Source organism: Micromonospora sp. PTRAS2 (assembly GCF_054052245.1).
In genome coordinates this window covers 173,014-400,311 of sequence record NZ_JBSWBU010000005.1, presented here as the reverse complement: position 1 = coordinate 400,311, position 227,298 = coordinate 173,014, and the positions used below count along the sequence as shown (strand labels likewise).

Sequence of the window (227,298 nt, the reverse complement as noted above, 5' to 3'; positions counted from 1 at the left end):
GCCGACGGGTGCTACACGTGGGGCCGGGCGCTGACCTCCGGCGCCACCGGCGAGGACGTCCGGCAGCTCCAGATCCGCCTCGCCGGCTACCCCGGCTACGGCGCGGTCCTCAGCCTCGACGGCTCGTTCGGCCCGGCCACCCGCTCGGCGCTGATCCGCTTCCAGCAGGCGTACGGCCTGTCCGCCGACGGCTCCGCCGGCCCGCAGACCTTCAACATGCTGTACGCGCTCCAGGACGACGACTGCACGCCGGCCAACTTCAGCTACGCCGAGCTGAACAACTGCAACAGCGACTGGTCCGGCGGGGCGGTGTCGGCGAGCACCGCGCGGTTCAACGCCCTCGTGTCGATGTGGAAGCTCCAGGCCCTGCGGCACGCCCTCGGCGACCAGTCGATCCGGATCACCAGCGGCTTCCGCAGCTACGCCTGCAACAGCGCGGTCGGCGGCGCGTCCAACAGCCGGCACCTCTACGGCGACGGCGTCGACATGGGCTCCGGCCCGCACTCGCTGTGCCGGCTGGCCCAGCAGGCCCGCAACCACGGCTTCGCGCAGATCCTCGGCCCCGGCTACCCCGACCACAACGACCACGTCCACGTCGGAGCGGCGGGCGGCTGGTCGGCCCCGAGCTGCGGCATCTGACGGTCACCGGGCAGGAAGGGTTCCCTTCTCACGGCTGCCGTGAGAGGGGAACCCTTCTCTACCGAATGCGTTAAGAGGGGGCCCTTCCTTAGCCCTGGGCCGACGGGCCGGCGTTGGTGCGGGAGTTGACCACGTCGAGCACGTGGGCCACCGCCTCGTCGACCGGCACGCCGTTGCGCTGCGAGCCGTCCCGGTAGCGGAACGACACCGTGCCGGCGGCCACGTCGTCGTCCCCCGCGATCACCATGAACGGGATCTTCTGCTGCTGGGCGTTGCGGATCTTCTTCTGCATCCGGTCGTCGCCCGCGTCCACCTGGGCCCGGATGCCCTCGGCGCGCAGCGCCGCCACGAACCCGTGCAGGTAGTCGGTGTGGTCCTCGCGGATCGGGATGCCCACCACCTGCACCGGGGCCAGCCAGGCCGGGAACGCCCCCGCGTAGTGCTCGGTGAGCACCCCGAAGAACCGCTCGATCGACCCGAACAGCGCGCGGTGGATCATCACGGGCCGCTGCCGGCTGCCGTCGGCCGCCTGGTACTCCAGGCCGAAGCGCTCCGGCAGGTTGAAGTCGACCTGGATGGTGGACATCTGCCAGGTCCGGCCGATGGCGTCCTTGGCCTGCACGGAGATCTTCGGTCCGTAGAAGGCCGCGCCGCCCGGGTCGGGCACCAGGTTGAGGCCGGACTCCTGCGCCGCCGAGCGCAGCGCCTCGGTCGCCCGCTCCCAGTTCTCGTCGGTGCCGACCGACTTCTCCGGGTTACGGGTCGACAACTCCAGGTAGAAGTCGTCCAGGCCGTAGTCGCGCAGCAGTTCGAGCACGAAGGCGAGCAGGGACTTCAGCTCCCCGGCCATCTGCTCCTCGGTGCAGAAGATGTGCGCGTCGTCCTGGGTCATGCCCCGCACCCGGGTCAGGCCGTGCACCACACCGGACTTCTCGTACCGGTAGACCGTGCCGAACTCGAACATCCGCAGCGGCAGCTCCCGGTAGGAGCGACCCCGGGACCGGAAGATCAGGTCGTGCATCGGGCAGTTCATCGGCTTGAGGTAGTAGTTCGCGCCCTCGACCTCCATGGGCGGGAACATGCCGTCGGCGTACCAGTCGAGGTGCCCGGAGACCTCGTACAGGTGCCCCTTGGTGATGTGCGGGGTGTTGACGAAGGAGTAGCCGGCCTGCTCGTGCTTGATCCGCGAGTAGTTCTCCATCTCCCGGCGGATGATCCCGCCCTTGGGGTGGAAGACCGCCAGGCCGGAGCCCAGCTCGTCGGGGAAGCTGAACAGGTCCAGGTCGACGCCGAGCTTGCGGTGGTCGCGGCGGGCGGCCTCCTCCAGGAGCTTCAGGTACGCCTTCAGCTCGTCGCGGGTCGGCCAGGCGGTGCCGTACACCCGCTGCAGCTGCGGGTTCTTCTCGCTGCCCCGCCAGTACGCGGCGGCCGACCGCATCAGCTTGAACGCGCCGATCAGCCGGGTGTTCGGCAGGTGCGGGCCCCGGCACAGGTCCGACCAGCAGACCTTGTCCTCCTTGGCGGCGAGGTTGTCGTAGATGGTCAGCTCGCCGCCGCCCACCTCCATCACCTCGGAGGAGTCCAGCCCCTCGCCCTTGACGTCGATCAGCTCCAGCTTGAACGGCTCGGCGGCCAGCTCGGCCTTCGCCTCGTCGAGGCTGGCGAACCGCCGCCGCCGGAACCGCTGCCCGGACTTGACGATCTCCTGCATCCGCTTCTCGAGCTTCGCCAGGTCGTCGGGCTGGAACGGCTTGTCGACGGCGAAGTCGTAGTAGAAGCCGTTCTCGATCGGCGGGCCGATGCCGAGCTTCGCGTCGGGGAAGACGTCCTGCACCGCCTGGGCGAGCACGTGCGCGGTCGAGTGGCGCAGCACGTTGAGCCCGTCCGGGGTGTCGAGGGCGACCGGCTCGACGACGGTCTCCTCGGCGGGCGCCCAGTCCAGGTCGCGCAGGTTGCCCTGCGGGTCGCGGACCACGACGACCGCCTTCGGGCCGGTGGACGGCAGCCCGGCCGCGGCCACCGCGTCGGCCGCCGTCGTCCCGGCGGCGACGACGACGGGGTCGGCCACGACGGGGGTACGGGGTGCGGACACGGTGACTCCTCCAGAGGACGACAAACAGCGGCCGGCCGGCCGCCCCCGCTGATGCTAGCGGGCAAGGAAGGGCCCCTTCTTATCGCATTCGGTAGTGGAAGGGCCCCTTATTAACGCCGAGGGCCGGGCGACGCGGCGCACGGCGGCGGGCCACGGGCGGGCCGGCGGGCGGGCCGGCGGGCGGGCCGGCGGGCGGGGGCGAGGGAGGGAGGGCCGGCACGAGCGGGTGCCGGATTGAACCTTTCGGCCGCGCCAGCCGAACTACCGGGTGGGGCCGGTGTCGGAAGCGGCCGGAGGAAGACGAAGGGCAGGGGCGAGGGTGGCGATGATCCGCAGGCACAAGCGAGGGCTCCGGATGTCGGCGTCGGCCGTCCTGGCCGTCGTCGCGGCGACGCTGGGCTGGGCCGGTACGGCGCTGGCGGCGGACGTGACGAGCACCCCTGAGCAGGCCCGCCAGGGCGACCCGGTACGGCTGGAGATCGTCGTGCCCGAGGAGCGCCCGGGCACCCGGACCGAGCGGGTCGAGCTGCGGCTGCCGGCGGCGGCGCCCGTGGGCGAGGCGTACCCGATGTCGGTGCCCGGTTGGGCGCCCCGGATCACCACGCGGAAGCTGGCCGAGCCCATTCCCGGCATCCACGGCACGACGATGGACACGGTCACCGCCTCGGTGGTCTGGACCCGGGCCGAGGGCGCGCCCGCCGGCCCCGCCCGGCTCGCCGTCTCGATGGGGCCGCTGCCCCAGGCCGAGAAGATGGTGTTCGAGGTGGTGCAGACGTACTCCGACGGCGCGGTCGTGCGCTGGGCGGACCCGGCCGGCGGTGCGCGGCCCGCACCGGTGTTGACCCTGCTGCCGGCGGCGAGCGGGCACGGCGGGGACGGGGCCACCGGCGCGCACGGCGGGGGCCCGTCCGACACGACGGCGGCCGGCGAGGCTCCCACGCCGGCCGTCGCCCTGTCGGACGGCGACGCCGCAGGCGACCGTGGGTTCACCGATGCCCTGCTGGCGGCGGGGCTGGTCGCGGGGCTCGGCGGGGGCGCCGCGCTCGGTTGGCTGGCGACCCGGTGGCGGCGACGGACCGACCCGCCGGGGGTGACCGCGCCCGAGGGCGACGAGCTGCGCCGGATCCTCGACGGCGACCTCCCGCCGCGGGACGCGGACGACACGACCGGGACCACGGGCGGGAGCACCACGACCGCGGTCCACGCCGGCGAGACCACGAACGGGGCCGCCGGGACCGCCGACGAGGCCGGGGCGGTCGCGGCGCCGGAGCCGCAGCCGGCGGGCCGGTAGAGCGGCGGGCCGAGCGGCGACGCGGCCGGTCAGGCGACGCGGCCGGTCAGGCGACGCGGCCGGTCAGGCGACCCAGTCGGGCAGGGGCTCGCGGGCGGCGAGCCAGTCGGCGGGTACGCCGCCCGGCGTGCCGACGCCGGTGTGGGCGGCCACGACCGCCCCGACGATGGCGGCCGTGGTGTCGACGTCCCCGCCCGCCTCGACGCAGGCCCGGATCGCGGCCGGGTAGTCGTCGAGGTGGGTCGCCGCCGCCCAGAGCGTGAGCGGCACCGTGTCCTGCGCGGTCACCCGGGAGCCGTTGCCGAGCGCGTCCACGGCGACGGCGAGGGGGCGGCCGAGCAGGCCGGCCGCGCGGCGTACCCCCTGGTGCACCTCGCCGGGGTCGAGGGCCGCGGCCACCGCGGCGAGCAGCCGCGACGGCGGCGGGCGGTCCCCGTCGAGGCGGGCCCGGGTGGCCAGGGCGGCGGCCACCGCGACCGCGACGGCGCCGGCGATGCCCTCCGGGTGGGCGTGGGTGACCTCGGCGGAGGCCCGGGCCTGGGCCGCCGCCTGCCGGGTCGAGTCGGCGAACCACGCACCGAGCGGGCCGACCCGCATCGCCGCGCCGTTGCCGCACGAGCCCTGCCCGTCGAACGCGGAGGCCGCGGCGACGGGCCACGGCGTGCCGGTGCGGATCAGGCGCAGGATGGTCACCGCGCCGGGCCCGTAGCCGCGGTACGGCTCGCAGCGGTGCGCGAAGGCCAGCGCCAGCCGGTCCCGGTCGATCTCACCGACCTCGGTCAGCTCGGCCACCACGGAGCAGGCCATCTCGGTGTCGTCGGTCCACTGCCACGGCGGCGGCGGGAACCGGCCGGCGGCGAGGTCGCCGGGCCGCCGGCCCGGCACGAAGAACTGCGAGCCGAGGGCGTCGCCGACGGAGAGGCCGTGCAGGCTGTCCCGGGCGAGCGCCGCACGGGTGTCCGCGAAAAGCGTGAATGGCATGGCCGTACCAGCTTGCCCGGTCGCCGGGTGCGCCGCAACGCGCCCCGCTTGCCATCGCGAGTACGGTGCTGACGTGGCCACGGTGCTCCTGGTCGAAGACGACCACGTCGTACGCGGCGCGATGCTGCGGTCCCTCGCCGACCGTGGGCACGCCGTGCACGCCGTGGGCACCGCGCTGGACGCGCTGCGCCGGGTCGCGGCCCAGACCCCCGACCTGGTGGTGCTGGACCTGGGCCTGCCCGACCTGGACGGCTCGGACGCCCTGCGGATGCTGCGCGGGATCACCGACGTGCCGATCATCATCGCCACCGCCCGCGACGACGAGCAGTCGGTGGTGCGGCTGCTGCGGGCGGGCGCGGACGACTACATGGTCAAGCCGTTCACCGGCGCGCACCTGGACGCCCGCATCACCACCGTGCTGCGCCGGGCGGGCCGGGCCAGCCGGACGGTGCAGCCGGCCGTGCACACCGTCGGCGGCCTGCGGGTGGACGTCGGGGAGCGCAGCGCCCTGCTCGACGGGGTGCCCCTCGCACTGACCCGCAAGGAATTCGACCTGTTGGCGTATCTCGCCGCCCGACCCGGGCGGGTAGTGTCCCGCCGGGAACTCTTGGAGGAGGTATGGCGGCAGCCGTCGGTCGGCGAGGACCAGACCATCGACGTTCATCTGTATTGGCTGCGTCGCAAAATGGGCGAGTCCGCGGCGAAGCCGCGCTACCTGCGCACCGTGCGGGGGGTGGGCTTCCGGTTGGTGGCCCCGGACTGAGGGGCGCGCTGGCCTGGCTCACGGCCGGCATGTGCACCCTCGTCGCGCTCGCGTTCCTCATCCCCCTCGGCATCAGCCTGGGCGAGCGGACCCGCGAGGAGGCCATCGCGGACGCCGCCCGGCGCAGCGCGCTGGTCACCGGGGCCCTCGCGGTCAGCACCGAACCGGCCGTCGTCCAACGCGCCGTCGAGGCCAGCGGCGACGACCCGGCGACCCGGCCGCTGGTGCACGGGCTGGGCGGTGACGACGCGGCCGGCCGGGCCGACGGGGCCGCGCTGGCCCGGGCCGCCGCCGACCGGCGTTCCGTGGTCACCGACGTGCCGGGCGGGGTGCTGCGGCTCGACCCGGTGGTGCTGGGCGACTCGGTGGCCGTGGTCGAGGTGTTCGTCCCGGACGCCACCCTCGACGAGGGCGCCACGGGCCGGTGGCTGCTGCTGGCGGCCGTGGCGCTGGCGCTGGTGGGCGCCGCCGTGCTGGTGGTCGACCGGGTCGCGGCCCGCACGGTCGACTCGACCCGGGGGCTCGTGCAGGCCGCCCTCGCCGTCGGCGACGGCGACCTGGGGGTACGCGTCGAGCCGACCGGCCCGCGCGAGCTGGCCGAGGCCGGGTACGCGTTCAACCGGATGGCCGACCGGCTGGTGGCGGCCCGCACCGACGAGCGGGAACTGGTGGCCGACCTGTCGCACCGGCTGCGTACCCCGCTGACGGTGCTGCGGCTCGACGCCGACGGGCTGGACTCCGACGACACCAGCGTCGGCTCGTTCACCGAGGCGGAGCTGGACCGCCGGCGCGCGATCCGGCGGATCCGGCAGGCGATCGTCACCCTGGAGGGCGAGATCGACGTGCTGATCAACACGACCCGTAAGGCGGTCGCGCACGAGGCCGGGCCGGCGATGTGCGACGTCAGCGAGGTCGTCCGGGACCGGATGGTGTTCTGGTCGGCCCTCGCCGGTGACCAGAACCGGCCGCACCGGGTCAGCGGCGCGCAGCTGCGCATCCCGGCGCCGGTGCCGCGCGCCGAGCTGGCCGCCGCGCTCGACGCGGTGATCGGCAACGTGTTCCGCTACACCCCGCAGGGCACCGCGTTCGAGGTGGCGGTCTCCCGCCGGGACGGGTATGTCGCGATCCGCATCGACGACGCCGGCCCCGGCATCGCCAACCCGGACCGGGCGCTCGCCCGGGGCGCCAGCGACCAGGGCTCCACCGGCCTGGGCCTGGACATCGCCAAGCGGGTGGCGTTGCAGGCCAACGGGTCGGTGAGCATCGACCGGGCCCGGCTCGGCGGGGCCAGCGTGGTGATGCTGCTGGCCGACCCGGAGGCCGTCCCGCGGCAGGTCAACCGGTTCGGCCTGGTCGGGCGGATGGCCCGCGACGCGCGGGAGCCGAAGGCCGAGGGCCGCCGCTGGACCCGCCGCCGCCCGTCGGACGGCTGACCGCCCCGGCTGCGCCGCGGCTGGTCGGCCGCCGGCCCGGGGCGCGGCCGGTTGTGCGCAGACGCAAGTCTTCCTTAGATCCGGATTAACCACGGCGGCACACCGGGCGCGCGGTGGCAGGATCTGGGGCGAACCCATCAGTTCCACCGGCCATTCCGGGATCTCCTCCGGTCGGTGGAGCCGTGCGCGCGGCGGGAGTGCGGTCCCCCCACAACCTCCTCCCGCCGCGCGCCAGCCCGGATCCGGGCGCCCGTCGACCCGCGCTCCGGCGGGCCGACAAGCCCCCGGTCAGCCGGCCGACGCGGCCAGGTAGCCGTCGATCTCGCCGGCCAGCCGCGCCTTCTCCCCCGGCGACAGGAACGACGCGGTCACCGCGTCGGTGGCCAGCGCCGCCAGCCCCTGCGGGCCGAGGCCGAGCAGCCGGGCCGCCACCGCGTACTCGTCGTTGAGGGTGGTGCCGAACATCGGCGGGTCGTCGGAGTTGATGGTGACCAGCACACCGGCCTCGACCAGCCGGGGCAGCGGGTGGACGTCGAGCGAGGCGACGGCCCGGGTGCGCACGTTGGAGGTGGGGCAGACCTCCAAGGCGATGCGGTGCTGCGCCAGGTGGGCCAGCAGCTCGGGATCGTCGGCGGCGGAGATGCCGTGGCCGATGCGTTCCGCGCCGAGGTCGCGCAGCGCGTCCCAGACGGTCTGCGGGCCGGTGGTCTCGCCCGCGTGCGGGACCGAGCGCAGCCCGGCCGCCCGCGCCTGGTCGAAGTACGGCGTGAACTGGGGCCGGGGGACGCCGATCTCGGGGCCGCCCAGGCCGAAGCTGATCAGGCCGGCGGGCTGCTCGTCGAGGCAGATCCGCAGGGTCTCCTCGGCCGCCGGCAGCCCCGCCTCGCCGGGGATGTCGAAGCACCAGCGCAGGGCGATGCCGAAGTCGGCCTCGGCCCGCTTGCGGGCGTCCTCGATGGCCTCGCAGAACGCCGGGGCGGGGATGCCCCGGCGCACGTGCGAGTAGGGCGTGACGGTCAGCTCGGCGTACCGGACCTGCTGGCGGGCCAGCTCGCGGGCCACCTCGTGGGTGAGGATCCAGACGTCCTCGGGGTCGCGGACCAGGTCCACCACGCTGAGGTAGACCTCGATGAAGTGGGCGAAGTCGCGGAAGGCGAAGTAGTCGGCGAGGGCGTCCGGGTCCGCCGGCACCGGGCTGGCCCCCTCGTGGCGGGCGGCCAGCTCGGCCACGATGCGCGGCGACGCGGAGCCGACGTGGTGCACGTGCAGCTCCACCTTGGGCAGGCCGGCGATGAAGGCGGACAGGTCGGTCACGGGCTCTCCTCGGGAGGGTGCGGCGGGCGGGCACCGGTGCGGGCGACGACGAACACGCGGCGGAACGGGAAGCACACCCGCCCCTGCCGGACCGGGTACGCCGCCGCGAGGCGGGCGGCGAGCTGGGCGCGGAAGTCGGCCCACCGGGCGTCGTCCAGGGCCGCCCGGACGGGGCGCAGGGCGGTGCCCTCCATCCAGGTCAGCACCGGGTGGTCGGCGTCGGCGGGGGCCGGCAGCAGGTGCACGTACGTAGTCTCCCAGGCGTCGACCGCGCAGCCGGCCCGGGTCAGCAGCGTGGCGTAGCCGACCGCGTCGTCGACCGGATCCTCGCGCAGCGCCGGGGCGAGCGCGGCGGCCCACGGCCCGCCCCGGGCCACCGCGTGCAGCGCCCGGTGCGAGGGGGCGGCGAAGTTGCCCGGCACGGCGAAGGCGAGCCAGGCCCCGGCGGGCAGCTCGGCGGCCCACCGGGTCAGCAGCTCCCGGTGGCCGGGCACCCACTGCAGCAACGCGTTGCTGACCACCACGTCGACGTCGGGGGCGGGCCGCCAGTCGCGCACGTCGCCGACCGCGAAGTCCACCGGCGCGGCCAGCGCGACGGCCCGGTCGATCATCTCCGCCGAGGCGTCGAGGCCGGCGACGCGGGCGTGCGGCCAGCGGGCCGCCAGGCCGGCGGTCAGCGTCCCGGGCCCGCAGCCGAGGTCCACCACGGCCCTCGGCCGCTCGGCCGGGACCCGCGCGAGCAGGTCGTGGAAGGGCCGGCCCCGCTCGTCGCGGTAGCGCAGGTACGTCGCCGGATCCCACATCGCGCCTCCAAACCGTACGTCCGTCTTGTTTTAAGGTACGGCCCGCCGCACGGCCGGACAAGCCGATCACTAGGCTCGGGGCATGGAGCAGCGCACCTTTACCCGGCTCGGACGGCACGTCGGCGTGGTCGGGCTCGGCGCCTGGCAGCTCGGCGCGGACTGGGGGCGGGTCGACGAGGCCGACGCGATGGCCGTCCTGGCCGCCGCCGTGGACTCGGGCGTCACGTTCGTCGACACCGCCGACGTCTACGGCGACGGGCGCAGCGAGCAGTTCATCGGGCGGTTCCTGCGGTCCCGCCCCGACGCGGGGCTGACCGTGGCGACGAAGATGGGCCGCCGGGTCGAGCAGCGGCCGGAGGCGTACACGGCGGAGAACTTCCGGGCCTGGACCGACCGGTCCCGGGCCAACCTCGGCGTGGACACCCTCGACCTGGTCCAGCTGCACTGCCCGCCCACCGCCGTGTTCGCCGACGACCGGGTCTTCGACGCCCTCGACGCCCTCGTCGCCGACGGGCGCATCGCCGCGTACGGGGTCAGCGTGGAGACCTGCGACCAGGCGCTCACCGCGATCGCCCGGCCCGGCGTGGCCAGCGTCCAGATCATCCTGAACGCGCTGCGCCTCAAGCCCCTCGACCGGGTGCTGCCGGCCGCCTCGGCCGCCGGGGTCGGCATCATCGCGCGGGTGCCGCTGGCCAGCGGCCTGCTCTCCGGCCGGTACGACGAGCACACCACCTTCGCCCCCGACGACCACCGCACCTACAACCGGCACGGCGAGTCGTTCGACGTCGGGGAGACGTTCTCCGGGGTGGACTTCGGCACCGGGCTGGCCGCCGTGCGCCGGCTCGCCCCGCTGGTCGGCACGGGCCGCACCATGGCCCAGTTCGCGCTGCGCTGGGTGCTCGACCAACCCGGCGTCACGGTGGTCATCCCCGGTGCCCGCGACGCCGAGCAGGCCCGGCGCAACGCCGCCACGGCCGGCCTCGCGCCGCTCACGCCCGACGAGCTGGCCGCCGTGCGGGACACCTACGACGAGCTGATCCGGCCGCAGGTGCACGACCGGTGGTGACCCGCCCGGCGACGGTGCTCGCGCACCGCGGTGACGACGCGGATGCTGGAACGACGCGCATGCTGGACCGGGCCGGCGGGCCCGGCCGGTGAGCGGAGGGGGGACGCGATGAAGGGGTGGCTCCGGCTCACCCTCGGCCTGCTCGCGATGGTCGTCGGCGCCGTCTGGACGGTGCAGGGCCTCGGCTACGTCGGCGGGAGCATGATGACCGACCAGCGGATCTGGGCACTGCTCGGCCCGGTGCTGGTCCTGATCGGACTTGCGGCCCTCTGGTACGGCCTGCGCGCCCGACGCCGCCGCCCCTGACCGCCAGCCCACGGTGGTGGGGAGGCGGTCGCGACCCGGTCCCGGCGGAATCGTCCCGGGGTGGGGCGGGCACGTGAAAAGCCCCGCATCCCGAACGGGACACGGGGCTTGACTTGATCCGGGTCGGATCATCCCCTCGGCCGGCGGGCCGGCCACGGCTGCTCAGATCGGGCGGACCTGCTCAGCCTGCGGGCCCTTCTGACCCTGGGCGATCTCGAACTCCACCCGCTGGTTCTCCTCCAGCGTGCGGTAGCCGCTGGTCTGGATGGCCGAGAAGTGGACGAACACGTCAGCACCCCCGCCGTCGACGGTGATGAAGCCGAAGCCCTTGTCTGCGTTGAACCACTTCACGGTTCCCTGCGCCATGTGTATCTCCTTCTAAAACTGGCGGCCGAGCACGCCGTGCGGCCGATTGGCCGTTTTCGAGCAGCGGCGCCTGAGGCGGCCCCCTGTGCAGGAGACTTCTCTCAACCCACGCTGTCTCGCAACAGCGTGGAACAGCAAACCACGTAGCGAAAACTCTGCACAGCCTACCGGACGAAATTCTTCGACATGTGACCTGAAGGACGCCCGAATTCCGGCCTCCCGGGCCCTTCCCGCACGCACGAAGGCCCCCTTCCCGGTCACCCGGGAAGGGGGCCCACGCCTGTCCTGGCTGGTCAGTCGGGCCAGCGGCCGGTCAGCCGGCGTACGCCCACCGCGCCGCCCCGGTCGACGGCCGCGCGGACCACGGAGAAGATCGCGCCCTGGAGGGCGGCGGCGGCGAGGATCTCGCCCCAGCCGCGGTCCTCGTCGGTCGCGCTCGGGGCCTCGCCGTCGCCGGCCGTCACCTTCCAGACCTGCCGGAAGATCACGCCCGCGACCGCACCGGCGGCCAACCCCATCAACACCCCGACAGGCTTGTACGCGGCCCTGCCGATGCCCTTGCTCACCTGCGCCTCCCCCGGACGATCAACAGCACGATCATGGTAGCCACCGCGCCGGCGGCGACCGCCGCCCACGGCACCGGGCTGCGGCCCAGCTCCGCACCGGAGGCGGCCCGCTCCCGGGCGGCCTCGGCGCCCTGGGCGGCCTGCCCGCGCACCCGGGCCACGGTCTGCGCGGCCTGCTCCCGCATCCGCCCCCTGGCCTGCTCGGCGGAGGAGCGCAGCCGGGCCTTCACGTCGGCCTTCGCGGCCAGCGCCTCCATCGTCTCGCCGAGCTCCACCCGGGTACGCCGGATCTCCTCGCGCAGCGCCTCGGTGTCTCCTGTGCCGTTGGTGCCGTTGCTCGCGCCGCCCGTCATGCCCGTCCCCTGTCCTTCACCGCGGCGGTGACGGTGTCCACGTCCGCCCGGACGCTGCGCACCGCCGCCGCCGGAACCGGCGGGACCGCCTGGCCGACCTGCCTCTTGCCGACCAGGGCGAGGATCCCGGCCGCCAGGAAGAGCACCACCGCGACGATCAACGCGGCCGCCCAGACCGGCACGACCAGTGCCAGCAGCAGGATCGCGGCGGCGATCAGCGCGCCCAGGCCGTAGAGAGCCAGTGCGCCGCCGCCGCCGAAGAGGCCGATCCCGATGCCGGCGTGCTTGCCCTTCTGGGTCAGCTCCGCCCGGGCCAGGGCCAGCTCGTCGCGGACGAGTCGGGAGACCTGCTCCGTGGCCCGTTGCACGAGTTCGGCGGTGGACGGCTCGCTCCCGGTCCGCGACGTGCGGTGATTCGCGACGTCAGCCATGCTGTCCTCCTTTCGTCATCACCGCGCTGTATGCCCGGAGTCGCCGCCCGTCAATCCTGCGCGGGGCGGCCAGTCGCACTGACCGCGCCGCGCAGCAGTCCCCGGGAGACGGCCGTTCAAACCCCGCCCGGCCCCCGCGACGGGGCGGCCGGCCTCCCGCCGGTTCAACGCCCCGCCGCCGGGACAGGACACGTCGCGCCGTGCACGCCGTCAGCGCGGGGCGGCGGCGTGGTTGTCGGACGGGGCTGCGCCGGGGTTGTCGGAGAGGGCTGCGCCGTGGTTGTCGGCCGTGGCCGGGGCGTCCGGGCGGGCGGCGGGCTCGTCCGGGCCCACGAACGCCTCGCTGCGGGCCGCGCCGTCGTCGCTGCCGCCGAAGACCCGGGCGTCGTCGGGCACGTCCGCCTCGGCGCGGCGGCGCGCCGGGCGGCGGGGCTGCACCGCCTGCCAGGGCAGCGCGCCGGACGCGTCGCCGACCTCGGCACGCATCCGGGGCAGCGCGGTCGGGCGGTGGTCCCGCACCCAGCCGACCAGGTGCTCCCGCACCAGGCAGCGCAGGTCCCACAGGCTGCCGGCGTTCGCCGCGCTGACCAGCGCCCGCACCTTGATCAGGCCGCCCGTGGCGTCGGTGACCTGCAGGACGCAGACCCGGCCGTCCCACAGCTCGCTGCCCTCCACCAGCCGGCGCAGCTCCTCCCGCATCGCCTGCACGTTGATCGACCAGTCGACGTCGAACTCGGCGGTGCCCAGCACCGCCGCCTCCGTACGGGTCCAGTTCTGGAAGGGCTTGCTGGTGAAGTACGAGGTGGGCAGGATCAGCCGGCGGTCGTCCCAGATCTGCACGACGACGTAGCTGAGGGTCAGCTCCTCGATGCGGCCCCACTCCCCCTCGACGACCACCACGTCGTCGAGGCGCACCGCGTCGCTGAAGGCGAGCTGGAGGCCGGCGAAGACGTTGCCGAGCAGGCTCTGCGCGGCGAGCGCGGCCACCACACCGACCACGCCGGCGGAGGTCAGCACGCCGGCCCCGACGCCCCGGACGCTCGGGAAGGTCATCAGCATCACGCCGACGGCGAGGATCACGATCACCGCGATGGTCAGCCGGCGCAGCATCACCACCTGGGTACGCACGCGGCGGGCGTGCCGGTTGTCCGGCACGTCCACCCGGAACCGGGCCAGGGCGACGTCCTCGACCACCACCAGCAGCGAGGCGACCAGCCACGACAGGGTGGCGATGATGCCGAGCACCAGCGCGTGCAGCACCACCTGCCGCCACGGTGTGCCGACGGCGTAGCCGGTGGAGAACCGGACGGCGAACTGCACGGCGAGCACGGTCGCGGCGACCTGGAACGGGCGGTGCGCGTGGTCGGTCAGCTCGGTCATCAGCAACGAACGTCGGCCGAGCCGACGGGTCGTCCGGTGCACCACCTCGGCCAGGAAAAGGGCGATCGCCGCCGCGGCGAGCGCGGCGACGATCGTCATGAGGTAGCTCTGCACGGGTGTCTCTCCCCCTTCAGCGGGTCCCTTGATCCGGGCAAAGGCCCAATGGTGCCCGCTGTCCGCCGTGTCGGCCAAGCCGGGCCGAGACCGGCCGGGCCAGGACGATCACACCTTGCGGTACCGGGACTGGAGGAAGCAGTACACGCCGAAGCAGGCGATGCCGAGGGCGACCAGGGCGAGCAGGAACGGGCCGTACGACTGGTCGCGCAGGGTGCGCAGCGCGGCGTCGAGGCCACGGGCCTTCTCCGGGTCGTAGTTGACCGCGGCGACGACCACCAGCAGGCCGGCGATGCCGTACGCGACGCCCTTGGCGATGTAGCCGGCCATGCCGAGGCGCAGGGCCAGGGTCTGGGTGTGCGCGTCCATCTCGCCGGTCTTGAGGTGCTTGCGGAACTTCTTCTTCCAGCCGTAGATCACCAGGCCGACGCCGATCGCGGCGAGCACCAGCCCGGCCAGGCCGACCAGCAGCCGACCGCCAGTGGACTCCATCAGCTTGCCGGTGAGGGCCTCCTGCTGGTCGGCGCCGCTCGACCCGGCGTTGGAGAAGACCTTCCAGGCGGTCCAGGCGAAGTAGAGGTAGACGAGGGTGCGGGCGGCGGAGGCGATCCGCTCGAAGACCCGCTCCCGGCCGCGCTCGGCGCGGTGCCCGACGGCGGCCTCCAGCGCCTGCCAGATCGCCATGGCGAGCATGCCGACGGCGATCGCGACACAGAGGAACTTGCCCATCGGCTGCTCGGCCAGGGTGCTCAGCGCACCGGTCTGGTCGCCGTCCTTGCCGCCCGAGTCGCCGAAGGCGATCTGCAGGGCGAGCCAGGCGAACAGCAGGTGCACGACGCCGTAGCCGATGAAACCGGCCCGGGCGAGTAGTTCGAGCCACCGGCTGTTCGCGGCCTGCGAGGCGGTGGCTTCGGCGTTTCGGGTGAGTGACATGGCGCCTCAATCTCCGATTGCGGAGATCCCCAAACGTCGGCCGCCGCCCGCGCGGCACCCTGGCTAGCCGTTGGGGTTGCGCGAGACGCGGATCACGACCTGCTCGTTGGTGACGCTGTCCAGCGTGACGGCGAAGCCGCCGACCTCGGTGGCCTGCTGGCCCACGGTCAGCGACAGCTGCTCGCCGGCGACCTCGACGGTCACCTGGTCGCCCTGGGCGCCGACCAGCTTGGCCTCGACGCCGAGGATGGTGGCGCTGGCCTCGACGCCCCGGTCGAAGGTCACCGCGCAGGAGTCCAGGCCGCAGTCGGTGGAGGCACCCTCGGAGCTGCACCCGGCGAGCAGGGCGACGCCGAGTGCCAGGCCGGCCAGCAGGCCGGCGGCGCGGCGGGTGGGGGTGGACGGGGAGGTACCGCGTCGGTTCGTCACCCGATCAAGGGTACGAGACCCCCGCGACCCGCCCGACGTGCAAGGAAGGGCCCCTTGTTAACGCCTCCGGTAGAGAAGGGCACCCTTCTCACACCCCGCACCGGCGGCAGGCCGCCCGCCGACGGGCGCGGGCCGCCGGGAGCGGGCAGGGCTGACGACGCAGCAGCGGGCCGCCGACGGGCGCGGAGTGGGGGTGAATTGGACCGGGCGGCGGGTGGCGGGGGCAGAATGGCCGGGTGAGCTTCCTGGTCGAGGACAATCCCGCCCGCCACCGCTTCGAGATCCTGGTCGACGACGCGCTGGCCGGGTTCACCGCGTACCTGCCCCGGGGCGAGGTGCTGATCTTCACACACACCGAGGTCGACGCGAAGTTCCAGAACATGGGTGTCGGGGCGGCGCTGATGCGGGCCACCCTGGACCAGGTCCGCGAGCGCGGCGGCCGGGTGGTGCCGAGGTGCCCGTTCATGGCGGCCTTCATCGAGCGCCACCCCGAGTACGCGGACCTGGTCACCCCCGCCCCCTGACGGCCGCAACGGCACCTGACCCCGCCGCGCCCAGCCGAGGCCGGGCTCAGCCGAAGCAGAGCAGCAGGCACCGTCGAGCAGCAGCCGCACCCGAGCCGCAGACGCCGCCGGGCAACAGGCACCGCCGGACAGCAGACCCCGCCGGCAGGCAGGCACCACCGAAGCCCCTCCGGCAGAGGGTTCAGCCGACCACGGGCTCGGCCACGCCGGCCAGCGGCATCGCGGCGGCGAGTCCTGTGCCGGCCAGCAGTTCGGCGGCGGCCAGGGCACCGGCCCGGGTCGCGCCGTGGGTGGCGACGTGCACGGCGCCTGTGACGAGGGCCGGCACGCCCAGCTCGACCACCACCGCGTCCGGGCGGGCGACGAGGGCCCGGGCCACGGCGGCGCGCATCCAGTCGTGCCGGTGCAGGTCGCGGACGACCAGCACCAGCGGCCGGCCGGCGGCCCCGGCGACAGCACCGGCAAGAACTCCGCCGGCAGCACCGGCAAGAACTCCGCCGGCAGGACCGGCAAGAGCATCAGCAGCACCGGCAGGAGCACCGCCGACCGCCCCTGCGGGGACGTCACCGAGATCGTCCGCGCCGAGGCGGACCGCGGTGGTGCCCGGGAGCAGGGCGGCCAGCGGGGCGGCGATCCCCCACGGGGTCTCCGCGCCGATGGCGATGTTGCGGGGCGGCTCGAACTCGACCACGTGCGGGGCCCCGGCCAGCGGCAGGGCCCCGGCGGCGCTCGCCGTGACCCGTACGGCGCGGCGGGCGGCGGCCAGCCCGATCGGGGAGCCGCCGGGCGTGACGGTGGGGCGGGACGGGGCGTCGGCCCGGGCGGCCACCGTCCAGGCGGCGAGCTGGCCGACCCGCTTGGCCGCCTCGGCCAGCCGTTGTTCGGGCAGCTCGCCGGAGACGACGGCGGCGACGATCGCGTCGCGCAGCTCGCGGGCGGCGTCCTCGTCGGCGCGTTCACCGCCGACGCAGATCGCGTCCGCTCCGGCGGCGAGGGCGCGGACCGCCGCGCCGGCGAAGCCGTACCGGTCGGCGACCGCCCGCATCTCCACCGCGTCGGTGACGATCACGCCCGAGAAGCCCAGTTCCTCGCGGAGCAGGCCGCCGAGGATGCGGGGGCTGAGGGTGGCCGGCAGCCGCGGGTCGAGGGCCGGCACGAGGAGGTGGCCGGTCATCACCGCCTGCACCCCGGCCGCCACGGCGGCCCGGAACGGCACCAGTTCGGCGGCGTCGAGCTGTGCGCGGCTGCCGCCGATGCGGGGCAGGTCGTGGTGGGAGTCGACGCGGGTGTCGCCGTGGCCGGGGAAGTGCTTGGCGCAGGCGGCGACGCCGCCGGACTGGAGGCCGCGTACCCAGGCGGCGGTGTGCCGCGCGACGAGGTCCGGGTCGGCGCCGAAGGCGCGTACCCCGATCACGGGGTTGGCGGGGTTGGAGTTGACGTCGGCGTCCGGGGCGTAGTCGAGGGTGACCCCGACGGATGCCAGCTCGCGGCCCAGGTCGCGGGCGACCTCGGCGGTCAGCTGCGGGTCGTCGACGGCGCCGAGGGCGAAGTTGCCGGGCCGGGAGCTGCCCCGGCCGGACTCGATGCGGGTGACGTCGCCGGCCTCCTCGTCGATGGCGACGATCACGTCGGGGCGCTCGGCGCGCAGCGCGGCGGTGAGCGCGGCGACCTGGTCGAGGTCGACGATGTTGCGGGCGAAGAGCACCACCGAGCCGAGCCCGTCGCCGAGCCACCGCAGGACCCACGGCGGCGGGGTGGTGCCGACGAATCCGGGTTGCAGGACGGCGGCCGCCAGGCTCGCCAGGTTCCCCGTCGGTGCGCTGCTCATGCGGCTGCCGTACCCCCGTCTTGTGCCGTGTCGGACCGGCCGCTGGCCGCGGCGGTGCTGCCATGGTCACACCACCGCCGGCAAATAGTCAATAAACCTTACTGTTACTGTCTGGCGCGGTCCGGCCCTTCGTGGGAGAGTTCCCACATGCCTGTCCCGCCGCTCGCCGACGCCACCAGCGCGGCCGACGTGCCCGGCGTCCGCCTGCTCGGCCTGATCGTCGGCGGCCTCCTGCTGCTCGCCGCGATCCGGGCCATGTTCGGCCGGCGCTGACCCCACGTCCGCCGCCCGGCGGGCGGCACCGGCCCGCCACCACGGCCGCCGCCCCGCCGCGCCGGGTTCACCCCTTGGCCCATGGGGTACGGCTGTCGTCGTGCCGCCGGTGCGCCGCGCGCCGGGCACGGCGAGGGGGAACGATGAGGATCGGCTACTTCCTGTCCAGCGAGGAGCTGACCCCGGCGCAACTGCTGGAGCAGGCCCGGGGTGCCGAGCGGGCCGGCTTCGAGGCGCTGTGGATCTCCGACCACTACCATCCGTGGACGGACGCCCAGGGCCAGAGCCCGTTCGTCTGGTCGATGATCGGGGCGCTCAGCCAGGTCTGCTCGCTGCCGGTCACCACGGCCGTGACCTGCCCGACGGTGCGTATCCACCCGGCGGTGCTCGCCCAGGCGGCGGCGACCAGCGCCGTGCTGCACCAGGGGCGGTTCTTCCTCGGGGTGGGCTCCGGCGAGGCCCTCAACGAGCACATCTTCGGCGACGCCTGGCCGCAGGCCGACGTGCGCCTGGAGATGCTGGAGGAGGCCGTCGAGGTGATGCGCGAGCTGTGGCGGGGCGGGTTCGTCAACCACCACGGCCGGCATTACACCGTCGAGCACGCCCGCCTCTACACCCTGCCCGACGCTCCCCCTCCGGTCTATGTCTCCGGTTTCGGCCCGAAGGCCGTCGACCTGGCCGCCCGCATCGGCGACGGGTACGTCAGCACGTCGCCCGACGCCGACCTGGTCCGCCGGTTCCGCTCCGGCGGGGGCGGCGACAAGCCGTGCCAGGCCGGCTTCAAGGCGGCGTACGCCGACAGCGAGGACGCCGGCGCGGCGATCGCGTACGAGCGGTGGCCCAACGCCGGCGTGCCGGGCGAGCTGTCCCAGGTGCTGCCCTCGCCCCGGCACTTCGAGCAGGCCGGGCAGCTCGTGCGGCCGGAGATGATGAAGGAGTCGTTCGTGTGCGGCGACAGCGCCGACGCGCACCTGGAGATGATCGACCGGTACGCGCAGGCCGGCTTCGACGAGGTCTACGTGGCCAACACCGGCCCGCACCACGAGGGGCTGTTCGAGCTCTACCGCGCCTCCGTGCTCCCCCGGCTGCGCTGAACCGCCGCGGTCCGGGCGGTGTTAGGAAGGGTCCCCTGTGCAACAGAAAGCGTTAACAGGGGGCCCTTCCTTCCTCCCGCCGGGTTTCGGGGGTGATCGCTTCGGGTACCTCCGGCCCTCGATGAAGCTGTCCACGCACTCCATGACGTTGCGCCGCGCGGCGCGGAGCCTCTTCGGCTGGAAAGCGCTGCGGCCCAACCAGCTCGCCGCCATGCGCGCGGTGATGAAGCGACGCGACGCCCTGGTGGTGCTGCCCACCGGTGCCGGCAAGTCGGCGATCTACCAGATCCCGGCCAGCCTGATCCCCGGTCCGACCGTGGTGATCTCCCCACTGCTCGCCCTCCAGCAGGACCAGATCGCGGCCCTCAACGAGCGCCGCCGCCCCGAGCTGCGGGCGGTGCGGATCAGCTCGGACGAGACGCCCGCCCAGCAGGCGGAGGCGATCGAGGAGGTCCGCGCGGGCCGGGCCGAGTTCCTGTTCATCACGCCGGAGCAGTTGGCCAACCCCGACCGGATGGCCGAGGTCAGGTCGCTCAAGCCGGCGCTCGTGGCGATCGACGAGGCGCACTGCATCTCGGCCTGGGGGCACGACTTCCGCCCCGACTACCTGGCGCTGGGGCACCTCATCGAGGGCATCGGCCGGCCCCCGGTGGTCGCCCTGACCGCCACGGCCTCCCCGCCGGTACGCGACGACATCGTCGCCCGGCTGCGGCTGCGCGACGCCGAGGTGGTGGTGTCCGGGCTGGACCGGCCGAACCTGTTCCTGGAGGTCGCGCACTGCCCCACCGAGGACTACCGGTGGCGGCGGCTGCTCGCCCTGCTGCGCGAGGACAGGCGCCCCGGGATCATCTACGTGCCGACCCGGCGGGCGGCCGAGGAGCTGGCCGCCCGGCTCACCGACGCCGGCTTCCCGGCCGAGTTCTACCACGGCGGGATGCCCGCCGGGGCGCGCGGCGAGCTGCACGAGGCGTTCCTCGCCGACCGGGTGCCCATCATGGTGGCCACCTCGGCGTTCGGCATGGGCATCGACAAGCCGAACATCGCCTGGGTGGTGCACATGGCGCTGCCGGACTCGCCGGACAGCTACTTCCAGGAGATCGGCCGGGCCGGGCGCGACGGGGAGCCGGCCCGGGTGCTGCTGCTGTGGCAGGCCGAGGACGTCGGCCTGCAACGCTTCTTCAGCGGCGGCCTGCCGGACGCCACCGAGCTGCGTGACCTGGCGGCCCTGCTGCGGCGCAAGCCGGCCACCAAGAAGGAGCTGCGGGAGGCGACGGGCCTGGGGCCGCGCAAGCTGGGCCAGTATCTCGCCCTGCTGGAGCAGGTCGGCGCCGCCGAGCCGCGGTCGCGGCAGCGCATCGGCGCGCCCCGGTACTCGCCGACGCCGGTCGAGGCCGGCGACGCGGCGCGGGCCGAGGCGGAACGCCAGCAGACCGTCACCCGGTCGCGGACGGACATGATGCGCGCCTTCGCCGAGACGACCGGCTGCCGGGGGCAGGCGCTGCTGGCGTACTTCGGTGAGCAGATGACGCGGGTCTGCGGGCACTGCGACAACTGCCTCGCCGGCACCAGCGTCGCCGACGACGGCGCGAGCGGGCCGTTCCCGGTGCACAGCCAGGTGCGCCACCCCGAGTGGGGGCCCGGCATGGTGCTCAGCTACGAGGAGGACCGGATGACGGTGCTCTTCGAGGAGGTCGGGTACAAGACGCTGTCGGTGCGCGTGGTGTCCGAGCAGGGCCTGTTGACCCTCGACTAGCCTGAGCCGGGCCGACAGGCCACGGCACCGAGATGGACCCGTGCCACGGCACCGGGACGGACCACCGTGCCCACGGCACAGAGATGCAACGACGAGAGGAGCGCGGTCGTGATCGAGCAGCCGGCGTACACCGGGTTCGGTTTCTCCGACGAGGAGTGGGGGCTGCTGGTCGGCCTGCCGCAGTCGGTGCTGACCGCGGCGAGCGCCGCCGAGCACGACAGCGCCCGCCGCACGATGGCCGAGAACGCGGCCGGGTTGGAGAGCATCGCCACGGGCCGCGAGTCGGGCAGCCCGCTCGTGGCCGCCGTGGCGGGCGAGATCGTGTCCCGGGTGGGCGACCCGGAGGCCGGCGAGGAGCTGCCGGTGATCGCGCCGGCCGACCCGCGTGCGGTGATCGAGGACGTGCTGAACCGGGCGGCCTCGGCGGCCCGGCTGCTGGCCGAGAAGGTCGACGAGGGCGAGGCCGGCGCCTACAAGCACTGGCTCGTGGAGATCGCCGAGCACGTGGTGAGCGCGGCGTCCAGCGGCGGGATCCTGGGCCTCGGCGGCGACGTGGTGAGCGACTCCGAGCGGCGCTTCCGCGACCGGCTCTCCCAGGTGCTCAACGACTGAACTCCCACGGGTGCTCGATCGTCTGCTGTTTCCTGAGCCGACACGCCGTCGAAGGTCTCCGGCGACAGCAGACGATCGAGCGTCCTCCCGGGTCCTAGCGGCCGACCTTGTCCAGCTCGGCCAGGTCGTCGGCGGAGAGGGCGAGGCCGGCGCCCGCGACGTTCTCCCGCAGGTGCGCCACGGACGAGGTGCCGGGGATCAGCAGGATGTTCGGTGACCGCCGCAGCAGCCAGGCCAGGGCCACCGACATGGGTGCCGCCTCCAGCCGGGCGGCCACGGCCGCGAGCGCCGAGGACTGCAGCGGGGTGAAGCCCCCGAGCGGGAAGAACGGCACGTAGGCGACGCCCTGCTCGGCGAGCGCGTCGATCAGGGCGTCATCCTGGCGGTGCGCGAGGTTGTACATGTTCTGCACGCACACGATCGGCGCGATCGCACTCGCTTCGGCGACCTGCTCCGGCGTCGCGTTGCTCAGCCCGAGGTGCCGGATCAGGCCCTGCTGCTGGAGCTCGACGAGCGTCTCGAACGCCTCGGCGACCGGGCCGGGCTGGGGGCCCTCGGCGTCGCCGAGCCGCAGGTTGACCAGGTCGAGCACGTCGAGCCCGAGGTTGTCGAGGTTCTCGTGCACGGACCGACGCAGGCTCTCTGGGTCCCGGGCCGGCGGCCAGCCGCCCCGCTGGTCGCGGTTCGCGCCGACCTTGGTCACGATGTGCAGCGAGTCGGGGTACGGGTGCAGCGCCTCGCGGATCAGCCGGTTGGTGACGTGCGGCCCGTACGCGTCGGAGGTGTCGATGTGGGTGATGCCGAGGGCGACTGCCTCCCGGAGGACGGCGAGCGCGCCGTGGTGGTCGGCCGGCGGACCCATGACCCAGGGCCCGGCGAGTTGCATGGCGCCGTAGCCGAACCGGGTGACGGTCAGGTCCCCCAGCGTCCAGGTGCCGCCGGGAAGGGAAGGGGAGGTCACTGCTGCACCTCTGCTTTCGGGTTTCGGATGTCGGTGCTGGGCACCGTGGATGCCGACTCCACTCTGATCGGGTAACTTCCTGTCCGGAAGTAGGCACCTGGAAGTGTGTAACGCACCAGCGGTGGAAGGGGCGGCCCGATGGCGACGACGACGGCGGAGCAGAAGAGGGCGCGGGCGAAGGCCGAGTATGACGCGTTCGTGGCGCAGTGTCCGAGTCGCCAACTGCTCGACCGCATCGCGGACAAGTGGGTCACCCTGGTGCTGGCCGCGCTGGGCAGCGACGGCTCGCACCGGTTCGGCGCCGACTGCGGCGGCGAGCCCCGGCCGCTGCGCTATTCGGAGCTGTCGCGCCTGCTGGCCGGCGTCAGCCAGAAGATGCTGACCCAGACGCTGCGCTCCCTCGAACGCGACGGCCTGGTCACCCGGACCGTGACGCCGACCGTGCCCGTCACGGTCACCTACGAGCTGACCGCGCTCGGCCACTCCCTGCACCAGACGCTGCGCGGCGTGAAGGGGTGGGCCGAGGCCCACATGGACGACGTGCTGGCCAACCGCGCGACGTACGACACCCGTCCCGCCTGAGGCCGGTTCCCGGCGGCGCCGCGCCACCCGGCGGCACCCCTCACCGGCGCAAGCGTCGACAATGGAGGAAGGCGACGACGGGGAGGCCGGTGATGGGTGGGCTGCGCACCGAAAGGCTGGACACGACCGTGCTGCCGGCGGCGGAGCGCTGGCCCTTCTTCACGGAGCTCGCCTCCCGCGCCTCGGCCCCGATGGCCATGGACAGCGAGCACACGGCGGACTTCCGGGCCGACGTCGACATCCTGACGCTGGGCGAGGTCGAGCTGTGCCGGTTCCACTACCAGTCCCTGATCGGCCTGCGCACCCCGCGCCTGATCCGGCAGGCCGACCCGGAGGTCTTCCAGATCGCCCTCACCCTCGCCGGCAACAGCGCCATCGACTCCGGCCGGGCCACGAACGCGATCCCGATCGGCGACCTCACCCTGGTCGACTGGGCGCGCCCCCACCGGATCGTGCACTCCGGCCACGACGCCGAGCGGGCCCAGGCCAGCGCCGTCACCGCGCTGGTGCCCCGCGCCCGCCTGCCGCTGCACCCCGACAAGGTGGGCGGGCTGACCGCCGCGCGGATGTCGGGCACGGAGGGCCCCGGGGCGCTGCTGGCCCAGCACCTGCTCCAGATCACCCGGCACCCGGAGCAGTTCCGGGCCGCCGACGCGCCCCACCTCGCCGACGTCACCCTCACCCTGATCACCATGCTGCTCGCCCGGCACCTCGACGCCGAGCCTCGGCTCCCGGCCGAGATGCGCCAGCAGGCGCTGCTCACCCAGGTCCACGACTTCATCGAGCGCCACCTCGGCGACCCCGACCTGTCGCCCCGGGCCGTCGCCGACGCCCATCACGTCGCCCTGCGCACCCTGCACCGCCTCTTCGCCGACGAGGAGGAGTCCGTCGGCGGGGCCATCCGCCGCCGGCGGCTGGAACGCTGCCGGCGGGACCTGGCCGACCCGCTGCTGCGCGACCGGCCCGTCCAGGCCATCGCCGCCCGCTGGGGCTTCCGCGACAAGGCGCACTTCAGCCGCGCCTTCCGCGCCGCGTACGGCCTCAGCCCCCGGGCCTGGCGGGAGAGCACCCGGCCGGGGCCCGGCTGACGCCGGGCGCGGCGATCGGGGGCCGCAGGGCCGGCCGTGCGACGGCACGGATCGTCAACCACCTGACACCCAAGGTCAACTCTCCGGCCGACCCCTCCCAGATACTGGTTACGGGCCGGGCTCGGGGCAACCCCGTGGCGGCCCGCACGTAACGGGGGCCGTGGCGAGGCGCCCGCGACACGACGGTCGCGGGCGGCCGCCCGGTGCCGCCGGGACCGGCGGCGGGGCCCTCAGGCGTCCGCCAGCAGCTCCAGCACCCGCAGCTCCGCCTCCGCGCGGGGCGTCCCCGGCCCCACCGGGGCGACCACGCCGTCGTGGAACAGGTCCACCACCCGGGGGTCCACGTACGAGGTGCGGGCGACGGTCGCCGTGTTGCCCAGCAGTTCCGCGACCTGCCGCATCACCGTCGCCACCGCCCGGCGGCGGGCCGTCACGGAGCGGGCCGGCGCGTGGCCGGCCAGTTCGGTGGCCGCCAGGACGGTGGCGTGCCAGGTGCGGAAGTCCTTCGCGGTCATCTCGCCGCCGCTGGCGTCGCGCAGGTACTCGTTGACCTCGTCGCTGCGCACGTCCCGCCAGCCCCGGCCGTCCCAGTAGCCGAACAGCCGCTCGGCGGCGCGCCGCCGGCGACGCAGGTTGCTCAGCACCCGGCACAGCTGCGGGTCCTCGATGCGCCGCACCTGTTCGACGCCGCCCTTGGCGGGGAACGCGAAGACCACGCAGCCGCCCCGGCTGCGCGCGTGCTCGGGGCGCAGCGTGGCCACGCCGAAGGTGGCGTCGTCGCCGACGGCGTACTGGTCGCTGCCGACGCGGAACGTGCCCATGTCGAGCAGCCGGGCGACCGTGGCCAGCACCCGGTCCCGGTTCAGCCCCCGGCCGGACAGGTCGTGGCCCACCCGCTCGCGCAGCACGGGGAGGCGCTGGGCGACCTCCAGCACGTGGTCGAACTTCGCCTCGTCGCGCTGCTGCCGCCACCGGGCGTGGTAGAGGTACTGCCTGCGCCCGGCCGCGTCGACGCCGATGGCCTGGATGTGCCCGTTCGGATACGGCGAGATCCACACGTCCCGCCAGGCGGGCGGGATCACCAGGTCCCGCAGCCGGGCCAGCTCGCCGGGGTCGCGGACCGGGTCGCCGGCCGGGTCGAGGAAGAGCCAGCCCCGGCCGCGCCGCCGGCGACCGTAGCCGGGCCTGCCCGGGTCGCTACGCCGTAACCGCACCGGCAACTCGCACCGCCTGTTCCGCCTCCGCCACGGCGGCCAGCACCTCGCCGACGCCGATCGCCGCCAACACCGGATCGGTACCTACCCCGGCAGATGCGGACCAATCCCCCTCCGGCCCGCCGGGCCCCTGCTCCCCCGCCCACAGCGCCCGGTGCCACGGCCGCTCCGGCGGCGGCCCCCACCCGGTCGGCGGGACCGGGCCGAAGAGGACCACCGACGGGGTGCCGTAGCCGGTGGCGAGGTGGGCGACGCCGGTGTCGCCGCTGACCACGAGGCGGGCGTGCGCCACCAGGGCGGCCAGCCCGCCGAGGTCCGTGCGGCCGGCGAGCACCGCCTCCGGCGCGAGCCCCGCCCGACGGGCCACCCGCCCGGCCAGCGCCCGCTCGTCGGCCGACCCGGTGACCACGACCCGGTGGCCGCGCCCGGCCAACGCGCGGGCCACCGCCGCGAAGCGCCCGGCGGGCCAGCGCTTCGCCGGGATCTTGCTGCCCGGATGCACGACGCTCACCCCGGCCGGGGTCGGGCCGGCGGGCGGGCGGCGCAGGGCGAGGTCGGTGCGGTCGGCGGGGATGCCGTACCAGTGCAGCAGGCGGCACCAGCGGTCGACCTCGTGTTCGCCGGGTCGCCAGTCGGGGCCGTCGGCGTGCCCGGCGTCGGGGTTGGCGAAGGCGAGCAGCCGCCGCGGCCGGGTGGCGGCGAGCAGCCGGTGCGACTGCGGGCCGCGCCCGTGCAGGTTGACGGCCAGGTCCGGGGGCGGGTCGGGCCGGTCGAGGGGGGCCAGCCCGGTCGCCGGCACGAGCCGGTCGACGCCGCCGACGAGGTCGACGAGGGGGGCCAGCCAGGCCGGGGCGGCCAGGGCGAGTTCCCGGTCGGGGTGGGCGGCGCGCAGCGCGCGCAGCGCGGGCACGGCGGTGGCGAGGTCGCCGACGCCGAGGGCACGCAGGGCGAGGATCACGGGTACGACGATTCCCGCTCGGCACAGACGACCAGTTCGCGCACGGCGCTGCCGGGCGGCTGGGAGAGGGCGAACATGACGGCGGCGGCCGTGTCGGCGGGGTCGTTGAGGCTGGCGTCGGGGCCGGGCCGGTACTGGGCGTCGCGTTCGTCGAAGAACGCGGTGCGCATGCCGCCGGGGACGAGCAGGGTGACGCCGACGGAGCCGGCGAGTTCGGCGGCGAGGGCGCGGGTGAAGCCGACGACGCCGAACTTCGCGGCGCAGTACGCGGTGGCGTCGCTGACGGCCTTGACGCCGAGGGTGGAGGCGACGGTGACCACGTTGCCCCGGGCCGCCTCCAGCCAGGGCAGGGCGGCCCGGATGACGGCGGCGGTGGCGAGCAGGTCGACGGTCACGATGCGCTCCCAGGTGTCGCCGGGAACGTCGGCGAGCCGGCCGGGCACGTCGATCCCCGCGGCGGTGACGACGGCGTCGAGGCCGCCGGAGCGTTCGGCGAGGTGCCGGGTGGCGGCCTCGGCGGCGCGGGTGTCGGCGAGGTCGCACTCGACCCAGGGCACCCCGTCGGCAGGTGCGTGCCGGTCCAGCACCACCGGCCGGCCGCCGGCCTTCGCCACGGCGGCCACCACGGCCGCCCCCAACCCGCTGGACCCGCCCGTGACCAGTACGGTCGGCCCGGCTCCCGGTGCGCTCGCGCTCATCGTGCCCCCCTGATCGTCGTGTCGTCCACGTCGACGCCCACCCGCAGGCCCGGCGCCCGGGGCCCGCTCGTCCCGCCGGTGGCGCGGGCGGCGGCGATCATGTCGGTGGTCGAGCGCCCGTCGAGGTACGGCACGACCACCGTGTGCCCGCCCCAGCGGCGCAGCACCTCCGCCTCGGGCAGCGCCGGCTCGCCGCCGCCGGCGTAGTCGCCGCCCTTGACCCACACGTCGGGGCGCAGCCAGGTCAGCGCCGCCTCCGGGGTGGGCTCGTCGAAGACCAGCACCGCGTCGACGCAGCCCAGCGCCGCCAGCAGCCGGCTGCGGTCGCCCTGCGGCACCACCGGCCGGTCCGGGCCCTTCAGCCCGGCCACGCTCGCGTCGGAGTTGACGCAGACGACGAGGCAGTCGCCGAGCTGCCGGGCCGCCTCCAGGGTGGCCACGTGCCCGGCGTGCAGCAGGTCGAAGCAGCCGCCGGTGGCCACCACGGTCCCGCCGGCCGCGCGTACCCCGGCGACGACCTCGGCAGCGGCGGCGACCCCGATCCGGGGCCCGCCGGGGCGCGACGGCGGCGCGGCGGCGGCCCGGACCGGTGCCGGCAGGGCGGCGGCCACTCCGCCCGCGGCGACGTACCCCGACGCCTCGGTGACGGCCGCCTGCACCGCCTCGGAGACCAGCGCGCCCCGGGACAGGGCGATGGCGGCGGTCGCGGCGAACCGGTCGCCCGCGCCGCAGGTGTCCCCCTCGGCGCTGGCCGGCGCGGGCACCACCAGCGGCGTGGAGCCGGCGTGGCAGAGCAGCGCCCCGTCGCCGCCCAGGGTCACGGTGACCGCGCCGGCCCGCCAGCGCCGGCGCAGCTCCTGCGCGCCCCGCGACGCGGTGGCCAGCCGGGACCCGCCCGGCGCGGCCTTCACCAGCTCGCGCACCTCGGACTCGTTCGGGGTGGCCAGGTGCACGCCCGGCACGGCGGCCGGGCCGCGCGGGTGCGGGTCCCACACCACCGGCGCCCGGGTGCCCGCGAGCGCCGCCCGCAGGGCCGGCTGGCGGGCCATCCCCCGGCCGTAGTCGCTGACCAGCACGGCGGACGCGGCGGCCAGCAGCCGCAGCACGGCCTCGCTCGGCTCCCCGGGCTCCCCCGCCGCCCCGCCCCGGTCGTGGCGCAGGAGCACCCGGCCCCGGGCGTGCAGCCGGATCTTCTCGCAGGTGGTGCCGCGCAGTGGCAGCGCGTACACCTGCACTCCCGCAGCGGCGAGCAGCTCGGCCAGGCGCGCCCCGCCCGCGTCGTCGGCGAGGGCGGTCACCAGCGCGACCTCGGCGCCCTGCGCCGCCGCGAAGACCGCCGCGAGCCCGGCCCCGCCGGGCCGGTCGACGGCCGTGGACTCGTCGAGGACCGGCACCGGCGAGTCCGGGCACAGCCGGTTCACCACCCCCTCGACGTCCCGGTCGAGCAGGAGGTCACCGACCACCACCACGGGTCCCGTCATCAGCTCGCCTCCTCATCCCGCCTCGGCCTGCCGGCCCGTACCGTCGTCGAGCACCACCTCGACCCCGGCACGCACCGGACCGTCCGGCGCGCCGGCGGCCGGCGGCACGGCGCGGCCCGCCGCCCCGCTGGCGGCCGGTGGCAACGGGGTGCGACCCGCCGCCGCCAGTGCGGCGGGGAGCACCCGGTCGACGTACTCGCAGAGCACGTGGGTGGAGACCAGGTGCAGCTCCTGGACGACCTGGCTGTCGGGGGAGGCGATGGCCAGGGTCTCGTGGCAGGCGTCGGCGAGGGGGTTGGGGGTGGGGCCGGTGAACGCCCAGCAGCGCAGCCCGGCGTCGCGGCCGGCGTGGGCGGCGGCGACGAGGTTGACGCTGGCCCCGCTGGTCGACATGAGCAGCAGGATGTCGTCGGGCCGGCCGTGGGCGCGGACCTGCCGGGCGAAGACCTCGTCGTAGCCGTAGTCGTTGCCGATGGCGGTGAGCGCGCTGGTCTCGGCGTGCAGGGCGATGGCCGACAGCGGCTCGCGGTCGTCGCGCAGCTTGCCGACGAGTTCGGCGGTGAGGTGCTGCGCCTCGGCGGCGCTGCCGCCGTTGCCGGCCACCAGCAGCCGGCCGCCGGCGGCCAGCCGGTGCGTTAGCTCCCCGCCCCAGCGGGCCAGCAGCTCCTCCGAGCGCCGGTAGGGCAGCAGCGCGGCGGCCAGGGCGGCCAGGTGCGCGTCGAGCACCGACGCGGCGGCGGGGCCGGCCGGGCCGGCGGAGCCGGTGGTGGGCCGGGCCGGGCGGGCGGCGGCCATCAGGCGACCACCCGGGTGGGCCGACGCACGGCGGCCACCGCGCCGTACACCTCCGCCAGCCGCTGGGCGGTGGCCGCCCAGGAGTAGCTGCGCCGGGCCCGGTCGCGGGCCGCCCCGGCGTACGCGAACCGGCGGATCCGGTCGTCGAGCAGACCCCGGATCGCGGCGCCCAGCGCGCGCGGGTCCCGGGCCGGCACCAGGTCACCGGTGACCCCGTCGAGGACGGTGTCGGTCAGCCCGCCGACGGCCGTGCCGACCACGGGCACGCCGCAGGCCATGGCCTCCAGCGGGGTCAGCCCGAACGGCTCGTACCAGGGGGCGGCGACCAGCACGTCGGCGGAGCGGTACCAGCGGCCCATCTCCTCCCGGGGCACCGCCCCGACCAGGCGCACCCGGTCGGCGACGCCGCACTCGCGGGCCAGGGCCCGCAGCCGCCGGGCGTGCGGGTCGGTCTCCAGCAGCCCCTCGGGCGGGCCGCCCACCACCACGCACTCGGCGTCCGGCACCAGGGGCATCGCGCGGATCACGTCCTGGAAGCCCTTGCGTTCCACCAGCCGGCCGACGGTGAGGACGCGGGCCCGGCCCGGGTCCCGCCCGACGGCCGGGCCGAGCGGGGCGAACGTGGCGAGGTTGACCCCGGACGGGACCACGCTGATCCGGTCGCGGGGCACCCCGAGGCGGACCAGCTCGTTCACCTCGTCCTGGCACTGGGCCACGACCCGGTCGACGGCCCGGCCCAGTTCCCGCTCGTCGCGGATCCGGCCGGGCGGGCTGGTGTCCTGGGCGCCCTGGTGCCGCCGCTTCACGGTGCCGAGGGCGTGGTACGTCTGCACCACCGGCACGCCGGTGCGCCGGCCGGCGGCCAGCGCGGCCAGTCCGCTCATCCAGAAGTGGGCGTGGATCACCTCCGGCGTCCAGTCCCCGCCCCGCCACCGCTGGGCCAGCCAGCGGCCGAACGCCGGCATGTGCGGCAGCAGCGCGTCCTTGGCCATCGGCTCCGCCGGGCCGGCCGGCACGTGCACCACGTCGTACCCGTCGGGGGCGCGGACCGTCACCGGCAGGTCCACCGCGTCGCGGCGGGTGTAGACCCGCACGTCGTGACCGGCGGCGGCGAGCGCGGCGGAGAGCTCCGCGACATGCGTGTTCTGGCCGCCGGCGTCCTCGCCGCCGAGGACGGCGAGCGGGCTGGCGTGCTCCGAGATCATCGCGATGCGCATACTTCCTCCTCCAGCAGCCGGTCCCAGTCGGCGAGGAAACGCTCCAGCCCGTAGCGGTCCCGGGCGGCCTTGCGCGCCGCCGCGCCCGCCCGGGCGGCGGCCTCGGGGTCGTCGAGGAACCGGCGGGCGGCCCCCAGCAGGTCGTCGACGCGGGTGGAGAGCGCGCCGGCCTCGGGCGGGACGGCCACCACGGCCTCGGTGGTGGCGAGCGCGACGACCGGCATGCCGATGGTCATGGCCTCGATCAGGCTGAGCCCGAGGGAGGTCCACCGGCACAGGTGCAGGTACGCCCGCCGCCGGCCCAGCTCGGCGTGCATCCGCTCCTGCGGCACGTCGTCGTGGCTGGCGACCCGGTCGGCGGGCAGCCCGAGCCGGTCGGCCAGCCCGGTCACCCCCATGCCGAAGACGTCGAGGGGGGCCAGCTCGGCGAAGCGGGGCAGCAGGTCGGTGCCGGTGACCCGCCAGCGGCGTACCGGCTCGTTGATGACGACGGCGAGCCGGTCGAGTTCGCCGGTCCACTCGACGGCCGGGGCGACGACGCCGTGCTCGACGACGGCGGTGCGGGTGGCCCCGTTGTCCCAGAACAGTTCGTTGAACCCGGTGACGTGGGTGAGCAGCAGGTCGTCGCGGTCGGCCATCGGGTGGCGGGTGTCGGGCACGTCGCCCTTGGGGGTGTTGTGCTCGACGTAGATCGCCGGCACGTCCCGGCCGACCCGCCGGCCCAGCCAGTCGCAGGCCAGGTCGAACTCCTCGGGGCGCTGCAGGACGACCAGGTCGACGTCGGCCCGGCGCAGCTCCCCGGGGGTGACCTCGACGGCGTTGTCGGGCCACGGGTAGGTGCGGGCCCGGCCGAGGCCGTAGGGGCCCCGGTCGGGGGTGACGGGCACCAGGTAGCGGTGCCTGCCGTGCACGAAGGACGTGGTCCAGGAGCCGTGCACGTGCCAGACCAGGATGTTCATCGGCCGCTCCCGCCGCCGCCGGCCGGCACGGCCACCCGGTCCGCCGGGCCGGCCGCCGCACGGCCCGATCCGCCCGGTCCGTCGGACGCGCCGTGGTCGCCGGCCGGGCCGGCGGGCGTGCCGGCGTGCACGCCGAGCAGGCGCAACGCGTCGAGGACCGCGCCGGGGTCGATCCCGGCCAGGCAGGGGTGCCCGGGGACGGGGCAGGTGGCGGCACGGGTGTCGCGGCAGGCGGCCCCGGCGTCGCCGAGGCGCACGGTGGGCACCCGGTACGGCCCCCACTGCCCGTACGGGACGGTCGGGGCGAACAGGCTGACCACGGGCACGTCGAGCGCGGCGGCCAGGTGGGCGGGGCCGGTGTTGCCGACGACGAGCGCGGACGCGCCGGCGATGATCCCGGCGAGTTCGGCCAGGCCGGTGCGCCCGCCGAGGTCGACGCCGCCGGCGGCGGCCACCCGGGCGGTGAGTTCGCGTTCGCCGGGTCCCCCGGTGACCACGACCCGGTGGCCCGCCCCGGCGAGCGCGCGGACGATCCGGGCGGCCAGTTCGGGCGGGCAGGCCCGGGCGGTGGCCGTCGAGCCGGGGTGCAGCACGACGTACCCGGGCCGGTCGAGTCGCGGCGGCGGGGCCGGCACCGCGTCGCGGCGCAGGCGCAGCCGGGGCTGGTCGTCGCCGGGCAGGGCGTGGCCGGCGGCGGCGGCCAGCGACAGCGCCCGCTCCGGCTCGGGCACCCCCGCCGGCACCCGGTGGCGCACGTCGAGGAGGCTGCCCGGGTAGTCGTCGCTGATCGCGGCGATCCGGGGCACGCCGGCCAGGCGCAGCAGCAGCGCCAGCGGCAACGGCGACTGGTGGAAGCTCGTGAAGATCACCGCCTCGTCGGCGCCCACGGCCGCGAGGCGCCGCACCAGCTGGCGGGTCCGGTCCGGGTCCACGGGGCCCGGGTCCGGGTCGATCCACTCCAGGGGCCACTCGACGATCTCGTCGATGCCGGGCAGCAGCTCCGCCGCCGCCCGGCCGCGCGGCCCGCACAGCAGCACCACCCGCCGCGCGTGGGCGGCCACCGCCCGGATGCCCGGCCCGGTGACCAGCACGTCGCCGGCGGAGTCGCTGCGCACCACCAGCACGGTGCCCGCCGCGCGGGGCGGGCCAGGGGCCACGGCGGCCTGCCGGCGCAGGATCTCGTCGACCGCCGCCGGCAGGGTGGGGCGTACGCACGGGGCGGCCGCCACCTCCTCGGGCCGGGTGACCGGCGTCGGCACCAGCACCCCGTGCGCCCCGGCGGCCAGCGCGGCGGCCATGTCCCGCCCGATGTCCCCCACCACCACGCAGCGCTGCGGCGTCGTGCCCAGCCGCGCCGCCGCCGCGTGGACGAGGCCCGGGGCGGGCTTGCGGCAGTCGCACCCGGCGTCATCGTCGTGCGGGCAGACGTGCCAGGAGTCGAAGGGGCCCAGCAGCTCCTCGATGCGGGCGTGCACCCGGTCCAGCTGCCCCTCGGTGAAGCAGCCCCGGGCCAGCCCGGACTGGTTGGTCACCACGGCCAGCCGCAGGCCCGCGGCGCGCAGCCGGTCCAGAGCCTCCCGCGCGCCCGGCAGCGGGCGCACCTTGTCGGGGTCGCCGTTGTACGGCACGTCCTCCACCAGCGTGCCGTCGCGGTCCAGCAGCACCGCGTCGAACAGGACACCGCCGGACCCGCCCCGGCCAGGACCCGGGTCGACCCGGGCTGACCTGCGCTGATCCGGCTCCATCTGGTCCCGTCGCACGGGCGGCGGGTTCCCTGCGCCCCGGGGAGTAAACGTCGCCGGCGGCGCGGTGCCCGCCGCCGGGGGTGCGGCGACACCCGCCGCCCCGCCACTCCTCCGGTGCCGCGATACCCGCCGCCGCCGAGAAGCTAACCCGCCCGGCTCGTTAGGGGCCGCCGGGAGCGGGGTACGGGGGCGAAGTGGCGATTGTGGAGAAAGTGATCCAGGCACCCCCGCAGCAGGTGTTCGACGTGCTCGCCGACGGCTGGACGTACAGCGACTGGGTGGTGGGCACGGTGCACGTGCGCGACGTGGACGACGCCTGGCCCCGCGTCGGCACGCGGCTGCACCACAAGGCCGGGCCGTGGCCGTTCTCCCTCCAGGACGCCTCGACCGTGCTGGCCTGCGAGCCGCCGCACCGGCTGGTGCTGAAGGCGGGGCTGTGGCCGGCGGGCGAGGCGACCGTGGTCTTCACCCTGGAACCCGTCGGCGACGGTGCGACGCGGGTGCGCATCGGCGAGGACTTCGCCGCCGGCCCGCTGCGCTGGGTCCGCACCAAGCTCAACGACCTGGTGCTGCACCAGCGCAACAAGGAGACGCTGCGCCGGCTGTCCGACATCGCGACCCGGCAGAAGGCGGACCGGTGACGCGCCGGCCCGGCCCGCCGGCCCGGTTCCGGCGCGTCACCCGGCTCCCCGCCCTGCGCACGGCGTGTCGCACGCGCCGGACGGGGAGCCATTACGACATGGAACGGGCAACTGGCTACCCTCTCAGGTAAACCTGTCGGCAAACCGAGGATGTCCGTCATGATCGAACCCGTGCAGTTGCCCGCCCCCTGGCGGGACGCACGCCTGACCGTCGTGGTTCCCACCTACAACGAGGCGGGGAACCTCCCGGTCCTGGTCGAACGGCTCCTCGCGCTGCCGCTGCCGGGCCTGAAGGTGCTGGTCGCCGACGACAACTCCCCGGACGGGACGGGCGAGGTGGCCGACAAGCTGGCCATCGAGCACCCCGACCGGGTCCAGGTCGTGCACCGCGCCGGCAAGGAGGGCCTCGGCCGGGCGTACGTCGACGGGATCGGCCGGGCCCTCGACGGCGGCGCCGAATACGTGGCGCAGATGGACGCGGACCTGTCGCACCCGCCGGAGGCGCTGCCCGGCATGCTCGGCGCGCTGCTGTCCACGCAGGCGGGTGTCGTCATCGGTTCCCGGTACGTGCCGGGCGGGCAGCTCGACGAGGCGTGGCCGCTCTACCGTCGCGCGCTCAGCGGCTGGGCCAACCTGTACGTGCACACGCTGCTGCGGGTGCGCATCCGCGACCTCACGGCGGGCTTCAAGATCTGGCGGGCCGACGCGCTGCGCGACATCGGGCTGGAGCGGGTGCAGTCCAACGGCTACAGCTTCCAGGTGGAGATGCACTACCTGGCCACGAAGCTGGGGCACACGATCCTGGAGGTGCCGATCCGGTTCGAGGAGCGCCGCGAGGGCGCCTCGAAGATGACCACCGCCACCAAGATCGAGAGCGCGCTGATGCCGTTCAAGCTGCGCACCCGGCACCGCAACATCGAGGGCTGACGCGCCGGGGGGCGCTCAGCGGTAGACCGCCCGGTGCGCCGCGCCGATCACGCCCGCGTACAGGCCGCCGGTGAACGCCCGGTCGCGGGCCAGCGCGGCCCGGGCGGCGTTCGCGCCCGGCGCGCCGTGCACCCCGCCGCCCGGGTGCGCGGAGGCGCTGGCCAGATACAACCGGTCCACCGGGGTGTCCGCGCGGCCCAGGCCGGGGATCGGCCGCAGGAAGAGCTGCTGGTACGCCGCCGCGGTGCCGCCGCCCAGCGCCCCGCCGACCAGGCTCGGGTCGCCCCGCTCCAGGTCGGCCGGGCCGGCGACGTGCCGGCCGAGGATGCGGGCGCGGAACCCCGGGGCGGCGGCCTCCAGCACGTCCTCCATCCGCGCGACGTGCGCGGCGACGTCCTCGGCCCGCCAGTCGCGCCGGAACGGCAGGTGGGTGTACGCCCACAGCGACTCGGTGCCGGGCGGGGAGTGGCTCGGGTCGGCGACGCTCATCTGCCCCACCAGCAGGAACGGTTCGCGGGGCACCTGGCCCCGGGCCAGCTCGGCGGAGTACGTCGTCAGCCCGTCGAGGTCCGCGCCGAGGTGCACGGTGCCGGCCCCGGCCACCGCCGGGTTGGTCCACGGCACCGGCCCGGACAGCGCCCAGTCGACCTTCAGCGTGGAGCCGTCCCAGCGGAAGTGCGCCAGGTCCTCCACGAGCCGGGGCGGCAGCGCCGCCGCGCCGACCAGGTCGAGGTAGAGGGCGGGGGCGGGGACGTCGGCGAGGACGGCCCGCCGGGCCCGCCAGGCCCGGCCGTCGACGGTGCGTACCCCCATCGCCCGGCCCCGGGCGGTGAGCACCCGGTCGACGCGCGCGTCGTGGACGATCCGGCCGCCGCGCGCGGTGAGCCGGTCGACCAGCGCGTCGGTGATCCGCTGCGCCCCGCCGACGGGCACCGGCCAGCCGACCTGCTGCCCGAGCATGGCCAGCAGCCAGCCGTAGACGCCGGAGCCGGCCTCCTCCGGTGACAGGTCGGTGTGCAGGGCGCAGCCGGCCAGCAGCAGCGTGCCGCCCTCGCCGTCGAACAGCTCCGCGCCGAGCTTGCGCACGGGCACGACGAGCCGGCGGGCCAGCCGCAGCGCCCCGCCGACCCGCAGCCGGCGCAGCAGGCCGACGCCGCCGCGCACCGGCGGGAAGGGGGTGGTGATGGTCGCCAGCATCGGCCCGGCCACGTCGAGCCAGTCGGCGTACGCGTGCCGCCAGCGCTCCCCGTCGGCGGGCGCGAACGCGGCCAGCGAGGCGGCGGTGGCGTCGAGGTCCCGGTTGAGCACGGCCGCCCGCCCGTCGGGCAGCAGGTGGGCCAGCACGTCGGGGGCGTGGGTCCAGCGCAGCCCGTGCCGGTCGAGGTCGAGGCCGGCGAGCACCGGGGAGGCGTACCCGAGGGGGTAGAAGGAGCTGTAGAGGTCACTCAGGTAGCCGGGGACGGTCACCTCGGCGGAGCGCACCGCCCCGCCGGGCGCGCCGGTCGCCTCGAGCACCAGCACGTCCCAGCCGGCGTCGGCCAGCAGGTTGGCGGCCACCAGGCCGTTGTGGCCCGCGCCGACGACGACCGCGTCGGCGCTCTCCGGGCCGGTCGGCCCGCCGGACGCGGCGGCGGTGGGGATGCCGGTCGAGGTCATCCGACCCGCCTACCCGGGGCCACTCGCGGCGAAACGCGTTTGCCGCGCCGGGGCCGGGGGATGCACCGCCGCATGTACACGGTTGCGCAGCTCATCGGTGGGGTGTGGGGTGCCGGCGGCGCGGGGGGCGAGCTGGTCGTCCACGATCCGGCCGACGGCCGCCCGGTCAGCACGGTGCCGGTGGCGACGGCGGACGAGGTCGGCAAGGCGGTGGAGGCCGCGCGGGGCGTCGCGCCCGGGTGGGCGGCGACGGACCCGGCGGAGCGGGCCGCCGCGCTGCACCGGGCCGCCGACGCGGTGCAGGCCGCGGCGCAGGAGCTGGCGGCGGCGGTGACGGCGGAGATGGGCAAGCCCGTCGCGGACGCCCGGGGCGGCGTCGAGGCGGGCGTCGGCACCCTGCGACAGTACGCCGAGCTGGCCCCGGTGCGGGGCGGGCGCACGCTGCTCGGCGGCGCGGAGTCGATCGACTTCATGGCGCCGCAGCCGCGCGGCGTGGTCGCGGCGATCACGCCGTGGAACGACCCGGTGGCGGTCTCCTGCGGGCTGCTCGGCGCGGCCCTGGTGACCGGCAACGCGGTGCTGTACAAGCCGAGCGAGCGCACCCCGGCGACGGGGTGGCTGCTGGCCCGCGCGCTGGACGAGGTCCTGCCGCCGGGGGTGTTGTCGCTGCTCACCGGCGGCGCGGAGGTCGGCGCGGCGCTGGCCGGCGGCGACGTGGACGTGGTGGCACACGTGGGCGCGACGGCCACCGGCCGCCAGATCGCCGCGGCGGCGGCCCGCACCGGGGCGAAGGTGCTGCTGGAGAACGGTGGCAGCGACCCGCTCGTCGTCGACGCCGGGGTCGACCCGGTCTGGGCGGCGGAGCAGGCGGCGCTGGGAGCGTTCGCCAACGCGGGGCAGATCTGCGTGGCGGTGGAGCGGATCTACGTGCACCGGGACGTGGCGGAGGACTTCGTCGACGCGCTGGTGCGGCGGGCCGGGGCGCTGCGGGTCGGGCCGGGGCGGGACCCGGCCACGGAGCTGGGGCCGCTGGTCGACCGGCGGCACCGCGACCACGTGCACGGGCAGGTGACGGCGGCGGTGGCCGGCGGGGCGCGGCTGCGCGCCGGCGGGGTGCTGCCGGACGGGCCGGGGGCGTTCTACCCGGCGACGGTGGTCGTCGACTGCCGGCACGAGATGACGCTGGTGCGCGAGGAGACGTTCGGCCCGGTCGCCCCGGTGGTGGTGGTCGACTCGTTCAGCGAGGCGCTGCGGTGCGCGGCCGACTCGCCGTACGGGTTGGCGGCGACGGTGCTCACCGGCTCGATGAGTCACGCCCAGCGGGCCTGGCGGGAGCTGCCGGTCGGCACCGTGAAGGTCAACGCCGTGTTCGGCGGCGCGCCGGGCGGGGCGGCGCAGCCGCGTCGGGGCAGCGGCCAGGGCTTCGGCTACGGCCCGGAGCTGCTGGACGAGTTCACCGCCACGAAGGCCGTGCACATCGAGGCGCCGGGCGGCGGCCACTGGTGAGCGTACGGCGTGGGGCCCGGGACCGTGCGGCCCCGGGCCCCGCGCTGTCGTGGCCGGTCAGCGGCCCCCGCGCGCCTTGCGGGTGGCGTTGTTGTTCGCCTTCTCGATGGCCTTGACCAGTTCCGGCTTCGTCATCCGGGACCGGCCGGGCACGTCCAGCTTGCGGGCCACCGCCATCAGGTGGTCCTTGGTGGCGTTGGCGTCGACGCCGCCCGCCGTGGGGGCGCGTCGCGCCGGCCCGCCGCCGGCGGCCTGCTGGTCGCTGGGCCCCTTGCGGCCCTTCGGCTCCCAGTGGTCGCCGACCTTCTCGAACTCGTGCTTGACGGCGGCGAAGGCGGTGCGGTGCGCCCGCTCCCCCTCGCCGTACGTCTCCACCGCCGAGTCGTGCGTCTTCTCCCAGGTGCGCTGCGCCTTCTCCGGGGAGCGCCGCAGCGTGCTGGGCAGTACCTCGCGCCCGGGCATGTCGTCCTCCTCCGCGTCGACTGCTTCCCGATTGACCGTTCCCCCCGGCCGCCTGGGCAAACCGCCGGCCCGCGCGGCGGAGCGCCCCGCCCCGTGTCGGGTTTGTCGATTTCCGGCGCTGGGTACGGGCGGGGCCAGGCGAGCGCCGGGTGCCGGTCACCCCGCCGCCCGGGACGCAGGGGGCGGTCATGGCAGCGACGACGGAACCGGACACGGCGGTCCTCGACGACGGGCGGGCACGGCGGCCCCGCCGGGTACGCCAGCTCAGCTGGCCCACCTGGCGGGGGGTGCTGGTGCGCAGCGGCCGGAACTTCGTCAAGGACAACTGCGCGGACTGGGCCGCCGCGCTCACCTACTACGGGGTGCTCGCCCTGTTCCCGTCGACGATCGTGGTGGTCGCCCTGGTCGGGCTGGTCTCCGACGGCGAGCGGACGGTCGACACGGTGATCGACCTGGCCCGGGACGTCGGGGCCGGGTCGGTGGTCGGCAACGAGGGGTTCGTGAGCGTGGTGCGGGGCGTGGTCGACCAGAGCGGCGGCGCGAAGACGCTGCTCAGCTTCGGTCTGCTCGGCGCGCTGTGGTCGGCGTCGGGGTTCATCGGCGCGTTCACCCGGGCGTCCAACGCCATCTACGGGGTGCAGGAGGGGCGGCCGGTGTGGAAGCTGCGCCCGTTGCAGATCGGGCTGGCCGCCGTGACCATGCTGCTGCTGGCCGTGGTGGCCACCGGGCTCATCGTCAGCGGCCCGGTCGCCGACGCGGTGGGCGACCTGCTGGGCGCGGGCGGGCTGGCCCGCACGGTGTGGGGCGTGGCGAAGTGGCCGGTGCTGGCCATGGTGATGATGGTGCTGCTGTCGCTGCTGTTCTGGATCGCCCCGAACGTGCGCCAGCCCCGGTTCCGCTGGCTCACCCCGGGCGGCGCGGTCGCCCTGGTCTCCTGGGCGCTGGCCTCGTTCGGTTTCGGCCTGTACGTGGCGAACTTCGGCTCGTACGACGTGACGTACGGCAGCCTCGGCGCGGTGATCGCGTTCCTGGTCTGGCTCTACCTGTCCAACTCGGCGCTGATGCTGGGCGTGCAGATCAACGCCGAGCTGCAGCGGGGCCGGGCGTTGCAGGCCGGCGAGCCGGACCCGGAGGAGCCGGTGCTGCCGCCGCGCAGCCCTGCCGGTCCGTGACGGCCGGCGCCCCGCCGACCGGTGCCGGGTCACGTCGGCCGGGCGGCCGTGTCGGTTTACCGGCCTCCGCCCCGGGTAGCGCAGAAGGCATGGAACGTGGCAGCAGCAAGCACAGCCCGAGGGTCGACGAGCAGATGAGCCAGGAGGTCAGCGGCCTGGTCCAGGGCCCCGGCACCGGCGGCTCGCGGGTGGACGAGTTCCGCCAGCCCGAGCCGGCCGGCGAGGACCAGCCGGAGGCCACCACGGCCCCGGCGGGCGAGCTGCGCACCGGTTCCCCGCAGGGGATGAGCTCCACCGACGTGGAGCAGCGCAGCCGGCTCGGACGGTTCATCACGATGACCGCCCTGCCCGGCGACCGGGAGGCGCTCGTCGCCAACGCGCGCGACAACGACGCGCCGGAGGACCTGGTCGCCGCCCTGGAGGGGCTGCCGCCGGGCACCCGCTACCAGACGGTGTCCGAGGTGTGGGCCGCCCTCGGCCACAGGAACGAGACGACGCGTTGGTGAGGGGGACCGTCCCCCGGCCCGCCCCGCACCCGCGCACTGAGGAGGATTGCTGATGAGTGGCGTCACCGAGCACGTGGACGTGTCCGTCCCGATCCGGACCGCGTACGACCAGTGGACGCAGTTCGAGGAGTTCCCGCACTTCATGGAGGGGGTGCAGGAGGTCCGGCAGCTCAACGACACGAAGACCCACTGGACGGTGGAGATCGCCGGGGTCAAGCGCGAGTTCGACGCCGAGATCACCGAGCAGCTGCCCGACGAGCGGGTGGCCTGGCGTTCCACCGGCGGCACCCAGCAGGCCGGGGTGGTGACCTTCCACCGCCTCGACGAGGCCAACACGCGGGTGACCCTCCAGTTGGAGTTCGAGCCGCACGGCGTGGTGGAGCAGGCCGGCGACAAGCTCGGCGTCGTCGACCGCCGGGCCAAGGGCGACCTGGAACGGTTCAAGCAGTTCATCGAGCGGCGCGGTCAGGAGACCGGCGCCTGGCGCGGCAGCGTCGACCGTCCCCAGCCCTGACCTTTCCCCCGCACGAGCTGACCTTGGCCGCCGGCATCCGGCGGCCATCGTCGCGCCCGGGGCCGTTTGCGATCACCGGCCCCGGGTACCGCGAAGGGCATGACGGACAACGACAGCCACGTGTGGCGCGACGAGCAGCGGCTCCCGTTGGAGGAGCTGGACCGGGCGCTGGCCCGGTCGACCCTCGACGGGCAGGCCGACGACGTGACCGGCAACGACGCCGGGGAGGAGGCCGCGTTCGGGCACGGCCCGGAGGCGGTGGACCGGGGCGCGTCGCCGGCCGGCCGGGAGCGGGAGCGCACCGACGCGGAGCGGGCGTACCGGCCGTCGACCACGGGACGGACCGGCCCCGACACGATGTGACGGCCGCCCGCCGCCCCGCCGGTGGCGGTCAGGGCCGGCGGGACGCGACGGCGTGCAGGGTGGTCAGGGCCGCGGCGAGGACCACCAGCGCCGGCCCGAGGGCTTCGACCGAGGTGTACGCGACCAGCGCGCCGATGCCGCTGGGCACCAGCGCCCCGCCCAGCCCGGCCGCCGCGATCTGCACGCCGATGGTGCGGTCGGCGTGCGCGGCGCCGACCCGTTCGGCGGTGCCCAGGGTGAGCAGCGGGAACACGGGCGCGGCGGCGAAGCCCAGCACCAGCAGGCCGGCCACGGCCACCCAGGCCGGCGCGGGCAGGGCGATCAGCACCGCGCCGGCGACCATGCCGAGCAGGCTGGCGCGCAGCACCCGCCCGGTGCCGAGGCGCTCGGCGACGAAGCCCTGCACCACCCGCCCCAGGAACAGGCTCCCCCAATACCCGGAGACGCAGACGCCGGCCACCCCGGCGGCCAGCCCCCGCCCCTCGGTGAGCAGCAGGAACGCCCACAGGCCGGCGGCGATCTCGATGGCGACGTACACGGCGAACGCGAGGGAGCCCAGCCAGACGGCCGGCAGGCGCAGCGTGTCGCGTACCCGGACGGGGTCGGTGGTGGGCAGCGGGGCCGGGCCGGCGGCGGACGGGGCCGGGGCGGACCGGTCGGCCCAGGCCCGCACGGTGAGGGCGAAGGCGGTGCCGAGGGCGAGCTGGGCGGCGGCGACGATGCCGTAGCCCCAGCGCCAGGAGAGGCCGGCGCTGAGCACGGCGGTCATGATCAGTGGGCCGATGGCGACGCCGAGGCCGAAGAAGGCGTGCATCCAGTTCATGTGACGGGGGCCGAACGCGTTGGCCGCGTACGCGTTGAGCCCGGAGTCGATCGCCCCCGAGCCGAGCCCGAGCAGCAGCGCGCAGCCGGTCGTGACGGCGAGCCCCGGGCTGGACGCGTACCCGGTGAGCGCGAGGCTGGCCAGCAGGGTGCTGCCGGCGAGCAGCCGGCCGACGCCGAGCCGGGCCAGGGAGAAGCCGGCCAGCACGCTGGCGGTGAGGTATCCGGTGGTCCCGGCGGTCAGCATCAGGCCGACGGCCTCGGTGGGCACGTCGAAGTCCGCCCGCATGGACGGCCAGCCGACGCCGAGCAGTCCGTCGGGCAGGCCGAGGCTGACGAAGGCGAGGTAGGCGAGCAGGAGCAGGGCGGGACGGGGCGACGCGGGGGTGGACACGGTCGACCATCCTGCCTCACCCCGGCGGAGGCGACCAACGACTTCCCGCGCCTCCCCCGAAACGCCAAAAAGTGCGGTACGTCCGGCCGGAAACCCGGACAGGTCATCCAGAATCGTCCGATCGGGTGACGGCGATCCCGGCGCGTCGCGCAAGACTTTCCGAATGCAACAGGGCTCCGGCTTCCTCACCGTTCGTCAGCGTCGCCTCGCCTGGCTCGGCTTCCTCCTCGCCGCCGTCCAGGCGCCGGTCGCCGCCAAGTTCGCCACCGACGACTCGTGGCTGTTCAGCCTCTGCGTCGCCCTGATGGTCGCCACAGTGATCATCGCCGACGACGCCTCCCGGCGTCGCCCGGCGAACGCGCGCTCCTCCGACTAGCGCGGCGGCGACGCGCTGGCCCGCTCGCCGGACCACCAGGTCGGTCACCGAAGGTGACGGCGGCGGCAGCAACACCGCGGACCGGTCGGCACCTCACGCTGGGTCACACCCAATCCAGCCTGCGCCACCAGTGCTCCGCCCTTTGCTCTGCACCCACCCACGCAACACCCGGGACTAGCTGGGGATGTCCGAAACCCCGCCGGGCGAGGGCCGCCGCGTGCGGTTGCGCTGAGTAAACCGTTGCGTATCCGGGTGCAGAGCAAAGGGGTTCACCGGGCCGTGGCGACCCCACCCTTGGGGACAACGCAGGGTGACGGCTCGGCGGGCGTACACGAGCGCAGGCCGCAGGCGGACGGCCCGCTGCCGCGCGCCGGGCCGGGCCGGGCCGGACCCCGCGCCGGCCCCCGCCGGGCGAGCGCCGCCGCCGGGCCCGGGGTCCGTCGCCGGCCCGGTGTCACTCGCCGGCCGGGCGCGCCTCGTGGCCGGGGCGGCCCCGGGTGCGCCGCCGCTCCTTCATCTCCGCCTCGTACAGGTGCCGCCGGCCGGCGACCAGCTCGTCGCGGGCCTGCCGGTCGAGGTCCCGGAACAACGCGTAGTAGCCGTCGTCGAAGTCCTCGACGATCTGGAAGGTCCACCGGCCCGCGATCACGTTGCGCCCGAGCAGGTCGGTGGCGATCCGGTCGGCGATCGCGTCGTGCCCGGCGGCGCGGAACTTCTCGACGGCGTCGTCGAGCATCAGGTCCGCGTGGCCGACGAGCTGGTGCAGCGTGTAGAGGTGCCCGCGCGCCCGCTCGACGGTCTCCAGCGCCTCGCTGAGCTTGCCGAGCGCCTCGACGGTGTCGTCGCCGACCCCGGCGGGGCGGCGGTGCCGCTCGTCGGGCTGGTCCTGCTGTCCCATTGCGTCCCTCCACGGTGCCGGTCGCGCCGGTGTCGACCCGTTCTCCCTTCTGCCCCGCGCCGGCCGGGTCAATCCCGGCGGCCGGGGTGTCGGCCGACCGGTGGAGGACCCGGGACCGGCCGAGCGGCGGAGGCGCGCGTGGTTACCGGCCGGTTAGCCTCGGTCCTCATGCGTGTGCCGTCGAACCGGGCCCCGGGCCGCTCCGCCGTGGACTCCGCCAGCTCAGCCCTCGCCGTGCTGACGGTCTCGATCGGCACCGCCGGGCTCGCCGCCGCCGCCACGTGCCCAGGGCTGCTGGCCGAGGTCGACCAGCACGCCGCCGCCGTCCGGGACGCCCTGGGCGGCGACCGCCGGCCGCTGACCCCCGCCGCACTCGCCGGCTACGCCGAGGGCGTCCGCGACGCGGCGCGCGAGCACGGCTGGCAGCCGCCCACCCGCTCGACGGACTTCGCCGAAGCCGACTGGCTGCTCACCCGCCTGCTCGCGGTCTGCGCCCTGGCCCGTTCCCTGGACGCCCGACCGGCCCCGCTGCCGACGCTCTGACCACACCCGGGACGCGGGCCGCAGCCGAGAACGGAGGGGACCCGTACGGGCCCCCTCCGTCTCGTGCCACCCCCGGTCAGCTACCCGGGCGGCCGAACTGCTGGGTCTCGTCGCCCGGCATGTTGCCGGAGCGGTACGTCCCCTGCCCCCCGCGGGCGCCGGTCATCGACCCCTCGGGCATGGCCCGGGCGCGCTCGGCGCCCCGGTCGGCCATCCGCCGCTCGACGTCGCCCCGGCCGGTGGCCTGCGCCTGGCGGTGCTCCCGCAGCGCCCGGGACTCCTCGGCGGCCCGGTCGAGCCACCCCTCCCAGCGGTTCTGCATCGGCCGCACCAGGCCGCCGCCGACGCCGACGATCAGGATGCCGGCCACCGTGGCGAGCACCGCGATCAGCACCGGCGTGGTGACCGTGGTGGCGATGCCCACCTGGTTGAGCGCGGCGATGACACCGAGCGCCAGGATGAAGATCGCCGTCACGTCGGCCAGCACCCGGCCGTAGGACAGGCCGCCCAGGAAGCCGGTGACCAGGTCCCGCACCGCGTTGGCGATCGCGGCGGCCACCACCACGATGACGATGGCGATGAACGCCCGGGGCAGCCACGAGACCACGCCCCGGATCAGGTCGCTGATCGCGTTCGGCCCCCACACTCCGAAGGCGAACTGCAGGGTGAACAGCAGCACGGCGTAGTACGCCAGTTTCGCCAGGATGTCGCTGGCGTCGTACTTGGTGCGTTCCAGCGCGCGCCGGATCCCACCCCGTTCGACCGCACGGTCGAACCCCACCCGTTCCAGTGCCGCGTCCACGATCTTGAGGACCGCTTTGGCGATGAGCCACCCCACCACGAGGATCACGATGAACGCGATCGCCCTCGGGACGAAGAGCAGCACCGACCTCCACATATCGGTCAGGGCCGTACCGATGTCTACCTGCCCGACCGCGAGGGTTTTCTGCATGGTGTCCCTCCTGTCGCATGGACTTCGGCGCGCGCATACCCGCCTCGGTGCGCCGCACGCCGCGCGACGCGTACCGAATTTCCCGACATCGCCACCCAGAGCGGCCCTGACCTGCGCTGACGGGCATCGGCTTCCGGCCCCGGGCGGCCGCTCGACGCGGGTCGGCCCCGCGATCGGGCCGTGGGCGGGGCGCTCCGGCTAGGCTGCGGACATGCCAGGCACGGTCGGGCGAGTCCCCACGCCAGCAACGCCCGCCGCGGAGGCGTCCGCCTCCGACGCCGCGGGCGTCGTCACCGGCCGCTCCCGGGCCGCGACGACTGCCGGCCCGCCCCAGCACTGGGACCCGTTGGTACGCGGCGCGGCCGAGCTGATCCTCGCCTCGCCGGTGCCGATGGCGCTGGCCCTCGGCGAGGACCTCCTGCTGTTCTACAACGACGCGTACGCGACGCTCATCGGCGACCGCCACCCCGGCGCGGCGGGCCGGCCGGCCGGCGAGGTCTTCGCCGACGTGTGGGGCGAGCCGGGTGTCGGCGACGCGTTCGAGCGCGCCTACCGGCAGGGCGAGTCGTCGCTGGAGCGGGAGGCGGTGCTCCCGTTCGACCGGCAGCACCCCGACGCCCGGGGGCAGGCGGTGTTCACCCGGGGCCACTCCCCGGTGCGCGACAGCGCGGGGCGGATCGTCGGGGTGTTGACCGTGACCGCCGAGACCAGCCAGGTCACCGAGCAGTTGCAGAGCCTCAGCGACGTGGCCGCCGCGCTGGCCGGCACGCTCACCCTGGACGACGTGGCCCGGGTTGCCCTGCGTTACCTGCTCACCGCGTTCGACACCGACCGGGTCACCTTCGGCGTCGACGACGGGGCGGGGTGGCGGACGGTGCGGCGGGTCCGCGGCGAGCTGCTGGACGAGGCCGACGAGCGGCTGCCCCCGCTGTGGCGGCGCTCGTCGGCCGACTCCACCGGGCCGCTGATCGTCGCCGCGCGCAGCGGGGTCGCCCAGTTCGTCTCCGACGGGCAGCCGCTGCGGGACATCGCGGTGGACCGGCACGACCAGAAGGTGCGGGCGCTGGCCGCCCAGCCGTTGCGCACGTCGGCGCTGCGCGGCGGGCTCACCGTCGGATACCACGCGGCGCGCGCCTGGTCGGCCGCCGAGCGGGCCCTGCTGGCCGCCTCGGCCGAGCTGATCGGCCAGGCCGCCGAGCGCGCCCGCCGGTTCGAGACCCAGCACGGCACCGCCCAGCTGCTGCAACGCAGCATGCTGCCGGAGCACCTGCCGGACCTGCCCCGGCTGCGGATCGCCGCCCGCTACGACGCCGGTGTCGACGGCAACGCCGCCGGTGGCGACTTCTACGACGCGTTCCTGCTGCCCAGCGGCGAGCTGGGCGTCGTCCTCGGCGACGTGGCGGGACACGACGTGCAGGCGGCGGCCCGGATGGGCCAGGTCCGGGCGGCGCTGCGCGCGCTGGCCCTGACCGACCCCCGGCCCGACGCCGTGCTCGCCGGGCTGGACCGCCTCGTGGGCAGCCTCGGCGCCGAGACGGGCAGCCAGGAGCTGTTCGTCACCGTGGTGTTCGGGGTGGTCGACGCGCAACGGGAGCGGCTCACGCTGGCCAGCGCCGGGCACCCCGCGCCGCTGGTGCGCCGGGGCGGGCCCGGCGGGGAGCCCGTGGCGGAATACCTGGACGTGCCGCCCGGCGCCCCGCTCGGGCTGGGCTGCGCCCCGTGCACCACCACGGTCCGCTTCGCCCCCGGCGACACCCTGCTGCTGTTCAGCGACGGCGTGGTCGAGCGGCGGCGGCAGAGCCTCGTCGCGGGGCTGGACAGCCTGGCCGCCGCCGTGGCGGGGGCGGCCAGCGGCGATCCCCGGGCGCTGTGCGCGGTGGCGACGGCGGCCGTCGCCGGGGCCACGGAGGACGACGTGGCGGTGCTGGCCGTGGAGCACGCGCTGATCCCCAGCCGTTCGGCGAGCATGGAGGTGCCGGCGGAGCCGACCGCGCCGAGCCGGGTGCGGCACTGGATGACCGCCCAGCTCACCGACTGGCAGGTGCCCGAGGCGGTGGTCGGCGCCGCGGTGCTGTGCACCAGCGAGCTGACGACCAACGCGCTGCTGCACGCCGGCACCGCCGCCCGCGTCGAGATCGACCTCAGCCCGGAGCGGCTGTTGGTGTCGGTGGCCGACTCGGGCACCCGGGGCACCGTGACCCGGGCCCGCACCGACACGTTGAGCAGCCGGGGCCGGGGCCTCGGCCTGATCGAGCAGCTCAGCGACGCCTGGGGCACCGACCCGACGGTCCGTGGCTCGACGGTCTGGTTCGAGATCCTCATCCCGGCCGGGCAACGGGACGTCCCGGCCGGGTAGGGCGGGCCCCGACCGGGTAGGAGGGCACGCATGGCCACCGACAATCAGCGCGGCGTCCTCTTCGACGTCGACGGCACCCTGGTCGACACCACCTATCTGCACACGGTGAGCTGGTGGGAGGCGCTGCGGCAGGCCGACCAGCCGGTGCCGATGGCGACCATCCACCGCGCCATCGGGATGGGCTCCGACAAGCTCCTGGACCACCTGCTCGGCCCGGAACGGGACCGCGCCGCCGACGGGAAGCTGCGCGACGCCCACGACAGCCTCTACGGCGAGTACTGGGAGCGGCTGGTCCCGCTGCCCAGCGCCGCCGACCTGGTGCGCGCCTGCGCCGCCCGGGGGCTGCGGGTGGTGCTCGCCACCTCGGCCGCCGCGCACGAGGTGGGGGCGCTGCGCCGGGCGCTGGACGCCGACGACGCGATCACCACGGTCACCTGCGCGGCGGACGCCGAGCAGAGCAAGCCCGCGCCGGACATCCTGGTGGCCGCGTTGGAGCAGTCCGGCCTCGACGCGTCCCGGGTGGTCTTCGTCGGCGACTCGGTCTGGGACGTCGCCGCCGCCGGCAAGCTGGACATCCCGTGCGTGGGGCTGACCTGCGGCGGGACCAGCCGGGGCGAGCTGGCCGGGGCGGGCGCGGTGGCCGTCTACGACGACCCGGCCGCCCTGCTGGAGGCCCTGGCGGACTCCCCGCTCGCGGCACCGCGCTGACCGCCGCGAGCGGGGAGCGCGGCACCGCGCGGGGCTGACCCCCGGGGGTGCCCAGCGGTCAGCCCTGGCGCGGCGCGGCGCATCGATTGCGGCGGGCACGCTTACGGCGGCCGTCCACGGGGCAAGGTCCGTCACCACTCGCCCGCATCTCGCGGGCGGGGCGGAAGGGTGGTGCCGTGGAGCCGGTAGACGTCGCGTTCGCGGTGGTGGGGCTGGGTGCCCTGCTCGCCGGGATCCTCCCCCGGGTGCTGGAGCGCCGGCCCCTGTCGATGCCGATCGCGTTCCTCGGCCTGGGCATGCTGATCTTCATCCTGCCGACCGGGCTGCCCGACCCGGATCCGCTGGAGCACTCCGAGATCGCCACCCACCTCACCGAGATCGGCGTGATCGTGGCCCTGATGGGCGCCGGGCTGAAGATCGACCGCCCGCTGAGCTGGGCCAGATGGTCGTCCACCTGGCGGCTGCTGGCGATCGCGATGCCGCTGTGCATCGCGGCGGTGGCGCTGCTGGGCTGGTGGTGGGCGGGGCTGGTGCCGGCCGCCGCGCTGCTGCTCGGCGCGGCGCTCGCCCCGACCGACCCGGTGCTCGCCTCCGACGTGCAGGTCGGCGAGCCGACCGACGTGGAGGACTCCGAGGACGAGGTGCGGTTCGCGCTGACCAGCGAGGCCGGCCTCAACGACGGCCTGGCCTTCCCCTTCGTGTACGCGGCCATCGCCATCGCCACCGCCGGGCTCGCCCCGCGCGAGTGGTTCGTCGACTGGTTCACCGTCGACGTGCTCTACAAGCTGGCCGTCGGCGTCGGCGGGGGCCTGGCGGTCGGCTGGCTGCTCGGCAAGCTGTTCTTCCGGGCCCCGAGTCAGTTGCGGCTGGCCCGCCACGCCGAGGGGTTCCTGGCGCTGGCCGCGACGTTCCTGGCGTACGGGCTGGTGGAGGTCGTGGGCGGCTACGGCTTCCTGGCCGTGTTCGTGGCGGCGCGGGCGATCCGGGCGGCCGAGCGCACCCACGAGTTCCACTCGGTGCTGCACGACTTCGCCGAGCAGGTCGAGCGGCTGCTGACGGTCCTGTTGCTGCTGTTGTTCGGCGGCGCGGTGGTCGGCGGGCTGCTCGCCCCGCTGACCTGGCCGGCGGCGTTGGTCGGGCTGGCGCTGGTCTTCGTGGTCCGGCCGCTGGTCGCCTGGTTGTCGCTGCGCGGCGCGCCGGGCCGGCCGGCGGAGCACTGGGTGATCTCCCTGTTCGGCATCCGGGGCGTGGGCTCGTTCTACTACCTGGCGTACGCGACGACGAAGGCCGACTTCCCGCAGGCGGAGCTGCTGTGGGCGACGGTCGGCCTGGTGGTGATCGTGTCGGTGGTGGTGCACGGGGTGGCCGCCACCCCGGTCATGCAGCTCCTCGACCACGAAGGCGAACGCACCGGCTCCCCCACCTCCCGCGATCTTGCACTTACGGCCCGGGAATAACGGGCATAAGCCCCGCTCCAGGGGCCGCAACTGCAAGATCGCCGAGGGTGGGTGGGGGTCCGGGGGGTCCGGGGGTCCGGGGGCAGGGTCAGGGGGTCAGGCGGGCGGTCAGGGCTCGGCCGAGGTCGTGGCCGGAGCGCCAGGCGCTCTGGATACGGGGCTCACCGAAGGCGTCCCCGGCCAGGCCGATGCCGTCGGCGTCGAGGTGGTACGTGCCGTCGCCGGCCCGGTCGACGGGCTTCGCGTACGTCCAGCGGTGCACGTGCACGTGCTCGGCGCGGTCGGGCAGGCCGAGCAGGTCGCGGACGGCCTCCTCGATGGCCCGTGCGGCCCCGGTGGGCTGGGCGAGGTGCCCGGTGGCGAACTCGGGCGTGGTGTGCGCGACCAGCACCGGGGCGCGGTCGCCGCGCCGGTCGCCGTCGTCGCAGACGAGGTTGAGCAGCGGGTGGTCGTTGACGAACGCGCCCCGGAAGTCGGGCCAGGACCGGGCCGGGAAGCGCAGCACCCCACTGAGCGTCGGCGACCACCGCTGCGCCTGCACGGCGGCGGTGGCCGCCTCCAGCGCCGGGTCGAGCAGCAGGGCCGCCTGAGGGCCGGGCAGGGCCAGCGCCACGGCGGCGCAGGGCTCCCCGTCGACGGTCGGCCCCGGCTCGACGCCGAGCACCAGCCGGTCGACGACGACGGGCAGGTCGGCGGCCAGGTGCTCGACCAGGGAACGCAGCCCGCGCGGGGCGGCCCAGCGCATCGGCCCGGGGACCTCCCGCCGGCCGGCGGCGGAGTAAGCGACGAAGGTGTCGGTCCATTCCCGGGCCAGCCCGGCGGCCGCCCAGCCGCGGACCACCTCGGCGAAGCCGGGATCGCTCACGGTGAAGTACGCCGCGCCGAGGTCCGCCGGCCGCCCGTCGAACCGCTTGCTGGCCATCCGGCCGCCCGGCACCCGGCCGCGCTCGCGGACCTGGACGGGGATCCCCGCCCGGTGCAGCTCGGCGGCGCAGGCCACCCCGGCGATGCCCGCCCCGACCACCACGACGCGCGCCCGGTCCACTCCCATCCGTTGATCGTAGGGGGTGGGGCGGCTCGACGGTCTGGCAAGCTCGTGGGGTGACCGATGACCTGGATCGGGCGCTCGCCGGGGTCGGGCCCCGGCTGCGGGCGCTGCGCCGGCAGCGCGAGACGACGCTGGCCGAGCTGTCGGCGGCGACCGGCATCTCGGTGAGCACCCTGTCCCGGCTGGAGTCCGGTGCCCGCCGGCCGACCCTGGAGCAGTTGCTTCCTCTGGCGCGGGCGCACGGCGTGACGCTCGACGACCTGGTGGGGGCCCCGCCGACCGGAGACCCGCGCATCCACCTGCGCCCCGTCACCCGGCACGGCATGATCATGTTGCCGCTGACCCGCCGGGCGGGCGGCATCCAGGCGTACAAGCTGGTGATCCCGGCGGGCGGCGGGCGCCGGGAGCCGGATCCGCAGACCCACGAGGGCTACGAGTGGCTGTACGTGCTCAACGGCCGGCTGCGGATGGTGCTGGGCGAGCGGGACCTGGTCCTCTCCCCCGGTGAGGCGGCCGAGTTCGACACCCGCGTCCCGCACTGGTTCGGGGCCGCCGACGCCGGGCCGGTGGAGTTCCTCAGCCTGTTCGGCAGCCAGGGCGAGCGGGCCCACCTGCGCGCCCGCCCGAAGGCCTGACCCGGAAACCGATCGAACAACGTCACAGGGTCTTCACATGCTGGCAATGGACGCGTACCTTGTCGAGAAAGCGTGGGAGCGCTTCCACGCATAAACATCGATCCGTGGAGGACGACGCCCATGCGAAGCAGACCGGCGCTCGCGGCCGTGGCCGCCAGCGCGACCGCACTCACCGCCGCCACCGTCGCGGTCGGCCTGCTCGGGGCCACCCCCGCCGCCGCCGCCGACTCCGCGTTCTACGTCGACCCGCAGGCCAGCGCCGCCCGCTGGGTCGCCGCCAACCCCGGCGACTCCCGGGCCGCGGTGATCCGGGACCGGATCGCGAGCGTGCCGCAGGGCCGCTGGTTCACCACCACCAACACCTCGACCGTACGCTCCGAGGTGGACCAGTACGTCGGTGCCGCCGCCGCAGCCGGGAAGATCCCGATCATGGTGGTCTACAACATCCCCAACCGCGACTGCAGCGGGGCCAGCACCGGCGGCGCGCCCAGCCACTCCGCCTACCGGCAGTGGGTGGACCAGGTCGCCGCCGGCCTGGCCGGGCGGCCCGCCACGATCGTGCTGGAGCCGGACGTCCTGCCGATCATGACGAACTGCCAGAACTCCAGCCAGCAGGCCGAGACGCGGGCGTCGATGGCGTACGCCGGCAAGAAGCTCAAGTCGGGCTCGTCCCAGGCGAAGGTCTACTTCGACGCGGGCAACTCGGCGTGGCTCGCCCCCGCCGAGATCGCGTCCCGCCTCAACGGGGCCGACATCGCCAACAGCGCCGACGGCATCTCGCTGAACGTGTCGAACTACCGCACCACGGCCGAGTCCGTGTCGTACGCCAAGCAGGTCATCGCCGCCACCGGCGTGTCCCGGCTGAAGGCCGTGATCGACACCAGCCGCAACGGCAACGGCCCGCTCGGCTCCGAGTGGTGCGACCCGCCGGGGCGGGCGATCGGCACGCCGAGCACCACCGCCACCGGCGACTCGTCGATCGACGCGTTCCTGTGGGTGAAGCTGCCCGGCGAGGCGGACGGCTGCATCGCCGCCGCCGGCCAGTTCGTCCCGCAGCGGGCCTACGACCTGGCGATCGCCGCCGGCCCGCTCCCGACGACCGCCCCGCCGACCACCGCCCCGCCCACGACCGCCCCGCCGACCACCGCGCCCCCGACCACCGCTCCGCCGACGACGAACCCCCCGGCCGGCGGGTGCACGGTCACCTTCACCCCGAACGCGTGGACCGGCGGGTTCACCGCCGAGCTGCGGATCACCAACGGCGGAGGCGCGCTCAACGCCTGGTCGCTCAGCTTCGGCTTCCCGGCAAGCGCCGGGGTGCGGCTGTCCAGCGGCTGGAACGGCGAGTGGAGCCAGAGCGGCGACACGCTCCTCGTCCGCAACGTGGCCTGGAACGGCAACCTGCCGGCCAACGGCACGGTGAGCGTCGGGTTCCAGGGCACCTTCTCCGGGTCCTCGCTGCCCGCCCCCAGCGGCTTCACCCTCAACGGCTCCCGCTGCAACTGAGCAACAAGGAAGGGCCCCCTGTTAACGCCTCCGGTATAGCGGGGTCCCCTTCTCACCACCACCGGGCCCCGGCCGCCGCGCGAGAAGCGCGGGGGCCGGGGCCCGGACCCGTCGGGCGGGGGCCACGCCACTCAGGCGCCCTGGCCCTGGTTCTGCATGAGCCCGCCGTCCATGAAGTACGTCGACCCGGTCACGTAGTCGGCGTCGTCGCTGGCCAGGAAGACGGCCAGCCGGCCGATCTCCTCGGGCTCGGCGGCCCGCTTCCACGGGATTGACTGCACCTGCTCCTCCAGGTAGGCCGGGTCGTCGATGGCCTTCTGGTTGAACGGGGTGAGCACCATCCCGGGCCCGATGTTGTTGACGTTGAGGTGCATCGGGGCGACCTCCAGCGCGAGGCTCTTGGCGAACTCCAGCAGCGCCCCCTTGCTGGTGTCGTAGTCCGAGCCGCCGGCGCGGGCCACCTCCTGGTGGATCGACGTGATGTTGATGATCTTCCCGTGTCCGCCCTGGTCGCGGCGGTGCTGGACGAACCTCCGGGAGCAGAAGAAAGCCCCGTACACGTTGGTCCGGATCGCCCGGTCCCACGTCTCGGTGTCCAGGTCCGCCACGGGGATGCCGGAGGCGTCGACCCCGGCGTCGTTGATCAGCACGTCGAGACTGCCGAACTCGGCGATGGCCGCGTCGAACATCGCCTCGACGTCCTGCTCGTCGGTGATGTCGCAGCGCATCACCACCGCCCGCCGGCCGGCCCGCTCCACCCGGTCCCGGGTGTGCTCGGCCCCCTGCCGGTCGTGCAGGTAGTGCACCACCACGTCGGCGCCCTCGCGGGCGAACTCGATGGCACTGGCCTGCCCGATCCCCGAGTCCGAGCCGGTGATCAGGGCCGTCCTCCCGTCGAGCCGTCCGGTCATCAGCGTGCTCCCTCCGGTCGTGCCGTGCCCGTCGGCACGGTCTGGCGCGGGCGGTCCGCACCCGTTGCACGTCGCCGCTCGTCGGCGTCGGCGTCGGCTTGTCTCCGGGCGGCCGTCGCCTCCGTCAGGTGCCCGGCGGCGTTGATCAGCCCGATGTGCGAGAACGCCTGCGGGAAGTTGCCGAGCTGCTCCCCGGTGGTCTGGTCGATCTGCTCGGCGAACAGGCCCAGGTCGTTGACCCGCCCGGCGAGGGACTCGAACAGCCGCTCGGCCCGGTCCACCTCGCCGGCCAGGGCCAGGCAGCCGACCAGCCAGAACGAGCAGATGACGAAGCCCGCCGGGTCGCCGTCCCACCGCCGCAGCAGGCCGTCGTGGGACAGCCGCGCCTCGACGACGTCGATGGTGGCGCGCATCCGGGGGTCGTCGGCGGGCAGGAAACCCACCAGCGGCATGAGGAGCACCGAGGCGTCCAGGTCGGGGGAGTCGAAAGCCCCGGTGTACGCGCCGACGCGCGCGTTCCAGCCCCGCCGCAGCACCGCCGCGCGGACGGCGTCGCGGGCGTCCGCCCAGCGGGCCACGTCGGCGTCGTCGCCGAGGCGGGGCCCGAAACGCACCGCCCGGTCCAGGGCGGTCCAGCACTGCACCTTCGACGACACGTAGTGCCGCTCGGCGTCGCGGGCCTCCCACATCCCGGCGTCGGGGAGGTGCCAGTCGGCGACCGCCTGATCCGCCAGGGCGCGCAGGAGCTGGTGCACCTCCGGGTCCATCGGGTCGAGATAGTGGCGCATCAGCCACGCCGCGTCGAGGACCTCCCCGAGCACGTCGGTCTGCCGCTGCCGCCACGCGTCGTTGCCGACGAAGACGGGCCGGCTGTCGGCGTACCCGGCGAGGTGGTCGAGCCGATGCTCGGTGAGGTCCCGCTCCCCCTCGACGCCGTACATGATGGGCACCGGCTGGTTGCCGATGCGGCCCATCGCCCGCGCCACCCAGGCGAACTGCCGGTTCGCCTCGTCGGGGCAGGCCGCCCGCCACAGCGCCCGCAGGGTCAGGCTGAAGTCCCGCACCCAGACGAAGCGGTAGTCGTAGTTGCGGTCGCCGCCCAGCTCCTCCGGCAGCGAGGTGGTCGCCGCCGCGACGATCGCGCCGCTGGTCTGGTACGTCATGCCCTGCACGACCAGCGCGCTGCGCCGCACCGGCTCCGGATAGCGGCCCTGGTACGGGTGCAGCCCCGCCCAGGAGCGCCAGCCGGCCGCCGCCTCGGCCACCGTCGCCGCCGCGTCCGGCGTCACCGGGTCCCCGCCGTCGTACGTCGGGGCGTACCCCAGGGTGAAGCCGTAGGACTCGCCGGCCCGGACGGTGAACGTGGCGGTGGCCTCGCTCTCGCCGCAGGTCAGCGGCACGTCGCCGCGCAGCCGCAGCTTCGCCGCCCCGGCGGTGGCGTCGAGCCCCCCGGGGTGCGCGACCAGGTACGCGGCGACCCGGCCGTACTCGAAGCGGGGCCGGTAGGTCAGCCGCACCGGCACCGCGCCGGAGACACCCTCCACCAGCCGGGCGAGGACACGCGGCGAGCGCCGGCCGATGTCGTGGCCGCGCGCGCCGGGCTCCAGCGCGAGCGCGTCGGTCACCGCGACCGACCCGCCGTCGGTGGTGAAGACGGTACGCAGCACCAGCGTGCCGTCCAGGTAGGAGCGTTCGCTGGTGAAGCCGCCCTCGGGGCGGATCGACCAGTGCCCCGCGTCGTCGTCGAGCAGCCGGCCGAAGACCGACGGGGCGTCGAAGCGCGCCGGGCACCACCAGTTGACCGAGCCGGCCCGGTCGACCAGGGCCGCGCTGCGGCCGTCGGCCAGGAAGCCGTGTTCGCTGATCCGTCCGCTGTCCACGCCGGTGCCTACCCGGCCGGGCCGAGCAGCATTCGCCACCGGCGGCGACGTTACCGCTCGCCGGCCGGGGGAAGGCGGGTGGTCGACGAAGGAGGACACGATGACCAGACCCACGACTTCGACTGCGGCCTGGCAACCCGGAATGCCGGGCGCGAACAACCTCCCGTACGGCCCGGCGGGCCGACCCGCCGCGCCCGGTGGCGACGGCCACGGCCCGCAGATGGGCCCGCCGACGGTGACGATCGGCACGTACCCGGACTATCCGTCCGCCCAGCGGGTGGTGGACTATCTGGCCGACAACCGGTTCCCGGTGGAGCACACCGCCATCGTGGGGACGAACCTGACCCTCGTCGAGACGGTGCTCGGCCGGCTGACCACGGGCCGCGCGGCCCTGATCGGCGCGGGCACGGGCGCCTGGTTCGGCCTGTTCATCGGCCTGCTGTTCGGCATCTTCACCGCCGGCAGCTGGATCGCGGTGATCCTGGTCGGGCTGGTGATCGGCGCGATCTGGGGCGCCGTGTTCGGCGCGGTGGCGCACGCGATGAGCGGCGGCCAACGCGACTTCACCTCGGCGAGTTCGCTGCGCGCCGCCCAGTACGCGGTCACCGTCGACGCCGGCGTGGCCGACCAGGCCCGGCAGCTGCTGGGCCGGATGCACATGACGCCGACGGGCGCGACCGCCCGCTGAGCGGTGACCTGAGCGGTGACCTGACCGCCCACCGGCGGCCCCGGGGAGTCCCCGGGGCCGCCCGGCGTCCGGGGGCGGGCCGGCGTCCGGCGGGCCGGCGTCCGGCGGGCCGGCGTCCGGCGGGCCGGCGTCCGGCGGGCCGGCGTCCGGGGCGGGGCCAGCGGCTGGCAGGCCGCCCCGCCCATGATCGACTCCATGTCGCCGACATGACGCGCCGGCCCGGGGCAGGCCGAGGCCGAGGCCGGGTGGAGCGGGGCAGGCCGGGTCAGCCGGCGCACCCCGCCCGCGCGACCGAACCCGCCCGCGCGACGAAGCCGCGCCACGCGGCGGGCGCGAAGGTGAGCGTCGCGCCGGCCCGGTCCTTGCTGTCCCGCACCAGCACCACGCCGGGCAGGTTGTCGGCGACCTCGACGCAGTCGCCGCCGTTGCCGCTGCTGCGGGTGCTCGTGCGCCACCGCGCGCCAGTCAGGTCCATGCTTTCGCCATCTCCCCGAGTAGGTCGGCCGATTGCCAGTGGGAGAGCGCCTCGCCGCGCACGTTCTCCCAGACGGTCAGCAGGGCCGCGATGTCCTCCGGGTCGGTGACGAGCTGCCCGTCGAGCTGGGTGTCCACATAGCCCGCCGTCCGCAGCTCCGGCCCCACCGCGAGCACGAACGGACCGTTGAGCCCAGCGTACGCGCCGACCGTCGCCGGCACGACGTGCACGCGGACGTGCGGGGCCGCGCAGGCCGCCACCAGGGCCTCCAGCTGCCCGCGCATCGTCTCCGGGCCGCCGACCGGGCGGCGCAGCGCCCCCTCGTCGATGACCGCCGTGAGGCGGGGCGGGTCGTCGCGGCGCAGGATCTCCTGGCGGGCCAGCCGGTTGGCGAGGTGCTGCTCGACGTCGCCCGGGGCGATCAGGCCCGTGCCGCCGAGCACCGCGCGGGCGTAGGCCTCCGTCTGGAGCAGGCCCGGCACCACCATCGACTGGTACGACCGCAGCGACACCGCCTCCCGCTCCAACTCCTGCCACGGCCGGAACCACGCCATGGGGTAACGACGTCTCGACGTGTCCGGCCAGATGTCCCGAATGGGCTGGCCGAGCGCCTCGGCCGCCGCCAGCCGGTGCCGGGCGTGGGGTATGCGGTCCTCGTTCAGCCACCGGGCGACGGTCTTGCGGTCGACGCCCAGCCGGGCGGCGAGCGACTCGATCGAGTGCCCGCTGTCACGCAGAGCGAGGCGCAACGCATCGTTCATGGTCTCCCCCGTGGTCGTGTGGGATGTCTGGGCACCATAGCCAGCACGGGCTGTTCCTGTCCGCTTACACACGGCAAGTTGGGGTGTCGAAGGGCGCGGATCGACGGGACCGGGAGACGCCATGACACACCACACAGGACGCGAGCCGGGGTCGGTCGCGCCAGAACGGCTCGACGCGGGAAAGCCAGAGCGGCTCGACGCGGAGAAGGCGGTGCGGCTCGACTCGGGGGAGGCGGTGCGGCTCGACGCGGAGAAGCCAGAACGGCTCGACGCGGAGAAGGCGGCGTCTGCGGTGCGCCCCACTGACGTGCCGGTCGACCTGGAGCTGCACTGCGCGGGGCGGCCCGCCTGGCGGTGCGTGCACGATGGCGAGCCGTTCCCCTGCCCGACCTGGCGGGCCCTGCCCCTGGACGACAACCTGCGCGCCGTCCTGCTGGCGGCGTTCACCCTGTTCCTCCGCCCGGCGATCCGCGACCTGCGGGGGCACCCCGACGGGCCGACCCCGCCGGAGATCGTCCGACGCTTCCTGTGGTTCCTGCCGGTCACCGACGAGGAGGCGCGCGCCGTCGCGCTGCGGTACCGCTGATGCCGCGCCCGCGCCCCCACCTGCCGGTACGCCCCGTGTGGCTGTGCGGGCGCTGCGGCGCCCCGTGGCCCTGCGGCGCGGCCCGACTGTCGCTGCTGTCCGAATACCGGGGCGACCGCACCTCGCTGCTGGTCTACCTCGCGGTGCTGCGGGAGGAGGCGAGGGAGCACCTGACCGCCCTGCACCCGGCCACCCCGCCCGGCGACCTGACCGACCGCTTCCTCACCTGGGCCCGCGCCCGCCCCTGACCGATCCTGGCCCGCCCCGGCGATGATCGACTCCATGTCGGCGACATGGGGGCATCCAGCCCCCCGGGACACCCCCACCTGCCCGACATGAGCCGGCCACCCGCCCAGCTCACCCCCGGCGGGGCGGCCCCCGGGTGGGTCGGTCAGGGGTCGGTGGCCAGGCGGGCGTGCAGGTGCTCGTCGTGGCGGCGGCCGTCGCCGTAGCGGTGCGACTCGCGCAGGGTGCCTTCGAGGGGATAGCCCGCCCGTTCGGCGACCCGGCAGGAGGCGGGGTTGGCCACCGCGTGGAACAGCTCGACGCGGTGCAGGCCGAGCATGGCGAAGCCCCAGCCGGTGAGCCGCCGGACGGCGGCGGTGGCCACGCCCCGCCCCCGGGCGGCGGGGGCGGTCCAGTAGCCGATGTTGGCGTGGCCGCCGCCGATGCCGCTCAGCGACACCGAGCCGAGCAGCGCGGTGTCGCCGGGGTCGGCGACGGCGAGGGAGGCGTGGTCCCCGGCGGACCAGTCGGCCCGGCGGCGCACCCACTCGCGCGCCCGCGCCTCGTCCATGTCGCCCTGCGGGTTCCAGGTCGTCACGGCCGGGTCGCGCAGGGCGGCCAGCACCGCGGGGGCGTCGGCCGCGCGCCAGGGGCGCAGCAGCACCCCGGGGGCGGCCAGGCGTACGTCGTCCATGGTCCAGCAGTCTGTCAGCCCCCGCCCGGGGCCGCCGGACGTTTCTCCTTCAAATCCGAATCGAGGTCCTACAGGCACGGAAAGTAGCGCAGCTCACCCCCGCCTCCGAGCACTTGTCAAAATTTGAAAGAGTGCTACTGTTGCGGCATGACGGAGAGCCTGGACAGCGAGCGGATGGCCTGCTGGCGGGCCTACATCGAGTCGAGCCAGCGGCTGTTCACCCAGATCGAGGACGACCTGCGGGCCGACAGCGAGCTGAGCTTCGCCGACTACCACGTGCTGGTGCTGCTCTCCGAGGCGCCGGGGCAGCGGCTGCGCATGGGCGAGCTGGCCGGTCGACTGGTCTTCTCGCCCAGCCGGCTGACGTACCAGATCACCACCATGCAGAAGCGCGGCCTGGTGGCCCGGCAGTCGTGCGCCGAGGACGGGCGCGGCAGCGAGGCGGTGCTCACCGCCGCCGGGCTGCTGGCGCTGCGCGAGGCCGCGCCGCACCACCTGCGCTCCGTGCGCGCCCACCTGATGGACGACCTCGACGACGCCGAGGTCGCCTGCCTGACCCGGGTCTTCGAACGCCTCGGCCGGCGGCTGCGCGCCGACCGCGACGCCTCGTCCACCCCCAGCGAGTAAAGGAGTTCGAGATGCCCGCCATCACGGTCGACGACGTTCTTGTCCTGCCCCGCCTGCCCCGGCTCGACGAGTCCACCCGCTACCGCCCGGTCCGCAAGCTGACCACCGCCCCCAGCGGCTACGAGGGCGAGGGCTTCCCCGTCCGCCGGGCCTTCGCCGGGGTGCCGATGCACGAGCTGGACCCGTTCATCCACCTCGACCAGATGGGCGAGGTCGACTATGCCCCGGGCGAGCCGAAGGGCACCCCGTGGCACCCGCACCGGGGCTTCGAGACGGTGACCTACATGATCGACGGGATCATGGACCACCAGGACACGCTCGGCGGCGGCGGCACGATCACCGACGGCGACACCCAGTGGATGACGGCCGGCAGCGGCCTGCTGCACATCGAGGCCCCGCCGGAGCACCTGGTGGTCAGCGGCGGCCTGTTCCACGGCCTCCAGCTCTGGGTCAACCTGCCGAGGGTGGCGAAGATGAAGCCGCCGCGCTACCAGGACATCCGCGGCAAGGAGTCGGCGCTGCTCACCACGCCGGACGGCGGGGCGCTGATCCGGGTCATCGCCGGTGAGGTCGCCGGGCACCAGGGGCCGGGCTCGACGCACACCCCGATCACCATCGCCCATGTGACGGTGCAGCCCGGGGCCGAGCTGAGCCTGCCCTGGCGGGCCGACTTCAACGCCCTGGTCTACGTGCTCGCCGGGCGCGGCACGGTCGGCACCGAGCGCCGGCCGTTCCACACCGGGCAGCTCGCCGTCCACGGTCCGGGCGACGCGCTGCGGGTGACCGCCGACGCGACGCAGGACTCGAACGCTCCCGCCCTGGAGCTCTACATCATGGGCGGGCAGCCCATCCGGGAGCCCGTGGCCCATTACGGGCCGTTCGTGATGAACACCCGGGACGAGCTGATCCAGGCGTTCGAGGACTTCCAGGCCGGGCGGCTCGGGGTGGTCCCGGCCGAGCGGCTGCCGCACACCGGCGGGCAGGGCGAGCGCCCCTGACGCGGGCCGTGCCGGGCGTCACCGGGGTTCGTCCCCGGTGACGCCCTTCGGCGTACCCGAAAATGGCTGCCGGTCAGGAGACCGCGAAGATCCCCGCCACCCCCAGCAGCACCATCACCAACACGGCGACGAGCGCCCCCCGCTCGCCCTCCACCGGCTGTTCGTGCTGCTCGGTCATGACATCGGTCGGCTCGGCGGGCATCGTGCGGCCTCCTCGGTGTGCGCTTCGCTTTCTCGGATGTGGCTCCGCGCGGATCGTCGGCCAGGTCACCGGGGGTGCCGGTCGGCGTGCGGACCCGGCGCGGGGGTCCTACGGTGAGGACGTTGTCGACCTCGGGAGCTGGAGCGTGCCGATGCGGGACTGGTTCCTCACCGCGGCCGAACGCGCCAACCCGGTCTCACGGATACCCGTCTGGACGACCGGAAACCTCGCCGAGCCGCTGATTCACGGCTCGGCCTACTTTGACCGGCTGGTCAGCGAGGTGGAGGCGCTGCGGGCCGGCGACCATCTGTTCTTCACCGACTGGCGCGGCGACCCCGACGAGCTGATGCGCCCGGACGGCCCGACCGTCGCCCAGTTGTTCAGCCGGGCCGCCCAGCGCGGGGTGGTGGTCAAGGGCCTGCTGTGGCGCTCGCACCTCGACGCCCTGTCGTTCAGCGAGGCGGAGAACCGCAGCCTCAGCGAGACGATCTGCGCGGCCGGCGGCGAGGTGCTGCTCGACCAGCGGGTCCGCCGGGGCGGCTCGCACCACCAGAAGCTCGTCGTGCTGCGCCATCCCGGGGACCCGGAACGCGACGTCGCCTTCGCCGGTGGGATCGACCTGTGCCACAGCCGCCGCGACGACGCCGAGCACCGCGGCGACCGGCAGGCCGTGCTCATGTCGCCCCGGTACGGCGACCACCCGCCCTGGCACGACGTGCAGCTCGCGCTGCGCGGGCCGGTGGTCGGCGCGCTGGACACCACGTTCCGCGAGCGGTGGACCGACCCGATGCCGCTGGACTCGGAGAACCCCCTGGCCTACCTGCGGGACCGGCTGCGCGGGTCGGACCTGCGCCCGGACCCGCTGCCCGACCAGCCGGCCGACCCGCCGCCGTGCGGGCCGCACCGGATCCAGGTGCTGCGCACCTATCCGGCGGTGCGCCCGCGCTACTCCTTCGCCCCCGACGGCGAGCGGACGGTGGCGCGCGGCTACACCAAGGCGGTACGCCGGGCCCGCCGGCTGATCTACCTGGAGGACCAGTACCTCTGGTCGACCGAGGTGGCCGACCTGTTCGCCCGGGCGCTGCGGGACAACCCGGAGCTGCACCTGGTGGCCGTGGTCCCCCGGCACCCCGACGTCGACGGCCGGTTCGCGCTGCCGCCGAACCTGGTGGGGCGGGAGCAGGCGCTGGCGTTGTGCGGGAAGGCCGCGCCCGACCGGGTGCACGTCTTCGACGTGGAGAACCATGCGGGCGACCCGGTCTACGTGCACGCCAAGGTGTGCGTGGTCGACGACGTGTGGGCCAGCGTCGGCAGCGACAACTTCAACCGCCGCTCCTGGACCCACGACAGCGAGCTGTCCTGCGCGGTGCTCGACGAGACCCGGGACGACCGCGCCCCGCTGGACCCGGCCGGGCTGGGCGACGGGGCCCGCCGCTTCGCCCGGGACCTGCGGCTGCGGCTGTGGCGCGAGCACCTGGACCGGGACCCGGACGGCGGCGAGGACGCCGACCTGCTCGACCCGGCCTCGGCGGTGCGGGCGATCACCTCGGCGGCCGACGCGCTGCAGCGCTGGCACGACTCGGGGCGGGTGGGCCCGCGCCCGCCGGGCCGGCTGCGCCCGCACCGCCCCGAGCGGCTGCCGTGGTACACGCGGGCCTGGGCGCTGCCGGCGTACCGGCTGGTCTACGACCCGGACGGCAGGCCGCTGCGGGCGCGCCGCTCCGGCACCTGGTGAGCGGGCGCGTACCCGCCCGTCCCGCCCGGGTACGCGAAGGAGGCGCGCGGCGAGTAGAAGCCCTCCGTGATGGTCAGCGGGTTCGCCGGGCGCAGCGCATGGACGGGGTGGTCGGGGTCGAGGAAGTCGACGGACTCCACCTCGAACGGCGTCACCGGTTCGGCCACGTACGGGTGGACGCCGCCGGTCAGCTCGCCGTCACGGGCGGTCACGTAGCGGTGGTGGCCGCTGCGGATGAGGTGACCGGTGTGGCCGACGTGGACGCGGGTGCGGATCAGCGGGACGCCGTCGACCTCGGTCTGCGCCACCAGCGTGTCGCCGCGCCGCTCCAGCCAGGTGTGCCCGGCCCCGACGGGTGCGCCGCGCGCGGCGGCGTAGCCGCGCATCCGGGGGCTGGAGCAGAGGTAGTGCGTCCACCAGCCGCCCGGGGCGCCCAGGCCGGCGACGCAGATGCCGAGGTAGGTCAGCGAGTACGCGCCGAGGCCGGAGGTCTGGGTCTCGTCGTCGACCACGTACTGGTTCATGAAGACGTGGGGGTCCGCCCCGGCGCGCAGGCCGGCCGGCAGTAGGGCGACGACCGCGTCCGGGGCCGCCGGCAGCCAGCAGAGGTAGACCATGCGGCTGTGCACGACGAGGTGCGGGTCGGCGGGGTCGAGCACGGCGCCTCCGGGCGGGGGAAGGTTCCCCGCGACGCTACGGGCCGTCCCGCGCGCGGGACAACGACGGAAAGCCGACAGTTCGGACCCATAACCGACCGGGAACCGGTAATCACGATCACAGATTCGTACGTCGCTGCCCCTTTTGGGGGTTTCGTCATCGAACACACCTTAAGTACATCGTACTTTCGGCTAGATTTCAGGGAGCCGATCAGGCTAAGGTGAGTCCCGAACGGCCCATCTGAAGCTAAACCAAAGCGTCACGTCTTTTATCCGCGGACGAGGTGCAGGGAGGACCACCCATGACCGCGCCAACGACCAGCGAGCAGACGACCACAGCGCCGGAGACCACGGCCAAGCTCGACCCGCGTGCGCTCACCGACAGCGCCGCCGATCTGCTCAACGCGATGGCGGCACTGCCCGCCAACCACCCGTCGCGCGCCGCGATGCGGGACCGGGCGATCGAGGCCTGGCTGCCCCTGGCCAACCACCTCGCCCACCGCTACAGCGGGCGGGGCGAGCCGACCGACGACCTCGCGCAGACCGCCGCCGTCGGCCTGATCAAGGCCATCGACAAGTTCGACCCGTCGCGCGGCGTCGACTTCGCCGGCTACGCCATCCCGACCATCATCGGCGAGCTCAAGCGGCACTTCCGCGACCGCACCTGGGACATCCGCGTCCCGCGCCGCCTCCAGGAGCTGCGCCTGGCGATCTCCGACGCCAACAGCTCCCTGCTCCAGACGCTGGGCCGCTCCCCCACGGTCGCCGACATCGCCGCCCACCTCAAGCTCACCGAGGAAGAGGTCCTGGAGGGCCTGGAGGGCGCCCGCGCCTACAATGCGGTGTCGCTGTCCACCCCGACCGGCGACGGCGACCGGGCCACCGAGCTGGGCGACATGCTCGGCGGCGAGGACAACGAGTTCGAGCTGGCCGAGCTGCGGGTCGCCCTCGGCCCGGCGCTCGCCACGCTCGACGAGCGCGAGCAGAAGATCCTCACGCTGCGCTTCTACGGCAACCTCACCCAGTCGCAGATCGCCGAGCAGATCGGCGTCTCGCAGATGCACGTGTCCCGGCTGCTCGCCCGGGCGCTGACCAAGCTGCGGGGCCAGCTCGACGGCACCTACTAGGCCCGCCCGCACGAAGGACGAGGGGGCCCGGCGCGCGCGTGCGCCGGGCCCCCTCGCGTGTCGGTTCCCTCAGCCGGTCGTCGCCGGCTCCCGCCACATCGGGAAGAACGGGGTGCCGTCCGGCAGCCGGAAGACCTCCCGGGGCCGGTAGCCGTGCCGGGCGTACAGGTCCCGGCCGATCTCGCTGCTCGCCTCCAGATAGCCGGGCACGCCGTTGGCGTCCAGCCAGGCGTGGTGGTGGCGCAGCAGCGCCGAGCCGATCCCCCGCCCCTGCCGGTCGGGCGTGACCGCGAGGAACGCCAGGTGGTGGTGCCCGTCGTGCGGGTGGCTGGCGGCGAACAGGTCGTCGAGGTGGCGGAACCGGTCGACCCACGCGCCGCACGCGGCGGCCAGCCGGGCGTCGTAGTCCGCCGGTGGTGGGACGTCGTCGCCGGTCTGCGGGAACCACACCGCGACCCCCGACCGGTCGGCCGTGGCGTGCACCTGGCCGTGCGCCATGGCGTGGCCCACCAGGATCTCGAAGTTGTCGGCCAGCACGGCCCGGCGGCGCGTGGCGTCCGGCACGAGCCAGTGGGTCGCCGGCAGCACCAGGAACGCCTCGGCGATCCGCTCGGCCACCAGCCGGGTCTCCGCCGGGCCGAGCCGCTCGATGCGTACGTCGCTCACCTGTGCGCCCCCGCGCCCACGCGGGCCGGCTCGCCGTCGAAGCCCTGGGCGGCCAGCAGCGTGGCGCTCTCCGCGCCCAGCCCGATCCGGGCGTAGACGTCGGGCCGGCTGTTGCGCAGCACCAGTGCCCAGAGCACGCCGACCAGCGCGGCCACCGGGTACGCGGCCGGGACGGCCCAGCGCAGCGCGGAGTCGGGGGCGACGCCGAGCAGAATGGCGAAGTTGTCCACCGCCACCGTGATGATGGCGACCAGCGCCACGGCGGCCAGCCCCGGGGCGATCAGCCGCCGCCACAGGTTCTCCTGCGCCCGGGTGCGGGCGAAGTAGGCCATCACCGCGATCGACGTGGTGGCGATCAGCAGCAGCACGCCGAACCCGCCGCCGGAGCCGGCGTAGTAGAAGAGCTGGAGCACCGGGTCCCAGCCGTTGACCGCGTACAGCACGATCACCAGCAGGCCCAGCACGCTCTGCGCGAGCGAGGCCACCCGGGGCGAGCCGGTGCGCGGCGAGGTCTGCCCGAACGCCGCCGGCAGCACCCGCTCCCGGCCGAGCGCGAACGCGTACCGGGCGGTGGTGTTGTGGAACGAGATCATCGCGGCCAGCACGGAGGTCATGAACAGCGCCTGGCCGATGGTGACGGCGGTGTCGCCGAGGTGCGCCCCGGCCAGGTTGAAGATCAGCTCGACGCTCTGCTCGCCGGCCTGCGCCGAGATCCGGTCCGGCCCGACGGCCACGGTCATCGCCCACGACGACAGGGCGTAGAGCCCGGCGATGATCGCCACCGAAAGGTAGGTGGCCATCGGGACCGTGCGCCGGGGGTCCTTGCTCTCCTCGCTGAACACCACGGAGGACTCGAAGCCGACGAAGCCGGTCATGGCGAGCACCAGCAGCGCGCCGGCCCCCGGGACGAGCAGGCTGTCCGGGGACAGCGCGGCGAGGCTCACCGAGCCGCCGGCCGGGTGGCCGAGCTGCCCGAGGTCGAACACGAGGATCACCGCGATCTCGGCGACCAGCAGCACCGCCAGGACCATGCCGTTGACGTCGACCCGCAGCAGGCCGAGCACGGCGACCAGGGCCCACGCGACCAGGGCCACCACCCACCAGGCCGGTGACGCGCCGAACAGCCGCTCCAGCACCGGCGTCGCCGCCGCGCCGACCGCGCCGTACAACCCGACCTGGAGCGCGTTGTACGCCAGCAGGGCGACCCACGCCGCGCCGACACCGGCCGGGCGGCCCAGCCCCCGCGAGACGTACGCGTAGAACGCCCCGGCGTTCTCCACCCGGCGGGCCATCGCCACGTACCCGACGGAGAAGAGGGCGAGGACCGCGCCGACCACCAGGAAGGCCAGCGGCATCCCGGTGACGCCGGTGACGGCGTAGCCGGTGGTGACCACGCCGGCCACCACGGTCAGCGGCGCGGCCGCCGACAGCACGAAGAAGATCACCGACGGCACGCCGAGGCGGCCACGGGCCAGGGCGTCGGAGACGTTGCTCGGTCGTTCGAATGTAGTCGTGGGGGGCATCGACTGCTCCGGTTCGAGGAGGGGGGTGAGGGGCCGGCGGCCGTCAGGGCATGCCGCGCAGCACGGCCGCGCCGACGGCGGCCTCGGTGTGCGCGACGAGCTCCTTCAGGGGCGGGGGCAACGCCGGGATGAGAACACTGAGCCGGTGGTGGGCGCGGGGGCCGGCACTCCACAGCACCTCGCGGGTGAGGCCGGCGGCGGAGACCAGGCCGAGCAGCAGCGCGTCCGGCACGGTCGGGGGCTCCGGCCGGTCGAGCAGGGCCCGCAGCCGGGTCGCCGGCCAGGCCACCGCGTTGAGGTCGACCGGGACGTAGCTGACGCTGGTGCGCAGCAGGCGGCGGGTCTCCTGCCGGCGCAGCACGCCGGCACGGGCCAGCCGCTCCGCCACCGAGGTCGCCGCGCTCTGACCGAGGAAGCTCAACCAGGTGCGCACCGACTGGTGCTGGGACTCGCCGACCAACTGGTCCAGGACGGTGTGGGCCAGGGCGTCGGCGGGCGGGCGGCGGTCGACGACGGTCACGTTCCCGGCGGCGACGGTGACCTGTCCGAACAGGACCAACTCGCCGAGCAGGGCCGCCGCCAGGCCGATGCCCGCCGCGCTGGGATGCAGCTTGGGCTTGCCCCGGCTGTCGTTGTGGGCGATCAGATAGAACTCGTCGGCGGTGAGCACACGAGCCTCCCGAACGGATTGTCCACAACTGATCGACGCCGGGTGAAAGGATGCACGTCAGCGGGTTGCAACGCAACTCCCACTTTCGACAGTTGCACTCCGTGTCCGAACGACCTGGGGATCTTGGCGTGACAGACTCGGAGGGTGACCGCCAGCCCGACCGTCCGCCGCCGTCGTATCGCCCGCGAGCTGCGCCACCTGCGCGAGCGCTCCGGGATGACCCTCGACGTCGCCGCCCGCCAGCTCGACATGTCCAAGAGCAACCTCTCCCGCATAGAGAACGCCCAGATCGGCATCAAGCCCCGCGACGTCCGGGCCGCCCTCGCCCTCTACCAGGTCACCGGGGCCGACGCCGAGGCGCTGATCGAGATCGCCCGGGGCGCGCAGCAGCGCGGCTGGTGGCAGAACTACAGCGACGTCCTCCCCGAGTGGTTCGAGTTCTACGTCGGGCTGGAGGCCGAGGCGGCGTCGCTGCGCACGTACGAGGCCGAGGCCGTGCCCGGCCTGCTCCAGACCGAGGCGTACGCCCGGGCGATCTACCGGCTGACCGCCGGGGAGGAACGCATCGAGCGCAAGGTCGCCGCCCGACTGCGCCGGCAGGACGTGCTGCACCGGGAGAACCCCGTCGAGTTGTCGGTGGTGCTCAACGAGGCGGTGCTGCTGCGACCGGTCGGCGAACCGGCGGCGATGGCCGAGCAGCTGGCCCACATCCACCACGTCGCACAACTACCGAACGTCACGGTGCAGGTACTTCCGTTCGCGGCCGGCGGGCACCCGGCGATGACCACTCCCTACGTCATCCTGGGCTTTTCCGACGACGCCGACGCATCCGTGGTTTACCTGGATAACCTCACGATGGGACTGGCTCTGGAGGAAGCCGATCATGTGCGCGGGTATAGCCTGTTGCACGAGAAGCTGTGCCGGATGGCGCTCAGTCCGGCGGATTCGTTGACCCGCCTGGAGGAGGCTTCTCGTAACTTTGCGTGACCGCATCGCGGCACGCCAGCAGAAGACGAGGTAACGGGGATGACCGCGCTCGACCTGTCCCGGGCGGCCTGGCGGACCAGCAGCCGCAGCAGCGGCAACGGCAACTGCGTCGAGGTGGCCACAGCCGACGGTCGGGTCGCGGTCCGCGACTCCAAGGACCGTGGGGGCCCCGCGCTGGTCTTCGCACCGCAGGCGTGGGGCGCGTTCGTCGCGGGCCTCGACGCCGTACGCCCCCGCTGACGCCCGGGGGGCCGGTGCGACAGTAGGACGGTGCTCGCCGACGTAACCCTCGACCTGCCGGTCCGCCCCGCGCTGCCGGCGCTGCTCGACGCCCTGCGCGCGGCCGGCGGCGCGGTCCTGGTCGCACCGCCCGGCACGGGGAAGACCACCCTGGCCCCGCTGGCCGTGGCCGGGGCGGTCGCCGGCCGGGTGGTGCTCGCCCAGCCGCGCCGGGTGGCCGCCCGCGCGGCGGCGCACCGGATGGCCGCCCTGCTCGGCGAGCGGGTCGGCGACCGGGTCGGGTACGCGGTGCGCGGCGAGCGCCGGGTCAGCGCCGCCACCCGGGTCGAGGTGGTCACCACCGGCCTGCTGGTGCGCCGGCTGCACCGCGATCCGGAGCTGCCCGGCGTCGGCGCGGTGCTGCTCGACGAATGCCACGAGCGGCAGCTCGACGCCGACCTGGCGCTGGCGTTCACCGCGCAGGCGCGCGAGACCCTGCGCCCGGACCTGTGGCTGCTGGCCATGTCGGCGACCCCGGACGCGGGCCGCTTCGCCGCGCTCCTCGGCACCGGAGGCATCCCGGCCGAGGTGGTGCGGGCGGAGGCTGCGCTGCACCCGGTGGCCCGGGTCTGGGCCCCGCCGCCCCGCCCGGCCCCCGTGACCGCCTCCGGCCGGGTCGACCCGGCGCTGCTGGACCACGTGGCGGCCACCGTGCGCCGGGCGCTCGCCCAGCACGACGGGGACGTGCTGGTCTTCCTGCCGGGGGTGGGCGAGATCGCCGCCGTGACCGGTCGGCTGGCCGCCCTGCGGGGCACCGTGGACCTGCTGCCGCTGCACGGGCGGCTGCGCGCCGCCGAGCAGGACGCGGCGCTGCGCCCCGCCGGCCGGCGGCGGGTGGTGCTGGCCACCGCCGTGGCGGAGAGCAGCCTGACCGTGCCCGGGGTCCGGGTGGTGGTCGACGCCGGGCTGGCCCGGGTGCCCCGGGTGGACCTGTCCCGGGGGCTGGGGGCGCTGGTCACCGTGCCGGTGTCCCGGGCGGCGGCGACCCAGCGGGCCGGACGCGCCGGCCGGGAGGCACCCGGGCACGTCTACCGCTGCTGGTCGGAGGCGACGCACGCCCGGCTCGCCGCCCAGCCGGAGCCGGAGATCGCCACCGCCGACCTCACCGGCTTCGCCCTGGAGCTGGCCGCCTGGGGCGACCCGGACGGCACCGGGCTGGCCCTGCCGGACCCGCCGCCGGCCGCCGCCATGACGGTCGCCCGGGACACCCTGACCACCCTCGGCGCGCTGGACGCCGCGGGCCGGATCACCGACCGGGGGCGGGCCATCGCCGGGGCCGGGACGCACCCCCGGCTGGCCCGGGCGCTGCTGGACGGCGCGCCGGTGGTCGGCGCGGACCGGGCCGCCGAGGTCGTCGCGCTGCTCGCCGACGACACCGTCGCCGGGCCGGGCGACGACCTGACCGCCGCGTGGCGGCGGCTGCGGGCGGGCACGGATCCGGCGGCGACCGCCCGCTGGCGCGCCGAGACCCGCCGGCTGCGCGCCGCCCTGCCCACCGGGGCGACCGCCCCGACGACCTCGGCGCGCCCCGACGCCCCCGGCCGCGACGGCACGCCCGGACGGGACCGGATCAGCCAGCCGCCGGGGCGGGACCACGCCGACCGCACGCCGGGGCCCGACCGGACCGACCGACCGCCGGGACGGGACCGCACCGACGGCACGTCGGGGCGGGACCGAACCGACCAGCCGGGGCGCGACCGCGCCGACGGCGCGCCGGGGCGGGAGCGGCCGGAGGGGCCGCTGCCCGACGAGCTGGCCGCCGGGCTGCTGGTCGGGCTGGCGTACCCGGAGCGGTTGGCCCGCCTCCGGCGGGCCGGCGGGTCGACGTACCTGATGGCGGGCGGGACCGCGGCGGAGCTGGCCCCGGGGTCGGCGCTGGCCGGCACGGCGTGGCTGGCCGTCGCGGTGGCCGACCGGTCCCCCGGCGCGCCGACCGCCCGGGTGCGGCTGGCCGCCGGCCTGGACGAGGCGACGGCGCGGGAGGCCGGCGGTCCGCTGCTGCGCTCCGGGCGGGAGGTGGCCTGGTCCGGCGGGGACGTGGTGGCCCGGGAGGTGGTCCGCCTCGGCGCGATCGAGCTGGTCGCCCGGCCGCTGGCCCACCCCGGGCCGGAGCTGGTGGCCGCCGCGCTGCGCGACGGGCTGCGCCGCGACGGCCTGGCGCTGCTCACCTGGTCGCCGGCCGCGCGGGCGCTGCGCGAGCGGATGGCGTTCTGCCGGCACGCGCTCGGGCCGGACTGGCCGGACGTGACCGACGACGCGCTGCTGGCCGGCGTGGCCGACTGGCTGGGCCCGGAGCTGGCCGCGGCCCGCCGCCGCGCCGACCTGGCCCGGGTCGACGTCGTGGCCGCGCTGCGCCGGCTGCTGCCCTGGTCGCTGGCGGCCCGGCTGGACGAGCTGGCCCCGGAGCGGATCGCCGTGCCCAGCGGCTCCCGGGTCCGGGTGGACTACGCCGACCCGGCCGCCCCGGTGCTCGCGGTGAAGCTCCAGGAGACGTTCGGCTGGGCCGACGCGCCCCGGGTCGCCGGCGGCCGGGTGCCGGTGCTGCTGCACCTGCTCTCCCCGGCCGGGCGGCCGGTGGCGGTCACCGCCGACCTGGCGTCGTTCTGGCGCACGGGCTATCCGCAGGTCCGCGCGGAGCTGCGCGGGCGCTACCCCCGCCACCCCTGGCCGGAGGACCCGACCACGGCCGAGCCGACCCGCCGGGCGGCCCCCCGCCGCCGCTGACCCGGGCCCCGCCGGGCTCGGGGCCCGGGCCCCGCCGGCCCGGCCCCGCCGGGCTCGGGCTCGCCATGTCGGCGACATGGGGGTGTCCCGAGGGCCCGGATACCGCGATGTCGCCGACATGGCGGCGGCCACCCGGGCGGCGGCCACCCGGCCGGCGGGCGGCCAGCAGGCGGGCGGCGGGTCAGTCCTCGGCGACCACGTCGGCGATCACGACGGTGACGTTGTCGGGGCCGCCGGCGCGCAGCGCCAGGTCGATCAGCCGCCGGGCGCACTCGTCGCGGTCCGGGTGCCCGGCCAGCACCTCGGCGAGGGTGTCCGGACGTACCACGTTGGACAGGCCGTCGCTGCACAGCAGCCAGCGGTCGCCGGCCCGGGGCACCATGGTCGCGTACGCCGGGGAGACCTCGCCGCCCTGCAACGCCTGGGTGACCACGGCCCGGCGGGGGTGGCTCGCGGCCTGGTCGGGGGTGATCAGGCCCTGGTCGACGAGCATCTGCACGAAGGTGTCGTCGCGGGTGATCTGCTTGAGCACCCCCTCCCGGTAGAGGTAGGCGCGGGAGTCGCCGACGTGGGCCAGGGCGAGGCAGCTTCCGGTGCGGGCGAAGAGCAGGGCTGTCAGGGTGGTGCCCATGCCCTGCCGCTCGGGGTCCTCGCGCACGGCCTCGGCGATCCGCGCGGTCGCCTGCTCGATGCCGCTCTGCAGGGCGGCGACGAGGGCGTCCTCGGGTGTGGCCAGGTCCAGGGGTCCGACCGCGTCGATCGCGATGCGGCTGGCCAGGTCTCCGGCGGCCATCCCGCCCATGCCGTCGGCGACGGCGACGAGCCAGGTGCCGGAGTGCAGGGCGTCCTGGTTGCCGCTGCGGATCAGCCCGCGGTCGCTCGCCCCCACGGAACGCAGCTTCAGGGTCATGGCACGCAGCCTGCCAGTTGGAGGGCGCAGTTGTCTCTAGGAGATCGCGACGACGCCGCGTGGCGCGGCGAATCTCACGCGGCGGGACGGGCCGATCAATCTTATTCAGCCACCTCAATTGACACGGCAGACACCCGCTGGAAATATCAGGCGGATAGTGGGAGCGCTCCCAGCATCGGCGCAGCCCCGTCCCCCGGAAGGATCCCCCGTGACGCCATCCCGACGACGTCGACGCCGCCTCGCGGCACTCGCCGCGGCGACCGCCCTGGCTCTCACCGGCACCACCGCCGGTGTGGCCCACGCCGAGGTCCCCCCGGACGCCCCCGAGCAGCTGAAGAACGGCGACTTCAGCGAGGGCGTCTCCCCCTGGTTCTCCTACGGCACCGGCCCGCTCGGGGTGACCGACGGCCGGCTCTGCGCCACCGTCGACGGCGGGCTGGCCAACCCCTGGGACGCCGGCATCGGGCAGGACGCCGTGCCGCTGACCGGCGGCTCCGAGTACGAGCTGTCCTTCGACATCACCGCCACCCCCGGGGCGAGCGTCAAGGCCGTGCTCCAGCTCGGCGCCGCCCCCTACACGCAGTACGCCAGCGTGGACGCCGCCGCCACCGGCACCAGCGCGCACTTCACCAAGACGTTCACCGCGAGCGAGGACAACCCGAGCGCGCAGATCATCTTCCAGGTCGGCGGTGCCGCCGCCGAGCAGACCATCTGCCTCGACAACGTCTCGCTGCGCGGCGGCGAGCCGCCGGTGCCGTACGAGCCGGACACCGGGCCCCGGGTGCGGGTCAACCAGGTCGGCTACCTGCCGGGCGGCCCGAAGAACGCCACCGTGGTCACCGAGGCCACCACCCCGTTCGCCTGGCAGCTGCGCTCCGCCGCCGGCGCGGTCGTGGCCAGCGGGCAGAGCAAGCCGCGCGGGGTCGACGAGGCGTCCGGGCAGAACGTGCAGACCGTCGACTTCTCGTCGTTCCGCACGCCGGGCACCGGCTACACGCTCGTCGCCGACGGCGAGACCAGCCACCCGTTCGACATCTCCGGCACCCTCTACGACAAGCTGCGCAGCGACGCCCTCCAGTTCTTCTACATCCAGCGCAGCGGCATCGCCATCGACGGCGACCTGGTCGGCGAGGAGTACGCCCGCGCCGCCGGTCACCTCGGCGTCGCCCCCAACCAGGGCGACACCAGCGTGCCCTGCCAGCCGGGGGTCTGCGACTACTCCCTCGACGTGCGCGGCGGCTGGTACGACGCGGGCGACCACGGCAAGTACGTGGTCAACGGCGGCATCGCCACCTACCAACTGCTGAACACCTTCGAGCGCACCAAGACGGCGGCCACCGCCGACGGCGGCGCGGGGCTGGCCGACAGCACGCTGCGGGTGCCCGAGCGCGGCAACGCCGTGCCCGACATCCTCGACGAGGCCCGCTGGGAGCTGGAGTTCCTGCTGCGCATGCAGGTGCCGGCCGGCAAGCCGCTGGCCGGGATGGCCCACCACAAGATCCACGACAAGAACTGGACGGGCCTGCCGCTCGACCCGGCCGCCGACCCGCAGCCGCGCGAGCTGCACCCGCCGTCCACGGCCGCCACGCTCAACCTGGCCGCCGTCGCCGCCCAGTGCGCCCGCCTGTTCGCCCCGTACGACGCCGCGTTCGCCACCCGCTGCGGCACCGCCGCGAAGACCGCGTACGCCGCGGCCAAGGCGCACCCGGCGATCTACGCCAGCCCCACCGACGGCACCGGCGGCGGCACGTACGACGACACCGACGTCAGCGACGAGTTCTACTGGGCCGCCGCCGAGCTGTTCCTGACCACCGGTGAGGCCGCGTACCTGACCGACCTGACCGCCTCGAAGCACCACACCGGCGCGGTCTTCGGCGACCAGGGCTTCGGCTGGCAGGGCGTCGCGGCGCTGGGCCGCCTCGACCTGGCCACCGTCCCCAGCGGCCTGCCGGCCGCCGAGCGCACCCGGGTCCGCGCCTCGGTGACCGCCGCGGCCGACCGCTACCTGGAGATCGCCGCCGGCCAGGCGTACGGGCTGCCCATGCCCGGCGACGCCAACAGCTACTTCTGGGGCGCCAACGGCAACATCACCAACAACGCGGTCGTGCTGGGCACCGCCTTCGACCTGACCCGCGACGCGAAGTACCGCGACGGGGCCGTGCAGGCGGCCGACTACCTGCTGGGCCGCAACGCGCTCAACATCTCGTACGTGACCGGGTGGGGCGAGCACACCGCGCGCAACCAGCACAGCCGGATGTACGCCAACCAGTTCGACCCCACCTCGCCCAACCCGCCCGCCGGCTCCCTCGCCGGTGGCGCGAACGCCGGCCTGCAGGACCCGTTCTCGTCGAACCTGCTCGCCGGCTGCAAGCCGATGTTCTGCTACGTCGACGACATCAACTCGTACTCGACCAACGAGATCGCGATCAACTGGAACTCGGCGCTGACCTGGCTGGCCTCGTTCCTCGCCGACCAGGACGACGCGCCGGCCGTGCCGGTGCCCACCTGCTCGGTGTCGTACGACAACTACGGCACCTGGCACGGCGGCACCGGGTTCACCGCCCAGGTGACCATCCGCAACACCGGCACCGCCGTCGTGAACGGCTGGACCGCGAAGTTCGCCTTCACCGGTGACCAGAAGGTGCGGGAGGCGTGGATGGCGAAGGTGACCCAGTCCGGGGCCACCGTGACGGCGAAGAACGAGTCGTACAACGCCCGGATCGACCCGGGCGGCGCCACGACCTTCGGCTTCAACGCCACCACCGGCGGCGGCGCGAACCCCGCGCCGGGCCTGGTCACGGTCAACGGCGCGCCCTGCACCCTGTCCTGACCCGTCCAGCCGGAAAGGGTGGCCTCCTGTTCGGGGGGCCACCCTTTCGGCGTTCCGGCCGCAGGCGGTGCCTTGCGGGTCAGGCGACGCCCTGCATCCCGGCGGTGACGCCGCCGGCGTCGTCGGCGTTCCAGACGTACGTCTTCCCGACCGCCGTCGTCGCGGCGAGCCCACCGGCGAAGAGCTGGTTGACCCGGGACGCCTCGGCGGCGCTGGGGGTCGCGTTGGTGCAGGACACCGGAGCGCTGCTGCCCGACATCAGGTCGGAGCAGAGGCCGGTGCGCTTGTCGGGCAGGCCGAGGATGTGGCCGATCTCGTGGGTGGCGATGCGGGTGCGGTTGTAGCCCTCGTTCACCGCCTCCCAGCCCATCCAGACCCGGCCGTTGCCCAGCGAGGTGGTCTGCGCCCGGGGCCAGCCGTTGTCCACGTAGATGGTGATGTTGCCGGGGGTGGCGGGCAGCAGCCGGACGGTGCTGACGTTGCTGTTCCAGATCTGGGCGGCCTGGTCGAAGTTGGTGCGGAACTCGCCGGCCCGGCTCGCGTCGTAGTAGACGGTGCGGACGGCGGACGCGCTGGTGCCGGTGGCGGCCAGCACCCCGGCGGCGGCCAGGACGGTCGCGGCCAGGGCTCCGGCCGTACGCAGCAGGTGTCGTCGGATCACACGCACTCCTCGGAGGTCACGGCGGCAACACCGCCCCGATCGATGTGCGTCGATGATAGATCCAGCCTGGCCGATCCGCCCGCATAGCGGCTGCGTCATACGAGCCGCGTCGGCCCCGCCCTCCCGGGGTGGCCGGTCAGCCGATCTCCTCGTCGACGAAGCACCAGCGCCACGCCTCCCCCGGCTGGATGGAGCGCATCACCGGGTGCCCGCTCTCCGCGAAGTGCTTCGACGCGTGCTGGTACGGCGACGAGTCGCAGCAGCCCACGTGCCCGCAGGTCAGGCAGGACCGCAGGTGCACCCAGTCGGCGTTGCCGACGGTCACGCAGTCCGGGCACTCCGTCGTGGTGGCCGGCTCGGCCGTGCCCGCCCCCGCCAGGTGCTCGCAGCTCATGACTCCTCCTCCCGCCGCAACAGCGACTCCTCCAGGTCCAGGTCGCGGTACGCCCGCACCAGCACCTCCTCCGGTATCCGGCCGGAGTCACGGGCGGCCCGGAACACCTCCCGCTCCGCGTCGATCATCTCCTGCCGCAGCCGACCGTACGCCTGCGACGGCGTTTCCCGCTCGGTGCCACCCAGCCGCTCCCAGGCCAGGTTGGTGCGCTCCTGCGCCACCCGGCGCAGCCGCTCCACGACCGCCGTCGGCGCCGACTCGGCCAGCTCGTCCAGCCGCTCCCGGGCGGCCCGGCTGGCCTGCTGCTGCACGCCCGCCGCCGAGAGCGCGTCCTGCACCGGGTCGTCCGGGGGCAGCTTCAGCCGGCGGGCCACCGCCGGCAGCGTCGCGCCCTGGCCGACCAGCGTCACCACGATCACCGCGAAGGCCAGCCAGATGAACAACTGCCGGGGGTAGGGGCGGTCCTGCGCGAGGGTCAGCGGCAGGGCCAGCGCGGCGGCCAGGGTGACCACGCCCCGCATCCCGGCCCAGCCGATGACGATGGGGAACTTCGCCAACGGGGCCGGGTCCCGCTGCCGCACCCGGGGCACCAGGCGGGCCAGGTAGGTGGCCGGGAAGAGCCACACGAACCGGGTCAGGAAGACGGTGACCAGCACCGCGCCGGTGATCGCGGCGAGGAAGCCCAGCGGCTCGTCCAGGTCCCGCACCACCTCGCGCAGCTGGAGGCCGACCAGCAGGAAGACCAGCCCCTCCAGCAGGAACCGGACCAGCCGCCAGAACGCGCCGATCTGCAGCCGGGAGGCCGCCGACATCAGCAGCGGCATCTTGTGCCCGATCCCGAGGCCGGTCACCACCACGGCGACGACCCCGGAGGCGTGGATCTCCTCGGCGGCGAAGACCACCGCGAACGGCACGATCAGGGACACCGCGTTGTCCAGCAGCGGGTCGGTGATCCGCTTGTGCAGGAACCCGAAGACCACCACCCCGAGCAGGCCCATCACGATGCCGCCGCCGGTGGCCACGAGCACCTCCCAGGCCACGTCGCCGACCCCGACCGACGTGCCGATCGTCGCCATCGTGGCCACCCGCAGCAGCACCAGCGCGGTGGCGTCGTTGATCAGGCTCTCGCCCTCCAGGATCGTCACCACCCGGCGGGGCAGGCCGATCCGGCGGGCCACGGCGGTGGCCGCGACCGCGTCCGGCGGGGCGACCACCGCGCCGAGGGCCAGGCAGACGGCGAACGGCACCGCCGGCAGCAGCAGGTGCACCACGAGGCCCACCGCGAACGCCGTGAAGATCACCAGCCCGACGGCGAGCAGCAGGATCGGCCGCAGGTTGAGCCGGAACGCCGGCACCGACGTCTCCAGGGCCGCCACGTAGAGCAGCGGCGGCAGGATGCCCACCAGCACCAGGTCCGGCTCGAGCCGAACCTGGGGGAAGCCGGGCACGAAGGAGAGCGCGAGGCCGACCACCACGAGCAGGATCGGCGCGAGCAGCCCGAGCTTGCGGGCCAGCGCCGCGCCGAGCGTCGCGATGGCGAGGAAGACGACGACCTCGAACAGGGGCTCCATGGGGTACGAGCCTAGGGCCCCATCCGGCGCGCACCGATCACGCGGCCCGCAGTTTCGGCAGCACCTGGGCGCCGAACGAGTCGATGAAGGCCCGCTGCTGCTGCCCGACGTGGTGCAGGGCGATCTGGTCGAAGCCCAGCTCCACGTACTCCTGGAGCCAGCCGACGTGCCGGCCGAGGTCGGCCGAGACGTTGACCGTCGAGGTGACCTTCGCCAGCGGCATGTCGGCGGAGACCACGTCGAAGTGCTCGGCGGTCTCCAGGTCCCAGCAGATCGGCGGCGCGAAGACGTTGCTGCGCCACTGGTCGTACGCGATCGCCTCGGCCTCGGCCTGCTCGGGCGCCCAGCTCACGTGCACCTGCAGGTGCAGCGGGCCCCGGCCCCCGGCGTCGCGGTAGGCGTCGATCATCTCGCGCAGGTGGCCGGTGGGGGCGTTGACGGTGATCAGCCCGTCGGCCCACTGCGCGCACCAGCGGGCGGTGGCCACGCTGACGGCCGCGCCGATCAGGGCCGGCGGCTGCTCGGGTCGGGTCCACAGCTTGGCCCGGTCGACCGTGACCAGGCCGTCGTGGCTGACCTCCTCGCCGGCCAGCAGTGCCCGGATCACGTCGACGCACTCGCGCAGCCGGGCGTTGCGCACGTCCTTGCGGGGCCACGGGTCGCCGGTGATGTGCTCGTTGCTGGCCTCGCCGGTGCCCAGCGCCGCCCAGAACCGGCCCGGGTACATCGCGCCGAGGGTGCCGATGGCCTGCGCGATGATCGCCGGGTGGTAGCGCTGGCCCGGCGCGTTGACCACGCCGAAGGGCAGGTTGGTGGCCTGGAGGGCCGCGCCCAGCCAGGACCAGGCGAACCCGGACTCGCCCTGCCGGGCGCTCCACGGGGAGAAGTGGTCCGAGGACATGGCGGCGTCGAAGCCGGCCCGCTCGGCGTGGATCACCGCCTCCAGCAGCCTGGCCGGGTGGATCTGCTCGTGGGACGCGTGGAAGCCGAACACCGTCATGGGCGCACCTCCTACCCACGCCGGCGCCCGTTTACTCGGCGTGCGTCCCCGCGCCGGCCGTCGCCTCGCCCCGGCCCACCCAGACGGTCTTGGTGTTGCAGAACTCGCGCATGCCCAGCGCGGACAACTCGCGGCCGTAGCCGGAGTTCTTCACGCCGCCGAAGGGCAGCTCGGGGAAAGAGGTCGTCATCCCGTTGACGAAGACGTTGCCGGCGTCCAGGTCGGTGGCGAAGCGCTCCTGCTCCTGCGGGTCGGTGGTCCAGGCGTTCGCGCCGAGGCCGAAGGCGGTCCCGTTGGCCACCTCGACCGCCTCGGCGTACGACGACACCCGGAACAGCCCCGCGACCGGCCCGAACACCTCCTCCGACCACATCCGCATCTCCGGCCGCAGGTCGGTGACCACGGTCGGCGGGTAGAACCAGCCCGGCCCGGTCGACTTCTCGCCGCCGCAGAGCACGGTGGCGCCCTGCTCGACGGCGTCGCGGACCTGGGCGTCGATCTCGTCGCGGCCCCGTTCGCTGGCCAGCGGGCCGACGTCGGTGGCGGGGTCCATCGGGTCGCCGACCCGCAGCGCGGCCATGTTCGCCGCGAACCGCTGCGCGAACGCGTCGAAGACGTCGGTGTGCACGATGAAGCGCTTGGCGGCGATGCAGGACTGCCCGTTGTTCTGGCAGCGGGCGGTGGTGGCGACCTCGGCCGCGCGGTCCAGGTCGGCCGACGGCATCACCACGAACGGGTCGCTGCCGCCCAGCTCCAGGACGGTCTTCTTCAGCTCCCGGCCGGCGATCTGGGCGATGGACCGGCCGGCGCCCTCGCTGCCGGTGAGGGTCGCGGCGCGCACCCGGGGGTCGCTCAGGATCCGGTCGACGGCGTCCGAGCCGACGAGCAGCGTCGTGAAGCAGCCCTCGCCGAAGCCGGCGCGGCGGAACAGGTCCTCCAGGTAGAGGGCGGTCTGCGGCACGTTCGAGGCGTGCTTGAGCAGGCCGGTGTTGCCGGCCATCAGGGCGGGCGCGGCGAACCGCATCACCTGCCAGAGCGGGAAGTTCCACGGCATCACCGCCAGCACCGGCCCGATCGGCTGGTAGCGCACGAAGGCACGGGCGGCCTTGACGGCGCGGGCGTCGGCGGGCTCGTCGGCGAGCATCCGTTCGGCGTGGGCGGCGTAGAACCGGCACGCCGAGGCGCACTTGGTGACCTCGGCCTGCGCGGCGGCGTACGTCTTGCCCATCTCCGTGGTCATCAGCCGGGCGGTCTCGTCGCGCTCGGCGTCGAGCAGGTCGGCGGCGGCGGTCAGCCACCGGCCCCGCTGGGCGACGGTGGTCCGGCGCAGGTCGTGGAAGGCCAGGTCGGCCCGCTCGATGGCGGCGTCGAGCTGGGCGTCCGACATGGGGTCGTACGACGTGAGCACCTGTCCGGTGGCGGGGTTGGTGGTGGCGATGGACATCTCGTACTCCTGTCACTCGAACAGCGAGTGCCGCGCGCCCGGGGATTCCCGGCGGCGCGCGGCACGGCGGCGCTGGATGACGACCAGGTCGACCGCGGCGACGACGGCGAAGACGGCGCAGACGACGCCGAGCCACCCCACGCCGGCCCACACCGCCAGCACGGCGAAGATCACCATGGTCACGAGCCCGAAGCCGGCGAGCACGAGGCGGAGGTTCAACGCGCTGTACGCGTGGCCCACGGTGCCGCGGGCGCGACGGGGCTGCGATCTCGTCATCCCTGCGGGCTACCCCCGATCGGCCCGGTTAACCGGGCATCGGGTCACGGGCGAGCCGACTACCACACGCGGGGACGCCCGGGGCGTCGAGTGCCGGAAAGCCGACAGCAGGCCACCAGCCGCGACGGTGGCGCACGTAGGGTTGGCTGGCTGTCGCACTCCGCCGCGCGACAGGAAACGCGACAGGAAAGCAGCACTGGGGAAGCGGGACTGAGGAAGATGCCTCGACGCTGGGTCGCCGCCGTCGCCTGCCTGCTGGCCCTGGTCGCGCTCGCCTGTGAGAGCGACGGCGAGGCCGGCCCGCGACCCTCGGGCGGGTCACCGGTCCCGGGCACGCCGGCCGTCATGGCCGCCCTCGGCGACTCGATCAGCACCGGCTTCGGCTCCTGCCTGATGCTCAGCTCGTGCGAGCGCAACTCCTGGTCCACGGGTGACGGGCTGCGGGTGGACAGCCACTACCAGCGGCTGCTCGACCGCAACCCCAAGCTGCGCGGCGCGGCGCACAACCACGCCAAGCCGGGCGCGCGGGCGGCGGCGCTGGCCGGGCAGGCCGAGGCGGCCGTCCGCGACCGCGCCGACTACGTGACGGTGCTGATCGGCGCGAACGACGCGTGCCGCGACGACGTCGCCGCGATGACCCCGGCGGCGACGTTCCGCAAGCAGGTGGACGAGGGCCTGCGGGTGCTGCGCAAGGGCCGCCCCAAGGCGCGGGTGCTGGTGGTCAGCGTCCCCGACCTGTACCGGCTCTGGGAGGTCGGGCACACCGATTCCCGGGCGGTGCGGGCGTGGGGGCACGGGGTGTGCCCCGCGCTGCTGGCGAACGCCACCTCGACCGCGCCCGCCGACGTGACGCGCCGGGCGAAGGTGCGGGACCGCATCGACGCGTACAACGCCCAGTTGAAGTCGGCCTGCCGGGCGTACGGTTCGCGGTGCCGCTACGACGGCGGGGCGGTGCACCGCGTCCGCTTCACCCTCGACCTGGTCAACGCGCTGGACTGGTTCCACCCCAACGTCGCCGGCCAGGGTCGGCTGGCCGACGTGACCTGGCGCGCCGCCGGCTTCGACTGACCGGGCCGAGCCGGGCCCGCCGGCTTCGGCTGACGGGGCCGGGCCGGCGGGACACGCTCAGCGGGGCCGTTCAGCGGGGCCGGGGGACGCCCCCGGCGGGGCCCATGCTGCGGTAGAGCTGCCGCGACCGCTCGGCCAGGTCCTTGGTCGCCGACGAGTTCGCCCAGGTGCCGAGGATGATCGCGGCCCCCGGGATCACCTTGGCGAAGATCCGCTTCGCCGCGCGGACCCCGGCCATCTGGGCCAGCCGGATGCCCAGTCGCAGCATCACCTTGCCGAGCGCGGCCTGCCCGCCGGAGCCGAAGAGGGCCCCGGCGCGCTCCCGCCCGGCGGCCACCCCCAGCGCCAGGCGGGCGGTCTCGGCGACCTTGTGCACCTTCTGCAGCACCAGCAGGTCGGTGGCCCGGTCCGGGTGCGTCGGGTCGATCCCGTGCGCCGCCGCGATGTGCAGGACCATTCGCGCCTGGGTCCAGGCCAGCACCCCGACGTCGATCACCGCGCCGGGGAGCCCGGCCGCGCCGGAGACCGCCCCGGAGAGCCGGGCCCGGTTGACGAACCGGCGGACGGCCTGCTCGGCCAGCTCCTCCGTCGGGGCACCGGGGCGCTCCGCCCGCGCGCGGGCGGCCCACCGCGCCGCCTCCGGCCCGAGGCGGCGCACCGCCTCCAGGGCCAGGTGTTCCGGCGCGTACTGCGGGTCCTCCCGCATGCGGTCCCAGAGCCGGGCCGGCGGCCCCTCCGGCGCGTCCTCGGCGGCGACCGCCGGGACCGGCAACCCCGGTGCCGCCTCCGGCACCGCCGCTGCCGTCTGCGGTGGCGCCGGTGCCGCCGGAGGCGACGCGACCGGCAGGGGGACGGTGGGCTGGCCGTCGACGGGGGCGGAATCGGTCACGGAGGCTCCCGGGGTCGGAGACGGGCGGTGCGGCGGCGTCGGCGCGGTCAGCGCCGGCTGGACAGGCGGGAGGCGAGCTGCTTCAGCTTGCGCTGCGTCTCCGGCTTGGCCAGCTCGCGGCGGCCCCGGTCGACGAGTTGCTGCCCCTGCGGCGACCGGAGGAACCGGGTGAGCCGCTGCACCAGTGCTGACATGTCGTCCTCCTGTCGGTCGTCCTCCTCCATGTGTACCCTGCCCCGGCAAGCGCCAATCGTCCACTGTGGTCGATCGAGGGGTCCGACGGGTCGCCGCCGGCACGCCCCGCGCGGGACGCCTGCGGGCAACCGGGGTCACATCCCGGCGGAGAGGAAGGCGTCCACCACCTCCGCGGCCCGCCACTCGTGCTGGGCGTAGAGGTCCGGGTAGGCGGAGATCTGCACGGACTGGGCCGCGACCGTCAGCGGCAGGTCCTCCCAACCGGGGATCTCGGCGAGGGCGGCGAGGAACTGCCGGGTGGCGAACGCGGGGTCCATGAGCTGCCCCACCTCGCCCCAGCCGCTGCTGGCGCGCTGCTGGAACAGCCCGACGGAGTCGTGGTCCCAGCCGATGCCCTGGTGCGGATACTCCTGCGACTCGGGCAGCACCCCGCTGGCGACGTTGTAGAGGTTGCTCTCCTGCATCGCGGTGGCCACCGCGATGACCAGCCCGCGCCGGGGGAAGCCCAGCTCCCGGCCGGTGCGCACGATCACCTTCGCGTTCGCCATCTGCGCCCGGGTCAGGCCGGCCACCGGCGCGGGGTCGGCGGGCCGCTTCGGCGCGGCGCGCTTGCGGCTGGCCGACGGCGACGCGGTGGCCGACGGGGCGCTGGCCGCAGACGTGGGCGTGGGGCTCGCCGAGGGGGTGGGCGTCGGGCCGGGCGCGCGGTCCAGCGACCGCGAGGCGGCCTCGGCGGCGGCGCGGCGGGCGAGGTCCGCGTCGGCGGCGGGGGGCGCGCCCCGCCCGGTGCCCGCCGGCTCCTCCCGGGCCTGGGCCAGGGCGGCCAGGCCCAGGCAGCAGACCACTCCGGCGGCAACGGCCACCCCCGCCCGACGGCCCCGGCGGGGCGGCCCGACGCGGCCGGGGTCACCGGCCGCCGGCCGGTCCGCCGGCCCGTTCGGAACCGGGAGGTTACGCAGCCACCCGGAGGGGGTAGGAACCAGGCCAGCGAGGGAAGTGAGGGAAGTCCGGAGGCGCCCGGGGCGTGCGCCGCCGGCGATGGTGGTGGGTGGCCGTTCGGACGAGGGGGAAACGTCCGAACGGCCCGCCGCCGTGTCCGGGCCGCGCTGGTCGTCGAGGATGCCGTCGTCACGCATTCGACGAGGCTAGGCAGGTCATTCCGGGATAACCCAGGCCCTCAAGGTGGCCCTCGCCACACCGACGGGCCGGCGATGCGGACACCCGGGCGACCGCCGTCACGGCCCGGCGCGGACGGGACGGGCCGGACGAACCTCTGGTACGCATCGACGGGCGCACCGGGCGGCCGACAACGTCCCGAAACCCGGGCGACCCGCCCCCTCCCCGCCCACCCCGCCGATCGGCCGACCCCGCCTCACCCGTCCGACCCATCCCCGAGGGTGGCGGCAGGGCGGCCCGCCGAGTCGGGAGGGCAGCCGGGGACCGGGGCCGTTGCCTGATTGTGATCATGGATCGGGCGTGGGACCGCCCGACGCAGGAATGCACGAGGATGGCGGGTACGTTGCCCGAACCGGGAGCCGTGCGCGTCACGGTCCCGTACGCGCCAGCCCAGGGAGGTCCGCACCGGTGCTCGACCCACACGAGCTCTACGAGCTCTCCGACGATCTGCCCGAACTCGGACAGCCGGTCCTGCTCCAGGCCCTCACCGGCTTCGTCGACGCCGGAAGCGCCACCCGGCTGGCCCGTGAGCAGCTGTTCTCCTCCCTCGACGCCCGCCCCGTCGCCAGCTTCGACGTCGACCAGCTCTACGACTACCGGTCCCGGCGTCCCCCGATGACCTTCGTCGAGGACCACTGGGAGGAGTACGACGCCCCCAAGCTGGAGGTGCACCTGCTGCACGACGACGACGAGACCCCGTTCCTGCTGCTCAGCGGCCCCGAGCCGGACCTGCAGTGGGAGCGGTTCGTGGCCGCGGTCGGCGGGCTGGCCGCCCGACTCGACGTCCGGCTCACCGTCGGGCTCAACTCGATCCCGATGGCGGTGCCGCACACCCGCCCGACCGGGGTGACCGCGCACGCCACCCGCCGCGAGCTGATCTCCGGGTACGAGCCGTGGCTGCAGCGCGTCCAGGTCCCCGGCAGCGTGGGGCACCTGCTGGAGTTCCGCCTCGGCGAGCAGGGCCGCGACGCGCTCGGCTTCGCCGCCCACGTGCCGCACTACGTCGCCCAGGCCGAGTACCCGGCCGCCGCCGAGGTGCTGCTGGCAGCGGTGTCGCGCAGCACCGGCCTGCTGCTGCCCCGCGACGGCCTGCGCTCGGCCGCCGAGGTGGTGCGGGTGGAGATCGACCGGCAGGTCGCCCAGACCGAGGACGCCGCCGCCCTGGTCTCGGCCCTGGAGGAGCAGTACGACGCGTTCGCCCGGGGGCGGGGCGAGAAGAACCTGCTCGCCACCGAGGGCGGTCCGCTGCCGACCGCCGACGAGCTGGGGGCGGAGCTGGAGCGGTTCCTGGCCGAGCAGGGCCGGCCGGGCGACACCCCGGGCAGCTGACCGGGCGGCCGGGGCGGGGATGCGGCAGGCTGGAGGCATGCGCCTGGCGACCTGGAACGTGAACTCGGTGAAGGCCCGCCTGCCCCGGCTGCTCGACTGGCTGGCCACCACCGCCCCCGACGTCGTCTGCCTCCAGGAGACGAAGTGCCCGGACGGGGCGTTCCCGGTGGCCGAGGTCGGCGAGCTGGGCTACACGGTGGCCAGCCACAGCGACGGCCGGTGGAACGGGGTGGCGATCCTGTCCCGGGTCGGGCTGGCCGACGTGACGGTCGGCTTCCCCGGCGAGCCGGGCTTCCCCGAGCCGGAGGCCCGGGCCGTCTCGGCCACCTGCGACGGGCTGCGGGTCTGGTCCGTGTACGTGCCGAACGGCCGCGCTCCCGACGACCCGCACTACGCGTACAAGCTGGCCTGGTTCGCCGCCCTGCGCGACGCGCTGGAGCAGGAGCTGACCGGCGGGCTGCCGCTGGCCGTCTGCGGCGACTTCAACGTCGCCCCGACCGACGCCGACGTGTGGGACCCCGCCCTGTTCGTCACCTCCACCCACGTCACGCCGGCCGAGCGGGCCGCCCTCGCCGCCCTGCGCGACCTGGGGCTGGCCGACGTGGTGCCGACCCCGATGAAGGGGCCGCACCCGTTCACCTACTGGGACTACCGGGCCGGGATGTTCCACCAGAACAAGGGCATGCGCATCGACCTGGTCTACGCGTCCGCGCCGTTCGCCCGCGCGGTCCGGGCCGCGTACGTCGACCGGGAGGCCCGCAAGGGCAAGGGTCCCTCCGACCACGCCCCGATCGTGGTGGACGCCGACCTGGTCCCGGCGGTGGAGGCGTTCTGAGTAGGGTGGGTCCATGGCAGTCGTGAAGATCAACGCGATCGATGTCCCCGAGGGCGCGGGCGAGGAGCTGGAGCGGCGGTTCGCGGCGCGGGCCGGCGCGGTGGAGGGCTCCCCCGGCTTCCTCGGCTTCGAGCTGCTGCGCCCGGTCGGCGGCGAGACGCGCTACTTCGTCTACACGCGCTGGGAGTCGGAGGAGGCGTACCAGAACTGGGCGGCCGGGCCGGCGCGGGCCGCGCACGCGGGTGGCGCGGGCGGCGAGCAGCGACGCCCGGTCTCCACCGGCGCGACCCTGCTGGAGTTCGAGGTGGTCCAGCAGGTGCCGGCCGCCGACGGGCAGGGGTCCTGACCCCGGGTTCGACCCGTCACGGCACCGCCGGCGCGGCCGACCGCCAGCCCGCCCGGTGCAGCCGTTCGGCGCCGTCGAGCAGCAGGTCGAGGGCGAACTCGAACTCGAACTGCTCGTCGCAGCCCTGACCCACGGCCGCCAGGTCGCCCCCGGTGGCCGCGGTGGCGATGGCCAGGATGTGCGGGAACCGCCGCGCGAACTCGCGTGCCGTCGCCTCCTGCTCGTCCGGGGCGGGCGGTCGCGGAGCGGCCGGCTCGGGGGCGTTGAACAGCTCGGGGCTGAAGCCCCAGACCCGGTTGCCCAGGGCGTGCATGACGTGGTGGGTGAGGTCGGCGGAGAAGCCGCCGGCCAGGAACGCGCCGGCCAGCGAGTCGAGGTGGGCCAGGACGGTCGGCGTCCGGCTGGTGCGCGACTCGATGGCCTGCCGCGCCCAGGGGTGCCGGACCACCACCCGCCGCGCCGCGAGCACCCGCTGCCGCACCGCGCTCTTCCAGTGCAGGCCCGGGTCCGGCGGCGCGATCCCGGCGATGACGGTGTCCACCATCCCGTCGAGCAGTTCCTCCTTGTCGGCGACGTGCTTGTAGAGCGCCATCGGCACCACGCCCAGGTCCTGGGCGAGCCGCCGCATGCTCACCGCCGCGATTCCGGCCTCGTCGGCGAGCGAGACGGCCGCCCGTAGCACGCGTTCCCGGTTGAGCCGCTCGCGCGCACCCACGTCGAAGCCCGGCATGACAAGTCCTCCACGATCGCGCCCTTGACGGTGTACGTCGTACACCTTACCGTGGGCCGCGAAGGTGTACGACGTACACCTCGCCGCCGGGGAAGGGGAGGGTGGAGATGACCGCCAGCACGGGAACCACAGCCACACGGATGCGGGTGGGCTCGCCCGGGAGGAGGACGGCGCTGGTCGCGGGCGTGTTCTACCTGATCACCTTCCTCGCCTCGCTCCCCGCCGTGGCGCTCATCGACCCGGTGCTCAGCAACCCCGACTACATCGTCAGCGCCGGCAGCGACACCCGGGTGATCGCGGGCTGCCTGCTCGACCTCGTCAACGCCGTCGCCTGCGTGGGCACGGCCGTCGCGCTCTTCCCCGTGGTCAGGCGTCAGCACGAGGCCGCCGCGCTCGGCTTCGTCACCGCCCGCGTCCTCGAAGCCGCGATCATCGTCGTGGGCGTCGCGAGCCTGCTGGCGGTGGTGACGCTGCGGCAGCAGTTCACCTCCACGGCCGGCACCGACGCCCCCACCCTCGTCGCCGTCGGCGCGTCGCTCGTCGCGGTCCGCGACTGGACGTTCCTGCTCGGCCCCGGCCTCGTCCCCGCCGCCAACGCGCTGCTGCTCGGCTACCTGATGTACCGCTCCGCGCTCGTGCCCCGGATCATTCCCGTGCTCGGGCTCGTCGGGGCGCCCCTGCTCGTCGCCTCGGCCGTGGCCACCATGTTCGGGCTCAACGAGCAGGCGTCCGCGCTCTCGGCGGTGCTGACCATCCCGGTGGCCGCGTGGGAGCTGTCGCTCGGGGTCTGGCTGGTCGTCAAGGGCTTCCGGCCGGCCCCGATCCTCGCCGGACCCACCGCCTGACCGGCCCCACCCCACCGTTCCCAGCCCGGGCTATTTGCGTTGCCCACCCACGGGCCCGTGTCTACTGTGCGGGGATGCCCTCGCCACTGCTCACGGTGACCTTCGACGCGCACGACGCCGTTCGCCTGGCGCGGTTCTGGGCCGGCATGCTCGGCCGGGAGGTCACCGGGGACGCCCGTGGCGCGCTCCTCCCCGGCGACGACACCCAGCCCAGCCTCCGGTTCGTCCCGAGCCCCACCGAAAAGGCGGGAGCCAACCGCCTGCACCTGCACCTGACCAGCACCGACCCCGCCGACCAGCAGCGCCTGGTGACGACGGCACTGGGGCTCGGCGGCGGCCACCTCGACGTCGGGCAGCGCCCCGAGGAGGGGCACATCGTGCTGGCCGACCCCGAGGGCAACGAGTTCTGCGTGATCGAGCCGGGCAACCGCTTCCTCGCCGGGTGCGGCCTGCTCGGGGAGCTGGCCTGCGACGGCACCCGCGAGGTCGGCCTGTTCTGGAGCCGGGCGCTGGACTGGCCGCTGGTGTGGGACCAGGACGAGGAGACCGCCATCCAGTCACCGCACGGTGGCACGAAGGTCGCGTGGGGCGGCCCGCCCGTGGCCCCGAAGACGGCACGCAACCGGCAACGCTTCGACCTCGCCCCGCCCGCAGGCGACCAGCAGGCCGAGGTCGACCGGCTGGTCGCCCTCGGGGCGACCCGGCTGGAGACGGGCGCGGACGGTGCGGTCGTCCTGGCCGACCCCGACGGCAACGAGTTCACCCTGCCCGCCCCGCCTCGGTGATCAAGAGAAAGGCGGCAGAGTCGATCTCGGCGATGACGCAAACCTCTTGATCACCGCGGCTGTCGGGGGTCGGGGGGCAGGAGGGTGGCGAAGGCGATGACGTTGTCGGCGTAGCCCGTGCGGCCGCCGACCCACGCGCCGCCGCAGGTGATCAGCCGAAGCTCCGGCGGGCCGTCGTCGCCGTACACCCGGTCGGCGGGCAGCTCGTCCTTGCCGAAGTGCTCGACGGAGTCCACCGCGAAGACCGCCACGTCGCCGTCGGCGCGGGTCACCTCGATCCGGTCGCCGGCCCGCAGCCTGCCCAGGTCGTAGAAGACGGCCGGACCGTCGCGGGTGTCCACGTGGCCGACGATGACGGCCCGGCCCGGCTCGCCAGGGATCACGCTGCGGTCGTACCAGCCGGTCTCGGCGGCGGCGCTCAGCGGCGGCACGGCGATCGACCCGTCGGCCGCCTGCCCGACCGGGCCGACGGGCGCGGACACCCGGATCGCCGGCACCCGGAGGCTCACCGGTCGGCCCACGGCCGGCCGCGGCGCGTCGTCGACGGCGGCTGCCGCCCGTTCGGCCGGCCGGGTCGCCCACTCGAACGGCCCCGCCGCGCGGCCGAGGCCGGCGCCGGTGGCGAAGACGCCGAGCAGCACCAGGGCCACGGCCGCCGGCACCGACCAGGGCCGGCGGCGGCCGTCCAACCCGGTGGTGCGCGCGGACGCCGCGCCCGGGGCGGTCCGCGCGGACGCCACCGCCCGGACGGTACGCGCGGACGCCGCACGCGGGGCGGTACCTGCCGACGCCACGGCCGGCCTCAGCTGCGCTTTCCGCCGCGGCGGGACCGCGGTCGACGGGCCGTGGCCACGCCGATCGTCACCCCGGCCACGGTCAACGCCACGCCGCCCGGCAGCAGCAGCCCGTCGGTGGCGCCCCGGGCGGTGCCACCGAAGCCCGTGTTCGGCCCCCGGCTGGGATGGTGCGTCGGCGGGTACGTCGGATGGTGGGTCGGCTGGTAGGTCGGCTTGTGGGTGGGCGCGGGCGAGGGCTGCTTCTTGACCACCTGGAGCATCGTGGTGGCGGTCTCGCCGCCCCGGCATTCGAGCTTGACCCGGTAGTTGCCCGGCCAGATGCGCTCGCGGACCATCGGGGTGCCGGTGAGCAGGCCACGCTGCGGGTGCACGGCGACCCGGCCGAAGGCGTCGGAGACCACGATCGCCGGCACCGAGTTGTCGTGGCAGCTCGCCCGGATGCCCACGAGGTAGCCGGGCTGCACGGTGCTGGGGGTGACCTCGACGAAGACGAGCCAGCCGGGCTGCGAGCCGGGCTGCTGCCCACCGGCCGGGCCGGGCGGGCCGACCGGGGGCTCGGGGACGGGGGCGGCCACGGGGACGGCCTCGGGTGCCCCGGCGGCCCGCGCACCCGCCGCGAGCGGGCCGGCGAACGCGGCGACGGCGACGGCGAACGCGGCGCCGATCCGCGCGGCCAGCCCCGTGCCGGGGCCCGTGGCCGGTCCGGCGCACTGGTGCGTGGCTGCCCCCATGACCCCTCCGGCGCGGTAGTGCGTCGCCGGGCAGCGGCCCGCCCGGCCTGCCGTACGGGATGAATCTTCTCATCCCCGGTCGTACCTCACAGCCGATCCGGCGCGCTGGTCGCGTACGCTCGGACCGCTGTGACCTCCACCGAAGCGAACCCCGTCGCGACCGTGCCGCCGCACGCGTCGCGGATCCGCACCTTCCACCCCCGCCGGGGCCGGATGACCGGCCGCCAGCTCGACGCCCTCGACCGGCTCTGGTCGGCGCACGGCCTGACGGTCGCCGACGATCCCGCCGCCGCGCCCGTGGACCTGCCGGCGCTGTTCGGCCGCCGGGCCCCGATCGTGCTGGAGATCGGGTCGGGGATGGGGGACGCCACGGCCGCGATGGCCGCCGCCGACCCAGGCCGAGACTATCTGGCGGTCGAGGTGCACACGCCGGGAATCGCCAACCTGTTGGGGCTGGTGGAGCGCCTCGGGCTGGGCAACGTGCGGGTCGCCCGGGGCGACGCGCTGGACCTGGTCCGGGCGCTGCCCGACGGGTCGCTGGACGCGGTGCACGTCTTCTTCCCCGACCCGTGGCCCAAGTCGCGGCACCACAAGCGGCGGATCATCCAGCCTACGCACGTGGCGCTGCTGCGCTCCCGGCTGACGCCCGGCGGGACGCTGCACTGCGCCACCGACTGGGCCGAGTACGCGGAGTCGATGCGCGAGACGCTGACCGCCGACCCGGGGCTGGTGGACGTGCACGGCGGGTACGCCCCGCGCCCGGAGCACCGGCCGGTGACCAAGTTCGAGCGGCGCGCCCTGACGGCGGGCCGCCCGGTGTTCGACCTGGTCCACCGCCGCGCGTGAGGGTGCCGGCCGAGGCGCGGCGCGCGGCGCGTGCGGTGCAAGGAAGGGCCCTCTGTTAACGCATTCTGTTGTACAGGGGGCCCTTCCTAACACCCGGTTGGCGCGGAGGGGCCTGCGACAGGCACGATGGACGGGCTATGACGCTCACCGCCGCGCTGCCGACAAGCGCCGACCCCGACACCCTCTTCGACGCGTTCGCCAGCTGGGCGAAGGAGCGCGGCCTCGACCTCTACCCCCACCAGGAGGAGGCGGTCATCGAGATCGTCTCCGGCGCGAACGTGATCATGAACACGCCGACCGGCTCGGGCAAGAGCCTGGTCGCGATCGCCGCCCACTTCGCCGCGCTGGCCGACGACCGGACGACCTTCTACACCGCCCCGATCAAGGCCCTGGTGTCGGAGAAGTTCTTCGCCCTCTGCGAGGTCTTCGGCGCCGACAACGTCGGCATGCTCACCGGCGACGCCAGCGTCAACGCCGACGCCCCGATCATCTGCTGCACCGCCGAGGTGCTGGCCAACCTCGCGCTGCGCGAGGGCGCGCGGGCCGACGTCGGCCAGGTGGTCATGGACGAGTTCCACTTCTACGCCGAGCCGGACCGGGGCTGGGCGTGGCAGGTGCCGATCATCGAGCTGCCGCAGGCCCAGTTCGTGCTGATGTCGGCCACCCTCGGCGACACCAGCCGCTTCGTCGACGACCTGACCCGGCGCACCGGCCGGCCGACCGCCGTCGTGCGCTCGGCCGAGCGGCCGGTCCCGCTCCTCTTCTCGTACGCGATGACGCCGCTGCACGAGACCCTCGAGGAGCTGCTGGAGACCAAGCAGGCCCCGGTGTACGTCGTGCACTTCACCCAGGCCGCCGCCCTGGAGCGCGCCCAGGCGCTGATGAGCGTCAACGTCTGCACCCGGGCCGAGAAGGACATGATCGCCGAGGCGATCGGCCGGTTCCGGTTCACCTCCGGCTTCGGCAAGACGCTGTCGCGGCTGGTGCGGCACGGCATCGGCGTGCACCACGCCGGCATGCTGCCGAAGTACCGCCGGCTCGTGGAGACCCTCGCCCAGGCCGGCCTGCTCAAGGTCATCTGCGGCACGGACACCCTCGGCGTCGGCATCAACGTGCCCATCCGCACGGTGCTGTTCACCGGCCTGAGCAAGTACGACGGCGTGCGTACCCGGTTGTTGAAGGCCCGCGAGTTCCACCAGATCGCCGGCCGGGCCGGGCGGGCCGGCTTCGACACCCTCGGCCGGGTCGTCGTGCAGGCCCCCGAGCACGTCATCGAGAACGAGAAGGCCCTCGCCAAGGCCGGCGACGACCCGAAGAAGCGACGCAAGGTCGTGCGCAAGAAGCCGCCGGAGGGCTCGATCGGCTGGGGCCAGCCGACCTTCGACCGTCTCGTCGAGGCCGAGCCGGAGCCGCTGACGTCCAGCTTCCAGGTCAGCCATTCGATGCTGCTCAACGTCATCGGCCGCCCCGGCGACGCGTTCGCCGCGATGCGGCACCTGCTCACCGACAACCACGAGGACCGCGCCGCCCAGCGCCGGCACATCCGCCGGGCCATCGCCATCTACCGGGCGCTGCGGGCCGGCGGCGTGGTCGAGGAGCTGCCCGAGCCGGACGAGACCGGCCGCCGGGTGCGGCTCACCGTCGACCTCCAGCTCGACTTCGCGCTCAACCAGCCGCTGTCGCCGCTGGCGCTGGCCGCGATCGAGCTGCTCGACGCCGAGAGCCCGTCGTACGCCCTCGACGTGCTCAGCGTGATCGAATCGATCCTCGACGACCCGCGCCAGGTGCTGTCCGCGCAGCAGTTCAAGGCCCGCGGCGAGGCGGTCGCCGCGATGAAGGCCGAGGGCATCGAGTACGAGGCCCGCCTCGAACTGCTCGACGAGGTGACCCACCCGAAGCCCCTGGCGGAGCTGCTGGACGCCGCGTACGAGATGTACCGGCGGGGGCACCCGTGGGTCGCCGACCACCAGCTCTCCCCCAAGTCCGTCGTGCGGGACATGTACGAGCGGGCGATGACCTTCACCGAGTACGTGCAGTTCTACTCCCTCACCCGCTCCGAGGGCCTCGTGCTGCGCTACCTCGCCGACGCGTACAAGACGCTGCGGCAGACCGTGCCCGAGGACGCCAAGACCGAGGAGCTGATCGACCTCATCGAGTGGCTGCACGAGCTGGTCCGCCAGGTCGACTCCAGCCTCATCGACGAGTGGGAGCGGCTGAAGAACCCGTCGGACGTCGCCGAGGCCGCCGAGGCGCACGCCGCCCTCGACGACCGGCCGCCGGCGGTCACCCGCAACGCGCGGGCGTTCCGGGTGCTGGTGCGCAACGCGCTGTTCCGCCGGGTCGAGCTGGCCGCCCTGCGCCGCTGGGACCTGCTCGGCGAGCTGGACGCCGCCGACGGGTGGGACGCCGACGCGTGGGCCGACGCGCTGGAGCCGTACTTCGAGGCGTACGACTCGATCGGCACCGGGCCGGACGCCCGCGGCCCGGCGCTGCTGATGATCGAGCAGGGCCGGGAGCGGTGGACGGTCCGGCAGATCCTCGACGACCCCGACGGCGACCACGACTGGCGCATCAGCGCCGAGGTCGACCTGGCCGCCTCCGACGAGGTCGGCGCGGCCGTCGTCCGGATCACGGACGTCGGCCAGCTCTGACCGTGGGCATCCGGCGGGACCGAGGGCACGGCTGGTACCGGGGCGACTGCCACGTGCACTCGGCGCGCTCGCACGGTGCGGAGCTGACGCCGGAGCAGGTGGTGGCCGGTGCCCGTGCGGTCGGCCTGGACTTCATCGCGGTCACCGAGCACAACACGTCGGACACGCACGCCGCCTGGGGTCCGCTCGCCGGCGACGACCTGCTGGTGATCCTGGGCCAGGAGGTCACCACCCGGACCGGGCACTGGCTGGCGCTCGGCATCGCCCCCGGGCAGGTCGTCGACTGGCGGTACGGCGTCCGCGACGGGATGATCGACCGGCAGGTGGAGCAGGTGCACCGGGCCGGCGGGCTCTGCGTGGCGGCGCACCCCCACGCGCCGTACCCTTCCGGCGTCTTCGCGTACCCGTTCGACGGGTTCGACGCGGTGGAGGTGTGGAACGGGCGGTGGCGCTCGGACCTGCCCTGGAACGCCGACAACGAGGCGGCGCTGGCCGAGTGGGGCCGGGGCCTGGCCGCCGACATCCACGGCGGGCGGTGGCGGCCGGCGCTGGGCTGCAGCGACACGCACCTGGCGGGTCAGCTCGGGGTGCCGCACACCGTCGTGCTGGCCGAGGAGTCGACCACCGCCGCGATCCTCGCCGGCATCCGGGCCGGCCGGAGCTGGATCGCCGGGTCGGCCGCCGTCGAGCTGTCGCTCACCGCCGCCACCGGCGATGCCGGCGCCGGGATCGGCCAGCGGCTGGAGACCGGCGACGGGCCCATCGTCGTACGGGTGGACGTACGCGGCGTGCCGTCCGGCACCGTCACCTTCCACACCGACCGGGGCACCGTGCACCGCGTGCGCCTGCCCGACGGCGGCTCCGGTGCCCTGACCTGGCGCACCGACGCGGCGGATGCGATGTTCGTCCGGGTCGAGGTGCGCCATCCCGACGGGCAGATGGCCGCGCTCACCAACCCCGTCGTCCTGGGCGGCCCCTGACCACGAGGCGGGTTGCTCGGCAGCGCGACGACGGTTCCCGCCGGGCCGCGTACGCGACAGAGCCGGTAGCCGTCCTCGCGCCCCTCGGCGCCACCTACGCCCCGCGCCGGTACCGGCCGGGGGCGGTGCCGTGCTGGCGCTTGAACGCGGTGGCGAAGGCGAACTCGGACGCGTAGCCGACCTGGGCGGCGATGGCGCGCAGCGGCGCGTCGGACTCGCGGAGCAGTCGGGCGGCGGTGGTCATCCGCCACCAGGTCAGGTAGGTCAGCGGCGGCTGCCCGAGCCGGGTGGCGAAGCGGCGGGCGAAGGGTGCCCGGGACAGTCCGGCCTCGGCGGCGAGTGTCGCGACGGTCCACGGCCGCGCCGCGTCACGGTGGATGGCCTGCAGCGCGGCGAGGGTGACCGGGTCGTTGAGCGCCGCCGCCCAACCGGCGGTGGTGACCGATGAGCGCTGCTCGTCGAGCCAGGCGCGCAGGATGTGGAGCAGCAGTGTGTCCAGCAGCGCCGGAACGACGGCGTCCGTGCCTAGGCGGGGTCGTTCCAACTCGGCGGCGAGCAGGTCCACGGTGGCGCGCAGTGCGGGGTGCCTGCCGAGGTGCGCGGGGAGGTGGACGAGTTCGGGCAGGTCCTCAAGGAGCGGATGGGTCCGGGCCGGGTCGAGTTCGTACGCGCCGCAGAGCGTCACGGTGGCCGGACTGTCGGTGCCGGTGGGGCCGCCGGCGGTGCTGGTGGCGTAGCTCTGGAGCGGCTGCGGGTCGTCCGGGTGGCAGGCTGGAGCCGTCGGCCGGGTCGACGGGCTGTCGGCCAGCGTGTGTCCGCGTCCGTGGGGGCGGAACACGACGTCCCCGGCGGCCAGCGGCACCGGGTCGCTGCCGGGCAGGACGAGCCAGCACGGCCCCTGCAGAACGATCTGGAAGCCGGCGGCTCCCGGCACGGGCGCGAAGTGTTGCGCAAACGGCGCGTGCCAGGCCACACGTGCCGAGCGCGGTCGACCGGTCCGCAGCACCGTGATCACGTCGCTGAGCACGTCCATGCGGCACAGTATCGCCGTCGAGACGGTCTAACATGAATCGAGGATCGCCAAGCATGGGTAGTCTTCCGGGACCGCCATAGATTCGACGGGTGCAGGCGATGCGAATTCACGAGTACGGCGACGCGTCCGTCATCCGCCAGGATGACGTCCCCCGACCGGTGCCCGGCCGGGGCGAGGTGTTGATCCACGTCGCCGCGACCTCCTTCAACCCGTCCGAGATCGGGCTACGGCGTGGGCTGCTGCGCACAGTATCCGCGCCGGACCTGCCGTTCACGCTGGGCGCAGAGGTTGCCGGCACCGTCGTCGAGGTCGGCGACGGCGGGCACAGCCTCGCCGTCGGCGACCGGGTCATCGGTCGCGTCGGCGGCGCCGCAGCCGAGTACGTCACCGCCAGAGCCGACACCGTCGTCGCGGCACCCACCGCCATCCCGTTGACGCACGCCGCCGCCATCCCCGTCGCGGGTGTCACGGCCTGGCAGGCGGTGTTCGAGCACGCGGGCCTCACGTCCGGGCAGCGGGTGCTCGTCAACGGGGCGGGCGGTGGTGTCGGCGGGTTCGCCGTCCAGCTTGCCAAGCACGCCGGGGCCCATGTCGTCGCGACGGCCAGCCCGCGCAGCGCCGAGGCGGTCAGCCGGTTCGGCGCCGACCAGATCGTCGACTACACGGCCATCCGCCTGGCCGACGCCGTGGACGGCCCGGTCGACGCGATCCTCAACCTCGTCGTGGTGGACGCGAGGCAGGCGGCGGCTCTGGCGCGGTTGGTTCGGCCGGGTGGCGTTGTCGTGTCCGCCACGGCCCCGGTCGAGGTGCCCACGGGTTCCCCGGTGCGCGCAGTGCGCTTCGTGGCGCGCAACGACGTCGGCGACCTCGCCGCACTGGTCAGGCTCGTCGATGCCGGCACCGTCCGGGTCGACGTCGCCGCGTCGCGTCCGCTCGACGAACTGGCCTCGGTGCATCGCGACGCCGAGTCCGGCCGCATCCGCGGCAAGATCATCCTTGTGCCGAGTCCCGGCCCGCCCGTCGTCTGATCGGACCGGTCAACCAACGGCGACCAACCCTGTTTTCCCCTGGGCGATGTCAGACCCGTCGATTAGAATGTATGTACTAAACCAAGCCCTGACCTGGGAGGACTTCCGTGACCGCGCCCACCTCCAGCACCCTCCCGCCCTACGCCACCCTCCTCGGCTTCACCCGGTACGTCGACCGCACCGGGCCCACCAAGGCAAGCTTCGTCGGGGGCCTGCGCAAGCAGCGGGCCAGCAAGCACGGCTTCAACCCGCACGGTCAGTTCGTCAAGGCGCTCAAGGCCGACGTCGCGTTCCACACCGGCGGCACCCACCTGGCGCAGGTGGCCGACGCGGTCAAGCCGCGCTGGCAGCCGCTCTACCGGGCGCTCGTGCCGGGCGCGACGGCCTGGCTGCACTCCCTCGGCGAGCCGACGGGCGTCGACCTGGCGCAGACGCGTGACGCCCTGGCCATGCTCGGCGACCTGCCGGTGAAGATCAATCCGCACTTCGGCATCCGGCACGCCGCCGACGGCCGCGCCGAGGCCGTCCGCCTGCACTTCGACGAGACCCCGCCCAGCGAGGAGGCGGCCCTGGCCACCCTGCACCTGATGGCCCGGCACATGGACGCGGTCCTGCCGCACGCCGCGCCCGTCCTGGTCGACGTGCGGCGGGGCGTGGCGCACCGGATGCCCGACGGCGTCAAGCCCCAGCAGGTCGAGCAGTGGCTGGCCGGCGAGGCGGCGGCGTTCCGCGCGATCTGGTCCACCGCCGCCTGACCCACCCGCCGCCCGGCCGAAGTCCGATCACGCCACCTCCCACAGCGTCGAGGGAGGTGGCGCGATCGCGCATGGAGACCAACGGCGAGCGGCACGGATGCGGCGGGCCGGCGCCGAAATCGAGGCCGGGCGGGGGTCAGGCCGCCGGGACGTACTTCTCCAGGTCGTCGATGATCTTGTTGGCGGCGCCGACGCCGATCCCGGTCATCCAGGTCTCGTCGGAGACCACGTGCGCCCGGCCCGCCTTGACCGCCGACAGCCCCTTCCACAGGGTGCCGCCGGTGACGGTGGCCTGCTCGGCGGCGGCCTTCTCGCCGTACGCGGTCACGAAGATGACGTCGGCGTCGACCTCGTTGACCCGCTCGGCGCTGACCAGGTCGAACCGCTTGTCCTCCTTGCCGGCGAGCTGCTGCCGCTCGGGGCGGCCGAGGCCGGTGTCGCCGACGACGATGCCGGAGAACGAGTCCGGCCCGTACACCCGGATCGCGCCGGGGATGAAGCGCACGATGGAGACGGTGCGGTCGGCGGCGTCGCCGAGCTTCGCGCCGAAGTCCTTCGCCCGCTTCTCGTACGCGGCCAGCAGGTCCTTGGCCTGCTGCTCCTTACCCAGGGCCTGGCCGTCGAGGAGGAAGTTCTCCTTCCAGGTGATGCCCACCTTCTCGGTGAACACGGTCGGCGCGATGGCCGCCAGCTCGTCGTAGAACTTCTCCTGGCGGAACTTGCTGCCCAGGATCAGGTCGGGCTTGAGGGCGTTGATCGCCTCCAGGTCGGGTTCGGTGAGCACCCCGACCTCCTTGATGCCGGTCAGCTTCTCCTCGCCGAAGTAGGTGGGCCAGCTCCTCGCCTCGCCGGCGGTCGCCGCGCCGACGGGTGTGACCCCGAGTGAGAGCGCTGTGTCGATCTTGTCGGTGTCGAGGACGACGACCCGCTTGGGCTCGGCGGGCACCTTGGTGGTGCCCATGGCGTGGGTGATCTCCCGGGTCTGTCCGGTGGCGGTGTCGGCGACGGGGTCGCTCTCACCGCAGGCGGTGAGCCCGACGCCGAGGGCGACGGCCGCGGTGAGCACGGCGGCGAGACGACGCATGGTGGGGTTCCTTTCGAGGGGTTCAGCCGGCCGAAGGCCGATCCGAGGGGTTCAGCCGGCCGACGGGCCGGCGGCAGAGGCGACGGAGGAGGCAGCGGAGGCGGAAGCCGCCGGGGCGGGGGCGGGAACGGCGGCCGGGGAGGGGGTGGTGAGGGCGGGCACGACCAGGGGCGCGCCGCTCACCGGGCAGGGCACCACCACGCAGTCGAGCCCGAAGACGTCGCGGACCAGCGCGGCGGTGAGGATCTCCCGGGGCGGGCCGGCGGCGACCACCGCCCCGGCGCGCATGGCGACGAGGTGGTCGGCGTAGCGGGCGGCCTGGTTGAGATCGTGCAGCACGGCGACGACGGTGCGGCCCCGTTCGGCGCGCAGCCGGTGCAGCAGGTCCAGCACCTCCACCTGGTGGGCCAGGTCGAGGAAGGTGGTCGGCTCGTCCAGCAGCAGCGCCTCGGTGTCCTGGGCGAGGGTCATCGCGATCCAGACCCGCTGCCGCTGGCCGCCGGAGAGGGTGTCCACCGGGCGGTCGGCGAGACCGGCCACGTCGGCGAGGGCCATCGCCTCGTCGACGGCGGCGCTGTCGGCCGCCGACCACTGCCGCCACCACCGCTGGTACGGCTGCCGCCCCCGGCCGACCAGGTCGGCGACCGTCACGCCCTCGGGCACCAGCGGGCTCTGCGGCAGCACCCCGAGCCGCCGGGCGACCTCCCGCGTCGGCAGGTCCCGGATGGCGGTGCCGTCGAGCAGCACGGTGCCCGAGCGCGGGGTCAGCAGCCGCGCCATGGTGCGCAGCAGGGTGGACTTGCCGCAGGCGTTCGGCCCGACGATGACGGTGAACGCCCCGGCGGGCAGCGTCACGTCGAGGCCGTCCAGGACGGTCCGCTCGTCGTAGCCGACGACCAGGTCGCGGGTGGAGAGCATCGCGGCTCCTCGGGAGGGGTCGGCGGGGTCCGGCGCGCCGGAAAGGGTGTGCGGGGCGGCGGGCGCGGGGGTCGTCACGACGCCCTCCGCCGGCCGCGCAGCAGCAGGAACATCAGGTACGGTCCGCCGATCGCGGCGGTCAGCACGCCCGCCGGGAGCTGGGTGGGCGCGAACAGCCGGCGGCCGGCGAGGTCGGCGAGGACCAGCAGCAACGCCCCGAGCAGGGCGGAGCACAGCAGCGGGGGCCGCTCGGCGCGGACCAGCCGGCGGGCCAGTTGCGGGGCGACGAGGGCGACGAAGTCGACGGCGCCGACCTGCGCGGTGACCATCGCGGCGGCGAGCACGCCGGTGCCGGCCAGGGTGACCCGGCGGGCCACGGGGCGCACCCCGATGCCCCGGGCCGTGTCGTCGTCCAGGGCGGTGCTGCCCAGCGCCCAGCCGGCCCAGAGCAGCACCGGCAGCAGCGCCAGCAGGGTCGCGGCGATCCAGGCCGCCTCGGTCCAGCCCTTGCCGGCGAGGGTGCCGAGCAGCCAGATCTGGGCGCGCAGCCCGTCGATCGGGTCGGCGGTCAGCAGGACCACCTCGATGAGCGCCCGCAGGCCGAAGGCGACCGCCACCCCGGCGAGCACGAAGCGCTGGGCGGCCAGCCCGTGCCGGGCGCCGAGGGCGAACACCGCGACGGCGGCGGCCAGGCCGCCGAGCAGCGCCGCCGGGGCGACCAGCACGGCGGCGGCCCCGCTGGTGAGGGCCACCGTCGCGGCGAGCCCGGCGCCCTGGGTGATGCCGATGACGTCGGGGCTGGCCAGCGGGTTGCGGGCCACGCTCTGGATCAGCGTGCCGGCGACGCCGAACGCCGCGCCGGCCACCGCCGCGAGCACCAGCCGGGGCAGCCGCAGGTCGAGCACCACCAGGTCGTACGGGGTGCCCGCGCCGGCGAGCGCGCGCAGCACGTCGGGCGTGGCGACGTACGGGGTGCCGAGGGAGAGGCTGAGCAGCCCCGCGGCGACGAGCAGCCCGACCAGCGCGGCGGCGACCAGCACGGGGCGGCGGCGCACCGGCACCCGCAGCGGGCCGAGCCGCAGCAGCGACCGGCCGGCGGGGGCGACACGTCCACCGGTGGGGGCGAGCACGTTCACGCGGTCACCACCCGGGCACGGCGCACCAGGAAGGCCAGCAGGGGCGCGCCGACCAGCGCGGTCACCACCCCGGCGGGCACCTCGCCGGGCGGGGCGACGAGCCGGCCCGCCACGTCGGCGCCGAGCAGCAGGGCCGGCCCGAGCAGCGCGGCGACGGCGAGGGTCCACCGGTGGTCCGCGCCGACCAGGGCGCGGGCCAGGTGCGGCACGGCCAGTCCGACGAACGCGATCGGCCCGGCCGCCGCCACGGCCGCGCCGGTGAGCAGCACCCCGGCCGCGCCGCCGCCGAGACGGACCAGCCCGACGCGGTGGCCCAGGCCCCGGGCCATGTCGTCGCCGAGGGCGAGCGCGTCGAGTCCCCGGGCGACCAGGGCGGCCAGCAGCAGCCCGGCGAGGACGAACGGCAGCACCTGCCCGGCGACCCCGACGCCCCGGCCGGTCAGCCCGCCGACCACCCAGAACCGGTACTCCTCGAAGGTGCGGGCGTCGATGCTGAGCAGCGCGTACACGAGGGCCCCGAGACTGGCGTCGAGCGCCGCGCCGGTCAGCGCGAGGGTGACCGGCGACGCGCCGTCGCGGGCCCGGTTGGCGACGGCGAAGACCGCCAGGCCGGCCAGGAGCGCCCCGGCGATGCCGAACCAGACGTACCCGGCGAGGGTGCCGACGCCGAAGACGGCGATGGCGAGGACCACGCCGAACGACGCGCCCGCGCTGATGCCGAGGATGCGCGGCTCGGCGAGCGGGTTGCGGGTCAGCGCCTGGAACAGCACCCCGGCCACGGCGAGCGCGAGCCCGACGAGCAGGCCGAGGGCGGTGCGGGGCAGCCGCAGCTCGCGGACGATGGTGGTGGCGTCGCCGCCGTCGGGGGCGACCAGCGCGTGCCAGACCGCGCCGGGGGCGAGCGGGCGGCTGCCGAGGGCGAAGCTGGCGAGCACGGCGAGGGCGAGCACGGCCGCCGCGCCGAGGGTGACGGCAGCCCGGCGGCCCAGTCCCCGGGTCGTCGGTGTGCCGGCCCGGATCGGCCGCGCGGCGACGGTGGTCACGAATCTCCCTCGACTTAGGTACGCCTTACCTTAAACCCAAGGAGGCGGGTCACCCTAACCGGCGACCGTCGATCGGATCCGTCGCCACCCCCGCTGAGCAGGGCGGCCGTGCCGCGCTCGCCACGCCGAGGGGCGGTGCTAGTCGACCTCGGGTGCCGGCGCGGCCTTGACGCGGGCCACCACGTACCGGTCGAAGACGTCGGACAAGGCGAGCGTGAACTGCGGACTGAGGTGGTGCCGATCGATGTACACCAGCGTGTCGCGGATGATCGGCGGGCACTCCTGCGGCGAGCACAGGTAGTCGTTGAGGTCCAGCACCTCCCGCCCCTTGCCGCGCACCAGTGCGGCCTCCGCCCGACCGAAGCCGTCGTTGACAGCGGGGTTCCGGGGGAAGGCGCAGGACAGCGCATCGGAGAGCCGGGCCGACAAGCAGGTCGGGATGTCCGCATCGGCGTACGGGGTGTCCGCCAGAACGGTCAGGTGCGGCACGGAGGAGAGCCGGTCCAGGGTCTTCCCCAAGCCATTCAGCCACTCGGCCTGCGGGATGGGTGGATCGTAGGTGGCGTTCGTGCTGTTGGTGGTGATCACCAGATCGGGCTTCTCCCTGTCGATCCGGTCCAACACGCGCGAACGCCATTCGGCGCACTCGTGGTACTCCCGCTTGAGCACCATGCTCATCTTTCGCACGCTGGCGCTCGGGCACCCCGACTTCGTCAACGACACGAGGCGAAAGCCGTGCCGCTCAGCCACCGCCCGCAGCGGCGGAAACCACTGGGCGGCGTGCGAGTCACCGAGCAGGACCAGCGTGATGTCGGAATCGGGCCTGCCGTACACGCAGTCATGCACGACCACGTCCGGGGTACCGGCATGGCAGCCGTCGGAGAAGACGGCAGGAAAGTCCCTTCCGGCGGTCGCCAGCGACGGGGCCAGGTTGCTCGGGACGTAGCCGGTCCAGTCGGCCTTCCCGAACGTCGCACCGGCGATCGGCTCGGCCCGACGGTCGACGTGAAGGGTCGGTGGAATCGCGAGCACCACGACAAGGCCGGCGGCGACGAGGGTGCCGGCCGCACCGGCGGTCAGCGCCCACCACGGACGGGCAGCGAGCCACCCCTGGCGGCGTACCGGGTTCTCCACCAGGTGGTAGGTCAGCCACGCCGCGAGCACGGTTCCGGCGACCACGGCAGCCCGCGCCGGCCCGGACAGTGAACCACCACGCACGCCCCCGGTCAGGACCAGCAGGGGCCAGTGCCAGAGATAGATCGAGTACGACAGCCGACCGACGAAGGTCAGCGGTGGGCTACCGAGTAGCGCCTGCAACCGGCCACGACGGCCCTCGCCGGCGCAGATGACCAGGGCGGCACCGACGACCGGCACCGCGGCGGCCCAGCCGGGGAAGGCGACGGCATCCACCAGCAGCGCCGGCACTGCGAGGACGAGCAGGAGGCCACCCCACCCGAGGGCCTGCGCCAGCGCCGCCGGCCAGGATCGCACGTGGCCGGCGAGGAGCGCGACCAGACCGCCGAGGGCCAACTCCCAGGCGCGGGTGGGCAGTCCGAAGAACGCCCACGGCTGAGCGAACGACGTGACGACGACGCACAACGCGAAGGACGACACGAGCACCCCGCCGACGACCAGCCTGGATGCCCGCACCACACCGAGCCGGCCCAGCACGAGGCAGCCGCCGACGAGCAGGGCCGGCCAGATGAGGTAGAACTGCTCCTCCACGGCCAGGGACCAGTACTGCTGGTACGGCGACGCACCGGAGTGGTCGTTCAGGTAGTCCGTGCTCTGGTGCGCGAACCAGTAGTTGGAGAGGTAACCCAGCGTGGCGAGGCCGTCCTGCCGTACGTCGGCCAACTCCAGCGGGGGCACGACGAACCTCGCCAGGCCGAAGGTGGCGACCGCCACCAGAATCGAGGCGGGCAGCAGCCGGCGGACGCGGCGGGCATAGAACCGGCGCACGTCCACGCGGCCGGTCGACTGCCGCTCCCGGACCAACAGCCCGGTGATCAGGTAGCCGGAGATCACGAAGAACGTGTCGACTCCGACAAAACCCGCATCGAATCCCGGCGCTCCCACGTGGTAGAGGACGACGAGAGTGATCGCGAGGGCCCGAACACCCTCTATGTCAGGGCGAAAGGACGAGGCCCGGGGCGCGGAAGGCGAGCGGAAGTTCGATTCCTTTTCGATCAGCAGCACGTTCTTCCTAACGACCGACGGGCGCGTCCCGAAATCCGAGGATCAGATCGGTCGAAGGACCGACTCAGACGGATCCCCGGTGGTTCCTCCTCCTGTCGAGCGGCACCGTCGCGGGGCAGGGCCACGGCCGCCGTCGCGCCCCCGCCCCCGCCGCCCCGCCACGTCCGCAGGAGTCGGCCGGTCAGCCCGCGGCCCCCGTGCGCCGGGAGGAACCGTCCCCGCCCTCGGCGGCACCGGACGGCAGCACCTCGATGGGGCGCATCATCTCGTTGTCCTCGTGCTCCAGCAGGTGGCAGTGCCAGACGTAGCGTCCCGGCAGGTCGAAGCGGACCTTGATCCGGGTCAACTGCCCCGGGTACGCGACCACGGTGTCGTGGAAGCCGCGCTCCGCGGGGCCGGGCGGGGTGCGGCCGTCGTGCCCCCGACCGAGCACCTGGAACTGCACCTGGTGGACGTGGATGGGGTGGGCGTCCTCGGTGCAGTTGCGCAACTCCCACTCCTCGGTGACGCCGAGGGCGGGGGTCTCGGTCACCGGCGCGTCCCAGCCCAGCGGCACCGGCCGGCCGCTGGCGGCGACGACGCCCAGCAGGGCACGTACCGGGCCGGCCGAGGACTCCTGCTCGTTGAGCGAGAGCCGCCGGACGACCCGGGCGGCGGGCAGCGGGGCGCACTCCGGCAGGGACAGCTGCCCGGGCGGCACGCTGGCATCGGCGCCGGCCCGGTCGCCCACCACGAACTTGAGCACCTGCCCGGTCGTCCGCGGGTCGGCCGGGGGGAAGTCCGTCCCCGGCGCGCCGCCGCCGAACGGCTCGTCGGGGCCCTCGTTGACCAGGTACAGCTCGGTGCCGGCCGGCACGTCGGTGAAGTCGACCACGACGTCGGCCCGCTGGCCGTTGGCGAGCAGGATCCGGGGCGCGGCCACGGGCTCGGGCAGGAACCCGCCGTCGCTGCCGACCTGCCACAGCGGCAGCGCCGGTCGGGCCGGGCGGCGGGTCGGGTGGTCGGTGACCGACAGCATCAGGAACCGGGCGTTGCAGCCGTTGAGCAGCCGGAACCGGTAGCGCCGCCGCTGCACCCGCAGCACCGGCCAGGCCGCGCCGTTGACCACCATGGTGGCGGCGAAGAACTCGGGGTTCCAGATCGGCGGCACGTCGGTCCCCGGCAGGTACGGGCCGGGGTAGTCGTCGAAGTCGGCGCGGCTCTCGGGATACCAGAGCGAGCCGTCGGGGCGGAAGGTGCGGTCCTGGATCAGCAGCGGCAGGTCGTACGACGCCTGCTCCGGCAGCGAGCCGGGCAGCGCCCCGGACGGCAGGTCGTCGGGGCCGCCGCTGAGCCGGTAGAAGCCGGCCAGCCCGGCGTAGAGGTTCACCCGGGTCATGCCCAGGGTGTGGTCGTGGTACCAGAGGGTCGTCGGGCGCTGGTCGTTGGCGTACTCCATGCTGGTTGTGCCGGGGGCGCAGCGGACGCCGGTCCGCTCGGCTGCCAGGTCCCGGAACTCGCTGTAGGCCGAGCCGCCGTCGGCGCACCCGGCGGGCAGGTCCCGGGCCACGGGGAGGAACCACGCCTCGGGGTGGCCGTCGCTCTCCTGCCGGTTGTGCCCTCCGTGCACGTGCACGACGGTCGGGACGGGTCCCCGGTACGGGCCGGGGGTGCTGGTGAAGTGCGGCCGGTGGTCCCGGCCGTCGACGCCGCCGGTCGGGTTGGCCCAGTGCAGCGTCGGGTCGACCGGCAGCAGGTGCGGCAGGTAGCGGCCCCGCTCGTCGACGAGCTGGTTGCACCAGGTCACCCGGACCGGGCGGCCGACGGTGGCGGCGATGGTGGGGCCGGGGTAGGCGAAGCTGCGCGGGTGGGCGGGCGAGCCGAAGCCCCAGACCGTCGTGGCCGGCAGCCCGGCCGGGAGGACCTGCTGACGGAACTGGCGGACGGCGACCACGTACTCGTCGACGCCGCCGCTGGTGCGGGAGGCGGGCATGGTCGTCGGCACGGGCAGCGGGGTGACGTACTTGGGCACGGCACGGGGGTCGATCAGGGCGGTCGGGGCGGTCGGGGCGCCGGCTGCGGTGCGACCGGCGGGCAGCAGCAGGGCCGCGCCGCCGGCCGCACCGGCGGCGATGAGTCGTCTACGGGTCACCATGCCGCGAGGCTAGAACGAGCATTGCTCACCAAAGTGCCGAAACGGCGTCGTTACTCCTTTATGAGGACGAAACGGTTTCTAACGGTCAGCGACCCTACTCGCCGGGAGCAGCTCGGCGACCGGCACGGCGCGCAGCGCGTCCGCCGGGCCGACGATGACCCGGATCGACGGGAAGTAGTCCCGCAGCACCTGCTGGCACGGGCCGCAGGGGGTCAGGACGTCCCGACCCCGGTCGCCCACCGCCACGATGGTCTCCAGCTCCGTCTCCCCCTGGGTGGCGGCGGCCCCGATCACCACCACCTCGGCGCACGGCCCGCCGGTGACGTGGTGGACGTTCACGCCGGTGAACACCCGGCCGGCGGCGGTACGCGCGGCCGCGGCGACGGTGTGCCGGTCGCTGCGGCAGCGCAGCTTCGCCACGGCCGTGGCCGCCTGCACCAGCGCCCGGTCGGTGTCTCGCATGCTCATCCCAGGCCCCCGTGGTCGGCGTCGATCGGCGGTCAACTCTAGACGGCGGCCGCCCCGGCGGCAGCCCTGGCGACCGGTAACCCGGGGGCGGTCCGGCACGCGGCTGCCTATCCTTGGCGACGACATGCAGAATCCAGCCGCTCCCGCCGCAGCCGCCGGGCCCACCGCCGCCGCCGAGCCCACCGACGGGCCCGCCGCGTCCCACAGCCTCCGCGAGCTGCACCGCCGCCTGCCCGCCCTGATGTTCCGCGACCAGCGCCGGCTGCAGCGGCGCCTCGACGGGGTGCGCCGGCTGCGCGACCCGCAGCGGCGCGAGGCCGCGCTGGCCGAGATCACCGCCGACTTCGCCCGGGCCGAGCAGCGGCTCGCCGACCGCCGGGCGGCGGTGCCCCGGATCACGTACCCGGCGGGGCTGCCGGTCAGCGAGCGCAAGGACGATCTGGCGGCCGCGATCCGGGACCACCAGGTGGTGATCGTGGCCGGCGAGACCGGCTCCGGCAAGACGACCCAGCTCCCCAAGATCTGCCTGGAGCTGGGGCGCGGCGTGCACGGGCTGATCGGGCACACCCAGCCCCGGCGGCTGGCCGCCCGCACGGTCGCCGACCGCATCGCCGAGGAGCTCGGCACCGAGCTGGGCGACGTGGTCGGCTACAAGGTCCGCTTCACCGACCAGGTGAGCGACCGCAGCCTGGTCAAGCTGATGACCGACGGCATCCTGCTCGCCGAGCTGCAGACCGACCGGATGCTGCGCCAGTACGACACGCTGATCATCGACGAGGCGCACGAGCGCAGCCTCAACATCGACTTCATCCTCGGCTACCTGCGCCAGCTCCTCCCCCGCCGCCCCGACCTCAAGGTGGTCATCACCTCGGCGACGATCGAGACCGACCGGTTCGCCAGGCACTTCGCCGACGCCGAGGGCCGGCCCGCGCCGGTGGTCGAGGTGTCCGGGCGCACGTACCCGGTCGAGGTCCGCTACCGGCCGCTGGTCGAGGTCAGCGAGAGCGAGGACGACTCCGGCGACGACGAGGAGAACGTCCGCGACCAGATCCAGGCCATCGGCGACGCCGTCGAGGAGCTGGCCGCCGAGGGGCCGGGCGACGTCCTGGTCTTCCTCTCCGGCGAGCGCGAGATCCGGGACACCGCCGACGCGCTGGGCAAGCTGGTGCAGTCCAAGCGGTCGCTGCTGGGCACCGAGATCCTGCCCCTGTACGCGCGGCTGTCGGCCGCCGAGCAGCACCGGGTGTTCGCCCCGCACACCGCGCGGCGGGTGGTGCTCGCCACCAACGTCGCGGAGACCTCACTGACCGTGCCCGGCATCAAGTACGTGGTGGACCCGGGCACCGCCCGGATCTCCCGCTACTCCAGCCGGCTGAAGGTGCAGCGGCTGCCCATCGAGCCCGTGTCGCAGGCGTCGGCCAACCAGCGCAAGGGCCGCTGCGGGCGCACCTCGGACGGCATCTGCATCCGCCTCTACGACGAGTCCGACTTCGACTCCCGCCCCGAGTTCACCGACCCGGAGATCCTGCGCACCAACCTCGCCTCCGTCATCCTCCAGATGACCTCGATCGGGCTGGGCGACGTGGCGGCGTTCCCGTTCATCGACCCGCCGGACCGGCGCAACATCGCCGACGGGGTCAACCTGCTGCACGAGCTTGGCGCGCTCGACCCGACCGAGACCGACCCGGCGAAGCGGCTCACCCCGCTGGGCAGGCGCCTGGCGCAGCTTCCCGTCGACCCCCGGCTCGCCCGGATGGTGATCGAGGGCGAGCGCAACGGCTGCGCCACCGAGGTCGTCGTCATCGCCGCCGCGCTGTCCATCCAGGACCCGCGCGAGCGGCCGGCCGAGAAGCAGGCCCAGGCCGACCAGGCGCACGCGAGGTTCGCCGACTCCGAGTCGGACTTCGTCGCGTACCTGAACCTGTGGCGGCACCTGCGCGAACAGCAGCGGGAGCTGTCCTCCAGCGCGTTCCGCCGGATGTGCCGGGCCGAATACCTCAACTACCTGCGGGTGCGCGAGTGGCAGGACATCGTCAGCCAGGTGCGCCAGGTGCTGCGTACGGCGGAGAAGGGTGACGGCCGGCGCGGGGCCGGCGCGGACCTGCCGGAGGAGATCGACACCCCGAAGGTGCACCAGTCGCTGCTGCCGGGCCTGCTGTCGCACATCGGGCTGAAGGACCCGCAGAAGCACGAGTACCTCGGGGCGCGGGGGGCGAAGTTCGCCCTGTTCCCCGGGTCGGCGCTGTTCAAGAAAGCGCCGCGCTGGGTGATGGCCGCCGAGCTGGTGGAGACGTCCCGGCTGTGGGGGCGGGTCGCCGGCCGCGTCGAACCGGAGTGGGTCGAGCCCCTCGCGCAACACCTGGTCAAGCGCAGCTACAGCGAGCCGCACTGGGAGAAGAAGCAGGCGGCGGTGCTGGCCTACGAGAAGGTCACCCTGTACGGCGTCCCGCTGGTCACCGCCCGGAAGGTCAACTTCGGGCGGATCGACCCGGCGCTGTCGCGCGAGCTGTTCATCCGGCACGCCCTGGTGGAGGGCGACTGGTCCACCCACCACCAGTTCTGGCGGGACAACCAGAAGCTGCTCACCGAGATCGAGGAGCTGGAGAACCGGGCCCGGCGGCGGGACATCCTCGTCGACGACGAGACGATCTTCGCCTTCTACGACGAGCGGATCCCGGCCGACGTGGTCTCCGGCCGGCACTTCGACGCCTGGTGGAAGAAGGAGCGGCGGGAGCGGGCCGACCTGCTCACCTTCACGCGGGAGTTGCTGGTCAACGCCGGCCGGGGCGGGCTCGACGAGGCCGACTACCCCGACGAGTGGCGGGCCGACGGGGTCACCCTGCCGCTGACGTACACGTTCGACCCGGGCACCCCCACCGACGGCGTGACCGTGGACATCCCGCTGCCGCTGCTCAACCAGGTGCCGGCGGAGAGCTTCGACTGGCAGGTCCCCGGGCTGCGCGAGGAGTTGGTGATCGCGCTGATCCGGTCGCTGCCCAAGGCGGTGCGGCGCAACTTCGTCCCCGTCCCCGACTACGCGCGGGCCGCGCTCGCGGCGATCACCCCCGGGCAGGAGCCGCTGCTGGACGCGCTGACCCGGCAGTTGCGCCGGATGACCGGGGTCACCGTGCCCCGCGACGCCTGGGAGCCGGGGAAGCTCCCCGCCCACCTGCGGGTCAGCTTCCGGGTGCTCGACGAGGAGAACAAGCCGGTCGCCGAGGGCAAGGACCTGCCGGCGCTGCAACGCCAGCTCCGCCAGGAGGTACGCCAGGTGGTGGCCGCCGCCGCCCCGGACGTCGCCCGGACGGGCCTGACGCAGTGGGACTTCGGCACCCTGCCGCGCACCATCGAGCAGGTGCGCGCCGGGTACGCGGTCACCGCGTACCCGGCGCTGGTCGACGAGGGGTCCACGGTCGGGGTGAAGGTCTTCGACTCCGAGGCGGAGCAGGCCGCGGCGCACTGGGCGGGCACCCGGCGGCTGCTGCGGCTGACCGTCCCGTCGCCGGCGAAGTTCCTCCAGGGGCGGCTGTCCAACGAGGCGAAGCTGGCGCTGAGCCGCAACCCGCACGGCGGCGTGCAGGAGCTGATCGCCGACGCCTCCGGGGCGGCGATCGACAAGCTGGTCACCGACGCGGGCGGCCCGGCCTGGGACGCCGACGGCTTCGCCGCTCTGCGGGACCGGGTCCGCGCCGACCTGGTGGACACCGTCGTCGACGTGATGGGCCGGGTGCGGCAGGTGCTCGCCGCCGCGTACGCCGTCGAGCAGCGCCTCGGCAAGACCCAGAACCTGGCCGTGGTGGCCGCCCTGGCCGACATCCGGGCCCAGCTGTCGGGCCTGGTGCACAAGGGGTTCGTCACCGAGACCGGCTACGCCCGCCTGCCCGACCTGCTGCGCTACCTCACCGCGATCGAGCGGCGGCTGGACCGGCTGCCGGGCAACCCGCAGCGGGACCGCCAGCAGCAGGACCGGGTGGCCGCGGTGCAGAAGGAGTACGCCGACCTGCTCGCCGCGCTGCCGCCGGGCCGGCGCGGGTCGGCGGCGGTGCGGCAGATCCGCTGGATGATTGAGGAGCTGCGGGTGAACGTGTTCGCCCAGGCCCTCGGCACCCCGTACCCGGTGTCGGAGCAGCGGATCTACCGGGCGATGGACGACGCCGAGGGCCGCTGAGCCGGGGCCGAGGGCCGCCGAGCCGGGTCAGTGCACCGGGGCTGGCACGGCCCGGCCGGTCGGCAGGCCCCGCACGGAGTTGGCCAGCGCGCCGAGGCGTGCCTCCGGGTGGGCGTGCGCCCACCAGGCCCGGTTCTCCCGGTACCAGTGGAAGACCTCGGCCAGCCCGTCGGCGAACCGGATCTGCGGCTCGAAGCCCAGTTCCTCGGAGATCTTCGTGTAGTCCAGGCTGTACCGCTGGTCCTGCACCTTGCGGTCGGCGACGTGCCGCACCCGGTCCCAGCCGGCGCCGGCCAGCAGCAGGATCTTCTCGGCCAGCGCCCGGTTGGTCAGCTCGACGTCGCCGCCGATGTTGTAGACCTCCCCGGCGCGGCCCTTGGCCAGCACGAGGGCGATCGCGCGGCAGTGGTCGTCGACGTGCAGCCACTCGCGCACCGCGCCGCCGTCGCCGTGCAGGGTGATGTCCCCGCCGGTGAGCAGGCTGGTGACGAAGCGCGGGATCACCTTCTCCACGTGCTGGTACGGCCCGTAGTTGTTGGCGCAGCGGGTGATCGACACGTCGACGTCGTAGGTGCGCCAGTAGGAGCGCACGATGCAGTCGCTGGCCGCCTTGGACGCCGCGTACGGGGAGTTGGGCTCCAGCACGCAACGCTCGGTCCAGGAGCCCTCGGTGATCGACCCGTAGACCTCGTCGGTGGAGACGTGCACGACCCGGCCGACGGCGGCGCGGGCGCAGGCCGCCAGCAGATGGTGCGAGCCCATCACGTTGGTCTCGAAGAACGGCGCGGGGTCGTCGATCGAGCGGTCCACGTGCGACTCGGCGGCGAAGTGCACCACGGCGTCGTGCCCGGGGACCAGGTCGGCCAGGAGCGGGCGGTCGCAGATGTCGCCGCGCACGAACGTCAGCCGGGGGTGGTGGGCGGGCAGGTTGTTCCTGTCACTGGCGTAGGTCAGCTTGTCGAGCACCGTGACGTGGCAGTCCTCGAAGCCGACGTACCGCCCTCCCAGCAGGCACCGGGCGAAGTGCGAGCCGATGAAGCCGGCGCCGCCGGTAACCAGGATCCTCATGTGGTGGCCTCCCTGCCACGCGAGCCCGCGCGCTTGGACTGTTCCCCGGCAGGCCGACGGGCGTCTTGCCTGCGCAAGGCTTCACCATAGGCGACGAACCAGGCACGAAGGCCCTGATATGGGGCGTATAGGGAATATTCGCCCATAATTCGGACCAGTGCCCCGACGCCTCAGCGGAGCTCCACCCCGGGCGGCAGGGCGTCCCGTCCGGCCGCCTCCCGCACGTACTCCAGGAGGATGCGGCGCAGCTCGCGGCCGGCGTGGGTGGGCACCACGTCGCGGCGTCGGGCCACGGCGATGGTCCGGCGGACGCCGGGCGGGGCCAGCCGGGTGACCCGGACGCCGGGCCTGCGGGCCACCACCATGCCGGGCACCAGCGCCACCCCGAGCCCCGCCTCGACGAAGCTGAGCACGGCGTCCATCTCGCCACCGTCGACCGACAGGGTGGGTTCGAAGCCGGCCTCCCGGCACGCCTGGAGGGTGGCGTCGCGCAGGTCGTAGCCCTCCCGAAACATCACCAGGGGCTGGCCCCGCAGGTCGGTGACCCGCAGCTCGCCGGCGGCCGAGGTGCCGGGCACCTCGGCCAGCGAGGCCACCACCAGGCTCTCCCGCAGGATCTCCTCGGCGTGCAGCCCTGGGTCCGCGCCCTGGGCGGGCATGATGATCAGCGCGAGGTCGAGGTCGCCACGCAGCAGGTCGCGGACGAGGTCCTGCGAGCCACCCTCCTCCACCCGCAGGTCGACGGCGGGGTGGGCGTCGCGGAACCGGCGCAGCACGGGCGGGGCGAGCGAGGTGGCCAGGCTCGGGGTGGCGCCGAGGCGGACCCGGCCACGCCGCAGCCCGACCAGCTCCTGCACCTCCCGGGTGGCGGTGTCGACGTCGGCGAGGATGCGCCGGGCCAGCGGGAGCAGCACCTCGCCGGCGGCGGTGAGGGCGATCCGGCCCCGCACCCGCTCGAACAGCGGGGCCCCGAGGCCGGTCTCCAGGGCGTGAATTTGCTTACTCAACGAGGGCTGGGTGATGCCGACCAGGTCGGCGGCTTGGGTGAAATGTCGTAGTTCCGCGACGGCGACGAAGTACCGGAGCTGGTGCAGCTGCATCGTCATAGCCTACGGCTATCGACACTGCGAGTTCGATGCATTGGACGACTGATCCCAGGTCTCCTAGCGTCGGTCAGGTGGTACTCACGAAATCCCGGTCGCCCATCCGGTCCAACGTCGGCCTGAAGGCCGTCATGGCGGTGACGGGCATCCTGCTGGTGCTGTTCCTCGTCGCGCACATGCTCGGCAACCTGAAGATCTTCACGGGCGAGACCGCGTTCGACCACTACGCGCACTGGCTGCGCGAGATCGGCACCCCGCTGCTGCCGTCGACCTGGTTCCTGTGGATCCAGCGCACCGCACTGCTGGCGGCCGTGCTGGCCCACATCGGGGCCGCCACGGTGCTCGCGGTGCGCGCCCGCGCCGCCCGCCCGGTCCGGTACGCGCACCGCAAGAAGGTCAACGGCAGCTACGCGGCCCGCACGATGCGCTGGGGCGGCGTGATCATCCTGCTCTTCGTGATCTACCACATCCTGGACCTGACCACCGGTCACCTGAACCCCGAGGGCGTCCCGGGCCGCCCGTACGGCAACGTGGTCGCCGACTTCGCACCGGAGCGGTGGTACGTCACCCTCTTCTACACGCTGGCGGTCGTGGCGCTCGGGTTCCACCTGCGCCACGGCGCGTTCAGCGCGTTCCGCAGCCTCGGCCAGCAGACCCCCGCCGGGGAGCGCCGGGCGCGCGCCGCCGCGCTGGGCTTCGCCGTCGTGCTCTGCGCCGGCTACCTCGTGGTCCCCTTCGCCGTACTCACCGGATTGGTGGCCTGACCATGGACCTGTTCACCGAGGGCGACCCGATCGCCGACGCCCGGGCCCCGCAGGGCCCGATTGAGACCCGCTGGGACCGCCGCCGCTTCGAGGCGAAGCTGGTCAACCCGGCCAACCGGCGCAAGCTGACGGTGATCGTGGTCGGCACCGGCCTGGCCGGCGGCTCGGCTGCCGCCACGCTCGCCGAGCAGGGCTACCGGGTCCGGTCGTACTGCTACCAGGACAGCCCGCGCCGGGCCCACTCGATCGCCGCGCAGGGCGGCATCAACGCCGCCAAGAACTACCGCAACGACGGCGACTCGGTGCACCGGTTGTTCTACGACACCGTCAAGGGCGGCGACTTCCGCTCCCGCGAGTCCAACGTGCACCGGCTGGCCGAGGTCTCGGTCAACATCATCGACCAGTGCGTCGCCCAGGGCGTGCCGTTCGCCCGCGAGTACGGCGGACTGCTCGACACCCGCTCCTTCGGCGGCGCGCAGGTGCAGCGCACCTTCTACGCGCGGGGCCAGACGGGCCAGCAGCTCCTGCTCGGGGCGTACCAGGCCCTGGAGCGGCAGATCGGGCTGGGCAACGTGGAGATGAACGCCCGTCACGAGATGCTGGAGCTGATCGTCGTCGACGGCCGGGCCCGGGGCATCGTGGTGCGGGACCTGGTCACCGGCGAGATCACCAGCGAGTTCGCCGACGCGGTGGTGCTGGCCTCCGGCGGCTACGGCAACGTCTTCTACCTCTCCACCAACGCCAAGGGCTGCAACGTCACCGCCACCTGGCGGGCGCACCGCAGGGGCGCGTACTTCGCCAACCCCTGCTACACGCAGATCCACCCGACCTGCATCCCCGTGTCGGGCGACCACCAGTCGAAGCTGACGCTGATGAGCGAGTCGCTGCGCAACGACGGCCGGGTGTGGGTGCCGAAGGCCAAGGGCGACGACCGCGCCCCGAAGGACATCCCTGAGGAAGAACGGGACTACTACCTCGAACGGATCTACCCGTCCTTCGGCAACCTGGTGCCCCGGGACATCGCCTCGCGAGCGGCGAAGAACGTCTGCGACGCCGGGCGCGGCGTGGGCCCCGGCGGGCTCGGCGTCTACCTCGATTTCGCCGACGCCATCGACCGCCTCGGCCGCAGGGCCATCGAGGCCAAGTACGGCAACCTCTTCGAGATGTACGAGCGGATCACCGGCGAGGACCCGTACGAGGTGCCGATGCGGATCTACCCCGCCGTGCACTACACGATGGGCGGCCTCTGGGTCGACTACGACCTCCAGTCGACCATCCCCGGCCTGTTCGTCATCGGCGAGGCGAACTTCTCCGACCACGGGGCGAACCGGCTCGGCGCGTCCGCGTTGATGCAGGGCCTCGCCGACGGCTACTTCGTGCTGCCCAACACGATCGCCAACTACCTGGCGGCCGGCCCGTTCGAGCGGGTCGACGCCAGCCACCCGGAGGCCGTGGCGGCGCGGCGCGACGTCGAGGACCGGATCCGGCGGCTGCTCGCCGTTGACGGCGACCGGACGGTCGACTCGTTCCACCGCGAGCTGGGCCAGATCATGTGGGAGCACTGCGGCATGGAGCGCAGCGAGGCCGGGCTGCGCAAGGCGATCGACGAGATCCGGGCGCTGCGCGAGGAGTTCTGGAAGCGGGTCCGCGTCCCCGGCGACGGCGACGGGCTCAACCAGTCGCTGGAGAAGGCCGGCCGGGTGGCCGACTTCTTCGAGCTGGCCGAGCTGATGTGCGTCGACGCCCTGCACCGCGAGGAGTCCTGCGGCGGCCACTTCCGGGCCGAGCACCAGACCCCCGACGGCGAGGCGCAGCGCGACGACGACCGGTTCGCGTACGTGGCGGCCTGGGAGTACACCGGCGGCGACGAGCCGGCCGTGCTGCACAAGGAAGACCTCAAGTTCGAGTACGTGCACCCGACGCAGCGGAGCTACAAGTGAACCTGACCCTGCGCATCTGGCGCCAGTCCGGCCCGGCCGACAAGGGCCGGATGGTGACCTACCAGGTCGACGACGTCTCCCCCGACATGTCGTTCCTGGAGATGCTCGACGTGCTCAACGAGCGGCTGATCCTCTCCGGCGAGGAGCCGGTGGCGTTCGACCACGACTGCCGCGAGGGCATCTGCGGCATGTGCGGTCTCATGATCAACGGTGACGCGCACGGCCCGCAGCGCGGCACCACCGCCTGCCAGCTGCACATGCGGCAGTTCTCCGACGGCGACACGATCGACATCGAGCCGTGGCGGGCCCGGGCCTTCCCGGTCATCAAGGACCTGGTGGTCAACCGGAGCGCCTTCGACAAGATCATCGCCGCCGGTGGGTACATCACCGCGCCGACGGGCAGCGCCCCCGAGGCCCACTCGGTGCCGGTCGCCAAGGCCGACGCCGACGCCGCGTTCTCGTCGGCTGCCTGCATCGGCTGCGGCGCCTGCGTGGCGGCCTGCCCGAACGGCTCGGGCATGCTGTTCACCGCCGCGAAGGTCACCCAGCTGTCGCTGCTGCCGCAGGGCCAGCCGGAGCGGTACACCCGGGTCGTCGGCATGGTCGACGCGCACGACGAGGCGGGCTTCGGCGGCTGCACCAACACCGGCGAGTGCACCGCGGTGTGCCCGAAGGGCATCCCGCTAAACACCATCGGCCGGCTCAACCGCGACTACCTGGCGGCCACCGCCAAGCGGGGCGGCACCCCCGGCTCCTGACCCCGCCGCCCGCCCCGTCACGCCGACACGCCGGCACCCCGTCACGCCGGCACCCCGTCACGCCGGTGCCCCGGTCACGCCGGTGCCCCGGCCGCCGCCTCTGCTCCGGGCCGGCGGCCGGCTCGGTTCCCGGCTGCCGCAGTCCGCGGGGAGCGTCACCTGTCGCGGACCCTAGGGAGCTGACTCATCTACGACATCACACCCGCGACCCGCCGCGTGCCCGGATCCCGCCGCGCCGCATACCACACATTGCGTGCCGGATGCCGCCTGCCGGGCGCCAAACGCCGGACGCCGGATGCCGGACGCCGGACGCCGGACGCCGGACGCCCCGCACCGGATGCCGGACGCCAAATGCCGGGCGCCGGACCGCCGGATGCCGTGTGCCGGGCACCAGATGCCGCGTGCCAGATGCCGCGTGCGGCGTGCCGGACGCCGCACGCCGCCTGCCGGCGCGCTGACGTGCCGCGAGTCATCTACGACATCAGCTCCCTAGCCTCCGAAGTCACCACGACCTCAGCTCCTTAGGCCCCGACCGTCCCGGCCTCCGGCCTCCCCGCCCTGCCCTGCCCGAGCGCACCCGAGCGCGCCCGCGTCAGGTCCGCAGTCCATCGGAGCGGTTCAAGCCCCGGGAGCCGGGTAGCAGTCCGGGGGACGGGACGCCGAAGAGGGGACACCCGGGCATGAAGGCACTGACCTGGCAGGGTAGGCGGGACGTCCGGGTCGAGGACGTCCCGGACCCGCGCATCGAGGAACCGACGGACGCGATCGTCCGGATCACCTCCACCGCGATCTGCGGATCCGACCTGCACCTGTACGAGGTGCTCGGGCCGTACCTCAAGCCCGGCGACGTCCTCGGCCACGAGCCGATGGGCATCGTCGAGGAGGTCGGGACCGGGGTGACCCGGTTGAAGCCAGGCGACCGGGTGGTGGTCCCCTTCAACATCGCCTGCGGGTCCTGCTGGATGTGCGACCGGCAGCTCTACGCCCAGTGCGAGACCACCCAGGTCACCGCCGAGGGCAAGGGCGCGGCGCTGTTCGGCTACACCTCGCTGTACGGGTCGGTGCCCGGCGGGCAGGCCGAGTACCTGCGGGTGCCGCACGCCCAGTTCGGCCCGATCAAGGTCCCGCAGACCGGCCCGGACGAGCGGTGGCTATACCTGTCCGACATCCTGCCCACCGCCTGGCAGGCGGTGAAGTACGCCGACACCCCGCCCGGCGGCACCCTCGCCGTGTTCGGGCTCGGCCCGGTCGGGCAGTTCTGCGCCCGGATCGGCCGGCACCTCGGCGCGGGCCGGGTGATCGGCCTGGACCTGGTGCCGGAGCGGCTGGAGATGGCCCGCCGGCACGGCGTCGAGACGCTCGACGTCAGCCGGCTCGACGACGTGCCGGGCGCGCTGATCGACCTGGTCGACGGGCGCGGCCCCGACGCCGTGATCGACGCCGTCGGCATGGAGGCGCACGGCTCCCCCTCGGGCAAGCTCGCCCAGACCGCCGCCGGCCTGCTGCCGGACCGGCTGGCCGACGCGATGATCGACCGTGCCGGCGTGGACCGGCTGACCGTGCTCAAGGCCGCCCTCAGGGCGGTCCGCCGGGGCGGCACCGTCTCGATCTCCGGCGTCTACGGCGGCGAGGTCGACCCGCTGCCGCTGATGGAGATGTTCGACCGGGGCGTCCAGCTGCGGATGGGACAGTGCCACGTGCGCCGGTGGACCGACGAGATCGTCCCACTGCTCGCCGGCGACGACGACCCGCTGGGCGTGGCGGACCTGCGGACCCACCGGGTGCCGCTGGCGCGCGCGCCGCAGGCGTACGAGATGTTCCAGAAGAAGGAGGACGGCTGCGTCAAGGTCGTGCTCGCGCCGTGACCCGCGCGGTCGTCGTCACCGGCGTGACCAGCGAGATCGGCCGGGCGGCGGCCCGGGAGTTCGCGGCGCGCGGCGACCGCCCGCATGACGCGCCGGTCACGATGAGCAACAGCAGGAGGCACGGGGAGCGACGACTTCGCCTAGGGTGGCGGGACGGAAGATCCGTTACCACCCACGGGGAGAGACGAGTGACGATCAGAGTGAACCGCAGGGCCGCGCTGGGCATCGGCACGGTGGCCACCGCCGGCACGGTGCTCGGCGCCGCCGCGCCCGCGTCCGCCGCCGGTCGGCCCCGGGTGGCCGCCACCCCGGCCCGGGCCGCCGCCCAGGTCGCCGCGAGCTATGCGCGGCAGACCGCGCGGGCCGGGGGCAACTGGCAGGCGTACGTGAGCGTCGCCGACGGCGTCGCCGCGCCGCTGGTGGCCGTCGCGGACGAGGCGGACCGGCGCATCGAGGCGTACAGCGTAAACAAGATCGCCGTGGCCGTGGCGGTGCTGGACAAGGTCGACCGGGGGCTGCTCACGCTCGCCCAGCGGGTCGACGTGACCGCGTCCATCGTGATCCCCGGCGGGGACGGCATCTTCAGCCTCGACGGCGCGTACCCGAGCAGCGTCACCCTGGGGCACGCCCTGGCGGCCCTGCTGACGGTCTCCGACGACACCGCCGTGCGGCTCTGCGGCCTGGTCTGCCCGGCCGCCGAGCTGAACCAGATCCTGGTCGCGAAGGGCTTCCCGAACACGCAGGTGCAGCCGGTGGCCAACCCGAACCGGTTCTACCTCGGCACCAGCACGCCACGGGAGACGCACGACCTGCTGCGGGCGCTGGTGGGCGGCACGCTGCTGTCGGCGTCCTCGACGGCGTTCCTGCTCGGCCTGCTGCGCTCCCCCATCGCGTTCACCGACGGGGTGCGGCGCGAGATGTCCTCGGCCGACCGGGCCCGGGTCGCCACCAAGGCGGGCTGGTTCGACACCGCCCGGCACGAGGCCGGGATCGTCTTCGACGCCGTCGGGGCGCCGGTGCTGACGTACGCCCTGTTCGCTGACGGGCAGGCCGGCGCGGACGACTTCGGCGCGACCCACCCGGCGGTGCAGGCCCGGGCCCGGATGGGCCGCGTCTTCCTGGCCGCCGTGGCGGGGCTGGCCGGCGCCGGCCCCACCCACCGGGCGGCCGCCTGGCGGCCCAGCAACGGCGGCTGACCCGCACCACCCGGCGGCCGGGCGGCACCCGCGCGGCCGGCTGCCGGGCGCGCGGGTGCGGTGGCGGACTACGGTGTACTGCGGGACTCGGCGGAGGGGGCGGGACACGATGGGGGCACCAGCGGAACAGGTCGCCCAGCGGGCGTTGGCGCGGCGGCTGCGCGGCGCGGCCGGGCTCGCCGCCCTGGCCGGCCTGGCCTGGGTGGCCCGGGACGTGCCGGCCGCCCTCGGCGGGCGGCTCAGCGGGGCCCGCGCCGAGCGGGCGGCCCGCTCCCCGCAGTTCCGCGACGGCGCCTTCCGCAACCGGGCGAGCACCCGGACGATGGCCGGTGCCCCCGACCGCAACCTGGTCCGCGAGCTGATCTTCGGCAAGCAGAAGCGCAGGCCGACCGCCGCCGTGCCGCTGGTACGCCCGGCCGACCCGGCGGCCGCCGCCGCCGACGAGCGCGAACTGGGCGTCGTCTGGTATGGCCACGCCTCCGCGCTGATCGAGATCGAGGGCCACCGGGTGCTGGTCGACCCGGTGTGGAGCGACCGGTGCTCGCCGTCGGCGCTGGTCGGGCCGCGCCGGCTGCACGAGCCCCCAGTGGGCCTGCACGAGCTGCCCGCCGTGGACGCGATCCTGATCTCCCACGACCACTACGACCACCTCGACATGTCCACCGTGCGGGCGCTGACCGCCGGCCAGTCGGCGCCGTTCGTGGTGCCGCTGGGGGTCGGGGCGCACCTGGAGCGGTGGGGCGTACCGGAGGACCGGATCGTCGAACTGGACTGGGCGGAGAGCCGCCGGGTGGGCGGGCTGACGATCACCGCGACCGCCGCCCAGCACTTCTCCGGCCGGGGGCTGCGCCGCGACGGCACGCTGTGGAGCTCGTGGGTGGTGGCCGGTGCGCACCGCCGGGTCTTCTACACCGGCGACTCCGGCTACTTCGACGGGTACGCCGAGATCGGCGCCGAGCACGGCCCGTTCGACGTGACGCTGATGCAGATCGGCGCGTACGACCGGGCGTGGCCGAGCATCCACATGTTCCCGGAGGAGGCCGTCGCCGCCCACCTCGACCTGCGCGGTGGGCTGCTCCTGCCGGTGCACTGGGCGACGTTCAACCTGGCGCTGCACGACTGGTCGGAGCCGGTGGACCGGCTGTGGGCGGAGGCGAAGGCCCGCGACGTGCGGCTCGCGGTGCCCCGGCCGGGCGAGCGGGTGGTCGTCGACGACCCGCCGGCGGTCGACGGCTGGTGGCAGTCGATCGCCTGAGCGACCGCCGCCCGTCGCGGCCCGCCCCGGCCTGCCGCCCGGCTCGTAACCCGGGGCGTCTCGCCTCGTTGGACCAGACCTAGTCGCCGTTATCGGCACCCGTCGCGAACGGGCGTCGCCCGCACCGGGCAGCGCCGTTCGCAGAGGAGACGACAAGGACACGGTCGTGGGCAACCTTCGCATCGCCATCCTGCTGCGCACCGCCGAGGGCTGCCTCTGGACGCTTCCCCAGATCGACGAGCTACGGCGGCGGGACCACGAGGTGATCGCGATCCTCCCGGCGGGGCCGGGCGCGTTGCGGGATCAGTTGCGGGCGCGCGGCGTCGAGACGCTGGACTCCCCGTTCGACTTCCGGTTCCGCCCCACGCCGGGGACGGTGCGAGGGCTGTGGCGACTGCGCCGGCTGCTGCGCGGGCTACGGCCGGACGTCCTGAACTACCACCTGTACGCGGCGGCCCTGGCCGCCCGGGTAGCGGCGTTCCGGCTTCCGCTGCGCCGGGTGCACATGGTCGCCGGGCCGCTCTACCTGGAGTCGCCGGTGGTCCGTCCCGTGGAGCGCCTGCTGTGGCGGCTGGACGACCTCATCATCTGCTGCACGCAGCACATCTCCACGCACTACCAGGCCCTCGGCTGCCCGGCCGAGCGGCGGCCGGTGGCCCAGTACGGGGTCGACCTGGGCCACTTCGACCCCGCCCGGGTGGCGTCGGGCCCCGCCGCCTCGGCCCGCGCCTCGGCCCGGGCGGAACTCGGCCTCGACGACGACGTGTTCGTCGCGCTCATGGTGGCGAACACGTACACGCCGAAGCGGATCGCGTTCCCCGGCCAGAACATCAAGGGCCACGACGTCCTGCTGGAGGCGTGGCGCGACTTCCACGCCGCGCATCCACGGTCGCGGCTGCTGATGGTGGGGGTGGGCTTCACCGAGGCCGGCGAGGCGCACCGCAGACGGCTGATGGACATGTTCGCCGACGACCGGAGCGTGGTGTGGTTGGGCCGCCTGCCCGACCTGCGCCCCTACTTCCTGGCCGCCGACGTCAACGTGACACCGTCGCTGTCGGAGGGCAGCAACGGGGTAGTGCGCGAGGCGTCCGCCATGGGCTGTCCCAGCGTCGTCAGTGACGCCGGAGGGCTGCCCGAGGCGGTGGACGACAGCTTCGCCTGGATCGTGCCGCGGGGCGACCCGGCCGCCCTGCGGGAGGCGCTCTCGGCCGCCCACCGCGCCTTCGCCGCCGGGGATCTTGCCGCCATGGGTCGTCGCGCGCGGGAGCACGCGCTGCGGGCGTTCGACCGCACGGCGGCGGCGGAGGCCGTGGCCGACATGATGACGCGCCGTCGTCCCCGGGACCGCGCCGCCGACGTGCCGGTTCCGTAACGTCCACGCGCGATCTCGGTTAACTGGGTGTAAGCGCCACGGATCACCACGTACCTGTCGCCCGGAGGCCCTGATGGTGGACCAGTACTGCGAAGGCCGACCTGCCAGCCGGCGGATCCACCTCTCCCCGCCCGACGTCGGTCCTGCCGAGGAGGCCCTCGTCGTCGCGGCGATGCGGTCGGGTTGGGTGGCACCGGCCGGTCCCGACCTGGACGCCTTCGAGCGTGAGGTGGCCGAGCGGGTGGGCTGCGGGCACGCGGTGGGGGTCAGTAGCGGGACGGCCGCGCTGCATCTCGCCCTGCTCGCGGTCGGCGCGGGGCCCGGGACGGTCGTGGTGGTGCCGACGCTGACGTTCGTGGCGACGGCCAACGCGGTGACGTACACCGGCGCGGAGCCGGTCTTCGTCGACTGTGACCCGGCGACCGGGAACCTGGACGTCGACCTGCTGCCCGACCTGCTCGACGACCTGCGCCGCCGGGGCCGGCGGATCGCCGCCGTGGTGGCGGTGGACATCAACGGCGCCTGCGCCGACTACGCCCGGCTGCTGCCGGTCTGCGCGGCGGCGGGCGTGCCGGTGGTCGAGGACTCGGCCCAGGCCCTCGGCTCCACGTACCAGGGGCGGTACGCCGGGAGTTTCGGGCGGGTGGGCATCTTCTCGTTCAACGGCAACAAGATCATGACGACGTCGAGCGGCGGCATGCTGGTCTCCGAGGACTCCGGGCTGATCAGCCGCGCCCGGCGGCTCTCGACGCAGGCCCGCGAGCCGGTGGCGCACTACGAGCACCGCGATGTCGGCTACAACTACCGGCTGAGCAACGTGCTCGCAGCCCTCGGCCGGGCCCAGTTGCGCCGCCTCGACGGGATGATCGAACGGCGGCGCGCGATGCGGGAACACTACGCCAAGGTCTTCGCCTCGGTGCCGGGTACGCGCATCCTCGGCGACGGCGACGCCGGCTCGAACTGCTGGCTGACCTCGCTCGTGGTGGATCCGGCGACGGCCGGTTGGCGGGCCCGCGACCTCGGTGAACACCTGGCGGCGCACGACATCGAGACCCGGCCCATGTTCAAGCCGATGCACCGGCAGCCGGCCCACCTCGACCGGTGGGCGGTGGTGACCGGGGCGGCGGACCAACTCTTCGCCGGCAGCATCTCGCTGCCCAGCGGGTCCACTCTCCCCGGCGTCGACGCCGACCGCGTCCTCGGGCTGGTCGAGGAGTTCCTCGTCCGGCACCGGTGACCCACCCGGCACCCGGCCGGGCGGCAGCGTGGGGCAGGCGGGCAACGCCGCATCCCCGGCCCGGCCGGGTCCGGTCAGTACGGCCGGGTCCCGGTCAGAACGCGCCGGTCATCCCGCCAGCGCCGGGTCGCACAGGGCCAGTTCCGCCCGGACCTGCGGGAGGGTGAGCAGCAGTTCCATGATCTCCGGCACGTCCAGCCGCCGGGCGGTGGCGGAACTGAGCTCGGGCAGCGCCGGCAGTCCGATCCGGCCCTCGGTGACGTAGGACGCGTAGCTGAGCCGCCTGGCGTCGACCGGCAGCCGGTAGAAGTCGCCGAAGTCCTCGGCGCGGGCCAGCTCCTCGCGGCTGGCCATCGTCTCGAACTGCTTCTCGCCGTGGCGGACGCCGATCACGTCGTACTTCGGGGGCACGTCGAAAAGCTGGCACAGGGCGACGACGAGGTCCCCGACCGTGCAGGCGCCGGCCTTGCGGACGAAGATGTCGCCGGCGTGGGCGTGCTGGAACGCGTGCTCGACCAACTCCACGGAGTCGGCCAGCGACATCATGAACCGGGTCATGTCGGGATCGGTGACGGTGGGCACGACCCCGGCCTTGATCTGCTCGATGAAGATCGGAATCACCGATCCCCGCGAGTACATGACGTTGCCGTACCGGACGCAGGAAACGACCGTCGCGCCGCCCGAGCTGCCCCGGGCGTGGGCCTGCGCCAGCTTCTCCATCATCCCCTTGCTCATGCCCATCGCGCTGACCGGGTGGACCGCCTTGTCGGTGCTCAGCATCACCACGGAGCCGACTCCGTGCCGATCCGCAGCCTCGATCACGTTCGCGCTGCCCACGACGTTGGTCCGGAACGCCTCCAGCGGGAAGAACTCGCAGGAGGGGACCTGCTTGAGCGCCGCGGCGTGGAAGACGAAGTCGACCCCCCGGGTGGCGCGCAGGACGCTGTCGAGGTCTCGGACGTCACCGAGGTGGTAGGAGACCCGGTCGTCGGCGAGGGTTCGGCGCATGACGTCCTGCTTGGCCTCGTCCCGGCTGAGGACGCGCACCTCCGCGACATCGCGGTCCAGCAGCCGCCGCACCATCGTCTGGCCGAACGAGCCGGTCCCTCCGGTGATCAGCACACGGCGACCAACAGTCGAGCAAGTCATCCAAGTTCTCCCATTTCTTGGAGCGGCGCCGGCCTTCCTGGCTCCGCGCAGCAGCCACTGCGGACGGTCACGGGCCGCCGAGCTGCACGGCACCCGGTTCAACGAAGGGTCAGAGTACAGGGAAACGCCAGAAAGGTGCATATTGTCCGCTTCGTCGCCGGTGGTCGACCGCGCGACCTGCCGGCCACCGCCCCCGGTGTTTCGGCCGTGGCCAAGGGGGCGGTCCGGTCGTTCACCGGGAGGGGAGCCCCTTCGCCGCCAGCAGGGACGCCTCCGCCACCGTCCCGCCCGCCCACCGCCCGGAGAAGGACCTCCGCCATGAGTCCACCCAGCAGGTCGCACCGGCTACGCGTCGCGGTGCTGCTCAAGACGAACACCGGCGGCAGGTGGATCCTGCCGCAGGTGGACGAGCTGCGCGGGCGCGGACACGAGGTCGTGGTGATCCTGCCCGCCGGGGACGGGCCGCTCACCGGGGAACTACGGCGACGGGGCGTACGCGTCGCCGAGTCGCCGTTCGACTTCCGGGTCGGCCCCGGCGCCCCCGCCGGCCTGCTCGGCCTGCGGCGGTTGATCCGCCGGCTGGACCCGGACGTGCTCCACTACCACCTGCTCGCCTCCGCCTTCGCCGCCCGGGCCGCCACCGTGGGCCTGGCCCTGCGCCGCGTGCACATGGTGGCCGGACCGGCGTACCTGGAGTCCCGCCCCATCCGCCTCGTCGAGCGGCTGCTGTGGCGGCTCGACGACGCCATCGTCTGCGGCTGCCAGCACGCCTCGAACCGGTACGGGGCGATGGGCTGCCCGCCCCACCGCCGTCCGGTGGCCTCCTACGGGGTGAACACCGAGCGGTTCCGGCCGGACTGGTCGGCCGGTCCGCGCCCTGACGACCACCCGGACCCCGGGTCCGACGGCCACGGCGGTCCGGCGTACGCCGAGGCGCGGGCCAAGGCCCGGGCCGAACTGGGCATCGCCGACGACGTCTTCCTGGCCGTCATGGTCGCCTACGTCTACCCGCCGAGGCGGCTGGTCAACAGGGGACGGGGGATCAAGGGGCACGACGTGCTCCTGCCCGCGTGGCGGCGGTTCCGGTCGACCCACCCGAAGGCGCACCTGTTGATCATCGGTGACGGCTGGGGCGACGCGGGCGAGACCTACCGCCGCCGGCTGCTCGACCGGTTCGACGTCGCGGAGGACCCCGGGATCACCTGGCTCACCGGCGTAGACGACGTACGCCCCTGGTACGCGGCGGCCGACGTCAGCGTCAGCCCCTCCCTCGGCGAGAGCCACGGCGCGGCGGTGGAGGCCGGTGCGATGGCCGTGCCGAGCATCGTCAGCGATGCCGGTGGCCTGCCCGAGACGGTCGACGAGCACAGCGGGTGGATCGTTCCGGCCGACGACGTGCCGGCCCTGACCGACGCGCTCCGCCTCGCGTACCGGGAATTCGATGCCGGACGGCTGCCCCGGCGCGGCCGGGCGGCCCGCAGCCTGATGGTGCGACGGTTCGACAACCGGCGCTCGGCCGTCGCCGTCGCGGACGTCCTCGAATCCGTCGTGGCCACCGGCGGACGCTAGCCACCGGGTCCCTCCGCCGCCGGGCCGCGGGGCGCGACGGCACCCGGCCGCGCCGACGGCGGGCGGTCAGAGCACGAAGGCGTCGGTCCAGAGCGCGCCGGAGCGGCCCGACAGCGCGTCGAGCATCGCGACCGCCTGTCCGTCGGTGAGCTGCGCGACGAAGTCGATGATGGCCCGGCCCCGGGCCCGGCCGATCCGGTCCGGCGTACGCGGGTGCAGCTCCGCCTCGGCCAGCTCGACCAGGTCGTGCAGCCGGCGGGGCAGTCGGGACTCCTCCTCCGGGTCGAGCAGCCACTCCCACAGCGCCTCGACGAGGGTGCCGAGCAGCCGCGCCTGGCCCCGCTGGTGCAGGGCCAGGTCGGGGCGGGCCAGCACGAACCGGTGGTGGACGAACTTGAGCACCTGCACCTCGTGCCACTGGGCCGGGGCGAGCAGCACGTGCCCGGAACGCACCGAGGGTGCCTCGGTCACGGTGATCGCGTCGACGAACCGGGTGGTCCACCGGGCGGAGAACCGCGCCACGTACTGTTCCGCCTCGATCGAGCCGTCGAACGGCAGCGCGAGCAGCCCCTCGACCAGCTCCTGCCGGACGTGCTCGACGGCGGCGGCGAACGCCTCGTCGTCGGCGATCCAGCCGTCCTTGCGGTGCAGTTGCCGGCGCAGCCGCTCGATGGCGGCCCCGGGCCGGCGGCCCACCCCGTCCAGCGCGGGGCCGGTGACCGCCCGCAGGTGATCGCCCTCCCGCTGCCAGGCCATCAGCTCGGCGGCGACGGCGCCCTGCTGGAGCACCCCGACCCGGTAGAAGTCCTCCACGTCGTGGATGGCGTACGCGATGTCGTCGGCGGTGTCCATCACCGACGCCTCGACGGTCTGCTGCCAGTCGGCGATCCGCCCGGCGAACGGCTCCCGGGCCTGGCGCAGGTCGGCCAGCTCCGTGCGGTACGCGCCGAACTTCGCCGACCCGCTGTCCGGGTCGTCGGCGGGCGCGGCGGCGCCCCGGGGCGGCGGGACGAGGTGCCGGGGGTGCGGGTCCGGGTGGTCCAGCCGGGTCCACGGGTACTTCAGCAGGGCCGCCCGGACCGCCGCCGTCAGGTCCAGGCCGGTGGTCGCCGCGCCGCGGATCTCGGTGCTGGTGACGATCCGGTACGACTGGGCGTTGCCCTCGAAGCCGTCGGCGAGGCCCAGCCGCTGGCGGGCCAGCCGGTCGAGCACCCGCTCCCCGAGGTGCCCGAACGGCGGGTGCCCGAGGTCGTGGGCGAGGGCGGCGGCCTCCACCACGTCGGGGTCGCAGCCGCCGAGGGAGTCCAGCAGGTCCCGCCAGCGCTCGTCGGCGGTGAGCCGCTCGGCGATGGCGCGGGCGACCTGGGCCACCTTGAGGCTGTGGGTGAGCCGGTTGTGCACCAGCAGGCCGGAGCCGCCGGGGCTGATCACCTGGGTGACCCCGGCCAGCCGGGCGAAGAAGGGCGAGGCCACGATCCGGTCCCGGTCGGCCCGGAACGGGCTGGCGGCGAGGTCGCCGAGGGCCCGCGCGCTGCCGCCGAAGAGCCGCCGCGCCCGCGGGTCAGCGGGATGTTCCATGATCGCCACGCTAGCGCAGCCGGTGGCGCCGCACGTCGGCTCGGCCCCGGCGGGGGTGCCGCGCGGCGTCGGGGGCGGGCGGCACAATGCAGGGCGGAACCCACACGAAGGCGGATGAAGATCGTGACCCAGTCTGTGCACCAGCGGATCGCCGACGAGCTCGGCGTCGCCGAACGTCAGGTCCGGGCGGCCGTGGAGCTGCTCGACGGCGGCGCCACCGTGCCGTTCATCGCCCGCTACCGCAAGGAGGCCACCGGCCTGCTCGACGACGCCCAGCTGCGCACCCTGGAGGAGCGGCTGCGCTACCTGCGCGAGCTGGACGAGCGCCGCGCCGCGGTGCTGGAGTCCATCCGCGGCCAGGGCAAGCTCGACGAGGCCCTGGAAGCGCAGATCATGGCGGCCGACTCGAAGTCCCGGCTGGAGGACATCTACCTGCCGTTCAAGCCGAAGCGGCGCACCCGGGCGCAGATCGCCCGCGAGGCCGGGCTGGAGCCCCTCGCCGACGCGCTGCTGGCCGACCCGGGCCAGGAGCCGAGGGAGCGGGCCGCCGCGTTCGTCGACGCCGACAGGGGGGTGGCCGACGCCGCCGCCGCGCTGGACGGCGCGCGGGCCATCCTGGTGGAGCGCTTCGCCGAGGACGCCGACCTGATCGGCACGCTGCGCGAGCAGATGTGGTCGCGGGGCCGACTGGTCTCCCGCGTACGCGACGGCCAGGAGTCCGCCGGCGCGAAGTTCTCCGACTACTTCGACTTCGCCGAGCCGTACGCGAAGCTGCCCTCGCACCGGATCCTGGCGATGTTCCGGGGCGAGAAGGAGGGCGTGCTCGACCTGACGATGGACCCGGAGGCCGAGGGCGACTCCGACGCCCCGGTCACCGGCCCGACCCGCTACGAGGCGGCGATCGCCGGCCGGTTCGGGGTGAGTGACCAGGGGCGGCCCGGCGACCGGTGGCTGACCGACACGGTCCGCTGGGCCTGGCGCACCCGGATCCTCATCCACCTCGGGGCGGACCTGCGGATGCGGCTGTGGCAGGCGGCCGAGGAGGAGGCCGTGCGGGTCTTCGCCACCAACCTGCGCGACCTGCTGCTCGCCGCGCCGGCCGGCACCCGGCCGACGATGGGCCTCGACCCGGGCCTGCGCACCGGGGTCAAGGTGGCGGTGGTCGACGCCACCGGCAAGGTGGTCGCCACGGACACGATCTACCCGCACGAGCCGCGCCGGCAGTGGGACGCCTCGATCGACACCCTCGCGCGGCTGGCCGGGGCGCACGGCGTGGAGCTGGTCGCCATCGGCAACGGCACCGCCAGCCGGGAGACCGACAAGCTCGCCGGCGAGCTGATCAAGCGGCACCCGGAGCTGACGCTGACCAAGGTGGTCGTCTCGGAGGCGGGCGCGTCGGTCTACTCGGCGTCGGCGTACGCCTCGCAGGAGCTGCCGGGGCTGGACGTGTCGCTGCGCGGCGCGGTCTCCATCGCCCGCCGGTTGCAGGACCCGCTCGCCGAGCTGGTCAAGATCGACCCCCGCTCGATCGGCGTGGGCCAATACCAGCACGACCTGTCCGAGGTGAAGCTCTCCCGCTCCCTCGACGCGGTGGTGGAGGACTGCGTGAACGCCGTCGGCGTCGACGTCAACACCGCCTCCGCGCCGCTGCTCACCCGGGTCTCCGGCATCGGGGCGGGGCTCGCGGAGAACATCGTGCTGCACCGGGACGCCAACGGCCCGTTCCGGTCCCGGGCCGAGCTGAAGAAGGTGTCCCGGCTCGGCCCGAAGGCGTTCGAGCAGTGCGCGGGCTTCCTGCGCATCCCCGGCGGCGACGACCCGCTCGACTCCTCCAGCGTGCACCCGGAGGCGTACCCGGTGGTCCGCCGGATCCTGGCCCGCACCGGCCAGGACCTGCGCTCCCTGATCGGGCAGAGCGCCATCCTGCGCGGGCTGCGGGCCACCGACTTCGTCGACGACACGTTCGGCCTGCCGACCGTCACCGACATCCTGACGGAGCTGGAGAAGCCCGGCCGGGATCCGCGCCCGGAGTTCCGCACCGCCACGTTCGTCGACGGCGTGGAGAAGATCTCCGACCTGACCCCCGGCATGATCCTGGAGGGCGTGGTCACCAACGTGGCGGCGTTCGGCGCGTTCGTCGACGTCGGCGTGCACCAGGACGGCCTGGTGCACGTCTCGGCGATGTCCCGCACGTTCGTCAAGGACCCGCGCGACGTGGTGAAGTCCGGCGACGTGGTCCGGGTGAAGGTGCTCGACGTCGACGTGCCGCGCAAGCGGATCTCCCTGACGCTGCGGCTCGACGACGAGACGCCCGCCGGCGGGCAGGGCGGCGACGGGCAGGGCGGCGGGCAACGCGGCAGCGCAGGACAAGGCGGCGGGCAACGCGGCAGCGCAGGACAAGGCGGCGGGCAACGCGGCGGAGGACAGCGCGGCGGACAGGGCGGTGGAGGACAGGGCGGCGGCGGACAGCGCGGCGGCGGGCAGGACGGCCCGCGCGGCGACCGGGGCGGCTCGCGCGGCGGGCAGCCGCAGCGGCAGGGGCGCGGGGGCGGCAGAGCCCCGGCACCGGCCAACGACGCCATGGCGGACGCGCTGCGCCGCGCCGGCCTGGCCTGAGGTTGCGGAGGCGCCGCCGAGCTGGTGTCGTGACCGACTCGGCTCGGCGGCGTGACCGGGGACGCGGGCCCATGACACGGGCGCGTGACCGCGCGCGTACCGTCGGCGGCGTGGGTGAGGACGACGACCTTCGGTGGCGGGAGCGGCAGCGGCACGCGGTGCGGGCGCATGCGGCGGCCGACGCCGAACAGCGCGCCGCGGAGCAGGCGGAGGCCGCGGAGCTGGTGGCCCGGTTCGCCGCCGAGGCGCTGCGGCGCGGGCTGCGCAGCGAGCCGCTGCGGGCGGTCGGCTACGACGGTCGCGGCCACTACCGCACCCGGATCACCGGCTGGTACGTGGACCGGGCCCGCACCCGCGCCGTGGACACCGAGGGTCGCTTCTATCTGCTCGCCGTGCCGCGCAGCCTGCGGGCGCGGTTGTTCGGGGCGGAGCCGGAGCCCACCCCGCCGCCGCTGGTGGTCGGGCGCGGCGGCCGGGACGGCGAGTCGGTGCCCCTGGCGACCCTGCTCAGCCTGCGTCTCGAGGCGGGCGACGACTGGCGGTGAGCCGCGCCGCGCGGCCGGACCGCGGCCGGGGCACGCTGCCTGCGAACCGCCGTTGCACCCAGCGCCACCAGCAGAGCTGCACGACCAGGGTGAGCAGGCCGGCCAGCACGATGGCGGTCAGGTTGATCACGAGTTGGAGGGCGGAGCCCGCCGCCTCCCGCCACACCCCGTAGGCGGCGGCGACCGCGACGTTCGCGGCGGCCGGCACGGTGGTGACCGAGATCAGCACGCCGACGAGCGAGCCGGACTTCTTCGAGGTCAGCGAGAGCATCCCGGCCACGCCGGCCAGCAGGCCGACCACCCAGGACAGCGCGTCGGGCCGCCAGATGAAGTCGGTCAGCGGCCGGTCGGCCAGCAGCATCCCCCGGTCCACCAGCCCGGCGGCGGTCAGCGCCCAGGTGCTCAGCACGGTGGCCAGCATGGCAGCGAGAAAGCCCACCACGAGGGCCTGCACCGAACGGCCGACGACGGCGGGCCGGCGACGCAGCAACGCCACGCAGAGGGCGGCGAGCGGGCCGAACTCGGGGCCGACCACCATCGCACCGACGATCAGGATCGGCTGGTCGAGCAGCACACCGATGCCGGCGATCATGGTGGCCACCACGATCAGCACCAGGAACGTCGCGGAGAGTTCGGTCTGCTCGCCGGTCTTCGCGGCGATCTCGTCCCAGACGACCGCGTCCGTACCGCTGCCCGGGGCCTCCTCGGCGGCCCGGTCCGCGGCGGCGGACAGCGTCAGCTCCACGTCGTCGGCGGCGATGCCGCCGCGCGCCTCGACGCCGAGTCGTTGCAGGTCGTGCAGGACGACGTCGGCCCGCTCGCGGACCACGTCGCACAAGACGAGGTCACCCGGGGGCCGGCGGGCCGCGCCGGGCAGGACCGCCAGGTGGGTCACGCCCGGGTCCGCGCCGAGCAGGTCCACCACGGCCGACGACTGGTCCCGGGGCACGATCACCCGCAGATGCAGCACAGCTCGCTCCCCAGGAGATGGGCCGGGCCCTACGCCCCGCGCAGCACCATACCCGTCCGGCGTTCCGCGCGCCGCCGGCCGTGGCCGTAACGCGACACGTGGCCCCGGGGTTAGTGGGATGAGGACCGCGAGCGGGCGGGGTTGCGTCGTCGGTCCGACCGGAGACGAAGGGGTCGACGTTGGCCAACCCAGCGCCGGGCGGCCGGTGGTCCGGCCTGTCGAAGGTGAGCTGGTTCCTCGCCGGCCTGGCCATGACCTCGCTCGCGCAGTGGACGATCGTCACGGTGCTCGCCCGGGCCGGCAGCCCCGGCCTGGTGGGCCAGTACGCCCTCGGTCTCGCCGTCGGCGCGCCGGTCGTCCTGGTCTGCGGGCTCGGACTGCAGCCGGTCCTGGTCACCGACGTGGCCAGCCGGTTCACGTTCCACGAATACCTGCGGCTGCGGCTGGCCGGGATGGCGGTGGCGCTCCTCGCGATCGGCGTCGTCGCGTACTCGATGGGCTCGGGGGGTGGGCCTGTCGTCTTCCTCGTCGGCGTGGCGAAGGCGCTCGACGCCGTCGGCGAGATCTACTTCGGCATCCTGCAACGCCGTCGCGCGATGCGTACCGTCGGGTTGTCGATGGCCCTCAACGCCGCGCTCTCGGTCGTCGTCACCACGGGCCTGCTCCTGGCGACCGGCAGCGTCGCCGTCGCGGCCCTCGGCTCGGTCGCCGGTTCGGCGCTCGGCTCCGTCGCCTACCCCCGGTGGGTGGTCCGTCCGGACCTACGGCGGGCCGGCGGAGCGGGCGGGAGTCAGGGGCTGCGCCGACAGCGGCGGCTGTTCGCCACCGCCCTGCCCGTCGGCTTCGCCTACAGCCTCACCTCGTTCACGAGCAACGTGCCGATGTACGTCGTGCAGCACGAGTTGGGCACGCAGGCCCTGGGGGTGTTCGCCGCGCTGAGCTACGCGACGATGGCGGCGAACCTCCTCTACGCCGCGATGTACCAGGTGCTCCTGCACCGGATGGCCGAACTGTCGGGCGCGGGGCAGCTGCGGGCGCTGCGCGTCCTGGTCGCCCGGCTCGTGCTGGGCTCGCTGCTGTTCGGGCTGGCGGGCGCGTTGGTCGCCCGGGTGGCCGGCGAGGCGGTGCTGGGGCTGCTCTACGGGCGCGACTACTCCCGGCACTGGCCCGTGCTGGTCGTCCTCGCGTTGGGCATCGGGGCCAGCGGCGCGCTGTACTTCGTCAACGCCGCGCTGCTGGCACTGCACCGCTTCCAGCACCACCTGACGGCGACCCTGCCCACGCTCGGGCTCGTCGCGGTGGCGAGCCTGCTGCTGGTCCCCCGGCACGGGCTGATCGGCGCGGCGTCAGCCGTCGTCCTGGCGCTGGTGGTGGAGGCCGTCACCAAGGCGCTGCTGCTGCGCCACGCGCTGGTCGGGGCGATAGGCGGGTCCGGCGTGCCGCGCGACGAGGAGCCACCGGACCTGCCATCCGCAGGACCGGTGGCACCGGAACGAAGTACCGTACCGAAAGTCACCACTTGACCACGTAATCGACATTCTGGACAGTGAGCTACCGATGACCTGCCTCGCCATCGTCACGGAGTACCGATTCATCCGCACTCCCGACAAGCGGGTGTGGATCGGGGTCGGCCCGGAGTACGACATCTGGACCCGCTACCTCGCGGCCTTCGACCGGGTCCGGGTGATCGCCCGGGTGCAGGACGTCCAGGAACGGCCGGCGGGGGTAGCCCGGGTCGACGGCCCGGGCGTCGAGGTGTGGCCGCTGCCGTACTACGTGGGGGCGGGCGGGTTCCTCACCCGGGCACCGCGGATCCGGCGTACGGCGCTGGAGGGCACCAGGGACGCCGACGTCGTCATGCTCCGGGTCCCCTCCCCCATCGCCAACACGATCAGCGGCCACTTCGACCGGCAACGACGGCCCTACTGCCTGGAGGTCGTCGGCGACCCCGACGCCGTGTTGTCGCGCGGAGTCGTCGACCACCCGCTGCGTCCCGTCCTGCGCCGCTGGGCCACCGCCGCGATGCGGCGGCAGTGCCGGCTGGCGGCGGCGGCCGTGTACGAGACCGGGCACACCCTCCAGGCGCGGTACCCGGCGCGGGACGGATCTCTCAGCGAGGGCATCTCCTCCGTCGAACTGCCTCGCGCCGCCTTCGCGGCCGCTCCCCGGACGCACGACGCCCCGCCGGAGCGGGCGGTCCTGATCTCGGTCGGCACGCTCGACCAGTTGTACAAGGGCATCGACACCCTCATCGAGGCGCTGGCCCTCCTCCGCGACGGCGCGACGACGCACCGGCTCGTGCACGTCGGCCGGGGCCGGTACCTCCCGACGCTGCGCCGGCTCGCCGAGGAGCGGGGCGTCGCCGACCGGGTCGAGTTCGCCGGCTGGCTGCCCACCTCCGACGATCTCAGGCAGCGGCTCGACCAGGCCGACCTCTTCGTCATGCCGTCGCGCACCGAAGGGCTGCCCCGGGCCCTGATCGAGGCCATGGCCCGGGGTCTGCCCGCGATCGGCTCGGCCGTCGGTGGGATCCCCGAACTGCTGCCGCCCGACTGCCTGGTGCGGTCGGGCGACCCCGCCGCGCTGGCGGAGGCCCTGCGGGGGATGCTGTCCGACCCGCGGCGGCTGACCGAGGCGTCGGCGCGCAACCTCGCCGCCGCCCGCGCGTTCGGGGCGGACGTGCTGGCCGCCCGGCGTACCACCTTCTACCGCTCCCTGCGCCACCTCGGGGCCGCCCACGCCGCGCGGGCGGGCAGGCCCGCCGGCCGCTGAGGGACCCGGGAGCACGCCCCGCCCGAGGATGTCCGGGCGCGGGGCACGCCGCCGGGCGGGGCGGGGCGTGCGTCCGACACCTGCTCGCCGAGACGCGGTCGGTGCGGCCACTTTGGCCATTGGTCGCTTCTATTGTGATCAAAACTGATAAAAGTGGTATATCGCATTAATCGTCACAGGAGTCCACCATGAACGCTCGCCGCCCCGCATTCCGGCCTCGTGCCACGTCCCCGAGTGAGCCGACGTGACGGGCCGGATCGCGCTGTTCCAGCCCGATGTCGGCCCGCTCGAGGAGTCCTTCCTGCTGCGCGCCTTCCGTTCCGGCTGGCCGGGGCCGGCAGGCCCCGAGACGGAGGCGTTCGAGGCCGAGATCGCCGGGCGGGCGGGGGTCCGGCACGCCGTCGGGGTCAACTCGGGGACGGCCGCGCTGCACCTGGCGCTGCTCGCCTGCGGCGCGGGACCCGGCACGGTCGTCGTGGTGCCGACGCTCACCTTCGCCGCGACGGCCAACGCGGCCGTCTACACCGGGGCCCGGCCCGTCTTCATCGACAGCGACCCCGCCACCGGCAACGTCGACCCGGACCTGCTGGCCGACCTGCTCGACCGCCTGGCCGCCGCCGGCACCCGGGTCGCCGCCGTGATGTCGGTCGACCTCAACGGCACCTGTGCGGACTACTCACGGCTGCGCCCGATCTGCCGGGCAGCCGGAGTGCCCCTGGTGGAGGACGCCGCCCAGGCCCTCGGGTCGACCCGGCAGGGCGAGCCGGCCGGGTCCTTCGGCGAGCTCGGCACGTTCTCCTTCAGCTGGAACAAGGTCATCACCACCTCGGCGGGCGGGATGGTGGTGACGGACGACGCGGCGCTCGCGGCCCGCTGCCGGCACCTGTCGACCCAGGCCCGCGAGCCGGTGACGCACTACGAGCACCGGGACGTGGGCTACAACTACCGGCTGAGCAACCTGCTCGCCGCCGTCGGCCGGGCGCAGTTGCGCCGGCTCGACGAGATGATCGAGCGCCGCCGCCGGCTACGGGAGCGGTACGCGAAGCTGTTCGCCGCCGTCCCCGGCACCCGGATCGTCGGCGACGGCGACCCCGGGGCCAACTGCTGGCTGACGTCGGTGGTGGTGGACCCGGAGGTGGCCGGCTGGGGGGCGGAGCACCTGGGCCGCCGCCTGGCCCAGCGGGGCATCGAGACGCGGCCGATGTGGAAGCCGATGCACCGCCAGCCGGTCTTCGCCGGCCACGACGCCGTGGTCACCGGCGTCGCCGACCGGCTCTTCGCGCGCAGCATCTCGCTGCCCAGCGGATCGAGCCTGACCGACGCCGACACCGACCGGCTCGTCGAGGTGCTCGAAGAATTCCTGGAGGAACGCGGATGAACCGACATCGCTACGAGCGGATAAAGCGCGTCCTGGACGTGACCGTGGCGGCCCTGGTGCTCGTCCTGGCCGCCCCGGTGATGGGGGCGACGGCCCTGGCCATCGCCCTGACGATGGGTCGGCCGGTCCTGTTCCGCCAGGCCCGCCCCGGGCTGCACGGCGAGCTGTTCGAGCTGGTCAAGTTCCGGTCCATGCGGACCGACGGCGACCCACTGTCCCCCATCCAGGACGCCGGGCGGATCACCCCGCTGGGCCGTTGGCTGCGGGCCACGAGCCTGGACGAGCTGCCCTCCCTGTGGAACGTGCTGCGGGGCGACATGAGCCTCGTCGGGCCGCGTCCCCTGCTGCCGCAGTACGTGCCGCGCTACACCGCCGAGCAGTTCCGCCGCCACGAGGTCCGCCCGGGGGTCACCGGCCTGCAACAGGTACGCGGACGCAACGCCCTCGCCTGGGAGGAGCGTTTCGTGCTCGACGTCTGGTACGTCGAGCACCGCAGCCTCCTGCTGGACCTGCGCATTCTCGCCTGGACGGTGGTCACCGTGCTGCGCCGCGACGGCATCACGGCGCCCGGCAGCGCGACCGCCCACGAGTACCGGGGCGTCCCGGTGCCCGACCGCACGCGGGAGCCCGCCCGGTGAGCCCGGAGCTGGTGATCGTCGGGTGCGGCGGCCACGGCCGGGAGATCCTCGGCATCGTCCGGGCCATCAACGAGGCGGCCCGCGGCGGCCCGGTCTGGCACGTGCGGGGGTTCGTCGACGACGACCCGACCGAGGTGAACCGCAAGCGGGTGCAGCGGCTCGGCGTGCCGTGGCTCGGCCCGGTGTCGTCCCTGGCCGACGCCGGGGGCGCGCACGTGGTGATCGGCGTCGGCGATCCCCGGGCGCGCGGGCGGGTCGCCCGCCGGGTCGACTCGTACGGGCTGCCGGCGGCGGTGCTGGTCCACCCGGACGCCACCCTCGGCGCGGACGCCCGCGTCGGCGAGGGGACGGTGCTGTTCGCCGGTGCCCGGGTGACCACCAACGTGACGCTGGGCCGGCACGTGCACCTGAACCAGAACGCGGCGGTCGGCCACGACTGCGTGTTCGGCGACCACGTCTCGGTCAATCCGCTCGCCGCCGTCTCCGGCGACTGCCGGCTCGACTCGGACGTGCTGATCGGGGCGGGCGCGGTGGTCCTGCAGGGACTCCGGGTGGGCGCGGGCGCGACCGTGGGTGCGGCGGCCTGCGTGGTGCGTGACGTGCCGGCCGGCGTGGTGGTGAAGGGGGTGCCGGCGAGGTGAGGGTCGTCGTCACCACCGAGTACCGCTACGCCGCCACGCCCGACGGTCGGGTCTGGACTACGCACGCGCACGGCTACGACATCTGGCGGCGCTACCTCACGGCCTTCGACGAGGTGCGCGTCGTGGCCCGGGTGGCCGCGCAGCCCCAGGTGCCGGAGAACGCGCTGCGGGTCGACGGTCCCGGGGTCACGGTGCACCCGGTGCCGCACTATGTCGGGCCGCAGCAGTACCTGCGCCAGCGGGTGCCCATCGGCCGCGCCATGGCGACCGCCGCCGGAGACGACGACGCGGTGATCCTGCGGGTGCCCTCCGCGCTGGGATCCCTGCTGGCCGGCGTCCGCCGCCGACACGGCCTGCCCTACGCGCTGGAGGTCGTGGGCGACCCGTACGACGTGCTCGCGCCGGGGGTGGTCCGGCATCCGCTACGGCCCCTGCTGCGCCAGCGCTTCGCGACCCGGCTGCGCCGCGAATGCGGCTCGGCGGTCGCCGTCTCCTACGTGACGGCGGACTATCTCCAGGCCCGCTACCCGGCCGCCCCCCACGCGCCGACGGTCAACGTGTCGAGCATCGACCTGCCGCCCGAGGCGTTCGCCGCCGCACCGCGTGCCGTCCGGGCCGATGCCGGGGGCGACCGCACGCTCATCTCGATCGGGACGCTGGACCAGCTCTACAAGGGCGTCGACACGCTCATCGAGGCGGTGGCCCGGCTGGTGTCGCGCGGGGTCGACGTCCGGCTCGTCCACGCCGGCACCGGGCGGTTCGCCGGGCACCTGGCGGCCCTGGCCGAGGCGCGGGGCGTCGCCGACCGGGTGACGTTCGCCGGCTGGGTGGCCCCGGGCGCACCGTTGTACGCCCACCTCGACGCGGCCGACCTGGCGGTCGTCCCGTCGCGGACCGAAGGGCTGCCCCGCGCGCTGATCGAGGCCATGGCCCGCGCGCTGCCGGCGATCGGCACCGCCGTCGGCGGGATCCCGGAGCTGCTGGCGCCCGAGGACCTGGTGGGCCCCGACGACCCGGCGGCGCTGGCGGAGGCGATCGCCCGGATGCTGGCCGACCCGGACCGGATGGCGCTCGCCTCGGCCCGCAACCTCGCCCACGCCCGGCGCTACTCCCGCGACTCCCTGGAGCCCCGGCGGCACGCCTTCTACCAGTCGGTACGCGAGGCCACGGCCCGGCGGTGAGCGGTGCGCCCACCGGTGGCCGCCCGCTCGCGGCCGGGCCGCCAGGTGCGGCCCGGCCGACGCCACGGCCACCACGCACGACGGTGGCGGGAGCCGACCGCTCTCCCGCCACCCGCCTTCCACCCGCCCGTCACCGGCCGCGGGCGTCCTCCGTGCCGGCGCGCCAGGCGCGGTACCAATCGAAGGTCCGACGTACCCCGTCCTCCAGCGGCACCACCGGCTCGAAGCCGGTCAGCCGCCGCAGCGTCGCCAGGTCGGGGCAGCGGCGGTGCACCGACCCGGGCGGCGCGGGCATCGGTTGCAGGACCGGGGCCGCGTCGGCGACCCGCAGCACCAGCTTGGCCAGGTCGCAGATGTTGGTCTGCTCGGCGTCGTTGCCGATGTGCACGATCTCGCCGGCCGCAGCCGGGCAGCGCATCAGCCGCAGCACCGCCTCGACCGCGTCGTCGACGTGGCAGAACGCGCGGTACTGGTCGGCGCCCCACACCCGGAACGGATCCTCCCCGTCGAGGGCGCGCAGCGACATCTCCGGGATGACGTGGTCCGTGCCCATCCTGGGGCCGTACACGTTGTGGAAGCGCCCGACCGTGGCGGCGCAGCGTCGGGCGCGGGCGGCGTGCACGAAGGCGGCCTCGCCGAGCAGCTTGCTGATCGCGTACGAGAACCGGGGCGACGTGACGTCGGTGATCATGACGGGGACGTCCTCGGCCGTCGGCACCGGCACGACGCGGGCGTCGACGCCGCCGGCGTACACCTCGCTGGTGGAGCTGAAGAAGACCCGGTCGCCGGGCTCGACCCAGTCCAGCAGATGCAGGGCGGTCAGGGTGTTGACCCGGATCACCCGCGTCGGATCGGCCTCGACGTTGCGCACTCCGACCACGGCGGCGAGCAGGTAGATCTCGTCGCAGCCGCGGGGCAGCGCGGCCCACGCCTGCGGCCGGGTCAGGTCCGCCGAGACGACCTCGACGGCCGGGTCGCTGCGCAGCACGCCGAGCCGTTCGTCGTCGCGGCCCCGGGAGAAGTCGTCGACGACGACCACCCGGTGGCCTTCGGCGAGCAGCCGCTCGGTCAGGTGCAGGCCGATGAAGCCCGCGCCGCCGAGGACGAGTGCCCGCCTCACGTCGTCACCCGGCCGGTGGGGGCGGCGGCGCGCGGCGCGGGGAGGTAGCCGATGCCGGCGTACCGCGCCCCGGCGGCGGTCACCGTCGCCTCGTCGAGGATCCGCCAGGAGTCGTAGACGACGCCCGCCCCGCCGGCCGCGAGCAGGCCGCCGATCTCCAGCGCCCGGTAGTCGGGGTGGTCGTTGACCACGAGCACCGCGTCGCTGTCGCCGAACGCCTTGTCCAGGCTGGTCGGCTCTCCGCCGTAGGCCCGGATCACCTGGTCAGGCACCATCGGGTCGTGCCCGAGCACGACCAGCCCGGCCGCCCGGAAGACCGGCATCATCGCGGCGATGGGCGTGCCGCGCATGTCGTCGGTGGGCGGCCAGCCCTTGTACGCCCAGCCCAGCACGGACAGCCGGGCGCCGACGGTGTCGCCACGCCGCTGCCGGATCAGCCCCACGACGGTCTCGGCGACGTGCACCGGCAGCTGCTCGTTGAGCCGCCGGGCCGCACCGACCAGGAACGCGCCGTCGTCTCCGGCGCTGGCCACCATCAGGTACGGATCCTTCGACAGGCAGCCGCCGCCGACGTACCCGGGCCGGCTCAGGTCCGGCCGGGGGTAGTCGAGGTTGGCGGCCCGGATCACCTCCAGCGGGTCGAGGCCGTGCCGCTCGGCGATCAGCGCCACCTCGTTGCCGAACGAGTAGATCAGGTCGGTGTGGCAGTTGTTGGAGAGCTTGACCAGCTCGGCGGCCTCCAGGCTGGACACCGGCACCGTCTGCCGGGCGAGCCCGCCGAACAGCTCCAACCCGGCGTGGAGGCTCTCGTCGTCCACGCCGCCGACGACCTGGGGCAGCTCGACCAGTTCCCGCAGCGCCTGCCCCTGGATGGTCCGTTCCGGCGCCATCACCAACAGCGCCCGCCCCCACGCCGCGGTCAGCGCCGGCAGGACCACCCGCCGGCTCGTCCCGACGGGGACGGTGCTGCGGACGACCACCAGCGTCTGCGGGCCGCACCAGCGGGCCACCTGCTCGGCGGCCGCCGCGAGGTTGGACAGGTCGGGCCGCCGGGACCGCTCGTCGACCGGCGTGGAGACGCTGAGCACCACCGCGTCGAGGTCCGTCGGCAGCTCGTCGTCGACGAACACCGAACGGCCCGCGTGCGTGGCGAACACGTCGGCGATGCCCGGCTCGAAGATGTGCGGGCGGCCGCCGCGCAACGCCGCCCGCACCGCCGGGTTCGCGTCCACCCCGTGCACCTCGAACCCCTTGCGCGCCAGCGCGGCGGCCAGCGTCAGCCCGACGTAGCCGAGGCCGACGATCCCAATCCTGCGATACACGTTGTCTTCTTCCCCTCGTTTGTCGTGCTCGGTGCACCGGCGCGCCCGCGCGGGCGGACCGGTCAGGCGCCCATCGCGGCCCAGCTCGCCTTGACCGACTCGGCGAGGTCGTAGGAGGGCGCCCAGCCCAGGTCGCGCGCGGCCCGGGAGATGTCGCCGCACATCCAGTCGACCGCCGCCGAGCGGCCCGGGGCCGGCTGGTCCTCGCGTACCGCGCCGGTGAAGCCGGCCGCCTCCGCCATCAGCCGGACCGCCTCCCGCACCGGCACCGCCCGGCCACTGGCGACGTTGTAGACCCGCTGCGGCAGCCAGGGCGCCCGGACGGCGGCGGCCACGGCGGCGGCCACGTCCCGGACGTCGACGAAGTCCCGGTGTGCCGAGAGGGGGCCGACGGTGATCCGGCCACCGGGCGTCGCGCGACGCAGCAGCGTCGCGACCCGGCCGAGCACGGTGTCGGCGGACAGGCCGGGGCCGATCGGGTTGAACACCCGCAGGGTGACGCCGTCGACCCGGCCCGCGGCGGCGGCCAGTTCGACCAGCCGGGTGGCGGTCAGGTGGGTCAGGCCGTACTCGCTCACCGGGCGCGCGTCGTCGCTCTCGGCGGCTGCGTGCCCGTGCGGCACCGGCCCGTACTCACCGGCGGAGCCGATCCGCACCAGCCGCGCGCCGGGGGCCTCGGCCGCGACGGCCTCGACGAGCTTCGCGGTGACCGACACGTTCGCCGCCACGAGTTCGTCGGCCCGCCCGTCGAGCCGACCGGTGCAGGCCACCACCGCGTCGGGTCGGGCGGCGCGCAGCAGCGCGGCCAGCTCGTCGACGTCGCAGGCGACGAGGTCGACGTCGCGCCGGCCGGGGCAGACCAGCGCCGCGTGCGGGCGCAGGGCGGCGCGGACGTGCCCGCCGATGAAGCCGGAGCCCCCGAGGACCAGGACGGTGGTCACACCGGCTCCGGGGTGCGCGGGGACAGCAGGATCGGCCGGAGCCGTTCGAACGCCCGGTTGGCCTCGTCGTAGTCCTCGGGCCGGCCGATGTCGAGCCAGTACCCGTCGAACGGGTAGCTCGCCGGCGGCTCCCCGCGCTCGAGCAGGTCCAGCATGAGCTGGTCGAAGCCGAAGGCGAGCCCGGCCGGGTACGCGGCGATGGTGCGCGCGGAGAGGCCGTAGACACCCATGCTGACGTGGTAGTCGAGGACGGGCTTCTCGCTGAACTCGACCACCCGGCCGTCCTCGACCGAGAGCACGCCGAAGTCGATCTTCACGGTGCGGTGGAAGGTCGCCACGGTCAGCGGGGCCTCGGAGGCGGCGTGGGTGCGCAGCAGGTCGCCGTAGTCCAGGTCGGTGAGCACGTCGCCGTTCATCACCAGGAAGTGCTCGGGCAGCCGGTCGCGGATGCCGAACAACGGGCCGATCGTCGACAGGGGAACGCTCTCCTCGACGTACCGCACGCGCAGCCCGAACCGGGAGCCGTCGCCGACGAAGGCCCGGATCAGCGAGCCGAGGTGGTTGATCGCCAGGGTGACATCGGTGAAGCCGCAGCTCGCGAGCTGATGCAGGACGATCTCCAGGATCGCGTGGCTGTCCCCGATCGGCACCAACGGCTTCGGCAGCGAGGTCGTGTACGGCTTGAGCCGCGTTCCCTTGCCGCCGGCCATGATCACTACATGCATCTCGTCATCCGATCCGTCCGCCACCCTCATCCGCTGGGACCTGCGAGTCAGCGATCACTCCTGGAGATGCCGACACGCGGGGTTTAGGCCCCCGATATTCAGGTCAACGACCACTTAAAAGCCTGGAAACGCCCTATAGTTGGGCAAAACCGGCCTCGTCGCTTGACCGAACACCCGAACGCCTTCCAGCAGGGGGCAGGGGACCGGCCGGATCACCCCTCGTAACGCTTCGGGGCTCGACGTGGTTAACGGAATGCTGACACCCCTACAGCGACGCGACGTCGCACAGCCCAGACGCAGGTCAGCACCTCCGCCACACCGCCCGACAGGTGCCGAGACGGCATGGCACGACAAGGCGTCGAGCCCACAGCGCGAGCCCCTGGCACCCACACGAGGAGATTCGCATGACGACCCTGGCCGGAGTCACCCCCGCACGAGCCACCGGCACGAGAGACAAGACCGGACCGAAACCCCGGGGCGATCTCCTGGTCGCCGCGATCGTCGTGTCCGCGACAAGCATCGCGCTCGCGGTATGCCTTCCACCCCTGCGCCACTGGTTCATGATTCCAACGACCCTGACCGGGATTCTCATTGGATCCGAGGCCGTACGGTGGTTCCGCCGCGGAACCGACGTCTTCGATCCGCGGGCCTGCGCGGGCCTCCTGGGCTTTCAGTTCCTTTACGTAGCACCGATACTCCAGGTCGCGCTTGACGAATGGGTCACACACATCTACGACCCGCCTCCGTGGCGCGAGGCGCTCGGCACGCTCGCCATTCTGAACGTCATCGGAACCAGCCTCTACCGGGCGACGGTCACCATCCCCTCCCGGGGACGCCGCCAGCCACGCCGAAGCCGGCCGATGCACATGCCCACCTTCTATGCGGCCGGCGTGATCGCGGTCGTGCTGAGCCTCATCGCCATGCGCTACGAGATCGCCATCTTCGGCGGGATCGACGGCTTCGTCGCCGCCATGGCCGACGAGATCAACAGGGTCAAGAACATGCGCGGGATGGGCGCGCTCATCCTCCTGTCGGAGGCGTTTCCCAGCTTGATCTTCACCCTCGTTCTGGTGCGTTGGCGAAGCACGTTCGCCAAGCACGTCCTTCCGCTGGCCGCCCTCGTGCTGGCACTCGCCGTGACCCAGTTCTTCGTTGGCGGCCTCAAGGGCAGCCGGAGCAGCACCCTCTGGCCCCTGCTGCTGGCACTGGTGCTGGTACACGTCCTGGTACGCCGCATCTCACGAAAGGTCATCGTCCTGGTGGCCGTCGTCATGTTCGCGTATCTCTACATATACGCCTTCTACAAGGCAGGCGGCGTCAAGGCCATCGATGAAGTTCGCCGGACCGGCACGGTCCAGGGCGCCGAGTCCGACACGGGACGGGACCTGCCGTTGCTACTCACCGCCGACCTGGGCCGGGCCGACATCCAGAGCGTCGTCCTCGATCGCTATCTCGAAGGAAGATTCGAACCGGTCATGGGAGCCACCTACGTCAACTCGCTCTTCATGTTCATCCCAGACTCCCTCTTTTCCAGCGTGCCCACCAGCAAGGTCGACGTAGGATCCCGGCTCCTCTACAGCCCGGGGTACGAGGACGGACAGGGCGACTCAAGCAAGATCTACGGCATGACGGGCGAAGGAATCATCAACTTCGGCCTGGTCGGCGGCGTACTCTCCTTTGTCGCATTCGGTCTTGCTGTCCGGGCTGTCCAGATCTATTGGACCTCGGCCGTCCAGTCACCGGAACTTGCACCCAAGTTGATTGCTCCCATGATCTGGGTGGTGATCAATGCGCAGGGCGCAGACCTCGACAACACCCTCTTCTCGTTGTGCAAGTACACCATGCCGGTGCTCCTGCTGGTGTTCCTGGCCCGCCAGTTCGGTCGCCCCGAAGCACCCACCGGCTCAGCCCAGCCCCCGCGGCTCCTCCGGATCCCGCGTTGACGCTCGCCTGTTCCGAATGCCATCAGTCCGATCACCTCGGCCACAGCGCGAGGACTACCCGCGAGGGCGAATTCCCGCCCAGTCGTGGTGCCGACGGACGGTCGACAGAATGAAGTTCACCACCCGGCGAGAGGTGTCCCCGATCCGGTAGTCCCTCGGGCACGGCACGCCGTGCGCAGCCACCTGCCCGACCGTGACGGCGACCGCCTCGACCACGCCCGACGGATCCAGGCCGGTCATCATGATGCCGCCCTCGTCGAGTGCCTCCGGGCGCTCGATGGATTCGCGGAGCGTAACGGCCGGGAAGCCCAGGATGGCGGACTCCTCACTGACCGTGCCGCTGTCCGACAGGGTGCACCGCGCCTGGCTCTGTAGGCGTACGTAGTCGAGGAACCCGAACGGCTCGTGGAAGGCGATCCCGTCGAGCGCGCTGTCGTCGGCGACGACCGCCTCCAGCCGCTTGCGGGTGCGCGGGTGGGTGGAGACCAGCACCGGCAGCCGCCAGGCGTCCCGTACGGCGGCCAGGCAGTCCAGCAGGCGACGCAGCCGCGCCGGGTCGTCAACGTTCTCCTCGCGGTGGGCACTGACCACGAAGTAGCCGCCCGGTTCCAGTTCGAGCCGGTCGAGCACGGACGAGGCGTCGATGGCGGCGCGGTAGTGCTCCAGCACCTCGCGCATGGGTGACCCGGTGTGCAGGATCCGGCGCGGATGCAGCCCTTCGGCGAGCAGGTTGCGCCGGGCGTGCTCGGTGTAGACGAGGTTGAAGTCCGCGACGTGGTCGACCAGGCGTCGGTTGGTCTCCTCAGGCACGTTGAGGTCGAAGCAGCGGTTGCCGGCCTCCATGTGATAGACGGGCACCCGCATCCGGCGGGCGATCAGGGCGGCGATGCAGCTGTTCGTGTCGCCCAGCACCAGCAGCGCGTCCGGGCGGCACTCCTCGATCGCCGCCTCGACGCCGGCCAGGACGCCACCAAGCACCCGACCGAGGGAGGAGGTGTCCACCCGCAGGAAGCGGTCGGGCTGACGAAGCCTCAGCTCGCTGAAGAAAATGTCGGACAGGGCCGGGTCCCAGTTCTGCCCCGTGTGCACCAGGACGTGATCCACGGTCCGGTCCAGTTGATCGAGCACCCGCGACAACCGGATGATCTCCGGCCGGGTGCCGACCACGGTCATCACCCTGGTCACCAGGGCCACCTCCGTTGTTCATCTCGAGTCGGGCGGCCAGCCGATCAGACCGCCGCAGCCGCCACCTCGGCGACCGGCTCTGCGTAGGTGTCCGGTCGGTACGGGTCGAACAGGTCGTTCGTCCAGAACAGCGTGACCAGTTCGCCGGGGCCCGTGTTGGTGATCGCGTGCGCCCACATCGTCGGCATGTCCACCACGACCGGCTCGATCCCGTCGACGGAGAACCGGATCACCTGGTGATGGCCGACCCGGCGAAGCCGGATCTCGGCTCGTCCGCGAAACACCACGAACCGTTCCACCTTGGCCAGATGGAAGTGCTCGCCACGAGTGGCGCCAGCATGGGTGGTCGAGCAGAACGTCTGCCCCGCACCGCCGCGTGCCTTGACGGTCTCGACCAGTTCACCGCGCTGGTCGATCCGCCGGACGAGCGGCATCGGGTAACGCGCCGGGAACAGGTGTGACCGGTAGCTGTTGAACAACCGCACCTCGTGCCGGTCCGGCAGTGGGGGGATCTCCGCGTCCCGATAGCTGGCCGCCAGCGAGAGCAGTCGATCCGCAAGGGCCTGCACGCCGATCCGCAGCACCGGCATCGAGGCGTCCCAGGACCCGGTGGGCGGGGCGTCGAGCATCGCGGCGGCGGCATCGGTGGCGTGGACGAGCTGCAACTCGCGGTCCTCGCGCACCTCGGGTTGCCCGCCGTCGGCGATCAGACGACAGAACGTCGCGGTGACCGAGTTGTAGAACGGCCGTCCGTGCTCGCCGTAGAGGTGCGGCAGACGGTGGTCGACGAACTGGCAGCCGATCGCAGCGTCGGCCAGGACCGCGGCCGCGTGCGCCTTGGAATCGCCATAGGGGGTGCCGTTGCCGGCCTGGGTGCTGTTGGCGTAGACCAGGGTCTTCGGCGGCTGCGCGCAGCGACGCAGGCCGCGGACGAGTGCCTCCGCAGCGGCCACGTTGCCCGCCGCCACCTCGGCAGGCTCGCCCCGATTGACGCCGGCCAGGTGCAGCACCCGGTCGACGCCACACAGCCGATCGGCCAGGACGGCCGGTTCTGCGAGTGTGGCCCGGTCGAGCAGGACCGGCTCAGGCCAGCCGAGCGCGCGAATGAGCACCCGGGTGTGCCAGCCGAGAAAGCCGCCGCCACCGGTGATTGCCACCTTCACGAGGTCAGCACCGGCTCGCGCAGTGCCAACTCCGCGCGGACCTCCGGCAGCGCGCGCAACAGCGCGACGATCTCCGGCACGGCCAGCCGTTGTGCGTTGGCGGAGTTGAAGTCCTCGTCCGGCCGCTCGCTGAGGCTTCCCTCGGTGACGTACAACGCGTAGTTGAGATCCCGCGCGTCCGTCGGCACCCGGTAGAAACTGCCGAAGTCGTCCGCCTTGGCCAGCTCGTCGCGGCTGGCCAGCGTCTCGTGCTGCTTCTCGCCGTGCCGCACCCCGATCACGTTGTACTTGACCGGCGCGTCGAACAGCTGGCACAGGGCGGTGACCAGGTCGCCGATGGTGCAGGCCGCAGCCTTGCGAATGAAGACGTCACCGGCGCGGGCGTGCTGGAAGGCGTGCTCCACCAGCTCCACCGAGTCGGCCAGGGACATCAGGAAACGGGTCATTCCGGGATCCGTCACGGTCGGCACCACGCCGGCCTTGAGCTGCTCGATGATCAGCGGGATCACCGATCCGCGGGAGCACATGACGTTTCCGTATCGCACACAGGAGACGACGGTGCCGCTGCGCGGGTTGTTGCGGGCGTGCGCCTGCGCGACCTTCTCCATCAACGCCTTGCTCATGCCCATGGCGTTGATCGGGTAGACGGCCTTGTCGGTGCTGAGCACCACCACCGAGCCGACGCCGGTGCGGGCGGCGGCCTCGATGACGTTGGCGCTGCCCAGAATGTTGGTGCGGACGGCCTCCAGCGGAAAGAACTCACACGACGGCACCTGCTTGAGCGCGGCGGCGTGGAAAACGAAGTCGACCTCCCGGGCGGCGCTGGCCACGGTGTCGTAGTCCCGCACGTCGCCAACGTGGTAGCGCACGCGCTCGTCGCCGAGGCGGCGGCGCATCTCGTCCTGCTTGGCCTCGTCCCGGCTGAGCACACGCACCTCGCTCGCACCGCCGTCCAGAAGCCGGCGGGTCATGGTGCGCCCGAACGAACCGGTCCCTCCGGTGATCAGCACTCGGCGCCCCACTGCCGTGAAGGTCATTGGCGACTCCCATCTTCCGATGCCAGGCGCTTCGGCGCGACATCCAGGCCAACGACTCACTCCCGACAAAGGACGCGCAATTAGGGCGTATCACGCATTCCGCCTCCAGCCGGAGAGTTCTCCATGCCGGCCCACTCGGCCGCGCCGCCGGGCGCGGGTCGGCCACCGGCGCCCCCGGCCGGCCGGTCGCGCTGCTGTCCGTACCGGGCCAGCGTCCGCCGGTAGCCGTAGACCCCGGCCGGAAGCACCGTCAGCGCGTAGACGACGGCGCCGACGAAGGGAACCGCGGCGAGACCGTACGCCTCGGCGGCGTGCCACTTGGCCGCCCCGGCGATCACGAGATACGCGACCAGCCCGACCACCTGCGGGCGGACCACGCCAGCGGCGTTCTGGACCATCATCAACGCCGAGAACGAGCCGAGCAGCAGAAACCAGAGCGCGAGACCGGCCAGTAGCCACCTGCCAGCGTCCAGCGGCACCGGAAGCCAGAGGCCGAAGATCCAATCGCCCGCCACGACCAGGCCGACCGCAGGCCCCACGGTCACCAGCAGGGAGAGAACGATCATCCGACGGACCGTCCGACGAACCCAGGCCAGATCACCTCGGGCCAGGGCATCGCCGTTGGCGGACCACAATGGAAGGTTGAGCACCGTGACGAGCATCCCGAGCAGGCCCGCCAGACGCGCCGGCACGGCATAGGCGGTGACGCTCTGCGGCCCGAGGGCGTGCGCGATGATCAGATTGTCCATGTTTCCGGACAGTCCGGTCAGGATGGTCACCAGGAGGAACATCCCGCCGAGCCGCAGCAGCGCACCGCTGGCCCCATGGTCGACCGCGCCGAGCCGCGGCCGCAGTCGGGGCAGCCGCCGGCCGTAGACCCAGACACTGTTCGCCGCGTTGCCCAGCAGCGGCCCGACCGCGAACGCGGCGACGACCACGACGGCCGGCAGGTCGCCATGAGCCGCGAGCAGCACCAGGGGGATCGTCACCAGGGCACCGGCGCCCTGCCACAGGTTGCTCTCCCCCACCTGCTGGTAGGCATACTGCACGCGGACGATCAAGGACAGCGGAATGTTGAGCAGGAAGGCGGTGAAACAGATCAGGACCACGGCTTTGGTCTCCGCCGGATCCACCACTCCCGTCACGTTGAAGACCGATGTCCAGGGCACCAGCCCGGCCAGCGACCAGAGCAACCCGCACAGCACCATGGCCACGGTGGTCAGCACCACGTAAGCGGTGGAAACGTACCCCCGCGCCCGCACCCAGTCGCCGCTGGCATAGCAGGGCGCCAGCTTGGTCATCAAGCTGGTGCCAAGACCCAGATCGGCGAAGGTGGCCATCCCGGTGAGCGCCAGCACTGCCATCCACAGCCCGTAGCGCTCCGATCCCAGGCGGGACAGGCAGACCGGAATCACCAGCACCGGCGCCAGCAGGCCACTGCCCTTGGCGAGTCCTGCGGTCACGATGCCGGTGACGAGCCGGCGGCTGCGGCCGAGGCTCGCACCTCCATCGGGCGGGGACGCGGGCCGCGCGTCGGCCTGGGGCGCGGGCGACGCGGTGTCGGACGCCGCCTGTGACGCCGCCACGATCAGCGGTCGGCGAGCACGTGGCGGGCCATCCAGCCGACCGTGGCCTCCAGCCCCGCCCGCAGTGGATATCGACGCACAGCGGGAAACAGTTCCCTGAGCCGCGAGCAGTCCGCCTGCGAGTCCCGCACGTCTCCCGTCCGCGGCGGCCTGTGCACCGTCTCCAACTCGCGGCCGAGCACCACCTCGAGCTCCGCGATCAGATCGAGCAGTGAGATCCGCTCGCCGAACGCGAGGTTCACCGTGTCCGGCGTGTAGACCCCACGCATGACTGCATCCACGATCACCGAGGTGACACTGCCGACGTAGGTGAAGTCGCGGGTTTGCAAGCCATCGCCGAAGATCTCCAACGGACGGCCGTCGAGCGCAGCCGAGACGAACCGCGGCACCACGGCCGCGTACGCGTGGTCGGCGGCCTGCCGGGGACCGTAGACGTTGAAGAAACGAAACGGCAGCACCGCCATTCCGTAGCAGGCAGCGTACGCGTTGGCGTACGCCTCAGTCGCCAACTTGGAGACCGCGTACGGGCTCATCGGCATCGGCCGCAGGGTCTCCCGCCGAGGCAGGACCGGATTCGCACCGTAGACGGACGACGAGGATGCCAGGATGGTCTGCCCCACACGGTGCCGCCGCGCCGCCTCCAGCACCGTGAGCGTGCCGGTGGCGTTGGCATGGTGGCTGGTCAGCGGGTCCGCGACGGAGCGCGGGACCGAGCCGAGAGCCCCGAGGTGGACCACGGCGGTCGCGCCGGGGATCGCCTCATCGAGCACGTCGGAATCCAGGACGGAGCCGACCAGGAGCCGCACGGGTAGTTCCGCCACGTTGTCCAGGGTGCCCGTGGACAGATCGTCGACCACCACGATCTCGCCGACCTGGCCGCCGGCAGCCAGGTCGTGGACGAGGTTCGAGCCGATGAATCCGGCCCCACCGGTCACCACGACCTTGTTGATCCTTCGGTGCAAGGCCCACTCCTTCGGGCTGGGCGACGCGGTGAGACCTCATCGACAATCGGACAAAGCCGATCAGATGCCGTCACTCACCCATCAGCGGTGCGTAACGGACAAGTTTGTCCGTCCTAGAAGCAACGGGCGAAGCGCGGGTGAGTTACTCGGAACCCGGGTCGCTGACCAACCAGCTCGTCCGGATCACGAGCCCTCAGCGCCGGTCGAGGACCCGCTTCAGCCCCTCCGTGGCACCTGGCCGCCGCACCTCGTCAAGGAACTCGGCGAGCGGTTCGGCGAAGTGGCGATAGTCGAACGAGGCCAGTGCCTGCCGCCGGGCGGCCTTGCGCATTGCGGCTCGGCGGTCCGCGCCGAGCTGCGCGGCCGTGACCAGGACGCGGCGCAGGCTGTGCACCGATTCGTCCCGACACACGAGGCCCTCCCGCCCATCTGCGAGATACCTACCGAGATCGCTGGTCAAGTTCGTGATCACCGGCGTGCCGTTGGCGAGGCTCTCGCAGAACTTCGTGGGAAAGCCCGCGTGTGCGTACCGGGCGTCGCGGCGGAGGATGACGCTGAAGTCGGCCTGTCGGATGATCCCGGGGACATCCTGCTGTGGAATTGAGCCTCGTGGCCACACGCTCGGTGGCACAGCCCGACCGCCGAGCAGGCTCCGCACCTCGTCCGTCGAGGGACCGCAGACGGTCAGCGTCACATCCACACCTGCGCGGTGGGCCCGATCCACGGCTTCGATCACCGCACCGACGAGGTCCTTCCTCCCCGGGCTGCCGAAGTAGACCAAGCGCAGGTCGGATCGCCCGGCGGCATCACACCGGTCGACGACGTCCAGTCCGGCCACGTCGAGGGTGGGCGGGACCCGGAGCACGGGCGTGCGCCGTCGGTAGTAGTCCTCAAGGTAGGAGCTGATGGCGATGACGCCGTCGCACCGGGGACGGTGATACCGCATGACGAGTTCGTTGCTCAGGCATGACGGCCCGAACGGCCCACCTGGAAGGTGCCAGGGGTCGTACCACTCGACGACGTCCGCGATCAGAGGAACCCGGTGCTCCCTGCACCACCTCCGCATTCGCGCCGTCCTGTCAGCACCGCCCCCGTACAGGAGCACGTGGGAGGGCAGCACCGGCTGGGCCGCCAGCCATCGCAGAAGAGCATGGTCCGAGACCAGTGACCGCCCAGCCCGACGCAGCATGCCGGGCTGGGCGGGTGCCGCCTGACCGAAACCGACGGTCGAGACCGACCCCGGCCCTTCCGGCCCGGCAACCGGGGTCAGGACCGGCTTGCCGGCCTGACTGGTCAGCACCACCACGTGGTGACCCGAGGCAGCCAGGGAGGCGGAGATGCCGAACACTCTCCGGGCCGCCGCGCTGCCCCAAGGAAACGAGAAGGGGACAACGTAGGCGACCCATGAACCGTCGGTCGTCATATGGTCTCACTCCCGACGGCGGACAGGCACCAGCTGACCCGGGCCGCGACGTGCAGACCTCGGATGCCTGGACCAACGACCGTGCGACGGAGAGGTTGCCCGAAACCGGGAGGTCAGGCGCGCTTGAGCACCTCCGAGACCAGTTCCTTGGCCTCCTCCTGGATCCGGGCCAGGTGCTCCGGGCCCTGGAACGACTCCGCGTAGATCTTGTAGACGTCCTCCGTGCCCGACGGGCGGGCGGCGAACCAGCCCGACTCCGTCGTCACCTTCAGCCCGCCGATCGCCGCCCCGTTGCCCGGCGCGGCGGTCAGCGTCGCCGTGATCGGCTCGCCGGCCAGCTCCGTCGCCGTCACCTGCTCCGGGGAGAGCTTCGCCAGCACCGCCTTCTGCCGCCGGTCGGCCGGGGCGTCGATGCGGGCGTACGCGGGGGCGCCGAAGCGCCCGGCCAGCTCCGCCCAGTGCTCGCTGGGCGTCCGGCCCGTCGTCGCGATGATCTCGGCGGCGAGCAGGCAGAGCAGGATGCCGTCCTTGTCGGTGGTCCAGGTGCTGCCGTCGCGGCGCAGGAACGACGCCCCCGCGCTCTCCTCGCCGCCGAAGCCGACCGACCCGTCGAGCAGGCCCGGGACGAACCACTTGAACCCCACCGGCACCTCAAGCAGCGTCCGGCCCAGGTCGGCGGCGACCCGGTCGATCATCGAGGACGACACGAGGGTCTTGCCGACCGCCGCGTCGGGGCCCCACTCGGGCCGGGTGCGGAACAGGTGCCCGATGGCCACGGCGAGGTAGTGGTTGGGGTTGAGCAGGCCCCCGTCGGGCGTGACGATGCCGTGCCGGTCGGCGTCGGCGTCGTTGCCGGTGGAGACCTGGTAGTCGGCGCGGGCGGCGATCAGCGACGCCATCGCGTTCGGCGAGGAGCAGTCCATCCGGATCTTGCCGTCGCCGTCGAGGGTCATGAACCGCCACGTCGGGTCGACCGTCGGGTTGATCACCGTGAGGTCGAGCCGGTGCCGCTGCGCGATCTCCCCCCAGTATTCGACGCTGGCCCCGCCCAGCGGGTCCGCGCCGATGCGCACCCCGGCGGCGCGTACGGCGTCGAGGTCGAGCGCGGCGGGCAGATCGTCGACGTAGTGGGCGAGGAAGTCGTACGTGCCGGTGGTGTCGGCGGCGCGGGCCCGCGCGTACGGGATGCGGTTGACCTCCTTGAGCCCGGCGGCGAGGATCGCGTTCGCGCGGTCCTGGATCCACCTGGTCACGTCGGCGTCGGCGGGGCCGCCGTGGGTCGGGTTGTACTTGAACCCGCCGTCGTCGGGCGGGTTGTGCGACGGGGTGATCACGATGCCGTCGGCGAGCCCCGAGGTGCGGCCCCGGTTGTGGGTGAGGATGGCGTGCGACACCGCGGGGGTGGGGGTGTAGCCGTCGCGGCTGTCGAGCAGCACGGTGACCCCGTTGGCGGCGAGCACCTCCAGCGCGTCGACGGCCGCCGGGGCGGACAGGGCGTGGGTGTCCCGGCCGAGGAAGAGGGGCCCGTCGAGGCCCTGCTGGCGGCGGTAGTCGCACAGCGCCTGGGTGACGGCGAGGATGTGGTCGGAGTTGAACGCGTGGCGCAGGCTCGACCCCCGGTGCCCGGAGGTGCCGAAGGAGACCTGCTGCGCCGGGTCGTCCGGGTCGGGATGCTCGGCGTAGTAGGCGGTGACCAGCCGGGGCACGTCGACCAGGTCGGTGGGCTCGGCGGGCTGACCGGCGCGGGGGTGGGCCACTGCTGCAACCTCCAGGGACGCTACGGACGATGGGTCTTCCCGGCGCGGGCCGGGCTCACACGCGACACGACAAGTGTGGGTGGTTCAGGGCTCGACCCGCTGCCCCTTGCCGATCACCACGATGCCGTTGTCGGAGACCGTGTAGCGCTGCCGGTCCTTCTCGAGGTCGACGCCGATCTCGGCCCCCTCGGGGACGATCACGTTCTTGTCGAGGATGGCCCGGCGGACCACGGCGTGCCGGCCGATGTCCACGCCCTCCATCAGCACCGAGCCGTCGACGTGCGCCCAGGAGTGCACCTTGACCTTCGGCGAGACGATCGAGTTCTCCACCAGGCTGCCGGAGACCACCGCGCCGGGCGACACCATCGAGCCGACGGCCCGGCCGACCCGCTCGCCCCACTGGTGGACGAACTTCGCCGGCGGGTACGGCGGCTGCTCGGTGTAGATGGGCCACTCGAAGTTGTAGAGGTTGAACACCGGGTGCACATTGATCAGGTCCATGTGGGCGTCGTAGAACGAGTCGAGCGTCCCCACGTCCCGCCAGTAGCCGCGGTCGCGGTCGGTGCTGCCCGGCACCTCGTTGTCGCGGAAGTCGTAGACGTTGGCCTCGCCGCGCTCGACCAGCATCGGGATGATGCTGCCGCCCATGTCGTGCTTGCTGGTCTTGTCCTCCGCGTCCTGCTCGACGGCCTCCAGGAGCGCCTTCGTGGTGAAGACGTAGTTGCCCATCGAGGCGTAGATCTGGTCGGGGGCGTCGGGCAGGCCGACGGCGTCGGTGGGCTTCTCCCGGAACGCCCGGATCCGCCGGCCGTCGGGGCCGACCTCGATCACGCCGAACTGGTCGGCCATCGACAGCGGCTGCCGGATGCCGGCGACGGTCACCCCGGCGCCGGAGGCGATGTGGTCGTCGACCATCTGCCGGGGGTCCATCCGGTAGATGTGGTCGGCGCCGAAGACGATCACGTAGTCGGGCTGCTCGTCGTGGATCAGGTTGAAGCTCTGGTAGATCGCGTCGGCGGAGCCGGCGAACCACCAGGGGCCGCGGCGCTGCTGCGCCGGCACCGGCGTGACGTAGTTGCCGAGCAGCGTCGACATCCGCCACGTCATGGTGATGTGCCGGTCCAGCGAGTGGGACTTGTACTGGGTCAGCACGACGATCTTGATGAAGCCGGCGTTGGCGAGGTTGGACAGGACGAAGTCGACCATGCGGTACATCCCGCCGAACGGGACGGCGGGCTTCGCCCGGTCCGCGGTGAGCGGCATCAGGCGCTTGCCCTCTCCACCGGCCAGGACGATCGCGAGCACCTTGTCAGCCATGCCCAGACGCTAACCATCCGCGTGCGACTTCACCACTCGTACGGACGGACTTCTGCACTAGGGTGCGGGGCATGACCGCCTCCACCCCCGCCACCGGAGCACTCCGCGTCGATCTGCTCACCCGCGAGTACCCGCCGGAGGTGTACGGCGGGGCCGGCGTGCACGTCGAGTACCTGGCCCGCGAACTGCGCCGACTGGCCGACGTGCGGGTGCACTGCTTCGGCGCGCCGCGCACCGAGCCGGGCGTCACCGCGTACGCCGAGCCGGCCGGCCTCGTCGGCGCGAACGCCGCGCTGCGCACCATGGGCGTCGACCTGGAGATGGCCGCCGCGTGCGCCGGCACCGACGTGGTGCACAGCCACACCTGGTACGCCAACCTGGCCGGGCACACGGCGAAGCTGCTGCACGGGGTGCCGCACGTGGTCACCGCGCACAGCCTGGAGCCGCTGCGGCCGTGGAAGGCCGAACAGCTCGGCGGCGGCTACGCGCTCTCCTCCTGGTGCGAGCGCACCGCGTACGAGGCGGCCGACGCGATCATCGCGGTGAGCGCGGGCATGCGCGCGGACGTGCTGGCGGCGTACCCGGCGGTGGACCCCGACCGGGTGAAGGTGGTCTACAACGGCATCGACACCGCCCAGTACGCCCCGGACCTTGGCACCGACGTGGTGGACCGGCTCGGCATCGACCCGGCCCGCCCCAGCGTCGCCTACGTCGGGCGGATCACCAAGCAGAAGGGGCTGCCGTACCTGCTGCGGGCCGCCCGGGAGCTGCCGGACGACACGCAGCTCGTGCTGCTCGCCGGCGCCCCCGACACGGCGGAGATCGCCGCCGAGGTGGAGGGCCTCGTGACCGAGCTGCGGGCGAAGCGCTCCGGGGTCATCTGGGTGGCGGAGATGCTGCCCAAGCACGAGGTGATCCAGGTGCTCACCCACGCCACGGTCTTCGTCTGCCCCTCGGTCTACGAGCCGATGGGCATCGTCAACCTGGAGGCGATGGCCTGCGAGACGGCCGTGGTGGCCACCGCCACCGGCGGCATCCCGGAGGTCGTCGCCGACGGCGAGACGGGGCTGCTGGTGCCCATCGAGCAGGCCGCCGACGGCTCGGGCACGCCACTGGACCCGCAGCGGTTCGTGGCCGACCTGGCGGCGGCGATCAACCGGGTGCTGGCCGACCCGGCGAAGGCCGCCACGCTGGGCAGGGCCGGGCGGGTCCGGGCGGTCGAGCACTTCTCCTGGGATGCGATCGCCGCCCGCACCGTCGAGGTCTACCGCGCGGTCGGCGCGTAAGGAAGGGCCCCCTATTAACGTTTTCGGTAGAGAAGGGTTCCCTTCTCACCAGCCACACCAGGGGCGCGCCACCCTGGGGCAGCGGCGGGTCAGGTGACGCCGAGGGTGGCGGCGAGCCGCGTCAGGGCGGCCGGGGCCGCCGCCGACCGCGCCACGACGCCGACGAGGTCCCTCGCCGCCGGCCGGTCGTGCACCTCGCCCCGGGCGGTGCGCTCCGCGTCCAGCAGCGCCCGGCCGGCGCGCAACCCGTCGCCGGCCGACGCGTACAGGCGGGCCACGTCCAGCAGGTACGCGGCCCGGTGTTCGGGCGGCAGCCACCGCCATCCGTCGCCGGCGATCAGCCTCTCGTGGCGTACCGTCGCCGCCGTGACCTGGCCGAGCGCGGACCCGGCGACCACCCGGGCGGCCTCGACCGCCGCCCACCCGAAGCCCTCGCCGCCGGAGTCGCCGCCGCCGAAGCCCTCGCCGCCGAAGCCACCGCCGTCAGTGCCGCCGGGTCCGGCCACCCGGGCTGCCTCATCGGCCCGGCTGAGCAGCTCGCCGGCGGCCCGCTCGTCGCCCCGGCCGGCGGCGGCCAGGGCGGCCTGGATCAGCAGCGCCCCGCGCACGGCCGGGCCGTCGGCGGGCGCGGCACCGGACAGGCAGGGCCCGACGCGGTGGGCGGCCACGACCGCCGCCTCCACCGCCGACCGCAGCCGCCCACTCGCCCGCAGGGCCTGACACAGCGGTACGGTCGCGGCGGCGGCCAGCCACGGGTCGGCGGCGGCCGTGGCGACGGCCAGGCCCCGGTCGGCGGCCAGCCACGCCAGCTCCCCCTGGCCGACCTTCACGAGCACCAGCGCGACCAGCCCGTACCCGGACGCCAGCAGACCGTCGGCCGCCCGGCCCGGACAGGTGGCACGCGCCTCGCGGGCGGCGTCGAGCAGGCCCGGCAGCAGGGCGAGCAGCTCCGGGTACCGGGCGTGCCGGTAGCTCTGCTCCGCATGCCCCAGCCGGGCCCGCACCTGGGCCACGTCGGGCGGCCGGGCCGGGGCCGCCACGTGGTACCGGGCGAGGGCGGCCCGGACCCCCTCCACGCCCCGCGCCACGCCCGCCGCGGCCCGGTCCGCCGGCGCGGCTCGATCCGCCAGCAGCATCTCCAGGTCGATCCGGAGCGCCTCGGCGACCTCCCGCAGGCTGGACACCCGCTCCAGCCGGCGCACCCCGCGCTCGACCTTGTCCACCCAGCTCTTCGACTTGCCGAGGCGGTCGGCGAACTGCTGCTGCGTCATGTTGCGCCGCACCCGCCAGTGGGCGACCCGGCGGCCGACCGGCAGCTCGTTCACCCGCCGGGCCGTCCCGCTCACCCGAGGACCCCGAGAACCAACAGCACGAGTACGACCACCGCGATCGTCGCGCCGTAGGCGTGCTGCCGCCGGCTGACCGGCGCGCGGGCGGGCCGGGGCGGACCGGGCACCCGGTCCCCGTCGGGTTGTGGAGGCCGGCCGTCGGGCATCGGGTACGCCGGCGGCAGCGGCCCGTCGTGCGGGCGCTCACGCATCTGCGCCTCCTTCGAGGTCAGGGGCTGTCGGAGGGCGGGGCGCGAGGGGGCCGCCCCGCCCGGGTAGGAGGCACTCCGTTTGCTGACGAGAGGCCCTCATCCGCAACCTAGAGTGCAGTGAGTACAGAGTCAACCCAACATGCACAGAATGCTGTGTCGGGTGGCATGCTCGGAGGGCTGACGAGAGGTGGCCCTGCCATGCCCAGACAACCTGTATACGAGCAGGTCATCGACGATGTCACCGCGTCGATCCGAAGCGGCACGCTCAAGCCCGGCGACAAACTGCCCTCCATCACCGAGTTGTGCGAGCAGTACCGCGCCAGCGCGACGCCGATCCGACTGGCCCTGCGGATCCTCGACGAGCGGGGTTGGATCGAGGTGCACCAGGGCAAGGGCTCGTTCGTGGCGCAGAGCCCTCCGGCGACAGCCGGGTAGATCTTGGTAAGTTTCGGCCCCCAGAGGGGCCGTTTGATACCAAGATCTACCACCTTGGGGAGCACGAGTCGCCGGGCGATCCACGCGCCTGCGACCGGGGTGGAGCAAGGCGGTCAAGCAGGGCGGCCATCAGCCGGGGTTGCGCCCCACTCCGCCACTCCCACCGCCTCCACTCCCACCGCTTCCGCTCGCCACCGCCCCCACTCGGCACTAACGACCACCCAACGTCACCATCGCCGAGCAAGCACCAAGCATGGACGCGCCCTTTGCTCTGCACCCACATACGCAACGCTCACGCAGCGCAACACCCCCTCCCACCCCTCCAAGCATCCACATACTTAATAGAAGCAGCTAGAACCGGGTGCTGCGTCGATGGGTGCAGAGCAAAGGAAGGGCGAAGGGTTGAGCTTGGTCGGGCAGGGGTCACCGACAGTAGGACCCGTCGCACCATTCGAGCCCAGCAGCACTCACACCACGGAGCGTGAACATGCCGCAGGTCGCGGGCCACGCGATGGAGCCGCGGGACCACGGGATCAGAGCCCGGCACGACACCCCGCCCGCCACCCACGGGGGGCATCCACCAGCTCAGCGCTCCGCGAGGGCTTGATCGCGCACCGTGATTCCGCGTAGCGTCTGGCATCGATGGATACGAACGGGTCCGCGCAGGTGCTGGACATCCTCGACAAGGTCGCGCCGGCCGAGTTCGTCCCGGCCAGCCCGCACAACTTCGTCGTACGACCGGGGGGCTCGGTGCCGGCGGAGAGCCTGCTCGGCGACCCCGACGTCAGCCTGCACTGCCTCGACGACGAGCACCGCCTCGCGTACTTCGTGCAGGCCCCGCCCGGGGTCGACCTGGCCGGCGGGCCGTTCCTCTACCTCGACCAGTACCGGGCCGCGCAGCGGCTGGTCACGGTGCCCTACGAGACCCTGCACCGGCTCGCCGACGGCCTGCCCGACCCGGCCCGGCTGGTCCTGGTCTACTCCGTCGGGCGCTGCGGGTCGACGCTGCTCAGCAGGGCGTTGGGCGAGGTGGCCGGGGTGCGCAGCTACTCCGAGCCCGACGTCTTCACCGAGATCGCGCTGCTGCGGCACGAGGACCCGGACCGCGACGCGGAGTACGCGCGGCTGATCCGCAGCTGCGTCCGCGTCCTCGCCAACGCCGGGAGCGACACCGGGAGCGGGGGCGCCGAGACGCTGGCGGTCAAGTTCCGGGCCAGCGGCATCCAGCTCGGCGACCTGTTCCACGAGGTGTTCCCCGCCGCCCGGGGCGTGTTCCTGCACCGCGACGCGCGCCCGTGGCTGGAGTCGATGCACCAGGGCTTCACGCCGCACCTGCCCGACCCGGGGGCGCAACTGGCGTTCCTGAAGTACGTGCTGGCCCAGGCCCCGTTGATCATGCCCTTCGTCGCCCGGCACGAACGGCAGCCGACGCCGACGGAGGCGTACGTGTTGACCTGGTTGTCGGTGCTGGACCGCTACCGCGCGCTGCGCCGCGCCGAGGTGCCGCTGCTGCCGGTGGCCTACGAGGCGCTCGCCGCCGACCCGAAGGCGACCCTCGCCGCCGTGCTGGACCACTGCGGCCTGCCGGCCGACGGCGTCGACGCGGCGTACGCGACCTTCTCGGCCGACTCGCAGGAGGGCACCGTGCTGTCCCGGGCGAGCCGCCGCAGCAACCCGGCGGCGGCCCTGGCCGCGGAGGACCACGCGCAGGCGCGGGCGGTCCTCGCGGAGCATCCGGTCGTCGACCCGGACGACCCGCTCGTGCGGGGATTGATCGAGCCGTAGCGGGATCCGGGGAGAGCTTGCCCGCGCGCGAGACGATCTCGCACAGGTAGGTTGACAGGGTGACTGGACGGTTCCCGATCGAAGACGTGTCCCCCGCCGTCTCCTGCGGTCGCTACCCGGCCAAGGCGGTGGTCGGCGAGGCGGTGCCGGTGTCCGCCTGCGCCTACCGGGAGGGGCACGACGCGCTGGGCTGCAACGTGGTCTGGCTCGGCCCCGACGGGCGGGCCCGGCCGTTCACCCGGATGCGCCCCGGCGAGCCCGGCCACGACCGGTGGCACGCCACCATCCGCCCCGACGCCGTCGGCGAGTGGACCTTCACCGTCGAGGCGTTCCAGGACCCGTACCTGACCTGGCAGAACGCGGTCACCAAGAAGATCGCCGCCGGGCAGGGCGCGGCGGAGCTGGCCAACGACCTGGCCGAGGGCGTACGCGTGCTGACCGCCGCCCTGGCCGTGGTGCCGGCGGGCGACGTGGCGCGGGTCAAGGCGGCGGTGGCCGCGCTGGACGACGACGGCCGGGAACTGCCCGCCCGCGTCGCCCCGGCCCTCGACCTGGCCGACCTGCTCTGGGCGCATCCGGTCCGCGAGCTGGTCACCACCGGCGACGAGCACCGGCTGTGGGTGGACCGCCCCCGGGCACTCTTCTCCGCCTGGTACGAGTTCTTCCCCCGCTCCGAGGGGGCGATCCCGGCGACCGTGGACGCCCCGGCCCGCTCCGGCACCTTCGCCACCGCGATGGACCGGCTGCCCGGCGTCGCGGCGATGGGCTTCGACGTGCTCTACCTTCCGCCGATCCACCCGATCGGCCGGGTCAACCGCAAGGGCCGCAACAACGCGCTCACCGCCGGGCCCGACGACGTGGGCTCGCCGTGGGCGATCGGCGCGGCCGAGGGCGGCCACGACGCCATCCACCCCGATCTGGGCACGCTGGAGGACTTCCGCGACTTCGTCGCCGCCGCCGCCGAGCAGGGCCTGGAGGTGGCGCTGGACCTCGCCCTGCAGTGCGCGCCGGACCACCCGTGGGTCACCGAGCACCCGGAGTGGTTCACCACCCGGGCCGACGGCAGCATCGCGTACGCGGAGAACCCGCCGAAGAAGTACCAGGACATCTACCCGCTGAACTTCGACAACGACCCCGAGGGCATCCGGGCGGAGATCCTGCGGGTGGTGCTGCACTGGGTCGGCGAGGGCATCCGGATCTTCCGGGTGGACAACCCGCACACGAAGCCATTCGACTTCTGGCACTGGCTGATCGCCGAGGTGAAGAAGGTCGACCCGGACGTGCTGTTCCTCGCCGAGGCGTTCACCCGGCCGGCGATCATGAACGGGCTCGGCAAGATCGGCTTCACGCAGTCGTACACCTATTTCACCTGGCGCACGACGGCCGCGCAGATGCGGGAGTACTGCGAGGAGTTGGTCGCCTCCGCCGACCACATGCGGCCCAACTTCTGGCCCAACACGCCCGACATCCTGCACGAGTCGTTGCAGCACGGCGGCCCGCCGATGTTCAAGATCCGGGCGGTCCTGGCGGCGCTGCTGAGCCCCTCCTGGGGCATGTACGCCGGCTACGAGCTGTTCGAGCACGTGGCCCGCCCCGGCGCGGAGGAGTACCTCGACAACGAGAAGTACGAGCTGCGGCCCCGCGACTGGGCCGGCGCGCAGGCGCAGGGGCGGTCACTGGCCCCGTTCATCGCCACCCTCAACCGGGTCCGGCGCGACAACCCGGCCCTGCACCGGCTGCGCAACCTCGTCTTCCACGACATCGACAACCCGGCGCTGCTGTGCTGGTCCAAGCACGACCCCGACACCGGAAACACGGTGCTCGTGGTCTGCTCGTTCGACTCGCAGACCGTGCAGTGGGGCAACACCACCCTGGACATGCCGGCGCTGGGCCTCGACTGGGCCGACCGGTTCACCGTGCACGACGAGCTGACCGGCGCGGTCTACGACTGGGGGCAGCGCAACGCCGTGCGGCTCGACCCGTACCTCCAGCCCGCGCACGTGTTCACCGTGCGCCGGCCCGCCACCGCAGACACCGCCCCCACCACCGACGCCGTTGCTGCTGCTGACAAGGACGAGCCACGATGGACGAGCTGATCGCCGGCACCGCGCACGACCCGCACGCCGTGCTCGGCGCGCACCCCGCCGACGGGCGCACCACGATCCGCACGCTGCGCCGGGGCGCCCGGCGGGTGAGCGCCGTCGTCGGCGGGCAGCGGTACCCGATGACCCGGGTCCAAGACGCGGGCGTGTTCGAGGTCGTCCTGCCGGGCACCGTGCTGGACTACCGGGTCGACGTCGACGGCGCGCTGCGCGACGACCCGTACCGGCACCTGCCCACCCTCGGCGAGCTGGACCTGCACCTGATCGGCGAGGGCCGGCACGAGCGGCTGTGGGAGGCCCTCGGCGCGCGGGTGCTCGACGCGGGCGTCGCGTTCGCCGTGTGGGCGCCCAACGCGCGCGGCGTGCGGGTCGTCGGCGACTTCACCGGCTGGAACCCCGACGACGGCTGGCCGATGCGGTCGCTGGGCTCCAGCGGCGTGTGGGAGATCCTGGTGCCCGACGTGCCGGCCGGCGCGAAGTACAAGTACCGGGTGCTGGGCGCCGACGGGCGGTGGCGGGACAAGGCCGACCCCCTCGCCGCGTACGCGGAGGTGCCGCCGGCCACCGCGTCGGTGGTGCACCGCTCGGCGTACGAGTGGACCGACGACGACTGGCTCGCCCGCCGGGCGCGGCGGCAGCCGCACCAGGAGCCGATGAGCGTGTACGAGGTGCACCTCGGCTCGTGGCGGCCCGGCCTCGGCTACCGGGAGCTGGCCGAACAGCTCACCGCGTACGTGACGGAGCTGGGCTTCACCCACGTGGAGTTCCTGCCCGTGATGGAGCACCCGTTCGGCGGCTCCTGGGGCTACCAGGTCACCGGCTACTACGCGCCGACGTCCCGGTTCGGAAACCCCGACGACTTCCGGCACCTCGTCGACACGCTGCACAACGCCGGCATCGGGGTGATCCTGGACTGGGTGCCCGCACACTTCCCCAAGGACGAGTGGGCGCTGGCCCGCTTCGACGGCACCCCGCTCTACGAGCACCCCGACCCGCGCCGCGGCGAGCACCCCGACTGGGGCACGTACGTCTTCGACTTCGGCCGCCGCGAGGTGCGCAACTTCCTCGTCGCCAACGCGCTGTACTGGTGCGACGAGTTCCACATCGACGGGTTGCGGGTCGACGCGGTGGCGTCGATGCTCTATCTCGACTATTCCCGGCCCGAGGGGCAGTGGGCCCCCAACGTGCACGGCGGCCGGGAGAACCTGGAGGCGATCGCCTTCATGCAGGAGGTCAACGCCACTGTCTACAAGCACCACGCCGGGGTGGTGATGATCGCCGAGGAGTCGACGGCGTGGCCGGGAGTGACCCGGCCCACCGCCGACGGCGGGCTCGGCTTCGGGTTCAAGTGGAACATGGGCTGGATGCACGACACCCTGCTCTACACGTCGAAGGACCCCATCTACCGCCAGCACCACCACCATCAGCTCACCTTCTCGCTGGCGTACGCGTGGAGCGAGAACTACGTGCTGCCGATCAGCCACGACGAGGTGGTGCACGGCAAGGGCTCCCTCGTCGCGAAGATGCCCGGGGACACCTGGCAGCAGCTGGCCAACGCGCGGGCGCTGCTGGCGTACATGTGGGCGCACCCGGGCAAGCAACTGCTGTTCATGGGCTGCGAGCTGGGCGACGACCGGGAGTGGAGCGAGGAGCGCGGCCTCGACTGGTACCTGCTGCACGACCCCGCGCGGGCCGGCGTGCAGCGCCTCGTCGGCGACCTCAACCGCGTCTACCGGGACACCCCGGCGCTGTGGGCGCAGGACACCACGCCGGCCGGGTTCCGCTGGATCGCCGGCGACGACGTCACCCACAACACGGTGTCGTTCGTGCGGATCGCCCCCGACGGCGCGACGCTGGTGTGCGTGGCGAACTTCTCGGCGCGGCCGCTGGAGGACTACCGGGTCGGGCTGCCCGCCGCCGGGACGTGGACGGAGGTGCTCAACACCGACGCCCACCACTACGGCGGCTCGGGGGTGGGCAACCTGGGCGAGGTGCACGCGCAGGGCGTGCCGTGGCACGGGCTGCCGGCGTCGGTGGCGCTGCGGGTGCCGCCGCTGGGCGTGCTCTGGCTGCGCCGCGACTGACCAGGCGAGGGACGCCCCTGGACGGCGGTCCAGGGGCGCGGTGGTGGCACCCCGTTCAGGGAAGTTCGGGCGCGAACGCCGGCATCATCCGCTCAGCCACGAGGCGCAGTTGGCCCTTGATGTCCGGGACGTTCGGGACGTCCTCCCCGGAGAACAGCTTCACGAGCGCCGCGTCGGCGAGCGCGAGGATCATGTGGTTGACACCCGACGGTTGGATGTCCGCCTTGATCTTCTCGACGCACTCCTCCGGCGTGCCGGCGATCGAGAGCTTCTCGGCGTACTCCGGGCGGAAGCGCTCGACCGCCGAGGCGATGTCGCCGGCGCTCAGGGCGTCCACCACCGGCTGCAACTCCGCCGCGTCGATGCCGTGGCGGGCGAGTTGCTCCTCGGGCATCGACGAGACGTAGAAGGCGACCAGGATGCGCGCGGCGCGCTTGGCCGCCGCGGAGTCCTCCGACACGACGGTCACGACCCACGCGCCGATGTCGAGCTCGCGCCAGTCGCGGCCCGCGCGCTCGGCACCGACGCGGACGTGCTCGGCCATGTAGTCGTAGGCCTCCCGCGAGTACGACAGCGCATGGTGCAGGCCCTCGGCGAGCTCGCCCGCCACCTCGAACGAACGCGGCCCCCTCATTCCGCCAAGCTTGATCGGGATCTGCTCCTGAACGGGGCGCGCGAACGTGTAGAGGCCGTTGTAGCGGAAGAACTCGCCCTCGAACGTGATCGTGCCGTCGGCGAGGAACGTCCGCATCACGTGAAGGGCCTCCTTGAGCCGCGACAGCGGCTTCTGGTTGGCCCAGTCGATGCCGTACTGCGCCAGCAGGCCGAAGTTTCCGGTCGACACGACGAGTTCGACGCGCCCGTCGGTAAGCTCGTCGAGCGTCGCGGCCTGCTGGCAGATCAGCGTCGGCTCGCGCAGGAAGACGTGGGTCACGTTTGGTCCGAACCGGATCCGCCGGGTCTTGTCGGCTGCCGCCGCGAACAGCACCCAGCCCTTCCCCCAGAGGCAGCCCGATAGAATAGTAGTTACACACCCAGTCCCGGCTCGGGACGCTCGCGTTATCCAATTCCGAATCCTTTCGAAGATTATCGCCGCAAATGACCGAAAAGCCAGAACGGGCTCGATCCAGCGCATCATTAGCGTCAGCAGGACGATGTGCGGCGGAAGGTTTCCCGCTCGCCACTGTCGGGATCATCGACGTATCGCCACAGTATGACCTCGCCCCGCCAACCGCGTTCCACCTCCAGCCCCACACGAGCCCTTGCATCCTTCATCACCAGCGTTGCCTCGGTGCTGGCGGTCAGGCTTCGCTCCAGCTCCAGCTCGCCCGTACCAGAAATCCTCTCCAATTCGGCAGCGGCGTTCCGGCCGAATGTGATGTTAGAAGCCGAGAACGAACCGTCCGACGCGAAACTGATCGACCCCTTCAACTGCGACTCGAACGTGCCGCACAGGGCTTCGACCTGGACTGGCGGCCAGACAGTGCGACCGAACGTGCCGCAGCAGATCAACAGCAGGACCACGCCGCCAACAACAACGAACTTCCGCTTTCGTTGCATTTCGCTTGCACGACACCTTCCACACGGCGACCGCCAATTCCCCAGAATATTGTCAGGCCACCTTGTCGAATGCACACCCCGATTCCTTGACGATCTCAGCAGGGGTCAGCATCTTCTCCGACCGGGCTCCCTGGTTGTAAAGGAACTCCACACCGTCGGGGTCCGCATCCGCCGCATAGGACGGCACCGCCGCCGCTCGGAACACATCGGAAACGACATGCTCGGCATCACCCCGGCGTACGGTAAGTTCGATGCCAGCGACGTCCGGTAGTGGACCGCGACTGCCCGCCGCAACAATCACCCGTGCGAACGCCTCCTCCACACCGATAATGATGGCTCCCTTCGCCACCGCTTCGGTCCGCGGTTGCTCGACCTCCCAGTACGTGAAGCCAGCTTCGGCGATCGCAACGGCCGTCTGCTTCGAGGCCGCATCATTGTCATAGACCTCCACGCCCTCGATCCGCTCGCCCTCGCAGAGCGGCGCGAGAACATGTATCCGTTGACCGATCCGCGCGACGCCGACAGCATAGACCGAGTCACCCGGGACGATCCATTGACAGCCGGACACCACCATCATGACCACGGCAACGGGGACCCACGGAAGGTGCTTCAGCACGGCACCCCTAGATGAAAGCCAGCCTGAGAACGGCTCAACGCGATTCGAGTCCACAGTCACCTTCTTTCAGATACTGCAGCTCCTCTTCGTCGCTCTCGGGGTCGTTCGCCAGCAGGCGCAGGGCTCCGCTCAGGTCCCGACGAGTTCTGACCTCCAGGCTGGCGCGAGCCTGCTCGAAGCGCAGTGTCAGCACACCCTCGACCGACGCGCCCTGCCCGAACTCCCATGAACCGCTGCCGGAGATCACCGAATCCGCGAAGGGCACATCCACGGCCGAGAAAGAGCCTTCCCGCCTTACGTCAATCCGGCTTCCGGTGGATGCACGCCATGCACCACAGAGCGCCTCTTCGTCGACAGGAGGCCAGACGAAGTGCCCCACGCTGACCCAACAGCAAGCCAGGACCAGGAGGCACGCCAACCCCACCGCGTAGGGCCACCTCTTCGACAATGTATCCACCCCTGTTGCCGGCAGCGTCGTAAGTGTAGGAGTGCTTCCGGTTGCCCCGCCGCGGGTGGCCGGCCCGGCCTCGTCTCGACCCGGGCCGCTACCCGGTGCGCCCCGTCACGCGGATCTTGCCCGAGAGGCCGAGCACCGTCGGGGCCACGTACTCCAGTTCCACGGTCTCGCCCACGCCGACCGTGACCTCGTGCTCGGCCACGGCGAAGTCGTCGGTGCCGCCGACGGGCACGACGACCCGCACGCTGCTCGGGCCGGCCGGCACCGAGAACTCGTGGCTGCCCCAGCCGGGCACGGGCACCTCGACACCGGCGAGCAAGCAGCCGCGGCCCGGTCGACCGGTACAACTCCGCGAAGGGACCGTCGGGACAGGTGAAGGTGATCCGCAGGCACGGGCTCGTCGGCCCAGGGTAGGGGTCGGGGCGATTGGTCAGGATGACGGGCAGCGGCACGACCCTGTTGCGCCGCGCCTCGCGGCGGTTCACCCAGGCGAAGTACCGGGGAACACCGACCACCGCAGTGATCAGGTAGACGCCGACGGCGAGGATCAGCATCATGGTCAGCGCGATCCGTGCCATGCCCAGGATCGTCACGGCCAGCGCCCACACCCGGGACACCGGCCGGCCGTACCGGCAGTCGGTGTTGCCCTTGCCGAAGCACGCCTCCCGGAAGTCGACCGGCCCGCCCCGGTCTGCCGGGGTGACGGCGGAGTTGCGGGTGACGATCCGCACCTCGCGCCCGTCGCCGGTCCGGACGGTCACCGCACAACGCCACCAGTAGCCGAAGCCGTCGCCGCTAACCGGCCCGACCCTCCGGCACTCCCCCACCATGCCCTGCGCCGGACGCTCCGCCGGGGTGGACTTCACCACTCCCGTGCCCGAGTAGAAGCCCGTGATCGTGTTTAACACCAGCCACGAGACGACGATGGCCACGGCGCAGGCGACCGCCGTTCCGAACTGCGCCAGCCGGCCCCAGAACGGCCCGCGTCGCTCGTACGCGGCAATCATCTCGCGCTGCCTCGCCGCGGTCTCCTCGGGAGAGGTCAGGCTCACCACGGCCCCCCTGTCCGGCCGCCGCCGTCGGACGGTCGACCCGTCGCGTTCCCCGAGACTGCCCGCGCGCTCTCGCCTTCGTCGATGAACATCACGACGAAAATCGCCAGGAGCCAGGTGATCGCCGAGGACGGCCTCCCCCGACTGGGCACGCTCATGCCTGCGACGCGAGCAGGTACGCGCCGCCGGTCAGGGCCACCACACCCAGCAGCACCATCAACATCCCGAACGCCCGGTCGAACAGGATGAAGCGATCCCGAGGTCGCTCGTCGACTCGACTCGTCCTGCCGCCGAGACCGATCGGGCGCACGAGGCGTTGGGCCAGCTCGATGTGCCGGGCCGCGATGCCCCGGTAGTCGGCCGCGAGAGCCAGACCCGTCACGATCAGGAGCAGTCCGAAGGAGACTGCCACAACCGCTCGCCCCACGATGACACCTCCGCGTACGGGGGCGGGCTCCGGTGCCGGTCCCCACATCGATCGTCAGAATGAGCACGGCACAGAGCATCCGTCGTTCTACCCGGTGGACCCGTCTGCCTTGCGGGGAAACAGGCGGGCGTGCAGCCGAAGGTACCTGGGCGCACCAAGGACAGCCCTGACGACGGCAACGACGGCGCTCCCGCCAAGGATGATCATCAGAAACCAGCCCAGCTTGCCGACGGCCAACAGCAGGCCCTCCAGCCACTGGTTGGCGGCCCTGCCGTACTCGCAGTTGCCGTCGCGGCAGCTCTCCCTGATCTCCACAGTCCGGCCCAGGTCGTCAGGGGTCAGGACGGAGGGACCCACCCGGACCACGCGCGTTGCTCCGTCACCGTCCCGCAGGATGGCATCGCAGTCCCACCAGTACCCGAAGCCGTACCCGCTGATCGGACCGACCCGCGCGCACGCCCCACCCGTGGCCTGCACGGCCCGTTGCTGGACCCGATCAACATCACCGCGATGGTGATCACCGCCGACGCCGCGCACCCGAGCCACGACACCGCCAGCTACCTGGTACCACGCCAGGGCGGCTACGTGTTCACCGTCAAAGCCAACAGACCCGCCCTGCTCGCCGCGATCACCAACCGACTCCCGGTGGCAACCACTGCCACCAGCACCAATGTCAGTGCCGAACACCGCAGCGGCTTGCGAATCATCGGCACAATCTGGACCGCACCCGCAACCGGCATCGATTTCCCCGACGCCGGGCGCGGTGTTCCGGCTCCGCCGCGACGTCTACGCTCCGGACGGGCAACGCGTCAGCAAACAGATCCTCCACGGGGTCACCAGCCTGACCAGCCGAGATCGCTGGCTACGTGCGCACCTACTGGTGGGTGGGAAAATTAAGATCCACTGGGTCCGTGACATCCTGCTCGGCGAGGACACCCACCACGCCTACCTCGGCGGCGTCGCCCACCCCATGGCCGCACTACGCAACCTCGCGATAGCCCTGATCCGCCTCGCCGGCCACACCCGAATCCAGCAGGCCATGGAACGTCACCACGCCAGCAAGATGCTCATTCCCGCCCTACTCGACGCATCCCGCCCATGATCAACTGACTTGGTTTTGGCTCTGGGTACCCACGGCCAAACAAGCCACCGACATAAGCTAGGCACTGATCTTGTCAATAGTCATCACCTGTTCCACCCGCCTGACAATGCGCTAGTCTTCGAGCGCGTAGAAAACAACCATACTCGGCCAGTCTCCAAACTCGTTCACTTCGCCGGCACTGAAGTTCAGACCGAGGACGCTGACATTTCCGTCAGCCTGCAGTGAATCGATCGACTCAGCGACATGGCGCAACAAGCCAGCCACATCTCCCTGCCCCTCCCCAAGAGGAAGGCCGATCGAATAGTAGTTGCACACCCAGTCCCGGCTCGGGCCATTCGCGTTACTCAAGTTCGAATCCCCTCGAAGCTTATTGCCATCAAGACTCAAGAAACCACAGCGGATTGATCCGGCACACTAGTACGCAGACGACAACTGCACCGACCGCGACCGCCACCCCAGTTACTGCGCGAAACGTCGTCAGCACGACAACTTGCGATGGAAGGCTTCCCGCTCGCCGCTGTCAGGGTCATCGACCTATCGCCACAGCGTGAGCTCTCCCCGCCAACTGCGCTCCACCTTCATCCCACATGAGCCCACGAGCTCGGCCCGATCCTGTCACAGCCTATTCAAACGTTCGTCGAAATCGGCGACTGCACTCTCCATAACACTTTTGGGCTGCGGATCGCCGCCGAGTTCCAGGTAGAGGAGATACTGGCCGTACCTAGCCCAGTATCCCCACACCTGGCAGTCTTCCAGCACGTCGGCACGGGAATTCCCCCTGTTTCCGCAGAAGAATTCGCGAGAATCTGCATGCAAGGATACAGAGGGGGAGACATCGACGACGAGATCGCGTTCCGCGCCATTGCCGAACCTCGGCCGCGGGTTGGCCGTTCGGTAGTGCCAGTAGGCTGACAAGGGCGCCTTCTCGACCCAAATTTCCTGCCGAAATGCCAAGCCTCCTGAGGACTGCCACTCCACGACCAGCTCACCAGGCATTCGGTCGCCGACATGTCTTCCCGCAAAGTCAATCCCATCGACCTGATAGTCAACCTTCCACCCTTTGCCCGACAAACCCGGGACGGACTCCGGGTCGGAGGCAGCCACGCTCTCTGCCGAGACGGAGGTGCGCTCGGAAGACTCGATCTTAGCGAACGCGGAAGCCAGGAAGACAGCAATGAAGAGTGCAGCCAACAGCACCGCGACCCACACCCTCTTGATCCTTTGTGCCGCCACCCAGACTTCCCCGATCAGCAGAGTTATGCCCGTGCCCTCGCCTGCGAGGCCCACGCTATAGCAGCAGGCAGACCGCATGATGCAACCGAGGAGACAGAATGTTGCTTACATACCGGGTACCAATAACCCGCTGTCAGCACCTGAGGAATCTCACGGTATAGCCCTCGTCAGGATCGCTTTCGTACCCGAAGAGGCCGATCTCCCCTTCATTCGTCCTACGAACGATCAGCTCACCGGAAGGCGGGTTCTTGGATAAGCCAAGCTTGTCGAAATCCAGGCGAAGCCGGGGCGACGTCGCGGTTTCACCGAAGACCCAACTGCCGCTGCCAGCCGTGGGTTGCGTACCCCCGTAGTCCCGCTTGAGGATGTAGCCCTCCACATATTCGTCATCACCCTGCAGAACCACAAAGAAGTCGTGTGAGATCTTTACGACATCGAATGTTCCTCCGGCCTCGACCGTCAGGATATCTTCGCCGCCCGAACACCATTCCCCCGTCATGTCCACGGCCAGAATCGGCGGCGTTGGCGCTTGGCTGCAGGCACCAACCATGGCACCTGCAGCCAGGCAAGCTAACGACATAAGCGAAGAACTACCCTTGCTAGGAGTTGCGCCAATCTGACTCCTTCTGCCCGTGCTAGCTTTCAAGCGCGTAGAAGACGACCACCCTCGGCCAGCCTCCAAATTCATTCACCTCGCCGTTGCTGTAGTTTATCCCGAGAATGCTGGCAGTTCCATCAGAGCACAGCGCATCGATAGAGTCAGCGACATGCCGCAGCAACCCAGCCACATCTCCCTGCCCCTCCCCGAAAGGAAGGCCGATCGAATAGTAGTTGCACACCCAGCCCCTGCTCGGGACATTATCCCTACTCAACCTTAACCCCCAGAACAGGTTACCTCAACACTCAAGAAACGAGGGCTGGATTGATCCAGCATACCAATATGCAGACGACGACCGCGCCGACCGAGACGGCCACCCCACCGGCCGCTGCCGCATTTCCTGGCACCGGCGCCTCGAACTTGACACCCTCCCCGCCCTCCTCTTTCTTCTTCCCCCCCGCGCCGTAGTGACTCCGTCTCTTCTGCCCGTTACGCGAGTCGATCTTCTCATTTGTGGTCTGCTTGGCCTTCGCTCTCTCATACACCTTGCGGTCAACCGGGAGGCCATCTTTCCGATCCTTCAGCACCTGCCTCTCTTCCTCCGTTAGCTGCTCACGAATATTGCGCTTACCACGCCCCCCGGATGCGGCCCAGCAGACATCTGAGTCCCTGCATTCTTCCATCTCTTGCACTTCTTGCTGGAGCGTACGCTCATTGGAAGCCAGCAATTCCTGGGCCTCTTGCCGCTTCCGTCGCTCCTCGTTACTGAGGCACGAATCCGGGAGAGGGCATCCGCGGTGCCCCAGTCCCCGAAACCCGCCGGCATTGATGCCTTTTCGATGGATTCTAGCGCGAGTAGTGCTCTTACGGCTCCTTTCACCCCATTCTACGTTTCTGGTACTACCACATCCGTATCTGCAGCCCGTCGTGGGGCTATATCCGTAACAGTCAAAATGCTTGCAGTCGTCAGGAATCAATCCGGTCGGGTCGCTAAGGGTGACCGGGGTGTTGTTGGCGTAGGAGTAGCCGTTCCACTGTTGTGGTTGGCCGGTGTCCTGAAGCGAGTCGACGGAGGCGAAGCGTCCGATGACCGGGTCGTAGGCGCGGGCGCCAACGATGGTGAGCCCGGTCGGGCTGATCGGCTTGTTGAGGAAGCCACGGTTGTCGGGAACGGCCACCGCCGCACCCCGGGCCGCCCCGTACGGCGTGTACTGCCGCCAGGTGGGGTTCTGCGCGGTGTTGTCGAGGTACAGGGTGGGGGTGCCCTGGTGGTCGGCGACGGCGAAGGTGTAGGCCGTGCCGCTGCCGGAGCGGATGCAACTGCCGCCGCCCGGCAGGTCGTGGTAGCGGTTGCCGTCGACGGCGTTGGTGGCGGTGTTGAGGGTGAGCTGCTGCCCCGGCAGGTAGAGGGTGGTCTTGCCGGGTTCCCTCTGGAGCAACAGGTTGCCGTCGGCGTCGTAGGTGAAGGTGTTGTTGCCGCTGGTGCCGCCGGTGACGCTGGTCAGCTTGCCGGCATCGTCCCAGGCGAGGGTCTGGTTGCCCTGGGCGGCGTTGCGGCCGGTGGTGTTGCCGGCGGCGTCGTACGTGTAGGAGGTGCTCCCGGTCGCCCCGCCGCTGGTGGCGGTGGAGGTCAGGGTGTGGGGCTTGTTCTGCCCGTTGCCGTCGTAGGTGTAGGTGGTGGTCGTGTCGGTGCCGCCGGTCAGGTTGTGCTCGACCTGCTGGGTGCGGTTGCCGATCGGGTCGATGGTCCAGGTGGTCCAGTAGGCACTGCCGGCGCCGACGGTGTTGCCGACCATGGTCTTGTCGGCGTTGGTCGGCGTGGTGGCGCAGGCGTCGGTGGCGGTCCACGCGTCGGTGAGGCGGGCGAGGCCGTCGTAGCCGTAGCACTGGGTCTCGGCCGGGGTGGTGACCCCGAGGCGTTTGCTGGTCTTGCGGGTGATGTTGCCGACCAGGTCGTACCTGTACTCCTGCTCGTCGACGGTGGCCGGGGTGGCCGTGGAGCGGGTGACGAGCTGGTTGGTCAGCCGGCTGGTGTGGGTGTCGTAGGTGTTGGTGACGTAGGCGGCGCTGGTGGCGGTGCCGATACTCTGCTGGTTGACCCGGCCCCAGGCGTCGTAGGTGACGCCGGTGGTGTAGGCGGCGAGGCCCGCGAGGGTGGTGGGCAGGTCCAGCACGCCGGAGTAGCCGTGCAGGACGGTCTCCGCGGGCAGGCTGCCCTTGGCCGGGTACGTGTCGGTCAGCGGCAGGCCCAGCACCGAGGTGTACGAGTGCCCGAAGACGTACGAACCGGCGAGGGCACCCTCGGTGGTGGGGATGGTGACGGTCTGCCCGAGGCTGCTGCCGAAGACGTTGAACGCCTTCTGCTGGGTGATGTAGGGCTGGCCGTCGCGGTAGGCGGTGGTGGTGGTGAGCTTGCCGATGGCGTTGGTGACCCCGGCGACGGCGTTGCTGTTGTCGTACACCCAGGCGGCGCGCTGATTCGCCGACGACTGGCTGGCCACGGTGGCAGCGTACTCGCCGGTCTTGCGGTCGAGGGCGTCGTAGGTGAACGACAGGGTCTTGGTGCGGCCGTCGGTGGACTGGACGAGGTTGCCGTTGGCGTCGTAGACCATGCTGCTGTTGCCGGCGTCGGGGTCGGACTTCGCCACGACCTGGCCGAGCAGGTTGTAGGTCGAGGTCCACACGTTGTTGTCGGCGTCGGTGAGCGTCGCCTGGTTGCCGCGGCTGTCGTAGCCGTACGTGCTGGTCGTGGCGGTGCCGCCGGTGACGGTGAAGTCGCCGGTGAAGGTGTCCGCCGGGGTGGTCACCGTCGGGCGGGCCTGGTATTCGTGCAGCTCCTTCTCGCGGCCCAGCGGGTCGGTGACGGTGGCCTTGACCACGCCACCCGTAGGCGGCACGACCGTGGTGCGGTCTCCGGCGTGGACCGTCGTGGTGGTGGAGACGGTGACGCCGTTCTTCGCCGCCGTGGTGACGATGGCGCGGCCGAGGCCGTCGTAGGTGGTGAAGGTCTGGTGGGGCACCTGCTTGCCGAGGGTCGCCGCCGACACCGGCGTGGTGACCGCGGGCGTGGTCGCGTCGTCCCACCAGCCGTTGTAGGACGCCCTGGTCCAGCCCCGGGTGTCGTAGAACGTATCGCTGATCATCCGGCCGCCCTGCGGGGTGACCGTCTGCGTCTGCCGGCTGCGCAGCAGGGCGTCGTAGAGGGTCACCGAGGTCTGGTAGCCGTTGGAGTTGTTGAGCTTCTGGCTGGTCACCGCCGTCACGCCGGTCTTGGACACCGTGTAGGTGAACTTCTGGTTGGCGTTGCTGCTGGTCGCCCGGTTGTACAACCAGACGGCGGTGGCGCGGCCCAGGGCGTCGTACTGCTGCCGGGTCACCACGCTGTTCGCGTCGGTGCTGGTGAGCATGCCGCCGCGCTTCGGGTTGATCGTGGCCGACGACGTCTGGAGCAGCGCATTGGTCGTCGACGTCCCGGTGACCAGGGCGACGGCGTTCATGGTGTAGCCGGTCGTCGTCTTGTTGTTCCTGGCGTCGTACTCGTCGACGACGCGGCCGTACGTGTCGTAGGTGGTCTTCCCGCTGGTCTGCCAGACGTAGGCGCCGGAGGTGTGGTCCCTGGCGAGCTGGGTGAGGGTGACGTCGCCCTTGGTCGGGGCGGCGGCCTGCGGGAACGTGGTGGCGAACGTCGGGTCGTCGTAGAAGTTCCGCTCGACCTTGACCACCTGCGCCGGCCGGTTCACCGTCGCCGGGGCGGTCAGCGCGTTGACGCTGCCCGGCTCGGAGGCGGGGCTGCCCTGGGTGAACCCGCCGCACGCCACCGACACCGTCTCGGTCTGGCTGACCAGCCCGGCCAGGTTCGCGCCCGCGTTGACCGGGGCGTACGTGTAGCTGGTGCACTGGTCGTACGCGGTGTTGACCGGCACCGTGTAGGTGTAGGTGTGCTTCAGCTCGCCGAAGGTGGCGCTGGCGGTGTTCGCGTCGTAGCTGTTGTCGCTGGCCGTGTAACGCCAGGTCAGCGACGCGCCGCTGGTCACCGCCTGCCGCGCGTACGTCTTGATCGGCGCGACCCACTGTGCGGTCAGGGCCGACAGGCCGGTGCGCGAGCGGGTGGCGGTGGCCCCGGACACCCAGTAGGAGGTGATGGTGGAGGAGTCGACCCGGCCGCCCTCACCGAGATACTGGGTCGTCTCCAGCTCCCTGCCGGCGAGTTCGTCGATGTCCTCGTGGACGCCGCCGGCCGAGTCGGTCAGGTTGACCACGGTGGTGGAGTTGTTCTTGCTCATGCCGCGGTGGTAGGCGACCTCGGACTGCGTGCGGCGGTCGTTGACGCCGTCTCCGCTGAAGGTGCGCACCTTGGCGTAGCCACGGAACTGCCCGTAGGTGCGGTACTTGGCCTTGACGACCTCGTTCTCGTCGTAGCGCCAGGCCGCCCCGCCGAGGTAGCTGTAGCTGGTCGACAGCGCCGGCGCCCCGCCGGTCGGGTCGGTGGAGGTGACCCGGGTGACCGCGTACTTGTGGAACCAGTCCAGCTTCGGGTTCACGTACCCGTCGGGGGTCCAGTAGACCGGGTAGCACGACTTGGTGTTGGTGGCCGGGGCGGTTGTCACCGGCGCGGTGCACGGCGCCGGCAGCTCGTAGCTCGGGGAGATCACCGAGCCGGTCTCGGTGGTGATCGTGTTGATGCGCTGCCGGTAGAAGTTCGGCAGCCCGCCGGTGGTGTCGACCCGGTTGGCCAGCTTGACCCCGGTGAACGACACCGACGGCAGGGTGATCGCCGCCGTCGAGCCGCCCGCGCTCGTGTCGTGGCCGGTGCGGGCGACCGACGTCAACCACAGCGTCGGGGAGGTGCCGTCGCCGGTGGCCGGCATGGTGTGCGACAGGGCGTACGAGTCGACCGCCTCGTACGCCGACGTGGCCGTGTTGTACTGCTGCGCCTCGATGGACGTCAGGCGGACCGTCGAGAAGAACGACGGGCTCCAGTCGTCGCAGTCGGTGCCGGAGTTGCAGATCAGGTCGAACGGCACATCCGGCCAGTTCGCCTTGTTGGCCGAGTTCAGCGGCTGGCACGTGCCCGACAGGCAGCGGTCGCCGGTGGTGAACACCACCCGGTTCGGCACGGTGCCGTAGGCGTTGCCGTCGGTGAAGCCGTAGTCGATGCGCGACAGGTTGCTGTCGCGCACGTACGACACGTCGGTGGCGCCCTTGTTGCGGCCGTAGAAGTTGGTGGCCTGCTGGTAGTAGTAGGCCATCGCGTTGCCGTGGACGTCCTTGACGTAGTCGAGGTTCCACCGGTAGGCCATCGTGCACACCGACGAGGAGAACCCGGCCGCGTTGTAGCACGGGTTCCCCGAGTGCGGCGAGTAGACGGGGGTGTGGTCGACGGACTTCGTCTCGGCCTTGCCCGACGTCCAGCCCGGCAGGCGGTTGCGGCCGAACTCGTACACCGTGCCGTCGCGCAGCGTCACCCGCCAGTAGTCGGTGTTGTAGGTGCCGGTGCCGTTGTTCGAGTTCACGACGTGGGTGATCACCTCGCCGTTGTCCGACTCCGGCTTCCACTCGCTGCTGCCCGAGTCCCACACCAGCGACGTCGACGACCCGTTCAGCGACAGGGTCAGGATCGGCCCGTCGTAGCAGCGGTCGTAGGTCTTGACCGGCGAGGCGCTGCCGCCCGGATCGTCCATGCAGGAGGCAAAGGTCTGCTCCACGTACGAGCGGGGCGTCGACCATCCGTCGCCCACCCACGACGACTGGGCGTTCGTCGACGCGGTCTGCCCGTCGACGCTGCCCGAGTCGTAGGAGAGGGCCACCGTGGGCACCAGGTCCGACGCCGCCGGCGGCACCGTCACCGGATACGAGTACGTGAACGAGCCCGTGTTCCCGCCGCCGGTCCACGAGCCGGACGGCTTGAGGTCGGTGGCCGCGTAGGTGCCGCCGTTGCCGCCCTCCTCGCCGGCTGCGGCCACCGCCGCCAGCACCACGCGCGCGCCGGACGCCGACGCGGTCATCGGCACCTCGGCCGAGACGGTCCGCGCCGCCGGGTCGTTGGTGGACGCCAGGGGCTGCGCCGTGCGGCACGCCGCCGCCTTCGGCGTGGTCAGCGCGCACTCGGGCAGCCGGACCAGCCGCAGCCGCGACCCGTAGTTGCCGCCGAACGCCTCCGCGAAGCCCGCGTAGTCCACGCCGACCCGCGCCGCGCCCGACGACCGGTCCGGCGTCACCGACAGCAGCACGCCGTCGACGCCGGCCGCCTCGGCGGCCTTGCGGCCGGCCACCGTCACCGCGAGCCGCTTCGGCCCGGAGGATTGTCCGCTTTTGACAGCCACCGGCTGCGCCCACACCGGCGTGCCCGCCGCCCGCGCCTTCGGCGACCCCGCCGACAACGCCTGCGGTGTCCCCAACTCGACCTGCGCCGACGCGGCGGCCGGCCACACCGTCCGTGCGGGGCGGTGGGTCGACTTCGCGTCGTCGCGCGGCGTGACGAACCGCGTCGGCATCGGCTTGACGCCCTTCACCGAGGGGCCCGGTGACGTCGCGGGCGGCTTCGCCGCACCCTCGCCCTTCGGCTTCGCGGCGGCCGGCGTGCCTGACCACAACCCCGCCACCAGCGCCGTCGACACGACCACCGCGACCAACCGTCTCGGTCCAGTCAACAGGCGTGTTCCCCCGTGCCCGACCATGCGCGCTCCACTCCACAGAAGACAGAAAGCCACGCAGCGTGCCCGAACGAGCACCCACGTGGCGCGAACAATGTTTCACGTCCACTCAGGCCGGAGGTCACGGCAAGGTAACGATAGGAGGGTGGCGCGCGGATCAAATGCGCCACAGGGAGTCCGAAAGGGACAACCCGATGTGATGTTCGGCGTTCCCCGTGGTCGCGCGGGCTGATTCACTGTGCCCGCCCACCGGACGCGATTCCGCGTCCGCCGGACACACGCACGGGGGAGAAACCACTCCATGCCCTTGAACAGCCCTTCTATCAGGACAACCGGGGTGAAGGCGATCGGGTCGGTCGTCGCGACGAGTGTCGTCGCGGCGGGCGCGGCCATCGCCCTGGCCGCCCCGCGGGCCGCCGCCGCAGCCCCTGTGGCACCCGTCGAGAGGCCGGCCGCTGGCCCGCTCGGCGTGGACCGGGCCATGGCCGAGGCGCGACGCACGGGCCGGCCCGTCGAGGCGACCGCCGCCGGCAGCTCCACCTCCACCGTGACCGCCCGCCCCGACGGCACCGTCGAGCTGACCCAGACCGCCGTGCCCACCCGCACCCGCGTCGACGGGAAGTGGCGCAGCCTCGACCCGACCCTGGTCCGCCACCCCGACGGCAGCATCACCCCGACCGTGACCACGAACCAGGTCCGGCTCTCCCCCGGCGGCACCGGCCCGCTCGCCGAACTGACGAGCGGCGACCGCGCGCTGTCGCTCACCGCGCCGATGGCGCTGCCCGCGCCCACGTTGTCCGGGCCCACCGCCACCTACCCCGAGGTGCTGCCCGGCATCGACCTCACCGTCCGGGTCACCGGCGAGGGCGGCTTCTCCCACGTCTTCGTCGTCAAGAACCGCCAGGCCGCCCGACACCCGAAGCTGGCCACCCTCGACCTGACCACCACCACCCGGGGCGTCACCCTCACCGCCGACACCACCGGCAACATCACCGGCCGCGACCGCGCCGGACAGGCCGTCCTCACCGCACCCGCCCCGACCATGTGGGACTCCGCCACCGGCCGCAACGAGCGGCCCACCGCCGCATCGAGTGCCGCCGCGCCGGGCCGGACCGCGAGGAGCGCCCCCATCGGCGTACGGATGGCCCCCGGCACGCTGCGCCTGTCCCCGGACCGGAAGCTGTTCGACGACCCGACGACCGTCTACCCCGTCTACGTCGACCCCACGTTCAACTGGACACCCGTCGGGCCCAAGATGTCCGGCTGGGCCACCATCTCCTACCAGCACCAGTCCACCAACTTCTGGAAGGACACCCCCGACCTCATCGGCCGCATGCAGGTCGGCAACTCCGGCAGCCAACGCTCCCAGACCCTGATCAACTTCCCGGTCCCCTACAGCACCCTCGCCGGGGCCGAGATCTACGACGCCATCTTCAAGATCACCAACACCCGGTCCTGGAACTGCACCGACAAGACCGTCAACATCTACGCCCCCGCGACCACCCTTACCTCCGGCAACGCCACCTGGAACCACTGGGAAGGCGTGTCCAACGGCCCCCTCGCCGCGTCGAAGAGCTTCGCCTACGGCTACAGCGGCTGCGACGCCGCCGCCGTCTCCTTCGACGTCACCAACCAGATCGAAGCCGACGTCACCGCCAAGAAGCCCACCCGCACCCTGTGGATGATCGCCGCCAACGAGGCCAGCGACACCCAGAGCTGGAAGGAGTTCCTCGAAACCAGCCCCACCCTCACCATCCGCTACAACCACAAGCCCAACACCCCGACGGGGATGACCACCTCACCCACCACGTCCTGCGCCGCCGCCAGCCCCACCGTCGTCGGCGACACCTCGGTCTCGCTCTACGCCCCGGTCTCCGACACCAACCGCGGCACCCTCGGCGTGACCTTCAAGCTGTGGAAGGCCAGCGCGCCCGGGACGCTGCTGGTCAACACCAACCCGAACCTGCTGACGTACTCGTCCGGCAGCACCGCCGTGTACGTCGTGCCCCGCGCGACCCTCGCCGCCGCCGCCGGCGTCACCGGGACCAGCAACGGCGCGCCGACCACCTTCGCCTGGCAGGTCCAGGCCACCGACTTCCGCACCCCCAGCAACTGGTCGGCCACCTGCCGGTTCACCTTCGACGCGACCCGCGCCGGACCGCCGCGGATCTCGCCGCCCGCCCAGACCACCGTCGGCGTCCAAGCCACCTTCACCGTCGCGCCGCCCGTGGGCGGCACGCTGCCGACCGGCTACACCTACCAGCTGAACGCCGCGCCGCCGGTGACCATCACCGCCGACGCCAGCGGCAACGCGACGATTCCCGTCCGACCCACCCGGCTGACGAACACACTCTCCGTCACCAGCGTCACGGCGGCGGGCCAGAACTTCGGCGAGACCGACACCCTGACCTTCAACGCCATCCCCCCGGCCACTCCGGCGGCCGACGGTGACCTCACCGGCGACGGCCGGGCCGACCTGCTGAACGTGGGCTCCGCCAACAACCTCGCGGCGGGGATCTGGCTGGCGGAGAACAACGGCGCGGCCGGCGTCAACCCGAGCATCAGCAACATCGGCGCCCGGGGCAACGGGGTCTCCGGGAGCAACTCACCGTCCGACTTCGACGGCACCCAGGTCGTCAGCGGTCGCTTCCTGGGCGGCAGCTTCCAGGACGTCCTGGTCTACTACCCGGCCGCCGACCCCGTCCGCGCGGAGCTGATCGCCGGCAACGGCGACGGCTCGGTGCTGCGCCCCGAGCGGGTCGAGAACCAGTTCGGCATCGAGGGCTCGTTGCTGAACGACCCGAACGGCAACCCGCCGATCCAGCTCGCCAACGCCGGCGACAGCCGGCAGGCCGGCTCCGGCTACCCCGACCTGATCGGGACCAGCGGGGACGCCGCCAACGGCTACTTCCTCACCTACTATCCCAACTTCGGCATCCCCGGCGGCTACCTCGGCACCCAGCACACCACCGCGTCGACCCCGACCGGTGGCACGGACTGGAACAACTGGCGCATCGCCACCGCCGAGGCGTCGGACGGCACCGCCATGTTCCTGTGGAACCGGACCACCGGCGCGCTGCACCTGTGGACCGGCCTCGCGTTCAGCCAGGACACCGGGCAGCTCACCTACACCGCCCGCACCCTCGCGGCGTCCGGCTGGAACACCGGCGCGAACCTGAGCCTGCGCGCGGGCGACATCAACGGCGACGGCACCGTGGACCTGTGGACCGTGGCCGCCGACGCCGCCACGACCGCCTGGCTGGTGACCGGCCTCCAGGCCGGCAGCGCCACCGTCACGGCGCAGCCGAAGCAGACCCTGATCACCTCGGACCACACCTGGAAGTTCGACGACCTCGGCGACGGGGCGGTCACGACCGCGACGGACGTCACCGGCGGCAGCACGCTGACCGCCTCCGGCGGCGACGCCTACTGGCGCAGCGACGACCTGTTCAGCCCGGCCCTCATCATGAACACCGACGAGACCGGCACCACGGTGAACCCCACGGGCGACGGGGCGCTGACGGTCAACAGCCCGCTGATCGACACCACGAAGTCGTTCAGCATCTCGGTCTGGGCCAAGCCGACCGCGGCGGGCGGGGTCATCGCCAGCGAGGACGGCGCCAACGCGTCGCGCTTCCTGCTGTGGAACAACACGAGCGACAACACGTGGCGCTTCGGCATGGGCAACGCCGACAGCGGCTGGTCGTACACCCAGGTGGTGACGCCGGCCGGGACGGCGCTCGGCGTCTGGACGCACCTGGTGGCGACCTTCAACGCCAAGACCCGGACGATCTCGCTGTACGTCAACGGGGTGCTCAAGGGCAGCGCCCAGTTCACCGCGACGCCGACGTGGCCCAGCGGCGGCAAGTTCGTCGTCGGCCGCTACCTCTACCAGGGCCAGCCCACCGCCTACTACGCCGGGATGATCAGCAACCTCCAGGTGTGGAAGCGGGCGCTCACCCCGACCCAGGTGGGGGCCACCAACACCGTGCCGGCGACCGGGGCACGCACCCCGTTCGGCGCGACCACCTGGACGCCGCCCGGCACCGGGACCACGGAGACGGACATCTACGCGGCCGACACCGGCGGCAACCTGTGGCGGTACCGCAAGCAGAACGCGCAGGTGGGCACCCCGCGGCTGATGTCGACCGGGTGGAACCAGTTCACCGTCTTCGGCATCGCCGACTGGGACCACGACGGCAACCAGGACATCGTGGTCCGCGACAACACCTCCTGCGAGCTGCAGGTCTTCCTCGGCACGGCCGACGACCTGAGCGCCACACCGACGTTCCTGGGCAACCAGTGGTGCAACTACCGCCCGTACGGGGTGGCCGACTGGAACCGCGACGGCTTCCAGGACGTGATCACGGCGGGCTCCACCAACGACCTGTGGGTGTATCCCGGCGACCTCGCCGGCGGCACGAGCGCCCGGGTGGACATCGGCGACGGCTGGTCGACCGACTACGCCCCGTACGGCATCGCCAACGTCGTCGGCGATGCCACGCCGGACGTCTACGCCCGGGTGGCGAGCACCGGCATCCTGCGGTTGTACGACTTCCCGGCGGTCAGCATCACCCAGGTCGGCGTGGGCTGGGGCGGTTACACCTCGTTCGGCCTGACCGACTTCAACCGCGACGGCAAACCCGACGTCGTCGCCCGGGAGAACTCGACGGGGATCCTGTGGCTGTATCCCGGCGCGTCGGCGGGCCTGTTGAGCGCCCGCAGCCAGATCACCACCGGCCGGTGCCGAGCGGGGGCGGGTCAGACCAGGCCGGCGTCGCGCAGCAGCTTCCACAGGCCCGCGCCGTCCGGCGCGGAGAGCCACTTCTGCCCCACGGGGCCCGAGGAGGAACTGCCCGACGGGGTGGGCAGGCTGCCGGCGAGCACCGACTGGGTGGGTGACAGCCGGCGGATCGCCACGCCGGCCACGTTGTCGGGGTGCCCGGCGGCGAACTCGCGGTAGATCTCCGGGTCGTGCTGGCCGTCGTCGCCGATGAGCAGCCAGCGCACGTCGGGGAACTCCCGCGACAGCCGGGCCAGGGTGGCGCGCTTGTGTTCCCGGCCGCTGCGGAACCACCGGTCGGCCGTCGGCCCCCAGTCGGTGAGCAGCAGCGGCCCGGCCGGGTAGAGGTGCCGGGACAGGAACCGGGTCAGCGTCGGCGCGACGTTCCACGCGCCCGTGGACAGGTAGAACACGGGCGCGCCGGGGTGGGCGGTGACGAGGCGCTCGTAGAGCACCGCCATGCCGGGCACGGCGGCGCGGGCGTGCTCGTCGAGGACGAAGGTGTTCCACGCGGCGAGCAGCGGACGCGGCAGGGCGGTCACCATGACCGTGTCGTCGATGTCGGAGAGGATGCCGAACCGGACGTTCGGGTCGAGGACGCGGATCAGTGCCTCCACCGGCTCGGCGTCGGCGACGCTGAGGCGCACCGACGCCCAGCCGGGGGTCAGGTCGGCCTCGACGACGGTGTCGACGAAGCCGCTGCGGTCGGCCTTCGCCTCGTGCGTCACCCCGCCGGCCTCGATGGTGACCGTCACGTGCTTGGCGGGCAGGGTGGTGAAGCTGCGCCAGCCGCGCACCTTCTCCAGCCGCTGCCGGGACCGGGTGTCGGGGCGGCCGAGCAGCACCCGGCACAGCACCCGCGCCCAGCCGGGGGCGCCGTAGCCGGCGTACGCGATGATGTTGGTCTGCCACCCGGTGCGCCGCAGCCGACGCTCGACCAGGTTGTGCACGGCGTCCTCGAACCGCGCGGCCCGGTGCAGGTTCGGTACGGCCAGTTCGCCGGCGGGTGTCGGTGGCACACGGCAACCCTGCCACACCGCGGCGACGTCGGCCACGCGAGCCGCCGGCTCCGCGACGGCCGCACGGGCGACCTCGGCCCGCCCCCGGTCTGCGGCGATCCGGCCCGGCGCGTCCCGGGCGCGTGACACACTCCGGTCGGGGCGACGACGGGGGCGTTGGTCGTGTCGACAGCTGTGCGGGACCGTGGGCGGTGGCGTCCGGCGCTCGACCGGCCGGCGCTGGCGGCGCTGCTGCTCGGGCTGGCCGGGTTCGGCTACCGGCTGGTCCTCACGCTGCTCACGGTGCCCGTGTCGAACAGCGACGAGGCCACCTTCGGCCTGGCCGCGCTGCACATCGCCGCCGGCCGCGAGCACCCCGTGTTCCTGTACGGGCAGCGCTACATGGGCATGGCGGAGGCGTACCTGGCGGCGCCGCTGGTCGCCGTCGCCGGGCCGAGCTGGCCGGTGCTGCGGCTGCCGGTGCTGGCGCTGTGGGCGCTGTTCGTGTTCCTGGCCTACCGGCTGACCCGGCGGATCTGCGCGCCCTGGTTCGCCGTGCTGGTCGTCGGCCTGCTCGCGCTCGGCCCGGAGCGGGTGCTGCGCGACCAGTTGCAGGCGGTCGGCGGGCGGCCCGAGGTGAAGCCGGCGGTGCTGGCGATCCTGCTGGTGGCGGTGGGGCTGGCCGACGGGCGGGTGCGGTCCCGGCCGCTGGCGGCCGGGGTGGCGGGGCTGCTGGCCGGGCTGGCCGTCTGGTCGGACTGGCTGATCGTGCCGTACCTGGCGGCGGCCGTCCTGCTGCTGGCCTGGGTGCTGCGCCGGGAGCTGCTCGGTTGGTGCGGGGCGGCGCTGGCCGCCGGGTTCGCCGTCGGGGCGGTGCCGCTGATCGTCGACAGCCTGCGCGCGCCGCCGGGGCAGGACTCGCTGTCGGTGGTGCGGCGGATCAGCGGGGAGGCCGGCGCGGCGCCGCCGCTGGCCGAGCGGCTGCGCGGCGGGCTGCTGGAGGGGGTGCCGCTGGCCACCGGGCTGTGCCCGGCCGGCGGCTGCGCCCGCTGGCAGCAGTGGTTCGGGGTGGCCTACCCCGTGCTGCTGGTCGCCGCCGCGGTGCTCGCGCTGGTCGCGTACCGGCGGGCCGCCGCCCGGCCGGCCGGCGACCGGGTCGGGCCGGCCGCGCAGCTCGCCCTGGTCGCGGGCGCGGCGTCGACCCTCGCGGCGTACGTGCGCAGCCCGCTGGCCGCCACCGACCCGCTGAACAACGCCCGCTACCTGTCGGTGCTGCAGCTGTCGCTGCCGGTGGTGCTGTGGCCGTTGTGGGTGGCGGCCCGGCACGTGTGGCGGGGCCCGGCGGGCGCGGCCGGGCGGCTCGCCGGGGCGTCGGCGACGGCCGCGCTGGCGGGGCTGGTCGCCACGGCGTTGGCCGCCACCGGCCTGTTCGTGGCGGGTCTCGGGCCGCTGCGCGTCGAGGAGCGGCAGGCCCGGCAGCTGGCCGACGTGGTGCGCCGGGCGGGGCTGCAAGCGGTGTACGGCGAGTACTGGACCTGCAACCGGCTGGTCTTCGAGACGGCGGAGGAGGTGCTCTGCGGGGTGCTCGACGGGCGGCTCATGCCGGGGCAGAACCGGTACCGGCCGTACTGGCGGCAGGTGGCGCTGGCCGACCGGCCCGGTTACGTGCTGGTGGCCGGCGGCCCGGCCGACCGGCGGCTGCGGGAGCTGCTCGGCCCGCGCGCCGGGGCGGCGCTGCGCGCCGAGGTCGGCCGGTATCGCGTGTACCACCCGGAGACGGCCGTGCGGCCGTGGCGCTGAGCGGGGTGCGTACGCTGGCCCGACCGGCGCGCACGTCGCCGGGTGCGCGAGGAGTCGTGAGGCGATGCTCATCCTGCTGCCGCCCTCGGAGGGCAAGGCCGACGCCGGGACCGGCCGGCGGCTGGACCTGACCCGGCTGTCCCTGCCCGAGCTGACCGACGCCCGGGCGCGGGTGCTGGCGGCGCTGGTGGGGCTCTGCGCGGGCCCGGCCGGGCCGGGGGCCCCGGACGAGACGGCGGCCCTGGAGGCGCTGGGGCTGACCCCGGGGCTGGCCGGCGAGCTGCGCCGCAACGCGCGGCTGGAGCGGGCGGCCACCGCCGAGGCGGGCCGGCTCTACACGGGCGTGCTCTACGAGGCCCTCGACCTGGCCACGTTGCCGGCGGCGGCGCAGCGGGCGGCCCGCCGGTCGGTGCTGATCAGCTCCGGGCTGTGGGGCGCGGTGCGGCTCACCGACCGCATCCCGCCGTACCGGTGCCCGATCGGGGCGCGGCTGCCCGGCGTGGGGGCGCTGTCGGCGTACTGGCGGCGGGAGCTGGGTCCGGCGCTGGAGGCGGCGGCCGGGCGCGGCCCGGTGCTGGACCTGCGCTCCGGCGCGTACGCGGCGACGTGGACCCCGCGCGGCGAGCTGGCGGAGCGAACGGTGACCGTGCGGGTGCTGCACGAGCGGGACACCCCCTCCGGGCCGGTCCGCAGCGTGGTGAGCCACTTCAACAAGGCGACGAAGGGGCGGCTGGTGCGCGACCTGCTCACCGCCGGGGCCCGGCCGCGCACCGCCGACGGGCTGGTGGCCGCCCTGCGGGAGGCGAAGTACACGGTGCTGGAGCAGCCCGTGGCGGCCGGGCGGCCCCGGGCGGTCGACGTGGTGGTGACGCAGTTGTGACGCTCTGAACTGTCGCAAGATTTCCTCAAGCCTGGCGGCCACGGGTACCACCGGGCCGTCCGGCGGGCCACGGTATGGGGTATCCGACGCCGACAAGGAGACTGTGGTGCCCCTCGAACCCACGCTGCTCGACCGGCCTCGTCTTCCGGCGACCCCGGCCCCGCTGGACTGGGTGACCCTCGCCGACGCGTTCGAGGTGGCCTGCCTGTTGCGCTGCGTGTCCGCGCCGGCCGCCCCGGCCGCACCCGTCCGGGCCGGACGGCGGCCGGCGGCCCCCGCCCACCCGCACACCGGCCCCGCCGCCGAGTTCAACCGGGAGGACGCGGCGCACCGGATGCGCCAGCTCCTGGCCCGGCTGGAGATCCCGGTGCGGCACGAGGTGACCACCGGTGGCCTGCGCCGCCGTTACGAGCTGCACCGCCTCCAGGTGGCCCGCGAGCACCGGGCGGTGTACGCGGCGCTGGTGGAGACCGGCTGGCGGCAGGGTCGCCGGGAGCTGCTCGGCGGGCCCGCGTCGGGGGCGTCGGCGCCGCGCCGCACGTGGCGGCCCCGGCTGGCCGCCGCGGCGTGGCGGGCGTCGCTGCTGGCCGGCGGCCGGCACGTGCGCCGGCACATCCTCGGGATCCGGCTGACCGACCGGGAGCTGGCCGCCGTGCTGGTCCGGGGGGCCGCCCTGCTGGAGGTGCCCGCTCTGCTGCGGCCCGGCGCGGGCTGCTTCGTGGTGAGTGTGGCCGACGGCCCGGACCGGGACCGCATCCTGCACAGCGTCACCCTGGACCCGGCGACCGGGCCGGGGGTGGCCGCCGTCGGCTGACCGGCCCCGCGCACCGGCCGCCCCGCGCGGGCGGGGACGGGCCCGCCCAGCGGCGGGTGCGGCCCGTGGGCTTGCGCGGGCGGCGGTGCACCGCGCAGAGTGCACCGGGTGAGCCGTAGCTGGACTGTGCCCCCGCGCGCCGCCGGCGTGGCGGCGCTGCTGCTGGTGCTGGTCGCGGCGGCACCCGGGCTCGCCGGCTGCCAGGACTCGCCGGGCGAACCGGTGTCGATCCGCATCGCCACCGGCAGCCCCACGGCCGTCTACCACGCGTTCGGCCGGTCGCTGGCCGGCATCCTCAACCGGGAGCTGCCCGGGGTGCGGGCGAGCGTGGTGGTGACCGCCGCCTCGGCGGAGAACATGCGCCTGGTGGGCGCGGGCCAGGCCGAGCTGGGCTTCACCCAGGCCGACGTGCTGCCCACCGAGCGGGAGGAGCACCCGAGGGTCCTGGCGGTGGCGCGGGTCTACGACGACCTGCTGCACCTGGTCACCACGGCCGGCAGCCCGGTCCGCACGGTGGCCGACCTGCGGGGCCGGCGGGTCTCCGTCGGCGCGCCCGGCTCCGGCACGGAGATCACCGCCACCCGGTTGCTGGAGGTCGCCCACCTCGGCGGCACCGCCGTGCGCCGGGAACGGCTCGGCCTCGACGACTCCGTCGCCGCGCTGCGCGCCGGCCGCATCGACGCGTTCTTCTTCTCCGGCGGGCTGCCGGTGCGCGGCGTCGAGGAACTCGCCGCCGGCAGCGCCGTACGGATCGTCGACCTGGGCGAGTGGACCGAGCCGCTGCGGCGCAGCTACCGCGAGGTCTACGTGTCCCGCGACATCCCCCGCTCGGTGTACGGGGTGGAGCCGGTCACGACCGTGGCGAACCCGAACTACCTGGTGGTCCGGGCGGACCTGCCGGAGCCGCTGGTGCGCGAGGTGACCCGGCTGCTGATGGAGCGCCGCGCGGAGCTGGCGGCGGCCCACCCGGCGGCCGGCCGGATGAGCCCCCGGTCGGCGATCGCCACCGCCCCGCTGCCGCTGCATCCGGGGGCCGCCGCCTGGTACCGGTCGGCCAAGCCCTGACCGGTCAGCCGGCGTCGTCCGCGACCGGGGCGTGGGCGGGTGCCGCGTCGACCGCGTCGGGGGCCGGGAACCACAGGCCGGCCACCAGCCCGCGCGGCTGCCCCGGCCGCATGGTGAGCCGGCCGTCGGAGGCGTCGACGAGGACCGCCACGATGGTCAGCCCGAGCCCCGCCCCGTCGACGTTCTGCACCTCCGGGGCCCGCCAGAACCGCTCGGTGGCCCGGTCGAGCTGGTCGAGGGTCATGCCCGGTCCGGTGTCCCGGACCTCCAGGGCCACCCCGTCGTCGGCGCGCCCGACGCTCACCGTCACCTCGCCGCCCGTGCCGCTGAACTTCACCGCGTTGTCGATCAGGGCGTCGAGCGCCTGGTCGACCGCGGTCGGCACGGTCCGGGCGTACGCCGGGCCGTCGGCCGTGGCCAGCCGGAGGGTGACCGACCGGTGCCGGGCCAGCGGCTGCCACGCGGCGACCCGCGACGCGGCCACGGCCGCCGCGTCGACGGTGACCCGCTGGTTCTCCTCGCGCTCGGCGCGCGCCAGGGTGAGCAGGGCGTCGAGCAGCAGCGCCAGCCGGTCGGTCTCCTCCAGCGCGAGCCGGTGCTCGGCCCGCCCCTGCGGATCGGTCAGGCTCGGCCCCAGCTCCTCGACCCGCAGTCGCAGGGCGGTCAGCGGGTTGCGCAGCTGATGGCTGGCGTGGGCGACGAACGCCCGCTGCCGGTCCATCACGTCGGACACCACGTCGGCCATGTTGTTGAAGCTCGCCGCCAGGCGGCGCAGCTCCGGCGGGCCCAGCCGGTGCTGGACCCGGGCCCCCCGGTCCCCCTCGGCGATCTCGTGGGTGACGGCGTCCAGCTCGGTGACCGGGCGCAGCACCCACCCGGCCAGCCCGAACGCGGTGAGCACGCAGGCCAGCACGGCGACGATGCCGGTCGCCGCGAGCAGCAGCCACCACGCGGTGACGGTACGGCGCAGCGCGCCGGCCGGGGTGGTGATGACGACGGCGCCGAGCACCTCGCCGCCGTCGTTGATCGGCACCGCCACCACGACGGGGCCGTCCGCCCAGGGCCACACCGAGCCCGGGGCGCTGAACTGCTGCCCGGCCAGCGCGTTGTCCAGCGCCGACTCGGTCCCGGCACCCGACCGCCAGCTGCGCGACGCCACCACCGTGCGGCGGTCCCGGTCGACCACCGCCGCGCCGATGCCGTACAGCTCGTCGTAGCTGCTCAGCTCGCCGCCGAGCGGCCCGGGGACGCCGCCGCGCAGCGCCGGCCCGGCGAGCGAGGCGAACCGGGTGGCGTCGGCGAGCCGGTCGGCGCGCACCAGGTCGGTCTCCCGGGTGGCCAGGGTCGCCGCGAGCGGGGTCTCCAGCGCGACGAGCACCAGCACCATCAGCAGCAGGTAGCTGATGACCAGCCGACGACGCACGGGGCTCCCCTCACTCCCCGCGCAGCCGGTAGCCGACCCCGCGTACGGTCTCCACCAGCCGGGGGTCGCCCAGCTTGCCGCGCAGCGACCCGACGTGCACCTCCACGGTGTGCCGGTCGGCCCAGGTGGTGCCCCACACGTCCAGCAGGATCCGGTCGCGGGACACCGCCACCCCGAGCTGCCGGGCCAGCGACACCAGGATGTCGAACTCCTTGCGGGTGAGGGTGACCTCCCGGCCCGCGACCGTGACGGTCCGGGCGGCGACGTCAATGCGCACGGGCCCCGCCTCGATCACGTCCCGCTCCGGGGCGGCGTGCGCGGCCCGACGCAGCACCGCCTCGATCCGCGCCTGCAGCTCGACCATCGAGAAGGGCTTCACCACGTAGTCGTCGGCGCCCAGCCGCAGGCCCAGGACGCGGTCGCGTTCCTCGCCCCGGGCGGTGACGGCGATGATGGCGAGCTGGGCGCTGCGCCGACGCAGGGCGCGGCACAGGTCGGTGCCGTCGCCGTCGGGCAGGGTCAGGTCGAGCAGCACCAGGTCGCAGGGCGCGGCGCGCAGCGCCGCCGCGACGGTGGCCGCGTGCTCCACCTCGTAGCCGCGGCGGGTCAGGGCGGACGACAGGGCGGCGGCCACCCGACGGTCGTCCTCGACCAGCAGGATGCGCAACCCGCCTCCCCGGTTCCTCGTTCTCGACCGTGGAATGGTCGCAGACGCGCCGACCGGGCGGGAGGGCCGCCCGGTCAGTCCCCGTGTGCCCTGCCCGCGTGACCCCCCGGCGGCCCGCCGGTCCCGGCCCGCCGGGGGTGGCCCGGCCGTAGGCTGCGGGGGTGATCTACAAACTGCTGACCGGTACGGAGTGGGACGCCGCCCGCGCCGCCGGGCACTTCGCCGGCTCGGCGGTGGACCGCCAGGACGGGTTCATCCACCTCTCCGCCGCCGGCCAACTGGTCGAGACCGCCCGGCGGCACTTCGCCGGCGCCACCGGGCTGACCCTGCTCGCCGTCGATCCGGCGGCGCTCGGCGCGGCGCTGCGCTGGGAGCCGTCGCGGGGCGGCGAGCTCTTCCCCCACCTGTACGCGGCGCTGCCGGTCGCCGCCGTGGTCGAGGCGCACGCCCTGCCGGCCGACGTGCCGGCCGCCGACGCGGTCGCGCGCCTGCTGGGCTGACCGCTCGCTATGCTCACTCCCGGCCGACGCCCCGGCCGGGCCCTCCGAGCCCACCGCCGGGCGCGGCAGCCCCCGATCCCGCGCGGACGGCGGCGAACACCCGCCGTCGTTCCGCCGCGTCCACCGCCGGCGCCCGGCGCCCCGAGCGATGCGAGTTGAAGGATGACTGACACCACCGAACAGCCTGCCGCGACCTTCGTCCACCCCAGCGCCGACGTGGAGGAGGGCGCCCGAGTGGGCGACGGCACCAAGGTCTGGCACCTGGCCCACATCCGGTCCAGCGCCCGGGTCGGCGCCGGCTGCGTGATCGGTCGCAACGTGTACGTCGACGCCGGCGTCACCGTCGGCGACCTCGTGAAGATCCAGAACAACGTGTCGGTGTACCAGGGCGTGACCATCGAGGACGAGGTCTTCGTCGGCCCGTGCGCCGTCTTCACCAACGACCTGCGCCCCCGGGCGCAGAACCCGGACTGGACCATCACGCCGACGCTGGTCCGCCGGGGCGCGTCGATCGGCGCGAACGCCACCCTCGTGTGCGGGGTCGAGATCGGCGAGTACGCGATGGTCGCCGCCGGTTCGGTGGTCACCCGGGACGTGGCGCCGTACCAGCTGGTCGCCGGCAACCCGGCGCGGCCGAAGGGCTGGGTGGACGAGAAGGGTGAGGTCGTCTCCCGCGACGTGACCAGCCCGCGCCGCCCCGACTGACGGTGGTACGGCGAAAGGGGGCGGCAGGTGCCGCCCCCTTTCGCCTGGCGTCGCCGATCAGCCGCAGAGGCGGCCGATCTCCTGCCGGAACCGCTCCATCGAGTTCGGCTCGTCCGGGCCGAGCAGGTAGACCTTCAGGTCCCGGCGGGCCTCGGTCATCGGGTCGTCGCCGGCCCGGGTGAGCGCGACGATCTTCTCCAGCTCGCCGCAGTCGCGCGACAGCAGGTACGCGCCCCGGGAGGTGGGGAAGTTGCGGCGGAAGTCGTCCTCGGGCAGGCCGCTCGGGTTCGCCACCACGTACGGGCGCTGGCTCTGCACGAAGTCGGAGACCACGCTGGAGATGTCGCTGATCAGCAGGTCCGTCTGGTTGAAGCAGTCGAACAGGGCCGGGACCCGGCCGGTGACGACCCGGTGGCGGGGGCCGTCGAGGGAGCTGGCGTCGACGTCGCCGCCGGCCGCGCCGATCAGCTCCACCACCCGCTCGTGGACGGCCTTCGCCTCCTTGGACCGGGTGCCGGTCAGCGGGTGCGGCTTGTAGATCAGCCGCAGCGACGGGCGGGCGGCGAGCAGGCCCCGGACGATCCGCTCCCCCATCAGCACCAGCGACGTGTGGTACGGGTCGTCGTCGAGCCAGCCCTCCCACGTCGGCGCGTAGAGCACGGTGAAGGGCCGGTCGGGCGACTCCGAGCCGAACGTGTGCACGCCCGCGAGCTGCGGCCGTCCGATCTCGACGATGTCGGCGTCCAGCACGCCGACGCCGGCCCGCGCGTACCGCTCCCGGCCCGCCAGGCCGGCGACCCACACCTCGTCGTACACCTTGCTGTACGGGTTGACGCTGGCCTGCTTGTCGCTGTCGCCGTGCCCGACGAAGACGTGCTTCATGCCCGGCTCCCGGAGCATGTGGATGTTCGCGCCGACGTTCGCCGCGTACATGGCGGCGCGGACGCTGCCCAGCTCAAGGTTCATGAAGTCCACCCCGGCCGGCACGCAGATCACCGGCAGCCGGGTGTCGGCCAGCTCGTTGAACGCCTCGCGGCTGCGCATCAGCACCACGGCCCGCCGTTCGAGGGCCTCGGTCGGGGCCAGCCACATGTTGGCCTGGTAGACGTCCTTCGCGGGGCCGGCGAAGTAGAGGGCGACCTCGGGCCGGTAGGAGTCCAGCCACTTCTGCACCGCCGGCAGCACCGGGCTCTTGCCGGTGCCCCGGCCCCGCAGCCAGGTCAGCGCGACGATGCCACCGGCCACGGCCGCGGCGAGCACGGCGGCGGCAGCGCCGGCCAGCACCGGCGCGGCGTCGTCCCACAGCGCCGAGAGCACGGCCGCCGGGACCAGCAGGAGGTTGCACATGGCGAGCCGCTCACCGGCGACCCCGGCCGCCCACTCGGGTGGGCGCGGCGCCGAGCGCATCGGGCCGAGGTCGATGTTGCGTACCAGCGCGGAGACCGGGTTGCGCCGGTCGATCATGCGGTTCAGCGCCCCGGCGAAGACCGCGATCACCCAGGTCACGGCGGGCAGCAGCAGGATCGCGGTCAGCTCGACCGAGCTGGGCCGGATCGCCGAGACCACGAGCAGCACGGCCGAGAGGTCGCGGGTGAGCTGCCGGTAGCCGCGGCCGAGGCCGACCTTCTCCAGCAGCGTCATGGTGGGCGCCGACCACCGGGCGAGGGCGAACTCACCGGCGATCGCGGCGATCCCGCTCACCGCGAACACCCAGACCGCGCCGAGGGCTCCCGCGGTGAGCGCGATCAGGTAGAAGAGCAGCAGCACGGCCCCGCGAGCGGCCACGCCCGCCGGTCCCATCAACTTGCCGAACAACGGTTACTCTCCCCCAACGAGATCGGCGACGGGGCCGGGCCCCGTGCGGGACCGGCCTCCTCGTTCAGTGCGGCTAGCGGCGGGGACCCCCGTGTGTCGTCCTGGTCCCACTCGCCCCCAGACCTTAACGCGAGACGAACGGCGAGCCATATTCGGGTATTACGGGCTTCGTCCCGTTGCTACCCGATCGGCCCCCGACCGCGCCGTCGGGCGGGTCGGGGACCGGCCGCTCAGGGCTGCCGGAAGCAGCGGACCGAGCCGGGGGCGAAGCGCCGGGCGTACATCTCGTAGCCGAGCCGCTTGAGGGCGGCCTTGGCCTCCAGGTTGACCCAGTAGACGCAGATGGTAGTCACGTCCAGCCGCTCGATGGACGCCTTCACCTCCGCGTCGGGGGCGATCGCCGTGCCGTCGGCGAACGCGGCCAGGCGCTGCCGGTCGCGGACGAAGTCGGAGTTCTGGTCGTACTCGACGAGGTAGCCGTCGCGGGGCATCACGACCCGCAGCCGGCTGCTGACGATGGGGGCGACCCGCATCAGCGTCGACGGGGCGAGCAGCAGGCCCGGCTCGCGGGGCAGCCCTTCGATCCACTGGACGATCTCCAGGCGTTGCTGCGGCAGCTTCCACAACGGGCGCGGCGCCACCTCCATGAAGCTGTCCCTGCTCCACATCGGCACGCCGAACGTCGCGAAGCAGAAGATCAGCGAGCTGGCGACGATGAGGCCGACCAGCCGGGACACCCACGGCAGCCGGGGCAGCCGGACGGTGCAGAGGATCCCGATCAGGCCGGGCAGGGCGAGGATCCAGGGCACCCGCCACAGCACCGCGGACACGCCGCTGGCCTCGGCGAGCGCCTCCAGCACGCCCGGCACGAACAGCACGCTCATGGTCAGCGCCGCGCCGGCGGCGAGCAGCCGGGGCGCGCGCCCCCGGACGAGCAGGGGCGCCAGCCACAGGGCGAGGCCGCCGATCACGCCGAGCACGCCCACCAGCAGGGTGCGGCGGTAGGTGCCCTCGGCGTCGAAGAACTGGGTCTCGCCCCCGGCGGTGGCGACCGGCCCGAGCACCAGCCGGGACACCAGCACCCCGCCGATCGGGTAGGCCAGCGCGGCGACGCCCGCGGCCAGCGCGGCCCCCCAGCGGCCCACCAGGAGCATCGCCAGGCCGGCCGCGCCGACCAGCAGCGGCAGGATGATCGCGGACGTCGTGGACAGCCCGGTCGCCACCACGGACAGCGCGGCGATCAGGAACAGCTTCCACCTCGACCGGGACTCGAACCAGTCGGTCAGGTAGACCCACATGAGCGGGACGACCGCCGAGACGAACATGCCCTTGCCCTCGTAGAGCCGGGGCAGGTGGAAGGTGCCGAGCGCGGCGTCCGAGCCGACCACCAGGTAGAGATAGGTGATGGCCACGACGAACGCCAGCACCGGACGGCGGGGCGCCCAGCGGTGCACCAGCCGCCACAGGGCCAGCACCGCGAGCACGGCCAGGGCCGGCAGCAGCACGAACCAGGTGGCGTCGGCGGCGTGCAGGCCCAGGAACCGGGCGAGCGCACCGGCGAAGACCTCGATCGAGGCGGTCGGCGGCTGGGTGCTCAGCGGGGCGGCCACGTTCTCGGTGAACAGGAAGTCCCGCACCGGGACGATGTCCCGCTCGGCCACCCACACCGACTTGCCGAGGTAGAAGACGTCGTCCTTACTGTTGCGGGCCATGTAGAGCGAGGAGACCGCGACGCCGGCCGAGACGAGCAGCACGAAGAGCGCCTGCCAGCCCGTGGCGGTCGGCTCCGGCGGGCCGGTGCGGGCCAGCCAGGCCCGGCGGGCCAGCAGCGCCGCGCCGACGGAGGCGGCGAGCCCGAGGCCGGTCGGCACCCACCACGACGCGAGCCCGCCCATGCCGGCGGTGACGGCGGCGCCGATGCCGGCCCCGGCGGTGACCACGCCGACGGCGAGCCACCACCAGCGCGCCCTCCCGGCCGGCGCGGGGTCGGCGGGTGCGGCCGGCGGCACCGGCGCGACGCGGCGACGCCGTACGGCACGGACCACCCCGAGCACCACGGCGAGGACGGCGAGGACGCCACAGCACCACAGCCAGCTCAGGAACATCACCGACGGTCGCAGCTCGGCCAGGAAGCCCGCGTGGTAGATCATCGTGAACAGCGCGAACGCCAGCACGGCGGCGTCGGTGATCCGGCGCGGGAGGGCACCGAAGGCGGACCCGAACCGCCGGGGGAAGGACAGCCGCGCGGGGGCGGTCGGGGCGTCGGGGGCGTGCTCCGGCGCGGGCGGCTGCTCGGCCAGGTCGGCGGGCTCGGCGCTCGCGGCCGGTTCGTCGCGCGGTGTGCCGGGCTCGTCCTGCGGTGTGCCCGGCTCGTCGCGCGGCGTGCCGGGCGGGTCCTGCGGTGTCGCGGGCTCGTCCTGCGGTGTGCCGGGCTCGTCCTGCGGTGTCGCGGGGCGGTCGTCGGGCGTCTCCGGCTGGGCCTCGCGCGTGCCGGGCGGGTCCTGCGGCGTCTCGGGCTGGTCGTCCGGGGCGCGGGGCAGGTCCTCCGGCGCGCGCTGGTCCTCCACTGCCAGGGCGTCGTCTGCGACGTTCGGCACAGGGGATTCCTTGATTTCTGTCGAGGATTCTGTCGAGTCGAAGGCGGACCGCCGGGGCTCGCCCTCGGCGGGCGGCGGCGGCCGGCCGGGCGCACGGTGGGTAAGCCTACCCGAACGCGATCGCCGGCCCGGCCGGCGACACGAGGCCGCCGCCCGGGCCCGCGGGCTCAGCCGTGGTCGGCGAAGAGCCGGCCGACGGCCCGGTGCGCCGGGAGGATCGACCGCCGCTCCGCGTCGGCGTCGGCGGTGCCGGCGAGGAGGTCCAGGAAGTGGTCGAGCTGGGCGGCCAGCGGCTCCCGGCCGGAGACCAGCTCCGGCACCTCCATGATGCTCTGCTGCCGGTAGCCCCGGCCGTCGGGCGTCGCCGCGTCCAGCGACACGTGCCGGTAGATGGTGACGTCCCGCCGGATCAGGTCCGCCTCGATCAGCCGGTCCACCTCGCTGACGACCAGCGTCCGCACCTTCCGCTGGCCGATCCGGCTCGCCGAGACGTTGGCCAGCGCCGCGCCGCCGAAGGTCAGCAGGGCCTCGGCGACGTCCTCCGCGCCGGGCAGCGAGGACGGGTGGAAGTGGCCCAGCACCCCGCGTACGTCGGTCGGCTCCTGGCCGCCGAACGCCCGGATCGCCAGGTCGACGTCGTGGATCAGCAGGTCCCAGGCCACCCCGGTGCGGATCCGCGGCGCGTACGGTGAGTGCCGGGTGACCGTGAGGTGCACCGGGTTGTCGACCAGGGCGAGCGCGGTGAGCACCGCCGGGTTGAACCGCTCCAGCAGCCCGCACAGCAGCGGGACCCCCCGCTTCTCGGCGGTGGCCACGATGTCCTCGGTCTCGTCGAGGCTGCCGCAGACCGGCTTCTCGATCAGCAGCGGCAAGTCGGCGGCGAGCACCTCACCGGCGAGCGCGTGGTGGAACTCGGTGGGGGCGGCGATCACCACCGCGTCGACGCCGGACAGGTTCGACCCGTCGGGCGTCCACCGCGCGCCGTACCGGTCGGCGACCTCCCGGCCGACGGCCTCGCGGGGCTCGACGACCCGCACCAGCCGGGCCCGGTCGGACTGGGCGATGACCCGCGCGTGCAGGGCCCCCATCACGCCCGTGCCGACGAGGGCGAAGCGCACCGGGGCCGTCACGCGCCCGCCGCCTTGCGGACGGCCTCGACGACCCGGTCGACGTCGCCGTCGGCGAGGTGGTGGTGCACCGGCAGGGACAGGCACTGCCGCGCCACCCGCCCGGCGACCGGGGCGGGGTCGGCGACCACCCGGGGGTGCTCCCGGTAGCAGTCGTAGTCGTAGACCGCCTTCGGGTAGTAGATGCCGCAGCCCACCCCCTGCTCGCCCAGCCGGGCGGCCACCTCGTCGCGGCTGACCGGCGCGGCGTCGGTGACCAGCACGGTGTACTGGTGCCAGACGTGCGTCCGGCCCGGCAGCTCGGCCGGCAGGCGCAGCCCCGGCACGTCCGCCAGGCCGGCGTGCAGCCGGGCCGCGTTGGCCCTGCGCCGCGCGACGGTGTCGGCGTAGCCGGCCAGCTGCGGGATGCCGAGGGCGGCCTGCAGGTCGGTGAGCCGGTAGTTGTGGCCGGCCACCTCGTACTGGTAGCGCTGGCGCATGCCCTGGTTGCGCAGCACCCGGAGCCGGTCGGCGAGGACGGCGTCGTCGGTGGTGATCATGCCGCCCTCGCCGGTGGTGAGGTTCTTCGTGGCGTACAGGGAGAAGGTGCCCAGGCCGAAGCTGCCGGCCCCCCGCCCGCCGACCGTCGCACCGAGTGACTGCGCGGTGTCCTCGACCAGGCCCAGGCCGTGCCGCTCGACCAGAGGCACGATCGCGCCCATGTCGGCCGGCTGGCCGTACAGGTGCACCGGCATGACGACCCGGGTGCGCGGGCCGATCGCGGCGGCGAGGGCCGCCGGGTCCAGGCAGAAGTCGTCCTCGCGGATGTCGGCGAACCGCGCGGTGGCGCCGGCCTCGAGGATCGCGTTGAGGGTGGCGACGAACGTGAACGGGCTCGTGACGACCTCGTCGCCGGGCCGCAGGTCGAGCACCTCCAGGGCGGCGACCAGCGCCGTCGTGCCGTTGTTGACCGCCACCGCGTGCTCCACCCCGACCAGGTCGGCGAACTCGCGTTCCAGCCGGGCCACCATCGGGCCCTGCGCCAGCACGCCGGAGCGGATCACCTCCACCGCCAGCTGTTCGGCCTTCTCGTCGAGTTTCACGACGGAAATGGGGATCACAGCACGTCTCCTCGGGGTCGGTGGCAGCGAGCACGGTAACAGCGGCGGACGTCGACACGACGGGCGGTGGCCGGCGTCGCGGTAGGAATTCCGCGCGGGCGCGCCGGACGAGTGGGGGCGCGCGGCCTGGGCTAGTGTAGTGCCCTGCTCGGTCCGTCCTCACTTTCCGCTACGGACGAAACGCGACGCGGAGGCACGTAACGCATGGTTCAGACCGTCACGCGGAAGGATGTCGTCACTTCCGGTGCCCCGGAGTCGACCGACGTTCCCGCCGCCCCGGCCGGCCCGCTGAAGCGGTGGCTGTCGCTGGGCGTCCGCGTCGCCGTCGTCGTCGCCATCGCCGCCGGGATGGTCTGGAGCGTCGTCGACCAGTGGCCGCAGGTCCGGTCGACGTGGCTGGGCCTGGCCTGGCAGTCGGTGGTGCTGTCCGTCCTCGCGGCGCTCGCCGGAATGGTGGCCAACACGATGGCCTGGCGGGCCGCCGTGCGCGACCTGGAGCACCGGGTGTCCGTGCCCGCCGCGCTGCGCATCTGCCTGGTGGGCCAGCTCGGCAAGTACATCCCCGGCAGCGTGTGGGCGTACGTGCTCCAGGTCGAGCTGAGCCGGCGGGCCGGCCTGCCCCGGGCCCGCGCCTTCCTGGCCACCCTGGTCTCCCTGGGCCTCGGCGTGACGGCCGCGCTGGGCCTCGGCCTGCTGAGCCTGCCGGCGCTGCGCGACGCGGCCGGCGGGGGCGACTCCACCTACGCCGACTCGGTGCGGGTCGCGCTGTGGATCGTGGCGGCGCTGTTCCCGGTCGCGCTGGTCTGCGCGGTGCCGCGGGTGCTCACCGCGCTGGTGCAGCTCGCCCTGCGGGTGCTGCGCCGCCCGCCGCTGGAGCACCGCCTCACCTGGCCGGGTGTGTCGCGGGTCGTGGGCTGGAGCGCGCTGGGCTACGCCCTGTTCGGCGTGCACCTGTGGCTGCTGGCCAACGCCCAGGCCACCCCCGGCATGGAGGGGCTGCTGCGCAGCGTCGGGTCGTTCGCCATCGCGATGACCGTCGGCATGTTCGCCTTCCTCTCCCCCTCCGGGCTGGGCGTACGGGAGGCCGTGCTGGTCGCCGCGCTGGCCCCGTTCCTGGAGGGCAACGGCGGCGTCGGCGCCGCGATGGGCATCGCGCTGGCGTCCCGGCTCATCTTCACCATCGCCGACGTGCTCGCCGCCGGCCTGGCCGCCCTGTCCGGGGTGCGCCAGCTCCGCCGGGCGGCCCCGGCCGAGGCGGCCACCACCTCCGCCGGGTAGGACGCCCGGCGGCAGGGTCAGCGGGTGACGACGCTGGTGATCCGGGTGAACTCGCGCATCAGGTCGTACCCGTCCCAGGTCGCGGCGAAGCTCAGCGCGTCGCCGACCGGGACGATCCGGTCCACCCCGCGCCCGCCCAGCGCGCGGGCGAAGGCGACCAGTTCGTCGGCGGCGAAGCCGAAGTGGGTGACGGTCTGGTCACGGCGCACCACCACCGGCGCGAGGTCGGCGAGGCTGTCGAGGCGGGCCTGCGGGAACGTGCCGACGCCGAGCCAGCGGCGCGGGATGTCGCCCGGCCCGGCCAGCTCCACCGTCGCCAGGTCGTTGCCGTCGAAGCGGATGGCCGTCGCCACCCCCTCCACGGCCAGGCCGTAGGTGGCGACCCGCTTCTCCACCGCCATCGCGGCGTCCACCTCGGGCCGCTTGGCGTCGAGCACCGTACGCAGCCGGGCCAGCAGGTCCGCGCGGGCGGCGTCGGTGCTGGCCGGGTCGCCGACCCAGTAGACGGTGCGGGGCGAGGCGCAGGCGGCCTGGTCGAACCAGTACGAGTCGTTGTAGAGGCCGAGGGCGGCGGCGTCGCGCTCGGACTCGGCGGCGGCGAGCCAGCCGGCCGCCCCGATCACCGTGAACGACGACCGGTCCGGGAAGGTCAGGTCCCGGGCGTGCGGGGCGAGCGGGTGCCGGCGGATCTCGCCGACCGACCGGTCGCCGCCCCAGATCACCCGCAGGTCCGCCGCGGCCGACAGCGCGGCGGTCACCGCGTCGTCCCGCCCGTACGTGACCATCCGCTGGGTCTGCCGGACCACGTCGTCGGCGTCGGCGAGGGTGTCGTCGAGCGCGTCGAGCACCGCGTCGGCGGCACCCGCCGACCGGGACGAGATCCGTACCACGTTGGCGTTGCCGGCGAGCGCGGACAGCGCCCACGAGTAGACGAAGATGGTGTCCACGTTGGCCGGCGGCACGTGGAAGACCAGCCCCCGCGGGAAGCGGAGCTGGCCGGGCTCGTCCGCGACCCGGGCCAGGGTCTTGGCGATCTCGCCCCGGCGCAGGAAGAAGCCGAGGGAGGCCAGCTCCGGGTGCCGGCGGGCCACCGCCGGGCGCAGCAGCCGCCGGGCGAACGCCACCAGGAACTCGACGATCCGGTCGTCGCCGACGGTCAGCGGGCCGCCGGCCGGCACCGCGCGCAACGCGCCGACCAGGTCGTCGACGGCGGTCGCACCGCCGGCCGGGAACCGCTCGACGACCTTGCCGCTCATGCCCGCCCCTCGCTGCGCCCGGTGCCGGCAGGAGGCGCCGACGCGCCCTGCCCGATGATTCGCTCGCTGCGCCCGCTCATGCCGCCGCCTCCGCGAACGTGTCGCTGCACCCGCGCGCCTCGGCGCGGGGCAGCCGGCCCAGGATGGAGAACCGCTTGCCCGGCCAGGCCCCGTCGTCGACGCCGTGCACGACACCCCGGTCCTCGGTGAGCAGCAGGTGCCCCGGGTACGACCGGGGCATCGTGCTGACCACCTGCACCACCCCGGGGGTGCCCACGGGCACCTCCGCCCAGGTGTGCGGGTCGCGGACGATGACGTCGGCGAACTCGGGGCAGTAGAGGCCGCCGCCGTCCGGCCCCTCCAGGAACGTCGTGCCGATCTGCTCGACCATCCCGTAGAAGTTGTGGATGCGCCGCAGGCCCGTGTCGGCGGTGAAGCGGCGGCGGAACTCCGCGTTGTCGACCGCGCGGTCGACCAGCTTCTTCCAGCCGCCGCTGTGGATCAGGATGCCGTTGCTGAGGTCGAACCGGTGCTCGCGGGCCAGCTCGTAGAGGTAGAGCCAGGTCATGAACGTGAAGCCGAAGATGAGGAACGGCTGGTCGCCGTGGCGGCCCAGGAAGTCGCGCACCGCGTCGGGGTCGGGCCGCTCCTGCTCGTCGAGGACGAAGGTGTGGTCGCGGCCGAAGTTCATCAGGCCGAGCACCCCGGCGCCCCGGGCGGAGAACGACGTGCGGTTCTTGAACAGGGCCTTCGTGTCGACCAGCAGCATCGGCAGCCGCTTCGTGCCGATCACCGCGCTCAGCGTGGCCGACAGCATCTTCTGCTGCACGCCCGCCGCCTCCTTGTCCAGGTAGATCCGGCTGACGTCGCCGGTGGTGCCGGAGGAGGTGAGGACCTTGAAGACCTCGTCGTCGCCGATGCTCTTGAGGACGTGGTGCTTGAACAGCCGCACCGGCAGCCAGGGCAGGTCGGCGACCCGGTCGTAGCCGCGGCCGGGCAGGTGGCCGAGGGAGGCGAGCAGGCGGGCGTACTCGGGGCTGCGGGCCCGGTGGTGCTCGGTCAGCTCGACCAGCTCCGGCAGGAGCCGGGCCTCGCGGGCCGCCTGGTCGAGGGCGAACAGGGTCATACCAGCGCCTCCAGGGAGCGGTAATCGATCTTGCCGTTGGGCAGCTGCGGCAACCGCTCGACCGTACGCACGTCGAAGCCCGACCGGTGCAGCCGCAGCCGCTCCGCCAGCCGCCCCGCCAGTGCCCGCGCGCCGTCGTCGGTGCCGCCCTCGACGAAGACGACGACCCGGTCCGGGCCGGACACGGCGACGACGGGCCCCTGGTCGCGGGCCAGCTCCTCGATGTCGTGCAGGTTGACCCGGATGCCGAAGACCTTGCCGAACCGCTTGAGCCGGCCGCGCAGCCAGACGAACCCGTCGGCGTCGAGGCAGCCCAGGTCACCGGTGCGCAGCACCCCGCCCTGCTCGTCGCCGCGGGCCAGGTCGGCGGCGCTCTCCGCGTACCCCATCATGACGTTGGGGCCGCGGTAGACCAGCTCGCCGACCACGCCGGGACGGTCGGTCTCCGCGCCGTCGGGGCCGAGCACCGTGAACGAGCCGCCGGGCAGGGCCGGGCCGACCGAGCCGACCCGGTCGGGCAGCGCGTCGGCCGGCAGGGTGCTCATCCGGGGCGCCGCCTCGGTGCAGCCCCACATGACGTGGAACCGGCCGCCCGTCTCGGCGATCCTGGCGTGGAAGGCGAGGATCGTCTCGTCGCGCAGCTTGCCGCCGGCCTGGGTGAGGGTGCGCAGCGTCGGATACTTCGCGGGGCTCCACCGGATCCGGTGCAGCATCTCGTAGTTGTGCGGCACCCCGGCCAGCGACGTCGCGCCGTACGCCGACACGGCCTGCCAGAACTCGCGGGCCAGCACGCCGCCGTCGACCACCAGGACGGTCGCGCCGGCGGCGAGGTGGCTGTTGAGCACGGACATGCCGAAGCTGTAGTAGAGCGGCAGGCTGGTCGGGGCGACCTCGTCCGGGCCGATGGCCAGCACCCGCGCGATGGCCGCCGCGTTGGACTCCACGGCGGCGCGGGAGAGCCGGACGAACTTCGGGTCCCCCGTCGAGCCGGACGTGGCCAGCAGCACCGCGAGGTCCGGGTGCGGCTGGTCGGCGCAGGCCCGCTCGCGGACCCACACCGGGCCGAGCACCTCGTCGTCGACCGCGCGGTAGTCCCCGGGCCGCTCGCCGGGGTCCGCGCCCGCGCCGCCCTCGGCGAGGCCCACCACCACGGCCGGGGAGAAACGCCGGATGAAGTCGGCCAGCACCGCCGGGTCCAGCGCCGGGTCGAGCAGCGCCACCGGGCGCTGCGCGCGCAGCGCGCCCGCGTACCGCAGCACCGCCGGCACCGACGTGCCGCTGCGGGCGAAGACCACCCCGGGCGGGAACCCGGCGTACGCGGCGGCGTGCCGACCCACCTCGGCGGCGAGGCCCGCGCCACCGAGGACGGCACCCGTGGCGGCGTCGATCAGCCGGGCGCTCGGGGCGACCAGGTTCACGGGACGAGCCCCCCGTCGACGCCGAGCACCTGACCCGTCACGTAGCGGGCGGCGTCGCCGGCCAGGAACCGGATCACGTCGGCCACCTCGTCGGGGTCGCCGAGCCGGCCGAGCGCGGCGGCTGCCGCCTGCCGGTCCAGCACCTCGGCGGGCAGCGACGCGGTGAGGTCGGTGCGGATGACCCCGGGCGCGACGGCGTTGACCCGGATGCCCCGGCCGCCCAGCTCCCGCGCGGCCGAACGGGCCAGCGCGGCCACGGCGGCCTTCGACGCCGCGTAGACGGACTGGCCGGCCGCCCCGTACGTGCCGACGACCGAGGCGAGCAGCACGATGGAGCCGCCCCGCCGCTCGGTGCCGTCGGCGCTGCGGCGCTTGCGGGCCATCGCCCGACCGGCGGCCTGCACGGCCGCGACCGCCCCGGCGACGTTGACGTCCAGGGTGCGGCGGACGTCGTCGGCGCGCAGCATGCCCAGCAGGCCGCTCTCCATGATCCCGGCGTTGGCGACCAGCACGTCCAGCCCGCCGTGCGCGGCGGTGACCTGCTTGACCGTGGCGCCGACGGCGTCGAAGTCGGCGACGTCGAGCCCCAGGCCGTGCCCGCCGAACTCCTTGGCCACCGCCTCGGCCCGGTCGACGTCGCGGCCGGTGACGACGACCGTGGCCCCCGCCTGCGCGAGGGCGCGGGCGGTGGCGAGGCCGATGCCGCGGGTGCCGCCGGTGACCAGGGCCACCCGGGCGGTCAGCTCACTCATCGACGCTGAGGCCCCGCAGCATGTCGAGGGCGACCTTGAAGCTGCTCATGTCGATGACCTGTTCGGTGTCGAGCTGGACGTCGAACTCGTCCTCGATGGCGGCGACGAGGGTCATGTGGCCGAGGGAGTCCCACTGCTCGATGCCGCGGTAGGTGAGGTTCTCGACGTCGGTGCCCTCGGGCAGTTCCAGGGCGTCGACGAAGACGCCGTGCAGGCGGTCGGTGAGGCTCATGATCGTGCTTTCTCCGTACGTGCTAAGGGGTGGTCACTGCGCGTCGCGGCGCCGCGCGGGCGACCCCCAGACGGGGGCCTCCCCGCGCGCCTGCGCCTCGGCCCGCAGCGCGGCGTTCTCGGCGCGGACCCGCTCGGCCTCCGCCCTGAGGTACTCCTCGTCGTAGCGTTGGAAGACCCGCGCGGGGTTGCCCGACACCAGACTGTAGGCCGGAACGTCTTTCGTCACGACAGACAGCGGGTTAACGGTGGCACAATCACCGATGGTGACACCCATCATGATCACGCTGTTGCCGCCGATGAAGCAGCCCTTGCCGATCCGCACGGGCTTGCGCTCGATCAGGTCGCTGCCGGGGTGGTTCTCCAGCATCATGTTCGCCAGCCAGCTGGAATGGGTGAACACCAGGCAGTTGAGCCCGATGCTGGTGTGGTCACCGATCTCCAGGCCGCCGCTGGCGTCCAGGACGGTGTTCTCCCCGATCCAGCAGTGCTCCCCCATGACCAGGTTCTCCGGGCTGACGATCTTCGTCCGCTCCCGGATCCGGGTGGTCTCGGGCAGGCCGAGGTAGCGGGCACGCTCGACATCGTTGAGCAGCCCGCCGACGAAGTCGTCGAGGATGCCGGTGCGCAGCCGGTTGCTGCGCTCGTCGGCGGAGAACACACTCATGCTCGTTCCTTCACCATCCGGTCGAACGCCGCCAGGTGCTGGCGGGTGACCACGTCCAGCGTGAAGTGGGAGTAGACCAGGTCGCGCTGGCGCTTGGCGATCCACTCCCGCTCCTCCGGGTCGTCGAACAGCCGGATCACGGCGTCCGCGAGGTCGGCCGGGTCGTCCGGCCGGGCCAGCACGAAGTTCTCCCAGTTACGCAGGTGCACGGCCGGGAAGTTCGTCTCGGTCACCGTGCCGATCGTCGCCCGGCCGGCAGCCATCGCCTCGAGGCTGGCGGTGCCGAACCCGCCGCCCTGCAGGTCGTGGGCCACCACGTCGGCGGCGGCGAAGTAGGCCGGCACCTCGGCCGACGGGACGACCCCGGTGCTGATCACGGCGTGGGCGACGCCGAGCTCGGCGGCCCGCTTGGCGTACGCGTCGTAGTAGACGCGGCCGATGATCAGCACCCGCGTGTCGGGGTGCTTGGCCAGGATGGTCGGCAGCGCCTCGACCAGGGCGATCCGGTCGCGCAGCGGGATGACGTGCCCCAGCGAGACGATCAGCGGCGCGTCGCCGATGCCGTGCCGGGCGCGCACGTCCAGCTCCGGCGTGCCGTCGAAGCGGCTCGGCTCGACCGCCACCGGAATGTACTCGAAGTCGGCCGTGGTCGCGCCGTAACGCTGCGCGCAGTAGCGGGCGGCCAACTCGTCCATGATCACGTAGCGCGGGTGGAACCGGCGGATGAGCGGCCGGACGAGGAACCGGTCCAGCAGCCGGAACAGGGCCGCGTACTTCGGGTCGGGGCTCTCCAGGCGGGTGTGGATGGACAACAGCACCGGGGTCCGGTGCCGGCGCGCGTACTGACCGGAGATCCAGCTCAGGTCGAAGAACTGCCCGTGCTGGTGGATGACGTCGGGGGCGAACTCGGTCAACAGCCGGGACACCCGACGCAGGTTGCCGGGGCGGGCCAGGGCGAAGGCCATGTCGAAGTCGATGGAGAGGCCGAGCTTCGGCATCGGCATCGCGGGCAGCCGGACCACCCGGTAGCCGTCCCGCTCCTCCTCGTCCGGCGCGCCCTGGTAGGCCGCCGTCAACACCAGCACCTCGTGGCCGGCGGCGGCGTAGCGCTCCGCCAGGGCCGCGGAGAGGTGGGAGCTTCCGCCGGGACGGGGCGGGAAGAAGTTGTTGACGACCGCGATCCGCACAGCGGGGACTCCTGTCGAGGTCGGTGTGGGGGCGGGGGGAGAGAGCCGGGGGGCTCACCGATGGATCGTACGGGCGGGCGGGGGTGGGCGCCGGGAGCCGACGCCCAGCCCGGCCGCGTCAGGCCACCTCGACCTTGATCAGGTCGGTCATCCCGTCCTCGACCGCGATGGTCGGCTCCCAGCCCAGCACCTCGCGGGCCCGGGTGATGTCCGCCGCGCGGCGGCTGACCAGCACCTCGCGCGGGTTGAACTGCGGTTCCACGTCCACCCCGACGGCCTTGATGAGGATCTCGGCGAGCGTGGCCACCGAGGTGTCGATGCCGGTGCCGATGTTGACCGGCACGTTGCCCTGCTCGGCCTCCAGCGCGGCGACCACCGAGCGGGCGATGTCGTGGACGTGGATGAAGTCCATCGACTGCTCGCCCCGGCCGTCGATGATCGGCGGCTGGCCGGTCTTCAACCGCTTGACGAAGTGGTTGATCACGGAGGTGTAGTACGCGGTCGGCTTCTGGCCGGGGCCGTACACGTTGAAGAAGCGCAGGGCGATCCAGTTGAGGCCCTTGCTGCGCTGGTAGAAGGCGAGCAGGTCCTCGCCGGCCCGCTTGGAGATGCAGTACGGGGTGAGCGGGTCGAGCCGGTCGTCCTCGTGCATCGGCAGCTTCTTCGGGTCGCCGTACACGGAGGCGGAGGAGGCGAACACGAGCCGCTTCACGCCGTGGTCGGCGGCGGCCGCGAAGACGTTGTGGTTGCCGACCATGTTGATGTCGATCGACTCGTACGGGTCGGCCTGGCTCTTGTTGATGGAGACCGCCGCGAGGTGGACGACGAGGTCGCAGCCCTTCATGGCCGCGTGCACCGCGCCGCCGTAGCGCACGTCCTGGTCGACGAGTTCGACGTCACCGGTGGCCGCCAGCTTGGCGACCTGCTCCCGGTCGCCGCGGAACATGTTGTCGAAGATGCGGACCCGGTAGCCCTTGTCCAGCAGGAGCGGCACCACGTGCAGGCCGATGAAGCCCGCACCCCCGGTGATGAAGACGGTCTGCTTCGACATGTCGTGCGATGTCCTTCCTGAAGGAGATCAGCGGCCGGTGGCGGCGCTGGCGACGACGTCGACCAGAGTGGCGACGACGGTCTCGACCTGAGAGTCGGTGAGGTTGGCGTGCATCGGGATGGCCAGGTGCCGGGCGAACAGGTCCGCCGAGACCGGGCACGGCGCCGACTGGCCGTAGAGCGGCTGCACGTGCGAGGCGTACGTGCCGAAGGTGCACTGCACGCCTCGCCGGCGCAGCCCGAGGGCGACCGCGCCGCGGTCGATCGAGGGATCGAGGGTCACCACGTACGACTGCCAGGGGTGCTCGCGGTCCGGCGCCTCGTGGGGGGTGACGATCAGCTCGTGGTCCTTGAGCAGCTCGCCGTAGCGGGCGGCGGTGCGCCGCTTGGCGGCGAGCAGGTCCGGCAGCCGGTCGAGCTGGGCGAGCATGATCGCCGCCGCCACGTCGGAGAGCCGGTAGTTGTAGCCCAGCTCGGTGAAGGCCGGAATCGGCAGGTCGGACAGCTCGGCCCGGGTCAGCGCGCCCTCCACCCCGTACGTGTGCAGCTTGCGGGCGTGCGCGGCGAGGTCGTCGCGGTCGGTGACGTAGGCCCCGCCCTCGCCGGCGGTGATGCCCTTGCGGCCGTGGAAGCTGAAGGTGGCGACGTCGGCCAGGCTGCCGGCGGGGCGGCCCTTGTAGGTGGCGCCCGCCGCGCACGCGGCGTCCTCGACCAGGAACAGCCCGTGCCGGTCGGCGATGGCCCGCAGCTCGTCGTAGTCGGCCGGCTGGCCGAAGGCGTCGACGGCGATGATGCCGACGGTGCGGGGGGTGATGGCGGCCTCGACGGCGGCCGGGTCCACGGTCCAGATGTCGGGCCGCACGTCGGCGAAGACGGGCTTCGCGCCGGCCCACATCACGGCGTGGCCGGTGGCCGGGAAGGTGTAGTCGCCGACGACGACCTCGTCGCCGGGTCGCACCCCGAGGGTGAGCAGCGCGAGGTGCAGGGCCGAGCCGCAGTTGGCGGTGGTCAGGGCGTGTCGGGTGCCGGTGGCGGCGGCGAAGCGCTCCTCGAAGCGGCGGCAGGTGGGCCCGGCGCCGGCCAGCCAGCCGGAGGCGAAGACCTCGGCGATCGCCGCGAGCTCCGCTTCACCGACGGTGGGCTGGCCGAGCGCGATGACGTCGTCTGACATGAGGCTCCCTAGAAGACGGACCCGGTGAGTGTAGGCACCCCCGGCCGGCAGCGACGAATCGGGCACGCCGGGCGCTGGTTACCATCGGTGGTCGCCTGGCGGAGGCGACGACCGGGCAGGGGAGAGCGTGATGACGAGGTTCGTGGTCGTCGGCGGCGGCATCGTCGGCCTGGCGGTCGCCCACCGGCTGGTGACCGACCGGCCGGGCGACTCCGTCACGGTGCTGGAGAAGGAGGCCGGCTGGGCGGCGCACCAGACCGGGCACAACTCCGGCGTGATCCACGCCGGGGTCTACTACAAGCCGGGCAGCCTCAAGGCCACCCTGTGCCGGGCCGGCAGCGCGTCGATGGTCGAGTTCTGCGCCGACCACGGGCTGCCGTACGAGGTCTGCGGCAAGCTGATCGTCGCCACCGACGCGGCGGAACTGCCCCGGCTGCGGGCGTTGCACGAGCGGGCCGAGGCCAACGGCCTGCCGGTGCGGCTGGTCGGGGCGGCCGAGGCCGCCGAGCACGAGCCGCACGTGGCGGCCGTCGCCGCGCTGCACGTGGCTTCGACGGGCATCGTCGACTACGGCGCGGTCTGCCGGAAGCTGGCGGAGCTGCTCGCCGCCGCCGGGGGGGACCTGCGCACCCGCGCCGAGGTGACGGGGGTGGCCGACCGGCCGGGGGGCGTGGTGGTCACCACCACGGCCGGCGAGGTGGTCGCGGACGTGCTGATCAACTGCGCGGGGCTGCACGCCGACCGGGTCGCCCGGCTGGCGGGGGTGCCGACGCCGGTGCGGATCGTGCCGTTCCGGGGCGAATACTACGAGCTGACCCCGCAGCGGCGCGGCCTGGTACGGGGGCTGATCTACCCGGTGCCGGACCCGCAGTTCCCGTTCCTCGGGGTGCACCTGACGAAGATGATCGACGGCAGCGTGCACGCCGGCCCGAACGCGGTGCTGGCCACCGCGCGGGAGGGCTACTCGTGGGGGCGGTTCAGCCCGCGCGACGTGTGGGACGAGCTGACGTACCGGGGGCTGTGGGCGCTGGGCCGGCGGCACTTCCGGTACGGGCTGACCGAGGTGGCCCGGTCGCTGTCGAAGGCGAGGTTCGCGGCGAGCCTGGCCCGGCTGGTGCCGGAGCTGACGCCGGCCGACATCGTCCGGGCCGGCGCGGGGGTGCGCGCGCAGGCGATCCTGCCCGACGGTGGCCTGGTTGACGACTTCCTGATCGTCGAGGCGGACCGGCAGGTGCACGTGCTGAACGCACCCTCCCCCGCCGCGACCAGTTCGCTGGAGATCGCCCGGCACATCGTGTCCCGGCTGCCGGTGGACACCGCCCGCTGAGGCGGCGGGCGGGACGGCTCAGGTCGGCGGGACGGCCTGCTTCGGGCGCACGGTCAGCTTCGGGTGGGCGGGCTCGTCAGGCGGGGGCGGCGTCGCGCTGCCTCGGCACGGCGCCGGCCGCGCCGAGGCCGGTGGCGACGGCCTCCACCAGCGCGTCGAGGTACGCCTCGGTCGGCATCGTGCGGGTGATCGCCAGCCGCCAGTACAGCGGTCCGACGATCAGGTCCACGGCGGCGCCGGGCTCCGTGTCGGCGGGCAGTTCGCCCCGGGCGACGGCGCGGGCGACGAGCGACCCGCCGACCTCCTGCTGCTGGGCCCGCAGCGCCGCCTGGAGGGTGGCGTCGATCTCGGGGTTGCGGGCGGCCTCGGCCAGCAGGTCGGGCACGATCTGCGCGGCCAGGGGGTGGCTCAGGGCGTGCGCGACCACCCGCAGCAGCAGGCCGAGGTCGCCGCGCAGGCTGCCGGTGTCCAGGCTCGGCAGCTTGCTGCCGGCGGCGGCGCCGACGACCTCGACGACCAGCTCCAGCTTGGAACTCCAGCGCCGGTAGATCGCGGTCTTGCTGACCCCGGCCCGGCGGGCGACGGCCTCGATGGAGAGCCGGCCGTAGCCGACGGCGGCCAGCTCCTGCATCAGCGCGCGACGGATGGCCGTGGTGATCTCGCCCCGCAGCACCGCCGCGCCGGCCGGCGCGCGCCTCTTCTCGGTGGTCACGGCAGACTCTTCTCGCGCGTCACGGCAGACCCTCCTCGGCTGTCACGTGGGACAATGTACCGCAACGACGCTACGGTTGCGTCCCGACGTGGTTATGGACTACCTTCCACGCAGCGACGAGGCGGCGCTCCCACGCACCGGCCACCGGCGAACCCGTCGTCGCACCCCCCCGTTGGTACAACAGACGCACCCCGCTGGCACGACAAGATCGGAGCGCCCATCCCATGGCCAACACCGCGCTGGCCGACCCCGACGCAGGCCTGACCCAGGCGCAACTGGCCGCCCGGTACGGGCTGCGGGTCGCCGGCGAGCGGCCGTCCCTGGCGGAGTACACCCGCCGCCTGTGGGCGTACCGGCACTTCATCGCCGCGTACTCGAACGCCAAGCTGGTCGCCTCGTTCAGCAACGCCCGACTCGGGCAGCTCTGGCAGGTGCTCACCCCGCTGACGAACGCGGCGGTCTACTACCTGATCTTCGGCCTGGTGCTGAAACAGAACAGCATCCCGAACTTCATCGCGTACCTGACCGCCGGGTTGTTCATCTTCAACTTCACCCAGACCGCGGTGCAGAACGGCACCCAGTCGATCACCAGCAACCTGGGGCTGATCCGGGCGCTGCACTTCCCCCGGGCCTGCCTGCCGCTGGCCGTCATGCTCACCCAGTTCCAGCAGCTGATGGCCTCGCTGGTGGTGCTGATGGGCATCGTGCTGGTCACCGGCGAGCCGCTCACCGTCGAGTGGCTGCTGCTCGTGCCGGTCGTGCTGCTCCAGGCGCTGTTCAACGCCGGGCTCACCATGGCCGTGGCCCGGATGGGCTCGAAGGTCGCCGACCTCAAGCAGGTGATGCCGTTCCTGGTGCGCACCTGGATGTACGGCTCCGGCGTGCTCTACAACGTCGCGCTGTTCGAGGAGAGCCTGCCGAGCTGGGCGACCCGGATCGTCGAGGCGAACCCGATGCTGGTCTACATCGAGCTGGCCCGGCACGCGCTGCTGGAGGGGGCGCCGCTGCTCAACTCCTCCATGGTCCAGGCGTGGACGTACGCGGTGGCCTGGGCGGTCGTGATGGGCGTGGGTGGTTTCATCTACTTCTGGCGGGGCGAACAGGAGTACGGCCGTGGCTGAGCACATCGAGACGTCCAACGACGTCACCGTGACGCTGCCGAGGATCGTCGAGCGCATCCCGACCGTGGTGGTCGACGACGCGCACGTGATCTACCGGGTGCACAAGGGCGCCGCCGGCGGCACCAGCCCGGTGGCCGCGCTGAAGCGGATCATGTCCCGCACGTCCGCGCCGAACATCCGGGAGGTGCACGCGGTCAAGGGGGTCAGCTTCACCGCGTACCGGGGCGAGGCGATCGGGCTGATCGGCAGCAACGGCTCCGGCAAGTCCACCCTGCTGCGGGCCATCGCCGGGCTGCTGCCGGTCAACCGGGGTGCCGTCTACACGCAGGGGCAGCCGTCGCTGCTCGGCGTCAACGCCGCCCTGCTCAACGACCTGCCCGGTGAGCGCAACGTCACCCTCGGCTGCCTCGCCATGGGCATGCAGCCGGCCGACGTGGCCCGGCTCGCCCCGGAGATCATTGAGTTCTCCGGGATCAACGAGCGCGGCGACTTCGCCTCGCTGCCGATGCGGACGTACTCCTCCGGCATGGCCGCCCGGCTGCGCTTCTCCATCGCGGCGGCGAAGAAGCACGACGTGCTGCTGATCGACGAGGCCCTGGCCACCGGCGACAAGGGCTTCCGCAAGCGCAGCGAGCAGCGGGTGCGGGAGCTGCGGGAGGGCGCGGGAACGGTGTTCCTGGTCAGCCACCAGCTCTCCTCGGTGCGGGACACCTGCGAACGGACGATCTGGCTGGAATCGGGCGTGCTGCGGATGGACGGCCCGACCGACGAGGTGCTGCGCGCGTACGAGGACTTCTCCAACAAGAAGTAAGGTTGCGGCGTCCGTACGGTGTCGTGCGGGTGTCTTCCCCACCGCGTCGTCCCTGGGGGGCGGCGCGGTGGTTGCGTTATGGTTCACCCGGCCGCCGTGCGGCCGTCACCCCCTGTTCGCAAACCGTGAGAGTGAGGATCGGCAATGACGCAGGACCACACCACTGGCCCGGACGCCACACCGGAGACCCCGGCGCCGTGGCGGCCCTCGCGGACGGTGGCGGTGGTGCTGGCGGGCGGGACCGGGACCCGGCTCGGCCTCGGCATCCCCAAGCAGCTGCTGAAGATCGCCGGCAAGCCGATCATCGAGCACACCCTGGCGGTCTTCGAGGCGGCCCCCGAGATCGACGAGATCATCGTGCTGATGGCCGACGGGCACGTCCCCGACGCCCAGCAGATCGTCGACAAGGCCGGCTTCCGCAAGGTCAGCAAGGTCATCGCCGGCGGTGACACGCGCAACGCCACCACCCGCATCGCGCTGGACGCGGTCGGCGAGGGCGACGTCAACATCCTCTTCCACGACGCGGTGCGCCCGCTGCTCAGTGGCCGGATCGTGCGGGAGTGCGTCAACGCGCTCTGGACGTACTCGGCGGTCGACGTGGCGATCCCGTCGGCCGACACGATCATCCAGGTCGACGACAACGACTGCATCACCGACATCCCGGTGCGCTCCACGCTGCGCCGGGGGCAGACCCCGCAGGCGTTCCGGTCCGGCACGATCCGCGAGGCGTACCGGGTCGCCGCCGGCGACCCCGACTTCGCCGCCACCGACGACTGCGGCGTCGTGCTGCGCTACCTGCCGGGCACCCCGATCAAGGTGATCGACGGCTCGGACGAGAACATCAAGGTCACCCACCCGGTCGACGTGCACCTGGCGGACAAGCTGTTCCAGCTCGCCGCCGCGCAGGCCCCCCGGCTGACCGACCGGGGCTACACCGAGGAGCTGACCGGCCGCACGATCGTCGTGTTCGGGGGCAGCTACGGCATCGGCCACGAGCTGACCGAGCTGGCCCGCCGCCACGGCGCGCAGGTCTTCCCGTTCAGCCGCTCCACCACCGGCACCCACGTCGAGCGCGCCGAGGACGTCGAGGCCGCGCTGAAGACCGCCTTCGAGGCCACCGGCCGGATCGACCACGTGGTCGTCACCGCCGGCATCCTGGAGAAGGGCGAGCTGGCCGAGATGGACCAGGAGACGATGGACCGGGTCCTGCACGTCAACTTCGTCGGCCCGGTCACCATCGCCCGGCAGTCGCTGCCGTACCTGCAGCAGACCAAGGGCCAGCTGCTGCTCTACACCTCCAGCTCGTACACCCGGGGCCGGGCCCGCTACGCGCTCTACTCGGCCACCAAGGCCGCCCTGGTCAACCTCACCCAGGCGCTGTCCGACGAGTGGGCCGAGTTCGGCGTACGGGTCAACTGCATCAACCCGGAGCGCACCGCCACGCCGATGCGCACCAAGGCGTTCGGCGAGGAGCCGGAGCACACCCTGCTGGCCGCCGAGACCGTCGCCCAGTCGTCGCTGGACGTGCTGATCTCCGAGCTGACCGGGCAGGTCATCGACGTGCGCCGGGCGCCGGGCGAGCTGCCCGCCGCGGGCGTGCCCGCCCAGGCCAGCCGGGCGTCCGCCCCGGCCCCGGCCCCGGCCGGCTGACGCGTCGACGGCCACCGCGACGGGCGAAGGAAGCGAAGCGACATGCGTGGTGACCTGGTCAGGAAGCTGGCCGCCCGGGTGGCGGCCACCGGCCTGGCGGTGCTGGCGTTCCTCACCCTCGCCCTGACCGGGGCGACGGGCTGGGGCCTGGCGCTCGCGGTGGCGGCCCTCGTCGCCGCCGGCTGGGAGCGCCGGGTCCGCCCGGCCGCCGACAGCACCGCCGAGGCGGTGCTGCTCGCCGCCGGCATCCTCGTCGGGTACGCACGACGGCTCGACGCCGGCTTCGACCCGGCGCTGGCGGCGACGGCCCTGGTGCTGCTGGGGCTGGTGCTGCTGGTGGGGCCGCTGCGGCAGGCCGGCGACCTGGAGATCCGGGCGGCGAACCTGCCCGTGCGGTCGTGGACCCCGCTGGTCGCGGCCCGGCTGGGCGACGCCCTGCTGATGCTGCTCGCCGTGGTGGCGCTGGCCGCCGCCCTGGTGCTGCCGGCCTGGGTCGCCCTGCTGGTGGCCCTCGCCGTCGGCGCGGGGGCCGGGGCGGTCGCGGCCGACCTGGCGAAGCGGCGGTTCCGGCCCGGGGCGGGCGGCTCGGCGGTGGCCCGGGCGCTGCGGGCGCACCGGCCGGAGTTCCTGCTGCACTTCTCCGCCCCGCCCGGGTCGGAATACCAGGTCACCATGTGGCTGCCGTACCTGGAGCGGATCGGCCGGCCGTTCTTCGTGATGGTGCGGGAGCCGGAGTTCCTCGCCCCGATCGCCGCGGCCACCAGCGCCCCGGTGGTCTACTGCCCGACGCTGAAGGCGATGGACGAGGCGCTGGTGCCGAGCCTGAAGGTGGCGTTCTACGTCAACCACGGGGCGAAGAACAGCCACTGCATCCGGTTCTCGCAGCTCACCCACGTGCAGATCCACCACGGCGACAGCGACAAGGCCCCGAGCGCCAACCCGGTCACGGCGCTGTTCGACCGCAACTTCGTGGCCGGGCGGGCGGCGATCGACCGGTACGCCCGGGCCGGGGTGGACATCCCGGCGGAGAAGTTCGTCGTGGTCGGCCGCCCGCAGGTCGAGTCGATCGAGGTACGCCGCGCGCCAGCCACCGGCCTGGCGAACCCGACGGTGCTCTACACCCCGACCTGGACGGGGCACCACGCCGACGCCAACTACTGTTCGCTGCCGGTGGGCGAGACGATCGTGCGGGGGCTGCTGGCCCGGGGCGCGACGGTGATCCTGCGCGCCCACCCGTACACGGGGCAGAACCCGGCGTCGGCGCGGCAGCTCGCCCGGCTCACGGAGCTGCTGGCGGCGGACCGGGCCCGCACCGGGCGGCAGCACGTCTTCGGGGCGGCGGCCAGCAGGGAGCTGTCCCTGGTCGACTGCGTCAACCGCTCCGACGCGCTCGTCTCGGACGTCTCCGGCGTCATCTCCGACTACCTCTACTCCGGCAAGCCGTACGCGGTGACGGACATGGTCGGCGACGGCGACCGGTTCGTCGAGCGGTTCCCGCTGGCCGGCTCGGGTTACGTGCTGCGGCGCGACGCGGGCAACCTCGACGAGGTGCTCGGTCTGCTGCTGGACACCGACCCGAAGGCGGCGGCCCGCTGGGGCAACCGGGCCCACTACCTGGGCGACTTCCCGGCCGAGGCGTACGCCGAGGCGTTCCTTTCGGCGGCCCGCCGGGAGCTGGAGCCGGGCTGGAACCCCCCGGCCCCGCGCGCCGCCGACGCGATGAGCCACTCCCCCACCGCCTGATCGTCCCGCCTCCGATTCTTGGACAGTTGCTGTTCGCCCTGAACCGCAACTGTCCAAGAATCGAGGCCGTCCCCGCCTGCCCGGAGACAGCACCGGCCCCGGCTCTCTGCGGAGGAGAGCCGGGGCCGGTGGGGGGAGGGTGATGTCAGGCCGAGTAGCCCCGCGTCGCCGCCCAGTGGGCCAGCGCGGCGGTGCTGATCCAGTACGCCGGGACGGCCGGGTCCGCCGAGTCGGCGATGCGCACGGTCCGCCCGGAGTCGCGGTAGCCGACGACGGCGATGTAGTGGCCGCCGGGGAACGAGTGCCAGCCGCCGTCGACGTCGGTGGCGTCGCCGGCGATGTTGACCACGACGCCGCGACCGGCGCTGACCGCCTTCACCACGTCGGCCCGGAGCCGCTCCGTCTCCGCCGAGGTGGCGGCGCCGCCGGGGATCAGCCGGGTCCGGTACGGCTCGCCCTTGACCATCTCGTTGAGCACGCGGGTGGTGTCGTAGGCCGAGTTGGTGCCCATCTCGGTGGTGCCGAGGCGGGCGGCCAGGTCGTCCTGGGTGCCGTCGACGCCGGTGGCGGAGAGCGCGTTGCGCACCGCAGCCGGGCCGCAGTAGTAGTAGGTGGTCTGGGCCTCGTAGTCGTAGTCGAGGACCTTCGACGACGGCGGCTTCGGGGCCGCGGGCTTCGCCGTGGTCTTCTTCGGCGTCGCCGAGGCCGTCAGGTCGGGGTTCGGGGCGGCCGAGGTGGCGCTCGGCGACGGCGCGGCGCTGCTCGGGGAGGCGAGCGGCGCGGCGATCCGGGCCTGGGCGCGGCTGGCCGCGCCGTCGAGGCGGGGTGCCACCTCGGCCACGGCGGCGTTGGTGGTCCGCTGCGGGGCGGGGGCGTCGTCGTCGACGGCGGCGAGCAGCGCGCCGGTGCCGGAGGCCAGCAGCAGCGCCGCGGCGGAGCCGGCGACGACCTGGTACGGGCGTTCTGTGGCGAGTCGCCGCAGGTGCCGCTTGAGCTGATCGTTCACGTGTTCCTCCACGGGACGGGGGCGGAAGCGGAGGCACCCGGGCGCGCGTCGGCGCACGGCGGCGCGGACGTGTCCGCGGCCGGTGGGGTCTCCGCTTTCTGGGGCGCCCGCTCAGGCGGGCGTACGCAGGGGTGCGACGGTCAGTGCGCCGGCTCGGCGGCGGCGGACACGGGCACCGGGCTCCGTGGTGGAGGAACAACCCGGGGGGTGGGGTCAAACTGCACGAGGATGGAACTCCTTCCGACACCGCCTACCGGGTTAGCTGACGGATTCGGGCGGGAAGATCGCCCTACCGCAGGCCGTGGCCCGCGGATTCACCCCGGACGTGCAATGGGTCCCCGGTTCGTGATCGTCACGATTGAGCGGGTCGGCGCGGCGTCGCCTCTTGCGATCGGGTACCGCACCGGACGGGCCGACACTACTGGCCGACGAAAGCCCTGCCAACCCCACGCCACCTGCTTAAACGCCCCCTGGCCGACCTATTTACGGGGCATTAGGAGACTGACGTGACTCAATGGGACTGCCGACCCATCCGACGCCAACGAACCCGCAACGGGACGACGCGGCCCGAATCTCGGCGAATACCGACCCGGATCAAACCGAATAGCCCCGCCTGCCCGATCCCACCCCACCATGACCCGCCTCACACCCACCCAACCCGCCCCCGCCGCGTCCCGCCTCGGTGATCAAGAGAAAAGCGTCAGAGTTGATCTCCGCGATGACGCAAACCTCTTGATCACCGCGGTCACGGCGATCACCGCGATCACCGTGGTCGCCGCGATCACCACCACCACGGTGTCCGCGGTTACCGGGCCGGGGCGGGGCGGGGTGGGCGCCAGCCGGTGATCCCGAGGACCCTGCCGGAGGCCGTTGCGCTGGTCGTCGGCGCGTGGGCGGGCCGGGCGCGCTCGGCGGCGGCGTACGCCTCGGCGGCCAGCGCCCGGGCGGCCTCGGCCGCCAGTTCGGCATCGCCCCACGCGGCCCGCTCGCGCGCGGCGGCGGCACGGTAGCGGGCCAGCCTGCCGTCCCGGACGGCCCGGGCCAGGACGACCTCCTGCTCCACTGGGTGCAGCCGGGGGTCCCAGCCGCCCCGGCGGGCGAAGACGTCGCAGAGCTGCCCGATGGACAACTCGCCCCGCAGGTGGGCCGCCGTGGCGGCGTGGTGCAGCCAGCGCTCCCGGGCCGCGTACTCGGCGGGGGTACGCGGGGTGTGCGGCGTCGGCAGCGCGCCCGCGTCGCGGAAGCGTCGGGCGGCGGTCTCCGCCTCGTCGTACGCCTGCCAGGCCCGCTCGGCGGCGTCCTGGGCGGCCGTCCAGGCGGCCCGTCGGCGGCGGGCGTTCTGCGCCGCCCCGGCGGCGGCCACCGCCACCTCCTCGGCGTACCGACGCAGGTCGGCGGCGGCCGGGGCGGGCGGGGCGGCGGGCCGGGCCGGGGGCTCGACGGCGGCAGGGCGGTCCCGCTCGGGGCGGGCGACCAGCACGGCGAGCACGGTGAGCGCCAGCACGAGCAGCACGGACCAGATGGCGGCGGCCAGCGGCACCTCGGTCAGGAACTGGTAGAGAACGATGTCCATGGTCGGCACCTCGCGGGCAGGGAGGCGGAAAGGGATCCGGGCCGCCGCCGGGCGGGACGCCTGCGGCGTACGGGCCCGGCGGCTGGGGCGGCGGTGGGTGAGGGTCGTCGGCGACGGTGGTGGCGGGCGCGGCCCGCCGCGTGGCTCAGGCGGCCGGCGGCGCGCGGGGGCCGACGGCGGCGGGGACGAGCCCGGTCGGCACCCGCTGCGGGGCCGGCGCGGCGACCTGCGGGGGCCCGGCCTCGGCGGGCGGCGGTGCGTCGGCGGGCGGCCACGGGCCGGCGGCACCCGCTGCGGCGGTGGAGCCGGCGGCGATGGACCCGGTGGCGGCGGATGCCGCGACGGTGCGGGCCTCCGCGACGGCGGCGGGCCCCGCAACGGAGGCGGCGGCGACGGCAGGGCCGGAGCCGGCCTGGCCGGGGTCGACGCCGGCGGGGAGCATCGTGCCCGGCGGCAGCGACGCGGCACCGAGGGAGAACGCGACCACGACGGCGAGGGTCGCCAGCCTCCGCGCCGTCCAGCGCGCGACCCACCACAGGGGACAGGTCAGCGCGACGGGAAGCACCCGTCCACGCTACCGCCACCGGCCGCGCCACGCACCGCCGGCGAGCGTGTCACCTGCTGAACGCGGCGTGGCGCACCACGGGCGACGCACCGCTGCCCACGCGCCCACCGGCCACCCGCCACCGGCGGCGGGGTCAGGGGCCGGGTCGGCGGCGGAGCGGGCGGCGGGTCAGGCGGCGGCGGCCGGGGCGCGGGGTCGGCGCGGCGGCCCGAGCCGGCGGGTCAGCGGCATCTCCACCCACCGGTGCAGCAGCGCGGCCAGGCCGAGGTTGACCAGCAGGAAGCCGACCGCCGCCAGCGGGCCCCACCAGCCGGGCAGCCCCGTGCCGAGCCGGTCGGCCAGCCGCAGGACGGTGATCATGACGAAGACGTGCACCAGGTAGAAGGCGAAGGAGACCTCGCCGAGCCAGACCATCGGCCGGGACCGCCACGGCGTCCGCGCGCCGCGCACGTCCGCGTCGGCGGCGGCCACGATGACCAGCAGGTACGCCGCCGCGAGCAGCGCCGCCCACAGCTCGGCGCGGATCCACTGGGCGGCGACCACCCAGGTGACGACGAACATGACGCTGGCGGCGGTGAGCCCCGGGCCGCGCCAGCGCCCCCGGCGCAGCAGCTCGGCGGCGGCCACCCCCATCCAGAACTCCAGGGACCGCACGACCGGGAAGATCTGGGTGAACCACCAGGTGCTCTCCTGCGGCACCAGGCGCTGCCCCGGCCAGAGCGCCACGATCAGCAGCGGCACGGCCGCCACCACCGCCCACAGCGCCCCGACCGGGGCCCGGCGCACCAGCGGCAGCGCGAACGGCAGGCAGACGTAGAAGAACAGCTCGCAGGAGAGCGACCAGCTCACCGAGTTGACGCTGTAGAAGTAGCCGGGCGTCGGGTCCCACGCCTGGACCAGGAACAGGTTCTCCACCGCGGCGCGGACGTTGACCGGGTCGGCGAAGACCCACACCCCGGTCACCAGCACCACCGCCCACATCAGCAAATGGTTCGGGTAGATCTTGGCGAGCCGGCGGCGCAGGAAGTCGCGTCGGCGGTCCCCGTCGCGGGCCGACCAGACCAGCACGAAGCCGCTGAGGATGAAGAAGAACTCGACGCCGGACAGGCCCAGCGTGAACAGCCAGTCGACGACGGCCTTGGCCTCGGGCTGGCCGACGATCCGCATGGTGCCGACGTGGTAGCCGAAGACGAGCAGGGCGGCGACCCAGCGCAGCCCGGTCAGCGAGGGCAGCCGGCTGGCCGAACGGGCCGGCGCGTCGGGGCGTACGACGGTCGGGGTGCCGGGGAGGCCGGCGGCCCGACCGGCCGCGGGGGTCACCAGCACCGCTCTCCTCCTCGCGGACGCCCCGGGTCGAGGCCGCCGCCCGGGTGGCGGCGGGCCGCGCGGTGCCGCCCCGCCGGCACCCTACCCGGTGCGGCCGGGCGCGCCGCCCGCCGTCGGCCGGCACGTGACGCGCCTGGCGGCGGCACGGGCGCGATGGCCTAATATCGCGGTCTCGGCCACGACGAGGGGACAACACGGATGCACCAGCGGATCCTGCTGCGGGCCAAGAAGGGGCCGTTCGACGTCAAGTCGCCGGAGGAGACGTTCGAGCGCAACTGGATCGGCGAGAACGCTGGCAACCTCGTGTTCAGCCACGCGGCGCACAAGCTGCTGCGGACGTCGACGGCGGAGGTCACCTCCTCGGAGTTCCGGGTCAACCCGCGCGAGGCCGACGAGATCAACGAGCGGTACGACGTGTTCGTGGTGCCGCTGGCGAACGCGTTCCGGCGCAGCTACGCCCACCGCCTGGTCGCCATGACCCGGCTGATCGAGCGGCTGAAGATCCCGGTGGTGGTGTTCGGGGTCGGCGCGCAGACCAACGTCGACGGCGACCGGGAGTACCTGCGGCCGATCGACGACGCGGTGAAGGCGTTCGTCTCGGCTGTGCTGGACCGGTCGCACAGCATCGGGGTGCGGGGCGAGATCACCGAGGGGTACCTGCGCACCCTGGGCTTCTCCGCCGTCGACGTGATCGGCTGCCCGTCGATGTTCCTGCACGGCGACAGCCTGCGGGTCGACAAGCGCAAGACCACGCTCACCGTCGAGGACCGGGTGGCGCTGACCGTCTCCCCGTACGTGAAGTCGATGGCGAAGGTCATCGCCTCGCACCACCGGCGGTACCCGAACCTGCGCTACCTGCCGCAGGACCTGAAGACGCTGGGCACCCTGCTCTTCGGCGACGCCCCGGAGGACCGGGGCAAGAAGGCGGCCATCCCGATCCACACCTCCCACCCGCTGTTCACCGAGGACAAGGTGCGGATGTTCGTCGACCCGTGGACGTGGATGGACTACCTGTCGCGGTTCGACTTCAACTTCGGCACCCGCATCCACGGCACCATCACGGCGCTGGTGGCGGGGACGCCGGGCTACCTCTTCGCGCACGACTCGCGGACGCTGGAGCTGGCCCGGTACTTCGACATCCCGCACCGGCTGATGAAGGACGTCCCGCCGGACGTGGACGCCATAGAGCTCTACGACGAGGCCGACTACAGCGCGCTCAACAACGGGCACAAGGCCCGGTACGCGACGATGACGGCGTTCCTGGCCAAGCACGACCTCGGGGTCTCCTTCGCCGACGGCGACAGCGCCGCCCGGTTCGACCGGCAGGTCGCCGAGACGACGTTCCCCCCGGCGGTACGCGCGCAGTCGGCCACCGACCCGGCCGAGCTGATCGCCCGCATCCAGTGGCTGCACGACCGCAACCAGGAGCTGAAGGAGACCGTCGCGGGCTTCGAGTCGCACCGGCTGCGGGCCCGGATGCGGGCGGCCGGCGGCCGGATGAAGCGGATGCTCAACCGTTAACCCTCCGTAGGGGGTCTGTTCAGCGAGCCCACCCCCGGCGGATACGTCAGGTTCCGGGGCCGTCCATCCGGGCGGTCGAAGGTGTCGGGCGTGGTCAATGAGCCGACGCGGAGCCCACTGCTGAGCATCGTCGTCCCGGTGCACGGCGTCGAGGCGTACCTGTACCAGTGCCTGGAGTCGATCCTCGGCGGCCTGTCCGCCGCCGAGGCCGCCGAGGTCGAGCTGGTCGCCGTCGACGACGCCTCCCCGGACCGGTGCGGGGAGATGCTGCGCTCGTACGCGGCCGGGCGGCCCCAGGTGCGGGTGGTGTCCCTGACCCGCAACGTCGGGCTGGGGCTGGCCCGCAACGCGGGGCTGGCGGAGGCGACCGGCCGGTACGTGTGGTTCGTCGACAGCGACGACTGGCTGCCCCCGGGCGCCCTGCCGGTGGTGCTGGCGCGGCTGCGCCGCGACGAGCCGGACGTGCTGCTGGTGGACCACCTGCGGGTGCACGAGGGCGGCCGGCTGGAGGTCGACGCGAGCAGCCACCTGCTGCGCGGGGTCGACGGGTGCGTCCGGCTGGCCGACCGGCCCGAGCTGCTGCGGGTGCAGCACACCGCCTGGAACAAGGTGGTCCGCCGGGCGTTCCTCGACGAGTTGGAGCTGCGCTTCCACCCCGGCTGGTACGAGGACATCCCGTTCAGCCACCCGCTGCTCATCGCCGCGGACCGGATCGGGGTGCTGGACCACGTCTGCTACCACTACCGGCAGGGCCGGCTCGGCGCGATCACCTCGACCCGCAGCGGCCGGCACTTCGACGCGTTCGTCCAGTACGAGCGCCTCCAGCAGTGGGTGGCCGAGCACGTCACCGAGGACTGGATCCGCACGGACCTGTTCGGCCTGATGATCAACCACTATCTGGTGGTGGTGGGCAACGACGGCCGGGTGCACCCGAGGCTGCGGCGGGGGTTCTTCCGCCGGGTCGCCGAGCACTACCGCCGCTACCTGCCCTCGGGCGGGTACGCCCGGCCGGGCGGCGTGGCCGGGCTGAAGCACCGCCTCGTCGCCCGGGACAGCTACCTCGCGTACAAGACGTTGCGGCGGGCGCACCGGCTGGCCGGCTCGCTGCGGCCGGCGTCGCCCGCCGGGGCGGCGGCCCCCGACGCGGCGTCCGGCGGGAGCGGGCCGCTGGCCGCCGAGGGCACGCCGTCGGGGGCGGAACAGGGCAGCGCCATGGCGGGACGCGGATGACCGGGACGGGGACGAGCGGGACGACCGCCACCCGGGCCGGCGGGGCGCTGCGGCCCGCCCGCGACGGCGATCTGGCGACGATCCTGCGCTGGCGCAACCACCCGCAGGTCCGCGAGGTCAGCCTCACCCGGCACGAGATCGGCGCGGCCGAGCACGCCGCCTGGTGGGCGGGCGTACGCGTCGACCCGGACCGGCGGGTGCTGGTGCACGAGCACCTCGGGCAGCCCTGCGGCGTGGTGACCTTCTCCGGCGTGACCAGCCCGGACAGGGCGCTGACCTGGGGCTTCTATCTCGACGTCGAGGGGCTGGACGCGCGGCGGGCGCTCATGCCGGCCTGGCTGTCGCTGGAGCAGGCGGCGATCGCGTACGCGTTCGACACCCTCGGCGCGCGCACCCTCGGCGGCGAGACGCTGGCCACCAACCGGCCGGTGCTGGCGCTGCACCGGCGCTTCGGTTTCACGATCGTCCGGCGCTACGAGCGGGACGTCGACGGCACGCCGCACCAGGTGGTGTGGACGCAACTGAGCAGGGGAACATGACGACAGTCAAGATCGGCCCGCACGCGGTGGGCACCGGCGAGCGGCCCTTCGTGGTCGCCGAGATGTCCGGCAACCACAACGGCAGCCTCGACCGGGCCCTGGCCATCGTGGACGCGGTGGCGGCCAGCGGCGCGCACGCGCTCAAGCTCCAGACGTACACCCCGGACACGCTGACCATCGACGTGGACACGCCGGAGTTCCGCATCTCCGGCGGCCACGAGCTGTGGGGCGGCGAGCGGCTCTACCAGCTCTTCGAGCGGGCGCACACCCCGTACGAGTGGCACGGGCCGATCTTCGAGCGGGCCCGCCGGCACGGCCTGACGGTCTTCTCGTCGCCGTTCGACGCCACGGCGGTGGAGCTGCTGGAGGAGCTGGACGTTCCGGCGTACAAGATCGCCTCGTCGGAGCTGGTGGACCTGCCGCTGATCCGGCTCGTGGCCGCCACCGGCAAGCCGATGGTGATCTCCACCGGCATGGCCACGGTCGGCGAGATCGACGCCGCGGTGACCGCCGCCCGCGAGGGCGGTGCGGGCGGCATCGTGCTGCTGGCCTGCACCGCGTCCTACCCGGCCCCGCCGCAGGACAGCAACCTGCGCCGGCTGCCGGTGCTGGCCGACACGTTCGGCGTGCCGGTCGGGATCTCCGACCACACCCCCGGCATCGGAGTGCCGGTGGCGGCGGTGGCGCTGGGCGCCTGCCTGATCGAGAAGCACGTAACGCTGCGCCGCGCCGACGGCGGGGTGGACTCGGACTTCTCGCTGGAGCCGACGGAGCTGGCGGACCTGCGCGTCGAGTCCGAGCGGGCCTGGGCGGCGCTGGGCGTCACCACGATCGGCCCGACCCCCACCGAGCGGGAGGGGCTGCGGTTCCGCCGGTCGCTGTACGTGGTGGCCGACGTCCGCGCGGACGAGCCGGTGACCCGGGACAACGTGCGCTCGATCCGCCCGGCCGGCGGGCTGCCCCCGGCCGACCTGGACCGGGTGCTCGGCCGCACGTTCCGCCGCGACGTGCCCCGGGGCACCGCGCTGGGCTGGGACCTGGTCTGACCGGCGGACACGTCCCGTTCACCTGGCGGCCCGCTGTCGACGCGGGACGGGCATGACGCATTCACCGCCCGCGTCGCGCCCGTTCACCGTCCGGCGTGGGGCCGTTAACTCTGCCGGCTTAGCGTCACGAACCGTCCGCCGGCCGGCACCGTCCCCGGCCGGGAGATCAACCGACCTTGGGAGCACCAGTTGAGCGAGTTGAATGGGTCCTCCATTCTGATCACCGGGGGCACCGGGTCCTTCGGCCGCACCTTCCTGCGGCACGTCCTGGCCGAGGCCGACCCGGCCCGGGTGGTGGTGTTCTCCCGCGACGAGCTCAAGCAGTACGAGCTGCGCCAGCAGCTCGGCGACGACCCCCGGCTGCGCTGGTTCATCGGCGACATCCGGGACCGCCACCGGCTCACCCGGGCCATGCACGGCGTCGACCACGTCGTGCACGCCGCCGCGCTCAAGCAGGTGGACACCGCCGAGTACAACCCGTCGGAGTTCATCGCCACCAACATCACCGGCTCGCAGCACGTCGTCGACGCGGCCATCGAGGCCGGGGTGAAGAAGGTCATCGCGCTCTCCACCGACAAGGCGTCCAGCCCGATCAACCTGTACGGGGCGACGAAGCTGGTCGGCGACAAGCTGTTCGTCTCGGCGAACCACTACGCCGCCCACCACCCGACCCGGTTCGCCGTGGTGCGCTACGGCAACGTGGTGGGCAGCCGGGGCTCGGTGGTGCCGCTGTTCCGCCGGCTCGCCGCCGAGGGCAAGAGCCTGCCCGTCACCGACAAGCGGATGACCCGGTTCTGGATCACCCTGGACCAGGCCGTGCAGTTCGTCATGGACTCGTTCGACCAGATGCAGGGCGGCGAGCTGTTCGTGCCGCGCATCCCGAGCATGCGCATCCTCGACCTGGTGGAGGCCGTCGCCCCGGACGCCACCACCCACGAGATCGGCATCCGGCCCGGCGAGAAGCTGCACGAGGAGATGATCGCCCCGGACGACAGCCGGCGGACCCTGCGCACCCCCGACCGGTTCATCGTGCAGCCGACCATCGCCACCTGGGGCTACCAGCCGCCCGCGCACTGCGAGCCGGTGCCGGACGGGTTCGCCTACCAGTCGGACAGCAACGACGAGTGGCTCGGCGTGGAGCAGCTGCGCGGCATGCTCGGCATCGCCGCGTGATGGCGATGCTCCCGTACGGGCGGCAGTCCGTCACCGACGACGACGTCGCCGCCGTGGTCGCCGTGCTGCGCAGCGACTGGCTCACCACCGGCCCGCAGGTCGACGCGTTCGAGGCGGACCTGGCCGGCTGGACCGGCGGGGTCGGCTGCGCGGCCGTGTCCAACGGCACGGCCGCCCTGCACGTGGCGTACGCGGCGGCCGGCGTCGGCCCCGGCGACGAGGTGGTCGTGTCGCCGATGACGTTCGCGGCCACCGCCAGCACCGCCGTCGCGCTCGGCGCGCGGGTCGTCTTCGCCGACGTCGAGCCGGAGACGTACACCCTGGACCCGGCGGCGGTCGGCGCGGCGCTGACCGGCCGGACGAAGGTGGTGGCGGCGGTCGACTACGCCGGCCACCCCGCCGACTACGACGCGCTGCGCGCGGTGCTCGGCGGCGGCGACCCGCTGCTGCTCGCCGACGCCGCCCACTCGATCGGCGCGGCCTACCACGGCCGGCCGGTCGGGTCGCTCGCCGACCTGACCACGTTCTCGTTCTTCCCGACGAAGAACCTCACCACCGCCGAGGGCGGCGCGGTCGCCGCCGTCAGTCCGGCCCTGCTGGAGCGGGCCCGCCGGTTCCGCAACCACGGCCTCGTGCGGGACCGCAGCGCGCAGCGCTGGCCGGACGAGGGCGGCTGGCACCAGGAGATCCACGAGTTCGGGCTCAACTACCGGCTGCCGGACGTGCTCTGCGCGCTGGGCCGCAGCCAGCTGCGCCGGCTGCCCCGGTTCCTGGCCCGCCGCGCCGAGCTGGTCGCCCGCTACGACGAGGCCCTGGCCGACCTGCCCGGCGTGTCGGTGCCCGGCCGGCGGTCGTGGGCCGAGCCGGCCTGGCACCTGTACCCGATCCGGGTGCACGAGGGCCGCCGCCGCGCCGTCTACGACGCGATGCGGGCCGCCGGGATCGGCGTGCAGGTCAACTACGTCCCCGTGCACTGGCATCCGGCGTTCGCGGAGCTGGGCTACCGGCGCGGCTCCTGCCCGGTGGCCGAGGGGTTCTACGCCGAGCAGCTCTCCCTGCCGCTGTTCCCCGACCTCACCGACGCCGACCAGGACCGCGTCGTCGACGCCCTGGCCGCCGCCCTGCACGCCGCCCCGGCGCGCGCCGCCGCCTGAGGGGACCGGGATGCACCACGCGAACCACTTCTACGGCCACGCGCACGTGCTGGCCCGCTACTGCGGCCTGGGCGACGGGCACCCGCCCCGGATCAACGGGTACGTCCAGCACGGCTGGAACATCGGCGACGGCCTCGCCCCCGGCCACCCGTACGTCGAGGGCACACCGAGCCTGCTGTGGTCGGAGCAGACCCGGCGGCGGGCCTGGTCGGTGGGGCGGCGCAACGTCGTGGTGACCGGCGCGCCGTTCGCGTACCTGCTGGCGTTGCGCGCCGACGACCCGCCCCAGGCGCAGCGGGAGGGCACCATCTGGTATCCGTTCCACGGCTGGGAGGGCCAGCACGTGCGCGGCGACCACCGGGAGCTGATCGCCCGCATCCGCGCCACCGAGCCGGGCCCGGTCACCGTGTGCCTCTACTGGCACGAGTACGGCATGCGCCGGGTCCGCCGCCTCTACGAGCAGGCCGGGTTCCGGGTGATCTGCCACGGCTACCGGGGGCACTGGTGGAAGGACACGGACCCGCTCTTCCTCGACAAGCAGCTCACCGAGCTGCGCCGGCACCGCCGGGTGGCGTCCAACCGGCTGACCAGCGCCATCTTCTACGGCATCGCGGCCGGTTGCGAGCCCGCCGTCTACGGCGACCCGATGATCCTCGCCGACGAGGACCCGACGTTCGGCGGCACCGCCCGCATCCGCCGGCAGTGGCCGGACCTGCACGGCGAGTCGGTGCACCTGCCGACGGCGGTCGAGATCGCCCGCGCCGAACTGGGCACCGACCACCGCTGCACGCCGGCCGAGCTGCGGGAGCTGCTGGGTTGGGCGACCCTCCAGGAGGAACACGTTGACCACTGACACCTCGACCCGCATCGCCCTGCCCGGCGGGGAGATGCTGGCCTGGTCGGACCTGACCGGCCGGCGGCTGCCCGGCGGCGGGCCCCTCGCGGCGCTCGCCGCCCGGGTCACCCCGGCCGGTGCGCGGGTGCTGCTGGCCGGGCCGCACGACCCCGAGCTGGTCGACCGGCTGGCCCACGCCGACGTCACCTGCCTGCTGCGCAGCTGGCCGGACGGGTCGGCGCTGGCCGAGGACCGGCCCGTGCGGGTGGTCGTCGGCGGCCCCGGCGGGCTGCCGGCCGACGAGACGTTCGACGTGGTGATCGCCGCGGCAGGGCTGGACGCGGTGGAGTCGGTGGAGGGGACCCCGGTCGGCTGGGACGGGCTGCTGCGCCGGCTC

198 protein-coding genes, 9 pseudogenes and 1 riboswitch (2 of these 208 cut by a window edge) are annotated in these 227,298 nt (G+C 73.7%); of the genes and pseudogenes, 96 read left to right on the top strand and 111 right to left on the bottom strand.

Annotation, left to right across the window (positions count from 1 at the left end):
* Positions 1 to 639, top strand: partial view of a D-Ala-D-Ala carboxypeptidase family metallohydrolase gene (locus ACVMYR_RS19640; RefSeq protein ID WP_353898640.1) — the 3' portion only. It extends 102 nt beyond the left edge of the window; the window shows 639 of its 741 coding nt (coding positions 103-741); its start codon lies off the left edge, out of view; the stop codon is at positions 637 to 639.
* An 88-nt stretch (positions 640 to 727) separates the two neighbouring features.
* Here ACVMYR_RS19640 and thrS read toward each other — a convergent pair whose 3' ends face one another.
* Positions 728 to 2,731, bottom strand: a complete 2,004-nt coding sequence (thrS, locus tag ACVMYR_RS19635) for a threonine--tRNA ligase (RefSeq protein WP_457122373.1) — start codon at positions 2,729 to 2,731, stop codon at positions 728 to 730.
* 355 nt (positions 2,732 to 3,086) lie between these two features.
* On the opposite strand from thrS, the gene ACVMYR_RS19630 reads away from it, so the two are divergent.
* Entirely contained in the window at positions 3,087 to 4,022 is a 936-nt protein-coding gene (locus tag ACVMYR_RS19630) for a YcnI family protein (protein WP_457122372.1), read from the top strand.
* Between the two features lie 63 nt (positions 4,023 to 4,085).
* Here ACVMYR_RS19630 and ACVMYR_RS19625 read toward each other — a convergent pair whose 3' ends face one another.
* Positions 4,086 to 5,003, bottom strand: coding sequence for an ADP-ribosylglycohydrolase family protein (locus ACVMYR_RS19625; RefSeq protein ID WP_457122371.1), 918 nt, complete (start codon positions 5,001 to 5,003; stop codon positions 4,086 to 4,088).
* Positions 5,004 to 5,076: 73 nt separating this feature from the next.
* Between ACVMYR_RS19625 and ACVMYR_RS19620 the strand changes: the two genes are divergently transcribed.
* A complete protein-coding gene (locus tag ACVMYR_RS19620; protein ID WP_043962905.1) occupies positions 5,077 to 5,766 on the top strand; it encodes a response regulator transcription factor in 690 nt (229 codons plus the stop codon).
* Between the two features lie 29 nt (positions 5,767 to 5,795).
* Positions 5,796 to 7,199, top strand: a complete 1,404-nt coding sequence (locus tag ACVMYR_RS19615) for a HAMP domain-containing sensor histidine kinase (RefSeq protein ID WP_431894229.1) — start codon at positions 5,796 to 5,798, stop codon at positions 7,197 to 7,199.
* Positions 7,200 to 7,487: 288 nt separating this feature from the next.
* Here ACVMYR_RS19615 and ACVMYR_RS19610 read toward each other — a convergent pair whose 3' ends face one another.
* Together ACVMYR_RS19610 and ACVMYR_RS19605 are read right to left on the bottom strand one after the other, a co-directional pair.
* Positions 7,488 to 8,513, bottom strand: coding sequence for an adenosine deaminase (locus tag ACVMYR_RS19610; RefSeq protein ID WP_091279936.1), 1,026 nt, complete (start codon positions 8,511 to 8,513; stop codon positions 7,488 to 7,490).
* Entirely contained in the window at positions 8,510 to 9,316 is an 807-nt protein-coding gene (locus ACVMYR_RS19605) for a trans-aconitate 2-methyltransferase (protein WP_077937235.1), read from the bottom strand. Before ACVMYR_RS19605 ends, ACVMYR_RS19610 begins: the two co-directional genes overlap by 4 nt.
* Before the next feature lie 82 nt (positions 9,317 to 9,398).
* Here ACVMYR_RS19605 and ACVMYR_RS19600 point away from each other — a divergent pair, with 82 nt between their 5' ends.
* Together ACVMYR_RS19600 and ACVMYR_RS19595 are read left to right on the top strand one after the other, a co-directional pair.
* Positions 9,399 to 10,382, top strand: a complete 984-nt coding sequence (locus ACVMYR_RS19600; RefSeq protein WP_043962902.1) for an aldo/keto reductase — start codon at positions 9,399 to 9,401, stop codon at positions 10,380 to 10,382.
* A gap of 108 nt (positions 10,383 to 10,490) precedes the next feature.
* The gene (locus tag ACVMYR_RS19595) at positions 10,491 to 10,688 is read left to right on the top strand and encodes a hypothetical protein (RefSeq protein WP_077937234.1); all 198 of its coding nucleotides are present in this window, start codon (positions 10,491 to 10,493) and stop codon (positions 10,686 to 10,688) included.
* A 162-nt stretch (positions 10,689 to 10,850) separates the two neighbouring features.
* Here ACVMYR_RS19595 and ACVMYR_RS19590 read toward each other — a convergent pair whose 3' ends face one another.
* From ACVMYR_RS19590 to ACVMYR_RS19560, 7 genes and pseudogenes are all read right to left on the bottom strand, one after another.
* Entirely contained in the window at positions 10,851 to 11,054 is a 204-nt protein-coding gene (locus tag ACVMYR_RS19590) for a cold-shock protein (RefSeq protein ID WP_007075740.1), read from the bottom strand.
* A gap of 293 nt (positions 11,055 to 11,347) precedes the next feature.
* The gene (locus tag ACVMYR_RS19585) at positions 11,348 to 11,620 is read right to left on the bottom strand and encodes a DUF4235 domain-containing protein (protein WP_043962900.1); all 273 of its coding nucleotides are present in this window, start codon (positions 11,618 to 11,620) and stop codon (positions 11,348 to 11,350) included.
* Positions 11,617 to 11,973 (bottom strand): DUF3618 domain-containing protein, encoded by a 357-nt coding sequence (locus ACVMYR_RS19580; protein ID WP_043962899.1) that lies wholly within the window; start codon positions 11,971 to 11,973, stop codon positions 11,617 to 11,619. Before ACVMYR_RS19580 ends, ACVMYR_RS19585 begins: the two co-directional genes overlap by 4 nt.
* A complete protein-coding gene (locus ACVMYR_RS19575) occupies positions 11,970 to 12,404 on the bottom strand; it encodes a phage holin family protein (protein ID WP_457122370.1) in 435 nt (144 codons plus the stop codon). The genes ACVMYR_RS19580 and ACVMYR_RS19575 overlap by 4 nt, the downstream gene beginning before the upstream one ends.
* Positions 12,405 to 12,716: 312 nt before the next feature.
* Positions 12,717 to 13,898 (bottom strand): annotated as a pseudogene (locus ACVMYR_RS19570) (mechanosensitive ion channel family protein); the annotation flags it as partial.
* Positions 13,899 to 14,006: 108 nt separating this feature from the next.
* Positions 14,007 to 14,831 carry a DUF1206 domain-containing protein gene (locus ACVMYR_RS19565; protein ID WP_457122369.1) on the bottom strand — a complete coding sequence of 275 codons (825 nt, stop codon included), beginning with the start codon at positions 14,829 to 14,831 and terminating at the stop codon, positions 14,007 to 14,009.
* Between the two features lie 63 nt (positions 14,832 to 14,894).
* The gene (locus ACVMYR_RS19560) at positions 14,895 to 15,260 is read right to left on the bottom strand and encodes a hypothetical protein (protein WP_077937230.1); all 366 of its coding nucleotides are present in this window, start codon (positions 15,258 to 15,260) and stop codon (positions 14,895 to 14,897) included.
* A 236-nt stretch (positions 15,261 to 15,496) separates the two neighbouring features.
* Between ACVMYR_RS19560 and ACVMYR_RS19555 the strand changes: the two genes are divergently transcribed.
* Positions 15,497 to 15,784, top strand: coding sequence for a GNAT family N-acetyltransferase (locus ACVMYR_RS19555; protein WP_043962894.1), 288 nt, complete (start codon positions 15,497 to 15,499; stop codon positions 15,782 to 15,784).
* 181 nt (positions 15,785 to 15,965) lie between these two features.
* On the opposite strand, the pseudogene ACVMYR_RS19550 reads toward ACVMYR_RS19555, so the two are convergent.
* Both ACVMYR_RS19550 and ACVMYR_RS19545 read right to left on the bottom strand, forming a co-directional pair.
* Positions 15,966 to 16,238 (bottom strand): annotated as a pseudogene (locus ACVMYR_RS19550) (hypothetical protein); the annotation flags it as partial.
* 102 nt (positions 16,239 to 16,340) lie between these two features.
* Positions 16,341 to 17,612, bottom strand: a pseudogene (locus tag ACVMYR_RS19545) (glycoside hydrolase family 3 protein); the annotation flags it as partial.
* Between the two features lie 147 nt (positions 17,613 to 17,759).
* Between ACVMYR_RS19545 and ACVMYR_RS19540 the strand changes: the two are divergent.
* From ACVMYR_RS19540 to ACVMYR_RS19525, 4 genes are all read left to right on the top strand, one after another.
* Complete coding sequence (locus tag ACVMYR_RS19540) at positions 17,760 to 17,885, top strand: hypothetical protein (RefSeq protein ID WP_255378728.1); 126 nt, start codon at positions 17,760 to 17,762, stop codon at positions 17,883 to 17,885.
* Between the two features lie 143 nt (positions 17,886 to 18,028).
* Entirely contained in the window at positions 18,029 to 18,979 is a 951-nt protein-coding gene (locus ACVMYR_RS19535) for a TIGR03557 family F420-dependent LLM class oxidoreductase (protein ID WP_457122368.1), read from the top strand.
* A gap of 121 nt (positions 18,980 to 19,100) precedes the next feature.
* The gene (locus tag ACVMYR_RS19530) at positions 19,101 to 20,732 is read left to right on the top strand and encodes a RecQ family ATP-dependent DNA helicase (protein ID WP_077937228.1); all 1,632 of its coding nucleotides are present in this window, start codon (positions 19,101 to 19,103) and stop codon (positions 20,730 to 20,732) included.
* 108 nt (positions 20,733 to 20,840) lie between these two features.
* Positions 20,841 to 21,344, top strand: a complete 504-nt coding sequence (locus ACVMYR_RS19525) for a hypothetical protein (RefSeq protein WP_043962890.1) — start codon at positions 20,841 to 20,843, stop codon at positions 21,342 to 21,344.
* A gap of 94 nt (positions 21,345 to 21,438) precedes the next feature.
* Here ACVMYR_RS19525 and ACVMYR_RS19520 read toward each other — a convergent pair whose 3' ends face one another.
* The gene (locus ACVMYR_RS19520; protein ID WP_457122367.1) at positions 21,439 to 22,305 is read right to left on the bottom strand and encodes an aldo/keto reductase family oxidoreductase; all 867 of its coding nucleotides are present in this window, start codon (positions 22,303 to 22,305) and stop codon (positions 21,439 to 21,441) included.
* 138 nt (positions 22,306 to 22,443) lie between these two features.
* Here ACVMYR_RS19520 and ACVMYR_RS19515 point away from each other — a divergent pair, with 138 nt between their 5' ends.
* Together ACVMYR_RS19515 and ACVMYR_RS19510 are read left to right on the top strand one after the other, a co-directional pair.
* Positions 22,444 to 22,887: a winged helix-turn-helix transcriptional regulator gene (locus ACVMYR_RS19515; protein WP_077937226.1), complete on the top strand. Its 444-nt coding sequence runs from the start codon at positions 22,444 to 22,446 to the stop codon at positions 22,885 to 22,887.
* A gap of 92 nt (positions 22,888 to 22,979) precedes the next feature.
* Positions 22,980 to 23,975: a helix-turn-helix domain-containing protein gene (locus ACVMYR_RS19510; protein ID WP_077937225.1), complete on the top strand. Its 996-nt coding sequence runs from the start codon at positions 22,980 to 22,982 to the stop codon at positions 23,973 to 23,975.
* 230 nt (positions 23,976 to 24,205) lie between these two features.
* Here the strand turns inward: ACVMYR_RS19510 and ACVMYR_RS19505 are convergent, their stop codons facing one another.
* The 8 genes and pseudogenes from ACVMYR_RS19505 to ACVMYR_RS19470 all read right to left on the bottom strand — a co-directional run.
* A complete protein-coding gene (locus ACVMYR_RS19505; RefSeq protein ID WP_457122366.1) occupies positions 24,206 to 25,189 on the bottom strand; it encodes a DNA topoisomerase IB in 984 nt (327 codons plus the stop codon).
* Entirely contained in the window at positions 25,173 to 26,147 is a 975-nt protein-coding gene (locus ACVMYR_RS19500) for a glycosyltransferase family 9 protein (protein ID WP_431897376.1), read from the bottom strand. The genes ACVMYR_RS19505 and ACVMYR_RS19500 overlap by 17 nt, the downstream gene beginning before the upstream one ends.
* The gene (locus tag ACVMYR_RS19495; RefSeq protein WP_077937221.1) at positions 26,144 to 26,845 is read right to left on the bottom strand and encodes an SDR family oxidoreductase; all 702 of its coding nucleotides are present in this window, start codon (positions 26,843 to 26,845) and stop codon (positions 26,144 to 26,146) included. The genes ACVMYR_RS19500 and ACVMYR_RS19495 overlap by 4 nt, the downstream gene beginning before the upstream one ends.
* Positions 26,842 to 28,326 (bottom strand): PfkB family carbohydrate kinase, encoded by a 1,485-nt coding sequence (locus tag ACVMYR_RS19490; protein WP_457122365.1) that lies wholly within the window; start codon positions 28,324 to 28,326, stop codon positions 26,842 to 26,844. The genes ACVMYR_RS19495 and ACVMYR_RS19490 overlap by 4 nt, the downstream gene beginning before the upstream one ends.
* Before the next feature lie 12 nt (positions 28,327 to 28,338).
* Positions 28,339 to 29,121 (bottom strand): D-sedoheptulose-7-phosphate isomerase, encoded by a 783-nt coding sequence (locus ACVMYR_RS19485; protein WP_457122364.1) that lies wholly within the window; start codon positions 29,119 to 29,121, stop codon positions 28,339 to 28,341.
* Positions 29,121 to 30,338: a glycosyltransferase gene (locus tag ACVMYR_RS19480; RefSeq protein WP_091279988.1), complete on the bottom strand. Its 1,218-nt coding sequence runs from the start codon at positions 30,336 to 30,338 to the stop codon at positions 29,121 to 29,123. The genes ACVMYR_RS19485 and ACVMYR_RS19480 overlap by 1 nt, the downstream gene beginning before the upstream one ends.
* Positions 30,323 to 31,297: a glycosyltransferase gene (locus ACVMYR_RS19475; RefSeq protein WP_396788275.1), complete on the bottom strand. Its 975-nt coding sequence runs from the start codon at positions 31,295 to 31,297 to the stop codon at positions 30,323 to 30,325. The genes ACVMYR_RS19480 and ACVMYR_RS19475 overlap by 16 nt, the downstream gene beginning before the upstream one ends.
* 113 nt (positions 31,298 to 31,410) lie before the next feature.
* Positions 31,411 to 33,042: pseudogene (locus tag ACVMYR_RS19470) on the bottom strand (HAD-IIIA family hydrolase); the annotation flags it as partial.
* Positions 33,043 to 33,245: 203 nt separating this feature from the next.
* Between ACVMYR_RS19470 and ACVMYR_RS19465 the strand changes: the two are divergent.
* The gene (locus ACVMYR_RS19465; protein ID WP_308291143.1) at positions 33,246 to 33,683 is read left to right on the top strand and encodes an SRPBCC family protein; all 438 of its coding nucleotides are present in this window, start codon (positions 33,246 to 33,248) and stop codon (positions 33,681 to 33,683) included.
* A gap of 159 nt (positions 33,684 to 33,842) precedes the next feature.
* Positions 33,843 to 34,610, top strand: coding sequence for a polyprenol monophosphomannose synthase (locus ACVMYR_RS19460; RefSeq protein ID WP_077937215.1), 768 nt, complete (start codon positions 33,843 to 33,845; stop codon positions 34,608 to 34,610).
* 15 nt (positions 34,611 to 34,625) lie between these two features.
* Here the strand turns inward: ACVMYR_RS19460 and ACVMYR_RS19455 are convergent, their stop codons facing one another.
* The gene (locus tag ACVMYR_RS19455; protein WP_396788273.1) at positions 34,626 to 36,266 is read right to left on the bottom strand and encodes a phytoene desaturase family protein; all 1,641 of its coding nucleotides are present in this window, start codon (positions 36,264 to 36,266) and stop codon (positions 34,626 to 34,628) included.
* A 72-nt stretch (positions 36,267 to 36,338) separates the two neighbouring features.
* Between ACVMYR_RS19455 and ACVMYR_RS19450 the strand changes: the two genes are divergently transcribed.
* Positions 36,339 to 37,772: an aldehyde dehydrogenase family protein gene (locus ACVMYR_RS19450; protein WP_396788272.1), complete on the top strand. Its 1,434-nt coding sequence runs from the start codon at positions 36,339 to 36,341 to the stop codon at positions 37,770 to 37,772.
* A 57-nt stretch (positions 37,773 to 37,829) separates the two neighbouring features.
* Here ACVMYR_RS19450 and ACVMYR_RS19445 read toward each other — a convergent pair whose 3' ends face one another.
* Positions 37,830 to 38,234 carry a ChaB family protein gene (locus ACVMYR_RS19445; RefSeq protein ID WP_043962878.1) on the bottom strand — a complete coding sequence of 135 codons (405 nt, stop codon included), beginning with the start codon at positions 38,232 to 38,234 and terminating at the stop codon, positions 37,830 to 37,832.
* A 188-nt stretch (positions 38,235 to 38,422) separates the two neighbouring features.
* Between ACVMYR_RS19445 and ACVMYR_RS19440 the strand changes: the two genes are divergently transcribed.
* From ACVMYR_RS19440 to ACVMYR_RS19425, 4 genes are all read left to right on the top strand, one after another.
* Complete coding sequence (locus ACVMYR_RS19440) at positions 38,423 to 39,406, top strand: YihY/virulence factor BrkB family protein (protein ID WP_077937222.1); 984 nt, start codon at positions 38,423 to 38,425, stop codon at positions 39,404 to 39,406.
* Between the two features lie 89 nt (positions 39,407 to 39,495).
* Complete coding sequence (locus tag ACVMYR_RS19435; protein ID WP_091280002.1) at positions 39,496 to 39,912, top strand: DUF2795 domain-containing protein; 417 nt, start codon at positions 39,496 to 39,498, stop codon at positions 39,910 to 39,912.
* A gap of 52 nt (positions 39,913 to 39,964) precedes the next feature.
* On the top strand, positions 39,965 to 40,426 hold the full coding sequence (locus ACVMYR_RS19430; protein WP_077937211.1) for an SRPBCC family protein: 462 nt from the start codon (positions 39,965 to 39,967) through the stop codon (positions 40,424 to 40,426).
* A 99-nt stretch (positions 40,427 to 40,525) separates the two neighbouring features.
* A complete protein-coding gene (locus ACVMYR_RS19425) occupies positions 40,526 to 40,789 on the top strand; it encodes a hypothetical protein (protein ID WP_043962875.1) in 264 nt (87 codons plus the stop codon).
* A 28-nt stretch (positions 40,790 to 40,817) separates the two neighbouring features.
* Here ACVMYR_RS19425 and ACVMYR_RS19420 read toward each other — a convergent pair whose 3' ends face one another.
* Positions 40,818 to 42,005: an MFS transporter gene (locus ACVMYR_RS19420; RefSeq protein ID WP_457122363.1), complete on the bottom strand. Its 1,188-nt coding sequence runs from the start codon at positions 42,003 to 42,005 to the stop codon at positions 40,818 to 40,820.
* Between the two features lie 163 nt (positions 42,006 to 42,168).
* On the opposite strand from ACVMYR_RS19420, the gene ACVMYR_RS19415 reads away from it, so the two are divergent.
* Positions 42,169 to 42,381: a hypothetical protein gene (locus ACVMYR_RS19415; protein WP_043962874.1), complete on the top strand. Its 213-nt coding sequence runs from the start codon at positions 42,169 to 42,171 to the stop codon at positions 42,379 to 42,381.
* A gap of 454 nt (positions 42,382 to 42,835) precedes the next feature.
* Here the strand turns inward: ACVMYR_RS19415 and ACVMYR_RS19410 are convergent, their stop codons facing one another.
* A complete protein-coding gene (locus tag ACVMYR_RS19410; protein WP_077937209.1) occupies positions 42,836 to 43,279 on the bottom strand; it encodes a hypothetical protein in 444 nt (147 codons plus the stop codon).
* Positions 43,280 to 43,447: 168 nt separating this feature from the next.
* Between ACVMYR_RS19410 and ACVMYR_RS19405 the strand changes: the two genes are divergently transcribed.
* A complete protein-coding gene (locus ACVMYR_RS19405; protein WP_077937208.1) occupies positions 43,448 to 43,822 on the top strand; it encodes a DUF6401 family natural product biosynthesis protein in 375 nt (124 codons plus the stop codon).
* A gap of 76 nt (positions 43,823 to 43,898) precedes the next feature.
* On the opposite strand, the gene ACVMYR_RS19400 is transcribed toward ACVMYR_RS19405, so the two are convergent.
* A complete protein-coding gene (locus ACVMYR_RS19400) occupies positions 43,899 to 44,774 on the bottom strand; it encodes a mechanosensitive ion channel family protein (RefSeq protein ID WP_396788270.1) in 876 nt (291 codons plus the stop codon).
* Between the two features lie 211 nt (positions 44,775 to 44,985).
* Between ACVMYR_RS19400 and ACVMYR_RS19395 the strand changes: the two genes are divergently transcribed.
* The 3 genes from ACVMYR_RS19395 (at position 44,986) to ACVMYR_RS19385 (ending at position 49,295) form a co-directional block, all read left to right on the top strand.
* Complete coding sequence (locus ACVMYR_RS19395; protein WP_457122362.1) at positions 44,986 to 47,130, top strand: ATP-binding SpoIIE family protein phosphatase; 2,145 nt, start codon at positions 44,986 to 44,988, stop codon at positions 47,128 to 47,130.
* A 30-nt stretch (positions 47,131 to 47,160) separates the two neighbouring features.
* Positions 47,161 to 47,838, top strand: coding sequence for an HAD family hydrolase (locus tag ACVMYR_RS19390; RefSeq protein WP_431897363.1), 678 nt, complete (start codon positions 47,161 to 47,163; stop codon positions 47,836 to 47,838).
* A 176-nt stretch (positions 47,839 to 48,014) separates the two neighbouring features.
* Positions 48,015 to 49,295 carry a cation:proton antiporter gene (locus ACVMYR_RS19385; protein ID WP_077937204.1) on the top strand — a complete coding sequence of 427 codons (1,281 nt, stop codon included), beginning with the start codon at positions 48,015 to 48,017 and terminating at the stop codon, positions 49,293 to 49,295.
* Between the two features lie 88 nt (positions 49,296 to 49,383).
* On the opposite strand, the gene ACVMYR_RS19380 is transcribed toward ACVMYR_RS19385, so the two are convergent.
* The gene (locus ACVMYR_RS19380) at positions 49,384 to 50,346 is read right to left on the bottom strand and encodes an NAD(P)/FAD-dependent oxidoreductase (RefSeq protein WP_431897361.1); all 963 of its coding nucleotides are present in this window, start codon (positions 50,344 to 50,346) and stop codon (positions 49,384 to 49,386) included.
* 50 nt (positions 50,347 to 50,396) lie between these two features.
* Here ACVMYR_RS19380 and ACVMYR_RS19375 point away from each other — a divergent pair, with 50 nt between their 5' ends.
* Entirely contained in the window at positions 50,397 to 50,978 is a 582-nt protein-coding gene (locus ACVMYR_RS19375; RefSeq protein ID WP_077937202.1) for a helix-turn-helix domain-containing protein, read from the top strand.
* 120 nt (positions 50,979 to 51,098) lie between these two features.
* Positions 51,099 to 52,484 carry a glycoside hydrolase family 6 protein gene (locus ACVMYR_RS19370; protein ID WP_228986318.1) on the top strand — a complete coding sequence of 462 codons (1,386 nt, stop codon included), beginning with the start codon at positions 51,099 to 51,101 and terminating at the stop codon, positions 52,482 to 52,484.
* Positions 52,485 to 52,615: 131 nt separating this feature from the next.
* Here the strand turns inward: ACVMYR_RS19370 and ACVMYR_RS19365 are convergent, their stop codons facing one another.
* Together ACVMYR_RS19365 and ACVMYR_RS19360 are read right to left on the bottom strand one after the other, a co-directional pair.
* Entirely contained in the window at positions 52,616 to 53,395 is a 780-nt protein-coding gene (locus ACVMYR_RS19365; protein ID WP_074475926.1) for an SDR family NAD(P)-dependent oxidoreductase, read from the bottom strand.
* Positions 53,395 to 55,275 (bottom strand): glycoside hydrolase family 15 protein, encoded by a 1,881-nt coding sequence (locus ACVMYR_RS19360; protein WP_457122399.1) that lies wholly within the window; start codon positions 55,273 to 55,275, stop codon positions 53,395 to 53,397. The genes ACVMYR_RS19365 and ACVMYR_RS19360 overlap by 1 nt, the downstream gene beginning before the upstream one ends.
* A 220-nt stretch (positions 55,276 to 55,495) precedes the next feature.
* Between ACVMYR_RS19360 and ACVMYR_RS19355 the strand changes: the two genes are divergently transcribed.
* Positions 55,496 to 55,963: a general stress protein gene (locus ACVMYR_RS19355; RefSeq protein WP_377536554.1), complete on the top strand. Its 468-nt coding sequence runs from the start codon at positions 55,496 to 55,498 to the stop codon at positions 55,961 to 55,963.
* Positions 55,964 to 56,228: 265 nt separating this feature from the next.
* On the opposite strand, the gene ACVMYR_RS19350 is transcribed toward ACVMYR_RS19355, so the two are convergent.
* Both ACVMYR_RS19350 and ACVMYR_RS19345 read right to left on the bottom strand, forming a co-directional pair.
* Positions 56,229 to 56,438 (bottom strand): DUF397 domain-containing protein, encoded by a 210-nt coding sequence (locus tag ACVMYR_RS19350; RefSeq protein WP_457122361.1) that lies wholly within the window; start codon positions 56,436 to 56,438, stop codon positions 56,229 to 56,231.
* Entirely contained in the window at positions 56,429 to 57,199 is a 771-nt protein-coding gene (locus tag ACVMYR_RS19345; protein WP_457122360.1) for a helix-turn-helix domain-containing protein, read from the bottom strand. The genes ACVMYR_RS19350 and ACVMYR_RS19345 overlap by 10 nt, the downstream gene beginning before the upstream one ends.
* Before the next feature lie 121 nt (positions 57,200 to 57,320).
* Between ACVMYR_RS19345 and ACVMYR_RS19340 the strand changes: the two genes are divergently transcribed.
* Together ACVMYR_RS19340 and ACVMYR_RS19335 are read left to right on the top strand one after the other, a co-directional pair.
* Positions 57,321 to 57,785, top strand: a complete 465-nt coding sequence (locus tag ACVMYR_RS19340) for a hypothetical protein (RefSeq protein ID WP_457122359.1) — start codon at positions 57,321 to 57,323, stop codon at positions 57,783 to 57,785.
* A complete protein-coding gene (locus ACVMYR_RS19335) occupies positions 57,785 to 58,033 on the top strand; it encodes a flavin reductase (protein WP_091280047.1) in 249 nt (82 codons plus the stop codon). Before ACVMYR_RS19340 ends, ACVMYR_RS19335 begins: the two co-directional genes overlap by 1 nt.
* Positions 58,034 to 58,176: 143 nt before the next feature.
* Here the strand turns inward: ACVMYR_RS19335 and ACVMYR_RS19330 are convergent, their stop codons facing one another.
* A complete protein-coding gene (locus ACVMYR_RS19330; RefSeq protein WP_077937195.1) occupies positions 58,177 to 58,704 on the bottom strand; it encodes a GNAT family N-acetyltransferase in 528 nt (175 codons plus the stop codon).
* A gap of 147 nt (positions 58,705 to 58,851) precedes the next feature.
* On the opposite strand from ACVMYR_RS19330, the gene ACVMYR_RS19325 reads away from it, so the two are divergent.
* Both ACVMYR_RS19325 and ACVMYR_RS19320 read left to right on the top strand, forming a co-directional pair.
* Complete coding sequence (locus tag ACVMYR_RS19325; RefSeq protein WP_431896209.1) at positions 58,852 to 59,331, top strand: MarR family winged helix-turn-helix transcriptional regulator; 480 nt, start codon at positions 58,852 to 58,854, stop codon at positions 59,329 to 59,331.
* An 11-nt stretch (positions 59,332 to 59,342) separates the two neighbouring features.
* Positions 59,343 to 60,329 (top strand): pirin family protein, encoded by a 987-nt coding sequence (locus ACVMYR_RS19320; protein WP_077937193.1) that lies wholly within the window; start codon positions 59,343 to 59,345, stop codon positions 60,327 to 60,329.
* A gap of 73 nt (positions 60,330 to 60,402) precedes the next feature.
* On the opposite strand, the gene ACVMYR_RS19315 is transcribed toward ACVMYR_RS19320, so the two are convergent.
* On the bottom strand, positions 60,403 to 60,531 hold the full coding sequence (locus ACVMYR_RS19315) for a hypothetical protein (RefSeq protein ID WP_343450397.1): 129 nt from the start codon (positions 60,529 to 60,531) through the stop codon (positions 60,403 to 60,405).
* Between the two features lie 145 nt (positions 60,532 to 60,676).
* On the opposite strand from ACVMYR_RS19315, the gene ACVMYR_RS19310 reads away from it, so the two are divergent.
* Positions 60,677 to 62,266 (top strand): phospholipase D family protein, encoded by a 1,590-nt coding sequence (locus tag ACVMYR_RS19310; RefSeq protein WP_431896206.1) that lies wholly within the window; start codon positions 60,677 to 60,679, stop codon positions 62,264 to 62,266.
* On the opposite strand, the gene ACVMYR_RS19305 is transcribed toward ACVMYR_RS19310, so the two are convergent.
* Positions 62,215 to 62,925, bottom strand: a complete 711-nt coding sequence (locus ACVMYR_RS19305) for an acetoacetate decarboxylase family protein (RefSeq protein ID WP_077937191.1) — start codon at positions 62,923 to 62,925, stop codon at positions 62,215 to 62,217. The genes ACVMYR_RS19310 and ACVMYR_RS19305 overlap by 52 nt on opposite strands.
* Positions 62,926 to 63,224: 299 nt before the next feature.
* On the opposite strand from ACVMYR_RS19305, the gene ACVMYR_RS19300 reads away from it, so the two are divergent.
* Positions 63,225 to 64,049, top strand: coding sequence for a SigB/SigF/SigG family RNA polymerase sigma factor (locus ACVMYR_RS19300; RefSeq protein WP_077937190.1), 825 nt, complete (start codon positions 63,225 to 63,227; stop codon positions 64,047 to 64,049).
* A gap of 69 nt (positions 64,050 to 64,118) precedes the next feature.
* Here ACVMYR_RS19300 and ACVMYR_RS19295 read toward each other — a convergent pair whose 3' ends face one another.
* From ACVMYR_RS19295 to ACVMYR_RS19285, 3 genes are read right to left on the bottom strand one after another with little or no spacing between them, the layout of a single operon-like run.
* Positions 64,119 to 64,715 carry a GNAT family N-acetyltransferase gene (locus ACVMYR_RS19295; protein ID WP_431896204.1) on the bottom strand — a complete coding sequence of 199 codons (597 nt, stop codon included), beginning with the start codon at positions 64,713 to 64,715 and terminating at the stop codon, positions 64,119 to 64,121.
* Positions 64,712 to 66,238, bottom strand: coding sequence for an APC family permease (locus ACVMYR_RS19290; protein WP_077937188.1), 1,527 nt, complete (start codon positions 66,236 to 66,238; stop codon positions 64,712 to 64,714). Before ACVMYR_RS19290 ends, ACVMYR_RS19295 begins: the two co-directional genes overlap by 4 nt.
* Before the next feature lie 43 nt (positions 66,239 to 66,281).
* Positions 66,282 to 66,908 (bottom strand): GOLPH3/VPS74 family protein, encoded by a 627-nt coding sequence (locus tag ACVMYR_RS19285; RefSeq protein ID WP_077937187.1) that lies wholly within the window; start codon positions 66,906 to 66,908, stop codon positions 66,282 to 66,284.
* Between the two features lie 144 nt (positions 66,909 to 67,052).
* On the opposite strand from ACVMYR_RS19285, the gene ACVMYR_RS19280 reads away from it, so the two are divergent.
* The 4 genes and pseudogenes from ACVMYR_RS19280 to ACVMYR_RS19265 all read left to right on the top strand — a co-directional run.
* The gene (locus ACVMYR_RS19280) at positions 67,053 to 67,895 is read left to right on the top strand and encodes a helix-turn-helix domain-containing protein (protein ID WP_043962847.1); all 843 of its coding nucleotides are present in this window, start codon (positions 67,053 to 67,055) and stop codon (positions 67,893 to 67,895) included.
* Between the two features lie 39 nt (positions 67,896 to 67,934).
* Positions 67,935 to 68,135 carry a DUF397 domain-containing protein gene (locus tag ACVMYR_RS19275; RefSeq protein ID WP_077937186.1) on the top strand — a complete coding sequence of 67 codons (201 nt, stop codon included), beginning with the start codon at positions 67,935 to 67,937 and terminating at the stop codon, positions 68,133 to 68,135.
* A gap of 30 nt (positions 68,136 to 68,165) precedes the next feature.
* A pseudogene (locus tag ACVMYR_RS19270) lies at positions 68,166 to 69,671 on the top strand (helicase-related protein); the annotation flags it as partial.
* Between the two features lie 213 nt (positions 69,672 to 69,884).
* Positions 69,885 to 70,898, top strand: a pseudogene (locus tag ACVMYR_RS19265) (ATP-dependent helicase C-terminal domain-containing protein); the annotation flags it as partial.
* Positions 70,899 to 71,079: 181 nt separating this feature from the next.
* Here ACVMYR_RS19265 and ACVMYR_RS19260 read toward each other — a convergent pair.
* Complete coding sequence (locus ACVMYR_RS19260; RefSeq protein ID WP_043962844.1) at positions 71,080 to 71,808, bottom strand: PP2C family protein-serine/threonine phosphatase; 729 nt, start codon at positions 71,806 to 71,808, stop codon at positions 71,080 to 71,082.
* 208 nt (positions 71,809 to 72,016) lie between these two features.
* Here ACVMYR_RS19260 and ACVMYR_RS19255 point away from each other — a divergent pair, with 208 nt between their 5' ends.
* Positions 72,017 to 74,638, top strand: coding sequence for a glycoside hydrolase family 9 protein (locus ACVMYR_RS19255; protein ID WP_457122358.1), 2,622 nt, complete (start codon positions 72,017 to 72,019; stop codon positions 74,636 to 74,638).
* 97 nt (positions 74,639 to 74,735) lie between these two features.
* On the opposite strand, the pseudogene ACVMYR_RS19250 reads toward ACVMYR_RS19255, so the two are convergent.
* The 6 genes and pseudogenes from ACVMYR_RS19250 to ACVMYR_RS19225 form a co-directional block, all read right to left on the bottom strand.
* Positions 74,736 to 75,299: pseudogene (locus ACVMYR_RS19250) on the bottom strand (snapalysin family zinc-dependent metalloprotease); the annotation flags it as partial.
* Between the two features lie 136 nt (positions 75,300 to 75,435).
* Positions 75,436 to 75,693 carry a UBP-type zinc finger domain-containing protein gene (locus ACVMYR_RS19245; RefSeq protein ID WP_396788256.1) on the bottom strand — a complete coding sequence of 86 codons (258 nt, stop codon included), beginning with the start codon at positions 75,691 to 75,693 and terminating at the stop codon, positions 75,436 to 75,438.
* Positions 75,690 to 77,264 (bottom strand): Na+/H+ antiporter, encoded by a 1,575-nt coding sequence (locus ACVMYR_RS19240; RefSeq protein WP_396788255.1) that lies wholly within the window; start codon positions 77,262 to 77,264, stop codon positions 75,690 to 75,692. The genes ACVMYR_RS19245 and ACVMYR_RS19240 overlap by 4 nt, the downstream gene beginning before the upstream one ends.
* A gap of 37 nt (positions 77,265 to 77,301) precedes the next feature.
* A complete protein-coding gene (locus ACVMYR_RS19235; RefSeq protein ID WP_457122357.1) occupies positions 77,302 to 78,264 on the bottom strand; it encodes a TIGR03885 family FMN-dependent LLM class oxidoreductase in 963 nt (320 codons plus the stop codon).
* Positions 78,265 to 78,295: 31 nt separating this feature from the next.
* Positions 78,296 to 79,708, bottom strand: a complete 1,413-nt coding sequence (locus ACVMYR_RS19230) for an NADP-dependent succinic semialdehyde dehydrogenase (protein ID WP_457122356.1) — start codon at positions 79,706 to 79,708, stop codon at positions 78,296 to 78,298.
* A gap of 12 nt (positions 79,709 to 79,720) precedes the next feature.
* Positions 79,721 to 79,984: a DUF6343 family protein gene (locus ACVMYR_RS19225; protein WP_077937179.1), complete on the bottom strand. Its 264-nt coding sequence runs from the start codon at positions 79,982 to 79,984 to the stop codon at positions 79,721 to 79,723.
* Positions 79,985 to 80,203: 219 nt separating this feature from the next.
* On the opposite strand from ACVMYR_RS19225, the gene ACVMYR_RS19220 reads away from it, so the two are divergent.
* Positions 80,204 to 81,052 (top strand): GDSL-type esterase/lipase family protein, encoded by an 849-nt coding sequence (locus ACVMYR_RS19220; protein ID WP_077937178.1) that lies wholly within the window; start codon positions 80,204 to 80,206, stop codon positions 81,050 to 81,052.
* Between the two features lie 70 nt (positions 81,053 to 81,122).
* Here the strand turns inward: ACVMYR_RS19220 and ACVMYR_RS19215 are convergent, their stop codons facing one another.
* From ACVMYR_RS19215 to ACVMYR_RS19205, 3 genes are all read right to left on the bottom strand, one after another.
* Positions 81,123 to 81,941, bottom strand: a complete 819-nt coding sequence (locus ACVMYR_RS19215) for an EcsC family protein (RefSeq protein WP_457122355.1) — start codon at positions 81,939 to 81,941, stop codon at positions 81,123 to 81,125.
* A 47-nt stretch (positions 81,942 to 81,988) separates the two neighbouring features.
* Positions 81,989 to 82,135 carry a hypothetical protein gene (locus ACVMYR_RS19210; RefSeq protein ID WP_176734219.1) on the bottom strand — a complete coding sequence of 49 codons (147 nt, stop codon included), beginning with the start codon at positions 82,133 to 82,135 and terminating at the stop codon, positions 81,989 to 81,991.
* A 135-nt stretch (positions 82,136 to 82,270) separates the two neighbouring features.
* Positions 82,271 to 83,272, bottom strand: a complete 1,002-nt coding sequence (locus ACVMYR_RS19205) for a peptidase M23 (RefSeq protein ID WP_457122354.1) — start codon at positions 83,270 to 83,272, stop codon at positions 82,271 to 82,273.
* Between the two features lie 448 nt (positions 83,273 to 83,720).
* Here ACVMYR_RS19205 and ACVMYR_RS19200 point away from each other — a divergent pair, with 448 nt between their 5' ends.
* The 3 genes from ACVMYR_RS19200 to ACVMYR_RS19190 are packed head-to-tail and all read left to right on the top strand — an operon-like array spanning position 83,721 to position 85,822.
* Entirely contained in the window at positions 83,721 to 84,641 is a 921-nt protein-coding gene (locus ACVMYR_RS19200) for a proteasome assembly chaperone family protein (RefSeq protein WP_077937173.1), read from the top strand.
* 37 nt (positions 84,642 to 84,678) lie between these two features.
* Entirely contained in the window at positions 84,679 to 85,476 is a 798-nt protein-coding gene (locus ACVMYR_RS19195) for an exodeoxyribonuclease III (RefSeq protein WP_353898684.1), read from the top strand.
* 13 nt (positions 85,477 to 85,489) lie between these two features.
* Positions 85,490 to 85,822 (top strand): antibiotic biosynthesis monooxygenase family protein, encoded by a 333-nt coding sequence (locus ACVMYR_RS19190; protein ID WP_077937171.1) that lies wholly within the window; start codon positions 85,490 to 85,492, stop codon positions 85,820 to 85,822.
* 16 nt (positions 85,823 to 85,838) lie between these two features.
* On the opposite strand, the gene ACVMYR_RS19185 is transcribed toward ACVMYR_RS19190, so the two are convergent.
* On the bottom strand, positions 85,839 to 86,552 hold the full coding sequence (locus tag ACVMYR_RS19185; protein WP_457122353.1) for a TetR/AcrR family transcriptional regulator C-terminal domain-containing protein: 714 nt from the start codon (positions 86,550 to 86,552) through the stop codon (positions 85,839 to 85,841).
* 107 nt (positions 86,553 to 86,659) lie between these two features.
* Between ACVMYR_RS19185 and ACVMYR_RS19180 the strand changes: the two genes are divergently transcribed.
* Both ACVMYR_RS19180 and ACVMYR_RS19175 read left to right on the top strand, forming a co-directional pair.
* Complete coding sequence (locus ACVMYR_RS19180) at positions 86,660 to 87,397, top strand: DUF4386 domain-containing protein (RefSeq protein ID WP_077937176.1); 738 nt, start codon at positions 86,660 to 86,662, stop codon at positions 87,395 to 87,397.
* 74 nt (positions 87,398 to 87,471) lie between these two features.
* Positions 87,472 to 88,182 carry a VOC family protein gene (locus tag ACVMYR_RS19175; protein WP_457122352.1) on the top strand — a complete coding sequence of 237 codons (711 nt, stop codon included), beginning with the start codon at positions 87,472 to 87,474 and terminating at the stop codon, positions 88,180 to 88,182.
* A 50-nt stretch (positions 88,183 to 88,232) separates the two neighbouring features.
* Here ACVMYR_RS19175 and ACVMYR_RS19170 read toward each other — a convergent pair whose 3' ends face one another.
* Positions 88,233 to 88,922, bottom strand: coding sequence for a class F sortase (locus ACVMYR_RS19170; RefSeq protein WP_431896190.1), 690 nt, complete (start codon positions 88,920 to 88,922; stop codon positions 88,233 to 88,235).
* A gap of 62 nt (positions 88,923 to 88,984) precedes the next feature.
* Entirely contained in the window at positions 88,985 to 89,710 is a 726-nt protein-coding gene (locus ACVMYR_RS19165; RefSeq protein ID WP_457122351.1) for a hypothetical protein, read from the bottom strand.
* A gap of 213 nt (positions 89,711 to 89,923) precedes the next feature.
* On the opposite strand from ACVMYR_RS19165, the gene trmB reads away from it, so the two are divergent.
* The 3 genes from trmB to ACVMYR_RS19150 all read left to right on the top strand — a co-directional run bounded on the left by trmB (position 89,924) and on the right by ACVMYR_RS19150 (position 94,187).
* Positions 89,924 to 90,556, top strand: coding sequence for a tRNA (guanosine(46)-N7)-methyltransferase TrmB (gene trmB, locus ACVMYR_RS19160; RefSeq protein ID WP_431896217.1), 633 nt, complete (start codon positions 89,924 to 89,926; stop codon positions 90,554 to 90,556).
* Positions 90,557 to 90,693: 137 nt separating this feature from the next.
* Complete coding sequence (locus ACVMYR_RS19155; RefSeq protein WP_457122350.1) at positions 90,694 to 93,207, top strand: DEAD/DEAH box helicase; 2,514 nt, start codon at positions 90,694 to 90,696, stop codon at positions 93,205 to 93,207.
* Positions 93,208 to 93,209: 2 nt separating this feature from the next.
* Positions 93,210 to 94,187, top strand: coding sequence for a CehA/McbA family metallohydrolase (locus ACVMYR_RS19150; protein ID WP_396788248.1), 978 nt, complete (start codon positions 93,210 to 93,212; stop codon positions 94,185 to 94,187).
* Positions 94,188 to 94,281: 94 nt separating this feature from the next.
* Here ACVMYR_RS19150 and ACVMYR_RS19145 read toward each other — a convergent pair whose 3' ends face one another.
* On the bottom strand, positions 94,282 to 95,220 hold the full coding sequence (locus ACVMYR_RS19145) for an AraC family transcriptional regulator (RefSeq protein WP_457122349.1): 939 nt from the start codon (positions 95,218 to 95,220) through the stop codon (positions 94,282 to 94,284).
* 98 nt (positions 95,221 to 95,318) lie between these two features.
* Here ACVMYR_RS19145 and ACVMYR_RS19140 point away from each other — a divergent pair, with 98 nt between their 5' ends.
* Entirely contained in the window at positions 95,319 to 96,248 is a 930-nt protein-coding gene (locus ACVMYR_RS19140) for an NADP-dependent oxidoreductase (protein WP_457122348.1), read from the top strand.
* 107 nt (positions 96,249 to 96,355) lie between these two features.
* Positions 96,356 to 97,003: a hypothetical protein gene (locus ACVMYR_RS19135; RefSeq protein WP_091280121.1), complete on the top strand. Its 648-nt coding sequence runs from the start codon at positions 96,356 to 96,358 to the stop codon at positions 97,001 to 97,003.
* A gap of 136 nt (positions 97,004 to 97,139) precedes the next feature.
* Here ACVMYR_RS19135 and ACVMYR_RS19130 read toward each other — a convergent pair whose 3' ends face one another.
* The 7 genes from ACVMYR_RS19130 to ACVMYR_RS19100 form a co-directional block, all read right to left on the bottom strand.
* The gene (locus tag ACVMYR_RS19130; protein ID WP_077937162.1) at positions 97,140 to 98,087 is read right to left on the bottom strand and encodes an ABC transporter substrate-binding protein; all 948 of its coding nucleotides are present in this window, start codon (positions 98,085 to 98,087) and stop codon (positions 97,140 to 97,142) included.
* A 51-nt stretch (positions 98,088 to 98,138) separates the two neighbouring features.
* Positions 98,139 to 99,005: an ABC transporter ATP-binding protein gene (locus ACVMYR_RS19125; RefSeq protein ID WP_043962824.1), complete on the bottom strand. Its 867-nt coding sequence runs from the start codon at positions 99,003 to 99,005 to the stop codon at positions 98,139 to 98,141.
* A gap of 74 nt (positions 99,006 to 99,079) precedes the next feature.
* Entirely contained in the window at positions 99,080 to 100,141 is a 1,062-nt protein-coding gene (locus ACVMYR_RS19120) for a FecCD family ABC transporter permease (protein ID WP_396788244.1), read from the bottom strand.
* Positions 100,138 to 101,184, bottom strand: coding sequence for a FecCD family ABC transporter permease (locus tag ACVMYR_RS19115; protein ID WP_457122347.1), 1,047 nt, complete (start codon positions 101,182 to 101,184; stop codon positions 100,138 to 100,140). The genes ACVMYR_RS19120 and ACVMYR_RS19115 overlap by 4 nt, the downstream gene beginning before the upstream one ends.
* Before the next feature lie 138 nt (positions 101,185 to 101,322).
* The gene (locus tag ACVMYR_RS19110; protein ID WP_077937158.1) at positions 101,323 to 103,383 is read right to left on the bottom strand and encodes an acyltransferase family protein; all 2,061 of its coding nucleotides are present in this window, start codon (positions 103,381 to 103,383) and stop codon (positions 101,323 to 101,325) included.
* 181 nt (positions 103,384 to 103,564) lie between these two features.
* Positions 103,565 to 105,517, bottom strand: a complete 1,953-nt coding sequence (locus tag ACVMYR_RS19105; RefSeq protein WP_077937157.1) for a multicopper oxidase family protein — start codon at positions 105,515 to 105,517, stop codon at positions 103,565 to 103,567.
* Between the two features lie 78 nt (positions 105,518 to 105,595).
* The gene (locus ACVMYR_RS19100) at positions 105,596 to 105,985 is read right to left on the bottom strand and encodes a cytidine/deoxycytidylate deaminase family protein (protein WP_077937156.1); all 390 of its coding nucleotides are present in this window, start codon (positions 105,983 to 105,985) and stop codon (positions 105,596 to 105,598) included.
* A 124-nt stretch (positions 105,986 to 106,109) separates the two neighbouring features.
* Between ACVMYR_RS19100 and hrpA the strand changes: the two genes are divergently transcribed.
* The gene (gene hrpA, locus ACVMYR_RS19095; RefSeq protein ID WP_228986325.1) at positions 106,110 to 110,153 is read left to right on the top strand and encodes an ATP-dependent RNA helicase HrpA; all 4,044 of its coding nucleotides are present in this window, start codon (positions 106,110 to 106,112) and stop codon (positions 110,151 to 110,153) included.
* 27 nt (positions 110,154 to 110,180) lie between these two features.
* On the opposite strand, the gene rfbB is transcribed toward hrpA, so the two are convergent.
* Together rfbB and ACVMYR_RS19085 are read right to left on the bottom strand one after the other, a co-directional pair.
* Positions 110,181 to 111,221, bottom strand: a complete 1,041-nt coding sequence (gene rfbB / locus ACVMYR_RS19090; RefSeq protein ID WP_077937153.1) for a dTDP-glucose 4,6-dehydratase — start codon at positions 111,219 to 111,221, stop codon at positions 110,181 to 110,183.
* Positions 111,222 to 111,391: 170 nt separating this feature from the next.
* Positions 111,392 to 112,327: a LysR family transcriptional regulator gene (locus ACVMYR_RS19085; protein ID WP_077937152.1), complete on the bottom strand. Its 936-nt coding sequence runs from the start codon at positions 112,325 to 112,327 to the stop codon at positions 111,392 to 111,394.
* Between the two features lie 71 nt (positions 112,328 to 112,398).
* On the opposite strand from ACVMYR_RS19085, the gene ACVMYR_RS19080 reads away from it, so the two are divergent.
* From ACVMYR_RS19080 to ACVMYR_RS19045, 8 genes are all read left to right on the top strand, one after another.
* Positions 112,399 to 113,088: a succinate dehydrogenase cytochrome b subunit gene (locus tag ACVMYR_RS19080; protein WP_255378727.1), complete on the top strand. Its 690-nt coding sequence runs from the start codon at positions 112,399 to 112,401 to the stop codon at positions 113,086 to 113,088.
* Between the two features lie 2 nt (positions 113,089 to 113,090).
* Complete coding sequence (locus ACVMYR_RS19075) at positions 113,091 to 115,028, top strand: fumarate reductase/succinate dehydrogenase flavoprotein subunit (protein ID WP_077937151.1); 1,938 nt, start codon at positions 113,091 to 113,093, stop codon at positions 115,026 to 115,028.
* The gene (locus ACVMYR_RS19070) at positions 115,025 to 115,786 is read left to right on the top strand and encodes a succinate dehydrogenase/fumarate reductase iron-sulfur subunit (protein WP_077937150.1); all 762 of its coding nucleotides are present in this window, start codon (positions 115,025 to 115,027) and stop codon (positions 115,784 to 115,786) included. The genes ACVMYR_RS19075 and ACVMYR_RS19070 overlap by 4 nt, the downstream gene beginning before the upstream one ends.
* Before the next feature lie 680 nt (positions 115,787 to 116,466).
* Positions 116,467 to 117,651, top strand: a complete 1,185-nt coding sequence (locus tag ACVMYR_RS19065; protein ID WP_077937149.1) for a zinc-dependent alcohol dehydrogenase — start codon at positions 116,467 to 116,469, stop codon at positions 117,649 to 117,651.
* A gap of 188 nt (positions 117,652 to 117,839) precedes the next feature.
* Positions 117,840 to 118,847, top strand: a complete 1,008-nt coding sequence (locus tag ACVMYR_RS19060) for a serine hydrolase (protein WP_457122346.1) — start codon at positions 117,840 to 117,842, stop codon at positions 118,845 to 118,847.
* 109 nt (positions 118,848 to 118,956) lie between these two features.
* A complete protein-coding gene (locus ACVMYR_RS19055; RefSeq protein WP_077937148.1) occupies positions 118,957 to 120,102 on the top strand; it encodes an MBL fold metallo-hydrolase in 1,146 nt (381 codons plus the stop codon).
* 166 nt (positions 120,103 to 120,268) lie between these two features.
* Positions 120,269 to 121,474 carry a glycosyltransferase family 4 protein gene (locus ACVMYR_RS19050; protein WP_077937147.1) on the top strand — a complete coding sequence of 402 codons (1,206 nt, stop codon included), beginning with the start codon at positions 120,269 to 120,271 and terminating at the stop codon, positions 121,472 to 121,474.
* Positions 121,475 to 121,547: 73 nt separating this feature from the next.
* Positions 121,548 to 122,711 carry a DegT/DnrJ/EryC1/StrS family aminotransferase gene (locus ACVMYR_RS19045; protein ID WP_077937146.1) on the top strand — a complete coding sequence of 388 codons (1,164 nt, stop codon included), beginning with the start codon at positions 121,548 to 121,550 and terminating at the stop codon, positions 122,709 to 122,711.
* A gap of 108 nt (positions 122,712 to 122,819) precedes the next feature.
* Here the strand turns inward: ACVMYR_RS19045 and ACVMYR_RS19040 are convergent, their stop codons facing one another.
* Positions 122,820 to 123,833: a polysaccharide biosynthesis protein gene (locus ACVMYR_RS19040; protein ID WP_308291144.1), complete on the bottom strand. Its 1,014-nt coding sequence runs from the start codon at positions 123,831 to 123,833 to the stop codon at positions 122,820 to 122,822.
* Positions 123,834 to 124,178: 345 nt separating this feature from the next.
* On the opposite strand from ACVMYR_RS19040, the gene ACVMYR_RS19035 reads away from it, so the two are divergent.
* On the top strand, positions 124,179 to 125,429 hold the full coding sequence (locus ACVMYR_RS19035) for a glycosyltransferase family 4 protein (protein ID WP_077937135.1): 1,251 nt from the start codon (positions 124,179 to 124,181) through the stop codon (positions 125,427 to 125,429).
* Between the two features lie 66 nt (positions 125,430 to 125,495).
* On the opposite strand, the gene ACVMYR_RS19030 is transcribed toward ACVMYR_RS19035, so the two are convergent.
* Positions 125,496 to 127,007, bottom strand: a complete 1,512-nt coding sequence (locus ACVMYR_RS19030; RefSeq protein WP_457122345.1) for a deoxyguanosinetriphosphate triphosphohydrolase family protein — start codon at positions 127,005 to 127,007, stop codon at positions 125,496 to 125,498.
* A gap of 123 nt (positions 127,008 to 127,130) precedes the next feature.
* On the opposite strand from ACVMYR_RS19030, the gene ACVMYR_RS19025 reads away from it, so the two are divergent.
* Positions 127,131 to 129,623, top strand: coding sequence for a Tex family protein (locus ACVMYR_RS19025; protein WP_457122344.1), 2,493 nt, complete (start codon positions 127,131 to 127,133; stop codon positions 129,621 to 129,623).
* A 71-nt stretch (positions 129,624 to 129,694) separates the two neighbouring features.
* On the top strand, positions 129,695 to 130,168 hold the full coding sequence (locus ACVMYR_RS19020) for a hypothetical protein (RefSeq protein ID WP_077937134.1): 474 nt from the start codon (positions 129,695 to 129,697) through the stop codon (positions 130,166 to 130,168).
* On the opposite strand, the gene ACVMYR_RS19015 is transcribed toward ACVMYR_RS19020, so the two are convergent.
* On the bottom strand, positions 130,131 to 131,138 hold the full coding sequence (locus tag ACVMYR_RS19015) for a DUF389 domain-containing protein (RefSeq protein ID WP_077937133.1): 1,008 nt from the start codon (positions 131,136 to 131,138) through the stop codon (positions 130,131 to 130,133). The two genes, ACVMYR_RS19020 and ACVMYR_RS19015, sit on opposite strands and share 38 nt — an antisense overlap.
* A gap of 179 nt (positions 131,139 to 131,317) precedes the next feature.
* Here ACVMYR_RS19015 and ACVMYR_RS19010 point away from each other — a divergent pair, with 179 nt between their 5' ends.
* The 6 genes from ACVMYR_RS19010 (at position 131,318) to ACVMYR_RS18985 (ending at position 137,748) form a co-directional block, all read left to right on the top strand.
* A complete protein-coding gene (locus ACVMYR_RS19010) occupies positions 131,318 to 132,661 on the top strand; it encodes a lipopolysaccharide biosynthesis protein (RefSeq protein ID WP_077937132.1) in 1,344 nt (447 codons plus the stop codon).
* A 34-nt stretch (positions 132,662 to 132,695) separates the two neighbouring features.
* A complete protein-coding gene (locus ACVMYR_RS19005) occupies positions 132,696 to 133,910 on the top strand; it encodes a glycosyltransferase (protein WP_077937131.1) in 1,215 nt (404 codons plus the stop codon).
* A 244-nt stretch (positions 133,911 to 134,154) separates the two neighbouring features.
* On the top strand, positions 134,155 to 135,288 hold the full coding sequence (locus tag ACVMYR_RS19000; protein ID WP_077937130.1) for a DegT/DnrJ/EryC1/StrS family aminotransferase: 1,134 nt from the start codon (positions 134,155 to 134,157) through the stop codon (positions 135,286 to 135,288).
* Positions 135,285 to 135,926, top strand: coding sequence for a sugar transferase (locus tag ACVMYR_RS18995; protein ID WP_077937129.1), 642 nt, complete (start codon positions 135,285 to 135,287; stop codon positions 135,924 to 135,926). Before ACVMYR_RS19000 ends, ACVMYR_RS18995 begins: the two co-directional genes overlap by 4 nt.
* The gene (locus ACVMYR_RS18990) at positions 135,923 to 136,567 is read left to right on the top strand and encodes a NeuD/PglB/VioB family sugar acetyltransferase (RefSeq protein ID WP_077937128.1); all 645 of its coding nucleotides are present in this window, start codon (positions 135,923 to 135,925) and stop codon (positions 136,565 to 136,567) included. The genes ACVMYR_RS18995 and ACVMYR_RS18990 overlap by 4 nt, the downstream gene beginning before the upstream one ends.
* The gene (locus ACVMYR_RS18985; RefSeq protein ID WP_077937127.1) at positions 136,564 to 137,748 is read left to right on the top strand and encodes a glycosyltransferase; all 1,185 of its coding nucleotides are present in this window, start codon (positions 136,564 to 136,566) and stop codon (positions 137,746 to 137,748) included. Before ACVMYR_RS18990 ends, ACVMYR_RS18985 begins: the two co-directional genes overlap by 4 nt.
* Before the next feature lie 130 nt (positions 137,749 to 137,878).
* On the opposite strand, the gene ACVMYR_RS18980 is transcribed toward ACVMYR_RS18985, so the two are convergent.
* The 4 genes from ACVMYR_RS18980 to ACVMYR_RS18965 form a co-directional block, all read right to left on the bottom strand.
* The gene (locus ACVMYR_RS18980) at positions 137,879 to 138,868 is read right to left on the bottom strand and encodes an NAD-dependent epimerase/dehydratase family protein (protein ID WP_077937126.1); all 990 of its coding nucleotides are present in this window, start codon (positions 138,866 to 138,868) and stop codon (positions 137,879 to 137,881) included.
* Complete coding sequence (locus ACVMYR_RS18975; protein WP_228986329.1) at positions 138,865 to 140,190, bottom strand: nucleotide sugar dehydrogenase; 1,326 nt, start codon at positions 140,188 to 140,190, stop codon at positions 138,865 to 138,867. The genes ACVMYR_RS18980 and ACVMYR_RS18975 overlap by 4 nt, the downstream gene beginning before the upstream one ends.
* A gap of 62 nt (positions 140,191 to 140,252) precedes the next feature.
* The gene (locus ACVMYR_RS18970) at positions 140,253 to 141,131 is read right to left on the bottom strand and encodes an NAD-dependent epimerase/dehydratase family protein (protein WP_228986330.1); all 879 of its coding nucleotides are present in this window, start codon (positions 141,129 to 141,131) and stop codon (positions 140,253 to 140,255) included.
* Entirely contained in the window at positions 141,128 to 141,856 is a 729-nt protein-coding gene (locus ACVMYR_RS18965; protein WP_077937123.1) for a sugar phosphate nucleotidyltransferase, read from the bottom strand. The genes ACVMYR_RS18970 and ACVMYR_RS18965 overlap by 4 nt, the downstream gene beginning before the upstream one ends.
* 404 nt (positions 141,857 to 142,260) lie before the next feature.
* Between ACVMYR_RS18965 and ACVMYR_RS18960 the strand changes: the two genes are divergently transcribed.
* Complete coding sequence (locus ACVMYR_RS18960) at positions 142,261 to 143,799, top strand: hypothetical protein (RefSeq protein WP_077937122.1); 1,539 nt, start codon at positions 142,261 to 142,263, stop codon at positions 143,797 to 143,799.
* 54 nt (positions 143,800 to 143,853) lie between these two features.
* On the opposite strand, the gene wecB is transcribed toward ACVMYR_RS18960, so the two are convergent.
* The 8 genes from wecB to glgC all read right to left on the bottom strand — a co-directional run bounded on the left by wecB (position 143,854) and on the right by glgC (position 154,229).
* Positions 143,854 to 144,984 (bottom strand): non-hydrolyzing UDP-N-acetylglucosamine 2-epimerase, encoded by a 1,131-nt coding sequence (wecB, locus tag ACVMYR_RS18955; RefSeq protein ID WP_077937142.1) that lies wholly within the window; start codon positions 144,982 to 144,984, stop codon positions 143,854 to 143,856.
* Between the two features lie 44 nt (positions 144,985 to 145,028).
* Positions 145,029 to 146,147 carry a polysaccharide biosynthesis C-terminal domain-containing protein gene (locus tag ACVMYR_RS18950; protein WP_077937121.1) on the bottom strand — a complete coding sequence of 373 codons (1,119 nt, stop codon included), beginning with the start codon at positions 146,145 to 146,147 and terminating at the stop codon, positions 145,029 to 145,031.
* Positions 146,144 to 147,184 carry an SDR family NAD(P)-dependent oxidoreductase gene (locus ACVMYR_RS18945; RefSeq protein WP_077937120.1) on the bottom strand — a complete coding sequence of 347 codons (1,041 nt, stop codon included), beginning with the start codon at positions 147,182 to 147,184 and terminating at the stop codon, positions 146,144 to 146,146. Before ACVMYR_RS18945 ends, ACVMYR_RS18950 begins: the two co-directional genes overlap by 4 nt.
* An 80-nt stretch (positions 147,185 to 147,264) precedes the next feature.
* On the bottom strand, positions 147,265 to 148,647 hold the full coding sequence (locus ACVMYR_RS18940; protein ID WP_228986332.1) for a lipopolysaccharide biosynthesis protein: 1,383 nt from the start codon (positions 148,645 to 148,647) through the stop codon (positions 147,265 to 147,267).
* 125 nt (positions 148,648 to 148,772) lie between these two features.
* Positions 148,773 to 149,732 carry an NAD-dependent epimerase/dehydratase family protein gene (locus ACVMYR_RS18935; protein WP_228986333.1) on the bottom strand — a complete coding sequence of 320 codons (960 nt, stop codon included), beginning with the start codon at positions 149,730 to 149,732 and terminating at the stop codon, positions 148,773 to 148,775.
* Between the two features lie 193 nt (positions 149,733 to 149,925).
* On the bottom strand, positions 149,926 to 151,038 hold the full coding sequence (locus tag ACVMYR_RS18930) for a glycosyltransferase family protein (protein ID WP_228986334.1): 1,113 nt from the start codon (positions 151,036 to 151,038) through the stop codon (positions 149,926 to 149,928).
* Between the two features lie 230 nt (positions 151,039 to 151,268).
* On the bottom strand, positions 151,269 to 152,912 hold the full coding sequence (gene pgm, locus ACVMYR_RS18925) for a phosphoglucomutase (alpha-D-glucose-1,6-bisphosphate-dependent) (protein WP_077937117.1): 1,644 nt from the start codon (positions 152,910 to 152,912) through the stop codon (positions 151,269 to 151,271).
* An 84-nt stretch (positions 152,913 to 152,996) separates the two neighbouring features.
* Positions 152,997 to 154,229, bottom strand: coding sequence for a glucose-1-phosphate adenylyltransferase (gene glgC / locus ACVMYR_RS18920; RefSeq protein ID WP_077937116.1), 1,233 nt, complete (start codon positions 154,227 to 154,229; stop codon positions 152,997 to 152,999).
* A 71-nt stretch (positions 154,230 to 154,300) separates the two neighbouring features.
* Here glgC and glgA point away from each other — a divergent pair, with 71 nt between their 5' ends.
* Positions 154,301 to 155,515 (top strand): glycogen synthase, encoded by a 1,215-nt coding sequence (gene glgA / locus ACVMYR_RS18915; protein ID WP_077937115.1) that lies wholly within the window; start codon positions 154,301 to 154,303, stop codon positions 155,513 to 155,515.
* Between the two features lie 89 nt (positions 155,516 to 155,604).
* On the opposite strand, the gene ACVMYR_RS18910 is transcribed toward glgA, so the two are convergent.
* The gene (locus tag ACVMYR_RS18910; RefSeq protein WP_228986335.1) at positions 155,605 to 156,861 is read right to left on the bottom strand and encodes a helix-turn-helix domain-containing protein; all 1,257 of its coding nucleotides are present in this window, start codon (positions 156,859 to 156,861) and stop codon (positions 155,605 to 155,607) included.
* A complete protein-coding gene (locus ACVMYR_RS18905) occupies positions 156,858 to 157,055 on the bottom strand; it encodes a hypothetical protein (RefSeq protein ID WP_077937114.1) in 198 nt (65 codons plus the stop codon). The genes ACVMYR_RS18910 and ACVMYR_RS18905 overlap by 4 nt, the downstream gene beginning before the upstream one ends.
* Before the next feature lie 198 nt (positions 157,056 to 157,253).
* Between ACVMYR_RS18905 and ACVMYR_RS18900 the strand changes: the two genes are divergently transcribed.
* From ACVMYR_RS18900 to glgB, 4 genes are all read left to right on the top strand, one after another.
* Complete coding sequence (locus tag ACVMYR_RS18900) at positions 157,254 to 157,490, top strand: winged helix-turn-helix domain-containing protein (protein WP_077937113.1); 237 nt, start codon at positions 157,254 to 157,256, stop codon at positions 157,488 to 157,490.
* 642 nt (positions 157,491 to 158,132) lie between these two features.
* On the top strand, positions 158,133 to 159,275 hold the full coding sequence (locus ACVMYR_RS18895) for a sulfotransferase family protein (RefSeq protein ID WP_077937112.1): 1,143 nt from the start codon (positions 158,133 to 158,135) through the stop codon (positions 159,273 to 159,275).
* Positions 159,276 to 159,334: 59 nt separating this feature from the next.
* Entirely contained in the window at positions 159,335 to 161,371 is a 2,037-nt protein-coding gene (locus ACVMYR_RS18890) for an alpha-1,4-glucan--maltose-1-phosphate maltosyltransferase (RefSeq protein ID WP_077937111.1), read from the top strand.
* Positions 161,359 to 163,461 carry a 1,4-alpha-glucan branching protein GlgB gene (gene glgB, locus ACVMYR_RS18885; protein ID WP_457122343.1) on the top strand — a complete coding sequence of 701 codons (2,103 nt, stop codon included), beginning with the start codon at positions 161,359 to 161,361 and terminating at the stop codon, positions 163,459 to 163,461. The genes ACVMYR_RS18890 and glgB overlap by 13 nt, the downstream gene beginning before the upstream one ends.
* A 55-nt stretch (positions 163,462 to 163,516) precedes the next feature.
* Here glgB and ACVMYR_RS18880 read toward each other — a convergent pair whose 3' ends face one another.
* From ACVMYR_RS18880 to ACVMYR_RS18845, 8 genes and pseudogenes are all read right to left on the bottom strand, one after another.
* Complete coding sequence (locus ACVMYR_RS18880) at positions 163,517 to 164,596, bottom strand: LLM class flavin-dependent oxidoreductase (RefSeq protein ID WP_457122398.1); 1,080 nt, start codon at positions 164,594 to 164,596, stop codon at positions 163,517 to 163,519.
* An 8-nt stretch (positions 164,597 to 164,604) separates the two neighbouring features.
* Entirely contained in the window at positions 164,605 to 165,021 is a 417-nt protein-coding gene (locus tag ACVMYR_RS18875; protein WP_144082606.1) for a hypothetical protein, read from the bottom strand.
* Positions 165,022 to 165,073: 52 nt separating this feature from the next.
* Positions 165,074 to 165,637 (bottom strand): hypothetical protein, encoded by a 564-nt coding sequence (locus ACVMYR_RS18870; RefSeq protein WP_457122342.1) that lies wholly within the window; start codon positions 165,635 to 165,637, stop codon positions 165,074 to 165,076.
* Positions 165,638 to 165,671: 34 nt separating this feature from the next.
* Positions 165,672 to 165,908 (bottom strand): hypothetical protein, encoded by a 237-nt coding sequence (locus ACVMYR_RS18865; protein ID WP_457122341.1) that lies wholly within the window; start codon positions 165,906 to 165,908, stop codon positions 165,672 to 165,674.
* Between the two features lie 274 nt (positions 165,909 to 166,182).
* The gene (locus tag ACVMYR_RS18860) at positions 166,183 to 166,395 is read right to left on the bottom strand and encodes a hypothetical protein (protein WP_457122400.1); all 213 of its coding nucleotides are present in this window, start codon (positions 166,393 to 166,395) and stop codon (positions 166,183 to 166,185) included.
* A gap of 295 nt (positions 166,396 to 166,690) precedes the next feature.
* Positions 166,691 to 167,101: pseudogene (locus ACVMYR_RS18855) on the bottom strand (DUF6346 domain-containing protein); the annotation flags it as partial.
* A 199-nt stretch (positions 167,102 to 167,300) separates the two neighbouring features.
* Positions 167,301 to 167,528, bottom strand: a complete 228-nt coding sequence (locus ACVMYR_RS18850) for a hypothetical protein (RefSeq protein WP_457122340.1) — start codon at positions 167,526 to 167,528, stop codon at positions 167,301 to 167,303.
* A gap of 132 nt (positions 167,529 to 167,660) precedes the next feature.
* Positions 167,661 to 168,110 (bottom strand): DUF6346 domain-containing protein, encoded by a 450-nt coding sequence (locus ACVMYR_RS18845; RefSeq protein WP_457122339.1) that lies wholly within the window; start codon positions 168,108 to 168,110, stop codon positions 167,661 to 167,663.
* A 226-nt stretch (positions 168,111 to 168,336) separates the two neighbouring features.
* On the opposite strand from ACVMYR_RS18845, the gene ACVMYR_RS18840 reads away from it, so the two are divergent.
* Positions 168,337 to 168,675, top strand: a complete 339-nt coding sequence (locus ACVMYR_RS18840) for a hypothetical protein (protein ID WP_457122338.1) — start codon at positions 168,337 to 168,339, stop codon at positions 168,673 to 168,675.
* Between the two features lie 111 nt (positions 168,676 to 168,786).
* Here ACVMYR_RS18840 and ACVMYR_RS18835 read toward each other — a convergent pair whose 3' ends face one another.
* The 4 genes from ACVMYR_RS18835 to ACVMYR_RS18820 all read right to left on the bottom strand — a co-directional run bounded on the left by ACVMYR_RS18835 (position 168,787) and on the right by ACVMYR_RS18820 (position 177,156).
* Positions 168,787 to 169,023: a hypothetical protein gene (locus ACVMYR_RS18835; RefSeq protein ID WP_457122337.1), complete on the bottom strand. Its 237-nt coding sequence runs from the start codon at positions 169,021 to 169,023 to the stop codon at positions 168,787 to 168,789.
* Positions 169,024 to 169,290: 267 nt separating this feature from the next.
* Positions 169,291 to 169,884, bottom strand: coding sequence for a hypothetical protein (locus tag ACVMYR_RS18830; protein ID WP_457122336.1), 594 nt, complete (start codon positions 169,882 to 169,884; stop codon positions 169,291 to 169,293).
* Positions 169,885 to 170,041: 157 nt separating this feature from the next.
* Positions 170,042 to 170,413, bottom strand: a complete 372-nt coding sequence (locus ACVMYR_RS18825; protein WP_457122335.1) for a hypothetical protein — start codon at positions 170,411 to 170,413, stop codon at positions 170,042 to 170,044.
* Positions 170,414 to 170,811: 398 nt separating this feature from the next.
* Positions 170,812 to 177,156, bottom strand: coding sequence for an RHS repeat-associated core domain-containing protein (locus ACVMYR_RS18820; protein ID WP_457122334.1), 6,345 nt, complete (start codon positions 177,154 to 177,156; stop codon positions 170,812 to 170,814).
* Positions 177,157 to 177,460: 304 nt separating this feature from the next.
* Between ACVMYR_RS18820 and ACVMYR_RS18815 the strand changes: the two are divergent.
* Positions 177,461 to 181,120: pseudogene (locus ACVMYR_RS18815) on the top strand (LamG-like jellyroll fold domain-containing protein); the annotation flags it as partial.
* Between the two features lie 800 nt (positions 181,121 to 181,920).
* Here the strand turns inward: ACVMYR_RS18815 and ACVMYR_RS18810 are convergent.
* Positions 181,921 to 182,961 (bottom strand): App1 family protein, encoded by a 1,041-nt coding sequence (locus ACVMYR_RS18810; RefSeq protein ID WP_043964328.1) that lies wholly within the window; start codon positions 182,959 to 182,961, stop codon positions 181,921 to 181,923.
* A gap of 162 nt (positions 182,962 to 183,123) precedes the next feature.
* Here ACVMYR_RS18810 and ACVMYR_RS18805 point away from each other — a divergent pair, with 162 nt between their 5' ends.
* The 4 genes from ACVMYR_RS18805 to ACVMYR_RS18790 all read left to right on the top strand — a co-directional run bounded on the left by ACVMYR_RS18805 (position 183,124) and on the right by ACVMYR_RS18790 (position 187,499).
* The gene (locus ACVMYR_RS18805; protein WP_077937138.1) at positions 183,124 to 184,740 is read left to right on the top strand and encodes a hypothetical protein; all 1,617 of its coding nucleotides are present in this window, start codon (positions 183,124 to 183,126) and stop codon (positions 184,738 to 184,740) included.
* Positions 184,741 to 184,804: 64 nt separating this feature from the next.
* Positions 184,805 to 185,620 carry a peroxide stress protein YaaA gene (yaaA, locus tag ACVMYR_RS18800; RefSeq protein WP_077937098.1) on the top strand — a complete coding sequence of 272 codons (816 nt, stop codon included), beginning with the start codon at positions 184,805 to 184,807 and terminating at the stop codon, positions 185,618 to 185,620.
* A gap of 106 nt (positions 185,621 to 185,726) precedes the next feature.
* Complete coding sequence (locus ACVMYR_RS18795) at positions 185,727 to 186,434, top strand: hypothetical protein (protein WP_077937137.1); 708 nt, start codon at positions 185,727 to 185,729, stop codon at positions 186,432 to 186,434.
* 108 nt (positions 186,435 to 186,542) lie between these two features.
* Positions 186,543 to 187,499: a TAXI family TRAP transporter solute-binding subunit gene (locus tag ACVMYR_RS18790; RefSeq protein ID WP_077937136.1), complete on the top strand. Its 957-nt coding sequence runs from the start codon at positions 186,543 to 186,545 to the stop codon at positions 187,497 to 187,499.
* Between the two features lie 4 nt (positions 187,500 to 187,503).
* On the opposite strand, the gene ACVMYR_RS18785 is transcribed toward ACVMYR_RS18790, so the two are convergent.
* Both ACVMYR_RS18785 and ACVMYR_RS18780 read right to left on the bottom strand, forming a co-directional pair.
* On the bottom strand, positions 187,504 to 188,922 hold the full coding sequence (locus ACVMYR_RS18785) for a sensor histidine kinase (RefSeq protein WP_431896790.1): 1,419 nt from the start codon (positions 188,920 to 188,922) through the stop codon (positions 187,504 to 187,506).
* Positions 188,923 to 188,932: 10 nt separating this feature from the next.
* Positions 188,933 to 189,589, bottom strand: coding sequence for a response regulator transcription factor (locus tag ACVMYR_RS18780; RefSeq protein WP_457122333.1), 657 nt, complete (start codon positions 189,587 to 189,589; stop codon positions 188,933 to 188,935).
* A gap of 161 nt (positions 189,590 to 189,750) precedes the next feature.
* Here ACVMYR_RS18780 and ACVMYR_RS18775 point away from each other — a divergent pair, with 161 nt between their 5' ends.
* Both ACVMYR_RS18775 and ACVMYR_RS18770 read left to right on the top strand, forming a co-directional pair.
* A complete protein-coding gene (locus ACVMYR_RS18775) occupies positions 189,751 to 190,089 on the top strand; it encodes a DUF952 domain-containing protein (protein ID WP_043962784.1) in 339 nt (112 codons plus the stop codon).
* Positions 190,090 to 190,251: 162 nt separating this feature from the next.
* Positions 190,252 to 190,794 (top strand): acyltransferase, encoded by a 543-nt coding sequence (locus ACVMYR_RS18770; RefSeq protein WP_043962783.1) that lies wholly within the window; start codon positions 190,252 to 190,254, stop codon positions 190,792 to 190,794.
* Positions 190,795 to 190,851: 57 nt separating this feature from the next.
* Here ACVMYR_RS18770 and ACVMYR_RS18765 read toward each other — a convergent pair whose 3' ends face one another.
* From ACVMYR_RS18765 to ACVMYR_RS18750, 4 genes are all read right to left on the bottom strand, one after another.
* The gene (locus ACVMYR_RS18765) at positions 190,852 to 192,609 is read right to left on the bottom strand and encodes a CDP-glycerol glycerophosphotransferase family protein (protein ID WP_077937094.1); all 1,758 of its coding nucleotides are present in this window, start codon (positions 192,607 to 192,609) and stop codon (positions 190,852 to 190,854) included.
* 230 nt (positions 192,610 to 192,839) lie between these two features.
* Positions 192,840 to 195,206 carry a DUF6077 domain-containing protein gene (locus ACVMYR_RS18760; protein ID WP_457122332.1) on the bottom strand — a complete coding sequence of 789 codons (2,367 nt, stop codon included), beginning with the start codon at positions 195,204 to 195,206 and terminating at the stop codon, positions 192,840 to 192,842.
* A 167-nt stretch (positions 195,207 to 195,373) separates the two neighbouring features.
* The gene (locus tag ACVMYR_RS18755; protein ID WP_077937092.1) at positions 195,374 to 196,336 is read right to left on the bottom strand and encodes a Gfo/Idh/MocA family protein; all 963 of its coding nucleotides are present in this window, start codon (positions 196,334 to 196,336) and stop codon (positions 195,374 to 195,376) included.
* On the bottom strand, positions 196,333 to 197,433 hold the full coding sequence (locus ACVMYR_RS18750) for a DegT/DnrJ/EryC1/StrS family aminotransferase (RefSeq protein WP_457122331.1): 1,101 nt from the start codon (positions 197,431 to 197,433) through the stop codon (positions 196,333 to 196,335). Before ACVMYR_RS18750 ends, ACVMYR_RS18755 begins: the two co-directional genes overlap by 4 nt.
* A gap of 204 nt (positions 197,434 to 197,637) precedes the next feature.
* On the opposite strand from ACVMYR_RS18750, the gene ACVMYR_RS18745 reads away from it, so the two are divergent.
* Positions 197,638 to 198,711, top strand: a complete 1,074-nt coding sequence (locus tag ACVMYR_RS18745; RefSeq protein WP_091282782.1) for a lysylphosphatidylglycerol synthase transmembrane domain-containing protein — start codon at positions 197,638 to 197,640, stop codon at positions 198,709 to 198,711.
* A 17-nt stretch (positions 198,712 to 198,728) separates the two neighbouring features.
* Here the strand turns inward: ACVMYR_RS18745 and ACVMYR_RS18740 are convergent, their stop codons facing one another.
* The 9 genes from ACVMYR_RS18740 to ACVMYR_RS18700 form a co-directional block, all read right to left on the bottom strand.
* Complete coding sequence (locus ACVMYR_RS18740; protein ID WP_363628316.1) at positions 198,729 to 199,967, bottom strand: acyl-CoA reductase; 1,239 nt, start codon at positions 199,965 to 199,967, stop codon at positions 198,729 to 198,731.
* A gap of 76 nt (positions 199,968 to 200,043) precedes the next feature.
* The gene (locus ACVMYR_RS18735) at positions 200,044 to 201,093 is read right to left on the bottom strand and encodes a LuxE/PaaK family acyltransferase (RefSeq protein WP_457122330.1); all 1,050 of its coding nucleotides are present in this window, start codon (positions 201,091 to 201,093) and stop codon (positions 200,044 to 200,046) included.
* Complete coding sequence (locus ACVMYR_RS18730) at positions 201,090 to 202,511, bottom strand: AMP-binding protein (RefSeq protein ID WP_457122329.1); 1,422 nt, start codon at positions 202,509 to 202,511, stop codon at positions 201,090 to 201,092. Before ACVMYR_RS18730 ends, ACVMYR_RS18735 begins: the two co-directional genes overlap by 4 nt.
* Positions 202,508 to 203,263 (bottom strand): SDR family NAD(P)-dependent oxidoreductase, encoded by a 756-nt coding sequence (locus ACVMYR_RS18725; RefSeq protein ID WP_457122328.1) that lies wholly within the window; start codon positions 203,261 to 203,263, stop codon positions 202,508 to 202,510. Before ACVMYR_RS18725 ends, ACVMYR_RS18730 begins: the two co-directional genes overlap by 4 nt.
* Positions 203,256 to 203,495 (bottom strand): acyl carrier protein, encoded by a 240-nt coding sequence (locus tag ACVMYR_RS18720; protein ID WP_091282791.1) that lies wholly within the window; start codon positions 203,493 to 203,495, stop codon positions 203,256 to 203,258. The genes ACVMYR_RS18725 and ACVMYR_RS18720 overlap by 8 nt, the downstream gene beginning before the upstream one ends.
* Positions 203,496 to 203,528: 33 nt before the next feature.
* Positions 203,529 to 204,161, bottom strand: coding sequence for an acyltransferase (locus ACVMYR_RS18715; RefSeq protein ID WP_218107046.1), 633 nt, complete (start codon positions 204,159 to 204,161; stop codon positions 203,529 to 203,531).
* Positions 204,158 to 205,348 carry a glycosyltransferase family 4 protein gene (locus ACVMYR_RS18710; protein WP_457122327.1) on the bottom strand — a complete coding sequence of 397 codons (1,191 nt, stop codon included), beginning with the start codon at positions 205,346 to 205,348 and terminating at the stop codon, positions 204,158 to 204,160. Before ACVMYR_RS18710 ends, ACVMYR_RS18715 begins: the two co-directional genes overlap by 4 nt.
* A gap of 118 nt (positions 205,349 to 205,466) precedes the next feature.
* Positions 205,467 to 206,399, bottom strand: a complete 933-nt coding sequence (locus tag ACVMYR_RS18705) for an NAD-dependent epimerase/dehydratase family protein (RefSeq protein ID WP_077937082.1) — start codon at positions 206,397 to 206,399, stop codon at positions 205,467 to 205,469.
* A 27-nt stretch (positions 206,400 to 206,426) separates the two neighbouring features.
* Complete coding sequence (locus ACVMYR_RS18700) at positions 206,427 to 207,569, bottom strand: DegT/DnrJ/EryC1/StrS family aminotransferase (RefSeq protein ID WP_077937081.1); 1,143 nt, start codon at positions 207,567 to 207,569, stop codon at positions 206,427 to 206,429.
* Between the two features lie 130 nt (positions 207,570 to 207,699).
* Here ACVMYR_RS18700 and lhgO point away from each other — a divergent pair, with 130 nt between their 5' ends.
* Positions 207,700 to 208,896 (top strand): L-2-hydroxyglutarate oxidase, encoded by a 1,197-nt coding sequence (lhgO, locus tag ACVMYR_RS18695; RefSeq protein WP_077937080.1) that lies wholly within the window; start codon positions 207,700 to 207,702, stop codon positions 208,894 to 208,896.
* Between the two features lie 76 nt (positions 208,897 to 208,972).
* Here the strand turns inward: lhgO and ACVMYR_RS18690 are convergent, their stop codons facing one another.
* Positions 208,973 to 209,608, bottom strand: coding sequence for a TetR/AcrR family transcriptional regulator (locus tag ACVMYR_RS18690; RefSeq protein WP_077937079.1), 636 nt, complete (start codon positions 209,606 to 209,608; stop codon positions 208,973 to 208,975).
* A 224-nt stretch (positions 209,609 to 209,832) separates the two neighbouring features.
* Here ACVMYR_RS18690 and ACVMYR_RS18685 point away from each other — a divergent pair, with 224 nt between their 5' ends.
* The 4 genes from ACVMYR_RS18685 (at position 209,833) to ACVMYR_RS18670 (ending at position 214,933) form a co-directional block, all read left to right on the top strand.
* The gene (locus ACVMYR_RS18685) at positions 209,833 to 210,729 is read left to right on the top strand and encodes an ABC transporter permease (protein ID WP_077937078.1); all 897 of its coding nucleotides are present in this window, start codon (positions 209,833 to 209,835) and stop codon (positions 210,727 to 210,729) included.
* Positions 210,722 to 211,540 carry an ABC transporter ATP-binding protein gene (locus ACVMYR_RS18680; RefSeq protein WP_091282801.1) on the top strand — a complete coding sequence of 273 codons (819 nt, stop codon included), beginning with the start codon at positions 210,722 to 210,724 and terminating at the stop codon, positions 211,538 to 211,540. Before ACVMYR_RS18685 ends, ACVMYR_RS18680 begins: the two co-directional genes overlap by 8 nt.
* Before the next feature lie 144 nt (positions 211,541 to 211,684).
* Positions 211,685 to 213,190: a bifunctional cytidylyltransferase/SDR family oxidoreductase gene (locus ACVMYR_RS18675; protein ID WP_077937077.1), complete on the top strand. Its 1,506-nt coding sequence runs from the start codon at positions 211,685 to 211,687 to the stop codon at positions 213,188 to 213,190.
* A 42-nt stretch (positions 213,191 to 213,232) separates the two neighbouring features.
* Entirely contained in the window at positions 213,233 to 214,933 is a 1,701-nt protein-coding gene (locus ACVMYR_RS18670) for a CDP-glycerol glycerophosphotransferase family protein (protein WP_457122326.1), read from the top strand.
* Between the two features lie 145 nt (positions 214,934 to 215,078).
* On the opposite strand, the gene ACVMYR_RS18665 is transcribed toward ACVMYR_RS18670, so the two are convergent.
* From ACVMYR_RS18665 to ACVMYR_RS18650, 4 genes are all read right to left on the bottom strand, one after another.
* Positions 215,079 to 215,951, bottom strand: coding sequence for a C39 family peptidase (locus ACVMYR_RS18665; protein WP_077937075.1), 873 nt, complete (start codon positions 215,949 to 215,951; stop codon positions 215,079 to 215,081).
* Positions 215,952 to 216,171: 220 nt separating this feature from the next.
* A riboswitch (cyclic di-AMP (ydaO/yuaA leader) is annotated at positions 216,172 to 216,314 on the bottom strand.
* Positions 216,315 to 216,744: 430 nt separating this feature from the next.
* On the bottom strand, positions 216,745 to 217,512 hold the full coding sequence (locus tag ACVMYR_RS18660) for a hypothetical protein (RefSeq protein WP_091282809.1): 768 nt from the start codon (positions 217,510 to 217,512) through the stop codon (positions 216,745 to 216,747).
* 145 nt (positions 217,513 to 217,657) lie between these two features.
* Complete coding sequence (locus tag ACVMYR_RS18655; RefSeq protein ID WP_457122325.1) at positions 217,658 to 218,077, bottom strand: hypothetical protein; 420 nt, start codon at positions 218,075 to 218,077, stop codon at positions 217,658 to 217,660.
* Between the two features lie 168 nt (positions 218,078 to 218,245).
* The gene (locus ACVMYR_RS18650) at positions 218,246 to 219,403 is read right to left on the bottom strand and encodes an acyltransferase family protein (protein ID WP_256092044.1); all 1,158 of its coding nucleotides are present in this window, start codon (positions 219,401 to 219,403) and stop codon (positions 218,246 to 218,248) included.
* Positions 219,404 to 219,601: 198 nt separating this feature from the next.
* Between ACVMYR_RS18650 and ACVMYR_RS18645 the strand changes: the two genes are divergently transcribed.
* The 8 genes from ACVMYR_RS18645 to ACVMYR_RS18610 form a co-directional block, all read left to right on the top strand.
* Positions 219,602 to 220,924 (top strand): polysaccharide pyruvyl transferase family protein, encoded by a 1,323-nt coding sequence (locus ACVMYR_RS18645; RefSeq protein ID WP_077937068.1) that lies wholly within the window; start codon positions 219,602 to 219,604, stop codon positions 220,922 to 220,924.
* 90 nt (positions 220,925 to 221,014) lie between these two features.
* Entirely contained in the window at positions 221,015 to 222,154 is a 1,140-nt protein-coding gene (locus tag ACVMYR_RS18640) for a glycosyltransferase family 2 protein (RefSeq protein WP_353898767.1), read from the top strand.
* On the top strand, positions 222,151 to 222,693 hold the full coding sequence (locus ACVMYR_RS18635) for a GNAT family N-acetyltransferase (RefSeq protein ID WP_077937066.1): 543 nt from the start codon (positions 222,151 to 222,153) through the stop codon (positions 222,691 to 222,693). The genes ACVMYR_RS18640 and ACVMYR_RS18635 overlap by 4 nt, the downstream gene beginning before the upstream one ends.
* Positions 222,690 to 223,739, top strand: a complete 1,050-nt coding sequence (gene pseI / locus ACVMYR_RS18630) for a pseudaminic acid synthase (protein ID WP_431896821.1) — start codon at positions 222,690 to 222,692, stop codon at positions 223,737 to 223,739. The genes ACVMYR_RS18635 and pseI overlap by 4 nt, the downstream gene beginning before the upstream one ends.
* Before the next feature lie 189 nt (positions 223,740 to 223,928).
* Positions 223,929 to 224,912: a UDP-N-acetylglucosamine 4,6-dehydratase (inverting) gene (gene pseB / locus ACVMYR_RS18625; RefSeq protein WP_077937064.1), complete on the top strand. Its 984-nt coding sequence runs from the start codon at positions 223,929 to 223,931 to the stop codon at positions 224,910 to 224,912.
* On the top strand, positions 224,909 to 226,066 hold the full coding sequence (locus tag ACVMYR_RS18620) for a DegT/DnrJ/EryC1/StrS family aminotransferase (RefSeq protein ID WP_431896822.1): 1,158 nt from the start codon (positions 224,909 to 224,911) through the stop codon (positions 226,064 to 226,066). The genes pseB and ACVMYR_RS18620 overlap by 4 nt, the downstream gene beginning before the upstream one ends.
* A gap of 10 nt (positions 226,067 to 226,076) precedes the next feature.
* On the top strand, positions 226,077 to 226,919 hold the full coding sequence (locus ACVMYR_RS18615; protein ID WP_077937062.1) for a hypothetical protein: 843 nt from the start codon (positions 226,077 to 226,079) through the stop codon (positions 226,917 to 226,919).
* Positions 226,909 to 227,298: the 5' portion of a class I SAM-dependent methyltransferase gene (locus ACVMYR_RS18610; protein ID WP_431896824.1), read on the top strand. It continues 1,518 nt past the right edge of the window; only the first 390 of its 1,908 coding nucleotides appear in the window; it begins with the start codon at positions 226,909 to 226,911; the stop codon falls past the right edge of the window. Before ACVMYR_RS18615 ends, ACVMYR_RS18610 begins: the two co-directional genes overlap by 11 nt.

Coding starts and splice junctions, on each gene's coding strand:
- ACVMYR_RS19400 (WP_396788270.1), bottom strand. CDS start 44,774: ATGCAGAAAACCCTCGCGGTCGGGCAGGTAGACATCGGTACGGCCCTG.
- yaaA (WP_077937098.1), top strand. CDS start 184,805: ATGCTCATCCTGCTGCCGCCCTCGGAGGGCAAGGCCGACGCCGGGACC.
- ACVMYR_RS19205 (WP_457122354.1), bottom strand. CDS start 83,272: ATGCGTGACGACGGCATCCTCGACGACCAGCGCGGCCCGGACACGGCG.
- ACVMYR_RS19460 (WP_077937215.1), top strand. CDS start 33,843: ATGATCGAACCCGTGCAGTTGCCCGCCCCCTGGCGGGACGCACGCCTG.
- ACVMYR_RS19245 (WP_396788256.1), bottom strand. CDS start 75,693: ATGAGCTGCGAGCACCTGGCGGGGGCGGGCACGGCCGAGCCGGCCACC.
- ACVMYR_RS19595 (WP_077937234.1), top strand. CDS start 10,491: ATGAAGGGGTGGCTCCGGCTCACCCTCGGCCTGCTCGCGATGGTCGTC.
- ACVMYR_RS19515 (WP_077937226.1), top strand. CDS start 22,444: ATGGCGACGACGACGGCGGAGCAGAAGAGGGCGCGGGCGAAGGCCGAG.
- trmB (WP_431896217.1), top strand. CDS start 89,924: ATGACCGGCCGCCAGCTCGACGCCCTCGACCGGCTCTGGTCGGCGCAC.
- ACVMYR_RS19335 (WP_091280047.1), top strand. CDS start 57,785: ATGCCGCGCCCGCGCCCCCACCTGCCGGTACGCCCCGTGTGGCTGTGC.
- ACVMYR_RS18945 (WP_077937120.1), bottom strand. CDS start 147,184: ATGACCTTCACGGCAGTGGGGCGCCGAGTGCTGATCACCGGAGGGACC.
- lhgO (WP_077937080.1), top strand. CDS start 207,700: ATGACGAGGTTCGTGGTCGTCGGCGGCGGCATCGTCGGCCTGGCGGTC.
- ACVMYR_RS19575 (WP_457122370.1), bottom strand. CDS start 12,404: ATGGCTGACGTCGCGAATCACCGCACGTCGCGGACCGGGAGCGAGCCG.
- ACVMYR_RS19490 (WP_457122365.1), bottom strand. CDS start 28,326: ATGACGGGACCCGTGGTGGTGGTCGGTGACCTCCTGCTCGACCGGGAC.
- ACVMYR_RS19020 (WP_077937134.1), top strand. CDS start 129,695: ATGACACGGGCGCGTGACCGCGCGCGTACCGTCGGCGGCGTGGGTGAG.
- ACVMYR_RS19340 (WP_457122359.1), top strand. CDS start 57,321: ATGACACACCACACAGGACGCGAGCCGGGGTCGGTCGCGCCAGAACGG.
- ACVMYR_RS19085 (WP_077937152.1), bottom strand. CDS start 112,327: ATGACGATGCAGCTGCACCAGCTCCGGTACTTCGTCGCCGTCGCGGAA.
- ACVMYR_RS19510 (WP_077937225.1), top strand. CDS start 22,980: ATGGGTGGGCTGCGCACCGAAAGGCTGGACACGACCGTGCTGCCGGCG.
- glgA (WP_077937115.1), top strand. CDS start 154,301: ATGACCGCCTCCACCCCCGCCACCGGAGCACTCCGCGTCGATCTGCTC.
- ACVMYR_RS19345 (WP_457122360.1), bottom strand. CDS start 57,199: ATGAACGATGCGTTGCGCCTCGCTCTGCGTGACAGCGGGCACTCGATC.
- ACVMYR_RS18995 (WP_077937129.1), top strand. CDS start 135,285: ATGAACCGACATCGCTACGAGCGGATAAAGCGCGTCCTGGACGTGACC.
- ACVMYR_RS19275 (WP_077937186.1), top strand. CDS start 67,935: ATGACCGCGCTCGACCTGTCCCGGGCGGCCTGGCGGACCAGCAGCCGC.
- ACVMYR_RS18735 (WP_457122330.1), bottom strand. CDS start 201,093: ATGACCCTGTTCGCCCTCGACCAGGCGGCCCGCGAGGCCCGGCTCCTG.
- ACVMYR_RS19405 (WP_077937208.1), top strand. CDS start 43,448: ATGCGTGTGCCGTCGAACCGGGCCCCGGGCCGCTCCGCCGTGGACTCC.
- ACVMYR_RS19475 (WP_396788275.1), bottom strand. CDS start 31,297: ATGAACATCCTGGTCTGGCACGTGCACGGCTCCTGGACCACGTCCTTC.
- ACVMYR_RS19030 (WP_457122345.1), bottom strand. CDS start 127,007: ATGGAACATCCCGCTGACCCGCGGGCGCGGCGGCTCTTCGGCGGCAGC.
- ACVMYR_RS19480 (WP_091279988.1), bottom strand. CDS start 30,338: ATGCGCATCGCGATGATCTCGGAGCACGCCAGCCCGCTCGCCGTCCTC.
- ACVMYR_RS18900 (WP_077937113.1), top strand. CDS start 157,254: ATGCCCAGACAACCTGTATACGAGCAGGTCATCGACGATGTCACCGCG.
- ACVMYR_RS19425 (WP_043962875.1), top strand. CDS start 40,526: ATGACGGACAACGACAGCCACGTGTGGCGCGACGAGCAGCGGCTCCCG.
- ACVMYR_RS19625 (WP_457122371.1), bottom strand. CDS start 5,003: ATGCCATTCACGCTTTTCGCGGACACCCGTGCGGCGCTCGCCCGGGAC.
- ACVMYR_RS19415 (WP_043962874.1), top strand. CDS start 42,169: ATGCAACAGGGCTCCGGCTTCCTCACCGTTCGTCAGCGTCGCCTCGCC.
- ACVMYR_RS18705 (WP_077937082.1), bottom strand. CDS start 206,399: ATGTCGAAGCAGACCGTCTTCATCACCGGGGGTGCGGGCTTCATCGGC.
- ACVMYR_RS19235 (WP_457122357.1), bottom strand. CDS start 78,264: ATGACGGTGTTCGGCTTCCACGCGTCCCACGAGCAGATCCACCCGGCC.
- ACVMYR_RS19230 (WP_457122356.1), bottom strand. CDS start 79,708: ATGTCCATCGCCACCACCAACCCCGCCACCGGACAGGTGCTCACGTCG.
- ACVMYR_RS18615 (WP_077937062.1), top strand. CDS start 226,077: ATGCACCACGCGAACCACTTCTACGGCCACGCGCACGTGCTGGCCCGC.
- ACVMYR_RS19410 (WP_077937209.1), bottom strand. CDS start 43,279: ATGGGACAGCAGGACCAGCCCGACGAGCGGCACCGCCGCCCCGCCGGG.
- ACVMYR_RS19395 (WP_457122362.1), top strand. CDS start 44,986: ATGCCAGGCACGGTCGGGCGAGTCCCCACGCCAGCAACGCCCGCCGCG.
- ACVMYR_RS19445 (WP_043962878.1), bottom strand. CDS start 38,234: ATGCCCGGGCGCGAGGTACTGCCCAGCACGCTGCGGCGCTCCCCGGAG.
- ACVMYR_RS19260 (WP_043962844.1), bottom strand. CDS start 71,808: ATGACCCTGAAGCTGCGTTCCGTGGGGGCGAGCGACCGCGGGCTGATC.
- ACVMYR_RS19495 (WP_077937221.1), bottom strand. CDS start 26,845: ATGAGCGCGAGCGCACCGGGAGCCGGGCCGACCGTACTGGTCACGGGC.
- ACVMYR_RS19045 (WP_077937146.1), top strand. CDS start 121,548: ATGGTGGACCAGTACTGCGAAGGCCGACCTGCCAGCCGGCGGATCCAC.
- ACVMYR_RS19155 (WP_457122350.1), top strand. CDS start 90,694: ATGACGCTCACCGCCGCGCTGCCGACAAGCGCCGACCCCGACACCCTC.
- ACVMYR_RS19485 (WP_457122364.1), bottom strand. CDS start 29,121: ATGGCCGCCGCCCGCCCGGCCCGGCCCACCACCGGCTCCGCCGGCCCG.
- ACVMYR_RS19125 (WP_043962824.1), bottom strand. CDS start 99,005: ATGCTCTCCACCCGCGACCTGGTCGTCGGCTACGACGAGCGGACCGTC.
- ACVMYR_RS19190 (WP_077937171.1), top strand. CDS start 85,490: ATGGCAGTCGTGAAGATCAACGCGATCGATGTCCCCGAGGGCGCGGGC.
- ACVMYR_RS19535 (WP_457122368.1), top strand. CDS start 18,029: ATGAGGATCGGCTACTTCCTGTCCAGCGAGGAGCTGACCCCGGCGCAA.
- ACVMYR_RS19315 (WP_343450397.1), bottom strand. CDS start 60,531: ATGCCCGCCGAGCCGACCGATGTCATGACCGAGCAGCACGAACAGCCG.
- ACVMYR_RS19240 (WP_396788255.1), bottom strand. CDS start 77,264: ATGGAGCCCCTGTTCGAGGTCGTCGTCTTCCTCGCCATCGCGACGCTC.
- ACVMYR_RS19165 (WP_457122351.1), bottom strand. CDS start 89,710: ATGGGGGCAGCCACGCACCAGTGCGCCGGACCGGCCACGGGCCCCGGC.
- ACVMYR_RS18960 (WP_077937122.1), top strand. CDS start 142,261: ATGACGACCCTGGCCGGAGTCACCCCCGCACGAGCCACCGGCACGAGA.
- ACVMYR_RS19100 (WP_077937156.1), bottom strand. CDS start 105,985: ATGAGCATGCGAGACACCGACCGGGCGCTGGTGCAGGCGGCCACGGCC.
- ACVMYR_RS19605 (WP_077937235.1), bottom strand. CDS start 9,316: ATGTGGGATCCGGCGACGTACCTGCGCTACCGCGACGAGCGGGGCCGG.
- ACVMYR_RS19380 (WP_431897361.1), bottom strand. CDS start 50,346: ATGGGAGTGGACCGGGCGCGCGTCGTGGTGGTCGGGGCGGGCATCGCC.
- ACVMYR_RS19195 (WP_353898684.1), top strand. CDS start 84,679: ATGCGCCTGGCGACCTGGAACGTGAACTCGGTGAAGGCCCGCCTGCCC.
- ACVMYR_RS19455 (WP_396788273.1), bottom strand. CDS start 36,266: ATGACCTCGACCGGCATCCCCACCGCCGCCGCGTCCGGCGGGCCGACC.
- ACVMYR_RS19300 (WP_077937190.1), top strand. CDS start 63,225: ATGACCGCGCCAACGACCAGCGAGCAGACGACCACAGCGCCGGAGACC.
- ACVMYR_RS18770 (WP_043962783.1), top strand. CDS start 190,252: ATGACTGACACCACCGAACAGCCTGCCGCGACCTTCGTCCACCCCAGC.
- ACVMYR_RS19630 (WP_457122372.1), top strand. CDS start 3,087: ATGTCGGCGTCGGCCGTCCTGGCCGTCGTCGCGGCGACGCTGGGCTGG.
- ACVMYR_RS19290 (WP_077937188.1), bottom strand. CDS start 66,238: ATGCCCCCCACGACTACATTCGAACGACCGAGCAACGTCTCCGACGCC.
- ACVMYR_RS19005 (WP_077937131.1), top strand. CDS start 132,696: ATGACCTGCCTCGCCATCGTCACGGAGTACCGATTCATCCGCACTCCC.
- ACVMYR_RS19320 (WP_077937193.1), top strand. CDS start 59,343: ATGCCCGCCATCACGGTCGACGACGTTCTTGTCCTGCCCCGCCTGCCC.
- glgB (WP_457122343.1), top strand. CDS start 161,359: ATGGACGAGCTGATCGCCGGCACCGCGCACGACCCGCACGCCGTGCTC.
- ACVMYR_RS19185 (WP_457122353.1), bottom strand. CDS start 86,552: ATGCCGGGCTTCGACGTGGGTGCGCGCGAGCGGCTCAACCGGGAACGC.
- ACVMYR_RS19355 (WP_377536554.1), top strand. CDS start 55,496: ATGGGCCCGCCGACGGTGACGATCGGCACGTACCCGGACTATCCGTCC.
- ACVMYR_RS19540 (WP_255378728.1), top strand. CDS start 17,760: ATGCCTGTCCCGCCGCTCGCCGACGCCACCAGCGCGGCCGACGTGCCC.
- ACVMYR_RS18715 (WP_218107046.1), bottom strand. CDS start 204,161: ATGAGTGTGTTCTCCGCCGACGAGCGCAGCAACCGGCTGCGCACCGGC.
- ACVMYR_RS19065 (WP_077937149.1), top strand. CDS start 116,467: ATGAAGGCACTGACCTGGCAGGGTAGGCGGGACGTCCGGGTCGAGGAC.
- ACVMYR_RS19615 (WP_431894229.1), top strand. CDS start 5,796: ATGTGCACCCTCGTCGCGCTCGCGTTCCTCATCCCCCTCGGCATCAGC.
- ACVMYR_RS18700 (WP_077937081.1), bottom strand. CDS start 207,569: ATGTCAGACGACGTCATCGCGCTCGGCCAGCCCACCGTCGGTGAAGCG.
- ACVMYR_RS18740 (WP_363628316.1), bottom strand. CDS start 199,967: ATGAGCGGCAAGGTCGTCGAGCGGTTCCCGGCCGGCGGTGCGACCGCC.
- ACVMYR_RS19105 (WP_077937157.1), bottom strand. CDS start 105,517: ATGGTGACCCGTAGACGACTCATCGCCGCCGGTGCGGCCGGCGGCGCG.
- ACVMYR_RS19075 (WP_077937151.1), top strand. CDS start 113,091: ATGGACCTGTTCACCGAGGGCGACCCGATCGCCGACGCCCGGGCCCCG.
- ACVMYR_RS18720 (WP_091282791.1), bottom strand. CDS start 203,495: ATGAGCCTCACCGACCGCCTGCACGGCGTCTTCGTCGACGCCCTGGAA.
- ACVMYR_RS19035 (WP_077937135.1), top strand. CDS start 124,179: ATGAGTCCACCCAGCAGGTCGCACCGGCTACGCGTCGCGGTGCTGCTC.
- ACVMYR_RS18675 (WP_077937077.1), top strand. CDS start 211,685: ATGACGCAGGACCACACCACTGGCCCGGACGCCACACCGGAGACCCCG.
- glgC (WP_077937116.1), bottom strand. CDS start 154,229: ATGGCTGACAAGGTGCTCGCGATCGTCCTGGCCGGTGGAGAGGGCAAG.
- ACVMYR_RS19370 (WP_228986318.1), top strand. CDS start 51,099: ATGCGAAGCAGACCGGCGCTCGCGGCCGTGGCCGCCAGCGCGACCGCA.
- ACVMYR_RS19130 (WP_077937162.1), bottom strand. CDS start 98,087: ATGCGTCGTCTCGCCGCCGTGCTCACCGCGGCCGTCGCCCTCGGCGTC.
- ACVMYR_RS19330 (WP_077937195.1), bottom strand. CDS start 58,704: ATGGACGACGTACGCCTGGCCGCCCCCGGGGTGCTGCTGCGCCCCTGG.
- ACVMYR_RS19565 (WP_457122369.1), bottom strand. CDS start 14,831: ATGTCACTCACCCGAAACGCCGAAGCCACCGCCTCGCAGGCCGCGAAC.
- ACVMYR_RS18685 (WP_077937078.1), top strand. CDS start 209,833: ATGGCCAACACCGCGCTGGCCGACCCCGACGCAGGCCTGACCCAGGCG.
- ACVMYR_RS18905 (WP_077937114.1), bottom strand. CDS start 157,055: ATGCGTGAGCGCCCGCACGACGGGCCGCTGCCGCCGGCGTACCCGATG.
- ACVMYR_RS19390 (WP_431897363.1), top strand. CDS start 47,161: ATGGCCACCGACAATCAGCGCGGCGTCCTCTTCGACGTCGACGGCACC.
- hrpA (WP_228986325.1), top strand. CDS start 106,110: ATGCAGAATCCAGCCGCTCCCGCCGCAGCCGCCGGGCCCACCGCCGCC.
- ACVMYR_RS19140 (WP_457122348.1), top strand. CDS start 95,319: ATGCGAATTCACGAGTACGGCGACGCGTCCGTCATCCGCCAGGATGAC.
- ACVMYR_RS18895 (WP_077937112.1), top strand. CDS start 158,133: ATGGATACGAACGGGTCCGCGCAGGTGCTGGACATCCTCGACAAGGTC.
- ACVMYR_RS19580 (WP_043962899.1), bottom strand. CDS start 11,973: ATGACGGGCGGCGCGAGCAACGGCACCAACGGCACAGGAGACACCGAG.
- ACVMYR_RS18725 (WP_457122328.1), bottom strand. CDS start 203,263: ATGAGTGAGCTGACCGCCCGGGTGGCCCTGGTCACCGGCGGCACCCGC.
- ACVMYR_RS19450 (WP_396788272.1), top strand. CDS start 36,339: ATGTACACGGTTGCGCAGCTCATCGGTGGGGTGTGGGGTGCCGGCGGC.
- ACVMYR_RS19590 (WP_007075740.1), bottom strand. CDS start 11,054: ATGGCGCAGGGAACCGTGAAGTGGTTCAACGCAGACAAGGGCTTCGGC.
- ACVMYR_RS19055 (WP_077937148.1), top strand. CDS start 118,957: ATGGGGGCACCAGCGGAACAGGTCGCCCAGCGGGCGTTGGCGCGGCGG.
- ACVMYR_RS19350 (WP_457122361.1), bottom strand. CDS start 56,438: ATGGACCTGACTGGCGCGCGGTGGCGCACGAGCACCCGCAGCAGCGGC.
- ACVMYR_RS19210 (WP_176734219.1), bottom strand. CDS start 82,135: ATGTCAGCACTGGTGCAGCGGCTCACCCGGTTCCTCCGGTCGCCGCAG.
- ACVMYR_RS18660 (WP_091282809.1), bottom strand. CDS start 217,512: ATGGACATCGTTCTCTACCAGTTCCTGACCGAGGTGCCGCTGGCCGCC.
- ACVMYR_RS19225 (WP_077937179.1), bottom strand. CDS start 79,984: ATGACGAGATCGCAGCCCCGTCGCGCCCGCGGCACCGTGGGCCACGCG.
- ACVMYR_RS19175 (WP_457122352.1), top strand. CDS start 87,472: ATGCCCTCGCCACTGCTCACGGTGACCTTCGACGCGCACGACGCCGTT.
- ACVMYR_RS18880 (WP_457122398.1), bottom strand. CDS start 164,596: ATGCGCTGGATCGAGCCCGTTCTGGCTTTTCGGTCATTTGCGGCGATA.
- ACVMYR_RS19530 (WP_077937228.1), top strand. CDS start 19,101: ATGAAGCTGTCCACGCACTCCATGACGTTGCGCCGCGCGGCGCGGAGC.
- ACVMYR_RS18745 (WP_091282782.1), top strand. CDS start 197,638: ATGGTTCAGACCGTCACGCGGAAGGATGTCGTCACTTCCGGTGCCCCG.
- ACVMYR_RS19430 (WP_077937211.1), top strand. CDS start 39,965: ATGAGTGGCGTCACCGAGCACGTGGACGTGTCCGTCCCGATCCGGACC.
- pseI (WP_431896821.1), top strand. CDS start 222,690: ATGACGACAGTCAAGATCGGCCCGCACGCGGTGGGCACCGGCGAGCGG.
- ACVMYR_RS18670 (WP_457122326.1), top strand. CDS start 213,233: ATGCGTGGTGACCTGGTCAGGAAGCTGGCCGCCCGGGTGGCGGCCACC.
- rfbB (WP_077937153.1), bottom strand. CDS start 111,221: ATGAGGATCCTGGTTACCGGCGGCGCCGGCTTCATCGGCTCGCACTTC.
- ACVMYR_RS18635 (WP_077937066.1), top strand. CDS start 222,151: ATGACCGGGACGGGGACGAGCGGGACGACCGCCACCCGGGCCGGCGGG.
- ACVMYR_RS19325 (WP_431896209.1), top strand. CDS start 58,852: ATGACGGAGAGCCTGGACAGCGAGCGGATGGCCTGCTGGCGGGCCTAC.
- ACVMYR_RS18875 (WP_144082606.1), bottom strand. CDS start 165,021: ATGCAACGAAAGCGGAAGTTCGTTGTTGTTGGCGGCGTGGTCCTGCTG.
- ACVMYR_RS19365 (WP_074475926.1), bottom strand. CDS start 53,395: ATGACCGGACGGCTCGACGGGAGGACGGCCCTGATCACCGGCTCGGAC.
- ACVMYR_RS19440 (WP_077937222.1), top strand. CDS start 38,423: ATGGCAGCGACGACGGAACCGGACACGGCGGTCCTCGACGACGGGCGG.
- ACVMYR_RS19220 (WP_077937178.1), top strand. CDS start 80,204: ATGCCTCGACGCTGGGTCGCCGCCGTCGCCTGCCTGCTGGCCCTGGTC.
- ACVMYR_RS19145 (WP_457122349.1), bottom strand. CDS start 95,220: ATGGACGTGCTCAGCGACGTGATCACGGTGCTGCGGACCGGTCGACCG.
- ACVMYR_RS18645 (WP_077937068.1), top strand. CDS start 219,602: ATGCACCAGCGGATCCTGCTGCGGGCCAAGAAGGGGCCGTTCGACGTC.
- ACVMYR_RS19180 (WP_077937176.1), top strand. CDS start 86,660: ATGACCGCCAGCACGGGAACCACAGCCACACGGATGCGGGTGGGCTCG.
- ACVMYR_RS19435 (WP_091280002.1), top strand. CDS start 39,496: ATGGAACGTGGCAGCAGCAAGCACAGCCCGAGGGTCGACGAGCAGATG.
- ACVMYR_RS18965 (WP_077937123.1), bottom strand. CDS start 141,856: ATGCATGTAGTGATCATGGCCGGCGGCAAGGGAACGCGGCTCAAGCCG.
- ACVMYR_RS19600 (WP_043962902.1), top strand. CDS start 9,399: ATGGAGCAGCGCACCTTTACCCGGCTCGGACGGCACGTCGGCGTGGTC.